The organism is Microcoleus sp. D3_18_C4 (genome assembly GCF_036702355.1).
GTDB lineage: Bacteria > Cyanobacteriota > Cyanobacteriia > Cyanobacteriales > Microcoleaceae > Microcoleus.
Map to the genome: position 1 here is coordinate 1 of NZ_JAUBTF010000004.1, position 209197 is coordinate 209197.

179 protein-coding genes, 7 pseudogenes and 1 riboswitch are annotated in these 209197 nt (G+C 43.6%); of the genes and pseudogenes, 106 read left to right on the forward strand and 80 right to left on the reverse strand.

Annotated elements, in window-relative coordinates; genetic code table 11:
- Positions 1–56 precede the first annotated feature (56 nt).
- Positions 57–773 (forward strand): hypothetical protein, encoded by a 717-nt coding sequence (locus QUA90_RS02680; RefSeq protein WP_333443756.1) that lies wholly within the window; start codon positions 57–59, stop codon positions 771–773.
- A gap of 300 nt (positions 774–1073) precedes the next feature.
- Complete coding sequence (locus QUA90_RS02685; protein WP_333443758.1) at positions 1074–1292, forward strand: hypothetical protein; 219 nt, start codon at positions 1074–1076, stop codon at positions 1290–1292.
- Positions 1293–1443: 151 nt separating this feature from the next.
- Here QUA90_RS02685 and QUA90_RS02690 read toward each other — a convergent pair whose 3' ends face one another.
- Positions 1444–2469 carry a poly(ethylene terephthalate) hydrolase family protein gene (locus QUA90_RS02690; RefSeq protein ID WP_333443760.1) on the reverse strand — a complete coding sequence of 342 codons (1026 nt, stop codon included), beginning with the start codon at positions 2467–2469 and terminating at the stop codon, positions 1444–1446.
- A 570-nt stretch (positions 2470–3039) separates the two neighbouring features.
- On the opposite strand from QUA90_RS02690, the gene QUA90_RS02695 reads away from it, so the two are divergent.
- Together QUA90_RS02695 and QUA90_RS02700 are read left to right on the forward strand one after the other, a co-directional pair.
- Positions 3040–3489, forward strand: coding sequence for a hypothetical protein (locus QUA90_RS02695; RefSeq protein WP_333443763.1), 450 nt, complete (start codon positions 3040–3042; stop codon positions 3487–3489).
- A 94-nt stretch (positions 3490–3583) separates the two neighbouring features.
- A complete protein-coding gene (locus QUA90_RS02700; protein WP_333443765.1) occupies positions 3584–3754 on the forward strand; it encodes a hypothetical protein in 171 nt (56 codons plus the stop codon).
- A gap of 179 nt (positions 3755–3933) precedes the next feature.
- Here QUA90_RS02700 and QUA90_RS02705 read toward each other — a convergent pair whose 3' ends face one another.
- The 4 genes from QUA90_RS02705 to QUA90_RS02720 are packed head-to-tail and all read right to left on the reverse strand — an operon-like array spanning position 3934 to position 20163.
- Positions 3934–6072, reverse strand: coding sequence for a UvrD-helicase domain-containing protein (locus tag QUA90_RS02705; RefSeq protein ID WP_333443767.1), 2139 nt, complete (start codon positions 6070–6072; stop codon positions 3934–3936).
- 38 nt (positions 6073–6110) lie between these two features.
- On the reverse strand, positions 6111–12437 hold the full coding sequence (locus QUA90_RS02710) for a DEAD/DEAH box helicase (RefSeq protein ID WP_333443769.1): 6327 nt from the start codon (positions 12435–12437) through the stop codon (positions 6111–6113).
- The gene (locus QUA90_RS02715; RefSeq protein ID WP_333443771.1) at positions 12434–17299 is read right to left on the reverse strand and encodes an Eco57I restriction-modification methylase domain-containing protein; all 4866 of its coding nucleotides are present in this window, start codon (positions 17297–17299) and stop codon (positions 12434–12436) included. Before QUA90_RS02715 ends, QUA90_RS02710 begins: the two co-directional genes overlap by 4 nt.
- Positions 17296–20163 carry a DEAD/DEAH box helicase gene (locus QUA90_RS02720; protein WP_333443773.1) on the reverse strand — a complete coding sequence of 956 codons (2868 nt, stop codon included), beginning with the start codon at positions 20161–20163 and terminating at the stop codon, positions 17296–17298. The genes QUA90_RS02715 and QUA90_RS02720 overlap by 4 nt, the downstream gene beginning before the upstream one ends.
- A 284-nt stretch (positions 20164–20447) precedes the next feature.
- Between QUA90_RS02720 and QUA90_RS02725 the strand changes: the two genes are divergently transcribed.
- Complete coding sequence (locus QUA90_RS02725) at positions 20448–23639, forward strand: CHAT domain-containing protein (protein WP_333443775.1); 3192 nt, start codon at positions 20448–20450, stop codon at positions 23637–23639.
- Here the strand turns inward: QUA90_RS02725 and QUA90_RS02730 are convergent.
- From QUA90_RS02730 to QUA90_RS02750, 5 genes are all read right to left on the reverse strand, one after another.
- On the reverse strand, positions 23626–24054 hold the full coding sequence (locus tag QUA90_RS02730) for a hypothetical protein (protein ID WP_333443777.1): 429 nt from the start codon (positions 24052–24054) through the stop codon (positions 23626–23628). The two genes, QUA90_RS02725 and QUA90_RS02730, sit on opposite strands and share 14 nt — an antisense overlap.
- A 465-nt stretch (positions 24055–24519) precedes the next feature.
- Positions 24520–24894, reverse strand: a complete 375-nt coding sequence (locus QUA90_RS02735) for a DUF6527 family protein (RefSeq protein ID WP_333443779.1) — start codon at positions 24892–24894, stop codon at positions 24520–24522.
- A gap of 3 nt (positions 24895–24897) precedes the next feature.
- Positions 24898–26322 carry a ThiF family adenylyltransferase gene (locus tag QUA90_RS02740; protein WP_333443781.1) on the reverse strand — a complete coding sequence of 475 codons (1425 nt, stop codon included), beginning with the start codon at positions 26320–26322 and terminating at the stop codon, positions 24898–24900.
- The gene (locus QUA90_RS02745) at positions 26319–26699 is read right to left on the reverse strand and encodes an E2/UBC family protein (protein WP_333443783.1); all 381 of its coding nucleotides are present in this window, start codon (positions 26697–26699) and stop codon (positions 26319–26321) included. The genes QUA90_RS02740 and QUA90_RS02745 overlap by 4 nt, the downstream gene beginning before the upstream one ends.
- 3 nt (positions 26700–26702) lie before the next feature.
- The gene (locus tag QUA90_RS02750) at positions 26703–27158 is read right to left on the reverse strand and encodes a multiubiquitin domain-containing protein (protein WP_333443785.1); all 456 of its coding nucleotides are present in this window, start codon (positions 27156–27158) and stop codon (positions 26703–26705) included.
- 107 nt (positions 27159–27265) lie between these two features.
- Here QUA90_RS02750 and QUA90_RS02755 point away from each other — a divergent pair, with 107 nt between their 5' ends.
- From QUA90_RS02755 to QUA90_RS02765, 3 genes are read left to right on the forward strand one after another with little or no spacing between them, the layout of a single operon-like run.
- Entirely contained in the window at positions 27266–27628 is a 363-nt protein-coding gene (locus QUA90_RS02755) for a helix-turn-helix domain-containing protein (RefSeq protein ID WP_015211633.1), read from the forward strand.
- On the forward strand, positions 27628–28182 hold the full coding sequence (locus QUA90_RS02760) for an ImmA/IrrE family metallo-endopeptidase (protein ID WP_333443789.1): 555 nt from the start codon (positions 27628–27630) through the stop codon (positions 28180–28182). The genes QUA90_RS02755 and QUA90_RS02760 overlap by 1 nt, the downstream gene beginning before the upstream one ends.
- Positions 28183–28191: 9 nt before the next feature.
- Positions 28192–29550 (forward strand): PIN domain-containing protein, encoded by a 1359-nt coding sequence (locus QUA90_RS02765; protein WP_333443791.1) that lies wholly within the window; start codon positions 28192–28194, stop codon positions 29548–29550.
- A gap of 236 nt (positions 29551–29786) precedes the next feature.
- On the opposite strand, the gene QUA90_RS02770 is transcribed toward QUA90_RS02765, so the two are convergent.
- Entirely contained in the window at positions 29787–30278 is a 492-nt protein-coding gene (locus QUA90_RS02770) for a GNAT family N-acetyltransferase (RefSeq protein ID WP_333443793.1), read from the reverse strand.
- A 168-nt stretch (positions 30279–30446) separates the two neighbouring features.
- Between QUA90_RS02770 and QUA90_RS02775 the strand changes: the two genes are divergently transcribed.
- The 5 genes from QUA90_RS02775 to QUA90_RS02795 all read left to right on the forward strand — a co-directional run bounded on the left by QUA90_RS02775 (position 30447) and on the right by QUA90_RS02795 (position 39816).
- On the forward strand, positions 30447–31148 hold the full coding sequence (locus QUA90_RS02775; protein ID WP_333443795.1) for a site-specific integrase: 702 nt from the start codon (positions 30447–30449) through the stop codon (positions 31146–31148).
- Between the two features lie 49 nt (positions 31149–31197).
- Positions 31198–31389, forward strand: coding sequence for a hypothetical protein (locus QUA90_RS02780; protein ID WP_333443797.1), 192 nt, complete (start codon positions 31198–31200; stop codon positions 31387–31389).
- A complete protein-coding gene (locus tag QUA90_RS02785; RefSeq protein ID WP_333443799.1) occupies positions 31340–32254 on the forward strand; it encodes a GIY-YIG nuclease family protein in 915 nt (304 codons plus the stop codon). Before QUA90_RS02780 ends, QUA90_RS02785 begins: the two co-directional genes overlap by 50 nt.
- Positions 32255–32774: 520 nt before the next feature.
- Positions 32775–37907 carry an AAA domain-containing protein gene (locus QUA90_RS02790; RefSeq protein WP_194061002.1) on the forward strand — a complete coding sequence of 1711 codons (5133 nt, stop codon included), beginning with the start codon at positions 32775–32777 and terminating at the stop codon, positions 37905–37907.
- Entirely contained in the window at positions 37885–39816 is a 1932-nt protein-coding gene (locus tag QUA90_RS02795) for a hypothetical protein (RefSeq protein WP_333443802.1), read from the forward strand. Before QUA90_RS02790 ends, QUA90_RS02795 begins: the two co-directional genes overlap by 23 nt.
- Positions 39817–39949: 133 nt before the next feature.
- On the opposite strand, the gene QUA90_RS02800 is transcribed toward QUA90_RS02795, so the two are convergent.
- Positions 39950–40381 (reverse strand): hypothetical protein, encoded by a 432-nt coding sequence (locus QUA90_RS02800; RefSeq protein ID WP_194061000.1) that lies wholly within the window; start codon positions 40379–40381, stop codon positions 39950–39952.
- Between the two features lie 26 nt (positions 40382–40407).
- Between QUA90_RS02800 and QUA90_RS02805 the strand changes: the two genes are divergently transcribed.
- The 3 genes from QUA90_RS02805 (at position 40408) to QUA90_RS02815 (ending at position 42210) form a co-directional block, all read left to right on the forward strand.
- Positions 40408–40881 (forward strand): hypothetical protein, encoded by a 474-nt coding sequence (locus QUA90_RS02805; protein ID WP_228057008.1) that lies wholly within the window; start codon positions 40408–40410, stop codon positions 40879–40881.
- Positions 40882–41073: 192 nt separating this feature from the next.
- Entirely contained in the window at positions 41074–41787 is a 714-nt protein-coding gene (locus QUA90_RS02810; RefSeq protein WP_194060999.1) for a PEP-CTERM sorting domain-containing protein, read from the forward strand.
- A 72-nt stretch (positions 41788–41859) separates the two neighbouring features.
- Positions 41860–42210 (forward strand): HNH endonuclease, encoded by a 351-nt coding sequence (locus QUA90_RS02815; protein ID WP_194060998.1) that lies wholly within the window; start codon positions 41860–41862, stop codon positions 42208–42210.
- Here QUA90_RS02815 and QUA90_RS02820 read toward each other — a convergent pair.
- The 6 genes from QUA90_RS02820 to QUA90_RS02845 form a co-directional block, all read right to left on the reverse strand.
- Positions 42176–43030 carry a 3'-5' exonuclease gene (locus tag QUA90_RS02820; RefSeq protein ID WP_333443805.1) on the reverse strand — a complete coding sequence of 285 codons (855 nt, stop codon included), beginning with the start codon at positions 43028–43030 and terminating at the stop codon, positions 42176–42178. The two genes, QUA90_RS02815 and QUA90_RS02820, sit on opposite strands and share 35 nt — an antisense overlap.
- 499 nt (positions 43031–43529) lie before the next feature.
- Entirely contained in the window at positions 43530–43811 is a 282-nt protein-coding gene (locus QUA90_RS02825; protein WP_228057007.1) for a hypothetical protein, read from the reverse strand.
- Positions 43777–44019, reverse strand: a complete 243-nt coding sequence (locus QUA90_RS02830; RefSeq protein WP_194060995.1) for a hypothetical protein — start codon at positions 44017–44019, stop codon at positions 43777–43779. The genes QUA90_RS02825 and QUA90_RS02830 overlap by 35 nt, the downstream gene beginning before the upstream one ends.
- Positions 44020–44146: 127 nt before the next feature.
- The gene (locus QUA90_RS02835) at positions 44147–44479 is read right to left on the reverse strand and encodes a hypothetical protein (protein WP_333443808.1); all 333 of its coding nucleotides are present in this window, start codon (positions 44477–44479) and stop codon (positions 44147–44149) included.
- A gap of 168 nt (positions 44480–44647) precedes the next feature.
- Positions 44648–45211, reverse strand: coding sequence for a hypothetical protein (locus QUA90_RS02840; protein ID WP_194060994.1), 564 nt, complete (start codon positions 45209–45211; stop codon positions 44648–44650).
- Positions 45212–45372: 161 nt separating this feature from the next.
- On the reverse strand, positions 45373–45702 hold the full coding sequence (locus QUA90_RS02845; RefSeq protein WP_194060993.1) for a hypothetical protein: 330 nt from the start codon (positions 45700–45702) through the stop codon (positions 45373–45375).
- 191 nt (positions 45703–45893) lie between these two features.
- Here QUA90_RS02845 and QUA90_RS02850 point away from each other — a divergent pair, with 191 nt between their 5' ends.
- Entirely contained in the window at positions 45894–46478 is a 585-nt protein-coding gene (locus tag QUA90_RS02850; protein WP_194060992.1) for a hypothetical protein, read from the forward strand.
- A 100-nt stretch (positions 46479–46578) separates the two neighbouring features.
- Positions 46579–46791, forward strand: a complete 213-nt coding sequence (locus QUA90_RS02855) for a hypothetical protein (protein WP_333054108.1) — start codon at positions 46579–46581, stop codon at positions 46789–46791.
- Between the two features lie 114 nt (positions 46792–46905).
- Here the strand turns inward: QUA90_RS02855 and QUA90_RS02860 are convergent, their stop codons facing one another.
- Both QUA90_RS02860 and QUA90_RS02865 read right to left on the reverse strand, forming a co-directional pair.
- Positions 46906–47061: a hypothetical protein gene (locus tag QUA90_RS02860; protein ID WP_333443811.1), complete on the reverse strand. Its 156-nt coding sequence runs from the start codon at positions 47059–47061 to the stop codon at positions 46906–46908.
- A gap of 85 nt (positions 47062–47146) precedes the next feature.
- Complete coding sequence (locus QUA90_RS02865; RefSeq protein WP_333443813.1) at positions 47147–47515, reverse strand: thermonuclease family protein; 369 nt, start codon at positions 47513–47515, stop codon at positions 47147–47149.
- A gap of 328 nt (positions 47516–47843) precedes the next feature.
- On the opposite strand from QUA90_RS02865, the gene QUA90_RS02870 reads away from it, so the two are divergent.
- The 6 genes from QUA90_RS02870 (at position 47844) to dnaN (ending at position 55284) form a co-directional block, all read left to right on the forward strand.
- A complete protein-coding gene (locus QUA90_RS02870) occupies positions 47844–49226 on the forward strand; it encodes an IS200/IS605 family accessory protein TnpB-related protein (protein WP_333443815.1) in 1383 nt (460 codons plus the stop codon).
- 331 nt (positions 49227–49557) lie between these two features.
- Positions 49558–50793: a hypothetical protein gene (locus tag QUA90_RS02875; protein WP_333443817.1), complete on the forward strand. Its 1236-nt coding sequence runs from the start codon at positions 49558–49560 to the stop codon at positions 50791–50793.
- A gap of 214 nt (positions 50794–51007) precedes the next feature.
- Entirely contained in the window at positions 51008–51394 is a 387-nt protein-coding gene (locus QUA90_RS02880) for a hypothetical protein (protein WP_194060989.1), read from the forward strand.
- A gap of 86 nt (positions 51395–51480) precedes the next feature.
- Positions 51481–51861, forward strand: coding sequence for a hypothetical protein (locus QUA90_RS02885; protein ID WP_194060988.1), 381 nt, complete (start codon positions 51481–51483; stop codon positions 51859–51861).
- Positions 51862–52130: 269 nt separating this feature from the next.
- A complete protein-coding gene (locus tag QUA90_RS02890) occupies positions 52131–53534 on the forward strand; it encodes an ATP-dependent DNA helicase (RefSeq protein WP_194060987.1) in 1404 nt (467 codons plus the stop codon).
- A 238-nt stretch (positions 53535–53772) separates the two neighbouring features.
- Positions 53773–55284 (forward strand): DNA polymerase III subunit beta, encoded by a 1512-nt coding sequence (gene dnaN / locus QUA90_RS02895; RefSeq protein WP_333185102.1) that lies wholly within the window; start codon positions 53773–53775, stop codon positions 55282–55284.
- 169 nt (positions 55285–55453) lie between these two features.
- On the opposite strand, the pseudogene QUA90_RS02900 reads toward dnaN, so the two are convergent.
- Positions 55454–56167 (reverse strand): annotated as a pseudogene (locus tag QUA90_RS02900) (DUF4058 family protein).
- 313 nt (positions 56168–56480) lie between these two features.
- On the opposite strand from QUA90_RS02900, the gene dnaX reads away from it, so the two are divergent.
- Both dnaX and holA read left to right on the forward strand, forming a co-directional pair.
- Complete coding sequence (gene dnaX / locus QUA90_RS02905) at positions 56481–57896, forward strand: DNA polymerase III subunit gamma/tau (RefSeq protein WP_333185100.1); 1416 nt, start codon at positions 56481–56483, stop codon at positions 57894–57896.
- Positions 57893–58843 carry a DNA polymerase III subunit delta gene (gene holA / locus QUA90_RS02910; protein ID WP_194060984.1) on the forward strand — a complete coding sequence of 317 codons (951 nt, stop codon included), beginning with the start codon at positions 57893–57895 and terminating at the stop codon, positions 58841–58843. The genes dnaX and holA overlap by 4 nt, the downstream gene beginning before the upstream one ends.
- A 464-nt stretch (positions 58844–59307) precedes the next feature.
- Here holA and QUA90_RS02920 read toward each other — a convergent pair.
- The 3 genes and pseudogenes from QUA90_RS02920 to QUA90_RS02930 form a co-directional block, all read right to left on the reverse strand.
- A pseudogene (locus QUA90_RS02920) lies at positions 59308–60973 on the reverse strand (IS1634 family transposase).
- Between the two features lie 170 nt (positions 60974–61143).
- Entirely contained in the window at positions 61144–61344 is a 201-nt protein-coding gene (locus tag QUA90_RS02925; RefSeq protein WP_228057005.1) for a hypothetical protein, read from the reverse strand.
- A gap of 107 nt (positions 61345–61451) precedes the next feature.
- Positions 61452–61712 (reverse strand): nucleotidyltransferase domain-containing protein, encoded by a 261-nt coding sequence (locus QUA90_RS02930; protein WP_333185096.1) that lies wholly within the window; start codon positions 61710–61712, stop codon positions 61452–61454.
- A gap of 277 nt (positions 61713–61989) precedes the next feature.
- Between QUA90_RS02930 and QUA90_RS02935 the strand changes: the two genes are divergently transcribed.
- Positions 61990–64635, forward strand: coding sequence for a DEAD/DEAH box helicase (locus QUA90_RS02935; RefSeq protein ID WP_333443825.1), 2646 nt, complete (start codon positions 61990–61992; stop codon positions 64633–64635).
- A gap of 215 nt (positions 64636–64850) precedes the next feature.
- Positions 64851–66032, forward strand: a complete 1182-nt coding sequence (locus QUA90_RS02940; protein ID WP_333443827.1) for a hypothetical protein — start codon at positions 64851–64853, stop codon at positions 66030–66032.
- A 643-nt stretch (positions 66033–66675) separates the two neighbouring features.
- Here QUA90_RS02940 and QUA90_RS02945 read toward each other — a convergent pair.
- Positions 66676–66978, reverse strand: a complete 303-nt coding sequence (locus QUA90_RS02945; RefSeq protein WP_333304954.1) for a hypothetical protein — start codon at positions 66976–66978, stop codon at positions 66676–66678.
- 200 nt (positions 66979–67178) lie between these two features.
- Between QUA90_RS02945 and QUA90_RS02950 the strand changes: the two genes are divergently transcribed.
- The 7 genes and pseudogenes from QUA90_RS02950 to QUA90_RS02980 all read left to right on the forward strand — a co-directional run bounded on the left by QUA90_RS02950 (position 67179) and on the right by QUA90_RS02980 (position 73780).
- Positions 67179–67481: a hypothetical protein gene (locus QUA90_RS02950; protein ID WP_333314074.1), complete on the forward strand. Its 303-nt coding sequence runs from the start codon at positions 67179–67181 to the stop codon at positions 67479–67481.
- A 116-nt stretch (positions 67482–67597) separates the two neighbouring features.
- Positions 67598–68272, forward strand: coding sequence for a hypothetical protein (locus QUA90_RS02955; protein ID WP_333314075.1), 675 nt, complete (start codon positions 67598–67600; stop codon positions 68270–68272).
- Between the two features lie 247 nt (positions 68273–68519).
- A pseudogene (gene iscB / locus QUA90_RS02960) lies at positions 68520–69125 on the forward strand (RNA-guided endonuclease IscB); the annotation flags it as partial.
- 625 nt (positions 69126–69750) lie between these two features.
- On the forward strand, positions 69751–71481 hold the full coding sequence (gene ltrA, locus QUA90_RS02965) for a group II intron reverse transcriptase/maturase (protein WP_333443829.1): 1731 nt from the start codon (positions 69751–69753) through the stop codon (positions 71479–71481).
- Positions 71482–71603: 122 nt separating this feature from the next.
- Positions 71604–72269: pseudogene (locus QUA90_RS02970) on the forward strand (HNH endonuclease); the annotation flags it as partial.
- Positions 72270–72357: 88 nt separating this feature from the next.
- Positions 72358–72831: a hypothetical protein gene (locus QUA90_RS02975; RefSeq protein ID WP_333204904.1), complete on the forward strand. Its 474-nt coding sequence runs from the start codon at positions 72358–72360 to the stop codon at positions 72829–72831.
- A 292-nt stretch (positions 72832–73123) separates the two neighbouring features.
- Positions 73124–73780 carry a response regulator transcription factor gene (locus QUA90_RS02980; RefSeq protein WP_333204906.1) on the forward strand — a complete coding sequence of 219 codons (657 nt, stop codon included), beginning with the start codon at positions 73124–73126 and terminating at the stop codon, positions 73778–73780.
- Here the strand turns inward: QUA90_RS02980 and QUA90_RS02985 are convergent.
- Together QUA90_RS02985 and QUA90_RS02990 are read right to left on the reverse strand one after the other, a co-directional pair.
- On the reverse strand, positions 73752–74951 hold the full coding sequence (locus tag QUA90_RS02985) for a hybrid sensor histidine kinase/response regulator (RefSeq protein WP_333304946.1): 1200 nt from the start codon (positions 74949–74951) through the stop codon (positions 73752–73754). The genes QUA90_RS02980 and QUA90_RS02985 overlap by 29 nt on opposite strands.
- A gap of 208 nt (positions 74952–75159) precedes the next feature.
- Entirely contained in the window at positions 75160–77124 is a 1965-nt protein-coding gene (locus tag QUA90_RS02990) for a type IV secretion system DNA-binding domain-containing protein (protein ID WP_333304944.1), read from the reverse strand.
- Between the two features lie 246 nt (positions 77125–77370).
- Here QUA90_RS02990 and QUA90_RS02995 point away from each other — a divergent pair, with 246 nt between their 5' ends.
- Positions 77371–78459, forward strand: coding sequence for a DUF5895 domain-containing protein (locus QUA90_RS02995; RefSeq protein ID WP_333314078.1), 1089 nt, complete (start codon positions 77371–77373; stop codon positions 78457–78459).
- Between the two features lie 190 nt (positions 78460–78649).
- On the opposite strand, the gene QUA90_RS03000 is transcribed toward QUA90_RS02995, so the two are convergent.
- The 3 genes from QUA90_RS03000 to QUA90_RS03010 all read right to left on the reverse strand — a co-directional run bounded on the left by QUA90_RS03000 (position 78650) and on the right by QUA90_RS03010 (position 81757).
- Positions 78650–79225, reverse strand: coding sequence for a hypothetical protein (locus QUA90_RS03000; protein WP_333314079.1), 576 nt, complete (start codon positions 79223–79225; stop codon positions 78650–78652).
- Positions 79226–79253: 28 nt separating this feature from the next.
- Positions 79254–81353: a hypothetical protein gene (locus tag QUA90_RS03005; RefSeq protein WP_333314081.1), complete on the reverse strand. Its 2100-nt coding sequence runs from the start codon at positions 81351–81353 to the stop codon at positions 79254–79256.
- Positions 81354–81535: 182 nt separating this feature from the next.
- Entirely contained in the window at positions 81536–81757 is a 222-nt protein-coding gene (locus tag QUA90_RS03010) for a hypothetical protein (protein WP_333314082.1), read from the reverse strand.
- Between the two features lie 201 nt (positions 81758–81958).
- Between QUA90_RS03010 and QUA90_RS03015 the strand changes: the two genes are divergently transcribed.
- Positions 81959–83971, forward strand: coding sequence for a bifunctional 3'-5' exonuclease/DNA polymerase (locus tag QUA90_RS03015; protein ID WP_333314085.1), 2013 nt, complete (start codon positions 81959–81961; stop codon positions 83969–83971).
- 193 nt (positions 83972–84164) lie between these two features.
- Complete coding sequence (locus QUA90_RS03020) at positions 84165–84398, forward strand: hypothetical protein (protein ID WP_333195861.1); 234 nt, start codon at positions 84165–84167, stop codon at positions 84396–84398.
- 152 nt (positions 84399–84550) lie between these two features.
- On the opposite strand, the gene QUA90_RS03025 is transcribed toward QUA90_RS03020, so the two are convergent.
- Positions 84551–86224: an AAA family ATPase gene (locus QUA90_RS03025; protein WP_333314088.1), complete on the reverse strand. Its 1674-nt coding sequence runs from the start codon at positions 86222–86224 to the stop codon at positions 84551–84553.
- Between the two features lie 163 nt (positions 86225–86387).
- On the opposite strand from QUA90_RS03025, the gene QUA90_RS03030 reads away from it, so the two are divergent.
- From QUA90_RS03030 to QUA90_RS03040, 3 genes are all read left to right on the forward strand, one after another.
- Positions 86388–87113 carry a hypothetical protein gene (locus QUA90_RS03030; RefSeq protein ID WP_333314089.1) on the forward strand — a complete coding sequence of 242 codons (726 nt, stop codon included), beginning with the start codon at positions 86388–86390 and terminating at the stop codon, positions 87111–87113.
- 283 nt (positions 87114–87396) lie between these two features.
- On the forward strand, positions 87397–87756 hold the full coding sequence (locus QUA90_RS03035) for a hypothetical protein (RefSeq protein WP_015179737.1): 360 nt from the start codon (positions 87397–87399) through the stop codon (positions 87754–87756).
- Between the two features lie 181 nt (positions 87757–87937).
- On the forward strand, positions 87938–88459 hold the full coding sequence (locus QUA90_RS03040) for a hypothetical protein (RefSeq protein ID WP_333443831.1): 522 nt from the start codon (positions 87938–87940) through the stop codon (positions 88457–88459).
- Between the two features lie 109 nt (positions 88460–88568).
- Here the strand turns inward: QUA90_RS03040 and QUA90_RS03045 are convergent, their stop codons facing one another.
- The 3 genes from QUA90_RS03045 to QUA90_RS03055 all read right to left on the reverse strand — a co-directional run bounded on the left by QUA90_RS03045 (position 88569) and on the right by QUA90_RS03055 (position 89708).
- Positions 88569–88715: a hypothetical protein gene (locus QUA90_RS03045; protein ID WP_333151689.1), complete on the reverse strand. Its 147-nt coding sequence runs from the start codon at positions 88713–88715 to the stop codon at positions 88569–88571.
- Positions 88702–89322, reverse strand: coding sequence for a Uma2 family endonuclease (locus tag QUA90_RS03050; protein ID WP_333316058.1), 621 nt, complete (start codon positions 89320–89322; stop codon positions 88702–88704). Before QUA90_RS03050 ends, QUA90_RS03045 begins: the two co-directional genes overlap by 14 nt.
- Positions 89323–89474: 152 nt before the next feature.
- On the reverse strand, positions 89475–89708 hold the full coding sequence (locus QUA90_RS03055) for a hypothetical protein (RefSeq protein ID WP_194012320.1): 234 nt from the start codon (positions 89706–89708) through the stop codon (positions 89475–89477).
- 178 nt (positions 89709–89886) lie between these two features.
- Here QUA90_RS03055 and QUA90_RS03060 point away from each other — a divergent pair, with 178 nt between their 5' ends.
- The gene (locus QUA90_RS03060; RefSeq protein ID WP_333316056.1) at positions 89887–91116 is read left to right on the forward strand and encodes a hypothetical protein; all 1230 of its coding nucleotides are present in this window, start codon (positions 89887–89889) and stop codon (positions 91114–91116) included.
- Here QUA90_RS03060 and QUA90_RS03065 read toward each other — a convergent pair.
- The 6 genes from QUA90_RS03065 to QUA90_RS03090 form a co-directional block, all read right to left on the reverse strand.
- Positions 91058–91480 (reverse strand): hypothetical protein, encoded by a 423-nt coding sequence (locus tag QUA90_RS03065; RefSeq protein WP_333236971.1) that lies wholly within the window; start codon positions 91478–91480, stop codon positions 91058–91060. The two genes, QUA90_RS03060 and QUA90_RS03065, sit on opposite strands and share 59 nt — an antisense overlap.
- A 58-nt stretch (positions 91481–91538) precedes the next feature.
- Positions 91539–92660, reverse strand: coding sequence for a DUF6753 family protein (locus tag QUA90_RS03070; protein ID WP_333236973.1), 1122 nt, complete (start codon positions 92658–92660; stop codon positions 91539–91541).
- Positions 92661–93137: 477 nt separating this feature from the next.
- A complete protein-coding gene (locus QUA90_RS03075) occupies positions 93138–93935 on the reverse strand; it encodes a mobilization protein MobD-like protein (protein ID WP_333103598.1) in 798 nt (265 codons plus the stop codon).
- A gap of 43 nt (positions 93936–93978) precedes the next feature.
- Entirely contained in the window at positions 93979–94491 is a 513-nt protein-coding gene (locus tag QUA90_RS03080) for a hypothetical protein (protein WP_333236975.1), read from the reverse strand.
- Positions 94484–96151, reverse strand: coding sequence for a hypothetical protein (locus tag QUA90_RS03085; RefSeq protein WP_333236977.1), 1668 nt, complete (start codon positions 96149–96151; stop codon positions 94484–94486). Before QUA90_RS03085 ends, QUA90_RS03080 begins: the two co-directional genes overlap by 8 nt.
- 125 nt (positions 96152–96276) lie before the next feature.
- A complete protein-coding gene (locus QUA90_RS03090; RefSeq protein ID WP_333302403.1) occupies positions 96277–96501 on the reverse strand; it encodes a hypothetical protein in 225 nt (74 codons plus the stop codon).
- Positions 96502–96637: 136 nt separating this feature from the next.
- On the opposite strand from QUA90_RS03090, the gene QUA90_RS03095 reads away from it, so the two are divergent.
- The 8 genes and pseudogenes from QUA90_RS03095 (at position 96638) to QUA90_RS03130 (ending at position 105160) form a co-directional block, all read left to right on the forward strand.
- Entirely contained in the window at positions 96638–96973 is a 336-nt protein-coding gene (locus QUA90_RS03095) for a DUF3846 domain-containing protein (protein WP_333236980.1), read from the forward strand.
- A 23-nt stretch (positions 96974–96996) separates the two neighbouring features.
- Positions 96997–97650, forward strand: coding sequence for a siphovirus Gp157 family protein (locus QUA90_RS03100; protein ID WP_333151705.1), 654 nt, complete (start codon positions 96997–96999; stop codon positions 97648–97650).
- A gap of 366 nt (positions 97651–98016) precedes the next feature.
- Positions 98017–98334: a hypothetical protein gene (locus QUA90_RS03105; RefSeq protein ID WP_333151707.1), complete on the forward strand. Its 318-nt coding sequence runs from the start codon at positions 98017–98019 to the stop codon at positions 98332–98334.
- 325 nt (positions 98335–98659) lie between these two features.
- Complete coding sequence (locus QUA90_RS03110; protein WP_333151711.1) at positions 98660–98980, forward strand: hypothetical protein; 321 nt, start codon at positions 98660–98662, stop codon at positions 98978–98980.
- Between the two features lie 107 nt (positions 98981–99087).
- Positions 99088–99720, forward strand: coding sequence for a hypothetical protein (locus QUA90_RS03115; protein WP_333151713.1), 633 nt, complete (start codon positions 99088–99090; stop codon positions 99718–99720).
- A gap of 1104 nt (positions 99721–100824) precedes the next feature.
- Positions 100825–101292 (forward strand): annotated as a pseudogene (locus QUA90_RS03120) (reverse transcriptase N-terminal domain-containing protein); the annotation flags it as partial.
- A gap of 648 nt (positions 101293–101940) precedes the next feature.
- Entirely contained in the window at positions 101941–103746 is a 1806-nt protein-coding gene (gene ltrA, locus QUA90_RS03125) for a group II intron reverse transcriptase/maturase (RefSeq protein ID WP_333316173.1), read from the forward strand.
- Complete coding sequence (locus tag QUA90_RS03130; RefSeq protein ID WP_333236985.1) at positions 103739–105160, forward strand: reverse transcriptase domain-containing protein; 1422 nt, start codon at positions 103739–103741, stop codon at positions 105158–105160. The genes ltrA (QUA90_RS03125) and QUA90_RS03130 overlap by 8 nt, the downstream gene beginning before the upstream one ends.
- Positions 105161–105710: 550 nt before the next feature.
- On the opposite strand, the gene QUA90_RS03135 is transcribed toward QUA90_RS03130, so the two are convergent.
- Positions 105711–105893, reverse strand: a complete 183-nt coding sequence (locus QUA90_RS03135) for a hypothetical protein (protein ID WP_333142813.1) — start codon at positions 105891–105893, stop codon at positions 105711–105713.
- 251 nt (positions 105894–106144) lie between these two features.
- Between QUA90_RS03135 and QUA90_RS03140 the strand changes: the two genes are divergently transcribed.
- The 7 genes from QUA90_RS03140 (at position 106145) to QUA90_RS03170 (ending at position 117056) form a co-directional block, all read left to right on the forward strand.
- Positions 106145–106462 carry a hypothetical protein gene (locus QUA90_RS03140; RefSeq protein WP_333236988.1) on the forward strand — a complete coding sequence of 106 codons (318 nt, stop codon included), beginning with the start codon at positions 106145–106147 and terminating at the stop codon, positions 106460–106462.
- Between the two features lie 749 nt (positions 106463–107211).
- Positions 107212–108591 (forward strand): GNAT family N-acetyltransferase, encoded by a 1380-nt coding sequence (locus tag QUA90_RS03145; RefSeq protein WP_333236990.1) that lies wholly within the window; start codon positions 107212–107214, stop codon positions 108589–108591.
- Positions 108588–109421: a hypothetical protein gene (locus QUA90_RS03150; RefSeq protein WP_333236992.1), complete on the forward strand. Its 834-nt coding sequence runs from the start codon at positions 108588–108590 to the stop codon at positions 109419–109421. Before QUA90_RS03145 ends, QUA90_RS03150 begins: the two co-directional genes overlap by 4 nt.
- Positions 109422–109465: 44 nt before the next feature.
- A complete protein-coding gene (locus tag QUA90_RS03155) occupies positions 109466–113371 on the forward strand; it encodes a hypothetical protein (protein WP_333236993.1) in 3906 nt (1301 codons plus the stop codon).
- A gap of 380 nt (positions 113372–113751) precedes the next feature.
- Positions 113752–114600: a hypothetical protein gene (locus QUA90_RS03160; protein WP_333236995.1), complete on the forward strand. Its 849-nt coding sequence runs from the start codon at positions 113752–113754 to the stop codon at positions 114598–114600.
- A 2-nt stretch (positions 114601–114602) separates the two neighbouring features.
- Entirely contained in the window at positions 114603–115898 is a 1296-nt protein-coding gene (locus QUA90_RS03165) for a hypothetical protein (protein ID WP_333236997.1), read from the forward strand.
- A gap of 15 nt (positions 115899–115913) precedes the next feature.
- The gene (locus tag QUA90_RS03170) at positions 115914–117056 is read left to right on the forward strand and encodes a phosphoribosyltransferase-like protein (RefSeq protein ID WP_333237000.1); all 1143 of its coding nucleotides are present in this window, start codon (positions 115914–115916) and stop codon (positions 117054–117056) included.
- 38 nt (positions 117057–117094) lie between these two features.
- Here the strand turns inward: QUA90_RS03170 and QUA90_RS03175 are convergent, their stop codons facing one another.
- Genes QUA90_RS03175 through QUA90_RS03185 form a run of 3 tightly spaced genes read right to left on the reverse strand, consistent with a single transcriptional unit; the run spans position 117095 to position 125926 of the window.
- The gene (locus QUA90_RS03175) at positions 117095–122893 is read right to left on the reverse strand and encodes a DEAD/DEAH box helicase (protein ID WP_333237002.1); all 5799 of its coding nucleotides are present in this window, start codon (positions 122891–122893) and stop codon (positions 117095–117097) included.
- The gene (locus QUA90_RS03180) at positions 122886–124208 is read right to left on the reverse strand and encodes a hypothetical protein (RefSeq protein WP_333237004.1); all 1323 of its coding nucleotides are present in this window, start codon (positions 124206–124208) and stop codon (positions 122886–122888) included. The genes QUA90_RS03175 and QUA90_RS03180 overlap by 8 nt, the downstream gene beginning before the upstream one ends.
- Positions 124209–124231: 23 nt before the next feature.
- On the reverse strand, positions 124232–125926 hold the full coding sequence (locus tag QUA90_RS03185; RefSeq protein ID WP_333142803.1) for a hypothetical protein: 1695 nt from the start codon (positions 125924–125926) through the stop codon (positions 124232–124234).
- A gap of 284 nt (positions 125927–126210) precedes the next feature.
- Between QUA90_RS03185 and QUA90_RS03190 the strand changes: the two genes are divergently transcribed.
- Entirely contained in the window at positions 126211–127419 is a 1209-nt protein-coding gene (locus tag QUA90_RS03190; protein WP_333237006.1) for an MFS transporter, read from the forward strand.
- 70 nt (positions 127420–127489) lie between these two features.
- Here the strand turns inward: QUA90_RS03190 and QUA90_RS03195 are convergent, their stop codons facing one another.
- The 8 genes from QUA90_RS03195 to QUA90_RS03230 all read right to left on the reverse strand — a co-directional run bounded on the left by QUA90_RS03195 (position 127490) and on the right by QUA90_RS03230 (position 135394).
- Positions 127490–127735 (reverse strand): hypothetical protein, encoded by a 246-nt coding sequence (locus tag QUA90_RS03195; RefSeq protein ID WP_333237008.1) that lies wholly within the window; start codon positions 127733–127735, stop codon positions 127490–127492.
- Between the two features lie 70 nt (positions 127736–127805).
- The gene (locus QUA90_RS03200; RefSeq protein ID WP_333443839.1) at positions 127806–128078 is read right to left on the reverse strand and encodes a hypothetical protein; all 273 of its coding nucleotides are present in this window, start codon (positions 128076–128078) and stop codon (positions 127806–127808) included.
- Positions 128079–128284: 206 nt separating this feature from the next.
- Entirely contained in the window at positions 128285–129856 is a 1572-nt protein-coding gene (locus QUA90_RS03205; RefSeq protein WP_333237012.1) for an oleate hydratase, read from the reverse strand.
- Between the two features lie 9 nt (positions 129857–129865).
- On the reverse strand, positions 129866–130330 hold the full coding sequence (locus QUA90_RS03210) for a hypothetical protein (protein WP_333237014.1): 465 nt from the start codon (positions 130328–130330) through the stop codon (positions 129866–129868).
- A gap of 27 nt (positions 130331–130357) precedes the next feature.
- Positions 130358–132484, reverse strand: coding sequence for a heavy metal translocating P-type ATPase (locus tag QUA90_RS03215; RefSeq protein ID WP_333237019.1), 2127 nt, complete (start codon positions 132482–132484; stop codon positions 130358–130360).
- A gap of 135 nt (positions 132485–132619) precedes the next feature.
- Positions 132620–133069 carry a pyridoxamine 5'-phosphate oxidase family protein gene (locus QUA90_RS03220; protein ID WP_333142796.1) on the reverse strand — a complete coding sequence of 150 codons (450 nt, stop codon included), beginning with the start codon at positions 133067–133069 and terminating at the stop codon, positions 132620–132622.
- Positions 133069–133191: a hypothetical protein gene (locus tag QUA90_RS03225; protein ID WP_333151715.1), complete on the reverse strand. Its 123-nt coding sequence runs from the start codon at positions 133189–133191 to the stop codon at positions 133069–133071. Before QUA90_RS03225 ends, QUA90_RS03220 begins: the two co-directional genes overlap by 1 nt.
- A gap of 94 nt (positions 133192–133285) precedes the next feature.
- On the reverse strand, positions 133286–135394 hold the full coding sequence (locus tag QUA90_RS03230) for a response regulator (protein WP_333237023.1): 2109 nt from the start codon (positions 135392–135394) through the stop codon (positions 133286–133288).
- 268 nt (positions 135395–135662) lie between these two features.
- Between QUA90_RS03230 and QUA90_RS03235 the strand changes: the two genes are divergently transcribed.
- The 14 genes from QUA90_RS03235 to QUA90_RS03300 all read left to right on the forward strand — a co-directional run bounded on the left by QUA90_RS03235 (position 135663) and on the right by QUA90_RS03300 (position 146091).
- A complete protein-coding gene (locus tag QUA90_RS03235) occupies positions 135663–136019 on the forward strand; it encodes a four-helix bundle copper-binding protein (protein ID WP_333443842.1) in 357 nt (118 codons plus the stop codon).
- Between the two features lie 29 nt (positions 136020–136048).
- On the forward strand, positions 136049–136294 hold the full coding sequence (locus tag QUA90_RS03240) for a hypothetical protein (RefSeq protein WP_333237026.1): 246 nt from the start codon (positions 136049–136051) through the stop codon (positions 136292–136294).
- 68 nt (positions 136295–136362) lie between these two features.
- Positions 136363–136983 carry a DUF305 domain-containing protein gene (locus QUA90_RS03245; RefSeq protein WP_333237028.1) on the forward strand — a complete coding sequence of 207 codons (621 nt, stop codon included), beginning with the start codon at positions 136363–136365 and terminating at the stop codon, positions 136981–136983.
- Between the two features lie 43 nt (positions 136984–137026).
- Entirely contained in the window at positions 137027–137287 is a 261-nt protein-coding gene (locus QUA90_RS03250) for a DUF2933 domain-containing protein (RefSeq protein ID WP_333237030.1), read from the forward strand.
- 50 nt (positions 137288–137337) lie between these two features.
- Positions 137338–138027 carry an isoprenylcysteine carboxylmethyltransferase family protein gene (locus tag QUA90_RS03255; protein ID WP_333302396.1) on the forward strand — a complete coding sequence of 230 codons (690 nt, stop codon included), beginning with the start codon at positions 137338–137340 and terminating at the stop codon, positions 138025–138027.
- A gap of 89 nt (positions 138028–138116) precedes the next feature.
- The gene (locus QUA90_RS03260; protein ID WP_333237034.1) at positions 138117–138608 is read left to right on the forward strand and encodes a DUF1269 domain-containing protein; all 492 of its coding nucleotides are present in this window, start codon (positions 138117–138119) and stop codon (positions 138606–138608) included.
- 55 nt (positions 138609–138663) lie between these two features.
- Positions 138664–139200, forward strand: a complete 537-nt coding sequence (locus QUA90_RS03265) for a universal stress protein (protein ID WP_333237036.1) — start codon at positions 138664–138666, stop codon at positions 139198–139200.
- Between the two features lie 141 nt (positions 139201–139341).
- On the forward strand, positions 139342–140028 hold the full coding sequence (locus tag QUA90_RS03270; protein ID WP_333237038.1) for a class I SAM-dependent methyltransferase: 687 nt from the start codon (positions 139342–139344) through the stop codon (positions 140026–140028).
- Positions 140025–140177, forward strand: coding sequence for a hypothetical protein (locus QUA90_RS03275; protein WP_333237040.1), 153 nt, complete (start codon positions 140025–140027; stop codon positions 140175–140177). The genes QUA90_RS03270 and QUA90_RS03275 overlap by 4 nt, the downstream gene beginning before the upstream one ends.
- A 69-nt stretch (positions 140178–140246) precedes the next feature.
- Positions 140247–141011: an IS1 family transposase gene (locus QUA90_RS03280; RefSeq protein WP_333237042.1), complete on the forward strand. Its 765-nt coding sequence runs from the start codon at positions 140247–140249 to the stop codon at positions 141009–141011.
- Positions 141012–141145: 134 nt separating this feature from the next.
- Positions 141146–141340 (forward strand): heavy-metal-associated domain-containing protein, encoded by a 195-nt coding sequence (locus tag QUA90_RS03285; protein ID WP_333237045.1) that lies wholly within the window; start codon positions 141146–141148, stop codon positions 141338–141340.
- 55 nt (positions 141341–141395) lie between these two features.
- Positions 141396–143111: a multicopper oxidase domain-containing protein gene (locus QUA90_RS03290; protein WP_333237047.1), complete on the forward strand. Its 1716-nt coding sequence runs from the start codon at positions 141396–141398 to the stop codon at positions 143109–143111.
- A gap of 139 nt (positions 143112–143250) precedes the next feature.
- Entirely contained in the window at positions 143251–144786 is a 1536-nt protein-coding gene (locus QUA90_RS03295) for an NAD(P)/FAD-dependent oxidoreductase (RefSeq protein ID WP_333237051.1), read from the forward strand.
- A gap of 66 nt (positions 144787–144852) precedes the next feature.
- Complete coding sequence (locus QUA90_RS03300; protein WP_333142781.1) at positions 144853–146091, forward strand: FAD-dependent oxidoreductase; 1239 nt, start codon at positions 144853–144855, stop codon at positions 146089–146091.
- Positions 146092–146129: 38 nt separating this feature from the next.
- On the opposite strand, the gene QUA90_RS03305 is transcribed toward QUA90_RS03300, so the two are convergent.
- Together QUA90_RS03305 and QUA90_RS03310 are read right to left on the reverse strand one after the other, a co-directional pair.
- On the reverse strand, positions 146130–146312 hold the full coding sequence (locus tag QUA90_RS03305; protein WP_333233858.1) for a hypothetical protein: 183 nt from the start codon (positions 146310–146312) through the stop codon (positions 146130–146132).
- A 160-nt stretch (positions 146313–146472) separates the two neighbouring features.
- A complete protein-coding gene (locus QUA90_RS03310; protein WP_333142779.1) occupies positions 146473–147411 on the reverse strand; it encodes a GIY-YIG nuclease family protein in 939 nt (312 codons plus the stop codon).
- Between the two features lie 831 nt (positions 147412–148242).
- Here QUA90_RS03310 and QUA90_RS03315 point away from each other — a divergent pair.
- The 3 genes from QUA90_RS03315 (at position 148243) to QUA90_RS03325 (ending at position 152488) form a co-directional block, all read left to right on the forward strand.
- Complete coding sequence (locus tag QUA90_RS03315) at positions 148243–148371, forward strand: hypothetical protein (protein ID WP_333151721.1); 129 nt, start codon at positions 148243–148245, stop codon at positions 148369–148371.
- Between the two features lie 211 nt (positions 148372–148582).
- The gene (locus tag QUA90_RS03320; protein ID WP_333151723.1) at positions 148583–151720 is read left to right on the forward strand and encodes an Eco57I restriction-modification methylase domain-containing protein; all 3138 of its coding nucleotides are present in this window, start codon (positions 148583–148585) and stop codon (positions 151718–151720) included.
- A 63-nt stretch (positions 151721–151783) separates the two neighbouring features.
- On the forward strand, positions 151784–152488 hold the full coding sequence (locus QUA90_RS03325; protein ID WP_333151725.1) for a hypothetical protein: 705 nt from the start codon (positions 151784–151786) through the stop codon (positions 152486–152488).
- Between the two features lie 725 nt (positions 152489–153213).
- Here QUA90_RS03325 and QUA90_RS03330 read toward each other — a convergent pair.
- From QUA90_RS03330 to QUA90_RS03345, 4 genes are all read right to left on the reverse strand, one after another.
- Positions 153214–153444, reverse strand: coding sequence for a hypothetical protein (locus QUA90_RS03330; RefSeq protein ID WP_333237058.1), 231 nt, complete (start codon positions 153442–153444; stop codon positions 153214–153216).
- Entirely contained in the window at positions 153431–153574 is a 144-nt protein-coding gene (locus tag QUA90_RS03335) for a hypothetical protein (protein WP_333237060.1), read from the reverse strand. The genes QUA90_RS03330 and QUA90_RS03335 overlap by 14 nt, the downstream gene beginning before the upstream one ends.
- A gap of 108 nt (positions 153575–153682) precedes the next feature.
- The gene (locus tag QUA90_RS03340; protein ID WP_333203397.1) at positions 153683–153931 is read right to left on the reverse strand and encodes a hypothetical protein; all 249 of its coding nucleotides are present in this window, start codon (positions 153929–153931) and stop codon (positions 153683–153685) included.
- A gap of 79 nt (positions 153932–154010) precedes the next feature.
- Positions 154011–154163 (reverse strand): hypothetical protein, encoded by a 153-nt coding sequence (locus tag QUA90_RS03345; protein ID WP_333203399.1) that lies wholly within the window; start codon positions 154161–154163, stop codon positions 154011–154013.
- 253 nt (positions 154164–154416) lie between these two features.
- On the opposite strand from QUA90_RS03345, the gene QUA90_RS03350 reads away from it, so the two are divergent.
- The 4 genes from QUA90_RS03350 (at position 154417) to QUA90_RS03365 (ending at position 156446) form a co-directional block, all read left to right on the forward strand.
- Positions 154417–154782, forward strand: a complete 366-nt coding sequence (locus QUA90_RS03350) for a hypothetical protein (protein WP_333252471.1) — start codon at positions 154417–154419, stop codon at positions 154780–154782.
- A 136-nt stretch (positions 154783–154918) separates the two neighbouring features.
- A complete protein-coding gene (locus QUA90_RS03355) occupies positions 154919–155185 on the forward strand; it encodes a tyrosine-type recombinase/integrase (RefSeq protein ID WP_333237064.1) in 267 nt (88 codons plus the stop codon).
- 62 nt (positions 155186–155247) lie between these two features.
- A complete protein-coding gene (locus QUA90_RS03360) occupies positions 155248–156129 on the forward strand; it encodes an abortive infection family protein (RefSeq protein ID WP_333237066.1) in 882 nt (293 codons plus the stop codon).
- Positions 156130–156320: 191 nt separating this feature from the next.
- Positions 156321–156446, forward strand: coding sequence for a hypothetical protein (locus tag QUA90_RS03365; RefSeq protein WP_333237068.1), 126 nt, complete (start codon positions 156321–156323; stop codon positions 156444–156446).
- Positions 156447–156554: 108 nt separating this feature from the next.
- On the opposite strand, the gene QUA90_RS03370 is transcribed toward QUA90_RS03365, so the two are convergent.
- On the reverse strand, positions 156555–158261 hold the full coding sequence (locus QUA90_RS03370; protein ID WP_333237071.1) for a restriction endonuclease subunit S: 1707 nt from the start codon (positions 158259–158261) through the stop codon (positions 156555–156557).
- Positions 158262–158512: 251 nt separating this feature from the next.
- On the opposite strand from QUA90_RS03370, the gene QUA90_RS03375 reads away from it, so the two are divergent.
- Positions 158513–159235: an IS1 family transposase gene (locus QUA90_RS03375; RefSeq protein WP_333237073.1), complete on the forward strand. Its 723-nt coding sequence runs from the start codon at positions 158513–158515 to the stop codon at positions 159233–159235.
- Between the two features lie 47 nt (positions 159236–159282).
- Here the strand turns inward: QUA90_RS03375 and QUA90_RS03380 are convergent, their stop codons facing one another.
- Positions 159283–160590, reverse strand: a complete 1308-nt coding sequence (locus QUA90_RS03380) for a class I SAM-dependent DNA methyltransferase (protein ID WP_333237075.1) — start codon at positions 160588–160590, stop codon at positions 159283–159285.
- Between the two features lie 58 nt (positions 160591–160648).
- Positions 160649–163027, reverse strand: coding sequence for an EcoAI/FtnUII family type I restriction enzme subunit R (gene hsdR, locus QUA90_RS03385; RefSeq protein ID WP_333237078.1), 2379 nt, complete (start codon positions 163025–163027; stop codon positions 160649–160651).
- Between the two features lie 741 nt (positions 163028–163768).
- Here hsdR and QUA90_RS03390 point away from each other — a divergent pair.
- Positions 163769–164059, forward strand: a complete 291-nt coding sequence (locus tag QUA90_RS03390; protein WP_333151729.1) for a hypothetical protein — start codon at positions 163769–163771, stop codon at positions 164057–164059.
- A gap of 85 nt (positions 164060–164144) precedes the next feature.
- Here QUA90_RS03390 and QUA90_RS03395 read toward each other — a convergent pair whose 3' ends face one another.
- The 8 genes and pseudogenes from QUA90_RS03395 to QUA90_RS03430 form a co-directional block, all read right to left on the reverse strand.
- Positions 164145–165119, reverse strand: coding sequence for a hypothetical protein (locus QUA90_RS03395; RefSeq protein WP_333151731.1), 975 nt, complete (start codon positions 165117–165119; stop codon positions 164145–164147).
- Positions 165120–165318: 199 nt separating this feature from the next.
- On the reverse strand, positions 165319–165513 hold the full coding sequence (locus QUA90_RS03400; RefSeq protein WP_015211780.1) for a heavy-metal-associated domain-containing protein: 195 nt from the start codon (positions 165511–165513) through the stop codon (positions 165319–165321).
- A 555-nt stretch (positions 165514–166068) separates the two neighbouring features.
- A complete protein-coding gene (locus tag QUA90_RS03405; protein WP_333151733.1) occupies positions 166069–166482 on the reverse strand; it encodes a heavy metal-responsive transcriptional regulator in 414 nt (137 codons plus the stop codon).
- 178 nt (positions 166483–166660) lie between these two features.
- Entirely contained in the window at positions 166661–167638 is a 978-nt protein-coding gene (locus QUA90_RS03410) for a cupredoxin domain-containing protein (RefSeq protein ID WP_333151735.1), read from the reverse strand.
- Between the two features lie 259 nt (positions 167639–167897).
- Positions 167898–170156: a heavy metal translocating P-type ATPase gene (locus QUA90_RS03415; protein ID WP_333151737.1), complete on the reverse strand. Its 2259-nt coding sequence runs from the start codon at positions 170154–170156 to the stop codon at positions 167898–167900.
- Between the two features lie 45 nt (positions 170157–170201).
- Positions 170202–170402 (reverse strand): heavy-metal-associated domain-containing protein, encoded by a 201-nt coding sequence (locus QUA90_RS03420; protein ID WP_333151738.1) that lies wholly within the window; start codon positions 170400–170402, stop codon positions 170202–170204.
- A gap of 451 nt (positions 170403–170853) precedes the next feature.
- A pseudogene (locus tag QUA90_RS03425) lies at positions 170854–171558 on the reverse strand (transposase); the annotation flags it as partial.
- 9 nt (positions 171559–171567) lie between these two features.
- Positions 171568–172872, reverse strand: coding sequence for an Nramp family divalent metal transporter (locus QUA90_RS03430; RefSeq protein WP_333151740.1), 1305 nt, complete (start codon positions 172870–172872; stop codon positions 171568–171570).
- 168 nt (positions 172873–173040) lie between these two features.
- A riboswitch (cobalamin riboswitch) is annotated at positions 173041–173183 on the forward strand.
- An 18-nt stretch (positions 173184–173201) separates the two neighbouring features.
- Here QUA90_RS03430 and QUA90_RS03435 point away from each other — a divergent pair.
- Positions 173202–173399, forward strand: coding sequence for a CbtB-domain containing protein (locus QUA90_RS03435; RefSeq protein ID WP_333151742.1), 198 nt, complete (start codon positions 173202–173204; stop codon positions 173397–173399).
- A 145-nt stretch (positions 173400–173544) separates the two neighbouring features.
- Positions 173545–174735, forward strand: coding sequence for a hypothetical protein (locus tag QUA90_RS03440; RefSeq protein WP_333151745.1), 1191 nt, complete (start codon positions 173545–173547; stop codon positions 174733–174735).
- Between the two features lie 69 nt (positions 174736–174804).
- Here the strand turns inward: QUA90_RS03440 and QUA90_RS03445 are convergent, their stop codons facing one another.
- The 7 genes and pseudogenes from QUA90_RS03445 to QUA90_RS03475 form a co-directional block, all read right to left on the reverse strand.
- Positions 174805–175725 (reverse strand): vitamin K epoxide reductase family protein, encoded by a 921-nt coding sequence (locus QUA90_RS03445; protein WP_333151747.1) that lies wholly within the window; start codon positions 175723–175725, stop codon positions 174805–174807.
- A 55-nt stretch (positions 175726–175780) separates the two neighbouring features.
- Positions 175781–176428 carry a hypothetical protein gene (locus tag QUA90_RS03450; RefSeq protein WP_333151749.1) on the reverse strand — a complete coding sequence of 216 codons (648 nt, stop codon included), beginning with the start codon at positions 176426–176428 and terminating at the stop codon, positions 175781–175783.
- Between the two features lie 66 nt (positions 176429–176494).
- Positions 176495–178477, reverse strand: coding sequence for a heavy metal translocating P-type ATPase (locus tag QUA90_RS03455; protein WP_333151751.1), 1983 nt, complete (start codon positions 178475–178477; stop codon positions 176495–176497).
- 189 nt (positions 178478–178666) lie between these two features.
- Positions 178667–178960, reverse strand: a pseudogene (locus tag QUA90_RS03460) (transposase); the annotation flags it as partial.
- Between the two features lie 191 nt (positions 178961–179151).
- Entirely contained in the window at positions 179152–179742 is a 591-nt protein-coding gene (locus QUA90_RS03465) for a cation transporter (RefSeq protein WP_333151753.1), read from the reverse strand.
- 44 nt (positions 179743–179786) lie between these two features.
- A complete protein-coding gene (locus QUA90_RS03470; protein WP_333151755.1) occupies positions 179787–180131 on the reverse strand; it encodes a metalloregulator ArsR/SmtB family transcription factor in 345 nt (114 codons plus the stop codon).
- A gap of 264 nt (positions 180132–180395) precedes the next feature.
- Positions 180396–180518 (reverse strand): hypothetical protein, encoded by a 123-nt coding sequence (locus tag QUA90_RS03475; RefSeq protein ID WP_333176545.1) that lies wholly within the window; start codon positions 180516–180518, stop codon positions 180396–180398.
- 344 nt (positions 180519–180862) lie between these two features.
- Between QUA90_RS03475 and QUA90_RS03480 the strand changes: the two genes are divergently transcribed.
- The 3 genes from QUA90_RS03480 to QUA90_RS03490 all read left to right on the forward strand — a co-directional run bounded on the left by QUA90_RS03480 (position 180863) and on the right by QUA90_RS03490 (position 186801).
- A complete protein-coding gene (locus tag QUA90_RS03480; RefSeq protein WP_333443851.1) occupies positions 180863–181579 on the forward strand; it encodes a DUF305 domain-containing protein in 717 nt (238 codons plus the stop codon).
- A gap of 73 nt (positions 181580–181652) precedes the next feature.
- Positions 181653–183599, forward strand: a complete 1947-nt coding sequence (locus tag QUA90_RS03485) for an efflux RND transporter periplasmic adaptor subunit (protein ID WP_333443853.1) — start codon at positions 181653–181655, stop codon at positions 183597–183599.
- Positions 183600–183675: 76 nt separating this feature from the next.
- Positions 183676–186801, forward strand: coding sequence for an efflux RND transporter permease subunit (locus QUA90_RS03490; protein ID WP_333443855.1), 3126 nt, complete (start codon positions 183676–183678; stop codon positions 186799–186801).
- Here the strand turns inward: QUA90_RS03490 and QUA90_RS03495 are convergent, their stop codons facing one another.
- A complete protein-coding gene (locus QUA90_RS03495; protein WP_333443857.1) occupies positions 186802–187248 on the reverse strand; it encodes a heavy metal-responsive transcriptional regulator in 447 nt (148 codons plus the stop codon).
- 417 nt (positions 187249–187665) lie between these two features.
- Between QUA90_RS03495 and QUA90_RS03500 the strand changes: the two genes are divergently transcribed.
- Positions 187666–188742: a cysteine synthase family protein gene (locus QUA90_RS03500; protein WP_333142760.1), complete on the forward strand. Its 1077-nt coding sequence runs from the start codon at positions 187666–187668 to the stop codon at positions 188740–188742.
- A 3-nt stretch (positions 188743–188745) separates the two neighbouring features.
- Positions 188746–190053 carry a hypothetical protein gene (locus QUA90_RS03505; RefSeq protein ID WP_333142759.1) on the forward strand — a complete coding sequence of 436 codons (1308 nt, stop codon included), beginning with the start codon at positions 188746–188748 and terminating at the stop codon, positions 190051–190053.
- A gap of 599 nt (positions 190054–190652) precedes the next feature.
- Here the strand turns inward: QUA90_RS03505 and QUA90_RS03510 are convergent.
- Positions 190653–190799 (reverse strand): hypothetical protein, encoded by a 147-nt coding sequence (locus QUA90_RS03510; protein ID WP_015211800.1) that lies wholly within the window; start codon positions 190797–190799, stop codon positions 190653–190655.
- Between the two features lie 225 nt (positions 190800–191024).
- On the opposite strand from QUA90_RS03510, the gene QUA90_RS03515 reads away from it, so the two are divergent.
- The gene (locus tag QUA90_RS03515; protein ID WP_333443859.1) at positions 191025–191528 is read left to right on the forward strand and encodes a hypothetical protein; all 504 of its coding nucleotides are present in this window, start codon (positions 191025–191027) and stop codon (positions 191526–191528) included.
- Positions 191529–191751: 223 nt separating this feature from the next.
- Positions 191752–192219: a hypothetical protein gene (locus QUA90_RS03520; RefSeq protein WP_333443861.1), complete on the forward strand. Its 468-nt coding sequence runs from the start codon at positions 191752–191754 to the stop codon at positions 192217–192219.
- On the opposite strand, the gene QUA90_RS03525 is transcribed toward QUA90_RS03520, so the two are convergent.
- Positions 192209–192430, reverse strand: coding sequence for a hypothetical protein (locus tag QUA90_RS03525; protein WP_333142756.1), 222 nt, complete (start codon positions 192428–192430; stop codon positions 192209–192211). The two genes, QUA90_RS03520 and QUA90_RS03525, sit on opposite strands and share 11 nt — an antisense overlap.
- Positions 192431–192740: 310 nt before the next feature.
- Between QUA90_RS03525 and QUA90_RS03530 the strand changes: the two genes are divergently transcribed.
- The 7 genes from QUA90_RS03530 to rppB all read left to right on the forward strand — a co-directional run bounded on the left by QUA90_RS03530 (position 192741) and on the right by rppB (position 198810).
- The gene (locus tag QUA90_RS03530) at positions 192741–193796 is read left to right on the forward strand and encodes an acyltransferase (RefSeq protein WP_333433924.1); all 1056 of its coding nucleotides are present in this window, start codon (positions 192741–192743) and stop codon (positions 193794–193796) included.
- A 162-nt stretch (positions 193797–193958) separates the two neighbouring features.
- On the forward strand, positions 193959–194288 hold the full coding sequence (locus tag QUA90_RS03535) for a four-helix bundle copper-binding protein (RefSeq protein ID WP_333370042.1): 330 nt from the start codon (positions 193959–193961) through the stop codon (positions 194286–194288).
- A gap of 81 nt (positions 194289–194369) precedes the next feature.
- Positions 194370–195404 carry a C39 family peptidase gene (locus tag QUA90_RS03540; protein WP_333433923.1) on the forward strand — a complete coding sequence of 345 codons (1035 nt, stop codon included), beginning with the start codon at positions 194370–194372 and terminating at the stop codon, positions 195402–195404.
- Positions 195405–195569: 165 nt separating this feature from the next.
- On the forward strand, positions 195570–196046 hold the full coding sequence (locus tag QUA90_RS03545; RefSeq protein ID WP_333348468.1) for a DUF2808 domain-containing protein: 477 nt from the start codon (positions 195570–195572) through the stop codon (positions 196044–196046).
- A 96-nt stretch (positions 196047–196142) separates the two neighbouring features.
- Complete coding sequence (locus QUA90_RS03550; RefSeq protein WP_333348470.1) at positions 196143–196616, forward strand: hypothetical protein; 474 nt, start codon at positions 196143–196145, stop codon at positions 196614–196616.
- A gap of 113 nt (positions 196617–196729) precedes the next feature.
- Positions 196730–197200 (forward strand): DUF2808 domain-containing protein, encoded by a 471-nt coding sequence (locus QUA90_RS03555; RefSeq protein ID WP_333348472.1) that lies wholly within the window; start codon positions 196730–196732, stop codon positions 197198–197200.
- Between the two features lie 224 nt (positions 197201–197424).
- Positions 197425–198810 carry a two-component system sensor histidine kinase RppB gene (rppB, locus tag QUA90_RS03560; RefSeq protein ID WP_333443863.1) on the forward strand — a complete coding sequence of 462 codons (1386 nt, stop codon included), beginning with the start codon at positions 197425–197427 and terminating at the stop codon, positions 198808–198810.
- Between the two features lie 450 nt (positions 198811–199260).
- Here rppB and QUA90_RS03565 read toward each other — a convergent pair whose 3' ends face one another.
- Positions 199261–199650 carry a DUF2834 domain-containing protein gene (locus QUA90_RS03565; RefSeq protein WP_333142749.1) on the reverse strand — a complete coding sequence of 130 codons (390 nt, stop codon included), beginning with the start codon at positions 199648–199650 and terminating at the stop codon, positions 199261–199263.
- A gap of 143 nt (positions 199651–199793) precedes the next feature.
- Here QUA90_RS03565 and QUA90_RS03570 point away from each other — a divergent pair, with 143 nt between their 5' ends.
- The 9 genes from QUA90_RS03570 to QUA90_RS03605 all read left to right on the forward strand — a co-directional run bounded on the left by QUA90_RS03570 (position 199794) and on the right by QUA90_RS03605 (position 209011).
- Positions 199794–200660: a helix-turn-helix transcriptional regulator gene (locus QUA90_RS03570; protein WP_333142747.1), complete on the forward strand. Its 867-nt coding sequence runs from the start codon at positions 199794–199796 to the stop codon at positions 200658–200660.
- A gap of 255 nt (positions 200661–200915) precedes the next feature.
- Complete coding sequence (locus tag QUA90_RS03575; protein WP_333142746.1) at positions 200916–201254, forward strand: hypothetical protein; 339 nt, start codon at positions 200916–200918, stop codon at positions 201252–201254.
- Between the two features lie 1117 nt (positions 201255–202371).
- Complete coding sequence (locus QUA90_RS03580; RefSeq protein ID WP_333151769.1) at positions 202372–202881, forward strand: hypothetical protein; 510 nt, start codon at positions 202372–202374, stop codon at positions 202879–202881.
- Complete coding sequence (locus QUA90_RS03585; protein WP_333147759.1) at positions 202878–203564, forward strand: hypothetical protein; 687 nt, start codon at positions 202878–202880, stop codon at positions 203562–203564. The genes QUA90_RS03580 and QUA90_RS03585 overlap by 4 nt, the downstream gene beginning before the upstream one ends.
- An 895-nt stretch (positions 203565–204459) precedes the next feature.
- Positions 204460–204861, forward strand: coding sequence for a plasmid mobilization protein (locus QUA90_RS03590; RefSeq protein WP_333147757.1), 402 nt, complete (start codon positions 204460–204462; stop codon positions 204859–204861).
- A 50-nt stretch (positions 204862–204911) separates the two neighbouring features.
- On the forward strand, positions 204912–206636 hold the full coding sequence (locus QUA90_RS03595; protein ID WP_333443865.1) for a relaxase/mobilization nuclease domain-containing protein: 1725 nt from the start codon (positions 204912–204914) through the stop codon (positions 206634–206636).
- A 343-nt stretch (positions 206637–206979) separates the two neighbouring features.
- Positions 206980–207360: a hypothetical protein gene (locus QUA90_RS03600; RefSeq protein WP_333443868.1), complete on the forward strand. Its 381-nt coding sequence runs from the start codon at positions 206980–206982 to the stop codon at positions 207358–207360.
- 70 nt (positions 207361–207430) lie between these two features.
- Positions 207431–207715: a GIY-YIG nuclease family protein gene (locus QUA90_RS30400; RefSeq protein WP_333316165.1), complete on the forward strand. Its 285-nt coding sequence runs from the start codon at positions 207431–207433 to the stop codon at positions 207713–207715.
- A 213-nt stretch (positions 207716–207928) separates the two neighbouring features.
- Positions 207929–209011: an alpha/beta hydrolase gene (locus tag QUA90_RS03605; protein ID WP_333147748.1), complete on the forward strand. Its 1083-nt coding sequence runs from the start codon at positions 207929–207931 to the stop codon at positions 209009–209011.
- The last annotated feature ends 186 nt before the right edge of the window (positions 209012–209197 follow it).

Here is a 209197-nt window from a genome sequence, read left to right on the forward strand (position 1 = left end):
ATAGTTCAAGATATCCTAAGAAGCTTACCCGGTACAGATAAACATAAAAATGTGATATGAACGTTTCGGAAGACTTGAATGGGGCATGGAAAGATGTTTGGAATGTCTTGGAACCAGAGAAATCTTGGTTGACCGATGCAGGTAAATGCGATTGCATCCAGAAAAAACTTTCCTATTTTAATTCCCAACACGGCAACAGTTCGCAACATATTGACCGAGTTATTAAAGCTTTATCTAGAGGAAAGGCTTTAGTTCAAGCAGCGATCGAATGGCAAAATCCTGCCATCGGTCAAAGCGAAACCCGCAGCGTCAATGATAAGCTGCGGGGACATCAGTGGAGGCTGGTAATCGCCTACAGCGGTTTTGAGATTGCATCTAAAGCTTTAATGATGGACAAGTGGAAGAGGCAAGTTGAGAAGGAGATGTATGAAAGATTTCTGGAAAAATGCGTCCTGCCCGACTACAAACCAATAGAGCCGCCTAGAGATAAACCAAAGCTTGAAAAATGGCTGGATAAGGAAGAGGGGGCATTAGCCACATTCCTGGGATTAACTTCAGGAGATAAGAAAGCGATCGATCGGTGGCTGGTTCAATCCCAATCTGTAGATTCCTGGTGTGAGGCATACAAACTGGCGAAAGCTCTGAGAAATGCTTCGGCTCACGGATTCTTACTGCCAACTAAGATCCATGACTGGGGGCTCAAGAACGGATTTCTTAGACTGACCGACGATTTGGCAAAGATTGTGATAGCTGGACTAAGCAAACTTGCCTAAACTATGTTCGGAGAATTATGGGGTTTGCATATTTGCCGACGAGGTATTGACTTTTAGCAGCGATTCAGCATATCATTGAGCTAGAAATATGCAACGGGTCTGAAAGGCGCAATTTTTCGAGACTGTTGCATATTCTTTGTTTTTGAAGGATTCAGAATAAATCGAAAACGATGTCGGAGGTCGGCGGCTGGGCTATCGCACCAGTTAATCAGACCTGGAGCCGAGAGTTTTTTGGCGTTCCCCGGCAATTGCGATTAGAGGCGTACCGATTTCATACCTAACTGCCCATAAGTTCGTTCGATGAAAGAAAGCGCAAAATTCCAGAAAGGGCAAAGAGTGGGCATCTACAACTCCCAAGGGTCGCGACAGATTTATGAAGTAGATGAGGTTGCTTGGTCTGGGTCAACTTGGATGTATACTTTTTTAGAATGCGATACTAAAAATCCGGTGTTTATTACTTTTAGCAACAACGGTTATTCTCGGTATCGGCAAGCAGAACGCTGGCTATTTTTGATTTAAACAATCAAAACTGGGGTTTTTGCCACTGGGCCATCTATCACACCACTTGCTTGTACCTCCCTTCCCCTATCGCCACAGACAGCCAATAATGCTTCGGCTGCTGCGCCTGCATTTATTCGGATGTTGGTGCAGCGATCGCACTGTATAACGGTCAGCGAAGGAGTGGGTTAGAAGATGGTTCTGGAGTTGCAACGGTGGTAACACGGACATTCGGATCGAGGGCATCACCTTGAGAGTAAATATAATCAAATGCAGCTCGATCTTTAAGCATATTTGCCCGCAAAAACAGGGCGCTCCAACGGGCGATCGTTTCAATCCCAACGGCTCGATTTAATGTAGCAGTATTGCGATCGGGCATCGCACCAGCGGGGTTATTAACATTGGTAATGCCGAAATGATTTGCACCCATAACAGTAATCAAAGCTTTGGGTGATGTTTGAATATTATCGAAGGTGCTTTGAGCTCGATCGGGCAGGGCGACACCATCGATAGATCCTTGAATCAACGCCACTGCAATGCCATCATTAGCGATGGGTACAAATTCATTAGCAATGGGATTCCGCAAGTTAGCTCCAAAAAATGCACCCGCTAATAATTCTTTCGGGCGCGTAAATGGCTCTTGACATAAATACAATTCTGGAAGGCATTTGTTAGCAATCACTGATAGCCCCACTGCACCACCAAAAGAATGACCCAATAAACCAAGGCGCTGCGTATCGACAACAGACGCAATCGGAGATGTGGGCTTTGTGTTTTCGATCGCCATTTGAGATAAAACCGCCGCAATTTGCGAAGTTTCTGACAGCAAGCTAGGCGGTGAAGTGGGATTGAAGGGCGAAGGGCGCAAATGGTTCGGAACGACTACCACAAAGCCGTACCGCGCCACGAGGCTAGCGTAATCTGAATAAAAGGATTTATCTACAAGCGCACCTTGCAATAAAAGTACAATGGGGAAAGAGTAATTGCCAGAATTAATATCGGATGGCTTGGGATAATAAATGTCAGCTAAATCGTTATTAGCAGATATCGTTGTGCTGTAAAAACCAACTTCTTTAAATTGCGGTGAATAATCGATTGTTGTACCAGAGGTTTTGGTACAAACTATAACAATAAATGCAACACTTACGCAAACAATTCCTAGGGTCTTGAGAGAGAACAAATGAGGTTCAAAATTCATGCTTATTTTTGGGTTAAAAGTGCGTGCCTAAGCTAGTGAAGAAAAGTAAGTTGGAGATGGCTGGCGATTCAAGGAGCGGGAATTATTTAAATGGTATGAGAGATGGCTCTTAGGAGTACCAAGGCATCTTTTTAATAGTTTGAAAATTGTAGCCGTTTAAAATCTTTGTGATTTACAGCTTTTGTGGCTTGTTTTGTGCTGGTAGCCTAAAAACGCTACCTGAAATCTAGACTCCAGACAAAGCGAGTAAAATCTACCTAAAGGTATAACCTTAATTATAGCTTTAGTTAGATACGAAATATAGTTCATATTGAATGAATTAGCTAAAGTGCGTTGTTGACTTGACTATAGCAATTCCCCGCCTGGTGAGAAGTTAGAGGGATGATAAATCAGGCGTCAGACCCGACCTATACTAAATCCGTTGAATGAGTTTATCCAGTCCAATCCCCAGCTACGATCGGTTAAAGGAGATGAGAGCGTCGAATAGAAGCTGTTAATCAAGGACTTGATGAATGCACCTAGAAGATGAGTGGTATTTGGTTGCGCTTAATGCTCCAAAGCAGAAGCCAAATGTATAAAATATCCTTGGCGTGGGAGCGAAGCCACTTGCAAGCGGGCATCGTGGCTATTCCTCCCGAGTCAGGAACGATCGCTCATAATGTTCATGAAAGCGAGCAAAGTTTATTATCGTTGAATTTGGGCAAGCGCTCGCATTTAGCAAGAACAGCAGTACATAGCTCCTGTCGGTGTAATATTTTTGCTTCGATTCAATTTACCAAAGCTATCAAAGTCAAGGAGATTGACATGGAATGTCCAGGGTGCAAGGGGCTCAAAATCGTTCACGTCCGAGCTGTTCCAGGTGTCCACCAACAATATGATGTGGAATGCCCCGTTTGCGATGGAACTGGAGAGCTTCCAAACTCCGCCGTACTCCCGAACCATTGCCCCGCGTGTGGCGAACCTGTGCGCGCTGGGGAGACGTGGTGCGATCGGCATAAACCAGCAGAGCAATTTGAGTAGGCATTAAACTAAGATCAGTGTCAAGAAAGAAGAATTATATTCTTTAGAAACTGATTTTGTAGAAAAAAGCTTCATAATTACTTTAGTTTTGCCAATGAATATTCCTCCTAATCAATCTAACAACCCGGTATTTGAGAGACAGAGTTGGTTTAGCAACCGCAAAGCCCTGGAATATATTAGGTATTGTTTGAAAGCAGCCCGTCAGGACATCCGCATTGCTTCAGGATTTTTTACGATTCGCGGTTGGGGATTAATCCGACAATAGACCTCTTGCAAAATAATTTTGTGCTATTATGGAAAGTTTAGCCAATTTTATAATCTAGCAGGCTCGGCAAGTTTAAGGAGATGCCAATCAACCCAATAATTAAAAGTTTGAGATAAACTTGAGCAAACTTTTAAGGATAACACATATTTTTTTTGCAAGAGGTCTATTCTTTTTGTCCCCTAGGTTGTTCCTGGTAATAAAGAACTAGCTTGACCGTAGTAGCTAACAACAACACATCGTTTAGCACGAGTAGCTGCTACATGAATAAGGGAACGTTCAGAATTAATCAATGAATTCTGAGCAGCTTTATCAGAAGCGTTATGTAATGCTGATCTGAGTGGTAAAATACCATCATTAATACCTGCTAAAATAACATATTCAAATTGTAATCCTTTAACTCGATGCATTGTAGCAACACGAACACCTAATTGAGATAAATTGTCGGGTTGGCTGCGCTTAATTTCTTGTGTTTTTATGCCCGATTGATTAAGAGCCGAGACATATTTTTTAACTAGCTGATTTGTACGTACCATAATGCAAGTATTAGATAAAGCAAAACCATTACTTTCTCGCTGCTGAAGGTATGTTTTAATGAACCCAATCTCTTCATCAAAACTAGAAAATCCTTGTACAATTGGCTGATCACCATGAAGTAGAGACCGATATCCTTTTAGGTCATCTTGGTTTCCATCTAGGTCATCAACTGTAACGCCAGCAAGAACCATTGTTGCCCACTTCCTAGTTTCATCGGTGGTGCGATAATTAATTCTTAGTTTGCGAGAACGCCCTTTGATATCTACACCACAACGGCTTAAAACCAATTTACGTCCATAAATACGTTGGTGGGGGTCACCGACAATGAAAATATCATTACCAGCATTTTTAGGAGGAACCATAGACCTAATTAGCGAAAAAGCTGCTTCTGTCATATCTTGAGCCTCATCCACAATCACAGACTTGAAAGGTAAGGTTTCCCCTGGTTTGCTCTGCAATAAACTACAAACATCGCGCATCGCATCTTCGCTTTCTTTCCAACCCTTTTGCTGGAGCAGGGAACGATATTCTTCAAAAACAACCCAAATAGCAGCGCGTTCGGCTCGATTGAGTCTTGTACCACGTCCAGTTCTTGTAACTGTTAAGTATTGTTTGAGGTTTGTAATTCTATTAGCTTGAATTACTTCACGCCATTCATCTTGGTAAAAAGCAAGAGTTAATGATGGAGATTCAGGTTTGCATTCGTAAGCTTTTTCCCAAAGTTCCACCACTTGCTCATCGTAAACAATTTTAGTGGTTACACCTTCACTCTTTAAAAATGATGTTACCCAAGCATCAATATTTTCAACTCGTATGCGACGCATAGTTTCAGGAGAGCAAATTTTACGTAAATTAGCCTCAATATCAACTGCAAGATTGCGGGTGAAAGTAGTAAATAAAATGCGCTCACCTGGATTGGTAAACCGATTTTCTGCCAGCCATTTAGCACGGTGCATTGCAACTACTGTTTTACCTGTTCCTGCACCACCTAATACTCGTACTGGCCCTTTCCAGTCGCGTTCAACCAAACGTCTTTGGCTGGGGTGGAGAAATACGCGCCATTTTTCTAGGGGAGCCGCCAGAATTTCTAACAGTTCTGCTTCGTTTTCTACAACTCGGAAACGGAGTTTACTATCCTCTTGTTCTAAAGCTATATCAATATCTTCTGGATCAATGGTTTGTTCACGGTTTTTATCTTGAGCTGTAAGAGTTTCTTCGAGAGAGTACCCAGCACCTAACATTAGTAAAGCATCAGCAGATTCTTCGGGTAATTTAGATATTAATTTGTCAATATCTTCGTCAGTTACGACTGCGCGAACTGCACTTAATAATTCATTGGGAATACCAAGCCGCAGTAGATATTTATCTGATATATCATCAAATCGACCAGGAACTTGTGGGATTTTTCTGCTAGAAATTTCTGCTTCAATTGCGGTTGCTTCTTCAATATCTATAATTTGTAACCCACCAGATTCTGGGTTAACTTTACAAACTCGACGTTGCGCCCATTTGTAAGCATCATCGTGATTATCAACCCATAATAGAATATAAGTATTTCCCTTATCAGGTTTGAAAACAATAGCTCTATATGACAAGTCAATGCGAACAGATTTTAATCGAGAGTCTCTACCGTTAATTGACTCATAATTAATACTAGAACGAGTTGGATCTTTCTTGAAGTTTTCCAAAAATACATTTGTTTTACCCTGAATTTGTCGAGGTAGCCTACTAAAAGCGTCAAGAAAATCTGCGGATATTGCTAATTTTGGTTGATGATTTAACATATAATTACTTCCTTTATGCTTTTGTATTTAGTTAATCATTAATTGATATATAGACTGCGGAATCTTTCTGGATTTGCCATAACGTCGGCAATAGTAGCTACCTGCCATCCGGCTAATTTAAATAGCTTTAAACTGTTATTTTCTTCAATTATAACAGCACATTTGTAACTCAACCAAGCTAATTCAGCCTCAGCACTAACAACTTCATTACTATCCATTAACTCATAACCCACCTCTGGTAAATCCCAGTTATGCTCTTGCATATAGCGTAACAATTCTAATGTTGTCTCATCAAAAACGAGTTTCTCTACTTCTTGCCAAGCTGTTACATTATGTTGAACTGTTGGTTGAAATTTAATCGGGTTTCCTTTGGGAGGTACTAATGCAGAATTTAAACCATTGTCATTACCTTGAGCAGTCACAACATAACTGTGGTCAAGAAATTGTAAAATATTGAAATACCGTAAAACTCCTATCCAAGTTTTTTGTAATTCTTTTTCAGCTTCTGTGGCTTTATCATCCAAATAAATAACGACAAACGAGCCAGCACTATCGAAAGATGAATGACGTTTGCCATCTACAGAAAGGTAAATACTTGCCCAAATTTTGTCGTTATTTATAATCAACTCAACTAAACCTAACATTTTACCATTTTCTATTGGTTTAAATGCCTCTATAACTGAGGCATTACTTTTACTTAATAATGCTTCTACCCAAGATTGACGAGCATTTTGCGGGCTGAAACGAACATTATCAAACTGAGCAGACGTTCTCATCAGAGCAAAGTTTTTCCATAAATCTCTATTTGGGTTAACTAGAAAATTAGTTAACCAAACAAAACTATTTTTCTGAGAAACAAGCCGTAATTCACTGCATCGATATTTTTCATATAGCGTGCCTTCTTTAGCCTTAAACTGCTGACTAACACCGACTTCCAAAAGGTCAATATAAAAATCAGCTTGCGTATTAGAAAACTGCGATTCTACATCTCCCCAAGTTAAAGACCAAACGTGATATCTATTACTTTTGGCAATTGCCATACGTTGGAGGAAATCTTCAGCAATGCGGTGTGCATGGTATTGCCAGCCATCGGTAAATATGACTATTGGTTTAATTGCTGTTGTATTTTTAGCAGGATAAAAGACAAAATCGGCTAGACTACGAACTTCAACCCCTTCATTTATGCCAAGTTCGACCTGTGGTTCAACATTCCAATCTTGATTACCAATTCTAATAAAATAACCAGCTTTTCCGTTAACTATTTCTTTGCGAACAATGGTCGGTTCGTTATTATGGCGGTAGCGTCGTAATGCTTCAATTAAACGTAGCTCAAGGATGCTGTCAAATAAGGCATTCAGCTTAACTTGAGAAAGCGCTCCTTGAGTTTCAGTTAATTGATGACGATGGCTAACAATAGTATTAAGTAAATCAATTGCTGTCCTGCGGCTGGTTTGGTCTTGGTCAAAACTATTACGATAACCGTATAAGCAGTTATAACAGCCATCATTGCAATCGCAAGCACGTAAAATAATTAGTGCTTTTTCAAACACAGAGAAAAAGTTATTTGGATCACGTAGTAATTGGCGTAGATATCCAGTACCCCCAGGAATGGTGTCATATAAAAATAGAAAAGGTTTGCGTAACAAACTAGGTGTATTTTCTTGCGGTTCGTGACTAATAAGGGTTCTGAGGTGGTCTACTTTCCCCTTAAAGTATTGTTTTAACCCTAGTTGTAGGGCTGCAATAAATGAATGTAATTTTTTATCAGAAGTTAAAGTTTCTACAGGTAGCAATATCCTGATTGCTTCCGATTCAAATTGTCTGAACAAGTATAAAATATCGGTAAAATCGTTTTCACTGCTACTTTCACGGCGGGAACAAGTCAAGGCGTGTGCTGGTTTTTCCGGGTCAGTTTGAACTTTACCGCAATGGCGACAAATCCGAAAACCAGGACGGGGACGGTTAACACCAGCGACTTCAAAGTTTTCAGATTGGGAATTACCCTCCCCAAAATTTACTTCTCGGAAGGTGACTCGTGAAATAAATTCAAAACCAAAGGGAAATTCATCATTTTTAATTACAAAGGTTTTTTCCCGTGCTTCTGGTTCAAAATCAACCAGCATTTGTTGAGTAAAAAATGCTGGTTGGCGCTCATCTTTATCATCACCAATACGGCTTTCTCTGGCATTAGTAGTCGCTATAACTTGGCGCAGACGAATCATTTTGCGCTTGCGTCCTGCATCCAACCACATTCCGTCCCTACAACGCGGACAAGCGCGTTCTTTGGCTGCATCTAAAATAGTCGGAGCAGCGTAAGAACAGTTTCTACACAACCGCCACTCTTCAATTTTGGAAATGTTTAAGTCGATTTGGTCAATTTTGACGCGGTTCCCCTCAGCGTAAAATACACCAGAAGGAGCAAGTTCTCGCAACGCGCTCGCACTAGGACGTTCGTACTCAAAGGTAAAGGTTTCGTACTTCCCAGATGCACCATCTCCTTTAATATTTCTTTGTCGCCAAATAATAGACTTCAGGATTACGCCGGGTTCGGGGAAGGCATAATTGGGTAGCAACCCTTCATCAGTAAAAAACTTGAAGGTGTTTTTATCGCTGATATTTTTGGCTAACTCCATCAACCCCCCTCGTTCGCGGTGGAGTTCGGCTAGTTCTTCTTCATGATTTTGACTCGTGGCAGCTTTCTCTTTATCTTTGATACGTCGCCGTAAAGTATCACTCTGGTTTTTCAAGCGACGGCGTTCTTCTACTACTTCCTGCAAGCGGTTGACAATGTGCCAACGCAGTCCCCCTTCATCGTTCTCGCCTTTCTCAATAAATATTTTCAACTGTTCGGCGCTGCGGGTGGATATTTGATTTTGGAAGAGGTCGAGAAAATCTTGCAGCAGTTCTAACTGTTGGTTTTCAATAAAACTCAACCATGTATAAGGAAAGCGAGTTAAATCACGTTGCTGGACGCTATCTAAAACAGTCCCAAATCGTTCGGGTAGTTGCTCTGGAGTAACACCTTGGGACACCCAACGGTCGAGACAGTAAGCAGTGAGTTGGCGTTGTAAAATTGCTGAAGCATCGAGGTAAGAACTGGGAGTATCCACCCCGCCTGCAATCATTAACATTGGATCAGCCCAAAAATACAAGTCATGGGAAGTACCGTTGGCGATCGCGGCGATAAAAGCATTCCCATCTCGACGACCTGCACGACCAATACGCTGCTGGTAGTTTGCTTGGGCGGGAGGAACGGAACATAATAAAACTGAGGAAAGCGTACCAATATCAATCCCCATTTCCAGTGTTGAAGTAGCAGAAAGAAGATTGGGGTCGTAGCGGTGGCGACCTGTGATAAAGCGATTTTCTAATTCTTCGCGGACATCTCTTTCTAATAGCCCGGTATGTTCTCTAGCAAAAATGCGCCACACTCGACCTTTAGAATATAAATTGCGGTAAAAATCGCGGGTTTTTCGTTCAGATGGTTGATATTTTCCGGTACACTTGGGACGCATACATGGTGTATCCGTCCATAGTCTTAATTCTTCAGGGGAAGCGGTAATACTGTGACCGCATTTGTCACATTCAAAGTGATGGGCTGTAGTATCTAAATATAATGCTGTTTGTTCGACACCCCAGACTTTTGCATTATTACGTGTTTCCCTCACTCCAAAAATATGATGAGCCAGCAGTTGATTTAAAACTAGGTTGTAGAGGTTTTCTACCTGGGTGAGAATCAATGGCGCGTAGCTAAAAAATAGCTTAAAAGCCCAATTTTCACACCAAGTTGCTTTTCCTGATGGTCGGACTAAGGTTTCAAAGCGAGGAACACTACCATTTTGGACAAAATAGACGGGTGTAAGGGAGGAAGGGCCAAAACCAGGCATAAATAATGGTTGCTGCAATCGAAAGGTTTGACCGCCACTTTCAATATAGTTTTCTGCCATCGAATGCAAAATACCACCTTGTAACCGTAGATGAGAAATTAAACCCAAAAGGAAACGGTGTAGGGTGTCCTGGTCAAGGTTTTCCAGCCCGCCGATTTCGTTGCGAAGTTGTTCTAGTAGGCTTAAGCAGGCAGGGTTAAGCAACTTACTATCGAGAAAAACGGCACAAGTATCTGTGCGTTCTAGCGAAGCTCCCAAATTTGTCCGCAAACCAATTTCTGCAACTACTTCCCAATCCAGTCGTTTATTAATTAAGTCAACAAGGCTGGGTTTTGCTGTTCCTGCTTGTTGTAATTCTTCCCATTCCCGCAACCATTGCAAATCTGAGGGCATAAATGTGGCAATATAATCACCATCGTTACCAATTTTATTCCGCCAATATTGATAAAAATCAGCCCGAATAGCCGCTAAATTCCCTGCTGTTGCTTTCTGATCAAGGTACTGACGTAGGGCGGTTCTCAAGGTAGTACGGAAGGTGCGAGTTTCAAAAAAACCTGCACGGTGTGCTGCGTCTTGTACAGAGTCGGAAAAAGTAATTAGTTTGCGATCGTCGTTGTAAGCTGATGAAAATAAAGTACCAATTGCGGCACTAGCTAAACTTGCAGCACGAGAACCAAGGATTGCTAAACCATTTTTACTACCACAGAAGGGGCAATCATGGTTAGAAATCCGCCGGGAATTGCCGTTTTTGGTTTTTATCGTGCGAACAATCGTATCTTGGTCTGGTTCGATAACTGGAATAAATTCCTGGCTAGCGCACCTATAACAACTATGGGCATCTGTGCGGTTAAGGTTTAGACATTCGGTACAAAGTTGCCAAGATAACCAACCTCTATCGTTATTTTTATCTTGGTTGGGAAAAACATAGGTAATTAATGGGTCGTTTGAGAAGTAAGCTTTATAAAAGTCCCGCAGGTCACAAGCTATTTTATGGTTTGTTGCTTGCTGCCTTAATCCTCCCCATCCTGTACTACCACAATCTCGACAGTGTATCACTGGCAGGACACGCCCTTTTTCTTCTGATGCTTGGTCGTCAGCAAATACTAATTGGGGTTCTTGCTCTACAGTTCCCACCATACGGCGCAGTTCTCGCAGCCAAAATTGCAAACGAATATTAACCCAAGGGACAAGGGCAGTGTGCAATTGACGGCGGGCAGTGGCGCACAAAGCGATTAAACTATCAAATAAGGACGCTTGATAAATTGGGTCATCGCTATCTGGCAAGCGCATTTTCCGGCTGAGTTTCTGCCAGAGTTCGGTTAGGGAAATTGCTCCTTGGTCTAAAACTTTAAGTAGGTTGTGGACAATAGGTAGAGATTTTAAGCGATCGCCAAGTTCAACCTGCCATTCGTTACTATTAAATGGTTCGCTAATTGCTTCCTCCAACCATAACTGATATTGGGCGCGAATATATTTCTCAGTAGTTTGGTAGTTAGCAGCTTTAAGAATTTCTAATTTATCGGGTTCGGGAATGGGGAGGGGGTTGATGTAAGCATCAAAGAGAAATTCCCCGCAAGCAAGTCTATCTTCTTCAACTAGGGCATTTTCGTCAAAGGGTTCGTCAAAAACCGTAGTTGCATACTTCAACATATCCTCTTTGTTACCGCTACCACCCAAGGTTGCAGAAGTACCAACACAGGCTAAATGACGTTTGGGAGTTTGCAACCTGGCTTTGACGCGGCGGATTAAACAAGCCAAATCGGTTCCCTGTGCGCCATCAAAGGTGTGAATTTCGTCAACTATTAAATAACGTAGGGTTTCTGGTGCATTTCCTACCCATAATGGTTGGTCGCCAGGACGAATCAGCAGATAGTCCAGCATTTTATAGTTAGTTAGCAAGATGTCGGGGGGAAGTTGCCGCAGGATATCTTTATCGGTGATGATATGGTCTTCACCCATCATCGCCTTTGGATCTCGTTCCGACTCGCCTACAAATAACCCAGCAGTTACCTTACCTTTTAATTTTGGGTTGTGCCAAATGAGACTTGCTAACCGCTTTGCTTGGTCGGTAGCGAGGGCGTTCATGGGGTAAATTAGCAGTGCTTTAATACCTGGTTCGCTCTCATGCTGGTAGCAGTGGTTGAGGATGGGTAACATAAAACACTCTGTTTTTCCCGAACCGGTTCCCGTAGCGACGAGGGTTGATTGGTAGTAGGGTGATTTTAATCGGGCGAAGGCTTGTTCCTGATGGCGGTGTGGGGGAAATGCCATTGGCACATCGGGGAAATAGTCTGCACCTGTAGAACCGGGGCGAAATGGTAAACCAACAGAGAGGTAAGGGCCTTTAAATACAGCTTCCGGTGTTGCTAAGAAGCGTTGCATCAGCCCTTCAAACCCTGGGGAGGCAGGGCGAAATTCGGTTTTGAGGAAATCTTCAATACTGGCGCGAACTTCTGAGGCGACTACTGACGGTATCATGATTTAACCTCCTGTTCGGCAAAGCGTTTTTCAAAGGCTTCCCAAGCGATGTGGTAGTCCTCCTCCCTGTCGCAACGGTCGAAGGGGGCTTGGTAGATGATGGTGCGTTCGATGGGGCCACCTGGCATGGTGTCGTCGATAATGGTGCGTTCAACTGTACCTGTTTTCATGTCTTTAATGTCTTCCCATCCCAGTTCGCCTTTTTTACCTTTACGAGGGAAGCCAACACCTACAAGTCCTTTGCTGATGGTAAATACAATGCGCCCGTTTTGGTCGTACCAAGTATCTTTTTCGTATTGGCGCATAACGGGGAATTGGACACGGTAAATTGTTATAAGTTCGTCGAGGGTAAGTCCAAGTGCTATTGCTGCCAATACGTCAATTTCGACTAACGCTTGGCGGCGTTCGTAATCCGTGCGAAGGGCGATGTTGCGTTGCCAGTTAGGGGTTAGGTTTTTGAAAAAGTTATTGTTGAGGCGAAGGTCGTTTTTTGTCCATGTGTCTTGATTGAATTCATGAATATAGCAAGTTTCCCACAGTTCAGCGTAGTAGTTTGTTAGAGAAGAAAGTGATAAAAAACGAATAATTATACTATCATCAAAATCTGTCCCATAAACCAAAGGAAAGTCGTCTAAGGTTTGATGTAAGTTTGATTTGCCTGTAGTTTTTAGTAAAAAATCATAAATAATAGAACAAGTTAGTGAACCAAACATTAAAAATTGATGTTTTATTTGTTTAGGAAAAATATAACTTCTAATAGCATTAGTATGAGATACATTTTTAGGTATAATTGCACCAATTAAAGTTCTCTCGTTCGCTGAAGGGAGCATACCTCTGAAGACTAATCGATAATAGTCTGTTACTTTTTTAGGTACACTTTCTTCCTCTTCAAGCCAACTAACATTAGGGATGCGCCGTTGGTACTCATCAGTATAACAACCAGGAATATAATTAGTACGAGGTAAATAATCATCAGGTAAATTTGTTAGGTCTAAAGCATCATAATGGCTTTTTTCAGTACAAATTCTTCTAGGTGTCTTATATAGTGGTTGACCTACGTATAAATGTGGACCAGATAATATCCATTGATTTTCTGTTTTAGGAAAGCAGGTTTCTCGAATTATGGTCTCATCTTTTCCAACATTTGTTTTTCGAGCATTTGTTTCATCGAACATTACTGTGGGATAATATTGCCCTCTAAAATCACCTAAACGCTTTGATTGAGTAGTAAATTTTTCTAATACGTTAAGTAATTGTTGAGAATGAATAGCGGGAAGCCGAGATTGTTCTGCTGGTGTCTCTTCTACATCATAAAGTTGAGCAAATAAAGATAAAGCTTTTTTGTTGATAGTCAAAACTCGTTTTTCGTGCCCTTTAATGTCCCATTGATTATCATCAGTTTTTATCCCTCCTACCATACCTTTACCATCGTGTTCATAAGAAGCATCAATAGTTTTTGCGGAAAAAAGATTGGAAATATTATAAAAACTTAGATTTTTTTGCGGTTGTCTAAAAATATTGATACTATACTTAGCACGATGAGCAATAGGAAATAAAATATAAGCGTTTTGAAATTGAAAATGGTATTTTAAACGATGATATAATTCGGATCTTAATTGACCTCCTTTAGGATCATCATATACACCCTCTGGATGCAAAAAGCTTTGTACTGCCTTACGATTACTATACTGCCAGCTTTGAGGCAGAAAACACTTGAATAAATTTGTTTGTATTCCTTTTAATATGGGATAATTCTGAAAACCATTCAGAAAATTCTGAGTTCCTACAGACGCTTCATGCTCAAAAAAATAAGTAGAGAGTAATTTAGGGGACTTAACGAATATATCTGCTGCTTTTGCTATTTTGTCTAGTTCACTAGAAGAAAAGCCACGCAAATCGTACAAAGGTTCAGCATCTCCCATGACTCCACCTTGATCCCACTCCACTTTAATCCAAGGCGGATTACCCAAAATAAAATCAAACCCACCATTATCTGCAAAAACATCCGCAAACTCCAACTCCCAATGAAAAAATCTCTTCTCCTTCGCAATCTTCGCAACTATCCCCAACCTTGGAAAACGTTCCGCCAACTTTTCAACATTTACTAACCCATAACTATTAACAAACTCCTGCACTTCATTTTTCTGTGCTGTATCAGGAAATAACGGTAGCTCCGGTTCGTGTTCAAACGTCATTTCCGTTTCACCCAAAATCACCGCCAATTCCATAAAATACTCATACCTAGACGGCAATAAATCAGCCTTTTCAATCGGCCAAAACCACAAGGCGCACCAATAGTCCATGACAAATTTCAACCGTCGATAAGAGCTAGAATTACCCATACCTTCGGATAACTTCTCTTGCGCTAAAATTTTATCTTTTATTTCTAAAGTGCTGCTTTGATGTACATCCTCTTCATAACCAAAGATACTCAACGGGTCAGTAGTGCGTTGTCGCATCGCCTGCAATTTCTCGGTGTGACGCTGCCAAAGTTCATCTATGCGTTGAGATAATGTAACTAAACGGTCAACATCAAAATCGTTGTAGCGTGCTTTACAAAATCCCTTACGCCAATTATTTATAGTTTCAATTTCCTTTGCTGCTAAAGACTTAATAACTTTATCTGTATAGTTCGCCATTCCTGGGTCGGGCAACAAAAAGTGAAACACCATTCCATCAGGTAACTTTTCCCCTAACATCACCCGTTGGGGTTCGTGATCATACCAATATGGTTGTTTCTTCTCACGGGGAATTAACGTAGTGCTGTACACCTGACGACGCGCACCAATTAGTGAATTACCGCAGTGCAGTTGCATTCCAAACCAAGGTACAAATGCCTTTCTATTTTCGGGTTTGTAAATACAATTCAACCACAAGGACACTTCTGCTAACTCCACAGCAACCGGGTTTAAGTCAATTCCAAACACGTTACGGTCAGCCAAAAACATCTTAACTTTCTGCTTTTCCTGTAAATACTCGTCGTGGGGAATGCGTTTCTCTAACTCGTTTTGCTTTAATTCCAAATATTTCTCTGCTAACTGGGTAACAGCTTCATTCAAAAATGCTGCACTCCCCATCGCAGGTTCGCAAACTTTTAAGTTGAGAATATCATCTGCTGTCTTATCCTTAAGTAATTCCTTCAACGCATACTTAACCAAACAGCGCGTTAACGATTCCGGCGTATAATAAGAAGCAGAATTTTGGCGATCTCTTCCTGCTAAACGATAGATAAATTCGCCTTTGCGGCACATTTTCGCCGTACCGTCAGCATTAAATACCCGCTCCGCCGTCGTATATTTTTCTAAATCTTCCAACTTGACGAAGTAAGCAACATCCAATTCGTCATAGTTATTTTTTCCACGTTTGGGGGTTTCTTCTTCTACTTCTTCCTCGTCATCTTCCCCAGTTGATTCTTTACTGTTTTTCGCTGCACGCTGCACCTCGTACAAATCAGCCTCAGCAAAAAAGCCCCGGAAGCACAGTAAAGATTCATACACAGCACCCAACTGGTTAATTCCCAATTGTGCATAAGAAATACGTCCCCGACGCCTACCTTTACCCTCCCGAGACAGGGACATTAATTCAATCACGTCTCGGAGTATACTATTGCGGAACTTGACACGATTCAGTAGCTTAGTGCGTTCTGGGTCAAATAAATGACTTTTTAATGGTGCAAGTTCAAAAGTGTTATCATAAATTTTTTCTTCAGGTAAATACAGAGTTCCCGCATTACGTGGTGCGTACCCTTCCCAAATTATTTTAAATAGTTGGGTAAGAGAAGCATTAATAAAATAACCATTTTTATCTTCTTCTGTCCGTAATTCTACTTGCTCTAATTCCCGCAGCGATTCTAAACTGTAACCTTCCCGATAAATATCAGCATTCATCGGCGCATAACCCAAATCCCGTCGTGCTTCGATGTAAAAAAGAAACAGCAAGCGGTACATATAACGCAGACATTCAATTGATAATTGTCCTGCATCTAATTGTCCCGAAAATACCCCTTCTTTCCGCCTACTTTTTAAATACCAAACTGCTTCATTACCTAAAATTTCAATTGACTTTCTGAGAGCATATTTCAAATCATCGGAAACAGAAAAAGCATGACGATGAGAATTTTCATCTAATTCATCCAGTAAGGCTGTACCTTCGCTAGGACAAGTATTTTCTTTATGCAGTAAGGTCGCAGTTGCAAGTAGTGTATCCGATTCCTTGCGCGATAAAATTTCTGATAAATCAAACCGCAATAACCGTGATGCGTTCCACTTAAAACGATCAATGAGAATAATTCGATGAATGCTAGCAAGTAATAACCACCGGGGTGGCTCATCTTGAGCGAAAATATAATCAGAGACAATATCTTCTATAGTAAAATCAGACCAAACTAATTCCGCACTTGTATTGTTTTGATTATTTTCTTTTTCAGTAATTTCTGCTTGATTTAAACTTAAATCTAAAATATCAATGACTTCATCGCCTTCTGGTAAAGCTTCTATAATCCAAAGCAACGGCACTCCATTACTTTTTTTGACTTCACACAATATTGGGAGTAGTTGCCCTTCATCAAGAATGCGTTGAGTAGGTTCAATCTGATAACCTAAAGCGCCAAAAAATTCCGAAAACCATTGCTGTTGAAAAGTTATACGTTCCGCAATCTCCTTTTCTTTGGTAAAATTATTTATAAATCTAAAATAAGATGCAGCTAAACTTCCCAATAATTCGGGGGGAGATTTTGTTTCATTTTCAGCCGCAGCTTCTCGCCAGCGTTGAGCAATTCCTTTAATATCATCTTTGAGAATAGCATCAATATAGTGATTGGAATAAAACTCATTTTCGTTAGTAATTCCTATTAATTGGCTCATACAGTATCCCCCTGCAACACAGCAATAATTTTGATATATGGAGCAGGTTCGGTAGTCATGCTATCCTCCACCCAATGCCAATATTGATTAAAAATTTGCTCAATCCGTCGTTCTTCTTTTGATTTTTTCTGTTCAACCAAAGGAGTACCATCTGCAAAGCGCAATTCTAATTGTTGATAATGTTGACTTCTGAGCTTATCTAAACGATTTAACTGTTCCTGTAATTGGATGCCAATTTCCTCCTCAAATTTCTTCAGTTCCTCCAGCATTTTCTTTTCTGCTTCGGTGACTGCCAACCCACGCAAATTCAAAAGTTTTTCGTCAACAGGCAACATTTGATTGGGAATCGACTCCCGATCCAATTCGGTACGGCGCAGCGTTTCCTCAAAGTCTTCTGTATGCTTAACTTTTTGATTTTGAAACACTACACTTACCCACTTGTTGACTAGAGGTTGCCCACGACGGTTAGGAATTATACCTAACATAACATATACAACCTCATTTGCCAGTAGTTGGGGTAAAACAATAACGGGGGCTTGATGCCTGCCGAAAAGCGTTATACCACGGTCGTTTAACCAATCAACTATCGGATGTAGTTCCCAAAGATACTGAATAGAGGGCCAGCGTTCCTCAGATTTTCGTGATTCCTCTAGTTCGCGCATCACTTTGTTGCGATCGCCAGACAAACGCAATGCCTGATTCGATGCAGGTTGAATTTCTCTTGGTAAACGCTCAAAACGCGATCGCAGTTCGTTGGGCATTGTTAACTCGATTAACAACTCTTCCTCAACACTACGTAATTGCAAAGGACTTTCTTCATTAACCGCACCCAACGCCTCCAAGGTGTAATGATAATCATCGGGAAATAAACTTGGCATTTTCTGCATAGCAGCTTGTGCTTGGGGTTCCTCACTCACTTCTGGCTCATCCCCAAACACATTGGCAAACCAGTTATCATCATCCTCGCTCTTCTCATCCGGTTGCAGCCGTGCATCAAAGCTTTCTGCTGTTTCCCCCTGCTCAATTGCTTCTATGGCGGCTGATGTCACTTCCACCTCTCTATCGACATCAAACACCCCCATAAAAACTGAAGGGTCGCCAATATTTTTAATTGCTTGCTCGTCTTTCCTAACTAAAACGCTAACAATGCGCTCTGCTTCATCAACTTTTTTGTTATTCGAGCGAGTCAAAAGATAACGAATTTGCGGTTGTTGTTCTTGTCCGTAACGGTCAACTCGTCCATTACGCTGCTGCAAAGCCATTAAAGACCAAGGAATATCAAAATGTATGAGACGGTGGGAGAAATAATGTAAATTAATCCCTTCTGATGCTACATCTGTAGCTACTATCAAACGCAACGGAGATTTTTCATTACCAAATTCTTCGATAACATCCATCAACTCAACATCTGGCATTCCCCCATCAAGGGTAGCGATCGCTTCTTCTTTCAGCTTTAAATCGCGCTTTAAACTCTCCCTAAGAAACCGCATTGTCTCTAAACGTTCGGTAAAAATCACAATTCGGTCTTTTGGGTCTGTACCCTTCCAAGCAAACCCCCCAGCTTCGGTTGTACTGATTAGTTGTAATAACTTCTGATACTTTGAAAAATTTTTATGATCAATAGTTTCCAAAGCAGATTCTAAAGCCCTTAACTCGGCAACATCAGTATTTAAATGCTGATCATCAGTTATTTTTACTCGCTTGAGGCGATTACGTACTGTCTCCAAACAAGCCATCGGGCTGGACAGCATCGCTTTTAACAAAGTAGTTTTAAACAACTTACCTGTGGAAGCTTTCGCGTCAATCCCAGCTAGCTTTAAATTATTAAGAATATCAAACGCTTCCTCTTCTTCTACAGAAGCATTAGTTTCCAGTGCTAAAACCTGACGTTCAGGGAATTTTTTGAGAAGTTGCCCAACAACATCTTTCTTAAACCGCCGGACGTACAAATCTCGAATATCTTCCTTAGTGTAGTTCGACTCGTTGGCGATCGCTGTTGGGTCGAGCATATTCATCAAGCTAGCAAAGCTTTCCGCACGCCCATCATGGGGTGTCGCTGATAGCATAATTAAACTATCGGAACGGCTTGCTAAACGGTCAGCCAACTTAGAACGCAACGAAGCACTGCTACCACGTCCCCGACGAGCAACGTTGTGTGCCTCATCGATGACTATTACATCCCATTCAGCTTGCTCGATGTAAGTACGATACTCCCGGTCTTGTTTGAGGGTATCAACAGAGACAATAGCTTTATCGTAATAGTGGAAAGGATTATGGTTTGTGGGGATACGAGAGCGAATGCGTTGGATACCTACAGAATCAAGGCGTACCAGGGGTATAGTAAAACGTACCCAAAATTCTTTCTGGAACTGAGTCAGCATACTTTTGGTTGTTACAACCAAAATGCGTTTTGCTCGTCCCCGACGCATCAACTCAGCAACCAAAATTCCTGCTTCCAAAGTTTTCCCCAAGCCAACAGCATCTGCAATTAACAAACGTTGTCGCGGCATCGAAAGGGCTTTGAGCGTTGGGTCTAATTGGTAAGGCAGCACATCCATTGCTGCTTCGTGGCCAATGTAAAGATTAGTATCAGTGGGGGCAGTCTGCCGGAGATGAGCTTCGAGAAAAAGCAGCGAATTCCTATAGCGAGGAGTATTATCTGGTACTAATTTAGTGTCTTCCGGGTCTAAAACCTCTAGGTCTAGTTCTAATTCTTTGACAAACCGTGCAGTGCGACCTTTAATAAAATCACTTACACCTACAACTTCGATTATGTCAGAACCATTAGGTGTTCTTGAAGTGGATTTTACAAGCCACTCTGCATCTCTAGCAACAATCCGTGCACCAGGAGCAATTGTTTTCATATTAAGTATAAATTTTAAGTATAAAACAAGACAGTTAAATATTATACGATAAAGCTTTCGCTCTTAGGGGACAATCGGGAGAGCACCGCAAGCTATCGGTGCTGGCTGCTAAAACGGAGCGCAAGAAAGTGGACTCTTGGTGCGGATGCTGCTGGAGGATGGGTTGAAGGAAGTTGATTGAGGCATAAGAGGCGATTAGCCGTTGCCCCTAGGTTTTTCTAATTGAGAAACTTAGACTGTTAATAAATGTTACAAAAAAATCTAAGTAAGGCAAAGAGCAACTGATGGCAACCAACGAAGAATATGGCAATTTCTTGAATGAGGTATTGAATGCAACCTTCAATAGCGATAATGACCCCCGCGAGGTATACCCCTTGCTGCAAGCGAACTTGAACAAGCTTGATGATAACTTAGCTCAGGTCTTACGCGATGGGACAAAGGCTAGATTCTCCCAAGTCGAGCCAGATGAAGCAGAAGACATGGCGGTAGTTATTGGTAATTTTAGCATCATGCTTCGAGATTTCCCGCATGGCAATCGAGCTAGTAATTTGGAAATTGCCATTACAGGCTTTGAGATCGTTACCACAGTTTTTACTTACCAAGTTTTCCCCGAAGAATGGGCTGTAACCCAAGGTCATTTAGGTAATGCCTACTATTACCGCATCCAAGGAGACAGGGCAGAGAATTTGGAAATGGCAATTCGCTATTACTCAGCTAACTTAGAGGTATTCACTTACGAAACTTTTCCCTTTCATTGGGCCAAAACTCAAAAGAATTTGGGTCTTGTCTACTGTAAGCGCATTCCGAAGAAGAGAGAAGAAAATTTGGAAACTGCTATCCATTGTTTCTTAAAAGCATTAAAGGTATATAACCGCCGAACCTCCTCCAAAGACTGGGGAAGCACCAAAAGCGACCTGGGTGCTGCCTACGTCGATCGCATCCGGGGAGAGAAGGCAAAGAATTTAGAAGAAGCAATCTTCTGTTTGTCAGAGGCATTAGAAGTACGCACTCGTGAAACTTTTCCTTTGGAGTGGGCAGATACTCAAAATAATTTAGGTCTTGCCTACTTCTACCGTATTCGGGGAGAGAAGGCAAAGAATTTAGAAGAAGCAATCTTCTGTTTGTTAAAGGCATTAGAAATACGCACTCGTGAAAGTTTTCCTTTGGAGTGGGCAGATACTCAAAATAATTTGGGCAACGCTTATCTTTACCGCATCCGTGGAGAGAGTGCAGAGAATTTAGAAGAAGCAATTCGTTATTTGTCGGAAGCATTAGAAGTACACACTCGTGAAGCTTTCCCCGAAAAATGGGCTATGGTTCAACACAATCTGGGCACTGCTTATAGTAACCGTATTGAAGGAGAACAGACAGAGAATTTAGAAGCAGCAATCTGCTTTTACTTAGCGGCATTAGAGGTTCGCACCCGTGAAACAGCTCCTTTTGATTGGGCTGTGACCCAAGATAATCTGGGGATTGCTTATCGTAATCGCATCCAGGGGGATAGAGCAGAGAATTTAGAAGCCGCAATCCGCTGTTACTTGGATGCACTGGAGGTACGCACCCCCGAAGCCTTTCCCGAAAAATGGGCAGGAACGCAAAATAATCTGGGCAATGCTTATCTTGAGCGTATCCAAGGGGATAGGGCAGAGAATTTAGAAGCCGCAATCCGTTGTTTTTCAGATGCCTTAAAGGTGGTATTCACCCACGAAGCTTTTCCCCAAAGTTATATACTCACTCAATTCAACCTGGGTCTTGCCTACCAAAATGCCCGACAGTTCCGCAATGCCAAAACTGCCTTTGCCTCCGCCATTGAGATTATAGAATCCCAGCGCGGCGAGATAGTCTGTGGCTCTGGTAGAGAAGAAGATAAACAAAAACTTGCTGAACAATGGAATCAGGTTTATCAAAACATAGTGAAAGTTTGTTTAGAGCTTCACGAAATCGCCCCAGCTATTGAATACGTCGAGCGCAGCAAAGTCCGTAATCTGGTGGAACTTATTGTCACTCGCGACTTTCATAGCATCTTTCCCTCCGAAATTGTCAGTCAATTAGAACAACTTGGAGACGAAATAGCGAACGGTCAGTACCTCCTACAGACCGCCACAACCGATAACTCAGCAACTATAGCGCAATATCTGCAACAGCTACGACAGCAGCGTAAAGACTTGCAAGATCGATACCTGCCACTCGGTTCTGGTTTTCAGTTTGACCAATTCCAGTCAACTATTCGTGATCGCACTGCAATTGTTGAGTTTTACATTGCAAGCGATAAGCTGCTGGTCTTTATTGTTACAAAAGAAACCCAAAAACCTATTGTTTTACCACCCGATTTGATTGACCCGAAAAAACTAGCAAATTGGGCAAACAGCTATCTGAAAGCCTATATTAATAAAAACTCCCACTGGCAGCGCCGCTTAACTACCCGTTTGCATTTGTTAGCAAAAATTTTGCACGTTGATGAAATTATTCAGCAAATTCCCACAGAATGCGACAAATTAATTTTAATTCCCCATCGCTATTTACATTTAGTTTCACTTCATGCGTTGCCCATTAACAGTGAGGCTGGGAAATCAAAACCTCAATTTTTAATGGATCGCTTTCCCAAAGGTGTCCGGTATGCCCCAAGCTGCCAACTCTTACAGCTCGCCAAAACCCGCAAACGCCCCAACTTTACGCATCTCTTTGCCATCCAGAACCCTACCGACGATCTTACTTACGCCGACCTTGAAGTCGCTGCTATCCAAAGTTATTTTGATTCAACCAGCATTCTTGAAAAAGATGCCGCTACGAAAGCGGCTCTTGATGACACTCCCCTCAATACCTTTCACTGCGTTCACTTTAGCTGTCATGGCTACTTCAATTCCAATCCCAGTCTAGCTAACAAATCTGCTCTTATCCTTGCAGATGCTGAACTTGATTCCTCGCTTATTGAATTCGATTCCGAACGTCATTTACTCTTGACTGGCGGAAAAGTGCTTGAGCTTGATAAGTGCCTTACTTTGGATGCCATCTTCAGTCTTAAATTTCAATTAGGTCAATGTCGTTTAGTTGTTCTCTCTGCTTGTGAAACAGGATTAATTGACTTCCGCAATACCAGTGACGAATACATCGGCTTAGTCAGCGGCTTCCTATTCGCGGGTAGCCCCAGCGTGGTTAGCAGCCTGTGGGCTGTGGATGAAATCTCCACCGCCTTTTTATTCATCAAATTCTATGAAAACCTCAAAAGTTACCCAAAACTAGGGGAAGGAGATGTAGCAATGGCCCTCCAAGATGCTCAGAATTGGCTGCGGAATCTGACCAGTGAAAAAGGAAAACAATTTTTAGATAAAATTAAACCTCATATTGAAAAAATCTTTAAAGAACCCATCTTAGCAGAATTATTTCTCGATGGTGCTTTGACGCGCATTAATGCTCCTATTCCTTATCCTTTTTTTCACCCGTATAACTGGGCCGCTTTTACTGCTACGGGTTTTTAGGTTCTTCTTTAGTAGACTCACACCACTTTTTCACTCCTGTTTTTGCAAGATAAATAACAACAGGAGTAGCCATTGCTGCTGGAATCTGACCACTGGCTGTTAAGCTAGCCACAGCAGCCGTTAACAATCCTGTCATTAACTCATCAATAAATAGATCGTCACAGATAGTATGGCGACATTTACGGGCTAATTCCTCCAAAATATTCGGCACTTTTTTGGAAATAACCACGTTGTACTTTGGTGCCAGCAAATTAGCAGCCTGTTTTAAATCCCCTTTAGTTGCTGCAATTATATCCAAGGCATACAAAGCTTCTTTGTTATCAGCAAATTGTTCCCGATACTGAGCAATTTCTTCTGGTGTCACTTTAGTTGAGTCAGTAGTCATAGAAGTATTAGAATTTTCTTGATTGGACATTTAATCTCTAAGTCTATGCTTCTTCACTGGTTCTCCCGAATTGCGTAAAACCCCAAAGTAGCTGAACGCTCCGCCACATCTAGGATACACCAAAAACACCCTTGTCAAAAAAAGTGCAGAGTCCCGCATTTTTGATTGGGCTGGTAACTCAGCGTTCGCCCTCCTGTGTACGAGTTATTTCCATCTCCTGTGTTCGTGTTCAAAAAAAGCTGCACGCTTAGTCCAGAGGGTGCAGCTTTTTTGCAGGCTGGCAGATACTACTTCTTAGAAGAACCTGACCTTTGTCATAACATTGGTGGTGGTGGGGTTAGTACCTGAATTAGTAAGGCAATAGAACGGATTAGGAAGGGTATAGCTACAATGAATTCAGTTTTCGTACCCAAATACTAAGGCGGTATACTTGGTGGAATTTCGCTCGGAACAGCAATGTAGTTTCAAAACAATCCTGATTGCTGTTCCGAACAACTAGGATTTCCTTTGGGCTATAGCTGCTGTATCGGAACACCATTCAACACAGCCATGACGAACCCAGAAATGGCATCTACACTCATTAAGCTGCCTAACCGAGGGATGAATCGTCGGTCGTCCCAACCAGTCTATAGTGACTTTCCACGAAGGATGCTGCGTCTGCTTTAAGGACAACAAAATCGCCTCTCCGCATTCACCGGGACATCGAAAACAAGCCCACTTCCGATAGCGAGCATCACCAACGACCAATACCTGTTTCGGTATAATTTCTTCAGGTGCTGGATGAACTTTAACTATCCGTGCTGACAAGTCGGGTCTTTCAATTACCTTCAGCTTGATTAGAATCCATCGAATTAGATTGCGAAGAAACATAGCTCACTCTACCAAATCGAGAAATGGAACAATATCGCCTTTGCCCCAACAATCAGCAGTACCGCAAATAGGGCAATGCGACTTGGAATCAGCAGCTTGCTTTCGATCTGTCACCAGGTGAAATTTTCTTACTCTTTGGGCTGTCGCACCGTTCTCACCTCGAAATCCTTGAAGGCGGTGTACCAACTCTTCAATCGCCATAATCGCAACATCTGTGGTGAAGAGTACCACTGCGGGACTTGGGTTTCCTTCGCCTAGAACGTAAGCCTCTGCTTTCCGCCTCTCGTACTCCGCCGGAGCGTTCCGCTTCAAAGCCTCGTCCCGCGCCGCCACAGAATTGATAACTTCTCGGCACAACAGGCAGGTGTGGTTGGGGCTGGCTACAAGTACGGTTACTCGACCATCTAGCGCTTTGATTTCTGGCGGTTCAGTTGGAGATACCTCGATGGCAAGCCCTACATCGAAAACAGGAGCCAAGTAATAGTAGGCAAAGCGGTTAAGCAGCAACCGTCCGGCATGGTCATCCGTGCAACCGAAGACTATATCGCAGGACTTCAGGGCATTTCGGCAATCCAGATCGCCTATCCACGATTGATAGGACTTTACTTGCACTCCAAGCCCTAACTCCGAGAGCGATCTCGCTACAGCCAGAACCTTCGGGCGCTTTGCTTCAGCGTCTTCCCGAGTCGCGCCGTGAAGTCGATTCAAGTTACTCTCTTCAACTACATCTCGATCAAAGAGCGCAATCAGCCGTACTCCCATTTTGGGAAGCAGCATGGCGACTGCGCTGCCCGTACCGCCGCAGCCTACCACTCCAACCCTGAGCGTTGATAAATCCTGAGTAAGTGCTTCCCCAAATGCGAGCGATTGTCGGTGAAAGACTGATGAAGTTATGCCCTGCCCCCGTCCTTTGTAGTGGAGCTTGATTGCTTTTCCTACAACACAAATCAGTTGCAGGGGAATCGACTCATGCTGGCTCGTCCACAGGCGACCGACAAGCTCTCCTGAGTCTGTGAGAATTACGCTCAGAAGTTTTGTCTGGATACCGTTTCTGTGCTGGGCAAGCTCTACAAGATCGGGTTCGTTTCTATCATCCTGTTCGGAAAACGCAGCGATACCTCCCGGATGGCTGTGAACAAGAGCCACTGTCATCCCCCTCATTTGAGCGAGCTTCAATGCTCGAACAAAAGAATCAGTCTTCCAGGTAATATGCCGATCTGAACTCGAAACTATCTCATCTTCAGGTACCGCGAGGATTTCATAGGAAAGATATTTCCGGCGCTGCTGACCATCCCAAGGGTCAGATTCAATGACTACCTCACCGCAGAGCACGTAAGCTGCCCTTTCTCGTCCATCTACGCGGCTCAGGCTTTCTTGGAGATATTTAAGGTGCTCCTCCTGTAACACCATACTGGCAGTAAAGCTCATGCAGCCACCTCCAGGGCGTGTTCCACGCGCTTGAGCATCGTCCAAATACCGTCTGTACCGGGACGCCATTCGTTGTTGTGGCGCGACCACCGCTGCCAGGACAATCCATTGAACCTAAAAGCCTGGTCTGCTGCTGTGGGGTAACGGTTGCGAGTGGCAAGCTTCACCCAGGGTTGCAAGTAAAACATATCTGGCGGGACATCTGGGTAGCCTGGTGGAAGCACAATCAATACCTCCGCCTGGTGGACATCGTACTTGTTGGACGGCAATCTAAAGCCAGGGAGAATGACTCCCTTCTGGCTGCCGTCTATAACTTCCTGAAAGACAATACCTTTGCCTTCGAGATATTCCCGCTCTCGCGACGGTAAAAAGCTCATGGATTAACCCTCCGTCGTAGTCTTCTTACCGGTGAAGAAGCGCTCGACTCCGGCAGCTTGGAGATCGATCGACTCCGCATTTCCCACCGGGCGGTCTTCTGTGCCCCGTACCTCCAGCCAAACTCCATAAGACTGCGAGTCAACTCCCGCAAGCTGTTTGAGCTTCAGTCCGGTAATTAGCGGTATCCCCCATTCAAATTTCCGGCCGTCAATTACAAAACGGAAAGAGCGATCGCTTCGCCAGGTGATAAACGCCTCTATACCCGGTTTCCGCAGATCGACCGTTTCATCAGGCCTGATTTCCTCAAGCTGCCCGTTCTGCAACCGCTGAAAGATGAGGTATTCATCAGATGGCCTCTTCCCTGCCGTGTCAAGAAGCTGAAAGCCCGCAATCACTGGATCGTCCACTTCATAAGAAGTTTCATCAATCTGAATCCGATAACTTTTTGATGCAATCACAGTAACACTCCTTCACTAATTGCGAGAATGACTAACAATTGCTAGCTCGCAATTACCAAGATTACACAAGTGACTTAAAATTGCAAGGTAGCAATGGGAGAGGGAGGATGGCTAAGGTAGAGTTCGATGTAGAGTCCTTTTACGCAGCGTTAGACAGCCAGCGACAGTCGCAGCGCCTAACGTGGAAGCAGGTAGCGGCACAGTCAGAGGTAAGTGCGTCTACTTTGACCCGTATGGCTCAAGGAAGGAGGCCTGATGTGGATAGTCTTGCAGCACTGCTAAAATGGTCGGGATTGCAGGCTGAGTCCTTTGTCAAAGGAGCTCGGGATACTCGGACTGAATCAGACCCGCTTACCCAAATTACTGCGTACTTGCGGGCCGATCGCAATCTCACGCCTGAAGGAGCAGCAGCTCTCGAAGCCATTCTCAAAGCAGGTTACGAGCGTCTACGCAAGGATCGAATAGATTGATGAAAAAGCAGTTACGTCGCGGGTTCAAAACTGAAGCGGATGCTTATGCTCGGGAATATAGAAAGGAACTGAGTCTCAGGTGTCATGACCCCCTTTGTCCCTGGAGATTGGCCCAACACTTAGAAATCCCCGTAGAGCCCTTGTCCGCTTACAAATGCGAAATACCGGAAGATGTTGCCTACTTTATGAAAAAGGATCGGGAAAGCTTTTCGGCTGTCACCCTCATTGACGGCTACCGACGGCGTATCATCCACAACGATTCGCACCCTCCCCTCCGACAGGCTTCAAATATCGCTCACGAACTCGGTCACGGCATCCTCGGTCACAGGCCTCTCCCTATATTCGATGAGTACGGCTGCCGCCACTTCGATGTGGAACAGGAGGATGAAGCGAATTGGTTGGGGCCAGCGTTGCTTATTTCAAAGGAAGCAGCCTTTCACATTGCTAAGAATGAGATGACCGTGGTCGAAGCAAGTAGGGTTTATCAGGTTAGCGAGCAAGTTATCACCATGCGCCTCAATATGAGTGGAGCGCGCAAGATATTTACCAAGTAATTGACAAAAATGAAAGACTTATTCCCCGGCTATTATTCCCCATCTGACGAAGAATTTTCTGAACTGTGGCAAAAGTGTACCTTTATTTTTGATACTAATGTTCTTTTGGATTTTTATGAATATAATGATGAAACACGCGAAGATTTTTTTGAGGTTTTAGAAGCTATAAAAGATCGTTTGTGGATTCCCCATCAAGTTGCACTTGAATATCAAAGAAATAGAATCAACCGAATAAAAAAAGCCGAGTCTAATTTTAACAGTGCTGAAGAAAACTTAAATGAAATCATCCAAAATATTATCAAGGCTTTTAAATATGTCCCTTCCGAACTTGTTGAAGACATGATTAAGGATGTAGAGAAAGTTTTTAACAGTTTTCATGAGAATTTAATACCTTTAAAAGAGAACGCAGTTAAAGTAGATGGAGCAGATTATATAAGAGAGAAAATTACAGATTTATTTACCGGAAAAATTGGTGAATTACCTGCTAGTCAAGACGAGCTGGATCTAATATATTTAGAAGGTGAGCGACGGTATAAAAATTGTCAGCCCCCAGGTTTTAAAGATAAAGGTAAAGATAAGAGTCAAAATAAGGATAATACTAAAGATAAAGATAATCCGTATACTCATAAAGGGTTACTTTTTAAAAGAGAATATGGTGACTTGATTCTTTGGAAACAGATATTAAAACAAGTTGAGTCTAATTCATTAAGTCATATTATTTTTATTACAGGCGACAATAAAGAGGATTGGTGGAGAATAGAACATGGGAAAACTATTGGTGGGCCACACCCAGAGTTAACTCAAGAAATTGTAGATGCTGGTGCTTCCATGTTTTATATGTACCGTCCAGAACGTTTTTTGGAATTTGCTAAAAAATATCTACAACAGGAAATAAAAGAAAAATCCATACAACAAGTTGAAGAAGTTTCTGTTTCAAATAGTTTATCTGAACCAGAATTACATGATACTTTTTCCAGACAATTATCAGCTATTGATGGGTATGGATTAAAAGATATAGAACGTTTAGTGGCTGCTGCAAATAATCCAGTGAGCAATATAGAACGTTTAGTGGCTGCTGCAAATAATCCCGTGAGTAGTATAGCCGACTTTGCTAAACAATTATCAGTCACTGAAGCGATGCGATTGACAAATATAGACAAGTATGGATTCATAAATAATATAGCCATAGCAAGCATGAGGGCAGAACAAGATCGATTTACGGCCTCCGTAAATCAAACTATCGAAAGTCATAATCGATTTATAGAGCAAATGAAGAAACAAGTAGCCATACCGAAACAATTAATACCCAATGCGAATCAGGAGATAGATATTGAATCTTCACGAGAGGTTGAATCTTCAGAAGATTGAAGTTTTTGAGTAGTGAGCCAACAAAGGAAATATAAGAATATCTGTTGATTTACGCAAAATAGTATTTGCTCTCTGCGCTTTTTCTCCTGACTTCTCGTCCACAACCTCCGGCACTCCATCCCACAAACAGGTGCATTCATGCAGCAACTACAAGACATTCTCAGGCAGTCGGTCGAAGGCAGCGATCGTCCTCAAGAACAAGTTAATGCGATCGCAAGGCGCAATGAATTTGATTTCTATCTTAAATCCAGAGAGATCCCACAAACTGCATTTTCGATGTTCTCCTGTGAAGGCGGAAGTATTTCAAATCCATGCTTCTTGTACCATTTGACAAGGTTCGGATTATTGTTGATGTCTTTTTGAGTTAGAGAACCGTAGATTCGCTTAATTCCCCGCTGACGAGCTTTCTTTATCGCAAACTTCAACAGGTGAGTTCCCAGCCCCCTGCGACGGTAATCGATTGGCTTGGGTTCAACTAGCCATCTCAAAAGAGCTGCCCCTAAGTGCTCTGGAGCATGAATTACATCGTCGCGAATCAAGATATCGCCTATCATCAACTTATCAGGCGGAGACAAAACGCAGTGAAGCCTACCAACTTCGCTGTTGCGGTACAAGAGTTTGGCAATAAGATATGAGTCTTCGTCCCCATTTACTTGCAGGCGGTACTCTCGTCCTTGGCGATCGCAAACAATCATTCGAGGGGTGTTTTCCGATAAACTTTCCAACATTATTTATTTTTAGAGTCCCTGAACCGATTATCCCTCACCTCGGATGCGATCGCCTCTTCTTTCCCCTCCCTCTCGCTCAACCGCCGCATTAAGAACTACCCGCCTACGGATGCAGCAATGCAGTAAGTATGCAAGACTTTGGAGCGTCGGGTCGAGTATACACCAAGCATGAAAATAGAGGGACACGGACAGGCCAAGATATTCACGCAAGAGGAAATCGAACTCTTGTTTAACGAAGGTTTGCAGAGCGACCGAGATCGCGCCCTCTTTGGAGTTTGTCTCTACACCGCTTGCCGCATTGCCGAAGCGTGCAGCTTGAAAGTCATCGATGTTTTCACCCCGGCGAATGCCATCCGCTCCGAAATGATCATCCGCAAAGGCAACACCAAAGGCAAGCTCGGCACCCGCACTATCCCGATCATTCAAGAGTTGAGGCTGCTGTTAGAAACCTACAAACATCCCTCACACCCCTACCTATTCCCCAGCCGCCATCTCAATCACCGCTGGAAACACGCAAACCCGGAAGCCGCCTCTCATCTATTCCAAGAAGCTTGCGCTCGAGTTGGCATCATCGGCGCTTCCACCCACAGCCTCAGAAGGTCAGCACTCACTCAGATGAGCAACGCGGGTATCCCATTGCGGATTATTCAAGAAATCAGCGGCCACCGCAACTTAGAACAATTGCAGAAATACTTAGAAGTGCGGCCCGACCAAGTAAGGGGAGCCGTCTCAGCACTCTCTACCCTTTCCTACGTCAGGAAACGCCCATATCCTGATATAGCACTCCCAACGCCTGAAAATCCGTTGCCCCCTCACCAACTGTCACAAGCCCAAGCAGACGACGCGGCCCAAGAAATTCCCGATTGGTGACGAGCAATTTTAGATTTTAGATTTTAGATTTTAGATTTTGGATGCAAGGATGAAAGTCACGCATCAAGAGCATCGAGTGCCGATCGCTTTCTTTCCCCCGGCAGAAGCCCTAACCCCTGGATTTGTTACAATTCTCGATTGTGTGGAGCGGGTGCATCTCCAAAACCGGCTCAAAGGAGAATTGACAGGCGATGTGGCTAAAATTTGGTGTTGCTCTCAGTGGCGAACTGACGAGCATTGATGAGGTTGTGCGCGGAAAAACTAACCTCGCTTGTCTCTACTGCGGTGGCGGATTGACAGCAAAAAAGGGTTCGGTGAAAGAACATCACTTCGCTCACACCGAGGAAACTTGCAAGCCCGTCTCGCAGCGGATTAAAACCAAAGCATTTCCCTCGCTGCCTCTCTACGATAATTTCACCATCCAGCTTAAGGGTGAGGAATTGGAGCAGTTGAAAGTGCTGTGGAAAGAGTACGGGGCCCAAAAGCGATCGATTCCCAAAGACTTGGTAAACTTTCGGTGGCAGTTGAAGGGATTGCTAGAGTCAGAGGGCGATCGCTCTTATCAGTTTACCGACTTGGGTAAAATCCCAGTGGGTGCTCTTCCCCTGGCGCTGTTCAACCAAGTCCAAGAACCGCTGCTGGTGTCGGAGCTGGCTTCATTGGAAGGCTCTGTAGAGATTGCTTTATCTGCGGGGTTATCCTGCTTAGAAGAACGGCGGGCTGATTTGCTGATTTATCGAGCACAGCTTCGTCGGATTTTGGTGAACTCGCTCTATTTTCTTGAGGTAAAAGCGGAGGGGAACTGCTTCTATAAGATTGGAATTACTACTCGATCGATCGAGGAACGCATCGCCGAAGTGCAGCGGGATGTGAGGGCGCATTACTCGGATGTGACTGTCAATTTGCTGGGACTTTGGGAACATCGGGGGAATGTGGAGCTGTACTTCAAACACCGATATCAACCCTTTAACTACCGGATTGGGAAACTGACGGAATATTTTGTGTTTCCGAACGTCAAGGCGGTGCTGAATGATTTGTATGGGATGAAACCCAAAGTGCTGAGTGATGTTGAGGTGGATGTTCTCAGCTTGTGCAATCGCCTCTGACTAAACCCCACAGCAGTTACGCATCGTCACAGAACTATAAGGACTTGTGGCAGGTTCATCAAACTAGATAAAGTTAGCAATCGCTACAAGATTTGGAGCAGCTTTGCAAGCGTCTAAGCCTTCAAGATAGCGAATCAAGTTCCAGTCTACCTTATTAATAAAACCTGTTCGGGTTTCTCGCAACTTGATAACTAATGTAGTTTTCTTGGACGCTCCGCGACATAAAAATTATTTTGGTTTGCACGCGGGGATATGGTTAAAGCTATACTCCGTAACAATATCGAGTTTTTTATCGATATTAGGCTCCGCTATCGTCAATATGAATGGAGCGAAACGCTTTGCCTCAATACTATTGAGTTAAGGCTCAAAATTTCGCATCATCAGTCAGACTGTCACCCTTAAGTGAAGCATATTGAAGTATGGAACAGCTTATCCGTAACTAAACAGCGTTAAACTGTAGTTTACCTCAGAAGCCCAAAAATCAACACTTTCTCCGATCACCCCCCATAAATAAGCATCTATGCCTACTTTCTCCGCTAACCCCGACAACTTTGGCGAATTGCTGCAAATGGTTAAAGATGGACACGAGATCGCTTTGACAGGAGGGGAATATAAGGGGCCATTTACCATTGAACGAGCGATTTTGCTTCGGGGGGAGGGAGAAAACAGCGTCATTTTTGCCACTGACGAACCTGCCTTAAAAATCACAGTTCCCGGAGTGAAACTGGAAAACTTGACCGTTCAGCGGACTGTCGGTGGCAATACGGGAGAAGTTGCGATCGCCGCCGCAGTAAATACCGCGCCAGTTTTAGATAGAGTAAGATGTCTAGGAACCGCTCCCCACGTCCAGTGGCTAGGAGTAAGCTGGGACATTCCCGCCGCCGTCTACTTTGGGGAAATCCAAACCGACCGACACTTGGAACGAACCGAACAACTCCAACTTGGCAGCGACTGCACAATTTCCTGCTCCCAGCCTTGGTTACAAGTACAGCAGCCTTACCTTTGTTGCGGCTTGCAGAAACTAAATATTATCGTCAATTCCAAAGATATTCCAGCCGGAACTAACCTATGTGGCTCTATTGTTTTGCAAGCATCTAGCCACAACGTCTCGATAGAAATTTCTGCAATTGTTACAGCACCTCAAATAAGTAATAATCACTCCCCTTTCTCACCACAGATTGCCACAACAGCTCTCAATCAAAATAATGAGGAAAATTGGGGATATCGGTTTTTAGGGAATCAGGCGATCGATTACCTAATCCGTGAGATAGAAGGTAAAGATGCTCTCTTAAAATATCCTGAATTTAGCAATCGTCGCGATCGCGCCGCAGACTTGCTATCTGACATTTTAGGAGACGAACCCAGGGGGTTCTATGTCCGCCGCAAAGGGCCGGGAGAAGAACCGGGAGAAGAAAAATGGGAACTGGCGATCGCCACAGATATCGAAGCAGCAAAATTACCAGCAATCCTTGAAAAACGGCAAAAAACTTTAAGTTTATTAGCTCTTGTCACAGAAGGGAGATCCGATGGCTTGCGCTTACTTTCCGCTCGTTTAGTTTCCCCAGAACGGGGACGTACTGACGGTTTTTCCGTTCTTTTCTCCCTGCGTTTGCACCTCAATCACCAGTCTCGAATAGGAGTGCCAATTTCAGCTTTCGATCGTATGAAAGCAGTTCCTTTTTGCGGGGATTGCGTGCCAACAGAAGAACAGTTAAAAACTTGGAAAGCGTTTTTAAAGATTGAAGAGCGGATAGCTAAGACGCGAGAATTTTTCGTACCTTTTTCGGGTCATAACTACGGCTCTGCTACCCGCAAAATCACTTTTGAGATAACTGCCTCTTTAGCGCAACTCGACAAATCATCAGGCATCGATCTCAAACAAGATGACTTTTGGGCAAGAGCAGCTAAGGCTAGAAATGAGGATGTAAAACTTGTAGTTCGAGTTGAAGAGAACCGTGAGAAAGATGATAACACAAAAGATGATAACACGTCAAAGCAGGAATCTGCCATTCAGCCTGCAAGGTGGAATGCAATTCTATTAGGAGCTATTGAAGAAATTGATAGAAAAAAAGGATTTATCCGAGTTAGGCTTGATTCTCAGTTAGTAGAAAAAATAGGAGAAGGGCGCTATCTATTGCCACAAAAAGGCTTTTTATCTTTCGAGGCGGCCGGAGATTTAACTCAAATTAAGCGACAGAAAAAAGCTTTAGATGATTTGCAAATGGGAATAGCTCAAAATCCCTATGTAGGAGAATTTTTCTTTGATGCTTCTAAGGCAAGGCCCTTGCAAACAACTGTTAAACTGAAGCCAGAGGATTTATTACTATCTGGGGCAAATGATGACCAAGTTGCAGCAGTAGAAGCTGTGTTATCTGCACCCGATTTAGTGCTAATCCAAGGGCCACCAGGAACAGGAAAAACAACAGTCATCGCTGAAATTTCCTATCAAGTTGCGCTGCGGGGTGGGAGGACTTTAATTGCTTCTCAAGCGAATTTAGCTGTTGATAATGCGTTGAGTCGCTTAATTCATAGTCCTGTTATCCGCGCTTTGCGAAAAGGTCGTGCCGAGCGAGTTGAAGAGGAAGGGTTGCCATTCCTGGAAGATAAAGTGATTGGTAATTGGTTGAGAAACACGGCTGATGATTGCGAGCAGCGCTTAGTAAAACAGCGAGAAAATATAAAATTTTTCAGGGAATTATTAGTAAGCTCGGAGCAATTTTATGGTTATTTGCGAGAAGAGGAAAACTTACAAGAAATTCAAGAGGAGTTGCGATGGTATAAGGTAGAGCTAGAGGAAACCTGTAGAACGCAGGAAGGTGTCTATCAAAAAGCGGAAGCTAAACAGCGCGAAATTGTTGAATATCTCCTTCCTGGTTTGGAATTGCTAATATCTCACTCTTCAATTAAGTGGGAAGATGTAGCAGTCAGTAATTTATTGACAGCAGCTCTAAAACTCTGCGACAGTACCAAAGACCTTACATTGGGGTATCTTTCTGAAGAAAGCTTCAAGGTAAAAGTTGAAAGAGCGGTTACTCTCGCTGCAAAAATGAATCTTCAAATTCCTCACGATTTACGGCTTAATCATTTTCGTTTAGCGGCTTGGTTAAAGAATCAAGGTCTTCCACAAATTCAAATGTCATTGTCTCATTTCCGAGATGCGATGTCATCCCTTAGAGAAGCCGATCAAGCTGCACAAGTGTTCCGTGAGAAGTCAGCCGCCGTTCAACTTTTGGAAACAAACTATCAGCAAAGTCTTACCAACCAGAAAAACCTACAACAAAGCCTCAATAGTTGGGAAAACCGACAATCAAGAATTGTTGCACTCAGAACTAAAATAGACCAGTGGAAATCCACCGCTTATGATAGCATTTATGTAGCGATGAAGCAATGTGTAGAAACTAATCGAGCCTTTACAGATAATCTGATTCAACTACCGCTCGATGTGGTGTCATTTGTAAACGCTAATCCTGCGCCTTGGCGATCGCATCTTGATAGGTGCAAGTCAAAACTTGCTAATTTAAGCAAAAGTGAAGCCAAGCAAAATTCTCTTGTTGAGCCTCCACTGGACGTTGTAGCCAAAGAAGTTATCAGCGGTATTGCTGTTAGTGCGCGAAACTGGCTGAACCAACAACAGGAATTAGAACACAACCGAAAAAACTCTGTTTTAAAAGCCTTAAAAAACTGGGAATCTACAGCTTATGAGAGCGTGTATGAGGAATTAAAAAAATGTGTCAAAGAGAACCGAAAATTTACAGATAACCTGATTAAATTACCCCCTGAGTTGCTGGCTAGTGTCCCTGCAAAACCTCAGCCTTGGCGTTCTAACCTGGATAGGTGTCGCTCGAAAATTGCTAATTTAATTGCCAAACCAAGTGAAGTCCAAGTTTCTAACTTTGATGTGGAATTAAATACTATTGCAGCCGAGCTGATTGATGGCATTACTGTCAGTGTATCTCAATGGCTGGAGCAGCAGCAACCGGAAACTGAAAAACAACTTCAAAATTTTAAACAACAGCTTAAAAAACCTCAGCAAGAGGCAGCCCAACAACAACAGGCAATAAGAACTGCTAAAAAGGGATTAGAGGCTCTTGAGCGTGAATCAGAAGCTAAATTAGAAAGATATAAACAGTTATTGAATGAGTTCCTCAAATTGCCAGCAATTCCCCATAATAGCTTACGCAATGTAACTCAGTGGTCTAACTCGAATATAGCCCTGTTGTGGGAAAATCAGATCAGTCAGCTTGAACAATTAATTTCTTCACTCGATCCATTATTAGGAGTACAAGAAACAAAAGAGACTCTCACAAGCATTCAAGCAAGCTTACAACAGGCGGTTAGTAAAGCCTTAAATCAGCTTCGAGAATGTCAAAACCAACTTGAGCAAATGGAAGTTCAACTGCAACAATCCCAACAACTACCACCAACTTTAAATTCTGAACGAAAATGGTGGGAGTCAGCATGGCAAAGTATCCCCGATCGCCTTAAACCGCCAATTTCTGTCAACGGATTATTTGATTTGAACTTCTTACGCATAGTAAAAACGCAATTCGATGCTTGGCATCAAGAACTAACTCAAGAAGAATCGCAGCTCAAAGGCTATGAGAACCTAACTCATGATTGGATAGCCAAACTCCGTAACCCCTCCGAACAAGATCAGAGTGAATTGAGGCAAGTTTACATCGACAATGCCAACGTCATCGGTATTACTTGCAGCCAAGTAGCTGGTTACGGTTTCAAAGAATTTACTAATTTCGATGTAGTCATCATTGACGAAGTGAGTAAATGCACGCCTCCAGAAATTCTGATACCTGCACTCAAAGGTAAAAAATTAGTATTGATTGGCGATTACCGCCAATTACCTCCTATGCTACATGAAAAGAGTTTAGAGGAAATCGCAACAGAAATGGGAAGCGAACCGGATGATATTAGCTTTCTGGAAGAATCTCTCTTTAAGAAACAATTTGAAGCTGCACCAGAAAGCATCAAGCGACGGCTGACTATTCAGTATCGGATGCACCCCTACATTATGGGAGCGATTAATCAATTTTACGACCATAGTCTGCGTTGTGGCATTATTCAGCCTGAGAAGGAACGGGCGCACAATTTAGCTGGCGACATCATCCGAGAACAACATCACCTGCTCTGGGTAAAAATGCCGCAAGAACATAGTTTTGAAGAGCAGGTCGATGGAACGTCAAGGTATAATCTTAAGGAAATCGATGCGATTGACATTCTCTGCGAGCAAATGGAGGATGTTTGGAGCCTAAAAGTTGCCGAAGGACAACCCAAAAAAGAAATTGGTATCATTACTTTTTATGGTGCTCAATTGAGGCGAATTGAAGAAATGCTTAGTGACCGCCAATTTCCTTCACTTTCAATTAGAACGGGGACTGTTGACAGATTTCAGGGTATGGAACGGCAGATTGTTATTGTCAGCATGGTGAGGAACAACCCTAATGGAGATATTGGTTTTGCTAAAAAGCCAGAACGGGTAAACGTCGCCTTTTCCCGCGCTCAAGAATTGCTGGTAGTTGTGGGATGCCATTCACTTTTTACACAGCACAAAGGTAAAGTTGGAAGTATGTATTCAGAAGTAGCAAATATTGTACGCCGAAATGGAGGACTGATTGATGTTTCTAGTATCCTCTCCTAAACCAATTGACCCCCAATTACAGGATTTTGTTCAACAAATAGAAAAGCAAAGTCCGGCTGGCATATCAGTGCTGGCTGGTCGTCAATTCCGCTATCCTTTAGAGCAAATATCAGTAGAAGTTACTATTAGCGAACCTCGCAAATTTAACATTCTGGAAGAATTTATTCTCCGCGCTGGTATGGAGAGTGAATTGATACCCACTGAAAATGAATTAGCAGCAGCATTAGGTCTTGATCCCGTATTTGTGCAAAATACTGCTAAGACTCTGCGGAGTTTAGAAACTTTAGCTTGGACATCGGATGCCAAAATTATTCTAACCCCTCAAGGTCGGCAATTTTATCTGGAAGGTTCTGTGCCGCAACCACCACAAACAAAGCAGATTTATGCGCTCGCTGACCCCTTGCAAGGAAATCTATTTTTTGTATTTTCCCCTGTAGAGGCAGTAGAAATTGACCTACCCAAATTTGGTGATTTTATCACCCTGGAAAATCGGTGTCAAGAAATGTCTGAGTTAGGACTTGAGGAACTCCAACGAATTATTCAGGGTTCTGGTTTAGGCTTGCACGTTCCTGAAGATGGGAAAATCATTACTGCTGCTTTTTTCACCAAGGAGAGCCAAACTATCTGGCAATCTGTTTCAATTTTTGTTATTTTTGATGCGCTTGAAGATGCCATTAAGTTGCAAGTGAGACGAGGAAAACAAATTTTACACTATGCCTCTGATTTACTTGACATTTTCCAAAGTGAAGGAAAAGTTTCTTTACAAACTTTGTTATATTTGAGTGATGAAACGATTGCTGCGGAGCGTGAACAGCTCCTCAATCAACGAAATAAAGAAGTTGAAAACAGAATTAAGAAGATTGAACAGCAGGCAATTGAAACTGTTAAAGAATTGAGGGAAACTGGGAAACAAGTTCCGCCGAAGGGAAGTCAGGAAAAAGACCAGGTAATTTTACTGCGAGACATTCAAATTCGGCAATCTTTTTTAGAAACTTTGAGAGGAGGGAATCATCAAGTCTTAATTTATTCTCCTTGGGTAAGCCAGGAAGTAGTAGATAATGAGTTTATCCAATTACTCCAAAATTTAGCTAATAGGGGAGTATGGGTTTTAATTGGTCACGGTATTTCTCGGAGACAAGAGAATGAAACCAGACCCATACCGCCACAGGTTGAGCAAAAGCTAAGAGAAATTAAAACGCGGGAAGGTTTGTCAGCAGTGCAGGTATTTTGGCTGGGAAATTCTCATGCGAAGGAAGTTGTTGTAGATCGGGAAGTTCACTTGTGCGGTTCTCACAATTGGCTATCTTATCGGGGCGATAAGCTACCACGCGGTGAGACGGTTTATAAGGTTACGGCTACTGATAAAGTGGAGGAAGCTTATGATTTTTTAGCAGTTCGGTTTAAGGATCATGCTCGAAAATTATGGGAGTTAGCGGTTAAAAATCGGAATGCTAATTTAGCTGAAACATCGCTTTGCACTTGGGGAGCGTTGGGAATGGAAGAAATGGCATTAAACGAATTGCAACTCGCTAATTGGTTAGAACTTTATCCGGTGTGGCTAAATGTGGTTCGTCAGGGGTTAAGAGCGAAAAAGATATCCCCGGATTCACCTTATTTGGCAACAGGAATTTCAATGGTGAGTCAATTTTCTGAGGCAGACCCTAATCTTGAGTTATTGCAGTCGAGTTTGCGTCAAGTTATGGGTGCGATCTCCGCCTTAAATCGCCACCAAGCTTTGAAGCTATTAAATGAACATTGGTCGCAATTCCGTCGCCTGAACATTGCAGACTCGGCGTTAGTAAAGCCTGATGATTTTATTTTAAAATATGTTGTTAGAGAACCCAATCGCCCTCAAAAAACATCAGGTAAAAAAGCATCTCTTAAAAAAAATAGGAGTAAGCAAGGTTGAAACTGGTACAGCATTTATTATTAATTGCTGCCCGACAATAAGAATGAAAGCTGCTGCTATTGAGATTTCAGCTATTTTTGGTACTTCGGCGAATGTAACTTTAACACTCAAACCTCTCTATTTGTGATTAATTTCATCTAAATAGCCAGCAGATTGATTTATCTTGTACTTGGACACAGGTCACGGCCAGTTGGCGGTTTATGGCGCGCTTGTAGCTCTCTTCTTCAGAAATCCGCTGTAAGGTGGTGGGATGGCGGAAATATACCACACCGCAGACACCATCTATGCTCATGCTATCCTCGGCACAAGGTGTTTCTCCGCGCCCTTGTAATCCCCACGTCATTTTTGTTTGTACGCCATCTTCCCACCGCAAAGTCCTTCCTCCGCCTCCAGCCCAAGAAACTGACTCATAGATGCAGGTTTGTTTAAGTTCTATCAGGTCTTGGCGAAGCAACCAACAGGAAACAGATGCTCCCTCAATTCTGCCGGAGCGTGCAGGTGTGACAACAATGCCCAGTGCTAGAATCGGTAGGAAAACAGACAAAGTTTTCAAGTTTTTATCCACGGTTAATATATTCGGAAATAAGGGAAGTGTCCGGCTTAGCAAGTTCTATTGTCACCATAACCAATCTATTACCAAACTTGTTGCCGATCGCCACCAACACCCCAATTTTTGGGAAACTAAACCCAGACCAAAACCTCCACACCCCCGCCATGCCCAAAATCCATGAGTGCCATCGCTGTCTCCTCTTTGCCCGCAACCCACACCTCGTCTGTGCCGTGCATCCCACAGGCCCTAACACGGAGACTTGCATTGACTTTCGAGCAGACCCTAACACCGCATCAGAGGAATTGTGGGAACCCGAAGGTGCAAGCTACTACAACGGCGAACTAATCTTGCAACCAAGGCAACGGTGGACACCAGAACAACAGTTAGACCTCCTGGACACGCACCCACTATTTACTGGTCGGTGTCCCCACTGTGAGCTCCCGTTCCCCCAATATGAAACGCCGCCTGTTCATTGGGATTGTTCGGAGTGCGGATGGATGGATGATTCGGTGTGAGGCTATGGTTCTGTTTTGATAATGGCGATCGTTACTTGCTTTTTAGAGCATGGACTTAACTTTGTGGTTAAGATTGAATAAGTTGAATAAAGAATTATGATTTTTTAAGTAAGCTAGCTAGTATTTAGGTAGCTTGATTACTGAATGGGCTTTCCAGTCAAGTTGTTTAGTATAAAAGGAAATGTAGTTGTTATGAACAACCTCTACCGCCAAGTTGCCGTTGCCTCTGTTTGCACCGCTCTAGGTTGTGTTCTGGGAACAAGCGAAGAAGCTAAAGCAGCTACATTTACCTTGACACCTACTATCCAATTTGGAGCCACTGCAAGTATGTATCAGATGGGTGTGTATGAGGACGTTAGGCTTATCCCTGGGGATGAGCACGTGTCATACGGGCCGGGTAGTGTAACAACAAGGTTAGCTGAATTTAATATTAGCAACTTTTTTCTTGCTCCTAACACAATTATTCGTAGTGCTATCTTTCAGGATAAGATCTCCAGTTTCCAAGGAGGCCGTCCTGGTACTCTGGGCATCTTTGGCTATTTAGGAAACGGAACAGCCGAAGCATCAGATCTTTTGGGGGATGAAGTATTGTTAACTTCTGTAGATATCTCATCCTCATCTCCGGGTGATACTCTTAACTTTGACGTAACTCAGTTTGTTAATCAGCGAGTTAGCAACCGCGATACTTTTGCTGGGTTTGCCATCAGTCTCTTGAACGTTGGTGGGGTCACTCTGGGAGGTACTGATGCTCTTGGTCGTTCCAGTCTAGTAATTGAAACCGCCGACGTTGCCGAGCCTGTGCCCGAACCGACCACAATCTTTGGTTCAGCTATAGCCTTGGGTGTAGGAGGATGGCTGAAACGAAAGAAATCAAGTCAGCAGCATAAAACAACGCCCCAAGGTTAATCTACCGTTTGACAACATAGTTTAAATTTCAAGTTATCAGTTGCGATCGCCATATTGGTGGAGAAATAAACTATGCCTAAACCCAAGAGGTATCCCGACAATTGGCAAGAGATTGCGCTATCAATCAAGGAAAATGCGGGGTGGCGCTGTACTAAGTGCCATCAACAATGCCTCCGACCGGGTAAACCAAGCGGGTTAACCAAATCTGAACGGTGTGCTTTAACTTTAGCGGTGCATCATCGCAATCGGATACCAGAGGACAACCGCCCTGAAAACTTAATCGCCCTGTGTACCGCGTGTCACCTTTCGTATCATAATCGGGGTCAGTCTAACGTATCGCCGGGGCAGTTGTCGCTGTTCCCCGATGATGCGGTGGATTGGGATATCATTAATTTTTCTGAGGAATGGGGACGGGGCGATTGATTCGATCCGAATCCGCCGCCATCTTCTTAATTAATTGGAGGGCTGCTATGCAATCTCCTAACGCTCGGTGTCCTCCACCAGGCAGGGGGAAATACTTATAATCTTCGTAATAGTAGCTCCAATATCCCCTCCACTGTGCCGCCCATTCCATCAGGCAGTTGGAGCGCTTTGTCAACTTCAAAATGGGCAAACTGTGAAGCCGACAGCAGTAATTTAGAATCTTGATATCGAAAGCAGAATTGTAGATTAATACTCGTTTATCTTTAAGGACTTCAACAATGCGGGGATAGACTTCAGGGAAACTCGGAGCATCGGCTACCATTGCATCGCTAATGCCGTGAATATCTGTTACTTCTGGAGGTATCGGAATAGAGGGTTTGATGAGCGTATTCAGCAACATTTCACCGAGATGATTGATAATTGCTATCTCTACAATCTCAGCACGCACGATCCCCGTAGTTTCAGTATCCAGAATCAGCCAATCGTTCTTGCTTAATTGTTCTCTTGCCCAAAGAACAGCATTCACCCTATCTTTTTCTATGAAACCTACTTCTCGATACCACTCTTGATAATCCCGTTTGATTTTAGCTTTGAGGCGGTTAGCGGCCAGGGTTTCCAATTGTTTGGGAGTGGGTTTTCTTTTGGGTCGGCAACATTCAGGATTAGTGGAATCGTAAAGGAACACATCGTATTTCCGCGTTTCGATGATGCCTGAAGGTTTCAGAGGCGATAGTCCTAATTCACCCAGTTGCTTTTTAGTTTTCAGATGTTCTGGTGGCTCGTTGGATTCGCCCCACCAACTGTATTTTGTTAGTTCCATATTTGATAGCGTAATATCAAAACAGCACATTCAAAATATAACCCAATGGGTAGTATTTGCAAACCACACAACTAGCTCACCAAGCCAGTAACATCGAAATAGAAAACCCCCAGATTGGGGGATGAGTCGCCCGCTGCAAAACTAAACGACAATCTAATTATCCCATCAAAATGCTGTTACTGCCTGCGAATTGAAACAAGCAATCCCGTTTCACCATCACCCTGCGTTTGGCTCTATTTTATGAAAATTGCTTGTAATATCCTGCCGTACCAAGGGTGGCTTTTCTTACCTGTTACCTTCACAATTTCATATTTTTAACTATCTCAAAAGGTTGTTTGAGATATTTCAATATTTGCAGCATTCACCCAATTCGGAGCTAATCTCCACTCAGCAAGTCAAACGAAATCAAGGCTTCCCGGACGCAATCTCCCAGCATCCACAAACAACAAAATTCGCCCAGCAAGGGGTATCGCTGGGCTCTTTCGTGCACGGCAGATAGCTACTCTAGATGCTGGTCAATTAGGGCAATGAGTTGAGCGATCGCCTTCTGTTCTTCTAGAAGTAGTTCTTTGAGCTGGCGCATCTGTTCTTGGTTCGGCGGACGGTGTACCAAATCATCAACGAAGTCTAGCAGGGGAGACTTTCTAAAAGGTCGGGTCAAGGCAGCTTCATCTCGCAAGCGCTTGGTTCGCTCCAGCTTAGATTGCTGGAATCTGTTTTTAGCCTGACGGCGTGTGATAAGCCCGTCAAGTCTTTGACATACGTTCCCAGTCTTCTTCATCTCCATATACGTCTTTCACTTGTTGTTTCAACTCGGTTATCTGCTCAGTCAGATTTGCCACCTGATCTTCAATGGCATCTGTTTTATCTTCCTGGATTTCCAGAGAAATTTCCACAGATTCGACATATTCTGTTAACTTTTGTATTGGATCTGGCTGGGGCGTATCACCGTTAGGGGTGTCACCGTTAGACCCGTTGCCGTTGGTCATACTCATTCCTCACTGGTGTCTGATAGAAAAAACTAGCGAGCGCTTTAGATACAGATGAAACTATCGCCAGCGTCGCTACAAAATTGTTACCAATTTATTACCAAACTGTTACCAAGTTTTATGCCAATTAGTTAGTTGGATTCAATGGGATTCGCTTAGTAACAATGCTCATAAATTCACCCTCACTTGGAGCAGGCATAAGGAAACTCCACTCGCTGATGTGAGCGAACTGTAGCCCATAAAGCCAGCGAATCGTGTATGTTACCCCGTAACTCGATCCAAAAACCATTACCCTTACCCGTTCATAGCCATCAGATTGAACTGGCAAACTGTTCAGACCAGGAATGACCGACGGTAAAGTATCGTCTGAACTCGGCACAAAATTTAGATTTTGCGAATAAACCACTTGTGGCCTAAAACTTGGTGGCGTTGCCAACCCAATACCAAAGTTTGTTGTCATAATTCGAGCCTTCTAATAGTTCTAGGGGATTAGTCGCATGGAAGATGTTCCAGATATTCTTTCTTGGCGTGATTAGTTATAGATTGCATCATTTCCCCATAAAAAACCCCAACCCACTAACTGGAATCAAAGAGAAATCTTAGATGGCATCTTCTATCAACTCAATAATTAATCGTGCCTCCCGTCACCCGGTGTAGGCGCTGTCGGTGCGTTGGATTCGCTTGATATTCGCCAGCACAGTGCACTTGCTAGTTGGTTTTGTTCGACACGATCAAGAACTCGTACTGTCGGGAACCAAGCCTGCAAGTGGGATAAGTCGCTGTTGACGTTACCCGAATACGCTTGAAACGGGTCGCTCTCCAAACAAACGAAGGTTCGCAAAGCGTAGAGTTCATCCAAGTTGAGTCCATCCAAGCGATTAATCAAGGATTCGAGGGAATATTTTCGAGGCGTTGCTTGTCCCGTAATCGCTTGTTCCCCCAGTTCCCACCAACTCATCACGTCGGCTCGTTCGGTGGAACACAAAATCTCGTGTTTCCGAACGCAGATGTAAACTGGCTGTCCGTCTTCCTCTATCAAATTATCTTGGTCATTTAGCAGGCGACCGGTGACGGTTTCAGAACGAACATCGGTTACTTCGATGCGTCCGATGGTCGCGGTAACGCGGGGGTTGGGTATTTCTACAAAGCTGGGCTGGGCGGCTTGTGATGGCTGCCCGTAATCTGCGAACATAAAATTGCTCCTTGATAGCTGGGTCTTATCAGCGAATGGGAGAAGTCCCGGCATCTGTGTTTGCAGCACTGCGCCGGGGCGTCACTCCCACCCTAAAACCTGCGATTAGGGCTGTCAAGAAGTTTACCGTATAATATATGGTATTAATTTCGGGTGATTTGCTAGCGCGATGATTTGAGGCGATCGGCAATGATGCTGGAGAGTTCGGGATTATTGCCTGCCGCGTCGAGGATGGAACGGAGAGAATTGGCATAAGCTAGCGTTCTTTCGTACTGTTCGGGCATTTTCTCGAAATCAATGCCGCTTCCCCATTTACTCGAAATAGTCTCTGTTTGCACCGCCAGGATGCGACTCAACAAGCGAACGCACTCGGCTCTATAGCCCCTCGTAGCTTCCATCTGGGCATCGGCATCAAACCACTGCCTACAAAACTCTCGTGCTTTCACAGGTTTTACAAATTTATCTATAGAACGTCTTTTTAGTGCAAACATAAACTACCTCGTTTACCATATATGTTATGGTATCTTATAGAGATAGAATCGCTTGAGTTTACACGATAATATCATGTAATGAATGCTGAAAACTCCGTAGTGGTGGTGTTCGCCAAGCTGTGGTGCAGTACGGTTCGTTTGCGACAACAATCAAGAAACGGAATATTAAAGGTATAACAGGGGAGCAAACTATGACCGAATCCACTAGAGCCGTCAGAGCCTTGGTACAAATAGGTTCCTTAACAGTCGATGGTTTTATGCTGCCAGACGGCTCGTATCGGATGAGCCAAACCCAAGTCGCCGAAGCAGCGGGCTCTCAAACGGCGCAACGTGTCCGATTTTTACGCTCAAACGCCGGCGAAAGCTTGCTGGGTGAAGGTTACATGAGTACGATTGTTGAGCGCGAAGAAATCGAAATCGAGTCTGAACCCGGTAGTCGGGGGCAAAGTCGGTTTCTGTCCGTCCCTCCAGAAATTGCCAGCGCTTACTGGCTGTGGCAAGCTCACCGGGGGAACAAAGCTGCTTTAACTATGAGCATGGGACTTATTACCGAATCTCTCGAACGGCGGTTTGACGAAGCTTTCGGCGTTACTCGCACCGAGACTGAACGAAACGAATTGCTCAGCCAGCGAGTCCAGCAGCTAGAACGCGATATCAGAGAAGCGTTTTGGGTTGACAATGAAGCCAGAATCGAACGCGACTACTACGAGCTACTGCTTCGAGAAAACGGCATTGACCCTTGGAGAATTCCGGGGGCTGAGGAGGAACCGAGTTAATTGCGATCCCAAAAATTGGAACTTTTCGATTCGGAAATTCCTTGGTAGCCAGCAGTCCAAGAAACCCATCTTTCCTGTTCAATTAAAGAGCAATCGACGAATGGAAGATAATAAGATTTCTCAATTCATTCAAGCGCTTAAATTCTTCGATCTAGAGTTAGAAGAAATGACCGGGAAGCCTGGTTATGAAGATAGAAACGGCAAAGTGATTGCGGTAAGGAAAAAAGGCGATACATCGCGGATACTGTGCGCTTATTCAACCTATGACGAACTGTTAGACTGGGCAAAAAAACAATTCCGCAACCCCAATTAACGCTTTGGTTGAGGATAATTTTACAGTCGTTTATCACCATTGGAAAGCCGCCGCACTTCCTGCCCTGTTAGATCGCTCCCAACAACCTTGGTATATACCGCTGCTTGGCGTACATCACCTCTGATTTTGCTTGCGATAATCCCAAGGACGCTGACCGCCACCCTGAAGCCGCCACACTCCCAGCTTTTGCGATCGCCCCATCTCCTCTGCGGTATCGAATACATCAGCATTGTGGCAGTTGCCGCTGTACTGTTTGTAATGGTAAGCCATAAGTAACCACACAAAATTAATTACATAAAGACTCCTTGCTAGGCAAGGGTTTCAGTAGAAATATTGTGTAATTAATTCTGCACACCTACTTACCCGCTTTGAGCATTTCCTCCTGCACCGATTGTTCTCCCTCCGCTGTATCGAATAGCACTTCGGCGACGGTGCGACCGTAGCGATCGCGATCCATCTCCACAACTATGACCTGACTTTTGGCTTTGGCAATTAGGGAACGCAAGTAATCTCGCGATTCGATACCCAGCGGTTGCTTGGCTTCGGGCGCGTCGATGCCGCACAGTCGGATCTTTTGTTCGCGATTGTCACACTTAACCCGAAAAGTATCGCCATCGTACACCGAACCATCTATAACGGAGCAGCGGAGGGATGCCGTTTCGCTGGGGCGCTTGGCTAGTTTGGGTTTGTCGTTGTCGGGTTGGTGGAAGTGAAACCAAATCAAACCTGTGATGGCTAACAGGGGTAAGGCGTTGACAATTTACCTAGATTTACCTAGATTTTAGTTGCTAAATTCTCAGCAAGTTGACTACCCAAGTTAATTGGCGTTGGTGATTTCGATCGAAAAATCGCAACCTTTGGAGAAGACTCCGCCAGCGACGTTCCAGAAGTAAAAGAAACTCTTTAAAAAGCTTGCAAATCCTGCGCGAAGCTATTAATATACTAAGATACAACCACATTGAGAGGTCGAATCAATGGCTACCATAACGTACTGCAAAGGCCTGCCCACGCCAGCAGATGAACTCAACGAACTTGGATTTACAGATTTCGAGATGTTTCTAGAAGCTTACTCCCCAATTTTCAGGGCTGCAAGTATTGAAACAGTCAACCACTTACTCTTGAATACAGACTTCAAGAAATCCGACTGGAACACGCACCTACAGCAAACCTACGGCATCAATAAGCGCCACGCAAATGGCGTAATCAGCGCTGCCAAAGGTCGTGTAGACGGTGCTAAAGAGCATATAATTTTACACGTAAAAACTCTTGAAGGAAAGATTAAATCCATTGGCGCGTGGATTAAAAAAGCTGAGCGTAAGCTGGTATTGGCTCGTAAGTTTTATGCTAAGAAAAAATGGCAGAATTCAAAGACGGGCTGCAATTTCCCCATAGCCTGTTCAGTTCAACACAAATCTACTAATTGGCAAAACTTACGCTTTCAAATACACAACAAAAAGCGCAGACTGACTTTGTTGACGAACAAGCTCGAACACTTAAGACTCAAACCTGTCAAAGTCTTCGTCCCTCACGGTGATATTTTCGTCGTCGGCTCCAAAGACGAATCTTTTGGCAATCAAGTCTCTCAGTGGAATGGAAAAAAAATAACTTTCAGAGTCCCCAAATGCTTAGAGTCGCGATTCGGGAAAACTGTATCCTCCGAGGTTGGTGATTTTAATCGGAATATAAACAGACTGCCAAAATGCGGGGCGTATACCTGGCATTTCTACCGCAAGAACGGAAAATGGGTTATTGCCGTGCAGTTTACCCCAAATCCTGTGAATCAAGTTTCTAGAAATAGGATGTACGGTTGTATCGGTATCGATATGAATCCCGGTTCTATTGGGTGGGCTTATACTGATTCTGAAGGGAACCTCAAAGCCAAAGGGCAGATTCCATTGCAGATGGGCTTACCGAATGGCAAACAACAGGCTCAGATCGTTAATGCTTGCCTGCAACTAGCAGCAAAGGCTGCGGAATTTGAATGTCCCGTAGTTTGTGAAGAACTTGATTTCTCAACAAAAAAGGAATCTTTAGGGGAGAAAGGTAGAAAGTATGCCCGGATGTTGTCGAGTTGGGCATACAGCGAATTTTACAAGCAACTCAGTTCTATTTTGTCAAATCGCGGAATTGAGTTAATTACAGTCAACCCGGCTTATTCAAGTATTATAGGCTTGGTAAAATATCTGAGAATGTATGGCTTGGCCAGTGACGAATCGGCTGCGCTGGTGATTGCTCGCCGAGCTATGAAATTAAGTGAAAGAATGCCTCGCTCCTTAACCGCCTATTCTAAGGTGAACCCGGAAAAGCACGTTTGGAGCGAGTGGAATCAACTGAATAGAAAGATCAAACGTTCCGCTGTAATATTACGTCGTTGTAATTATTATAGTGTTTCTAACTGGAGTTTCTTGGTCAACCTCGATATTGAGGAAGCGTAAGCGCTAAGGAAGAACGTTTAAAGCTTATACCGTAGAGCTTACCCAGGTTTACCTAGGTTTTCACAAGCGGTAAGGCGTTGAGGAACTTCTGCATTTATTGATTCCCAAACGCTTTTTCTATTGCAGAATATGCCAATTGTCGGTCAATCCACTTCTGGCAATCTTTATTAGACAACAGGGGAGGTACTTAGCAAGACTTCAAAAAAATTTAAGCCGAAATAAAGCACAAACTCGTTCGGATTTGATATTAAACCACAAAAAGTTAAGGGATCAAGCGCGAGAAGATATCCCCTAACGGGAGAAGTTGAAAACAATTAGCTTCTCAAAGGTTATGGACTCTAACACGACTTTAATTGGCTTCTCAAATACTTGCTCTAAACCTGACAACGCTCCCCCCAGTGAAGTCAAAGAAGTGGTAGCGGTAATTTTTCCTTTTCTCACTCCGCCTCCTTTCGCTCAACTTCCCTTTAAAGTAGGCGATATCGTCAAATCTGGCAACCATTACGGCACGATAACAGCCCTCCATCAAACCGATAGACCTGTAATAATTACTTGGGATGCTAGTAACAACGAAGATAGTTTTTCCTGGAATTATACCTTAGATGAAATTCGGGTGCTTAAAATATCCCTTGTGCCTCTGTTTATTCCTCAAAAAACTACTGGAGAACTTCCCGCTTGCACAACAATTGTACTAGCTAATTCGCAACAACTACAATTCAGTAACACCACTACTTTCCAAGTAGAATCGCTCACTGAACATCACATTCTCATATTTACTCTTGACCACTATTATCTCTTTCCCATCAACTTGTTCCCTGGCTACCCGACAAGTTGTGCCATAGATGTTTTTACACCCGAACAATTAGAAGCCAGTCGCTTTTTGTCTTTCAATGACCTAAAAATTAGGGCTAAGACCCATTTATTTTTTGAAGTCCCCGACAATTTCTTAGAAATTGTCCTACCAATTCAAAAGCAGCAAATCAAAGAGAAATTGACTAAACAATTGAGTACAGAAAGTTATCACATTCTCGACTTTGATATTGCTTGGGAAGAAGCCTGGGAATATTGCCTTAAACATTTAGCTAAGAAACATGGATGGAGTGGTTTTCGAGAGGGCGATTGCCTCGAACAACGCCGAAATCAAGTGGAACAAAGGGGAATAGTCATTAGTTTGAATATTCAGGCACTACGCCCATTTCAAATTCAATGGGACAGTGGAGAAATTCAAAGCTACAGCTTGACTGAACTCAAAAGTTTAGGCATTACTCATATCCCAACTCTTATTAAATTATCGCCCAATGTTGCTTACCAAGTTAGCGAAGATGGCTCTTACTTTAAAGCTTGGATTGGTTTCCGTACTAAAGCGTTAGCTAAGGCTTGGCTAATAGTTATTAAAAAGCTAGTTGGTCGCCTTAGCTACCTAATTGATTGCCAAATTCCAGAACTTCAACATACAGGTTCTAAATACGAGTATGTTGTAGAAACTCCCCGACATAAAACTTTAAAGAAGCGCTTAGAAGCTCTGCGGGAAGTGGCTGAACTTGATTTAGAAAAGATGCCAAAATGATGGGAATTGGGAAGAAAGTTGGCTATTCTGTAACCAATGTAAATGCGATTAAAAACTCTGTTACAAATCCGGAAGATAAATCGCCTAGCGGCGAAAAATGTTGATTTTCTCTACTTATAAATACCAACAACAAGGAGCAATCCGAGAAAGTCAGGGTTTACTACACCACTTCAATTAAAAGTGCTGACGAGCTAAAAGTTAGAAGATGAAAAAGATGAAAGAAATCAATATTTGGTCTGGATGCAGCATCGGAATTGGGGCAGCATTAACTAATCCCACAGAGTTAGCTTTTAGAAAAGGAAACCTCAAGAATCACTACCCAGTTGAGTTCAATGGCAAGGTTTTCCGTGATGCTGAAGCTGCTTATCAAAATCACAAATTTGGACATTTGCAACAAGATATGACAATAATGACAGAAATTATTGTTGCGAAACTTCAACAACATCCACGATTATTAAAAACAATCGCAAAATATGGTGGAGTTGCTTGGCTTGAACAATGCAATCACATTGTTGGTGTGCGCGGCTCTCGTTGGGAAGGTCAAGGCAGAAAAAGCAATTTCATTCAATGCTTGATTTCAGCTTATATCTTGGTGTGTTAGTAAGAAGCAATTGCATTCTTCACAAAGACTCAAGGAGTAATCTTTGAGTCTTTTACTGGCTATCCAAAAATTTGAGGAATTTTACCATGAACAAAATAGTAATGATTTCTGGCAGTCGTTCCATCCAGGAATTGCCATCAGAGGCTCATACATCTCTCAATCGCATCATTGAACTAGGGTTTGAAGTCAGAGTCGGTGATGCGCCTGGAGTTGATAGCTTAGTTCAGCAATACTTGCGGTCTAAGAACTACGAGAAAGTTTTGGTTTACTATGCCTTGTTTAGCGGCAATGGCAAACCCAGAAATACTTCTGGTTATCCAGTTGTTGGTATTCCTGGACACTATAGCGATCGCGATATCGAAATGTGTTCGCATTGTGACTACGGATTAGCCATTTGGGATGGACATAGTATTGGCACAGCAGTGAATATCAAACGAGTTAAGAAAACCAAAGTTATTATTGTTTAACAACTAACAACAGCAGCAAAACTAGCTCTGAATTATCATAAATTTCAGAGCTTATTTTTGATTAAACAATACTTATGATAACTTTTTTTGTCAATGACATAATCAGAGTTTTAGGTAAGTTCGCCTAACGAAAAATCAACCATTACAGCCATTCTTTTCTGAATTTCGGAACTATTGTTATAAGTCAGTTTTGATTTGAATGTTCCTCCATACTCCCCCTCAAGCTAGCGCTTATTAGGATGCGAACGAATTAGCATTACTGTACACTAATGATTCAAACTTTACTAGAACGACCGCAGGAATTTAAACAAATTCCCTTTACTCTCAAGCCGCAGCAGCAGCAAGCACTCAACAATTTGAGAACATTTGCAAGCAGCACTTCCGCATTCTTCTTGCTTTGCGGTTATGCAGGCACGGGAAAAAGCACACTTATTTTCCTTATAATCAAAGAACTCTTAGCTCAAAGCAAGCGCATTGCCCTCACAGCACCCACTAACAAAGCCGTCGGTATCCTCAGAAAAATGGCAGCATCTCAAGGCATTTTCGGAGTAGATTTTATGACGATACACCAGCTTTTAGGCTTAGGCATGGTTCGCAAAGAACAAGAGAAAGTCTTAGAACAGACAAGCTGTTGTTACCTCCACCTCTATGATATCATTTTCCTCGATGAATGTTCGATGGTTGGAACTCAATTGTGGTCTTGGATTGAGCGCAGATTTGAACATACTCTCTTCAATCAGCGGAAATTAATTCTCATGGGCGACCCAGCGCAACTTAATCCTGTTGGAGAAAAGCGCTCGCCTGCTTTCAATATTGCCAATAAAGCTGTATTAACTCAAGTGGTTAGACAAGCTGGAGAAAGCCCCGTCCTTGATTTTATTACGGAATGTCGCTCATTTGTCAAGAGTAAAACAGATGTCTTTTTGCCACATCCGAATTACAACTCATTAGACAAATCTAACGGTGCATTCAAAGTTAAACCAGAAGCACTCATCCAATATGCTATCAAAACCATCAAGCGAGAATTTGCCTCAAATCCTGATTGTTTCCGGATTTTGTGCTGGACAAACAAGCGAGTCAACTATTACAATCAGGCTGTTCGAGAACAACTTTATGGTCGAACAACTGCCCGATTTATATCTGGAGAAAGGTTAATTACTAAGAAACCAGTTCTCGCTCCTGATGGTAAGACTGTGATTTTAGCCACATCAACTGAATTTACCATACAGCAAGTTGAAATAAGTCAGCACTACGGCTACCGAGTATGGCTGTTGAAGATTATGACTGATGATGGTCTATTTCGGCAAATCTTTGTGCTGCATGAATCGGAAAGTAAGCGCTACCAAGCTGAATTGAAAGAGAAACTCAAAAGTGCCAAACGTAATGGATTTCTCTGGCGGAAGTATTATTGGTTTAAAGATGACGTATTTGCCGAAGTTGACAATTGCTTTGCCTTGACTATTCACAATTCTCAAGGTAGCACTTTTGAGGAAGTTGGTTTGGACAGCAATGACATTTTAACTCGACTTTTGGTAGGCAAAGAAATGAGCAGCCAAGAGAAACTTAAAGAGTACCACCGTCTTTTATATGTTGGAACAAGTAGATGTCGTCAACGAATACTATTTGTCCCTCCTAATTCATTCAGAGTGCAACGAGTATTAGCTCAATTGTAGAGGAAGGGGAAGGAAAGATAAGTTTTCACTTTTTTGAGTTGAACCTTCTTCTCTCAGGACTTACGCACACGATGCCAGAAACCGGGTTTCTTCGTAGATATCTAAGAGTTGGTATAAACTTGATTTTTCCTGACCCTTCCTTCCTCTCCTTCTCTTAACCTTCCCCTTCCCCTTCCCCTTCCCCCTCCTCACTGCTATCGCAGCGACCAATCAAATTCTTGACACCCGACTAATTATTATGGCCAAATCTCGACTTTCTGGAACACCTTCTAAAGAGGAAGTAGTGGAGAGAACAGCTAAGAAAAAACCCTCAACTGTAACAGGCACTAATTTGACTCCTACTACGAAGCCATCAGTCAAAAAAACAACTAAGCTTTCTTCTCCCCTACCCAAAACAACACAAATAGAAGAAGTAGAAGCGAACTACATTACAGATAATGGAACTTCTACACCTTCTGATACCCCAACAAATCCAACTCTAGAAACCCATCTCAATAATGAAATCACAGCATCTCTAACTCCGACCTCTTCCCCATCGACTGTTAAAATTGCCTGTGATTTAAGAGAATTCAACGATTACATACAGACACTCAAAAGCATCATTCCTAGCAATACCAGTCATCCTATTTTGTGCAATATCTTGATTGAGGCTGATGCCGAAAATCAACAACTGCACCTCACTGGGTACAATTTGGAATTTGGAATGCAAGTAAATTTTGATGCCAATGTCAATCAACCCGGAAAACTCACCCTCCCCGCACCTATACTCGCTGATATTCTGGGGAAATTTCCGAACGGCCGCCTTACCTTAAAGAGTTCCTTTGAAATTATCAAAGGAAGTGATATTCCCTCTGTCAGTGCGACTTTAAGTTCATCAAATAGCAAGCACGTTATTCGCGGGTTAGCTGCGGATGAATTTCCGACTATCCCTAGTGTTAAACAAAAACTTGTAACACTTCCTGCTAGTGTATTAATCGCTGTCCTCAAAGCTAGCTTATTTGCTGTTACTTCTGAGGAAACCAAACGCATTTTGATGGGAGCTAACTTTCAACTGAGTCATGACGCAGACAGAAGACTTAACCAACTAAGAGTGTGGACGACTGACGGGCATCGGGTAGCTATGATTGTCGGATTGAGTGAAAGCAGCAATTCTCAGTTTTTAAACTTTCAAACAGTAAATTTTACTGTTCCCGCTAAGGTACTCCGGGTATTGGAGCGTTCTGTAAATGCCAGTGACAAAGTTACGATTTATTATGACGGTTCGGCAGAACAACCTAGCAAATTTGTGGCGTTTGAGTGGAATAATTTGCGACTAACAGCACAGTTACTTGAAGGAAATTACCCGAAATGCGACCAGATTATTGCTCCTTATCGGTCTGAACTTAGTCATCAAATCGTAGTTGAAAGACTCAGCTTTTTAAAAGCTTTAGAGAGGTTGGCTACTCATAGTGACAAGTCTCATATCACGGCAATTTTTGACTTTGATTTAGAGGCGCAACAGGTGCGAGCTTCACTCAACAATACTCTTAGTTCTGGTACTGAGACAGTTGATGCCAAACTCTGGGGTTGTGACTTTCGGCTCAAGTGCGATATCCGCTATTTGATTGATACAATTAAAGCTGTTTCTAGTTCAGATTTGCGGTTCCTGATGGCAACTCCTACGGCTCCTCTACTGATTGTACCTTTTGGCACGCCAGCTTCGGGTACAGAGGCGTTAGAGTGCGAATACGTTGTGGCTCCGCAAGAATAATCGTGCATATGGGGAGTGGCATCTAAATTGGATGCCCTCTCTACAAATTACTCTATGAACGGCGATCGCATCTATCAAGTTGATATCTACACCGGGGCAGAAGTCAGGCATTCCCGATTGCGATCGCTGTCATACGATTCCGTCAACGATCACCCATTGATAATCACTCTCACGAGCGCGGTGGAACAGGCTGCTGTGAGTAATCAATTGCCAAGTCTAAGGCTGCTTCTTGATAAAGTTGTCCCAAAACCTCAGATAAATTCACAACAGGTTCTTGCTCTAATGGCTGCAAAGGAAACAAGAATTGGGGAATCGATTCACGCACATTAAACGGGTAGAGTTCAGCTTCGGGACGGAGATTAGTCCGACTGACCAGAATGCGGTAGTCTGAGCGAATCGAAACATCCATTGGTATAAAGTTTCCCATTCTTAGCAGATCGATTTCAACTAAGTGAGTAGCCCTGTTCAACACTTTTTGTCGCTTGGTGAGGTACTTTTCTCGACCTTCACCCACTCGTTTATTCTTAGGAGAGAGAACTTCTACCACCGTTACCACCTTTCCAGTCTTGACCTCCCGAATCTCCAGATAGCGTTCGGTAATTTCTTCAGTCAGAGGCAATGTTACTCGAATTGGCTTGGTTATTACCCCAGTTGTTACCGCAGAAGCTCGCTCAGCTTAAGGGTTTTGTTGGAAAACTGACGCATCGGGAATACCGACCAGTAGAGCATAATCGTAAACCCGTTTTTCTACAGCCGCTCGATACTTTGGTATGAGTAAGGGATTGAGCGAGGGTGCTAGTTCGACAATCAGCCAAGAGTGAACCTCTGACCACGAAGAAGGATTTTCAAGATAAGGATTCATGCCTGGAAAATTCGGTGCCATAATCGCAAGATAACGAAGTGGAAAAGGGATGATAGAAAGAGGTACGTTCCATCTCTAATACAATCTATTTGGCAAAAATGCGGAGCATCACACTCCCATCCTCTCTCGGTTCTAAGGGGGATCGTGGCATCAAGTTACGTATGCTTTATTTCAATACCAAATTCTCTAAAAAAACCATATATCCAGCACGTCTAAATGATGAATCGTACAACGGATTTAGACTTGCTATATATCCCCCTTATTCTTCCCCACTCCCCACTCGTTCCCCTCCCCTATCGGGGAATAGTTACCAGAAGTATTCTAACGACTCAAAATGTACCAACCACTGCACCTCAAATACCGACCCAAAAGCCTCCAAGAATTAGTGGGTCAAGACACCATCAAAACAACCTTGACCAATGCCATCACCTCCGACAAAATTGCTCAAGCTTACCTGTTTACTGGCCCCAGAGGAACAGGCAAAACCTCAACCGCTCGCATCCTTGCTAAATCACTCAATTGTTTGAATAACAAAAAGCCAACCGCCACTCCTTGCGGGGAATGTTCAAGCTGCAAAACCATTGACTCCTGTTCAAGCTTAGACGTAACTGAAATCGATGCTGCCTCTCACAATGGCGTGGATGATGCCAGAGAATTAATACAACACAGCAACTTTGCCCCAGCGATGAGCCGTTACCGCATTTGGATTTTAGACGAGTGTCACCAACTCAGTACCAGCGCTCAAAATGCTCTCCTCAAATGCCTTGAAGAACCTCCGGCTCATGTGGTGTTTATTCTCTGTACGACTGAAGCACATAAAGTCCTGCCGACAATTATCTCCCGCTGCCAAACTTTTAACTTCCGAGCCTTGTCAGTTGATGCTATTGTCGGACAATTGCACAAAATTAGCTCTGCTGAATCTATTGCGATCGCAAGTGAGGCCATGCGGGCGATCGCTCGCACCTGTGACGGGGGGTTAAGAGATGCCCTGCAATTACTTTCTCAGCTTTCACTGCTAAACTCAGAGATTACCCTAACTCAAGTTGCAGAAGTATCTGGCAGTATCAGCGAGCAAGAGTCGATCGCCCTTCTCAAAGCCATTCATTCTGGCGATACCCTAAGCGTACTGCAATCTTCGAGAACGCTCATTGACAGCGGCAAAACCCCTAAACTTATTCTCAGCAGCTTGCTAGCAGCAATGAGAGATTTGCTCATTGTCAAATCAACGCGCCACTGCCAGAATTTAATTGCAGGGCCAGTAGGCTACTCACAACTGCGATCGATCGCTCTTCATCTGGATTTTGAAACAATTGATGCGGCTTGTGCACAATTGCAGAAATCAGAATTTCAATTGAGAACTAGCACCAATGCTGCTACCTGGTTAGAAGTCTGCCTGCTGAACTTGATGCTGTCAAGCAAACCCGCTGCCCCCGAAACGCGGTTGCCGGCAACTTCCCAATCTAATCAGCCTGACAAATTTGATAAAACCCCTCAAAAAATAGAGGCAGATTCTCCTGACTTTGAAACAACTTGGGCGCAAGTAGTAGCAGCAGCGAAACCAGGCAATCGTAGCCTATTAAACCGCGCTCAAATTGCCGAACTTTCGGCTGATTCATGTGTGTTAGCAGTAGAAAGAAAGTACGCGAACAAGTTTCAGAGTCACCTTGAATCCGTGCAGCGGATTGTTACTAAAGCTTTAGGCCGCTCGGTTACTGTCACTGTCAAACAACAGGAGGAGTTAGCAGCATGATTAGCATCCTAATTGGGAATGACACCTACGCAATTGAACGAGAAGTTGAAAAGTTTAAGACTCAAACTCATCCTCTCTGGCGAGATTTCAACATCCATCGGTTTGATGCTTCTTCCCTGGATATAGCTATTTCTGCGGCTGCTTCAGTTCCTTTTGGTGTCGGAAGTAAACTTATCGTAGTTGAGAATTGTGATTTCAAGCAATTTGGGGAGACGGGGCTAGAACTACTGCAAATCTTGCCCCATTTACCTACCACAACGCACTTAGTTTTCACTGCTGCTGTTATCGACAAACGGCTCAAGGTAGTCAAGCATTTATTGCTGTTTGGTAAACTTAAGGAGTTTACTCTCATTCCTCCTTGGCGTACTGATTTAATTGAAAATGCGATCGCTGCTACTGCTAAACAGATGAATCTCTCAATTGCCAGAGATGCTGTCAGTTATCTAGCGGTAGCGATTGGTAACGATTCTGCTAGAAGAGTTAGTGAACTGGAGAAATTAGCCATTTATGCTGCGGGCGATCGCATTACCAAAGAAGCTGCTAAAATCCTCGTTCCAGCTACCACAGCCAACTGTTTTCAACTGGCAGAAGCTCTTTTAAAAGGTCAAGCAGTGGCGGCAATTAAGGTGCTTGATGAATTGCTATCTCGGGCAGAGTTTTCTTTAGCAATTATTGCTACTCTTCAAACTCAGTTTAAAACTTGGCTGTGGGTAAAAGCTACTCTGGATTCCGGCGGCAAACTTTCTGATAGTGAAATTGCTAGTATGTGCGGAATTAGTAACCCCAAACGGCTGTATTTCCTTAAGCAGGAGGTTAAGGAAGTATCTGCGAACTTCTTAAGTCGATCGCTATCCATTTTGTTTGATTTAGAAATTGCCCTCAAAACCGGAGAAAAGTCTGATTCAATGTTGCCTGCTTTGCTCAGAATCACTCAACTCACTAAATAACAGAAAAGGCTGCCGAATTAAATTGGCAGCCTTTTACAGCGTATCCCAGATTTCTGGAGTGCAGTAGGGACACGGCATTGCCGTGTCCCTACGTGGATTTATCAATCCGGGATGTACTTCATAAACGTGGAATCTGCTGTATTAATCCTGTTTTTTTTGTTTTGGGGTAGCGATCGCCACTCTAACCCACATTCCGCAGATGTGTGTGGAATTTTTTTATCAGTTGTGAAAAGTTGGAGTCAAAAAGTTTTTCCCTTTAACTTATGCGGTTTTAACGTCACGGGTACCTGTCAGATATCCCGAAATCAACTAAAGTGAAATAGTTGACTTTTTTTAATAGATTTATGGCGCTTTTTTTCGCGAAATAACTTAGCTTTTTAGCCAAGATAAATCCCGCCAAGAGCTAATCATCTTGACTAATAAATGTGGATTATTCACCAAGATTTACAGCTTAATGGAGAGCGTCATCCACCTGCAAACATTAAATAGTACCGACTGCAATACTGTCCTAAATGCTTTAATACATCTTGACGGTCTTGGGTTAAATTACTGACTTGCTTATCTCCGTTGACCGTCACTAAATGTACCGCTTGAAACATCTGAAATATCCAGCGCATTGTCGGTTTATTGGTGAGTTTCTTTACCTGATTTCTGACTCCCTCATTGGTGGCTTCTAAGTGTTGTCTCAATTTCCTTTGCGAAGCGGGTATAAACTAACAAGCACAGTCCCATTATCATTCCTATTGCTTCGACTCGCTCGGGATTTTTCACAAATACGCTTGATGTAAAAAACAATGGATCTTTGATAAATCTAAATCCTCTCTCGTTACTTTGCTGCGCTTTGTATTCTGATAGTATCTGTCGCTCGCTCACCTCTTGATTGTCTAAGATGTTGGTGGCTAATATAAATCTCCCGGCTGTGATTTGTTCGGCTTCTATTACTGATAACCGGGTTTCTATTTGACCCGTAACTTGATAAACTGTTGGATTTGTTTGGTTCTCTAGTTTCTGCTTGCTTGTCAATTTTTTGACGGGTTTTTCTCGGCATTCAATTTCTGTGATTTGGTGATACTTCCAGGTATCTGATAATCTTTTTATCGCGATTTCTGCGTCGGCTATACACGCAAACTCTTGTCTGAATAGCTTGCGTAGTGAGGAAGAAGCTGATTCTAATTGTTTCTCTACTTGCTGGGCTATTTTTTTGAGGGCTGCTTGTTTTCTGATATCGCTTTCTACTACTATCCATCTTTGTTTGATGTTGGCATACTCGCTGGTTATGGCTGCTATTTTGTAGCCTTTTATTTGAGCTGATTTCCAGTCTTTATCTTCGATAGCTGAGATTTTTTCTCGGGCTGATTTGATACTTAATGGCACTCTGGTTATCCATTTCATTCCTGCCATTGCTGATAAGTTTTCTGCTGTGTATAAGGCACTGTCTGCTACACAGATTCCCTCGAAAGTCCATTGGTTTTTAAATTCTTTGAGTCGGGCGACAAAAACGCTTTTGTCATCGGCGTTTCCGTCATCTATTTTGAGATACAATGGTACGTCTCCATCACCGCTAACTATGGTGTCAATGATAAATTGTTTGAGGTCGGGTCTTTTGTCTCTTGAGTATCCGTGAACGATTTTTATGGCTTTCATTTCATCCGCTGGGTTTGATGAGTCTGTTTCAATGTCTTGACTCTTTTCCTGACAAGTTTTGTATGCTCCTTCTACTGATATTGAACTGCTGTCTAGATGAACGCTATTCATTTCTACTTGAAATTTCTTTGCTGCTTTTAGGGCGATCGCTGTGAATAATTGTGTCGTTCCAGCTTGATGGTATTTGTCTAATGCTCTCCCGATTCTGTCATCATTTAATTGTTCCGGGGTCACTCCTGATCCGATTAAATGTTCTGTTGCTTTTCCTACAAAAAATGTGTCGAATAGGTAGATTGGGGCGCTCAAAAACCCCAATCCGTTCAAAATTATTGCTTTCATTACTTGTCCGGGGCTGACTGTTTCTTTGGTTTTGATACCCACTTTTTTGTTGACTTCTTCTACCAATTCCATCTCATCTATTATCCCCGCTACTATTCCCAAGTGGTCTAAATTTACGATATTTATCCCTGATAATGGCTGGTTCATGATTTTTAGAGTTGCTTTACAGCAGAAATCTATTATACACTAAAAACTCCCAAACGATTGCACGGCAATCGTTTGGGAGTTTATTGTTGCCGAATCTATCTTGCTTTACCTCTGCTTGAATATCTGCGGAATGCGGGCTCTAACATTCTTCTTTTCCTTCTGCTATATTTTTAGGGACTCAATCCCAAACTTAACCTCACTTCTTGCGGGACTTCTTTGCAAAACTTTAATGCTTGACGTGCTGTATCCTTATCAGCAGAAGCCCCTGGATAACGATAAGCAACCGCAAAAGCAGTTAACGCTAAAAGTTTCTGGCGAGAAATATCATAATTAGGTTCAACAGGTAAAAGTAAATCCAATAAAAATGTCAAATTATGAGTTTTACTAAAACTAATTCCCGCAAAGCCGTAGTAAAATCCCCTTCAGCTTTATCAACCCATTCAACTGTTAGCGGATTCATAAATCAGCTTTCCTTTTTCTATAATTTCTCGCAAAAAAAATCATTCCAGGCTAGGCGTTGCTCAATCTCTACAGGAGTTCGCACTAACAAATCTATGGCAAACTTTGGTTGAACTTTATTTAAAATTTCCCAAGTTTTGCGAAAATTGCTCCCTTTGTATGGCAAAATCACTAGCAGATATACATCCGAGTCATTTTGAGGGTTTCCATAAGCATAGGAGCCAAATAAAATAATTTTTTCTGGCTGAAATTCATTGACAATAGCCTGACTTAATTGCATGATGTTCTCCCTTTCTATCATACTCAATCAATGCTCCTTTATTGATTTTTTTGTAATTAAGACCAGTCTCAAATAGGAATAAATTGCATTTAGTTTAATCAATTAAATTTATTCTAGCATAATTGTAAAGTCTGTCAAGATCGTCTTAAGTCTAAAAGGTTGTAACTCCTACCAAAAGCAGTCCGACTCCCAGTTGGTTTTTTTATTAATTTCCTCTCTCGTTCTTTTTCCTACCTATCGGTAGTAAGAGAGAAAAGATTCATTCTTAGAGTGACCAATGCCTCCCAATTATATCAACCTTCTTTCCCAACTAATAGCCAGACATGATTTTCACCAAAATAACTTCCCAGAAGCAAGCCACTTGCAGCCAACTGCAACAGCCGATTTGTGTGAGTTTTTAGGCGAAGAGGTTATTTATCAGACAATCGCGACTGCTACAACTCCTAAGCTCTACAAAATTCCTCAAGACTTGCCACCTTCAATAATTTCTGCTTTGCACAGCCAAGGCATTGAACAGCTTTATTCGCACCAAATTAAAACACTCAAAGCCGTGCGCCAGGGCAAAGATGTCATCCTCAGCACAGCAACAGCTTCTGGCAAATCTTTAAGTGCGTACTTGCCTATTTTAGAGGGCATTCTCCAACATCAATTTACTGCACTCTCTATTTATGGCTTGAAAGCTTTAACAGCCGACCAAAGTCAAAAACTTGCCGATTTGCTCCAACTGATTCCTGAGCCTGCCCGCCCGCGTCTTGCCCTTCTAACTGGGGATACTCCTCCCAAAACCAGAGAACAATTATTAGCTGCAAACCCTAGCATAATCAGCGCAACACCAGAGTTAATTCACTATGCGCTGAAAGGCGTTCACTGGAGTCAGCCTTGGCAGCATTTTTTAAGTCGCCTCCGCTATATTGTCCTAGATGAAGCTCACACTTTTAACGGAGTTTACGGAGCTAACATGGCTAGCTTAATTCGCCGCTTAAAATTGGCAGTAGACGAGCGCGGGGGTTGTTCTCAAAAACTGCAATTCCTGATGTTGAGTGCTACCGTTGGCAATCCCGTAAAATTAGCCAAGTTACTATCTGGTAGAAGTCGAAAGCGAAATATCAATAAACCCGAGCGGTTAGTTTGGATTAACTCTAGCGGAGCTGCTGTCCCAGAACGGCAATTAATTGTTACTAAACCGACTCATGATGCTAATTCAGATGTTGCTCGCATCATTATGTTTTTGTTGCAGCAAGGGAAAAGCGGAATTTGCTTCGGTAACGGCAGACAAGCAATTAAGAACTTGTGGGCAACTTTTAAGCAAGAAGCTGTCACTCAAACTAACTCGGGAATTGAGTCGCAAGTAGCAATTTTCTACGGCAGTTTAACAAGCGAGCGCCGCATGGAAATTATTAACTCTTTGCAGTCAGGAACAGTTAAGTGTATCCTCAGCACTAGCGCTCTCGAAGCAGGAATTGATTTGCCTCAACTTGATTTTGCTATTATTAGGGGATGGCCGGGAAGCTTGCAAGCTTTTAGGCAGAGGGCTGGCCGGGCTGGTCGCACAAACTCCGGTTTAATTGTTTTCATTCCCATTGCACAATCACCTTTGGATAACTATTTTGCCGATCGCCCTGAATTGTTAGTGTCAGCCGAATCTGAATTGGTGAGCTTTAATGCCAATTATCCCATAGATATTGCCAAACATTTGATGTGCGCGGCTGTCGAAACAGGCATTCCTGTCAGTAAGCTCAAGCACTACTTTGGCAAGAGCGCTCCTCAAATTGCAACGGCTTTAATTGAGCAAGGTGTTCTTCACAAAAGTCGGGATAAATTATGGGCTAAGGGCTTTCCCCATAAAGATGTAAACTTTCGAGGGGGAACGGGTGCTAGCACGATACAACTGGTGGATGCGGAGACTCAAGAAGAGATTGAACTCCTCAGTGCGGAGATTGCTTATCGAGAGGTATTTCCTGGTGCTATTTACCGCACGCAAAACTCAGACGGCTGTTTGGTGACTTATACTTCGCGCTCGCTCTTGAATGGCAAAGCTATTTTGCAAAACACCCCTGAAACTCGACTGTTTACTGTAGCGATTAGCCACACTGATACCAGCCTCAAGCAGAATTTGAGTTTGCCTCAACAAATCCCGTTGGTCATTCCAGAAGTTGAAGGAAATGTTCAAACCAATTCAACGGATAGTAAGACAATTCCAGCTCAAGCTATTCTGGAACTGGTTTGGGGAGAAATTAGCCAACTCGTCACTGGTTATCAATTATTAACTCGCAATTACGAGTTAACTTGTCTCAATAGAAAGTGCGTCAATTACAGAGAGCATTTACCAAAATGTACTGCCTGTCCTGTTTGTGGCAAGAGAACTCGCTCTGCTGAGCTAACATCGGTTCTTAATGAGGTAAACTTTGAGCAACCTTACGAAATCAAATTTGCGACTCCTGTACTGCAAATTAGTTTTAATTCCCCGGTTGAATGTTATCTGCAACAGGTAGTAACAGCTACTCGCCAGGAATTGCTTCAATCTCAACAGCAGATGGAGCCCGGATATCAGCAATTGTGGGAGTACCCCGCGAATTTGTTGGCTATTCACAGTTTCGGCCATCAAATTTTAGCAGCTTTACCTCTGACTATTTTGGCTTCCGCTAATGATGTGAATTTTGTGGTAGAGAAGAGAGGTGCAAATGACTATGCAGGACTCTTTTACGATTTAGCAGAAGGAGGTTCGGGAACCTCGGAAGCTATTTTTCGTTCTCTCCCTCAATTAGCTCATGCGGCTGCTGAGTTAGCCCGCAGTTGTTCTTGCAGTTCTGGCTGTCCTAAATGTTTGATTCAGTCGGGATGCCCTGATGGTAACAAAGCTTTACTCAAGCAGGTGGGGCTGCTGCTGTGCGAAGCATTTTCTACTCCTCAAATATCAAAATAATTGGTGGAATAGACGGCTGAGAAAGGGGAATGGGGAGAGAGAAATAGGGAAGAGGGGAGTGGGGAATAGAGTGTAGCTTTTTTGTTTGAAAAAAGCTACACTGTATTCCCAATTTTTTTTACTGTTTTTATTAAACAAGACGCTGCTTGCATCAACATAGAATTGTGCGAACCGCTACTGCGGTTTTTAGGGGTGCATTTTTCAGACTTGCACTCATGAAAAACAAGCTTGTCTTGCCAATCATTGACTCCAAAACTAGAGAGTCAATGCTGTTACATTTCAGAAATCAACCCTATAAACCAAAGAAAAAACAAGCTTTAATCCCCAACCTCAAACGAGATTTAAAGCCGGGCTGGCTTTTAACAATTCTCGCACAAATAGACCGATGTTTGTGGGGAAGGTGGGATTATTGGGCTTTGTGTCAAGCTGTCCCTAGTCATGCCTGGATGCGGTGGAAGATGGAGCCAATGCTAGCCATTCTGGAAAACAGAAAACCCGAAAATTTACCCAAATTTGTAATTGAGGAAACTTTGCCAGCAGAACCGATTCCCCAAATTGAATGGCAGCATTCTCCTGCCGCAGAAGCCATGTTAGATAATAGCCTCAATTGCATTCCCCAACACGGAGAATGGAAAACTTGGTCAGCTTGGGACTATTTGGAGTTTTTCTTGGACTGGGTTTTGTTCGCATTCGGACATCCAGCTTATAAAATGTTACCCAAAGAACCCGCCGGCTGTGAAGGTGCATCAATGCGCCTTTATCAGATGTTTGACCTGTCAATTCTCATGCTGTATCCTGAAGATTATATGGGCAGACTGCTACCCCAAATCTGCGGAAAGACTGCTCAAAAAAGTTCAGGATTTTATCCGACACCCTTAGCTTTGTGCCAGTTGATATCTAAGTTGGTCAGTGGTGATAAGACAGAGCGAATTTCCCGCTTCAATGAACCTGCGTGCGGTACGGGTGCTTTAATGTTAACACAGTCGAATTACTGTCTGAGCGGTATCGGTCAAGATATAGACCCTACTCTGTTAAAATGCGCTTTGTTTCAGTTTTATCTGTTTTCACCTTGGCTGGCTGTTCCGATTTGGTGGTTGGGTCAAACTGATTTGCTCCTTGGCAATAGTTTAAGTAGCGATCGACCCCAATCAACGAACGCCACTTATTGGTATAATGAGTGGTTTGAGCCTGTCGAGTCTCAGGCTAAAAATGATACTGATTGTCCTGTCGAACATGAAATAAGTTCAGGAGAAAGCTCAGAAGTTATTGACTTGAATGATCAGACATCAATTCACTCAAATCCATTAGTTCAAGAAGTTGTTAAGGGCAAACACCGACCCAGAAAGATGACGACATCGCCTCACCAATTTACGCTGTTTAATTTAGACGAGTTCTAGCTCAATACCTACCTATCGAACGATTGTTGTGGTGCAGGTGAAGAGTTGAGTAAATCGCATTTAAGGTTTTTTTCACTGTTAGCAACCAAGCTACCGATATTGCTGGCAAGCTATCACGCATGAGTTCGTAATTCGGAAAGCAACAAGCCGAAGAAAGCGCCGTCAGACACTCAGTTGCGAGCGCGACTACACAACCAATTTAGGGTGCATAAACGTCAGAACCACTAATTTATCAATGTCTATGCACCCTAAATGACTCGCTTGCTTTAGGGTGCATAAACGCCAGAACCACTAATTTATCAATGTCTATGCACCCTAAACATCGGTAATTTAGGGTGCATGGATGCCAAAACCATTAATCTATCAATCGCTATGCACCCTAAACATCGGTAATTTAGGGTGCATGGATGCCAAAACCATTAATCTATCAATCGCTATGCACCCTAAACGCCGATAATTTAGGGTGCATGGATGCCAGAACCAGTAATCTATCAATGTCTATGCACCCTAAACGCCGATAATTTAGGGTGCATGGATGCCAGAACCAGTAATCTATCAATCGCTATGCACCCTAAACGCCGATAATTTAGGGTGCATAAACGTCAGAATTACTAATCTATCAATCGCTATGCACCCTAAAAACTTAAGGCTTGAGCTTGCCCAGATAGAACGAATGATGCGTGCCGCCCTTACGAAATCTCAAGTAGGCATAGGGGCCGCATCCTTTGATTGTCTTGGATTCGATGTATCCCGTACTACCGCGCGCACCAGTAGCAGCCATTTTTTCTTCCCGTTTTTCTTCCCAGTCTGAGTCGGCTTCCAACTCCGACAACCTTTTCTCTTCAGCGTCAATTAGCACGTCAATTGCATCGAGAAGGTACTTGAGCTCTTCCAGCTTAAGTTGATAGCAATCCTGCAACACGCTGTGCAGCGTTGCAATTTTCACGGAACAACTGCGCTTTTTGGGCATAACCAGTCAAATTTATGGGGCAAAAGCGATAGCATACTCTGCAAATATCGAGTCATTGCACCCTAAACTGATAGAGCACAAGCGGGCTAAAGTTTCCACTCACACCTCGTGTCTTGTACAATTTTTAGTATAGGCTTACCGCTTGTTAAAACTGTAGCACAGATATAAGGTCGAGCATGGGACGGAAACAGAGATCGCCTTCAGGCATTGTTTTTCGGGCACGAGTTGCACAACAGACACCAGAAAAACTTGAAAAGCTAGCAGCTTCTATGGGTCACTTGTACGGAGGGAAGGGAAAACCCGGTGCCCTACTAGATATGCTGGCATCGGGAGATTTGGTTCTCGTACCCAAAACCGCAACAGATGTCATCAAATCTGTGGCACAGTTTTTAGAAGAAACCGAGCAGCCAACCGTCAAATTGGATCTTTTGCATGGGGACGGTAGTCAAACAATTCCTGCAGGGTCACAGCAAATCTAGACCAATCTGTTCCTGATCGTGAGCAGATGTGGCTATAAACTTTTAATCCTATTATGCGCTCTCGGACTTTTTCTGCGGCGATCGCCACTATTGCTCAGCCTTTTATGCTCTGAGCAATGTATCTTCTTACTCTGTCCAACCTCAATCAAACTGTCCAGCCTAACCAACTACAAAAACCATCTTTAGTTCCCAACTATCTCCAACAACATTTGCAGCTACTTGTCAAGCAAATTTTAATGGGATTACCTGTTGAGCCAATTCTCAATAACTATCCGCAGTTACAGCAGTGGGTTAACGAACTTAAAGAATTATCGCCAACACTATTTTTACCGCAGCGAAAACTGTTTGTTGACATTACACTTCAAGCAAAACTACACCTAAGAAAGCAGGGAGAAACAGTAAAACACCCTTCCCCTTCATTTAAAGTAATACAAGTTCCTGCAAATGTTGGTTTTGTCAAAGAACGACCAAAGCTATTTGAGTGGGCGATTCGGCATCCTGTAATGACTTGGGAAGACCGGGTAAAGTTATGGGTAGCTGCTCAATTCTTTAAGATAGAGCCTGAAAAGCTGCAACTAATTGTTTTGGCACTGCACCCAACTCAACCTGCACAAAAAGTTAAATTTGTCTGGGACACTAAGCAACATCGACAAACCAGAAATTGGTTGCAAACCCAAATTCATTCTCAAACAATCAGTGAATTTGTTAGTTTCGGTTATGCTTTAGGGGCAAAACCAGAGTCAATAGCAACTGCTATTAATTTCGATGAAATCGATGAAGTTACGCTTTAACTCGTTCAGTCAGTAACTCAGGGCTAAGTGCCACTGAGCTTGTAAGAAATTGCAAGCTATGCTGACCAGCCTAAGATTCTCGAAATCTACGTTATTTGAGTCACGACACCCTGTGGATGCGAAGCTAGTCCCTTGCCCTGTCATCTGCAATTAAACAGCCTTAAAGTCACTGAGGCAGTGTTGCAGGTTTAAAAAGCTCTTATAACATTGGCGAAGCTAACATTACACGCAAGTGGAGGACACAACAATGTCCAATTTTATTTTCGTACTCGATACAAACAAAAGACCACTAACACCTTGCAAACCGTCAATGGCTCGCAAATTGTTAACTGCCGGTAAAGCGGCTGTTTTCAGAATGTTCCCAATCACAATTATCCTCAAAAAGGTGGTAACAGCAACGATTAAATCAATCACTCTCAAATTAGATCCAGGTTCAAAAACTACTGGTATCGCATTATTGCAAGGTGAGAAAGTAATTTTTGGCGCTGAACTAACTCATCGAGGTCAAGCCATCAAAGCAAGTCTTGATTCCCGTCGCGCACTACGTCGAGGGCGACGAAACCGTCATACTCGCTACCGCCGAGCAAGGTTTTTAAACCGTACCCGCCAAAAAGGATGGTTAGCGCCATCCTTGCAGCACCGGGTAGAAACCACCCTAACTTGGGTTAATAAATTACGCAGACTTGCACCAATCAGTTCGATCATTCAAGAGCTTGTCAGATTTGACCTACAACAACTAGAAAACCCAGAAATTAGTGGGCTGGAATACCAGCAAGGTATTTTATGTGGGTACGAAATTCGCGAATATTTATTGAACAAGTGGAATAGGAAATGTGCTTACTGCAACATTGAGTGCGATTCGTTTAACCTAAAATAAGGTCTTAAACCCTTATAGGACGGTTAGCCCAGTTGATGAAACTGGTGACAACTGATTACATTTGCAGGTGAGATTCAGTGAATCAAGTCCTGTCCCGCAAGTGCAGCGGTGAAAGCATAACCCCTAGTTTATTGGGTAGCAACCAATAGGCTAAAGCGGGGTTAAAAAGCAGAACTACTGAAAGCCAAATTCGGTAACTGTCGAGCAAGAGTCCATGCGTAGCGCAAGCAAAGATGTGGTCGAACCATCGTAAGCAGTGATGGTGTAATGGCTCAATCCAGAATAAACCCGTCGAAAGATACGGTAAAGACTGATTAACACCAAGCCAAAAGGCAAGGATAGGGCATAAGCGTTTTCGATAACGACTTATCAGCACCGCCCGTAAACCCGGTGGATAGCATCACGCTAAAGACTCAATCAATGTGTAATCGGAACGAAGTAACCCCTAATTATTTCTGGAAAAGGTCGATAACCAGTAAGTAGCTAACGAATAATAGTCAGGGGCGGGATTGTATCAGAAAGCGAATGCCTCACTGTAATGGTGAGGATATGCTAACAGATACACGGTAATTCCAAAGGAGTAAAACGAGTAGCAATATATATGTCTAATACGCTGAACAATCAGACGGTGGAATGGAAAAACCTAAACTGGCGCAAGCTAGAAAAGGTAACTTTCAAGTTGCAAAAGAGAATATTCCAAGCGAGTAAACGTGGTGATGTTAAAGCAGTTCGTAAACTTCAAAAGACCCTGATTAGGTCTTGGTCTGCAAAGTGTATTGCGGTTCGTAGGGTAACTCAAGACAACAAAGGAAAGAATACGGCTGGTGTGGATGGAGTTAAGGCTCTAACCCCAAAGCAACGTATCAACCTGGTAGGCGAGTTGAAGCTAACCGGGGAGGCAAAACCCACTCGTAGGGTTAATATTCCCAAGCCCGGAACAACGGAAACAAGACCATTAGGAATACCCACAATCAACGACCGAGCTTTGCAAGCGTTAGTCAAACTAGCGCTAGAACCTGAGTGGGAGGCAAAATTTGAGCCCAACAGTTATGGTTTTCGACCAGGACGATCATGTCACGATGCGATCCAAGCAATATTTGACTGTATCAAGCAGAAAGGCAAGTATGTACTAGATGCTGATATTGCCAAATGCTTTGACCGTATAAACCACAAAGCATTACTCGAAAAAATAGGTACATATCCCACCTTAAACCGTCAAATCAAATCCTGGCTCAAGGCGGGACACTGTGACCAGGGCAGTATGTTCCCTTCTAACGAGGGTACACCACAGGGCGGGGTAATTTCGCCCCTACTTGCGAATGTTGCCTTGCATGGTATTGAAGAAAGAGTAAAGCAATACGCGGAAACCTTGGTGATAATCACATCTGGAGGACATAAATTAAACAAACTCCTGAGAAGAGAATCACTGAGCTTGATTCGTTACGCTGACGATTTCGTGATAATTCATCAGGATTTGAACGTAGTTCTAAAATGCCAAGAGATAATTTCTGAATGGTTAAGTGACATGGGATTGGAGTTAAAACCAAGTAAGACAAAATTAACCCATACCCTTAACGAATTAGATGGAAATATTGGGTTTGAGTTTCTAGGATTCCACGTACAACAGCATAAAACGGGTATATACCGATGTGCTAACAATCCATACGGGGAACCACTAGGTTTTAATACACTAATCACACCCTCAAGAACCAAGGTAAAAACACACTTAGCCAAGATTGCAGAAGTAATAGACACCCATAAGACCGCCCCACAAGCTGCTTTAATAAGCAAGCTGAATCCAATAATTAGGGGATGGTCAAACTATTACTCAACGAAGGTTAGCAAGGAAACCTTCTCAAAGGTTGACCACCTAATTTATGACAAGCTAAGAGCCTGGGCAAGAAGAAGGGGGAAAGGGAGCATCAATAAAGACAAATACTGGAGAACAGTAGTCGATAGAAATTGGTGTTTCAGTACAGAAGACGGAATAGAATTACTCACCCATGCAAGTACGCCAATCGTAAGGCATATAAAAGTCAAAGGTGAAGCTAGTCCGTTTGATGGAAACTGGACTTATTGGAGCAAGCGTAGAGGTGAATACCCAGAAACTCCTAACAGGGTTGCATCCTTAATCAAGCGTCAAAAGGGTATTTGTCCTCACTGTGGTTTGTACTTCACCAGTACAGACATTGTAGAAGTTGACCATATTAAACCGACATCGTTAGGTGGAAAAGACACTTATGACAACCTACAGCTTCTACACAAACACTGCCACGACACAAAGACAGCAACAGACGGGTCAATACGCTCTAAAGAAAGTGTTAAAACCTGATAGTTGGTCTTAAATCGTATCCATAACAAGGATGGAATTATCAAGGAGCCGTGTGAGGTGAAAGTCTCACGCACGGTTCTGAAGGAGAGGTTAGGGGGGTAACTCCCTAATCGACTCTAACAAATGTACCCTTGCAAGTTGAACATATTCATCCAAAAGCTAAAGGAGGAAGTAATCGAATTTCTAATCTCTGCCTTGCTTGTGAGAAGTGTAACCAGAAGAAAGGCAGTCAAGATATTCAGCAATTTTTAGCCAAGAAACCTGACATCTTGAAGCACATTCTTGCACAAGCAAAACGTCCGCTCAAAGATGCCGCTGCCGTGAATTCGACCCGATGGGCGTTGTTTTCTCGACTAAAAGAAACGGGGTTGCCCGTTTTGACTGGTTCAGGTGGACTGACAAAGTTTAATCGTACTCGACTGCAACTACCTAAAACTCATTGGATTGATGCTGCTTGTGTTGGTCAACTTGAATCATTGTCTGTAGTCACGAGTAAACCATTACTAATCAAAGCAACTGGACATGGAACTCGTCAAATGTGCCGTACCGATAAATTTGGCTTCCCATCTCGGTACGTTCCGAGAAACAAGTTTGTCAAAGGTTTTCAGACTGGTGACATCGTAAAAGTAATCGTTACCAGTGGTAAAAAGATAGGTGAGTATGTTGGTCGGGTTGCGGTTAGATCGACTGGTTCATTCAATATCTCGGCATCAGAATTGGTGCAAGGGATTAGCCATAAATACTGCAAAACTATTCACTCTAAAGATGGGTACAGCTACTCATTTTGAATTTAAAGATTCAAGGCGATTGAAATCGCCGAGCCGTTTTCCTCTCAGGACTGAAGTCGCTGAGTTTCCCACTTACCGAGTGTTTTTTATGAAAGCTGCGGAATTTGAATGTCCCGTAGTTTGTGAAGAACTTGATTTCTCGGCTAAAAAGCAATCCCTAGGAGAGAAAGGTAGAAAATATGCCCGGATGTTGTCGGGCTGGGCATACAGCGAGTTCTACAAACAACTCAATTCTATTTTGTCGAATCGCGGAATTGAGTTAATTGCAGTCAACCCGGCTTATTCGAGTATTATCGGCTTGGTAAAATACCTAAAAATGTATGGCTTAGCCAGCGATGAATCAGCCGCACTGGTAATTGCTCGCAGGGCTATGAAATTAAGTGAAAAAATACCTCGCTCCTTAACCGCCTATTCCGAGATGAACCCGGAAAAGCACGTTTGGAGCGAGTGGAATCAACTGAATAGAAAAATCAAGCGTTCCGCTGTAATATCACGTCGTTGTGATTATTATAGCGTTTCTAACTGGAGTTTCTTGGTCAATCTCGATACCGAGGAAGCGTAAGCGCGCTTGTAAGAACGTTTAAAGCTTATACCGCAGAGCTTACCCAGGTTTGCCTAGGTTTTTATAAGCGGTCATTGATAGGGAGGTGGACTTCAAGGGAGACTAGCTCAACTATAGTTAATGTACCTCCTCCCTACGACTCTCAAACCAAAGACAGACTAGCAGTATTAAAAATCTTCCCAACAGATGAGGACAATACTAGCTTACAAGTTCAACAATTTAGGAACGAGCTAAAGCTTTCTGTCAAATTTCGGCAGAAAGTTCGCCTCCTACCTTTAATCTGGAGAAAAAAATGATCGCTGGAGTAAAAGCAACCAAACCATCAACCATCCTAATTGTCGAAGACGATCCCATGATGCAATTGGGACTATCACGACTCCTAGCAACAGAACCTCAATTTACTATTGTCGGGCAGGTAGAAGATGGCAATTCAGCAATAGATGTAGCTTCAAAGCTAAAACCCGATATTATCCTCATGGATATTGGCTTACCTGATATCGACGGCATTGCTGCTGCCAGTCAAATAAAAGCATTGCTACCCCATACCCGCATCCTCATGCTAACTTCACACACCAGTGATACAGAAGTATTGGCTTCCTTATCTTGTGGAACAGAGGGTTATTGCATTAAAGGGACTAGCACAGAACAGCTATTAACAGCCATCAATGCTGTCCGAGAAGGTAGCACCTACCTAGACGCTAAAATTGCCACTTGTGTCATTCAAAATCTCAGAAAACCCACAACCAACTGCGAAGAATCCCTGTTTACCGCGCGAGAATTGACGGTATTAAAACTAATGGCAGAGGGCAAAAGCAATAAAGATATCGGTTATCAACTGCACTTAAGCCCTAATACTATCAAAGGTTACATTAAAGCGATTTTCAACAAAATGGAGACTAACGATCGCGTACAAGCTGCGGTTATTGCCCTGCGTAGTGGTCTGGTTTAAACACTGGCAAAGTGAACCAAAAAGTAGTACCCTTACCTAGCTCACTCTCTACACCAATTTCTCCACCATGCGCCTCGACTATTTGCTTCGAGATGTAAAGCCCTAAGCCAACCCCAGCAGTACGCTTAACACCACTACCTCGCACGTACAGTTCAAACAATGAAGCACAATGCTCTGATTTTATTCCCACCCCATTATCTCTCACCGTGCAGCGTAGATAAGAGGCCTCTGGCTCCAGCGATGCACCTAATGTTAACGTAAATCCAATTGGATTGTATTTGAGAGCATTGCCAATCAAATTTTCAAAGACTCGCCTGAGCTGAGCGGAATCGGCATTAACTAAAGGTAAATCAGGAGTAAATTGATAATTGAGGACAACTTGGCGTTTTGCCAACATTAATTCCCACTCTAAGAGAATGCTGCGTGTCAAACTGTAGAGATCCATTGGCTGTAACTCCAAAGGGACACCTACAATATCACCCTGCTGCATTTCAATCAGAGAATTAATCAGTTTGATTTGGCGCAAACAGCTTTGCAGGATACTTTCTAAACTTGACTTATCAATAACAACTTCATTTTCTCCTACCACTTTCTTCGGTTTAACTGACTGCTCTTTGAGGAAACATTGCAAAATAATTGACATTCCTGTAATGGGATTTCGCAAGTCGTGGGAAACAGCGTGCATAAAAACTTTCAAACCCATTTCAGCCTGTTGTCTTTCCTGAATTTCCTGAGCGAGTTGGCTATTTTGTGTAACCAGTTGTTTGTTAGCACAAAGAAGTTGCTGCTGCAATCGGCTCATTTTTAGCTGAGCTTCCACTCGTACCAGCACTTCCATCGGCTCAAAGGGTTTAATAATGTAGTCAGCGCCACCTGTTTCAAACCCTTTTACTTTGTCAAAAATATCATCCAAAGCACTAATAAAAATAATCGGAATTTCTGCCGTATTCTCTTGTGCTTTTAAGTGACGGCAGACTTCATAGCCATCCATCCCTGGCATTTTTACGTCCAACAAAATTAAGTCGGGAGGCTGGAGGCTCACTGCTTTTAACGCTCGCTCTCCACTAATGACCTTCCTGACTTTGTAGCCACTTTCAACCAGCACTTTAGACAGTAAGTGAATGTTGTCACGGCTGTCATCTACAATCAAAATATCAGCTTTTATTTGCATAATTTAAGAGGGGGAGGGGGAAGGGGAAGGGAAGGGGAAGGGGGGAGAAAGGGAAGGGAGGGGATTAGAGGTTTACTTCCTACTCACTTCTTTGTACTTTTGAGAAGGCGAGGGGAAAGGAGAAGGAAGGATAAATTTTCGCTTTTCTTTATTCAATAAAAGCAGGATTTACGCAATTGGTACATTATCCCCAAATAATCAGCTTTTTCTACCCTTCCCCTTCCCCTTCCCCCTCCCCTTCTTTCCCAATCTCAGCATTTAGCAGTTTCTTCCTAAGACTGCTAAAAATTAATGCTTCCGCAGCCAGAGACTTAGAAGAATTGGCAACATTCCTAACCTCCACCTCTCCAGTTGTCACTGGTTCATCTGGGTCATTGGGATGAGGCAGCATTTTTTCAGCAGCTCGAATCCGATTTTCCAATTCCTGATCGATATTAATTAATTGTCCTGTCAATCGGTTAACAGACAGCAAGGCTGCTCTTTGAGACAACTGCGGACAGATATGACTGTCCCAGAGAGCTTCTGACTCTTTAGCTTGCTTTAAGTCTCGTTGTCGAACCGGGATTTTCAAGGAATAGGGAAACAGAGCTTCTGAATCCGAACTGTAAGCCGGTGAAGTGATAACGCACTTCCCTTGCGGAAACCTCAGAATCTCATCGGCACTCAAAAGCGGTTTCTTTTGCAACTGCTCGCTCCAATTGACAGAACGGCTTGTTTGTTGCCCCGTCGAGCTACCTGTAGAGCGATTTTTTACCAGCACTTCCACTTCCCCATACCGCTTAGAATACTTCTCCGCTGTATCAAAATCACCGGGGTTGAACAACACATGAGTTGACAAAGCACTTGCGATCGCCGCCCCTTTTTTATCCCCATAGAGATTATAGAGTTGATTGAGGGATTGAATGCCAACAATCGGCACGCCACCAGCCGAACGATATTCGTTAGCCCACTGATCCATTCTATCGAACTTGAGAGACGGAAACTCATCGAGACAGTACACAAATGGGTCAGAACGTACTCGACTCAAATTAGACACTACACATAAGTGAATAGCAGCAGCTAATAGCGGCCCCACTACAGTGCGCCTTTGGTCGTCTAATTTAAAAATAATGCACTTTTTGCCCGACAAAACAATGGGAATTGTACTGTGACCAATAAATGCCCGCAGCAAATCTTTTTGAATAAAACTTGAATAAGTTGCCTCTGCACTTGCCTTGATACCCGCCACTGTTTTTTCAGCATCTTTTGAACTTAATAACTGTGAAAAACTAGAGGCAATCCACCTGTCCATTTTGAGAGGATGACCCTCCGGGCGGTGGACAGCATGGTGAATGCGACTAACTAAATCGGGAAGCTGAATAATCGCATAAACAAAAGCCAAATCCGGGTAAGGACTGCCTTTTGCTAACTGCACTAAACCCTTCGCCATTAACTCCCCTGCTTTCTCAAAAAACTCATTACCTTTACTCTCTCCCGGACTTGCATTGCGAGCAATAACTTGCCCAATTTCTGCTGCCATTACAGCATCTTGTGCATCCCTCATAAAATCCAGAGGATTAATAGTACCACTGTAAGCTTCCCCCGGTGCAAACACTTGCACGTCATAGCCGTAGCGCACTGCCAGGGGCGCGTGCAGCTTCATCTGGTCTCCTTTTTTATCGTAAATAATCACAGGAAAGCCTTGCTGAAATGCACTCTCAACCATCCGATCAATCACACTAAAGGTTTTGCCAGAACCCGGAGCACCAATTACTAAAGTACCGCGTTCAGCATGAGGAAACCAAACAGTAGGATTTGCGCCTAATAGCGTTTGTAACTGAGCGCTCAATACCTTTATATTTTTGAACCAATAAGTCGGCGTGCCGCTCCATAAAGTAACGGGTTGCCGCTTTTTTTCTTTCATTTGTTTGAGCGCTAAACTGGTCGCTGCCATCTTTTCAGCCGTACCGCACAACCGACCGGAAGTAACTTTCCCTTTGCCACTTCCAATGATCTTGGAGAAAACAAACAAAGCTAGTAATAAGCCTAGCATTGAAAGTCCTTCTGGATTGATAAATTGACCAATCAAACCCTTGAAGTCTATACCAATAAGCGGGCGTTTAGTGACAGGCTGGGTTTGGACTTGAAGCACTAATTTTGGGTTGTTTTGAGAAAACAATTGAAGATTTTTCATAGGAAGGGGAAGGGGAAGGGGAAGGAAAAACTAGGTTATTGGGGGAGGGGGAAAGGAGAAGGGGAAGAAGAAGGCTGCGCCGTGAGATATACCGAACGGAAAAACAGGTTATTGTTAGCTTTTATTGCTACTAAGCTGTCATCTACAAACCTGCAATCTGCTGTATCCTTCCTTCCCCTTCCCCTTCTACATTAAAAGAACGGCTATCGCCTATGAAGGGTTGATAACGACTCAAATAAGTAAATAATGGTCAGAACTAATAACGCCACACCCCAAACAAAGACTAAAATATCAACACCTAAAAGTGCAAAGGAAGCTACTCAAGAAAACACAACTTCTGAAGCATATCAAGTTGACCCAGAACTATTCGGCAGTGGATACAATCAAGCACGCAAACCGTCTTTACCCTACGGTATTGTCATCAATGACAACCCTGCTGGCATCTTAATTCCTACTGACCAACTCATCAAAGCTGAGTGGTACTCCATCCCGTCTGAATCAGACTTAACAACAGTTGAGTTAACTGAAGAAGTGACAGGATTGCTGCTCCAAAAAGTGAAAATTTTGGTATTAGCTTTTATGCCAGAGTACATTCGATACAAGGATATTGAAGAAAATGGTGAATTAGCTGGTGCATTTGTTGGATTGTATGACGAATACCGCCATAGTTTCAACAAAAAGATGCAGGAAGTCTGTTCAGAACACGCTCTCATTTTCTTAAATTCCCAGAATTTACCATTGCACAAATCCCCCATAGTAGTGCGGTTCAAAAATGTATCTCTTTGGAGCTTTAAGAGTGCTAGAGAAGAGTTTTATCGCAACTTAGAAAGGGCATTTGCTGATTACTTTGAGGTAGAATACAGTGGCAAAAATGACCGATGGCGCTCATTAGGAGTTTTGAATGTTCACTTCCGAGCTATCAAAGAAGGGGAAGGCAAAAATAAATCGTTCTGCTGCAAAACTTACAGCATTACTAAGCCAACTCAGGCGAATTTGCCTAAACTATATCTCGGTAAGCCGAAGCAGAAAAAAGAGGTTTGGAATTTACACAATAGCATTGGTGGCTTTCTTGAAGCTGGAGAAGCTCAATTACCAGCTTTAGCGGCTGATACTGATAACCAACCAGAACGTTCAGCATCCCTTAAAGTTCAGGTGTTGCCTGCTTTAAGTAAAAATTCAGACCACCGTAAAGGTCAAGCGAAAAGTCAATCCAAGCTACCTCGTAAAATAGCACAAGTTGAGTCAGAATTTGATACAGAACTAGAGGAATTGGATGACTTTGAAGAACCGACAGAGGTTCAAATTGAGGTGGATGGAGAAACTGACCTTGATTAAGTTTTGAAGAACAGAGGGAAGGGGAAGGAAAGATAATTTTAGCTTTCCTTTCTTCAATCAATACTTCGGAAAGTTTGGGGAAAATGACTACAAGGGTTAATTGGCTCTTGGTGGTAATTTTTCTCAAACTCTTATCCTGTCGTTGGTCATCAAAAACTGTCCGATACTCTCCATTCTGCATTCCCCTTTTCTATGTCAATTGATAGACAAGCCCATTATAGCAAAACTTCAGCCTGCGTTGGCTTTTTTTCACGAGTTGGTTGACCAGTAAACAGGGCAATTCCACGTCACCTTGTTCGCCTCTTTCAACTTCAAATAAAGCTGTTTTTGGGGCAATATTGGGGTTAAGGTAAGCTGTGAAAACTTCACTCTGAGCCTGATTTTTATCATTAGGGATTAAGTAGCCAACGTAAAGACAGCCCATCTTGCCACACAGCTTGGAATTGTTAAAGTCGTACAAATTTAGTTGACCTTTCTTACCCGTCACTTGTTCGACACGCATAGTGGCGATCGCTTCTTTTGGCTCCAAAATACTGCCATGAGATTGTACAATCTCGATCAAGGTTTCTGGGGGAACAATTCTACTAGCTTTCTCCCAGGATAATTGAGAAAAAGTTGTCTCGCTACTTGCACTACAAGCTGCGGTTCCCAATAGCATGGCTAAACCAATAAAGATTGTTAAACCAATGCGAAACCAATAGCCAGCCCGATTCAACCAAGCTGGGGGTTTACTGCATTTGACTACCTGTTCATTCAAGTCTTGCATATTTTCCTCTATTCAGACACTAATAAATTCAATGAGTGAGTGTAGTTGCCGCTATTGCTACTGCTAAACCCAAGATGACTTGTAGTAGGAATGATTGTTTCGGGCGTACTGAAAATTCTCCCCTAAAGAACTTTATTGACCCTAAAACCATGCTGATAGTCGCGGCTATTGGCAACCAACGAGTACGCCAACTCCATGTCTCACCGCCAGAGTGGTTGCTGATCGAACTCGAAATGCAACTGCTATTGTTGCGGTTATAGTTGTAAAGCGTTTTGACTTTTTCTCCGTACTGCTTAAGCGAGTAGCCTCCTAAAATATCCGAGTAGCTGGCATCCACCTTACTGCTAGAACCGCCAAAGTGCTTTTGTGCCACTCGTTCAATTAAGCGATCGCCACTGAATAACTGCGTACTTCTCGGGTCAATTTCCTGCTGCGTGCCAACTACACTCTCAGCCAGAGAATTTTGCAAAACCCGATCTTGAACCGCTGGGGGAAAGTATTGAAAAAGCTCCTCTGAAGTAGGCTGGGTGCCACTATTAACTTTTTTGAGGAACTCCGCACCCCCAGGTACAGAAGCGATCGCCTCCTGCACATCTTCCCGGTAGCTCATCAATTGATAGCGACCGAATGCCCGCCCGCAGTTGCGATCGCCATCTGCACAGGTAGCAGTACCGATTGCTTCGTAGTCACCACTACCTGCACTTTCCAAATTGGCGATCGCCTCGGATAAAGCAGCCACATCAACATTGTTAATGTAGGTGGCAGGTTGGACGCAATCTCCCTTTGATTCGGGAATGGCCTTCTTTGTGGGCAGACGGTTTTGTTTAAGCTGAGACGGCTGTTGATTTGAGCCTTTTGGTTGGGAAAGTTTTGGTGAGGATACAGCATCAGTAGGGCGAGAAATACTGTTAGAAGCACCCCCCTCCACTTTGCCAACAAAGATAGGGGAATTTGTTTGGTAGGACAAGAACGGAAATGGGCCAATAATGTAAGGCGATTTCCCACAAGGCAAACTAAACCTGAAGTACAGAGCCGTGTCAACAGTATCGCTGGTTTCTGATGGCTCCATTACCACTACTTTAAACGCATCTCCAAAGGGATGCCGACCCGTTGGTTCCCAACCAGCCAAACAGCCAGAACCGCCTTGCACTTCCTGATATTTACCGCTAATCCACTGCTTCCCTTCCAGTTTTGATGCAAGCTTGCGACCGCTGTTTTCTAAGTCATCAAGTTCAATGTAAGCGCAATCTTTCTCGCACGCTACCGCAAATCCTTCTACGTTAGAACCTGAGATTGTATTAGAGCGCTTACTTTCAGCCGTCCCATAGATCATGTCAATTCGCATCGCAGTTAAACCCAGTTCTCCCACAGGAATTGGGAAACTGCTCAAAGGCACTTGATTGAGTAAGGGAATGTCAGCAATCCGCTCTGATATCCATCCCTCAAACTGTTCTAAATTGACACTTGACAAAGAGGGAATGTCCATTAAAGAAAACCCAGAAAGGTCGATTTGGTTGAGAGAAGCTTCAGCGAACTGGGGAAATTTAGACATAAGTTGACTGAGCGGGAGTTCGCCAGCATTAGAGACATTGATGAGCGAAGTTTGAGAAGCTAAAGATGCAAGAGGGGCAACTTCTTTCAATTTGAAAGAGCTTAAATTCGGCACAATTTGGATGAGCTTCTCTACCTTTTGTCTGCCCAAGAGTGGAAATGCTGCTAGAGAGATATTTTCTAGGTTTGTTCCTCCTGTTGCTAACTGTTCAATGCTTTCAAGAGAAAGAATTTCTGGTTTGAGAGCTTCGCTGAGGTCTCCGAGTTGCAAGATTTGGTCAGGAGTGTTGCCTTGTGACCAACTCCGGCCTCCCCAACTAGATGAATTAGAAACTGGTGGTAAGCTGCTAAAAGTAATTTGGCTCCAGTCAGGCAATAAAACTCTTGTAGCAGACTTTTGTTGGTCATTACCAGGAATTTCCCAGATCCGAACTGGTAAGGAATTTAACTCAGAAGCATTAGCAATCCCTGGGAATTCCAGTGCTAGTGCAACAGAAATTAACCCAATTGCTGTAGCTCTTATTAAGAGCCAAATTAACTTATTCAGGTCAAAGCGAACATTATTTAGCACTTTCATAGCATTGGCAGTTCCAATAAGTAGAGCGGTTTTCAGTTGCCTGATAACAGGGTAGTTGCTAATTGCTAATTGCTAATTGCTAATTAAAAGCAGTACCTACCCAATTGAAAACTGCTATAAGTGGGAAGGTTGGGTTGCCTATGTTATGAGTGTCATAAAGCTGCCCTTCCCACTCCCAACTGTTAAATTTCTAGCTCTAACTGTGGATTGGGATGAGATGCTGTGTCCGTCCAAGCATGATCGGCTAGATTAGACTCGTCGTACACATTTTCTTGATAGCCGTCTTCAAAGTTACCTTGTTGAGATTTCTGAGGTAGTGAATAGCCGGCTGATTGATAGCCCTCTGACTGGTAGCCAGAAGTGTTATAGCTTGATGTGGATTCGTCTGGGTAATGAGGGTTCATAACAATACAGGAAACTAGAAAACACTTCTAGCCTAAGTTAACGATAAAACGAATGCCATCACCACAATCGACAATATTTGATAGCTCAACTGGATCGATCCTAATGGAGGGGGATAGGTTTAACTATAAACAACAATCTTCTTTAGCAATAGCTTGCTACCGATTGCGGTTGCCAACAAACTATTAACTAATCCTGGCATTATGAATTCTTTACCTATCCATCCTCAAAACCTGTACGAGAAACTATTAACTAATCCACCTTATTCGTGGTTTCCATCATCAGAATTTGTTTTAGAAGAAATGTTAAAATATGCTCAAGTCACTCCTGGCATTGTAGCGTTAGATCCGACAGCCGGAGAAGGCGCTGTTGCTAGAAAATTGCAATCTGCTGGAGCCGTTGTCGATGTCATTGAAATTAATCCTTCTCCCCCTCAAATGAAACTTAACCTAGTTCAAACTCCTTATCAACTGTTAAATAGTGGTTCAGAATTAGAATTAGCTCTTAAACCATTTCAACAAGCTTCATGCTTTGGACTCGACTGCGAAACCGCTTTTGGAATTGACCCATACCGAGCTAAAGTTCGCCTCGTACAGCTTGCTATTCCCGGTATGCCAGTAGCGATCGTCGATCTCTTTGCGATCGCGCCCACCGATCTCAGCCCCCTGCGCTCCCTCTTAGCCGGAAATGCCCTCAAAGTTGGACATAACCTCAAGTTTGACTGGCTGATGCTGACTAGGGCTGGGCTTTCACCATCCAAGCCTTTTTTTGATACTTATCTGGCTTACCGGGTGCTGACAGCCGGACTCAAGCGCACTTCGTCTCTGGAAGCTGTTGCTGATAAATTGCTGAAAGTTAAGCTAGACAAAGCACAGCAGGTTAGCGACTGGTCGGGAGAACTGAGTAGAACTCAACTGCAATATGCTGCTACTGATGCTGCAATTTTACTACCGCTATGTGAGGTACTTCACCGCCAGCTTTATTCAGCAGAACTTTGGCAGACTGCGAAACTAGAATTTGCCTGTTTGCCTGCGGTGGCTTCTATGGAACTAAATGGAATGCTTTTAGATAGAGAACAGTGGGGTATTTTAGGAGAGAAACTCGCGACTAAACGCGATTCCCTTTTAAGACAAATTAATTCACAACTCCATCGACCTAACCCTCATAAACAAATCTCTCTACTGCCGGAATTTACAGATACAATTAATCCTCGTTCTCCGAAACAAGTCTTAGTGGCTTTGCAAGAGAAAGGCATTCCTGTTACTTCCACTAATTCTCAACACTTAATTCCTTTGCAGGGCGAGTATCCCGTTATTCAAGCACTCTTAGAATATCGCAGTTTATTTGCTCGCATCAACACTTTTTCTCTGGGTTTACCAGAACATATTCACCCAATTACAGGGCGCATTCATCCTAATTGGTTTCAGATTGGTGCTAGGTCAGGGCGGTTTAGTTGTCGAAAGCCTAATTTAACAAATATCCCCAGAGATAAAGAAACCAGGCAGTGTTTTAAAGCTGCACCCGGTTACGTATTACTTAAAGCTGATTACAGCCAGATTGAACTGCGAATTATGGCGAAAGTGTCAGGGGATATTAGGATGGTGAAAGCTTACTCTCAAGGAGAAGATTTGCATTCTTTGACAGCTTCCTTGGTGTTGGGAAAACTTTTAGCTGAAATTACTATCGAAGATAGACAACTCGGCAAAATTATTAACTTCGGTTTAATTTATGGCATGGGAGTTAGGAAATTTAAGCTTATGGCTCAAGCAGAGCATGGAGTCATTTTAACGCTGGAACAAGCTTCGTACTTTCGTAAGAAGTTCTTTGAATCCTATACAGGTATCAAACAATTTCACGCCAAAGTTCGGAGTGCATGGAGCCGAGGTATTCGAGAAAGTCGCACCGTTTTAGGCAGAAGGAGATTATGGTCAAAAGAGACTAAGCCGTTACTTAATGAGATGTTAAATAACCCCATTCAAGGGATGAGTGCTGACATTACTAAACTCGCTCTTGCTCTATTGTTTAAGCCTCTAAGTTACACGGGGGCGAGACTGGTTTGTGTCGTTCACGATGAAATTTTAATCGAGTGTCCTTTTGAAAAAGTGTCGTCAGTTAAAGCAATGCTTGAAAAATGTATGGTGAGAGCCGGGAATAAGTTTCTTTCTCCGATTCCTTGCCAAGTAGAAATTAATGTGATTGAAAGTTGGGGAGGGTAATAGATTAAGGGGCGACGATTTTTGATCTCGTTTTTGGTTACATTTAATCATTAAAAAACCGCAGAGGCACAGAGAACGCAGAGAAAGAGAAAAAGAGGACTAATTCCGATGTAAGCAAATTTGATATTACCCAACCTCCCACCCATAAACAACGATTGTTGTGGTGCAAGTGAAGATTTGAGTTCAAATCAAAATGAATGTAATTCTCACAGTTAGCAACAAAGCCGCAAATATTGTTGGTAAACTATCAAAATATGCCATTGCTATGCTGCAACAAGCTGAATATAGCGTTATCAGGCAGGAGGGCGATCGCGGCTACACGACCAATGCTTTAACGGTTCCGCTTGAAGCAGAAACTGGATTAACTTGGCAGGGAGTCAAACTATGCCTTGAAAATTGCGGCTACCACGTCCAAGTTAAGTCTTAGCTTATACGATAACCAGTGCATCTGTTGTTAACCGGATGTACTGGTTATTATTAAACCGAGATACAGACTGGACGATTCTACTAGAACGGTGTATCCAGCCTGTATCCCGGTTTGACATTTCAATATCACTAAACGGAGAGTCTAATCCTTAATCAAATTGGATCGTAAGCAGGTGGCCGGTACTCAAACAATTCTTGTTCTCCTGCTGCAAACAAAGAGCGATCGCGACCAGTTGCAGGTCGAGCAAAGGACGCTTTATTACGAATCCCCTGGATATCTTCAGAAGAACGCTCAGACGACAGCACAAACTGAGTTCTCTGATAACGCAGATCGGCCAATTCAATTTTACCAGGTCGCCCTTCACAATAAGCTCGCTCAGCACAGCGTTTAACTGCGATCGCAATTTCAGCACTCGTTGCTCCCGCATAATCAGATAGTAGTGAATACCACTGCCTGTCGCTCCAAAGGTTCTCTTTTCCTTCCCCAAACTGCTCTGGGAAATACTTAGCTAAGTGCAAATTGAAAATCTCATAGCGAGCGCCGCTGTGTGGCAAATCGACAAACCAGATTCCGCCGTCGTCAAATCTGCGGATAAGTTCAGCCGGCAGCATTTCTAAGCGGTTAACAGTAGCTAACATTAACACGGGGCTTTCATGCTCCTGCATCCATGTGAGCAATTTCTGCGACAGCCGCCTAGCTACACCGCCATCAGCATTTGATTCCCAGCCAGAAAAACCCTTGTCAAAATCGTCAAAAAACAGCACGCAGCCGCCCAAATTATCGGCTGTATCCAGCATTTTGTTGAGAGCGCGATCGGGATTAGAAGAACCTAGAATATTGCCCCAACTTGCTGCTAAAAGCGCATAACCTAGCTTCTTAGCAGCTAGCTTTGCACTCAAACTTTTGCCCGTCCCCGGCGGCCCCCACAGCAGCATTCCTTTGGGAGGTCTGAGGTGATATTTCTTGGCATCAGCTTCTGACAGCTTTACGACTTCGCTCAAATAAGCGTCTAATAAATCTAAACCGCCAGCATGAGGCACGTCTGGAGAAGCAATGAACTCCAACCCCTGGTCTCGAAGTTGCGATATTTTATGCTCCAATACCAACTGTGCGATTTGGACAACTGAAGCGGTCACAGAGAGCGATCGATCTAACACCAATTCAATTTCAGCAGTTGGCAGCCCTAGACTAGACACAGCCAGCCGCTTTTTAGCAGCTACCGCATCTAAACCAAAATCAAGGGAACAATTGCGATCGCAAAAATTATCTACAAGAACTTCGACTTCAAAACGATCGGGTAACGGACATTTGAGTAGAGGAATTAATGGACTTAGCTTTGATGGCAGTTGGATGTACTCGCCCAGCAGTACCCAATATTGGTCGGCCCAACGCCCTTTCAGCTCAAAGAATGCGTTAGCCAATTGAGAATAACGTCGGACAAGAGGCTGTTCGGTACTGTCTGACTCCAAAATGTCCTCTAACAAAAAGATACCGGGGCAGTCATTTTCCAGCAGAAATTGCAGGACATCACTCTCGACAGATAGCTCAGTTTTACATAAGACGCATTCACTATTATACATCTGGGAAATATCTGAAACGCTTGTCCTATCTGAATGACAACCTAAAGTCGGGAGATGTTTATCTAAACACCGCACCTGTTGAAGAGTTGCATAGCCAGGATTCCAATAATAAACAGGTAAACAACACTCACTGGCGTACTGATGAAATGATGACAAGATTTTTTGGCGATCGGCACTGTAATATTCGAGGGCAACAATGGGAGTTTGAATAACTCTTAAATTTGACCAATTATTGAAATTTTTCATGATTCATATACAACTAAATACAGGATGTTTAACATAATAATTTAACTAACATAATTAAGATTTAACTTCCTGCTAATGAGCGAAATACGCCCCCTCAACCAGAGGGGGTAATTGTGCCTAACGGCACTAATAAATTGATGTTAAACAAGTTAAATTGTCAATCATGGTCGCAACTAAAAAACAAACCGCAGCCACTCCTATTCGCTCTCAGTCACCAGTGCCTGCTAAATCTAAACCGTCTGAAAAGCAGAACAGTCAAACAGTCGGCAGTAACAATGGAGCCAAATCAAAACCTCAATCTAACCTCAGCCCGGAGCAACTTGCTGGCGAGCTAGTCAAACAGATTCGGAATACAATTCATAAGAAGTACGGTGTGACAATTCAGCGTCGCGATAGCCGTATTTCGACAAAGGTTGGCCACGCAGTTCGCGAAAAACTGGGATTGGATATTCAAGCTCAGTTGAACAAGCGCAACGGCAATGGCAATGGTAAAAAGTTCGACTGGCAAGAGTGGAACAATACTGTGTTTCCCAAGCTAGTTGGCCGACCCGATGAACTCAAGTATGGTGTCGAAGTTGTTGCCTTAGCGATGAGCCAACTTTACGATACAATTGCTGACAATCCACAAGCTGCCATTGCCGATTTAATGGAGTTCAATGCTCAAAGCTTAAAGCGTCGCAATGAGTTAGCTAAATCCTCAGAAGAAGATACTGAAGAACTCGATGAGGACGACGAACTCGATGATGAAGATGATGAAATTGATGACATACTCGATGAAATTGATGACGAAGACGAAGACTCCGAAGGCGATGAGGATGAGGATGATGACGATGAGGAGGATGATTTTAGTTTAGACGAAGACGAAGAATTTGAGGAAGACGACGAATAATCGCTAAAGTTTGATTAGAAAGCTCTGCTGAAAAAGCAGAGCATTTTTTTGCCTCTATCGAAGCCTTTTCCACGAATTGCGATGCTGGGTAATGATTGTCGCCACCGTCCGAATCAGGACGCTCTGGGAAGCATACCCAACAAATTCACAATCAAGGAAATTTTGACCTTGGTTGTGAATTGGATTTTACCCACCCACCCACCACTAATTTTTTTGAATTAATTGTAATTAGCGAACTGTCGTCGCTTTAGTTGTGAATAAAAAACACGCTTGAGGGTTAATCATGGCTAATCGCAAATCCGCTCCAACTCCGATGCAAAAGCAATTTGCAGAAACTCTTGAAGAACAGCGCTTCGAGATGTTTTTGCACGTTGCCCGCGAGTTAACGGGACGTGCCAAACAACGACAGTTGCAGAAAGGTAAAGCTCTTGACTGGGAAGCGTTCAATACTTGGTTTAACAAGCAATATGAAGGCTACTCGGCTGACGAGATGCTTGAAGAAATCTTGAGCAATGTTTACTGGCTTTCATCTGAGCAAGCAGTGATTGACTTGCACTTCCGTTATATCGAATCGGCAGTCAAAGCTTCTCATAAGAAAAAGGCAACTGACGATAATGAAGAGATTGATGATTTTGTCAAGTAATCAATGACGACCCCCGATAAAGGGGATAAAATCCTGCTCCAAGCAGGATTTTATTTACCCGCCCACCCACCGCACCAGTTCCCTTTGCGATATTTGCGATCGCATTCTCAGAAGACTTTAGTAAGGTTTTGATATTAAACGCGAGCGCGTTTTAGAGATGTTCCACTTGCAATTTATAATCATGTATCAACCTATTCAGCATTTTCTCACCCTCGCAATTGAAACTGTGGTAATTTTTGGTTACGGTGGCTTAATTGTTCACTATCTCGCTACGCTGTTAGCATCGAAGCGGATGAATCATTCTGAAAAACTCTCAGCAGAACTTGCCCCAGATTTTGTGCCTCTTCTCAATGAAATTGCTTCCTTTCCTGCTGTTACCGAATCGGCAGCAACTCCAGAACCCACAGAAGAACAGCGCCTCACCTCTTCGCTACAACTTAAAGCCGAATTTGCTTCTAATATTCAACTCGATACCGACACATTAAATCTACCCTTCATTCAAGTCGCTAGCCTGAGTCTCCGACAATGCCGCACCGTTATTCGAGCGCTCAATTCCACTCTCCCACGAAGTGAGCATATTCGCCTGAAACTAAACAAAAAAGATGTGCCAGCAGATTCGTTAAAATTTCAAATTAAGAAGCACTTTGAGCATCGACCGCAGCAAGTTGTCTCCCTAATTGAGCAAATTTTGAAAGCTAGTTAAAATGCTCGGAGAATCAACGACTAAATTAGTGTTCTTTTTCAAAAAAACTTCTGGTAACGAGTTGATAGAAAGTTTTTTTGAATGAACCCTCCTTTTCCTGACCAAGCTATTAGTTACTTTCTTCAGCGCCAAGGGGAATCAGACCCTTGCCAATCTGTTCGCTCAACTCGTTGAGACTCAATCCCAATTCAATGGCGATCGCACGAATTTCCTCCATCCTACCGACGTTACCTGGATATAAGCTACATAGCAGCATATCTGCCGGCAGCGAAGATTTTTTGTGCGGTTAATTGCAAGTCGGGAAAGATTGATGAAATAAGCCGATCGTCATTTTGAAACAACTGTTTTTGATACTCGTCTTCTCGCAGCGTACAAATTGTAACTGTCGGCTGTTTGGGTTTGCCAATATATTCTCTGCCGCCAATGCCCAGATAGTCAACAATCCAATACTCAGGCACTCCTAGTATGGCGTAATCTTCAACTTTGCGGGCGTAATCGTTCTGCCAGTTGGTGCTAACGACTTCAGCAATCAGTTTAATTGAGGAACCTGATGTAATTACAGGTTCTTGTTGCCACAAAGGTTCATTAATTAGTCGAGTTTGGTTTAATACAAGCACATCGGGGCGAAATGCTGTTGCTGTTCCTAATAGTTTGATGAGACAGCGAGGGGGGATAAGGTAGGGTAGATCCAGGCGGTCAATTTCTACATTCAGTTTTCGTCCCAGAAAACCGGATATTTGTTCGTGCGGCCCTGTTGGTTCCATTTCGGTTAATTCACCATCAATCAGTTCGTAGCAATCGCTGTCGCCGTAGCTTGTAATAAATTCATCAACAGTTATAAGTTTTGGAGGTGATTGAACCATTATATTTTTTCCTGATATATTGGCAGGGCACAATACCGTAAGTTAGAACATTTTTTAACCGATAAAAACACCGTTGTTACTATTAATAAAACTTCTCGTAACTAGTTGATAGAAAGTTTTTTTGCTCTAACCTCTCTTTCCATATCTGGCAATTAGTTACTTTTTTCACCATTGCCAAGGGGAATCAGACCCCGGCCAATCTGTTCTATCAACTCGTTGAGACTCAATCCGCGTTCAATGGCGATCGCGCGAATTCCTTCCCATCCTACCGATGTTACCTGAATATTTCTTTGCTTCTTGGGTTCTTCATAGCGGGGTTGTCCCCCAGAGCGGTTGAGGTTGGCTAGTGAGTTGGGATGGGGGTGAATTCCTTTCCTAGGTGACATAGCGTGGATAGCATTTCCTTTTTTTTACTATTTTCGCATTTTCTGGAGGCTTCTCGACGATAACTATGTTAGTGTTGAATAGTTCAAGAAAATTCCTGCCCGCGCTGACTCCCCTACTCCGGTTGCGGTCGAGCGCGGGCGAGCCTTGCATTCAACAAACTCGCCAGGAATGCGTCAAATGCAATCAGAAGCAGACGATCGGGAGCCGCAAGCGTTAATTGTTTTCCCGGGGGGTATTGGAGGGTGTACCTCTTGTGCTGCGAAACAACTGCGAATCGACCCCGAATTTCAATCTCTCATTCCTCCCCTGAGTAAAGACCAAAAAGCCGCCCTGCAAGCGAGCATTCTGGAGGAAGGATGCCACGATCCGTTAGTAGTCTGGGCCGAGGAAAAGCTTCTCATCGACGGCCACAACAGGTTCGCCATCTGTACCGCGCACGGCATACCATACAAAATTGTAGAGATGTCTTTTGACAGTCGGAATGCAGTCAAGGTCTGGACGATCGCCAACCAACTGGGACGGCGCAGCTTGACGCCAGAATCCGTTAGCTACCTGCGCGGCACCTGGTACGAGCTGACCAAGGAATCTCACGGGGGCAAGCGTTCGGCAAACTGTCAAAATGACAGTTTGACAGACAAAGTATCGCCAGATAGAGCAAGCTGTCAAAATGGCAGCTTGACAGACAAAACAATGCCAGATGAGGCAAGCTGTCAAAATGACCACTTGACAGACAAAACAATGCCAGAAGGAGCAAGCTCTCAAAATGGCAGCTTGACAGACAAAACAGCACGAGAGTTAGGAGAACGGTTCAAAGCTTCCCCCAGAACGATTTACCGGGATGCCCAATTTACTCGAGCTGTGGATGCTCTCAGTTTTATTGGAGGGGACGAAGTGAAGTGGAAAATACTGAATCGCTCTGCTGGGCTGACCAAGAAGCAGGTCATCGCTTTGGCAAACGACACTCGCAGCAATCCCGCTCAGGTTGCCAAAACTTTACAGGGGCGCGACAAAAAAGTAAAACCTGAAGGCGAACCTAAGATCGCCCACCACCTGACGCTCAAAATTGGTTCCTTGGTGGAAGTGTACGCGCCCGATCGCCAAGACGTTAACGGCAGGTTAGGCCGCATTCAGTCAGTGGGCGAGAAAACGGCTACCGTGTGGATGCGGCACATCCCTACTCTTGCCATGAATTTGCATACCTTCAAACACTCGGCTCTCACCGCCAGGCCGCTCGAAAATCAACCCGGACTTCAAGAAATTTGCGATCGCACTGACCGACTTCACAAATTAGGAAATCTAGATCCTTTTGAGATAGAAATCCTCAACTTGTTAGAAAGAACAACGGCTCTTACTCCCACCGAATTGCAGTATTTAGAACAGATTGAGAACAAACACAAGCTTGATTGAGTACCTTGCAACTATTTTTCCTTTTGGGAACAGCAATAACTTCGGAAATTTTAGTTGATTCACTTGACAGTTCAAACACTGAGTCAATCAATTTTTGTTGAGCTGCTAATTGTTGCAGTGAATAACAAGCTATTGCTCGCACTCGCTCAGGAGACTTGCTAGCATTTTTGGCAGCAAACGGCCCCCAGAAAGCACTCAGTACAATATTAATCTGTTCCGATATTGGGTATGTTTGACTCAAACAGTAATCCCAAACCATCTCATCGAATGGGTCGTTTAGTGCAACTAAAACACCCGATATTTGCGACTGCACTTGCTTCTGATTTTGGTCAGGTAACGGCTGATTGTTCAAATTGGCAATCATAGATTTCTCCTGTTAAGCTAACTTATTTACATCCCACTCAAGACTTTAGTATTTGCCCTCAAGGAACAAACTCTCGTTCTTGAGGGGAGCGAATCCACAAAGTACAAAATCCTTTTTGTGCAGGTTTACCCTCTACTGTCAGCGTCACCCCCAATCGATTTATCTCAGTTTCACACAGTTTTTTGCCACCTTTCTCGCTCAACAAAGCTTGATTCCAGCTCATAAATTGGCGAGCATATTTCCCTTCATTGCTTGTTGCCCACTGAATTGTATCCGCGTTCTTGCGAGCAAACTGACCCTCTTTGCTCAGCCCCCATTCGAGCGCTACGGCTTGTTCTAAAGTGAGCTGGCGCGGCCCTTTTGGGTCGAGTTCAGGCGCTGGAATGAACCGGGGCAGCGCTAACCCGATAAACGCGCCAATCGCCATTGCCCCTAACACTACCCCGCTCCCAAAAATCACCGACCAAATATCGTGAGCAACTTTCTCTAAAGCTGCTTGTCGCACTAGGGTGTAAACTGAGTTGGAAATGTGGCGATGTTGCACCTTAACAGCCGCTTTTCCCTGCCGTTCTAAAAACTCCCTGCTTTCTTTTTCCCAATTTTCAGTAAGCTGGCGAACTTGTTCCAGTTCTTGAGAAATAACAGCTTGAGAATCTTTCAAATCACCTTGCCATTGAGATTGCCAATTCTTGAAAAACTGGTCAATCTCTTGCGGTTTTTTTTCTAACAGCAGTTCGAGTTGACCTGTAGCCAGCAATACGATAAAAAGCGGGTCATTTTTATTGAGACCGTATCGGTAAGCTGTCTGAATGACATGAGAGCGAAATTTGGAGTCTTTGCCCTTGAGTACCTGGCTGATTAGTGACTCAGTATCTCTCTCGTACATGGGAGGGGCAGATAAAGGATCTCTGTTCAGAGCTTCTCTTTCCCTCGAATCATCGTCTATGAGTTCCCAAAACTGCTCTTCATTTAGCTTACTCCCATTTGATTTCAACTTTTCTTCTACTGCATCTTCTAGGACTGTATCTGGAGAATCGGGCAAATTTTGCGAATTTTCAGCGGATTGTATGGAATTATTTTTGGTATTATTAAGTCTGCCCTGTTCCCTTGGCGTTTCCAATATCTCGCCAAACTCTTCAGAGTCAACTTCGGAAAGTTCTTCTAAAAGTCGATCGGACATTTAACCTCCTACCTAATCAAAATCCTAATCTTTATGCTGTTCTGCATCGCGCATTCTATAGTGTGAACTCATATTTTGTCCGTCTCCTAACGAGTTCATCACCCATTGACTGTAAAATTTACAGGAATACCCGCAAATTATCGGTTTAGACACTATCTGTAGTATTAAGATGTGTTTCGGCACACCCAGCCCGCTGACCCAGTGGTGAAGAAGTTTTTGAAACCCTGGAAATTTCGTAGCGGGCGATCGATCAATCTTCTTCTTTTCAGAATTTAAACGCAATAAACAACGTTTATTGCTAATATCCAACGCCTGGGATAACACAACTGCGTTGATTGCACTCAGCCAGCGGGCTGGTTTCGGCACACCCTATCAGTAGAGTGTGTGCGTAAGCCTTAATTTAGATTCTTAAAAGCTTACGATACCTTTTTTACAAATTACAGCCTCCTGAGACTTTACAACCTGTTGCTTATTTAGTTACTCATTTTGTTGCTCATTTTCTCTCTGCATTTCCTCATTTTTTTTTTGTTCATAGGGAGCGATAACTTCTTTTTTATTGCGATTGGGTGCGTTGTTAAACAAACCTACATCTTCTATCAGACGGAAACAGTCTTCCAGAAAAGTATGCAATCGCTGCTGACTAATCAAGAAGAATTCAGAGTGTTTCATTGCTTGAGAAAATGACAACCGCTTCGTATCAATAAACTTGCGCTCTCTTGCACTCAGCGCCGGCAAGTCTACCACAGGAATTCGGTAATTATTAATGAGCTTGTTCATTTCCTTATGGCTTTGTACGTGCGACCAATCTTTGCAAACTCCAAAATTGCGGACAAAAATGTGATTAAGCTGACCTTCAAAGTAGTTGAAAGAGTCAATAAACATCTCAATGCTGTCCGTCGTGCCACCGCAAATAAACCACTTGCATACATCAACTCCTGACTGCTCTTTAAAATCAGGAGAGGTTAAATTAGCTTCGTCAATCCATTTGTTGATAATGCTGTAAACCCGAGCTGGTAAATTGACAATCACAGGAGTTTCTACTGCTGTTTCAAAAATAATATCGATATCGAAAAACTTCTCTTCATCTTCAACTAAAGCTACGATTTTTGCATTGTGTTCAGGATAGCGCTGCTGCACGTCAGGATTTTGAAAATCACCATCAATTAACGTGTACAGCAGTTCATACTTCTGATTGAATTCAACCAGAATCCGAGTTAGCATCGACTTGCCAACGCCACCTTTCTCGCCGTCAACCAAGTGAATCATGTTAGTCATTTCATTCCTCCTTGCTGGATGTCTATTCAAGACTTAATAATTTTTAACTAAAGCTAGGCCCGACCATTGCTGGATCGAAACCAGCTAAGTTAAATGCGCTGTTTTCAAACTCAACTTCTCCCGAAAATTCCTCTGCTTCTTTTTCTTCGGGCAAACTTGCGGGATTTGAACTCTCAAGGGCAGTTAATTCCGTAGCAATAGATGCACCTGAATTCGATAAGTGAGGGAAAGTAGCTAAAGGAATTAAACCCGAAGAAATACCAGGGGCAATTGCTCCTAACTCGGTACAGTTAAATCCCGCATCTCGGCAAACTTCATCTATCTGCCTAAGCAAAAAATTAATGCTTTCTCGCCTCAAATACTCTAACTCTGTACTAGAATGACTACCGCTATTGCGTAATGATGCTAACAGCCACCGCGCTTTGATTAGAGGTAAAATCGTTTCCTGTAAACTAAAAAAAGGATGATTTTGCAGGTAAGATAGCAAGATAGCGTCTTCGGAATCTGGCAAAACTTGACAGCGCCAGCAAAATTCCTTGTAACGTTTTCTAGGCATAATTCCTCACCTTCTTTCCAGCACCTCGGTAGGGTCCTCCCAATAAGAGAGCTGCATCTAAGTTTGCTTCTGATTCCTCTAATGAAGGTTCTGTATTGGACGACTCCTCCTCCTCACTCCATTTATTAGAATCATCTAAGCAGCTATGTTTGATACTTGAATCAGCCTTTTGTTGAGCGCCGTTTTTACTGTTTTGTTCAGTAATATCTTCAGTCTTTTGTTCAGTGGCTTCCTCAAATTTTTGTTCAGCGGGTTCTTCAATTTTTTGTTCAGTAATATCTTCAGTCTTTTGTTCAGTAGATTCCTCAAATTTTTGTTCAGTAGATTGCTCCGATTTAGCGTGAGTAAATTGCTCAATTTTTAATTGAGTAGGTGGCTCGGATTTTGGGTGAGTAGGTTGTTCAGATTTTGGCTTGGCAGATTGTTCAGATTTGGGCTTGATAGATTGTTCAGCACATTCTTTTACACTCTGTATATCAGTTGGAGGAAGTGGAGCATCTCCTGAAGTAGAAGTTGTATCTTCTGCCCTCTGAGAAGTTGCCGCAACAGAGCTTTGCCTCAGTACCTCAAACTGAGATTTGAAGTAAGAAAATAGTCCGTAAACATCAGCTATGCGGCAACCTAAACCATCCGGGTCAAGTGTTTTTGGCACTGTTATGCCTGCGTGCCAAGACAGCGAATAATGAGAAAACTGATTTCGCAGTTCTGGCTTCATATATTCAGAAGTCCCCCCGCAAAATACAATTTCATCTAAATCGGGCGGCAGCACTTCATTAATCCAATGAGATAGCATTCGAGCGTAGTCGAAGCGAGACAGCTTGACTGCTTCAATCAATTGGTCAACTTCTCGATCTTTCGCTGTCTCCTCTCGATTCCGAGCAATTCGGTAAAAGTAAGGGCGGTTGTAGCTTACGCCCGCTTGAGCGATTGATAAAGCCAAACGGGAAGCATCGTAGTTAGATGTTCGCTCTTGAACTAGATCCACCAACCTTACCATTCCTAAGTCTGAAGTTTTGCCCTTACCGACAGCACCGCGTGCCGAAACTATTACCGAAGCATTGCGAAATCCTACCATAACAAAGGCAGTTACCCGCTGCTTGAAGGCTGAACCTAAGTTGCTGTTGTGGATCAAAGCAATGCCGCCACCTTCTTGCAAAGCTTGGGTTTTGTCTAGGGTGACGGATAGCTTGCCTGTGGGTGTTTCAAATAAAGCAGAGTATTGACTTAATAGCTCAAAAAATTGCTTGGAATCATTAAATTCGCCTGGGGGCAAGAAAACGGAGATCGCAGCGCTAAATTGATTGCCTAAATCTAACTTCCGCGACACTACCCACAAAGCTGCTAGAGCTTTGTACAAAGCGCTACTGTACTTCAGTCCCGCTAAACCGATGTGAGCATTGAATTGCGCTGCTGCCAGGTAGCCAACGGCTCGGCATTCATTACCAATTGCCACCCAAGCAATATTTTCGGGAGATGCTGATGCGAGGTTGGGTTGTGTGAAACAATTGGCTATGTCTTGGCTCACTGGCCCCACCTGCGATTCCATTACAAAGGAGTTTGCTTTACTGCCTGCTTGTGAGCTTTGGCAGAAAACTCTAGTAGATAAGCCGCCAAAATCTATAGCCAGAATCGCATCTGGTATTGATGGTTTTTTCTTCATAAATGCTGGCTTTTATTACGTTATAAAATGATAGTATTGGCTTCAGTTTAAGTCTGACCTCACCAAATCCGGTGGTTTTGGATAATTAAAATAGCCCCCTCCAAATGGCGGGGACAGGCTGCCTTTCAAGGAAAAAATCTTGGGTAGATTATCAGGGAAAGAGCTTTAGAGTTGTAAGAAACGGTGTAGGTATTGTGAGTGAGATACCGAGCAGGTACACCCAAAGTATCTTCAATAAAGTGTTTGAGTTCGGTGTGGGAGTAGCACTTATCGAACGTACCCCACTTGGTAATTACGCCATCGTTATAAGCAATACCCGCATGATTGGTCGATCGCGGGCGTGATAGCACTAACCACCAGAGTTGGGCGGGTTAAGTGGTAAGCAGAGGTCATACTAAATCAACTTAATATCAAGAGTAATTTTAAATATACAAATAATTTAAATTAAAGGGCTACCGCTAGGGTGTAAAAAATAGGGAGTAAGCTATGCTCTACGCTTTGATTAATTCAACAGGAATCCACCGGCTGGAAGTAGAAGAAAAGTTGGAACTGGCAGATTTGCAAAACCGAGTGGGCATTGCAGGTGAACCTGCGTTCATAGAATATGTCCCGAATCAATTTCCAGATCCCGCGATAGACCTAATCTGTGATGAGGAATTCTTATACAAGGAATTGCCCTTAACCTGCATTACTCGTCGCAGTATTGCACTTGGCGGTCAAGTGATTGCTACTGCCTGTACGGATGATGGTGAAACAATAGGGTTGACCGAAGTTCAGTTTCAATTAGTCGCGACAAATCTGATTATTGCGAGCAGGATCTAATCTATCATGCCTCAAGTTTGCGCTTGGGGCAACTTCCTTACCCCGAAACTCCTGAAACCGACTCAATTGTGCAGCAAGCATGGCAACACATGAACCCAGACCAACGTGCTCTGATTTCCAGTCGCTGTGAGGCTCACCGAGGGCGCACTAAGTCATTGCATTTACTTACTGTAGAACTGGAGGACTTGGATAAGCTAATCGACAACATCGAAGGTGAAGAAATCACACCCGAATTAGAAGTAGCGGTGCAACAACTCTTAGAACAACGGGGTAGTACCTACGAGCAATGGCTTTCCAAGGTTGATAACTACTGCGCTGCCATTACCAACCGCCATGCCCTGAGCCAACAACGTAAATCTGAAGCAGAACGCCTGAATAAACTCGCAGCTACCGACAGCAAACGAGTGAATTGGATGAAACAGCAACTCAAGAGCTGTCTCAAATCTCAGGGTGTCAAGAAACTAAGGCTGCGCCGCATCCACTTAACTATCAGCAACAATGGCGGAGTTTTGCCCCTCAAACTCCCTTGTGAAGTAAATCAACTTCCTCCCCAGTTTCAACGCATTGAAGTATCGCCCGATAATTCAGTCATCCGACAAGCCTTGGAAGCGGGAGATATCGAAGCTCAGAAAGTTGCACAATTCGGAGGACGCGAAACTCATTTGAGCGTTTTATAGATTGCCATTAAGCAGCAAATAATCACTTTTTACCAAGGACTATTTCCTGCTGAATGTTAACATAAAAACAAAAGTAATTTTAATAAGATAGCTGTCGCTAGTGTAGAAAAAACACTAAGTTAAAGGTACACAATGCACTGCTGTTTAGGGTTAGATTGTCCTCAAATGGGTTTAGATGAAGGCGGAGAGTGGGGAGCCTCTCATAGTTGTAAAAACACTTATTCTGGCTCCTTCCTTCTTCCTTCTTCCTCTTTCCTCCTGGCTCCTGGCTCCTAACTCCAATTTCTAGCTTGGCTGCAAAAGTGAGATGTTCCCGGAGAGTGCATCAACGAAGAAAGTTGCTACCGTTACACAGAAGCTGGGAATTTGTACGAAATAGTGCTACTCAAAGGATTCCCAGGTGCGGTGTATCTTTGCTGGCATAGCAAGGATAATGCGAACACCGAATGGACTGATGAAAAGTGGGGGTTCAAGCACCTCAACAACTGCGATTGGTTGCTGCACAGCAGCGCATCATTGAATGCCTTTGCAGAATGGCAACACGCCTATTACAAACTAAGCTCTAGAAACAATACCAAGTATGTCCGCAGTGACTTATTTGATGACTTTGAGTATTTGAGAAAGCAGGTAGACCCAGACTACGGGAAACGCCAAGAAAGCAGCGCTCTCATCCTATTTGAATAACAGAACACATAAAAATGACCAGAAACATTCACACATTCCTCAGAACGGCTTGCTTCGTGAGATGCCGTCACCCTTCCCATCACGAACGAGGATACACCTTAAAGCATCATAAACTTGAGGGCATCATTCAAGTTTGGTTCAACTCTTTTGAGCTGTTGGATGAGGCAGAAAAAGTTTTGAGAACAGAAGGGCTTGAACTAAAGATAACTTTGGCTGATCAATCTAACGGCTGTTTTCTTTCGCTCGATTGTTAGATAACTACTACACTCTGGGATTAATGGAGTCATAAAAGATGCAGATTTTCTCATTGAGGAAGTACAATCCCATGTCTCATTCCAATCGGATGGTATCGCGCTATGAGTATCCCAACTGCTATCACGACAATGTGTATAACTTCAAAAAAATGATTTATCCAATCAACCCGTTTGATGATGGGGTATGGATTGAAGCTAGTCGGGTTCCGCCTGAAGTGTTCGTGCAGTCTATTAAAGTAGAGTTTATTCTGAGAGATGCGAAAAATCCTTGGCTGAATGTCATCAAAAATGATTCATCAGAAATGATGGTTCGTGTTGATGCCCAATGGATTCAAACATTTAAAATACCCCGATATCTGGGAGGTAACTCAAATGAAATAACAACAAAATAAAGAGCAATTCGTTGTTGAGCATTGACTAAAACAACGGTAGATATTGAATACACGAAAGGCCAAAAAACCAGCGTTTCCATGCCCTTTTACTTGAACAAGGAGGAATCATGTTAGGAACACACTTCATCGAATTACCCGTAGCGATGCCACCCATGTTACCGGGGATGGTGGGAGTCAACAACACTCAATACTTTGCTCTTTATTACCAAGGAAGCAAAGCCACCTGGAGTAATGGCAGAGCAATGGCTACATTTAGCTACTACGCCGTGTATGCGCCACTGATAGAACACATAACTCTCGCAATCCACTTAGAATCTTACAACTTAGGCTCTGATGATGAATTGCCCGAACACGCAATTTTATGCGACACTGTTCGCCATAAAATGTATGTCGGCGCGTACAAAGAAATCGATTATTTCCTGTTACAGCAGCATCCCCATGAGCCGTCCCAGTTGACCGCCCAAGAGTTTGAAGAAGCCGTGAAAGCGGTGGAAAGTATGACCTTAGAGCAAATGCAGCGTTTGGGAATGTTCGAGATGTTCGGCAACACCAATCCCCAAGCGCGCCTCGCAACCGCAGAATTGGTGCAGTGGCTAGACCAACAAATCACCGAAGAATTGATACAGCAATATATCCAATTAGCTAATCTGGGTAATTGGACAGCGGTGAGGGCATTAGACACCCTCAAGCGTAGAATCTCAGAAGGTAAGAAATACCACCAGCAATTAGAGAGCAACTAAATTATCTATGCCGGAGAAGTCTCGATATTACAGCCCCGGCATGGGTACAAAACACCCATAGTGTAGCAAACGCGGAGTTAGCCCATGAAGCGATTGACTTGGAGGGATAAAGCAATTTATTCAGTAATTTTCTCGATGCTTGGCAGCTTTCTAAGAGTAACGAAGACCTTTAACAACCAGCCGGGAAGTCCCTCGGTATATTTAGAGGGGATTAATCTGAGCGCTGCGCGAAGTACCCCGAATAAATTACCGCAGGGACTTCCCGGCTGGTTGTTAAACAAAAATACGAAATTTCCTCTTCAACGGCGAACACGCTCGCGCTGGAAAACTGTAAAGCTACCTTTAAACAAAGTAAACGGACACCAGCGGATTCGGATCGGATACATTGTTTCATGCCGATTCCAGAGAGCACTCCATAATATCCCAGTCAATGCCATCATCGGGGAACAAGGATAATTGCCCTGGCGATACGTTTGATTGACCGCGATTGTGATAGGACAGTGCGAATCGTTGGCTAGAAACTAAAGCCTGAAAGGGTTTGGAGGATTAGCCGCAAGGATTAGAACCTTGACAACTGAATGACCATGTAGGTGAGAAATAGTATCCTAGAACCCTCAAATCCTACCCCGCAGGTGCAGCGGTGAAAGCATCACCCCTACGGTAGCGAATAGTCATCAATCCGTAAAGCGGGGTGAAAAGGTGTGATTACTGACAGCCTAAGTTGGTAAAGCATTGAGCAAAGTACCCATGAGTAAAGTCCTGGCTTGAAGATGCAACTGAATCGTCGTCACACAAAACCAGCGAAATAAGGCTTAATGCGCTGGAGCCAAAAGGCAAAGGATAAGGAGTTGGCAAGTTGTCTATTGACCAACAAGCACTTCCAATAAACCCGGCGAACAGTATCACTCTAACGGTACACAGTATGGTCATTCGGAACGAGATAACCTCTCGTCTGCTCTCAGGTGGTCGAATACCTGAGTAGGTGCTAACCGTATGCAGCGAGCAGGAGAGATTAAGTCAGAAGCGAACGTCTGGGGTAATGCCCAGAATATGCAAACAGACTTACGATGATTTGGAAGATCAAGTCTCAAGTAGTGAGTATATATGTCTAATACACAGTCTAAAAAACTGATGGTGGAATGGCACAAAATTAACTGGCGCAAGCTAGAGCGTAATGTGTATAAGCTCCAGAAGAGAATTTATCAAGCCTCTATTCGTGGTGATGTAAAAGCATTTCGCAGACTCCAAAAGACGTTGATGAAGTCTTGGTCAGCAAGAGCCTTATCGGTTCGTAGAGTTACCCAGGATAATTGCGGCAAAAAGACGGCGGGTGTAGATGGCGTTAAGTCGCTAACTCCAAAGCAACGTTTAGACCTAACTCAAAAATTAAACCTGGGGTCAAAGGTCAGTCCAACTAGGAGGGTATGGATTCCTAAGCCTGGGACGGAAGAGAAGCGACCTTTGGGTATACCTACAATGGAAGACCGAGCCTTGCAAGCACTTGTCAAGCTGGCACTAGAGCCAGAATGGGAAGCGCGATTTGAACCTAACTCATACGGGTTCAGAGCCGGAGTGCGATTCGTTGGGTAGAAACTAACCCTGAAATGGGTAGAGGATTACCCGCAAGCTACACAAGAACCTTCTCCCAAAGGGAGAGGCTTCGCCAAGACAATTTGATAGTCATGTGGGTGAGGTAAGTATCCTAGAAAACTAAGTCCCACCCTCCAGGTGCAGGAGTGAAAGCACACAGAGCGCAGTCAAGAATTGCGTCCCCCAGGGTAGCGACTAGCCATCAATCCCTGAAGCGGGGGTGAAAGGTGTCAATACTGGAAGCCTAACCTGGTAAACACCGAGCAAGAGTTCATGAGTAGGAATACAAAGGTACATTTGAACCATCGTCATGAATAACCAGCGAAATCAGGCTTTTTACGTTGGGAGTCCCAAAATGGGCAAGGATAATGGGGAGTTGGCAAGTTCCTGGTTGACCAACAAGCACTTCCTCTAAACCCGGTGGAGAGTACCGCTCTAAAAACTCAAACAATGACTATCAGAAACGAAGTAACCTCTCGTCTGTTCTCAGTCTTCAATGATTGAGTAGGTGCTAACTAATACGAAGAGTAGGCAAGATTGATTCAAAAGCAAAACGCCTGACTGTAATGGTGAGGATAGGCAGACAGAATCACGGTGATTTGGAAGATGAAGTTTCCAGTAGCAGTAAATATGTCTAATACGAGTTTAAAGACTACGGGGGAATGGCGTTCTATTAACTGGCGAAAGCTAGAACGTAGAGTGTATAAGCTGCAACAGAGAATTTATCAAGCCTCGATTCGTGGCGATGTAAAAACATATCGCAGACTCCAAAAAACGTTGATGAATTCTTGGTCAGCAAGAGCGTTAGCGGTTCGTAGAGTTACCCAGGATAATTGCGGCAAAAAGACGGCAGGTGTAGACGGCGTTAAATCGCTGACTCCTAATCTCCGTCTGGCCTTGATAAATCAAATAAAACTGGGTTCTAAGGTCAGCCCGACCAGGCGTGTATGGATTCCCAAGCCTGGACGTGATGAGAAGCGACCTTTAGGAATACCTACAATGGATGACCGCGCCTTGCAAACGCTAGTCAAACTGGCACTAGAGCCAGAATGGGAAGCGCGATTTGAACCTAACTCATACGGGTTCAGAGCCGGAAGGTCATGTCATGATGCAATCGAGGCAATCTTTAACTCCATCAGGTATAAACAAAAGTTTGTATTTGATGCTGACATATCGAAGTGTTTCGACTGTATCGACCATGAAACACTGCTTTTAAAACTGAATACATCTCCCACCATTCGCCGTCAAATTCGTGCATGGTTAAAAGCGGGGGTGATGGATGGTAAGCAGTTGTTTGCTACATCTGAGGGAACGCCACAAGGTGGATGTCTCTCGCCACTTTTGGCAAACATAGCCCTCCACGGGATGGAAAACCGGATAAAAAGCGCCTTTCCTAGTGGCACAATTGTCAAGAAAGGTCAATACGCTGGCTATCAGCCAGGAGCTACTTTAATCAGGTACGCCGATGACTTCGTGATTCTCCATGAAGACATAACCGTTGTTCAAAGATGCCGGGAAATAATCTCGGAATGGTTAATGGGCATAGGCTTGGAATTAAAACCCAGTAAAACTCGGCTGACGCACACTCTTTCAACTTTTGTTGAGGAAAAGCCAGGATTCAACTTCCTTGGATTTAATATACGTCAGTTCCCCAAAGGGAAACACCATACAGGTAAAAATACGAAAGGGGAATTACTTGGTTTTAAGACCATCATTACCCCAAGTCAGGAAAAAGTGAAGGCACATTATGACCGTCTGTCGGATGTAATTGACTCCCATAAGTCAGCACCGCAAGCGGCGCTAATTAAGCGACTAAACCCTATCATTAGGGGTTGGGCTAACTACTATTCGACTGTCATAAGTAAGGAAATCTACGCTCAGTTAGATGACCTAGTGTATCAAAAGCTTGTCTCTTGGGCAAAATTCCGCCACCCAAAGAAATCAAAGGGATGGGTGTCAAAGAAATATTGGCATTCCATAGGCGATGATAACTGGGTATTTGCAACCACTGAAGTTGGGAAAAACCCACTTCGGTTACTTGACCATGCCCGCATTAAAATAGTGCGTCATGTAAAAGTTAAAGGCAAACTATCCCCATTTGACGGGAACCTGGTTTATTGGAGTACAAGAATGGGCAACAACCCAGAAATGCCGACAAGAGTCTCATCACTCTTGAAATGGCAAAAGGGAAAATGCGCCCACTGTGGATTGTTTTTCCGTGAAAACGATGTGATGGAAATTGACCATATTATCCCCAAATCGCAAGGTGGAAAGGATGATTATAAAAATTGGCAACTTCTACACAGACATTGCCATGATATAAAGACAGCCAATGATGGCAGTTCTGGCAGCAAATCCGACTGCAATAGTGTCGAGCCTAAACCCACCAAAAGACTTGAAAGAGTCGCGGACAAATGGGTAATGAGGTATGCGTGACAAGCACCAAAACATTGAGGAGCCGTGTGAAAAGAAATTTTCACGCACGGTTTTGAAGACCAGCGAGGCTGGTGACAGTCTCGCTGAGTTTAATCGCTCATGCCATGATGCGATAGAGCAAATATTCACGGTAATTAGTCAGAAATCTAAATACGTGCTAGATGCTGACATTGCCAAGTGTTTCGACCGCATCGACCATGAAGCACTGCTCAAAAAATTAAATACATTCCCCACCATCCGCCGACAAGTTCGAGCCTGGTTAAAAGCGGGAGTGATGGATGATAAGCAGTTGTTTCCAACATCTGAGGGTACGCCACAGGGCGGGGTAATTTCTCCACTACTGGCAAATATTGCCCTCCACGGGATGGAAGAACGAATTAAAAAGTATGCTGATACTTTGCCCACCCGAAGTGGTCATGGTAAGCGGGACAACCGTAAAAGCCTAAGCCTAATTCGTTATGCCGATGACTTCGTTATTCTTCACGAAGACATAACCGTTGTCCAAAGATGTAAAGAGATTATCTCTGAATGGTTACAAGGCATGGGTTTAGAACTAAAACCCAGCAAAACGAGACTTACTCACACTCTCAACCAGTATGAGCAAGAAAAACCAGGGTTCGATTTCCTTGGTTTTAGGATACAACAATTCACTGTGGGAAAGTATCACTCTAATCAGGGTTTTAAAACAATCATCACCCCAAGCAAGCATTCGCAAAAGGTACATTACGATCAAATCGCTAGAGTTATCGAAGCCCATAAGGCAGCACCACAAGTGGCGCTAATCAACCATCTAAACCCAATCATTAGGGGATGGGCAAACTACTATGCGACTGTGGTAAGTAAGGTGGCTTACTCAGATATCGATAGCCTCACGTACCAAAAGTTAAGCGCTTGGGCAAAACGCCGCCACCCAAAAAAGAGCAGGGAATGGGTGTCAAACAAATATTGGCATTCCATAGGCGGTGATAACTGGGTATTCGCAACGAAGAAGGATGGATTAACCTCATTTCGGTTACTTGACCATGCCGTCACCCCAATAGTGCGTCATGTGAAAGTTAAAGGCGAATCGTCACCATATGACGGAAACCTAGTTTATTGGAGTTCAAGAATGGGTAAAAACCCGGAAATGCCGTCTAGAGTGGCAACGCTCCTGAAAAAGCAAAAAGGGAAATGCACCCACTGCGGTTTGTTCTTCCGTGAAGATGATGTAATGGAAGTTGACCATATCATCCCCAAATCGAAAGGTGAAAAGGATGAGTATAAAAATTTTCAACTTCTACATAGACATTGCCATGATATAAAGACAGCCAATGATGGCAGTTCTGGCAGCAAATCCGACTGCAACAGTGTCGAGCCTAAACCCACCAAAAGACTTGAAAGAGTCGAGGATAAATGGGTAATGAGGTATGCGTAACAAGCACCAAATCATTGAGGAGCCGTGTGAAATTAAAGTTTCATGCACGGTTTTGAAGACCAACGGGGCTGGTGACAGTCTCGTTGAGTTTAATGGTGACACGCGGTACACAGAGCGATTAAGTTTTCTGGGCGATTGTCCTCCGGTATCCGATTGCGATGGTGCACCGCTAAAGTTAAGGCACATCGTTCAGATTTGGTTAAGCCGCTTTGTTTACCGGGTCGGAGTTTACCGGGTCGGAGGCATTGTTGATGGCACTTTGCACAACGCCACCCCGCGTTTTCTTTCACCGAAAGCGCAATCTCTTGCCAATTGTCGGGATATCTCTTTGGTTTAGGCATAGCGGTAAAAGCTCATCTTTTCAAAATAGGGCGATCGCTCTGTTATCGAAGTAAATTCAATTCAAAGTTGTCAGCAGTCAATGTCAACTTCAACGCTGTCTTAATTCTCCCACAGGAATTCTGCCAATAAGCGAAAATCTTCAACGGTGGGCTTATACTCGCAAGCTACTTCCCATGCTTCGGTTAAAATAGCCCATTGTTCGGGAGTCTTAGGTTTTTGGCGCACCAGACAGAGTGAGGAAATTGGTTTTGATGCGGGCTTCTGATGGGTTAACCCCCGATTTTACCAGTTGTAGTTCAAATGATGGATGGATGCTGCTGGCAAGGATGTCGGCATAGTCCATTTCCAGCAAATTGATTTGTTCGATCGGCCAGTCAGTCATTCTCTGCATTCCATATTTCTTAGTGCCTATCTGCCATCATTTCACGCTTGTCTCATTCTTGAGCGATCGCCAAGTAAGAACACACAAAGTACACAGCAGCAGAAACTCGCTTGACGATCGCACACAGTCCCAGCGACCCCTGGGTTTTTTAGTTGGTGACTTTTGGGATGACGAGCGTTGGTGAGGAAACTTGAAAAGCAGTGGCTACACAACTTCTGTTAAGCTTGCTAGATTAGCGAGTAGTCTAAAAAATCAACCCTATGAATTCACTAACCTTTTTGCACAACATCAACATCAACAGCGCCATCATCAGCGTTTTGAACTTGGTGCTGTTTCTTGAATTGACGATCGCCTGTTGCCGGGGAATGTACCGGGGTTGGACGATCGGTGAAGCAACTGTTGGCAAAATATTCTTACTAACAATGATCGCTGCAATCCTGTTTCGCTTCTGGCAATCGTGGCCGCATGAGTTTGCGGTGTTAAGTGTGTGGCCTCAAGGCGCGTTTTGGGTGTTTGTTGGGGGATTAGTCGGCTGCACTTCCAAGTGGGGTGTCGAGCGAGTGTTTTCCCGTTGCTAAGAAATTAAGAGTACCGTTCCGAACTATCGCTTTACATCGAATCTCTAGCTCGCAACACTTGGAATAGCCCAGTGCAGAGGGGGTTTCGTACTTGGAATAAGTTATTCCGCATTGGGGACATCAATTAGTAAACAGCGGGTAAGCGCCTAAAAGTTCTAAGTGTTGCAGGATAAGTTCGCCATTCTAGTAGCTCGCGCTCTCTTCCATAAATTATCCATCCAGTTTTGTGTTGGGGCTTTCTTAAAAATCCAGTTAAGTGCTGCTGGTGTTGTGATCTGTTAGCACTTGTGTTATATTCTGAAGTCTTTATCCTTCTAAAATGCTTAATTTTCGTGCAAGTACCGGGTGTGACAGTAATAGCCAGCACAACCCTTGCTGGTCATAGGATGTAGCCATGACATCCTACTGATAGGACTATGCAAGTAGCATACGCGAATCACCTTGCAACGTGTGTCAGATTTTGATTATGGATAGATTATCAGATTATCATGGGTTTCTTATCGGATCCACCTTATTAATTGGGATACTGGCATAGATTCTGGTTAAGTAAGTTATTCTATAAAACTATTAACTAATCAAGATGTAATGTTTTAATCAAAGAATTTATTAATGCAAAAGTTTAATAAAGTCGTAAAAGTACAATACAATTAATTGTATAAATTTTACCACAAGCAACAAGTGTAAAATTAACAGGTGCGGACATCGGCTACACTTGTCTACGTTCGTTGGTTGGAAGAAGTGAGGTATGTGTGCAGACTAGGTGTTTAGAGTCAGAGGTGGTATTTGCTTCGAGCGAGGAGCTAGTTCAGATTAAGGTGCTTGCCGATGTGCATCGGCAAGAGATAGGCTTTGTGAATCGGGCAGTCCTGGCTTCTGCGATCGCAAGCGGTGAAATTCTTTACCACCCCTTCGGCTTTCTCCATTTTCATCACCGTCGAGACAAAATCTCTACTCTTTACCATCTTTGCGTTTCCCCCGACCACCGCAGGCTAGGCATGGGTCGTCAGCTTATTTGTGCATGGGAAAAACACAGTAGGAAGTGCGGTATTACAAAACTGCGCCTAAAATGCCCCCTGGACATAGAAGCTAACGGGTTTTACAACAAGATGGGATTTGATCGAGTACAAATTGAACCTGGTAAACGCCGCTCTTTGGTTGTTTGGGAAAAGATATTATGCTCTAATATTCTCCTGACAATTCCCAAGTTTGTGGCTGCCGTAAGTGCTGGCGGCCCTGAGATTGAACGCAGTCGGCAGTTGTGGAATTCTAGCGGTGATCGGCGTAATCCTTTTGAAAACGTTCTTTACTCACCGATAACGTGCCCAGCTTCTACTACAGAATACTTTCGTCAACAAAAAGATGTGGGAAACATTTCGGAAGTCTGGCTAGATTGCGGTGCATATCAGGTGCAACAGGGGAAATTTACTTACGATCAACTGCTGGAATTTTTAGATAATTTTTATCGCAATAATACTTGGGCAGATGGGTATGTATTGCCCGATATTGTACCCATCTCAACTGATTCAGATGAAATAGTGGAGTACAAAGTTCGCGAAACGCTTTACCATTGCGAAAAATTTTTCGGTAAAATGCCTGTTTATGTACAAGAACGCGCGATCGCCCCCGTACACGGACGCACTATCAACCAAATCAATCGCTGCATTGAAACCTATGCAAAAATGGGTATTACCCGTATCGGCTTTGGCTCTTGGGGAACGTCAGGACCCAACGGCAGCGTTAATATGATTTCTGAATCTAGTTTGGCATTGTTTAAGATTGTTGGCAGTATCGCCCGCGAAAAAAACATGAAAGTTCACTGCTTTGGCATTGGCGGTCCAAACAGCTTTTATCGCCTCCGCAACAACTCCCTTGTACCCCATAGCTTAGATAGCTCAACCTGGTCAAAAGCAGGAGCCTTCGGCAGCATCTTTTTTCCGGGTACTTCTCAAATTCAAATTACCGTTAGACGCGGTTTTGAAACTACTAAAACTGGTCTAGAGGAACTCAAAAAATCTACGCAACATTCATGTTTCTTTTGTCAAAGTATTGATAAATTGAGAACCAGCCGAGAATATCGGATTATGCACAATTTGACTGCTTGGTTAGATACTTTAGAACGCGCTTTATGAGCAATAAATTAACTTTACATATTCAGCAAAATACTACCCTAGAAAGAGTAGCTATAATTCTTGATTTTTTGAGAAAGAAAGAAACAAATTTTGAACAGCTTGGAGCTAGTTGTAATTTAGGGCTTTCCGTTCTCCAAAAGGTGGTATTTCCATTCTTGCGGAATCTTTCAATTATTTCAAAAAAAAATCCCCCCTCACTGACACCTCTTGGTCAAGTTGCAGCTAAAATTCAAGAGTCTAACCCCGAATTGCTAGGAGATTTTTTACATTTAGTAATTTATAATCTACACCAAGAAGAAGCTGAAAAAAGGTTTTCTTGGACTTATGCTACAGTTGTACAACAACTATGGTTGCGAAAAGAAGTTGTTTTATCACCGCCAGAAAAAAAGTCCCTAGTTGGAGAAGTAATTGAAAAGGCTGCTGTGAAGTTTGAACTACCTACCAGTGAAATAGCATTTAGTGATACGAGTGTGGCTGGTGCCCTCAATTGGCTGCGATCGTTATCACCCAGTGTTATAGAACCAGAAGGCAAATACGAACACTTCACCCGTCGCTACTTCAGTGCCGCTCCTATTTTACTTCAGGCAGTAGATACAATCTACAAACAGCAACAACGAACCTATGGGGTCAAGATTTTCTTGCGAGAAGAAGTTCAAGAGGCTATTTGTCAAATGTTGTTGCTAGATCCGAGCGGATTAGATGGTAGCATAGATAATGCTAAATGCACCTATGATTATGATCGAGGTGGCTTCTTTGACTGTGGCTATGAAGGGGGATACGGACAATGGGTAATGCTAACTCAATCCCCTGAGTGGACTCAATTGCTTTAGCTAAGTATTAGCATTCTCCGAGACACACTTTATATTTACAATCCATGAAAAGATTATTAGAACAACTAGACTCTATCCAAGCAATTGTTGATACAGTCAATCCCTCCCAGATAGAAAATGAGCCTCAAGAAGTAGCCAGAGTTTATAATCTATATGCAAGCAGCTATAACCCAATTGAACCCGTAAAAACTCTAAAAGACCATTTGATTGAGGAAATTGGTAAGGGTAAACCTGTTACTGGCTACCTTAGTGCCGACTATGGGTATGGTAAGACAGCAACACTAATTTATTTATGGCAGCAGTGTCAGGATCATAAGATAATGGCGGTGCCACCTTTCAAGTTTAAAGAGCTGGGAGATTTGATGGTTGCCACTTATGGCTGGATAAAAACGCGCCTCAAACCAGAATTTCTTCCTCAGATTGAGGGACTGTATCGCAAATATGGCTTGAAGTCTCAGCAAAATATAGCAGCAGAAATAGCGCTTAAGTACAAGTTATCTGAAGACAAAGCTTTAAAAATTATTCAACAATTAAATACTGACACCACAAATACTGATAATGTTTTGAATTTTTGGCAGGAAACAGTTTCTATCCTTCGACAAGCAGGTTTTGCAGGTTTAGCAATATTTGCGGATGAAAGCCAAGAATTTTTGCGAACAGAAGAAGGTGCTAGCGTTCGCATCCAGATTTTGAGCGATTTAGTTAAAGGAATGCGAGCTTTGGGTTCTACGCCTGTTGCATTAATTCTAAGTATGCCGACTACTCCGACTGAATCAGCTATTGAAGAACAAGCTGGTGATATTATTCACCGTATGAAGGAACAGAAAGTATCTCTTAGATTAGCTGGTGCGTACAGCTCTGAGTTCCCAGCAAAACTGTGGAATTATTTGTGTACTAATTTTCTGGAAGACAAGGCGCAGCAAAATCACTTGGCACATCCAGCAACAATTGAAAGTTTAGGGCAATTATGCGATCGACAAAACTTCAGCAATGGTCCTCGCACCGTCATTGAAGTATTTAAACGCATCGTCCATTTTGCCCAAAATAATCAGCATCCCTATACTCCTTTAGATTTGATTCAGGATTATCTAGAAGGACAAGTACAGTTATATGGTACGGAACAACACAAAATTAGCAATACTATCAAAACCTTGGAGCCGTTGATCTCCTTTCCAAAACACCCCAAAGGACGAGACGTAATCAAGCTACTCGCGGGTTTCCCTTCAGGTCTTTCTGAAAATGTAGCTAAACAATTTCACCTCTTAAAGGAGTTAAAAAAACTAGCCGAAGATGACAATTTTTACGGACTGCACATTATACAGCCGACTGAGCGCACTTTTGCTTTAGTCGCCCTTCTTCAGACAAGCATTCCCACAGTTGTAGATAAAATTCTAAATCGATTTCGTCAGCAATGGTTTGGAGAGTGGAATGATACTCAAAAAGAAGAGATGGCTACAACGATTTTTAAGTCGGAAATTATTTCTTTACTCTTCCCAGTTTCTAGAACGGGTCAGAAAGCCAATTGGTCATGGCGCTATAAAGGGGAGTGGAAGCAGGATAGGTTTGGAGTTTTTAATTTATTAGATGGGGCTCCAGAAAGATATAATGCGGATTTTCCTAAGCGTTCTCTTGTTATCAGTGTCGGGAGTAAAGAATCTGGTTTAATGAGGTTTCAATCCCCAGAAGAAACTCACTTAGATTGGCGCTTTTACTTTAGCTATGAGCGAAAAGCAACCGTCGTTCCACAGGTTTTAACTGCGATCGCCGGAACTAATCAAGTAGACTTCCATCTTCAGTTAGGTCGAAGTTTTGAAGGCGAATATCCCACATCCTTCGGCTTACTCCGCAAAGTCATGCCTTCCGAACAATGTTCTGTTTGTACGCTGCTGAGTCTGTCTCATTATATTCAAGACTGGCTCTCAAAAAATCCTGAAGTCAGTAAAGCCGATCGCTCTAGATTAGAACACCATCGCCAAGAGTGTCACCAGTATGCCATGCGATTGCTGTTTCCGGCGATTTCGCCTCAAACTTGGGAAATTGGGGGCCTCCAGGGGGTAAATGGCTCAGACAGTAAACTTATCGAATCAGTGTTCTATCAAAAATGTAAAGCCTTATTTACCGATTATAAGTCTTTCTATAATAGTCTGAACCCGACGTTACGTAAATATAAGTTCCTCTTGGAAAAAATACCTTTATCTGTTCGCAAAGGTCGTCAGTTATATCAAGTTTCCAAAGAAGAATTTGAAAATTTGTTTGAAATGGGGAGTTCTAGCCTACCCAGTGTTTTAGCAGTTTTCAAACAACATGGCTTGATGAGTGGGGAGAAAATTGCCAAACGGAAGGAAGGAAATTCCCAAGTTAAATTTACAGAACATCCTTTGGAATCGTTTATTAAAGAAAAACTGCAATCACAAGGCAGAACACAGACAGTTGAGACGGCGTGGAGACAGCAAGATGTTAAAGCATTAGAGTATTCAAAGTTATGGAAAGCAGTTAAACTGCTTGGCTATCTTGAAGACGAGTTCCAAGAAGCTCTTGAATGGTTGCAGCGGCGACGCTACATAGAGTGGGCGCGTTCAACGGATGTTATCCGCGAAGCCAGTTTGGAATTAGAGCCAGAGGAGTTAAATGGTCAATTAAAAGAACTCCGCGTTCGGGTTACTTCGTTACTTGAAAGTTTTGATGAGACGATTTTACATGAAATCAATGAAAAGATAAATGAGGAGGAAAAAATTCTTGAGGCTAACCATGAGTCTGAGGTAGCTCTCGACCAAGTTCATAGAAATATTCAAGCCGAACGGGAGCTTCTAGAAAATTTTTGCATTGAGAGGCGCTCAACCCTGCAAAAAGAACTGCGTGGAATTAAACTCAGGCTAGAAAAATTTACCCTAGACTTGAATGCTTCTAAAATTAGTCAAATGATTGAAAGTGATAGCGACCTAGAATCTTGTCTCAATGACTACCGGATAATTTTGGAAAGGCAAGTAAATCAGCTAGATAAAGATTGCCAAAGCCTAGCTAGTTCGCTTAAAGTAAATGAAATTGATATACTTGCATTGCATCATCAGCTAAAGCAGTGTCAGCAGTTTTTGCTAACTTACGAAACCACTAAATTAAGGCTTGAGGAGTTGGTAGATGGTTTAGAGAAGTGGCGAATTATTCTAAATCGAGCACAGATTTTACGAGAGAATTTGAATAAAGACCCAGTTCGCTTGATGCGTTATAATGATGACTTTGTTGACCGGGTTGTTAAGCATTTTAGCAACAATCAGCTTGAGAGTTTTAGACAGTACGATTTACTGCAACAACCTTTGGTTGAACTTGAAGAGGAAATTAATGGTGAACAGCGCTCCCGTCGAGAGGCTTTCGAGCAAATGCTTAGTCGTTACGAAGTCTTACTCGATCTAATTTCAATTAATGAATCTCCTTTGAAAAATAGATGCAAATTTGATGATGAAGACCGGGATGGATCTTACCACATTATGAAAGGAGTTTTGTGGAAAAATTTGCAAAAATTCTGCGAAGGTTTGGTTTCAGAATGGGAGCAATTGGAGCGTGATTTTTCCTTTATTTCCCAAGAACGCGACCACGATATGACAGAGTTTTTGAGTCAACTCACTGATTTAAAAACACAGCTATCATTACAAAGAGAACAGTTGCCATCTGCGATCGACAACTTAACTAACCTTGAAGAACGAATAATCCAACTCAAATCTATTTTTGAAAAGGGTCAGGTTCTTCAGGATAAATTGAAAGAAATTCATTTTAAAAGAGATGAAAGCCTTCTGGAGGAAGAAAGACAGCTTTTAAATGCCATTAGCTCTGACAGCAGTGCGATCGCCATTAGCCAACTTCGTCAAAATTTGCCACATAATCAGGAGGTATGGGAACTCTTAAAGACTTTGTACAAAAAGGGACATCTAGAGATTATGCTTCGCCGCCGGGACTAATTTTTAAAGGGTGAGAGGCTCTCACTCACTTGTTGGCAGACCTGAGTCCGAGCACTTGACCTGTTCTGACGGATGGTGCTTCTATCACCTTACCTGCAGCAAGATTGTCGGCAGGGGCTTACTGGTAGAGGAGCGTCTGTTCGCACAAGGTTACGTTAGCGAAGTTTAAGAAGGGGCTCTGGTTTATGGGTTCTCCTCTCAAAGCGAGAGCGTAATGCTCTAACAGATCAGTTCGGAAGCCAAATTGGGTGATAACTGTGAGAAAGTAAGTTGTTTTCACTTTTGTTTTAACCTGTCTAGTTGAGAAGACTAAAGTAAAGTATGATGGTATTGGTGATTATTGCAGAAGCAATATTCTGCTTATAGGCTTAGAACGTAGTATGTCTAAGGTAATCCCGATTTTCTACTTGCCCAAAGAGTATGAAGAAGACATGAAGCTGCTGGCAGAGGGAATTTTAGCCAATGATGGACTAACTATCAAGTCTGCTGTCTCATGGCTTCAAGGCAAACTTATTGCTCATAGTGGCCCCAAAGCAGGAAGCCCGATGTCAGCCACAACCATTAAAAACTATTTAGCTGGTTTTTACGTTCTTGACTTATTCAAGGCTAATAATAATTTTTACCGCGACTTAACTCCTGGTAGAACGGTTCCACTTTCGCTTCAATCCAAAATCGAAGTTATTCAAGCTTTGAAGTGGGTTTTAGAAGCCACGTCATTTAACGAAAAGTTAACTCAGGTTTGCTCACAGTATTCACAAATAGTTAAAACATATAGCTCGGACCGACAACTACTTAAAGATAAGTATCAACTGGGTGATAACCCGGCTCCTGCCTTGATTCGCCAACTATTAATAGAGCATTGTGGCTATAGCTTTATTGGAAATCATAAAAAAAATCCTGTTGGTTATTTAGAGCTAGTTTACAGCGAGCAAATTGAAATAAATAATTATCTACAGCTCATGAATTTTGTTATTAGTAACTATCAAGAATATGCAAAAAAAAATATGGGATTAGTTCCGGTTAGCCATGTTGTGAATCGATTAAAAGAAGTTTCGGATTACCGGGATGATGAAATTAAAAGCTTTTTAGTAAGACTTCGCATTACCAATCGAATTGAACTGAGAATGACTAAATCACAACTTGCTGAGAACCTTGGTATCGAGTTAATCGATATTCAAGGTATTAAGTATGGATTTATGAAGATACTTGACTATACTATGGTGGGTTGAATATGGCTTACACAGATATCAATGGCGGCTTACTCTCTCCTGCACAAAATCCCTATGCAGCTAAAGGATCTGCTTCATCAGTAGCAGGTTATGAGCTGTTTCACCCTATTGTAGAAAGAGGGACAGTATCTGATTTACTGAAGACAGTGAGATATAGCATCAAATATAAAACAGAACCAATCAGGTTTTTCTTTGCGGGAGATTATGGCTCTGGTAAAACAACTCGACTGAATCTTGTCAGACGAGAGGTACTTCAAGCTGAACGCAGCCTTTGTATTCCAATCAGATTTCAAGAAATAGCAAATCAAATTTCTATGTCTGGCGATCCAAATAAGAGCGAAATTACTAATTTTTATGGAATGGTTTTGGATAATATTCGGAGGAGCTTGATTTCTCAGGGAGCTTTAAGTAGGGAGGAATGCTTGACTTTAATCAAGCAAGCTGATAAACCTGAATTTATAGATTTAATTATGAGAATGTTTGCCGCTACTACCAAAAGTCATATTTTGCTGATTTTTGATGAAGTAGAAATTTTATTTTCAAGCCTAAAAATTAATGTCTCCCAATTGATGACTTTCCTGCACGACTTGTCTGAAAAGTGCTTTTCTACGAATCGAAGCTGGGGAATATGTGTTAGTGTGACAGGAGATTACTTGATTAACATTCAAGCAGAAGCAGCTCAATTGAAAGATGGCAGATTTGATTTTAGATTGGTTGAGCCATTAAGTGAAACAGAAATCAAGGATTATATAGAAGAAAAAAATAGTAAGATCACACTAAGATTTAAGGATAAAAGTTATCCTTTTAATCAAGATATTATTGATTTTGTATCTATTGTTTCTGGAGGAATGCCGAGAAATATAGAAGTTTTGTGTCATCTGATTTGGGCTTCTAAAGCTGATGAGAATTCTAATGGTTCAGTAGATATCAACACAGCCCGAAGACTTTTTGTTAATCAGTACCGCGCTCAAGCATTTAGCTACTTTGAATATGTTTGTAAAAATCTGGGACTTGATCGAGATGTTCAAGGATTTTTAAAAGTCCTATTCGCGGAAGGTGGATATAGGTTATCAGTTAATGAACTGATTTCAAAAAGAAATAATAGTTTCGATAATTATCTTTACAATCGCACTGATTCAGAAGCCCGCTATATTTTATACAATAAAGCAAGTTTTAAAATTAGAGAAACACCAGAATTATCTGACATAATAGAAATTTCAGGAAGAAGACCATTTTGTTTTTCTTTAACCAAGAAAACGTTTAATAATATTTATACATTTGAAAGTCAAACTCACTAATAACTTATCCCAAATATGACTCAGGAAAAAAATCAGTTAAGTAGTTTCTCGAATTCAGATGACGAAGATGATTTGAGAAAGTATTTAGAATCACTACAAGAAAATTGGTATGATTTAACTGCGCTTTATCGCACACCAATTTCTTCTATTCTTCCTCAAGAAAGAGAAGTAGATGAAAGAGAAATCTATGATATTCATCACATAGATGCCATCGCTGAGCGACTGAGACAAGCACCTGGAACTATATCTACTAATACACTCAGGGAATGGCTAAATCAATTTGACACTTCTCTTGAAAAAAATATAGCCTATTTGCTTCTGAGAGAGATTCAGTTTTTTTCAGAAGGCACTATTAAAACAGACGTTAAAAACTTACGAGACCAACTTCTGAATTTTCTGCTCGATCAAGAACATTTAATTGAAGCATTTCATTCTCTCGAAAACCCACCAACGAAGAGTGAAATAAAATTTAAAAGGTGGCTGCGTAATAAAGTTATCCGGTATGCTTGGCTTCCTCAACCTAAAAAAAAGGGTGTTGAAAGCCAGCATACACTTTGGGGCTATTACGAAAATCATGCTCTCACTGGTTCTGAGACTGGTTGCCCTCCTGCCAGTAAACCTAGACTACTAAAAGACTATTTTGAAAACCCTGGGTACAATGATCCTGAAGTCGATGTAGATCCAGAAAATAGTGTTTTTGTTTTTATGGATTACATAAATGGAACTGGTAAACAGTTATCCGGCTGTGTCTCCCTAATCAACGATTTATTGGATCAGTTCCCAAAATGGAAAAAATCATTTTTTATTATCATGTATATTGCTCAATCAAAAACCTTTAAAAAAGAAATAATACAGTTTTCTACCGACAACTGGCAAACAATTTATGCTGAACAAATGCTTTACTATAAGGATTTAAAAATTTTGGCTGCTCTATCTAATTATAAGATATCAGAAACAGAATATGAAGAATTTGTTAATAAATATTGTCGGCGAGCTGGAAGCACATCATTGGGGTATCTTGACTCTGCCTCTCTAACTTGTCATCACCGTAATTGCCCTAACAATACCTTGACATTTTTTTGGAAATCTTCTCGTGACTGGACAGCAATTTTTGACCACAGCCAGACTCCAAACGCAACACCCTATGGAAAACGCTAAATTCCATCGTGATTCGTTTGAAAATATCTGCTCCCACATCACGCACAATCTCCCGGTCGCCGGAGAACCATAAACGGGTTGACAGCCTCCACCTGATAACCAGGATACTGCGATCGCGCGCTCGCCACCGCTGCAATCCACTCTGGATGGTCATCATTCCATAAAGGATGTCGAATCATTTTGATTGTCCGCCGTCGAGCATTCTGGTGCACGTAGCCAGTGAGAGTCTCAAACTGCACTGGTGCACCATAACCCAAGCGTTGAAGTGCGGCTGGAATTGGAACTTGCACTAAGTTAAGCCAAGGATTCTGGAAATTGCCCCAAGAAGAGTTGAGATCGATCGCCGACGCAGGATTAGACACCAATCGTGCCATATCTAAAGCCAGTCGCCAATCCAATAACCCGTGATAAGCCAGATTTTGATAGTCCCGCAAACACAAATTGCAGGAAGTATCACAATCACTTCCGTGCTCGTGAGGATTCGTCCATTTCCAGGCAATGCTGTTTGAAATTGTTGGATCTGCCCGATCCATCAGTCGTTGAAACTCATTCGGTTGGGCGAGAAATTGGCAATATCCAGCTCCATTTTCCAATTGATCGCAAAGAAAAGCTTGACCTATAATCGCTCCATTCTGCTCTAATGAACGAAAACCCGCCTGCAACTCCAGTGCATCCACATCGAGAAGAGAAGCAGCCGCTACCCGCAGCCAAAACGCGAAAGAATACCAAGCAGCACGACCTTCAACTGTAGTTGGATTGGCAAATATGCCATTAGGCCATTCCTGAATATTTACTAATAGGATATCTGTTTTACGTCGAGATAGTAGAGCTACCCGATAAACCGCTCCAGATGTACTAACCGAACTGTTTTGCTTAGATACAGCATAAGCTCCTGATTTATGTCGATTATCAATCCTAACTCTTTCGTAGAAGTCAAACCCTCCAGTGCCACCATTATCATTAACCGAAATGATATTGTCATTGAATGCAGATACAGAAGCATTAAGGACAGATGCAGGCGTGCCATTATTTGCAGGCGTGCCATCATTCGGAGGGATACTCAAAGAAGGTCGTGTCGATCGCGGTTGCCACTCAAATTGCCCATCAAAGTCCTCTGGTTGCAAGTCTGTAAAAAATGCCTTGGGTTCCCTGGCATCAATGTAACGCATCGCATCATTTACACCACAAACTGGACATTGAGTTGTTGGCGATCGCTGACCGCCAGGGAGTGGTTCATTTAAGGTTATGTACGGGTAGATTACCGCTTGACAGTTACTACAAAGTCCGAGAGATTCGTTGCCCTGAGTGAGTGCTGGGACTAAGCCTGGTGCGGTCGCAATTGTGTTGCCTTGAGGATACAATTCAACCACACCACAAGCAGTGTGAACCGCCTTATCTTTGACAGTCTCAGATCCTGGTGCAAATTGGCTGATAGCCACATCAAGGTTGCGATCGACTATTCCCGTCTCTGGTGGCCATTGAGCGCCCGGTGAGGGCCAGCGCGTGTAAAGCAAACGCACCCGCGTTGGAAAACCAAACATCGGTAATAACCCCGCATTTGCCAAACGTTCGCTCAGCGCATTATGAGTGTATGTAGGGTCATTTACAACATTTTGAATGGCATTTATCAGGTTTTGGCGGAGATAATTCAACATTTGAGAATTACTAGCATTCGATAATGTTGTTTGCACCCGCAAAATATCCAAAACTGACAAAATCTTCGGTTCATTGGCTGGATTGTTTAACCAATTGGCGATCGCTACTTCATAATTAGCCCAATTAGCAACATCACCAAACTCACCGTGTACGTTGTCAGTCCCACCTAAAGACGCAGTGATTCCTGTGTCTGTGAAAGCTTGCCTTAACACTTCTTTGATGAGGACGCGCTGGAAAATTTCTTGACTCTTCATCTCAACGTAGGGCGGTGGCGGCGGATCGCCTGTGATGCTTTCAGGACGCTGGAAGTAAAAGTCATCGTGACTTCGGCCTCGACAGAAGGTAACAGCTAATGAAACTCCCGCAGAACGTCTGCCAGCACGACCAACTCGTTGCTGATAATTAAATCGGCGGGGCGGCATATTTGCCATCATTACTGCTAGCAATGCACCAATATCTACCCCCGCTTCCATTGTCGTTGTGACGCTCAATAAGTCGATACCCTGAACCCGCAGAATTTCTTGATTGATAGGGATGTCTTGAAATAACTCCTGGCGCCTAGTTCGCTCTTTTTTGTCAGTTTGACCCGTTAATTCCTCTGCATTCATGCGGAACGGCTGACCTGATTGCTCTGAAAGATAGGTATAGTAATCAAAGTCGCTTGTTGTCTGTCCTGGTGTCAGATGAATTGTGGAAGTATTCGGATTGTCAAAACGGCGATCGCTGTTACATTCGGGGCAAACTCCAGCAGCAGGTTGAATAAAGAAAGCATTGCATTGCGGACAACGGAATCCCGGACGCGAACCATCAGAATTTGCCGGGGGTGGTAAAACGAGATAGAGGCGATCTGGATCGAGTATAAATCGTTGACTTTGAGATTGATTTGAAGGTTGGATTGGAATGACTTGTTGTAACTGATGCTGCACGTCGCTTAGTTCAAGGCCCGTTCTACTAATGTACCGTTGAGCAAACTTAGGCAAATCAGAATTATTGTCGAGACGGACATGGGGAAAATAGCGATGTAATTTCCGAATTCCTAATTGTCGAATCACTGCTTCAGTTGCTTCAATCAACGGAGTTCGGTTTCCTTGATATTGATAGCTAACCCAACCCTGTGCCAGTCCTTCAATAGTCCGAGCAATGTGGGGGAAAAGAGCATACATCAACTCTTCAGTTAAGAGAGCTTCCAACAGGTCAGCATGAGCTCTCTGTTCCTGGGTGCCGGGAATAACTCGTGCGATTGGATTAGCATTCCAGTTGTAGCAATCAAACCAAGGAAACCTTTCTACTCCCCTTCCCTGTCCGACTGTATAGGTCATAGTCCGAAAGCTGGGTCTGCCCGGACAAATGCCATAATTGAGAAGGCCATCTCGAATCTTATCCCGCAAATTCAGAAGAGGAATTCCCCCTGGGTAGCGCTCTAGTAATCCTAGCCATTCGTCACGAGCCTGCTGATTACTTGAGGGCAAATCATCAATCCAGTCTCTTGCTTCATTTACCAAAGCCTGATTAGTATTGCGAAATCGGTTGCGCCGAACCATATCATCAGGCTGCGGATTCGCAACAACAGCAGTGTAAAGATCTGGGTTCAATGCCTGCAACCTAGTAAGTGCTGTTTGGTTATTTGCACAAGTAATGCGGAGGAAGCCTACAAAGTCATTCCAATAATCTTGAAAAGACTGAATCAGCAACATCCGCGCCATGTCGCGATAATGATCGCGCTCCATCCCTGCAGCTAGCTTGGCGGCATCTTGACGGCTGTCGGAAAATATGACCAGCTTGCGAGACGATCGACTGGTGGGGCTTATTGGTGCTGGCATTTCTCTCAGAAGTCCACTGGCAAGCACTTGGCAAGCTTTCTGAAATCCGGTGCGGTGGAAACGCAGGGGAGTAGGAAATTTGTCTCGTCTTCCGTAGTCAGCATCACAGCGAGGACATTTACTTGGCAATGCTCGTTCTTCTGGATGATTGCCTGTCACTTGATAGAGCCACCCTGGTATTTCTTCATCTACTTGTGGTTGAGTGCTATTCTGCGTAAGTGCGCCTGTAGTCCGATTTAACTTGGCACGAACCCATCGGCGTTTTATTTTATCAAGCGTCCATTCTGGGTCTTGTGGCTGCGTATCCCAAACAGGTGTCTCTCCAGGCAAAGGCCAAAAAACTCTATAATTTCCGTAGCGTTGATTGAGAGTAATACGGTCAGGGATTCCCTCTAAATCGGGTTGATCGGGTGTAAGAATTTCTACATTTGTGTTTCCTATTGGTTGAGTAGTTTTGTTGTAGCCTCCAAGAAAAACCTCTCCACACACTTCACAAATAATTAAGTCCAAAACACGAGAACCACAGGAGCAGCTAAGGCGATGAGTGGCATGAATTGCACCAACAGTCGGAGGATTCGGAGTGTTCTGCCTTATATTTCGATCGACTGGTGAATGGGTACAGTTAGGATTACAGCAAGCCCATAAGTTTTGCAGGTTGCGGAAGAATAGATGACCGCGTACAGGTTGAGGCGATCGCCCCGTACTCACTCGTTGAGACATTCCCAGTCCTAGAAGTAGCCCCCGCATCGCATCAGATACCAACCCATTACTCGCAGCACCAGAGAAAATTTGACGGTCTAAATCTGTTGGATCATTTAAGTGTTCTGCATCTATAACTTTCGTAGCCCTCACTGTAGGGTTAGGATTACTTGGATTAAGCAGACGATCGACTTCGCGACAAGCATCTCTCAGTACATCGGCTGCGCCTAAAGTAGCCAGTGCTTCTCCAAGATGTTGTTCCGCACTTAGTCCAGATCCTGCCGGTTGTCCAAGCTGCATAGCCAAATTAGACATAGCATTCCGCACTTGATTAGATGCTGAATTTGGCGGTTGCATTTCCTGCAATGGGTCAGCTTGTACTGACTGAGCAAACTGGGCAAAAGCATTTTGATAGGCCGAAAGATTGAATCTTGCCCCTGGTGTTGGTGGGGTTTGTTGTCCTGTGATGAAGTCAAAATTATCGCGGCCAAAAAACTCACGCAAAAAGTCTCTGCCCTGTTGATTTGGCTCAAGGCTAGCTGTAGTCGTCAAAATCCGTAGTTGTGGCGAGTCTGGTGTCAATCCCAAACGCGAATACAACAATCGCAGAATATAAGCAACCTCTGTCCCCGGCGTACCGCGATAAGCATGAAGTTCATCAATAATGAGGAAAAATTGGTGGTCGGGATTGTCAGCAAGCCAGTCACGAGTAGCATCAAAAATATTGTTCTCAATACTCCGCATCATCATAATGTTGAGCATCGAGTAATTAGTAATTAGAATATCCGGCGGACTATCTTGCATATCCCACCGAGACCACATTTCACCGCCATCAAGTAGCGGTTTGTAGTAAGGCAAATCGGGCATATCCTGAAGCCAAGACGGATTGTTTTGGATATCCGTATCTCTCTGTCGGCGCTGCTGTTCTAGTTCCCTTAATTCATTTTTCAGTCGTCTGATACTATCGTCTTTCTGTATGCCTGAAACTGGTGTTTGTCCGGTGTAGCGTCCAAAGGTAATTCTATTTCCCCCTCTGTTTTGATTTAACCACTGGTGTACTGATGGCGCTTCTAGCGCTTTTCTCAGCCGCCGCAACTGGTCTTCAACTAGCGCGTTAAGAGGATAGAGAATCAAGGCACGGAGGGCTTTTGGTCGGGGTGTATGCGCCCATTGAGAGATACGGTCGCCATTAGAATTTACATTGTTATCCCACCAACGATGATTTGATGGCGGTTGGCGATTAGCCCCCCAAGTTTGGGATTCCCTTGCTAACTGTGCGAAAAGCGGTAAGAGGAAACATTCGGTTTTACCGGAACCCGTACCAGTAGTCACGACTAAATCTCGCTGGTTAACCAACACTTCCCGCAGGCTTTCCCATTGGTGTTGGTAAAGCTGGACTCCCGGATCGAAAATCATTTGCCCAAGTTGTGCCAAATTGTGGTATTCGGAGGGCAGTTGATTGGCTGCGGCTGACAAATTCATCCCCGATGATGGATAAATCGGGACAGGCTCAACTAAGGGAGGCTGACTCAAGATACCTGGTTGCTGGAGGAGGCGATCGCGTTCATCAGCCAAAGCGCGGTAACGCAGGGGAAAGGCACTTTTGATATATAGCTGATAAATGCGATCAAGTCTTTGATATGCGCCAACTAAGTCATGCACTGGCAGGTACCTCTTCGCACTTTACATTAAGTTTATCAGTTAGCAGAGAAATTACTTCCATCGGCACGTTCTCGTAGAGCAACCAGGATTTTTGATAAGTTGGGAGTTGTCCAGATGCTAGCACTAGCGCACGTTCGTAAATTTCCGGCCAACGCTGGGAGACAGGTATTGCTAAACGCCCGCTAGCGTGATCGTAACGTGCAATACATTCAAAGCCACTGTGCTGCAATGCTAAAAATCGTAGACCATACCAGTCGCCCTGTCGCCAACTAGCGCTTTCTTGGTCATAAAAGAGTGTATAGCCAGGACGATCGCTCTCCTCTATCCTCCACATCTGGTACATACCTGTTTGATTGGGAGAGATACAGCTAATAAAATCATTACCATCAAAGCGCTTCCACTCGTATATACTCGGCACAATTCCCTGCAAGCTTCTGAGATTCTGCTTCCAAATGTCAAGATTTGGTATAATTTCAGCAAGTCGGCTCGATACTTCCCCAGCGTAAAGGATAGAAAACTGGCTTGTAATTATATTAAAGTCACTCAAATTGAGACGAATGCAAGGCGGTGCGTCTCTTCTTGATTGATGACTGGAAATTATATCTGTATATTTTTCCAACTCCTTCAGCAACTTGATGCTGCGTTGACCGCAAAGAAGAAATTCTGGAGAGTCTGATTTAATCTTAACGAGGGCTGTAGGAGCCATAGACCATCGTGTACCGTCTGAAGAAGACTCAATATGCCCAAGCAACCTAAGCCTCCGTAAAATGCGTTTTGGTTCCTCAAGTCTCAGAGTATCGCAGGCTTTTTTGAAGGATTCCCACGTTCCGCTACCAAGGGTAGATAGCCAGTAGAGAAGGTGTTCGTAACGCTGGGAAAGTGCCTCAATATCTGGTGACGATTGATTGATAGGCGATGAGGCGCTCGCCTCAAATGGGTTATCATAGGTAACTTTCTCTACAGGCTGATAAGGAATAGGGTTCGTGTAATCGTAAACTTCATGGGCTGCCCCAACCATAGATTTTATTTGTTCATAGGTGAAGCTCTTATTGCCGGGAACTGCCGAAGTTTTAAAACAGGGAAATTTGAGCAAATTAGAGTTTACAATTTCTTGAGGTATTTCTCCTAGGGTACTACTTTCAATTGCTAGAAAAAAATAAAAGCTTTTTCTAGAAGTAGCTCCTTTTTCCAGTCGCAGAAGTGGCACATATTGACTGATATTTTGGTGTTGTATGTGTTTGGAAACTTCCTGGATAAGTTGTTTTGGGTTCCCTTTGTATGAAAATCCTCTGTACCAACGTTGAATTTTGGTCATTTTACTTTTGAATTTATTTAACTTTATTGAGCCAATGACTGAAGGACGCTGCCACAAATATTATGACTTGAACCGATCGGCATCACTTCACAACTTGATGGTTCTACTATTGACAGACCACTCCAATCAACAATTCTGACAAAGCGCTCGCTAGATTCACCTCCACAAGTAGCTTTTACGAGATAGTCACCTACACTAGGAAAGTTAACTACAATGGGAATATTTGTACTTTGCTGTAACTTTTCCCAAATTTGGGAATCATCCGATAATCGAGTTACTTGTAACTCAACTGTGGGATGGAAACCAAAGATAGTTACTAGAGGGCTATGTCCCTCTAGCCATGCACCCAATTGAGGTACGCGCAAACCACCTGAAAAGCTAATAGATAAACGGACACTGGGTTGCAAAGCATCTTTAAGTTCTTGACTTTTGATAAAGACTGCATCCCAAGCTTGGGAAACAACCATGCAGGTGTGAATTTCAAACCAGGTAGAATTTTTAAATACTGGTTGTGCTCCACCCTGCCATTTCAATAGCTGCTCATCTTGCAACCGTTGAATATCTGAGAGCAGTTCTTTTTTGTAGAGTAGGATAAATGGCGTACCGAGGGATGGCGTTCCCCAAGAAGCATAGGCTCCTGAATCTGGGTTATCGGGATCTGGAATTAATATCCAAAAGTTACGCTCGGGCAAAATTAGGGAATCCAGGTCTGTAGAACAACTAATTTGGTATCTTGCACCGCGATCCAATTCATTCATATTTATTGGATTTTTTAGAGGGAAATACCATCCAGCGCGTTCGTCCCGAAGCTGGTGAACGTTATCTCTGTACTGAACTTGTACCGATTCTACTGGTCGCCCTTTTAGCTGTTTCGGGTAGAGATAGTAATCAATCTGGCCCAAGAATGGATCTTCAGTGCGATATAAACCTGCAAAAAGGTAGCGGCTCCAGGTGCGTACTCCTTGTTTTAGTGTTACTGGTTTCCCCTCATTTTGCCATTGTTCGTAAACTTCGTGAATTGCTTCGGCAACGGCTTCATAGCGCTGCCTGTTGTCCGTCAGTAACTCTTTTAAGTGTTGGCAAAGCCTCGGCGTCTCGCGGCGGACATGAGTAAATAAAGTTTGGGCATCCCATTGGGCTGTCCATTGCTTTTCGTTAAATATATCTAGAAGTCGGTTTTTATCAGCGTGGCGTAGAAGAGATTGCGAAATTGGATAATTTATATAGGTAGTTGGACCACCGCGACCCCGAACTGCTGAAGGTAAAAATCCCTGTTGCCTTAGCCAAAGATTCCATTCTTTCCATAGCGGTTCTTCAGCAGCGGAACCAGATTCCATGCCCGGTGGACGACGAGCGTCGGACAGACCTAAAATTTTCTGCAATCGCCGGAAGTAGTTTAGTTCTGATATTTTTTCTTCCTCAGCCATCTGATAGGCGGCTAGGACTGTGGCACTGAGAAAGGCAATACTTTTGGGTAAACCGTCAGAATCACACCCTCGCAAGTTGCTCAAATTAACTTGTTGGTCAATGATGACTCTTTTCCTTACGGCAATCAAAAAGTCATCGCGACCGTTGTTGACGCCCGTATCCTTTCCAAATTCTAGACCAATACGCTCGAGTACATCGTCGTCAACGCTTACGTAAAGTTTAGTACCGCGCGGTACGCCACTGGTAAAGTAAGACACTAATGCTTGGTTCCATTCTCTGTAGCTTGCCATTGCTGTTTTCGCTTCTTTGGCTTACCATCTGAGCCGTTTGTTTAAATTATCCCAGGTTTGTGTGACTATTGGTAGTTAATGAGATTCAGCCTGGCGTTGCTGAATACAGGTATAAATTCAAGATTTCGGAATGGGTATAAGCTAAGTAGGGTGAGTTTTGTAACATCAAGCGAAAAGTTGATTCATACCGTGAATCAGCAACGCCTAGAAACCATTAATTCGATAGGTTTCGATTACCAGAGTAATTACCAACCCAATACAAATAAAACCCCTCACCTGATTTTATGATTAAAAAGCTCTTCTTACTTCTTGTTTGCTTATTTGTAGTCATGATTGGCTTCGGAGTAAGCCTGCCTGTACTTCCTTTCTACGCCCAACATTTACATACAGCAGTTGTTCCGCGTGAGACGATCGCCATTCACATTACCTTATTAACCAGCATTTACGCCTTCGCTCAGTTAATTACAGCACCGTTTTGGGGGCAATGGTCAGATCGAGTCGGCAGGCGACCCTTAATTTTGATCGGAATTGCCGGTTCCGCGATCGCTCAACTACTATTTGGGTTTGCATCATCCCTCGCAATGCTGTATGTTGCTCGATCGGTCGGTGGGGTTCTAGCCGCTGCGATGCTGCCTGCTGCTGCGGCTTATGTTTCGGATGTAACGACTGAGCGCGATCGCACCCAAGGAATGGCTTGGCTCGGTACAGCAGTGAGTCTTGGAGCAATTGCTGGACCAGCTTTTGGTGGTTTGACAACTCGTGAAGACTTACATTTTACCCTCGGTCTTTTCGATCTCAAAATTGAAAATTATGCTCCTCCCTTTTTTCTAGCTGCGGGTTTGATGTTCTTAACGCTGCTAGTCGCTCTCCGCTGGTTGCCAGAATCGTTACCATCGAGATCCGCAACTGTAGTCCCTCGTCAGCCAGCACTAGATTGGAAAAGGCTGGATAAACCATTATTACTGCTGTTGGGTTTAGCCACGATCGCCCAGTTTGGACTCACGATGTTTGAAGCCGTTTTTGCATTATATGCTCAAGAAATATTGGGATACGGGCCCGTCCAAACAGGCTTTGTATTTATGATGTGTGGCTCAGTGATGGCAGTCTTTCAAATCATTGCAGTGAGCTTTTTGTCTCGATATATGAATGAGATCGCCCAAGTTGCTCTGGGATTTGCACTCATGGGAAGCGGAATCTTCCTGCTGCTAATGGCGCGATCGCTTCCGATTGTGCTGGGAGTTGTCGCTATATTGGCATTCGGTATGGCATTGATTACCCCAAATGTAGCTGCTTTGATTTCAAAACGGGGCGGTCAACACACGGGAACAGTGTTAGGAATTCAAAATGCCGCTAATAGCCTCGGACAAGTTGGGGGATCAATGTTAGGGGGCGTTTTATTTGCATGGCAGGTAAGCGCCCCTTATAGCTTTGCTGGCTTTTTACTAATGGGAACTGGCTTAATGCTGGGTTGGATGCAGAAACATCAGCATTGATGATTCAGGCACAACACTACCTCACGTCTGGCATCAAGCTTGAGTTAGTGAGAAAAATTCAGGTTCAGGGTTACTGACTAAACTCCCGCTTTGGAACCTCAGAGCGGAACAAAGAAATTGCCGCGACGGTGGCTAACACCTGAACGGCAACAAAAATTCTTAGATTCTTGACTGCTTGTTTGAAGCCTTCTGGTGTGAATAGATTTATATTAGGATGCTCCAACCACCAACAAAGCAGTAAACAGAGCAGTAAAACTGTTAGGGCGACACCGTTTTTCTGATTCCAAAGAACGCCTTGTCTGTTAGTTCTTTTCACAGCATCCTAAATATTTCCCAAAAGGCGATCGCATGGCGATCGCCATAACCGTCTATCTGGAGCGGTTGCTTTAATTTCCTCTCATCCCAGACATACCAGGCATATTTTTCATCATATCCTTGCAACAGCTACATCCGCCTTCAGTAGGCTGCTGCGGAGCCTGATTGGTTTGCGCTATTGTTTGACTAGCAGTCTGGTTGTGAGTGTCTGCAAACGAGGGATTAGCTGTCAAAGCTAACAACGTTAAGCCAGCTATAGTTCCACCGATTACTGTTTTAGCAAGTGTGAGCATACTCATCTTTATCCTCAATTGAGTGACTAATTTTCTTAGAACTAAGTCCATACTAAACTCTCAACCTCACTAGAGAGTCAAGGCCTAGATTCAAAAATTCGAGTAAATATGCCTGAAGAATGATGTTGACTTCTCTACTTGACTCTCTACTCGACTAAAGAGTTTAAGATAATAGAACAGAAATTTTGGTAAAGATAATGAAAAAACGGCGTTGCTGATTGACGGTATGAATCAACTTTTCTGGGAAGTTACAAAACTCATTTAAACGCTTTGATTAAAGCCTCAAACTGCACTCGCAGTGACTTATCATGAGGCGAAACGGGCGGGATTTGGCGGTTAATACCTAAAAATTCATAAACTGCCATTTGAGCAACTCGCACCGAATACTCAACCGTGAAGACAACATCATCAGGAATTTCGACAAACTGGCTGATGAAAGCAAGGTTCTTCGAGCTGCGAGGAATCGGCAACGGTCGATCCGTGCCTAAACGAGGCATAAACATACTTGTGATGTACGGCATCCTGCAAGGAATGCAGTTTGCCGATTCCACAGTATGCAGATCGAATCGTAGATGACCGCAGAGTTCTCGCAGAATTTCTTCACCGTTACACTCGCTCATCGGCTTGGGCACAAAATCACCCACGCGATCGGGGAAAAGAGCGTATCCCCAGAAGACCTGTATATCAACAGGTTGATTTATAAAGTGGGGTTGATAGGCGAGCACGATAGACATCAGCCAGTTGGAGTCTTTAAACGTGACAAGCCCACCAGTTCCCGGTTGATTGCTGCTAAATTCAAGCATTTTGTTGAAGAATGTAGGGGTTTTTAGTGTGACTGTAAAAGACTCCCACAGTGACTCGGCAATGCTGTTGTTAAAAGCAGAAGGATTACCGAAATCTGGGCGTTCTGCCGCCAGCTTTTCCCACAAATTCCAACTGTCGCTGTCCTGTTTGGTCAGCTTCTTGGGCGCACTTGTCATAGAACCCAAACTTGAGGCATCAGTCATCGATCCGTTTTGCAGAAAAACCAGGTCGCCGTCTTTAAGCGCGATCGCTTTACTTTCACCCTTCTGCTGATAATGAATGCCTGTCACCACAAACTTGCCTTCTTCGGTGTTGCGATCGAGATCTGTGACCTTGCAATCGACGATGAAATTGACACCTTGATCTGCGAGCCAACTCTGAAGTGGACGAACCAATGAATCGTACTGATTGTAAATGGTTCGCTTCACCCCAGCAAGGGTTTCAATCCGAGAGAATTCGAGCATGAAGCGATGCAAGTAACGCTTGAATTCAACGGCACTGTGCCACGGCTGGAAGGCGAATGTAGTTGCCCACATAAACCAGAATTCAGTCTTGAAGAATTCTGGAGAAAGCCAATCAGTGATACGACTAGCAGCCAATTCGTCTTCATCAGCTTGGCTAAGCTTCAGCAACTCTTGACGATCTTGCATGGAAAAGCCCATTGAACTCACAGGGACTTTTGCTCGGCGGCTGTCAACGAGACGCGCCATAGAATTTGACTTATGCCGTTCATTAAACTCCATAGTTTCGTCAAACACTGTTTTACCGGGCGAACTTAGGGAGGGGATGGACTTGTAAAGATCCCAAGTGCATTCATAATTGTCACTCGTCAACATCCGTCCCCCCCGCATCGAATAACCGTCTACAGGGTTCCCGGCTCCATCCAAACTCCCGCCCAAGATGGGCTTTACTTCTAGGATAAAAATATTTCTGCCAGGGAGTCCGCCGTCGCGAATCATGAAGGCTGCGGCTGCTAAAGAGCCGATACCACCACCCAACAGATAGGCATTAAATTCCTTGTCCATGTCGATTAATTAGCTCCGCTTTTCGAGATAACCCAACATATGACGGCGAGCCAGATAAAGGATGAATGGTGGTAAAACGATCCACTGAATTACGGCCAGTAAACTCATCCCTAGAATGGGTACTGCCAGCACCGGAACCCCATAGACTTTAGAAACATTAACTCGATAGGTTTCGATTACCAGAGTAATCACCAACCCAATACTGGTAAACAGGAACGCCAGCTTCGAGGTGGGATAAAGCACCCACTTCCGCGAACGAACTAACACACTCACCACCCAACTACTAAATAGAATAATGACCCCATCGCCGAAGGAGCAGTGAGTCAAGTCATTGATTTTGTCGGCTAAAGAGGGACTTCGGTAGAACTCGTAATAGGGAGCCTGCCAAACTTCGTAAACAAAGTTGAGCAAAAAGGCAAAGAGAAACAGGTTGGTTTCTGGTGCCGCCAGAATTTGGAAGATTCTCTTGGACATAAACTCTTACTCCTCCAAGATATGCAGTTAATCACTCAAACGAACGCGACGTAACGACATTGCATTAATTGAAACAACGACCGTCGAAACACTCATTAATATTGCGCCCAATGCTGGCGTTAATAGAAGGCCGAACGGTACACCAATTCCTGCTGCTAAAGGAATTGCAACGACGTTGTACCCAGTTGCCCAAAGCAAGTTCTGAGTCATTTTGTTGTAGGTCGCTTTCGCAAGTTTAAGCGCGTAGGTTGCATCAAGCGGATCGCTTTTAACCAAAATTAAATCAGCCGACTCGATCGCCACATTGGTTCCAGCGCCGATCGCCAGTCCTAAATCCGACTCGGTTAAAGCCGGTGCATCATTGATTCCATCGCCCACAAAGGCGGTTGGCTTCTCAGCTTTGAGCTTACGAATCAATGCAGCTTTATCCTGTGGTAGGACACGAGCATAGTAGCGATCGATCTGCAAATCCCCAGCAACCGCCTTGGCAACCGCTTCGGCATCGCCTGTAATCATGACCACTTGCACGTCCATTTTCTGTAATTTCACAACCGCTTCTCGTGCAGATGCCCGCACCTGGTCTGCTAACCCGAATAGGGCGAGAACTTGCTTGTCGTCCATCAGCACGATCGCACTTTCACCACGAGATTCACGTTCTTGTAGTCCCTTTTGCAACGCTGGCGGAAACTGCAATTTCAACTCTTGAACCCATTCTGGTCTGCCAACCCGATAGCGCTGACCGTTTACCACGCCTTCAACGCCCTGACCGGGAACTGCTTTGAAGTCACTGGCTTTTGAAAGCTCGATTTTGCGATGGCTGGCTTCTTCTACGATCGATTGTCCAAGCGGGTGTTCTGATAAAGATTCGAGAGAAGCAGAAATGCCCAAAGCTTTTAACTCATCTATACTATCTGTATAAATTCGTTGCACGCCAAAATGTCCGGTTGTCAATGTCCCCGTCTTATCAAATGCGATTGTTTTAATGTCTTTGGCTCGTTCAAACGCTTCTCGATTTCGTACCAGAATGCCGTTTTTAGCGGACATTCCAGTAGCGTTAACTAGAACTAAGGGAATCGCTAAACCTAACGCATGAGGACAAGCAATCACCAATACAGTAACGGCGCGATTAATTGCAAATGTTAAACCATCTGGTTTAACAGATAGCCAAATGATGAACGCTAGCGTAGCGATCGCGATCGCTGTATAAGTTAGCCAATAGGCGAGTCGATCGGCTAGTGTTTGAAATTTACTTTTAGATGCCTGCGCTTCCTCAACTAGGCGCATAATTTGGCTCAAGGTTGTTTTATCTCCGGTGCGAGTGACTTTGATTGTCAAAGCGCCTTCTCCATTGACTGCTCCGGCGATCGCTTCATCGTTGGCTTTTTTGACCACCGGGCGCGACTCCCCAGTGAGAAAAGCTTCGTTGACGTTGGAAGTACCCTCGATGACCTCACCATCAATTGGGACTTGTTCACCGGGACGAATCAGAATTAGATCGCCCTCAACTAATGCGCTTACTTGGACATCTTCTATCTGCCCATTCGCCTGCTTCTTGTGAGCGACAGAAGGTACTAACTTGGCAAGTTCTTGTAGAGCATTGCTGGCTCCCAGCACAGAAGCCATTTCCATCCAGTGACCGAGCAGCATGATATCGACTAAGGTGGCCAGTTCCCAGTAGAAAGAATCTCCCGCCAATCCAAGAGTCACTGCCACACTGTAGACAAACGCCACGGTGATTGCTAGAGCAACCAGAGTCATCATGCCAATTTTACTGCGGAGTTCGTAGTAAGCTCCCTTCAGAAAAACCCAGCCACCATAGAAATAAATAATCGTTGAGAAAATGGGAATCACCCAATTCGCACCTGAAAACTGGATGGCTTCATAACTAAACCAATCCTGAAACATGGGCGCAAAATAGAGAACGGGCAGCGTTAGTAAGAGGCAAATAAAGAAGCGTCGTTTGAAAATCTCTGGGCTGTGTCCAGCGTGTTTGTCGTGACCTGCGTGTTGAGCGTGATTAGGCTGTTTACCGTGAGCACTATGATTGCTGTGTGGGTCAGGTAGATTCCTTTCAAGTTGCTGTTTGTGTTCGTGGTGCCCAGCGTGTCCTGGCTTGGGTTGGGTTTGTCCATGTTGATGGCGATCGTGGTTCATAAATTAATCCTCCTAATTTAATGTGATGCCCTGGTTGGCAGATTTACAGAGAAGGAAGCTAGGGCGAAATTTTAGAGAGGCGATCGCCGAATTAAAATCAGCCTTCTAAAATAAGTTTGTCCAAATTTTTCGATTTCACTGACTGCTAACTCCATCAGTCGTGCGTCCGCTCATTTCATTCTCGTGAATGCGGTAGATTGCAATCACCTCTGCTCGTCCCCAAGCATCGATCCAGGTTCGATTGATCGCAGGCGAAAGTGTTGGATTCTGCGTTTTGACAAATTGCATCACCCGATCAATATCTTGCTGCTCAGTGAGGCGTTCAGCGCGACCATTCACAACAACGCTGCGCCAGTGCACCAGATCGTGAACTTCTTCGATCTGTAAGCAAACTTTTGGATTTGCATCCATATACTCAGTCTTCATTCCCACCGTTGTGAAGATATATATTTCTGAGTCTTTAAGGTAATAGTGCATAGGCACAATATATGGATACCCTTCGCCTATGCAGCCGAGGTGTCCATATCCTACTTTATGTAGCAGTTCGTGTATTTCTTTTTGTCCCATTTCATCGATATCTAACATTACTGTTCTCCACTGCTAATTTCAAAATCATCGATCGCTACTAAAACTCTCTGATATACAAAACCTTCCCCAATGCCAGAATGCGCGCGATCGGAGGTGATTGTATGCAACAGTCCTTGCATACCCACTTTGACTGTAATAAAACAATCTGAGGAACTTATGAGGAGTTAAGAAAAGTTTGAGTTTGAGAATGTTAATAATGAATTAAGACTTCGTTTATTGGAGAATAGCCCTAGAGTCTCCCGCAGAAAAAATACAAGCACACCCAGCAACTTTAGACTGATGCAAGGCTTCGGATGCGGCTTGATAAAGAGAAGGCAAATCCGTTCCATTATCTGGATATTGAGCAATTCCAGCGCTAAATGTGATCCGAAATTGAGTTTGCTCGGGAGCAACGAATTTTCTGTGGTGGAGCGTTGCTAATAATTGAGTGAGTCTTTGAATACCATCTGCCTTAATCATGCTAGATAAGGCAACCACAAATTCATCGCTCTCCCAGCGAGCAACGACTGCATTTTGCCTAAAAGTTTGCCGGAGCAATTGTCCCCACTGACGCATCACCATGTCGCCAGTATTGTACCCGTGACGATCGTTGATCTGTTTGAGATTGTCTAAGTCCAGAACTGCTAGACAGAGCGGCTGCTCCTGTTGATTTGCAAGTTGAAGGTATTTGTTTAAGTCTTGGGTTGACTTATTGCGGTTAGAGAGTTTGGTTAAATAATCTGTCTCAGCAGCATTCTGAAGGAGTTTGATCCGTTCTAGGCGATTGATGATGCGACTGACCAATTCTGGCCCTACGATCGGCTTGCTCACAAAGTCATCTGCACCCACTGAAAACATTTGATTGACGATCGCAGCATCGGTATGCGCCGTCAAAAAAATGATCGGCAAGCGCCCCCAGCGCGAATTGTTGCGGATAATTTTGCAAAGCTCCACGCCGCTCACACCAGGCATTTTCACATCTAAAATTAGCAGATCCGGTGAGCATGATTTCAACGTTTCCCAAAATCGTTGAGGAGCGTTGAGCGTTGTTACGCTCAATCCCCAGGGTTCTAGGAACTCCTTCAGAGTTGCAAGAATCTGGGGCTCAGCATCAACGACCATCACCCGTTGCTTTGCTGTCTCTGCTTGTTGTGCCGCTTGTGCGATCGCTTTCAGCACTTGAGCCGGGGGCAAGGGTTTGTGTAAAAAACTATGTCCGCCGAGTTGGGCAACTTCTAGGCGATCGGTTAATTGATCGTGACTGGTTAAAACTAGAACTGGCACAGAAGGAGTTTGATGACTGAGCTTTGCCAGCAGCCTTAAACTCTCTGTTGTGGGATGAGTAATATCGGGATCGAGTAGCACAACGGTAGGCGCATCCTGCTCAATTTTCGTTTCGGCTTCGGAAAGTGTCGTTGCGATCGCGCTCCGAAATCCCCAGTCCACCGCTTCATTTATCAACTGTTGGGCCAGTTGGCGATCGGGATCGACGATCAATAACAAAGGACGCTCATCCACAAACAGAGACTCTTCCGGCTCGATTCGTTCTGTAGTTAAGTCGTTTGAGGCGGGATCAATTTCTTGACGCTTGGATAAGGCGCTGAGGGTTTGTTGTTGAATCGGTTGAGTCGCTTCATTAGACGTGAGTTGAGCCGTCTTGGTTGAATCAGCGATTGGTTTAAGCCGATAACCCAGTCCATAAACCGTTTCAATCAAATCTGTGGGAGCGCCGACCCCTCTAAATTTCTGCCGTAGCCCCTTAATATGAGTTCTCACGGCATCTTCGCTAGGAGTCTCTCCATACGCCCAGATTTGATCCAAAATTACGCTGTAGGTAAAGACTTGACGACCATTCCGCAAAAAGAACTCTAGGATCGAAAACTCCTTGGGACTTAAGGATAGAAGTTGCCCTGCGTAAGTAACTTCACGACTTGTCGGATCGAGCCGCAAACTACCCTTCTCCAGCACAGATTGAAAAGCCGTGTCTCCGCGACGCAGCAAGGCTCGAATTCGAGCAATCAATACCTCCTGATCGAGCGGTTTCACCATGTATCCATCAGCACCTGCATCTAGCCCGATCGCTTGGTCGTGACCACTGCCTCGCCCTGTTACCAGCATAATTGGCATTTTATAGTCGTGCGCTCTGACTCTACGACAGAGACTGATTCCGTCTAAACGAGGGAGCGTAATATCTATCAGCAGTAAATCATAGTTATAAACAACAATCAGTTCCCAAGCTGCCTCACCATCGTTAGCAACTTCAACCACGTAATTTTGGTTGGAGAGAATGCAAGTAAGTAGGTCGGCAATGGCCTCATCATCTTCTACCACCAAAATTTTCATCAGTCTAAATCCTTTACAGGCTGGTTGCGGTGTCAGATGGGCGGAATCCTCCCATAATGATGAGAAATCATGAAATCAGGATGAAATGAATTGCTCATCGCCAAAAATCTGGAAAAATCTTCCTAAAGACGTAAACCTTGAATCGCTCATAGGTTTCTCATAGTCTGAGCGTAGCTTGAGAGATATAAGAACTTAGTCATCCCCTAACCAAGGTGAAGGGCATAACAATCCGTTCTTCGTTGTGTTGATTCTTTAGGAGCTTAAAACCATGAGCACTACTACTAAATCTCATCAATCTCTGCTAGAAACCTGCATTCAGAATTGCCTCGACTGTCTTCGTGAGTGTGAGCAATGCGGAACCGCTTGCTTAACCAGTGACATGGTGCAGATGATGGCTCAATGTATTCAGCTATGCCGCGATTGCGCTGATACCTGTGCTCTCTGCGCTCGGTTCATGGCTCGTAATTCTGACCTGCACGCTCAAATGTGTGCGGTTTGTGCAGAAGCGTGCGATCGCTGTGCGACTGAGTGTGAGAAGCACGACCACGATCAGTGTAAGAAATGCGCTCAAGCCTGCCGTCGTTGTGCTGAATCTTGCCGTCAAATGGCTAAAGCAACGGCATAAAACCATTTATTTAGCACGTTGGCTGCTGCATGAGCGATCGCGCTCAACCATTATCCTACGCAACAGCCATCAGTGCAGAATCAGTACCCGCTTTAGCTGAGTTTTATCAAATGGAGCCATGCAAAATTGTTCTTATTGCTCCGATAAACTTCTCCGACACATCCAAGGTGGATCTATCCACTGGTTTTGTCGAAGTTGCTGGCAAAAAATGCCCGTTCCTACATCAAAAGCTGGACAAGCAAAAAGTTCTCTCTCTAGCTTTACATCGCTCATAAGTTTCTCACAATCTAAGCGTAGTTTAAAAAGTAGAATAACGTGATCATCCCTTAGCCAAGGTAAGTTTATGAATAAGAAGTTTTTGGTTTACAGTTTAGTCGGGCTACTCAGTAGTGGTGCTGTGACGGGGTTTGTTCTTGGTAACAGCAAACAGGCTCAGTCATTACCTGCACCAGGAAATCCTCAACAACCCAGATCAGTCCGAGTCGATCAGCATTTTATCGAAATGATGATCCCGCATCACCAAGATGCGATCGCAATGGCTGATCTTGCTTTTAGTCGCGCCAAACGCCCAGAAGTTAAAAAATTAGCCCAAGCGATTAAAAAAGACCAAACTCGTGAAATTCAAGAGATGCGTAGCTGGTACAAACAGTGGTTCGGCAAAGAAGTCCCTGCACCTTCAATGAATGACATGGGCATGATGGGAGAGCACCACAACCAAGGGCAGGGCACAGGCTCAGGCATGATGGGTGAGGGCATGATGAGCATGAAAACTGACCTCGACGCGCTCAAGAAAGCCCCGGACTTTGACAAAGAATTTGTGCGCCAAATGATTCCCCATCATCAAATGGCGGTGATGATGGCGAAGATGGCATCTGAGCGTGCTTCTCATCCAGAAATCCGTACTTTGGCTCAGTCAATCATCACATCTCAGAGCGCTGAAATCGCACAGATGCAAGGGTGGTAACAAGCCTGGAATCGCGAGTTGTTCTATTCACAAGGAGGTCTTTATGCACCAACATGGTTCATCAAATCAGTCCCAGCCCGATCGTCAGCCAACTCGTCTCAGCTTGCCAATTAAGGTTGTGCTGTATGTGTCGATCGGGATTATTGCGTACTTTTTGATTACAGAACATTGGGCGCATTTAGCGGGATTCTTACCGTACTCTTTACTGTTCATCTGTATATTCATGCACCTATTTATGCACGGAGCACATGGGGGACATGGAGGACATGGAGACGGTAACAGCGGCAATAGCCCATCTCGCTGAAGGCAATTATTCGTACTCTGTAAATCAATTTATGTCCAGGAGATCGAACCATGAGAGATATGAGTAACGTTCCTGCTTACGGACTGTGGGGATTAGTGATTATTAATTCCCTGATATTTATCATCTTTGCCTTTAGTTTCACCAAGCCGCGTAACCCTAGAGATTGGCGATCGTTCGGGGCATTTTCAGCATTCATTGTGGCATTGTTCACAGAAATGTATGGGTTCCCCTTAACGCTTTACTTATTCTCAGGCTGGCTGCAAACCCGCTATCCAGGATTGAACATTTTTTCCCATGATGCTGGGCATCTGTGGTGGACATTCCTGGGGTGGAAAGGCGATCCTCATTGGAATCCGATTCACCTTCTGAGTAATGTACTAATTTTTGGTGGACTGATTTATTTAGGAAATGCTTGGGAAGTTCTCTACAAAGCTCAACGAAGTCATACATTGGCGGTTTCAGGGCCATATTCAACCATTCGCCATCCGCAGTATGTCGGCTTCATTGTCATCATGTTGGGCTTTTTGCTGGAATGGCCTACTCTCGTGACGTTGCTCATGTTCCCCATTTTGGTCGCGATGTATATCCGATTAGCTCACCAAGAAGAACGGGATGCCTTAGCAGAATTTGGTGAGGAGTATGCCCGTTATGCCGCACTGACACCTGCATTTGTCCCCTGGGGTCATCGCAACATTCAGAAAAAACTAGCTCATTCACAGGAGTCTCACCATGACATCTAGTATTTTTTTCTAGGACTAGGAACTGTGATTACCTTCGTGCAAGTTTTTCCTTTTCAAAGTTGAGTGTTCATTTAAACAGGTAGAAAAATATGAGTGATCTAATTGTGATTGGCTTTCCTGATGAATTTAAGGCAGATGAAGTGTTGCTCGATCTCAGAAAAATGGAGCGGGAATATCTGATCGATCTAGAAGATGCAGCGATCGTGGTCAGAAAGAAAGATGGCAAAGTCAAGATTAAACAAACTCAAGAACTCGTCACCGGTGGCGCGTTAAGTGGCGGCTTCTGGGGACTGTTAATCGGCTTGATGTTTTTTGAACCCATACTGGGAATTGTGGGTGCAGCAGTGGGTGCCCTTTCCGGTGCCTTAACGGATATCGGCATTGATGACAATTTCATTCAAGAACTAGGCAACACGATCGAACCTGGAACCTCTGCCATTTTTGTTTTGGTGAGAAAGTCTACACCTGACAAGGTTTTGGACGACTTGAGCAAATTTGAGGGAAAAGTCCTACGAACTTCGTTATCCCACGAAGATGAGGCACAACTTCAGGCAGTTCTTACGAAAACCGAAGCAGGGTAAGTCGTAACTCCAAGAAATCTCGAAGCCACCACGTATCATTCTGAAAGGAGATTCTATGTTTCACAAAATTCTAGTGGCGATCGATCAATCCGATCTGACCGATCATGTTGTTGAAATCGCGATCGATCAGGCAAAAACGACCGGAGGCAGTTTGCTCCTGCTCCATATTATCCATATGCAGGAGAAAGGGTTTCCCCAGATCGAAGGACTTATCAGCGGAAGTTACAATCCTGAGTATTTTAATACAGAAGTACAGTTCTACGAACAGCATTGGAAAACCTACAAACAGATGGGCTTGAAGTTACTGCAAGCCTCTAGTGAACGGGCGATCGCAGCGGGTGTAGGTGCAGAATCTATGCAAAAAACTGGCGACTTTGTGGATAACCCCGGTGAAACCATCTGTGCGATCGCCCAAGACTGGGAAGCGGATCTGATCGTCATCGGGCATCGGGGACTGTCCGGTGTCAAAGAGTTAATTCAGGGGAGCGTCAGTAACTATGTGTTTCACCATGCCCCCTGCTCTGTTTTGAGTGTGCAACATCCCATCACGATAAAAACTGAAAAAACTGAACCTACTCTCGCTCACACATAGGTCAGAGACTTACAGCAAATGGAAGCAAAATCGAATCAAGCCAACCTCATGTTGGTGCATATTATGTCACCTGGTGAGAAGGGTGTCCAGACATTAGCAGCAGCTACTAGCATTATTACTCCATATCAATGAGGTTTCACAATGGAATGGACGGTTGGATGGTGGCAGGTTTCAGTTCAACGAGTTTATCCAACAACTACACAACTGTCTCAAACCTATAACAAAGCTGCCATCTGGTGGCATCAACTTGTTCGTCTTCTGGGTTATCGTCATGCTTATCGAGAGCTATGGCGATCGCTAAAAAACGCTGATATTTTGCTTCACTGGCCTGATAACCTGAACATTTGTGATTGTGGTATTGGCACAGCGGACTTCAGTCTGGCATTTGCTCAAACTATTAATCCAACAATACAGATTACTGGAGTCGATGTCTCATCGGAGATGCTCAAAATAGCCGATCAACAACTCAGTCAGGCAAATATTCGTCATGAAATCTGTCAAAGTGATGTGAATACGTTGCCATTTGCAGACCATTCTTTTGATGGTGTCATGAGTGCCTATATGCTTGAACATTTACTGAATCCAGCACAGGGATTACAAGAAATGGTCAGAGTTTTGCGTCCGGGCGCACCATTAGTTCTTGTGGTGACTCGATCGGGACTACTCGGCTCACTCATTCAGTGGCATTGGGGCACTCGATGTTTCAACCAGGAAAAACTCTCAGCGCTGATACGTGAAGCCGGGTTAAATCGCGTTCAGTTTTTATCGTTCCCAATAGGATTAGCTCGCTTCACCAGTATGGCTTGTATCGGCTTTAAGAAATCATGATATTTCTAAAAATCTGGTGTTTGGCGATCGCCTTTCCCCTGATCTATTTTATGTGGCTCAAATCTGTCAGTGAAACTATCCTTGAACTGGATGCAGGCTTCCTAATTATTATTAGCTTTGTGGTACTCGTACTCACCCAACAAGCATAAGTGGGTAGTGCTTTTATGTAAAGGATGGAGGATAATAACTTTAGGTTCGGTATTTTGAGGAGTCTGATCATGAAACCCTATCTGATTTGTCCCACTTGTGGTTCTGACGATGTGATGAAAAATGGCATGACTCGTCGGGGCAAACAAAATCACAAATGTCGCGACTGTGGCCGTCAGTTTGTCGAAAACCCTCAGTGGCAAGCCAAGGACACGGACACCTTGGTAAAAATTGAATTGCTTCTTCTGGAGCGGATTTCCCTCGCTGGTATTGCCCGAGTCATGGATGTTTCTGAGAGCTGGCTCCAAAATTATGTGAACCACCTGTACGCTGCCGTAGAACAAAAGGCCACAGTCATCCCGAAACAAGTCGGAAAACATACCATCCAAATCGATGAACTTTGGTCTTTTGTAGACGACAAAGGGACTAAACAATGGGTCTGGTTAGCGATTGACGCCAAGACTCGGGAAGTGATTGGATGTCATATTGGAGACCGTTCCTTGAAGTCGGCTCAAGCATTATGGGATTCCCTACCGAGTGTCTATCGCCAATGTGCCAAGATTTATACTGACCATTGGGAAGCCTATGCTGCGGTTTTACCCAGTAAACGGCATAAGTCTGTCGGCAAAGAAAGTGGATTAACCAGCTACATTGAACGATTGAATAATACACTCAGGCAGCGAGTTTCGCGATTGGTCAGGAAGACGTTATCGTTTTCTAAGAAGTTGGAGAATCACAAGAGTGCTATTTGGAACTTCATTCATGACTATAATCACCAAATCAGATTAGCAATGCTGAAGGCTCGACTGCCTGAATTTTATCCATCCTTTACATAAAAGCACTACCGCATAAGTGTACAGATTACTGCCCGAACAGTGAAACTGAACTGGTTGAAAAGTGGAGAAAAGCATTGCTGATTGTCCAAAACGTTTTTCTTGACTGAACCACACAAAAATAAGGATTTGACATTATGAAACTCCAATTAAAAGTTCCCAATATGACCTGTGGTGGTTGTGTAAACACCATTACTAAAGCGATTAGAACAGTCGATGTTAAAGCTACCGTTCAGGGAGATCCAAAAACCAAGATTGTATCAGTGGAAACTCAAGCCTCAGAAGCTGCAATCAAGGATGTAATTACGGCGGCTGGCTACAAAGTGGCTTAACAAAGTTCTGAAGGGACAAGACAAGCTTATTGACGTATTCAGAAATGAGAGCGATATGCCCATTAAAACCACTTACCAACATCCCCTAACCCGCCGAAACTTTCTTCGAGGGAGTGGATTTGCAGGCGGACTTGTCATCGGAAGCGGAATTCACAGCCTGCTATCCAGTTGTTCGCCTCAATCTTCCACCACAGAAATGGCTCAGGGGAACACCGTAGCCCGTGGGCCGAATGCAAAATTTATTCCCGATATTGAAATCAACCTGAAGGCTGCACCGACAACGGTTCCAATCTTGCCGGGACAAATGACCCAAGTTTGGTCTTACGCAGCACAACTGGTCAAGGGCGACCCAAACAGCTTACAAACCATTCCCGATAGTTATTTAGGCCCCATTATTCGCGTTCGCAAAGGTCAGCGCGTGCGGGTCAACTTCCAAAATAACCTTCCTCAAGGACAAGCCAGCATTGTGCATTGGCATGGATTGATTTTACCAGAGGAGATGGATGGACATCCTCGCTTTGCGATTCAGCCAGGACAGACCTATGTCTACGAGTTTGAGGTGATTAATCGGGCAGGTATGAACTGGTTTCATCCTCATCCAGACGGGCTTACAGGGCAGCAAGCCTATGCTGGCTTGGCGGGACTATTTATAGTCACAGATGCAGAAGAAGAAGCCCTTAATCTACCCACCAAGGCTTATGATGTGCCGATCGTACTGCAAGATCGCACCTTAGATGCCGATAATCAACTCCTCTATCTCGGCAGCAAAATAGGTACCCCCCGTAATAGCAACATGGGCGGGATGCAACAGGGTAATTCCGGTCAATCCAGCAACGGCATGATGGGTGACATGAGCAGCATGATGGGCTTTTTGGGTCAAAAGATATTCGTGAATGGTAAGCCCAACTTCACACTTTCTGCGGCGACACGAGTCTACCGCCTTCGCATCTTAAATGGATCTAATTCACGTATCTACAAGCTTGCGTGGAGCAGTGGCGATCTACTGACCATCATTGGCACTGATGGTAGCTTACTGCCTCGACCTACCGAACGAAAGTATGTCATGTTAGCGCCAGGTGAGCGGATTGATGTTTGGGCAGATTTCAGTAAGTTGAAAGTTGGGACAGAAGTATCTCTAAATAGTCTGGCTTTTTCAGGAGCAGAAAATGTAGGAGGTAGCAGCATGAGCGGCATGATGAGTTCTGACAATGCCCCGGAACTTGGTTCAGCGATGATGCTATTCAACGTCAAGATTGAGCGCAAAGAAAAAGAAACTCTGCGACTCCCCAGTCAACTAGCAGCCCTACCACTATTGCGTCCAGAAGATGCCGTTAATGCCACCCAGCCACGACCTATTGAGCTTTCTCTCAAAGGTATGAAATGGGTGATTAATGGGCAGCCCTTTGAAATGAATACTGTATTACCGCAAGAAACCGTAAAGCTAAATTCGATCGAACAGTGGGAGATTATCAATAAACTCAACCCCGGAGCCATGATGGATGCGAAGGGGATGGCGCACCCTATCCATCTACACGGCGTGCAGTTTCAAGTTATTAGTCGGGAAGTGCTGCCAGAACTTGCCGCAGGATGGCAAACTGTCAAGGATGGCTATGTAGACGAGGGCTTGAAGGATACTGTAATGGTAATGCCGGGTGAGCGAGTGAAGCTGCTCATGAAATTTGAGAAATACAGCGGCTTATATACATACCACTGTCATACCTTAGAGCACGAAGACGCTGGCATGATGAGAAATTATCGAGTCAAGGAATAATCAGGCATCTATCAGGCTAGTTAACCCGCTGTAATTGGTTATAACTTCAATTTCAAAGCCTTTCACTGGATGTCTAATTCTCAGGCTACAGGCGCTACAGCGATATTGTAAAGATGTTTATTGTTCGAGAGACTCTCTTATGAAACCGGATTACCTGATTATCGGCAGTGGTTTATCAGCATTGACCTTTGGTGCTTTGATGGCAAACTCCGGCAAGACTGTGCAAATCCTCGAAGCTCACGAGCATCCAGGGGGATTTGGGCATACGTTTACAATGGCTAAAAAGTATACATTCAATGCTCAATTTCACTACGTCTGGAACTGTGGTGAAGGGCAAACTGTCAATCAAGTGCTCAAAAAACTGGGCTTGGATAAGGAAGTAACTTTTGAACGTTATGACCCGGACGGCTTTGACCATATGCGAATGCCAGGGTATGCGTTGGATATTCCCTCAGAACCAGAAGAACTGATCCAGCGATTATCGGCTCTATTTCCGGCACATGGCGATCGCATTCGCCAATTCGTTAACGAAGTAGAAAAGACTGGCGTAGGCTTGAAAATAATTGCTCCTCCAATCAAGCCGATTAAATTACTCAAACACCCAAGTGAAGCATTATGTGCTTTCCAGCATCTCAACAGCACACTTCAAGATGTATTTGACAAGTTTCAGCTACCCCAAGCCGCTCAAACCCTATTGGCTCTGCAATGGCTTGATTTTTTATTACCTCCAAATCAACTGTCGTTTTATGCTTGGGTGGCATTGTTCCGAGGCTATCAAGCAGGTGCATTTTACCCAACCCAGCATTTTGAGGATGTGATTAATTCCTTAGTCAAGGTGATCGAATCACATGGGGGAGAGGTGTTGCTAAACCATGAAATCACGAATTTTAGAGTCACAGACAGAACGGTTACGGGAGTTCAAGCAATGGATCTCACCAATAATCAAACCTCCGAATTTACGGGTGATACGGTGATTTGCAATATTGACCCTCAAAGAGCCGCCAAGATGATCGGTGAGGAAAAGTTCTCCAAAACTGTGCGTCGAAAACTTAACTATGAATATTCGGCATCTAACTACATGGCGTATTGCGTCGTCAAGGATATAGACCTGCGAGACTATGGATTTGGCAAGTGGAACCTCGCCCATAGCGGGCATCAAGACCTGAATGAATCCTTCGCACAGATGTACGATCGCCATGACTTTTCTAATCCTAGTTTTGCGATTACAACGCCTACTTTACTGACGGAAGCGAGTCGAGATTGCCCAGAAGATTGCCAAATTGTGGAATTTCTCACGGTTGCCAATTACGGCTATTTCAAGCAATTGCGGGAGAGCGATCGCAAAGCTTACAACCAGAAGAAGCAAGAAATCTTGGATTCCATCCTGGATGTTGTGGAAAAACACTATGTGCCGAACTTTAGAAAGCACATGGTCTTCCATATTACGGGCAGCCCGACCACCAATGAACGCTTTTGCTGGTGTCCCAGTGGGAATTCTTACGGCTCCATTCTGACACCGCGCAATGTGGGTCTAGGGCGACTGAATCATGAAACCTCACTCAAGCAGTTCTATTTCTGTAATGCCTCATCTGGCTATCCAGGCTTTGCTGGCACAGTTTGGACGGGAGCATTGCTCTATCAACGATTATCGGGCGACGTGCTTTTAGACGACTAAACAGATGATGTCTACGACGAACTACGCCTACGCGCATTATCCATTTCATAAACTTAGAGGTCAATTATGAGAATTGCTGTTATTGGTGGCGGAGCTAGCGGCATGGCTACAGCCTACCTGCTTGATAAAGAAGGGCATCATGTCACCGTGTTTGAGCGGCAGCCCATGTTAGGAGGGCACATTCGGACATTGAACAAGAACGTGCAGCCGAACCAGTCCGATTGCGATGAAATTTTGGAAAGTGGAGTGCTCGAATTCCCGACTGTCTTTTACAACTTCATCGCGCTGATGCAAGAACTAGGGGTAGAACTAGAACCCGTCGATATTGGTTCAGCCATGTTTCTTAAAGATGGCAGCCACTTTCTATCGGCAGTCACGATCGAGAAGAACTTTGTAGGTGTCCACGGGCTGATCGAACAGTTACGCCTCGATACCATCTATGCCCGTTCTGCGGGATTATGGCTGAGAACGAAATTTGCTAACTTGCAAAATTTGTCCAATCGTCCGCTGTCGGAATATTTGCCAGGCTCCGGTAGCCGCGATACCTGGCTAAAGTTGTTGGTTATGTATAGCTATTCAATCCCATTTGAACTGATTGATGATTTTCCAGCAGAGTTGGCGATTCCGATGTTACGCGACTATCTCGCAGTCAACTGGGTCAGGGTTAAGGGCGGCGTGTATGCTTACATTGAAAAAATCCTGGAACGCTTTAAGGGTGAGATTTTGCTGAATGTAGAGATTGACCGTATTTCCAGAAGCTCGGATGCTGTGAAAATTGTGCGCTCGACGGGTGAAATTCAGGAGTTTGATAAAGTCGTGTTTGCTACGCCCCCTGACCAGGTGATGGCGCTGTTAGCTGACCCGACCGACGCTGAAACTAAACAGTTTTCCGGCTGGAAAGCCCACTATGCAACGACCTTAGTTCATAGAGATATTTCCATGTACGCCCGACATGGCGTTACACAACCCTCAGAATTTGATTTCTTCCAAAAGCCAGACAGTCGCTGGGGCTATAACGCCTGCCTAAATCAGCTTTGCGGTATCTCGTCGCCACAGCATAATTTTTTATCGTTCCAACTAGAGGAGTTGATTGCACCCGATCGCATCATTCACACTCAGGAACATCACACCCCACTCTACACCACGGAGTCGTTCCGCTATCGGGATGAAGTAGTTGCCACCAATGGCGAGAACAATACCTACCATGCGGGAGCCTACCTTGGCGATGGCTTGCATGAAGGAGCGATCGCTTCTGCCTTTCGAGTCGCTCAACTGATTGGGTCAAGCCTTGAGTCAGCTCCTTGACCCAAAACAAGGAACTAAATTTTTATTGAAGTGAGTAACTATGCGTTTCTCAATTCTGCCGACTCCTGCCAATTCTGAACTTTCGATCGCACAAGTCCGGGCGGCTCATCAGGCAGAGCTAGACGCGATCGCGCATTATTGTCGCCTAACGAGTTACCTTGCGGCGGCTCAAAATGCGCTCGATCTAAATGTTGATCTTTATGGCTCGCTCGATTGGGCATATCGAGAGATGGCCTTGCTTAATCAGGGTATGAAAAAATAACTTTAAAATCGAGAAGCTTTGTGATACTGGTTTCTATGATTTGCATATTTAGCCTTTCATACCGTAAATCAGCAACGCCCGATTAAAAAGTTTCTTTTTTCCAGAAAGTTGAAGTTGAGTCAGGACTTCAGGCCAATTCGAGGCGTGTGGCTCCAGTTCAGACCGATCGCATCCGACTCAACATCACTCAACACTTTTGCTTCCATCCCGTACAAATCATTCAGCACCGCCTTGACGTTCGGAAACGCAAAATACTCTGTCAGCTTGCCAATGCGATAATTAAAAGCTTTGTACCGGTGCTTGAAGTACAGCTCCACATTCCCCCGGTGTTCCCACAGTCCCAGCAAATTGACGGTCACATCCGAGTAATGCGCTTTCACATCCCGCTGCACTTCCGCGATGCGTTCCTCGATCGATCGAGTTGTTACCCCAATTTTATAGAAGCAGCTTTCGTCAGCTTTTACCTCAAGGAAGTAGAGCGAGTTCACCAGAATCCGACGAAGCTGTGCTCGATAAATCAGCAAATCAGCCCGCCGTTCATCCAAACAAGATAAACCCGCAGCTTCAGCAATCTCTACAGAGCCTTCCAACGAAGCCAGCTCCGACAGCAGCAAAGGTTCCTGGACTTTGTTGAACAGCGCCAGGGGAAGCGCGCCAACGGGGATTTTACCCAAGTCGGTAAAGTGATAAGTGCGATCGCCCGACGACTCCACCAATCCTTTGAGTTCCCACCGAAAGTTTACCAAGTCTTTGGGAATGGCGTAATTTTGTGCGCCGTACTCTTTCCACAGCACTTTCAATTGCTCTAATTCCTCACCTTTAAGTCGCACGTTGAAGTTATCGTAGAGGGGAAGCGATGGAAACGCTTTGGTTTTAATCCGCTGCGAAACGGGCTTGCAAGTTTCCCCGGTGTGCGCGAAGTGATGTTCTTTCACGGAACCCTTTTTCGCTGTGAGGGAGCCTCCGCAGTAGAGGCAAGCGAGGTTAGTTTTTCCGCGCACAACCTCATCAATGCTCGCCAGTTCTCCGCTGGGAGCAACACCAAATTTAAGCCACATAGTCAAAAGTTCTCCTAAAAGCAGGTTTTCGTAGATGCACCTGCTCCACACGATCGAGAATTGTAACAAATCCAGGGGTGAGAACTTCTGGCGGGCGTGAGTAAAGCGATCAGCACTCGATGCTGTTGATGCGTGACTTTAATCCTTGCATCCACCAAAATCTAAAATCTAAAATCTAAAATCTAAAATTGCTCGTCACCAATCGGGAATTTCTTCAGTCCGAGGCTGATAGGTATTGTGAGAGTTGCTCTCTCGCTAACGGCACAGCGGGCAATTCATGCTCTAATCCGCTACTTGGTTCAAGACGGGACTGGACAAAATTAGCCCGTTCCTTCGCTGACCGTCATACAGCGCGATCGCACAAATTTGTCTGGTAAGCACGATTATGCTTTGCTTCGGCTGCTGTGGGGTAATGCTTTGAGACGAAACAACCGGGGCCGCCACCAACAAGACGTTACCGAAATGCTTGCCTCTATGTTTTGAATGTTTTTACTGGCTTGGATCAGTAATTCGTTGATTAGAGCTTGTTTTTGCCTGCGAGCAAGTCCTAGATTTTGCGGCATTGGCGACGATAGAGTATTGGCTGTCAGTGGTTTTACGTTTGAGGTGGCTAGAGAAGTTCTAAAAACTCTCCAGGAGAAGTATCCGGGGCTTTTGAGCGATCGGGAGCCAAACCGGTTAATTTTTGTCAAGGAGTCGCAGGCAGGAGATTATAAGCTGGTAGAGTTCGATGTGGAAAATTAGTAGCTGCTTGGGCTGAGGGTAAGTTTGTAGTACCGGTGTGGTTAGATGTGATTTATGGGCGGTTGCGTGAGAGAGTGAAGGTGTAAAGTGCGATCGCTTAAACTGGTAGAGTTTGATTGGGAGAGTGCGATCGCATCCTTAGATGAAGGTAAAGCTGTGATTCCTGTGTGGTTGGATGTTATTTATCAGAGGTTAATTAGTAGAGTGGGTGATTAATACTAAAGTCGCACGATATTGTATATTGTGATCATCACTTGCTTTTAATGAAAGTGTGTTGACTCTAAATAAACTTCTATGAACTCTATTTAAATATTATTGCAACAGTGAATAATATCCTTCTACTCTTGAAGAAAATCAATCAATATCATAACAAGGTGATGGTTGAAATGCGAAATTATACATACTTTAATGCAGCGTAAAAAACGGAATGTCACAGTCTGGACTACTTGAACTAGCACATAAAAACCTTCACTGGCCGACTCCACAACAAATTTTGGAGCCATCTGGTGCTGGACCTAGTATTTATGCACGAAAGGCTAAGGAAAAATTAGGAAGGACTATAAGCAGACTTCCAGATGGTGATGGTGTACAAATAGGAGTGCTGGCCGCAAATCCTCAAGGTGACTCAACAGAAGCCCCCATTGCTTTGGTGTGCGATTTTCCTAGAGAAGTATCAGAGGACACACTGAGAAAAACTTATAGACTTGCTTGGAGTTTTTCTCGTACACCATCATTAATCACAATAGAACCTAACCGATTAAGAATTTGGACGTGCTACGAAGAACCACCAAAAGCAGAAGATGCTATCAAGCCAGTAATTCATGTTTCCAGACAGGAACTTGAATTATTGAATCAGCCTTCTCTTTCTGCTCAAGCTGCTCAAACTTTGCGTTTACACTGGGCTGATTTATTATCAGGTCAATTTTTCCAAGAACATAGCGAACGATTTAAACGAAGCCAGGCTGCTGACCAAATGCTATTGAAAAACCTGAAAAGTGTTCGGGAGAGACTTCAAGAAGAACAACTTGACGATAACACTATTCATGATTTACTAGCAAGAATTATATTTATTCAATTCCTTTTTGATCGCCAAGATTCTGAAGGAGATCCCACTCTAAATACAAACTTACTGGATTATTTATATAGAATTGAAGAATTATCAGTTAAATATTCTAGCTTGCCTCACATACTAACAAATCATAGGGATAGTTATAAATTTTTCCGTTGGCTCAATGGTAAGTTTAATGGTGATTTATTCCCAGGTAAAGCATCTACAGCAGAAGAACGTGAAGCTGAATGGAAAACAGAAGAAAACAAAGTTAAAAAAACTCACTTAAATATACTTGCTTATTTTGTCAGTGGTCGTGTAGACATTGAAAGTGGACAAATGAGTCTATGGCCCTACTATCACTTTGACGTTATACCTTTAGATTTTATTAGCAGTATATATGAAGAATTTGTGAGTAAAGAATCTGGTAAAGGAGTTCATTACACACCAGAACATATAGTTGATTTTGTACTAGATGGTGTTTTACCTTGGGATAGTCAAGAATGGGATATTAAGATTCTTGATCCTGCTTGTGGTTCAGGAATTTTTCTGGTTAAAGCATTCCAGCGCTTAATTTATAGATGGGAACAAGCTCATCTTAATAGGACAATTCAGCCAAGTGATTTAAAGTCTTTACTAGAAAATAGTTTATTCGGAGTTGATGTAGATGCTCAAGCGGTAAGAGTAGCATCTTTTAGTCTTTATTTAACCATGCTTGATAAAGTTGAACCTCAATACTATTGGGAAAATGAGTTTCGCTTTCCAAGATTGCGTGAATGCCAATTAGTTACTGCTGATTTTTTTGAAGAAAATAAAGAAGGTTTTCGTTCTGTCCAAGATGCTGGTAAATATGATTTAGTTATTGGTAATGCACCGTGGGGTAAAAATTCTGAAAAGAAATCTTTATACATAGATTCTTGGAAAAAAAATCACACTCAATGGACTACTAGCACTTATGGTAATATTGGGCTTTTCTTTTTACCAAAAGCTGCTGCTTTGACAAAGGAAAGTGGACAAATATCAATGATACAGCCTGCTATGCCACTGCTTTTTAATCAAAGTGGCCCTGCTAGGGAATTCCGTAACACTCTCTTTTCAGAGTTCAAAATTGAAGAGATAGTTAACTTGTCTGCATTACGTTTTGGAATTTTCAAAGATGCTATTTCTCCAGCTTGTATTATCACAATGTCAGTCACACCTCCTGACGGTGAGCCTTTGACATACATTTGTCCTAAGCCAGTAATGACTAATGAAGATGACTATCATATAGTAATTGAGCCACATGATATTAATACAATTGACCCACAAGAGGCAATCGCAAACCCATTAGTTTGGACAGCTTTAATGTGGGGAGGGAGACGTGATCTCTCCTTGGTAAGAAGATTGAATCAAGAATTAAGTATTGAAAAGCTTAAAGCTCGTGGCATTGCTGAAACCCGTCAAGGGGTAACAAAAGGTAATAGAAAAAAATTGCAAGATAATTTAAGAAATAAACGAATTCTGAGAGAAATTGATTTCCTGGACAAAAGTTTTCTCTACCTAAATGCGGAACAACTTCCTATTAATGATGATCCATATATTGACTCCGGTACAGGTTTGAGTAGCCTATCTGCATTTCAACTGCCACAAATGATTTTAAAGCTCAGTTGGCAGAAAAAGAGCGCCAGATTCCGTTCAGTAATAATTGATACTGATAATACAAATGAAGGAATTATCTGCTCTAAAAGTTATGTAAGCATACATATTCCTGAAAAGCATATTTCACAATTGAATGCTGCTTGTCTAGCATACAACAGTAAGTTAGCTGTCTACTATCTACTACTTTCTAGTGGTCGTTTTGCCTCTTATATCCCAGAAGTTAATGTAGATGATTTACTGCGTGTGCCAATACCTGAATTATCGGTAGGAGAATTGCATAATATAAAAACAGTTGAGGATATAGATGAGCGCATACGACAAGCTTTTGAATTTAAAGATAGTGAATGGGTGCTAATTAATGATCTATTCAATTATACTCTGCAAGACTTTCAAGGAGATAGTGCTTCTCCAGGAAGACAAAGAACCCTTCGTAGAAATAATAGTCAATCTCAAAATAATAGTGAACCTGAACTTACAGCATACTGCGAGTATTTTTTGCGAGTTATTAAAGCAGGATTTGGACAAGATAAACAAGTTTGCGCCACCATATTTCAGGAAATAACTAACACTCTTCTTCCTATTCGTTTAGTTGCCATTTATCTTAATAGACCTGACTGTGAAGGAGTACATATCGAACCTATTGATTCCCCTGATTTACTGGAACTATTGCAGAAATTAAATCAGTTGTATCTGAAGAGAGGAAATATAGAAGACGGTAGCATCTTTTATCAGCGAGTTGCCAGGATTTATGATTCTGTCGAATTGAGTGGGGTGAAAATTCCTACTATTTATTTGATCAAACCTGACAAAATTCGTTATTGGACTCGCTCTATGGCTTTAAGAGATGCTGATCAAGTAGCAGCAGATATTATGACTTAGATATATAGTCATATTAATTAACTAATTGAAACGCAAAATTATTAGTGGTATAGGAGTTAAATTATGGTTAAAAGACGGCAGACAATTTCAGAATTAAGATGGCCAGATACAGATGAATTCATGGCCATTTCCAAGCACTGGTGTGAAACGGCATCAACTAATATACTTACTTTCGTGTGGGAAGGATATGATTTATTAGTAAAGGAGGTATTATCAGAAATTGATTGTAGTCAAGCTAAAGATGACATTGAACGAGACATCACTCAATTGCTTGAGCCAGAAATTCGCAAAGTTATGACAGGGGATGAGCCATATTATGTTCAACATGGTTCTTATGAAAGGGAGACTCGTCAACCTGCGCCAGCACAACCAAAAGAGTATGACATTGCATTTATTCTTAGTGCTAATAGAAGGATTATATGGCCTTTAGAAGCTAAAGTATTAAAAACAGATGGGGATGTAGGAGAATATATAAAAGAAATAAATGAAAATTTTATCCCCTGCCTATATGCACCCTTTTCTTATCAAGGAGGAATGCTGGGCTATCTTTTTTCCGGTGATTCAAACAAAGCTTTTACGAATATTGCAACCAAAGTACCATGTACATTAAGCGATCATCCAAATTTTCTAAACCGTGACCACAAAACCTCAGATCACCAAAGGATAGTTCCCGCCGAAAAAGAAAAATCATATCCTGCGGAATTTTGCTGTCACCATTTACTATTAAAAATAATTGCTTCAGTTCCTACTAATACATCTTCAGTATAGATCCAAAACTCGCAATTACTTCATCAGTATCTATACTAGATTAACTAAGTTTAGCTTGTAAAGTAATTGCAAAACAGCTTCATCTAAATTGGCAGATTTATCCTCAGCATTACTAAATATTTATTCTTTTAATATTTCTCTAGGCTTCTGATACTTTGCCCTCTCAGCAAATGTCATAAAACACCTCGGACACCACCCATCAACCCACAATGCTGGAATCTTAAACCTCGCCACACAGTGGGGACATTCCGACAGCAACATTAATTGATGCCGTAGCTTGCGGGGCGGAACGCCATCGCACCCCGTTGCCGTCTTAAACTGCCACTCAATCTTATGACAAGGCGACTGGGGATAACACGCCCCACACAACCTAATCGGTTTCAACTTCATCCTCCGGGTCAAAACAGAAGGTTGCATTTCTTGTAACCATTCCAGGCTACTTTGGAGTAACACCCTACGGCAAACCGAGATGCCGAAACTCAGTATAAGGGGCTTCGATCGCACTGATGACACATTGAAGATTTTAGAGAAGAGATATGGCACTAAGGCAAAGATTATCGACTTGATTAACCCCTAGCCCTAACACAAAAGCCCCCAACCTAAGTGCAGACGGCTTTTTTGGGGCGTGTCACCGCTGCATAACGACCTATACATTCTATCGATCGCCATCACCGCTCAAAATTTTTAAAATTGTCTCCACATCTGCCCAGTCCGTCTTACATTTCTTACGTCGGTCTTTCAACTGGCGCGAGCAAAGTTGCCGATTCTGACACATCCACACGGGCAGGCTGCGATCGCAGTTCGGCGATTTCCCTTACCAGTTCCCGGTTTTTTTCCAACTGCTGGAGCAATTTGCTATTAGCTTCTGTTAAATCGGCTTTAGCATCCCTCGCGGGCGTTCTCGCTGCCAGCGTACTGCCGGAGAGTTCGATCGCCCGCCCTTCAGGCGTGAACATCAGCCATTTTATCTCTCAACTCTTGCTTGAGCCGCGCTAGTTCTTGGCTCACGCCTGCAACGATCGCAAGCTGTTCGGTAAGATTGTACACCTCCAGTCCCAAGTCGCCGTTCCGGTCGTGCAATTGCAAAAGCTCCTTTTCCCGATCGGCGACTTGCTTCTGGGCCGCTCTCCACTCCTACGGCTCGTGATTTATCGTTGCCATCACGAGCGCCGACTATTTCCCACAGATCTGCGCTCAACTCTGCTTTTGCTTGCTCACAGGATTTTGCCATTCGATCGCTGCTTGAACTAGAGCGGTTCCTCTGGATAAAGCTTTAATAAATTGGTCGATATGTTCTGGGCTGTTGCCGTGTTGGGAATTAAAATAGGAAAGTTTTTTCTGGATGTAATCGCATTTAGCTGCATCGGTCAACCAAGATTTCTCTGGTTCCAAGACATTCCAAACATCTTTCCATGCCCCATCCAAGTCTTCCGAAACGTTCATATCACATTTTTATGTTTATCTGTACCGGGTAAGCTTCTTAGGATATCTTGAACTATTTTCATTATCCATGCCTATGTTGTTAGAAGTCGTAGAATTTTGGTGTCAGTATTTCGATCGAAGGAAGTTTGAGGGAGAATTTTCCTGATGGGGGCGATCGCTGCGTTCGAGCCAACCCGTGAGAATTTTCAGCAGGTTGAGGGTTTGTTAAGCCTGCGACCCCTAAGACTGTCAAAACCCGTGCCAGCACTCAGCACCTATTTCTACAATTTCTGCCGTTACAGAGTGGGTGTGCCACTAAAAATCTAGGCGGGAAAACGCAACTTTCCCTATCTAAGACTTGGAAGTGCTACCCGTAGAGTTAATTAAAAATAAAACTCTTATTTTCTATAATTTTTTCTGACGTGAATAATTAAATAAATCTTAAATACTATGAAAGAAAATAAGTTCATAGCTAAACTATTTTAATAAATTTAGGAGCGAGCTGTATGTTTCAGTATTTTGTAATGATTCCTTCCCTTCTTAAAGAAGAAGATGTAGAAAAAGACGTAGACAAAGAAAAAGTCAATTGGTCGATGCAAGTTGCTAAGTACAATTTTAATCTGGGCTTACAAGTAGGGGATGACATTGAGCTGATTCTCCACTACGGTGACGAATGCTTTTCGTTTGCAAGTAAGGTTGTGAAGATATTAAAAGTTATAGAAAATGACAAAGAAAGACTTGATGATATTTTCAGAATTGAGGCTCATGTAGAGATTTCGGACAAAGAAGATTTTGTAAAAGTTCGAGAAATTCTTAAGGGACTGAATTCATCGTCTCGCTCTGGTTTCCATCCAATGGGTTTTTCTAGCTAGTGAGGAGGGTAAATAGTAGATGTGTAGTATAGACCCGTTATTATAATGGTTTGACGCTCAAAACCAGAAAACGCTGAAATTTTTAGTATTCAATAAATATAAAGGCGTTACTGATTTAGGGTATAAAGGGCTAAATATGCAAGTCATAGAAAGCAGTATCCACAAAACTTCGGGATTTTCAAGTTATTTTTTTCATACCCTGACTAAGCAACGCCAAAAGCAAATGTCACCTCACCGCATCCGTCACTCGGCAATCACGGCGGCACTGGACGCAACAGACGGGGATGTGCGAAAAGTTCAGAAACTCAGCAGGCACAAGAATCTGAACACTCTGATGGTGTATGACGATAACCGGGGGCGTGACCAGCGAGACGTTACTGAATTGCTTGATGAGATGTTTTAGGCGATCGGCGTACTATCGGCTCAACAACAAAAAACTTGAAGTTAACTTAGATAAGTAATAAAATGAACATTTCACAAATAACAATTACTGAATTAACGCTAGTTATTACTGGGGATGGAGGCTGTTCACCTCGTAGAACTTATTCAGAACTTAGAAAATTTTTTGAGGAGTTTAAAAGAATTGATCCAGAGAAAACATATTTACCTACAGATAGAAAAGACTATACGGAGTACACAATTAAAAAAATTAATGGAACTTCTGATTTACGTAAAGTTTTCCGTAAAGTTTTACATCCTAAGTATTTTGATAAAACAGAAAAAAATTATAACCTTGAAGAAGTAGTAGAACATTTAAATAGTTTTTTAGAATTTGATAATTATAAAATCGTAAAAATAAACAAATTATATGAAGTCAAGGATAACCGAGATATAGCTGTTCAATTTGAAATGCTGTTTAATAATGCTTACATTGAAGAACTAAGCCAGAAATGTGAAGAAAAAATTATGAACGGTGATTTTGATGGTGCTATTACAAATGCTCGTACATTATTAGAAGCAGCCTTGCGGCATATAGAAAACGAATTAAATCAAGCTCCTCCTACGCAGAATGGCGATTTACCTTCATTATTAGCCCGTGTGAAAGAACTTCTCAAACTTGATACGTCAAGAAAAGATATTGCTGGCTCTTTACGCCAGATGATTCAAGGTTTAACTAATGTTGTTGATGGATTAAGTGGAATAAGTAATATTATGGCTGATAGACACGCTAGAGAATATGCACCAGCAAAATCTCATGCACAACTAGCTGTCAATGCTTCAAAAACAGCAGCAAACTTTATTCTTCAAAGTTTTTCGCATCAATTAACTACAGGAAGTATTATCCCTAAAGTCACTGAAACAACCTCAAAAAATGAAAAAGAAAACTTAGAAGAATCGGAATCATAAACTTATCCCATCAAATTGCATAATCAATTGAGCTTAAAATCATCCCTAAGTAGCATCTAGCCATTGCTTTCTATTTCTTCCCTGTAAATCCAGTTTTTTTTTTACTTTTTTATCAGCCCACAAAGCAAAAATTCTGGCGGAGTTCGTCTTCTGTAACATTGATGGGTGTTAGATTCCGGCAGGAATCTTGAATGGCAATTTGTTTCATAAACCCGATCGGCTGCACGGTCGGTACGGTCGGAGCGGTTGCCTTAAGTGCGATCGGCAAGTGCCGGACTGTGGCTGGCGGCAAGGCGATCGGGCTTTTTGTGTTCTAGTACGAAAAGTCTGATCGACGCGGCAAAAGCTGTAATGCTGTGTAGATCGGCTGCACGGTTCAGTCAGAATAGCCCATATTTACTGGCTGAAGCCTAACCTACCAATATCTAAATTGTCAGGTGGCTGATGGCGGATGCGGCAAGGCTCTCTGCCCATTGCTGGCTCTGGCGTAGGCTGGCTTCAAGCTTGTCGCAGAGTTGCATTAGCTCATCGACTTTGGCGACAATGCGTTTTTGTTCGGCTAAAGGTGGAATGGGCAAAGTCAAGATTTGGATTTTGTTGATATACAAACATGGTTGAGCGGATTGTTTTACGTTGCTCCATACCTGCTGTTGGAGAAGAGGACTATTGATTGCAAGTGCTACGTATTCAGGATAAATAAAGTTTGCAAATGTTCTTATTAGTGCAACACTACGAACAATCACAAAATCTGGAGGCTCTTTTATGAGGCATAATCGTCCAGTCGTTGCACCTACACAAACCATCAAAATATCATTGTGGGTAGGTTTGCATCTCCTCCAGCATTTTTCCGCTGTTTCAGTATTTACATAATCGGTGTTATTGAAATCTAGAAAACCATCTCGAATATTTTTTGCAGTACCCAGAGGAACTTCAGGATTGCTGACTCTTGGTGGGGTTGCGTGTTCACCATCGGTTATTGACAGAGTAATGTCATCTAGTCTTGCCCACTTCCAAGTCTTAGGTAACTCAAAGAACTGCTGCTCTACTAATGGTTTGCTAAAAAGTGCAGACTTTTTAATTTTGCCTTGTTGAATGAGTTCTTTTTTACTACTGCTGATTTTTCCTAATAGGACTGATGCCGATTCATCCGTATAATCCTGTGGTACTAATTTTCCTCGCAAAGCTAATTGCAAAACTGATTTTCTTAAGCTATCCACATCTCCGGGCTGTTGGCTGAGGTTCTGCCAGTTGTCGCGGACAAAGGCCCAAGCAGTATCCAACTCCTTATCTCTTTCGGAGTTCATGAGGGAGGCGATCGCACTTCCCCTCAGTTTTTGCCGCAGGCTGTCTCGCGTTTGCTTGGCCGCTTCGTAGCGATCGCACAACGCCATCAACTCATCCACCTTTTCAACAATCCGCTTCTGTTCAGCTAGTGGTGGAATTACAACTTCCAACTCCGATAGTTTATTAAGGTAAATCCCCTTTTGTGCCGTGCCTTTGCCATGTTGCTCATAATATTGAAGTGCTATTGGTGAGCGTAAAAATAAAGATAGATAGTGTGCATACAAGTCTGTTCTAATTAAAGCAATACTTCTTTGTAGAGCGCATCTTGGAAATTCTTCAGGAACAACGGCTGAACGTCCAATAGAACCAACAATCGATAAGAAAACATCTCCTGCTTGAATAGGAGTTCGAGACATTTCGTGTTCATACTCTTTTTCAGTTATATATCGAGAAGCGTCTAATGTTATGTATCCATCTCGAACATTTTGACCACTTAACATGGGAATGCCTTTTTCCTGCTTAGGTGGTGGATTATGAGAGCCATCCACCAACAACAAACAGAGCATTCCCAATGGAGCAATAACCCATCCATCCAATGGAACTTTTGTTTTAATTAAGCCTTGTGAAGGAAACAAAGTTTCTGTTTTACGGATTTTCTTTGCCTTTAATAATTCTTGCTTTGATTCGATGGTCTGCTTTACCAGGAAAATGGCAGGCTCATCTTCTGAATTTTGCGGTACTAACTTTCCCCGCACTGCCAGCTCTAAAATAAGCGATCGCAGTTTGGGAATACCACCGGGAGCTTCTGCGATCACATCAAACTTTTCTAAAAACGTGTTGAAATCCATCAATACTCACCTCGTTCTAGGGCTGCTACCAAGCTGTTTTTCAAGGCTTGGCGGTCATTTTCTGCCTTAATAACAGCTTCCTGATATTGTTTCAGCAGCGCTATTGGGTCTTCATGGATATTTTCTGGGGCGTTAGGGCTCTTGATATCCAGGTTGTAGCCATTGGAAGCGATCGTTTCAACAGAGGTAGTGCCCTGAAGGAAAGGATCGAGTAAGTTACTATTAGAGAGAAGTGTTTACCATAGTGTGATATGACAATAGAGATTCCCCATTGTCCTAATTGTGGCTCAAAAGAAGTTAGTCGGAACGGTCAAACTCGACATGGTAAACAAAACTATAAATGTCGAGAATGTGGCCGTCAATTTGTTTTAAATCCGGCATGGAAACCTATTACAAAAGAACAAAAGGAATTAATGTCACGGATGTTACTTGAACGTATTTCTCAAGCGGGGATTGCTCGGGTACTGCAAGTGTCAGAAGATACAGTGCAGCGATATGTCAATAGCCAAGCGGCTGCTGTTAAGAAGCAAGTAGAGGTGACTCCCAAGGAAAAAAAGCGCTTGAATGTTCAGATGGATGAGTTATGGTCATTCGTTGATAGTAAAGGGAATCAGCAGTGGGTCTGGCTGGCATTGGATGCCGAGACTAGGGAAATTGTTGGTGTACATATTGGAGATCGTAGCGCAGTATCGGCTCAATCTTTATGGAATTCAATACCACCAGTGTACCGTCAATGTGCAGTAATTTATACAGACCATTGGAGTGCTTATGATTCTGTATTGCCCAGCAAACGTCATCAAAGTGTAGATAAAGACAGTGGTTTGACTAGCTATATCGAGCGCTTCAACTGTACTATTCGACAAAGAGTTTCTCGACTGGTAAGAAAGAGCTTAGCCTTCTCTAAAAAATTAGAAAATCATATTGCTGCAATTTGGCGCTTCGTACATCATTACAATGCTAGTTTACAACTCTAAATGCCTACTTTTCTTTGAATTCAGTTTTATTCTCTCGATCCTTTCCTTCAGGGGACTACCTCAACAGAAACCTTCCAGGCATATTCAGTTTCCTCGCGGTTCTCCCACCAGGCTTTCTCGACATCAAACTCCTCAATCCGCATTGGCTTGGTCTTGTTGTAAGACTTCGCCCCCGCTGGGTAAGGATGCTCGTAATACCAAACTTCTGTAGTAGGTTCACCTTTGGTGAAAAACAAGACATTGGTGCGAATGCCAGTGTAAGGACTAAACACCCCATTCGGAAGCCGCACAATCGTGTGCAGATTACAGTCGCGCAGCAGCTTCTGTTTAATGCGAGACTTGATACCCTCCCCAAACAACGTACCATCCGGGAGAACGATCGCCGCTCTACCCCCATCCTTCAGCAGTTCCATTACCAGCACTAAAAACAGGTCTGCCGTTTCCCGCGTCTGAAACTCACTAGGAAAACCCCGCTCAATTCCATCCTCCTCCATGCCACCAAAGGGCGGGTTCGTCACCACAATATCCACCTGGTCTTCGCGCCCATAGTCCCGGAGCGGTTTGCGGAGTGTATTGTCGTGCAGCACAGTCGTCGGCACCTCAATGCCATGCACCATCATGTTGGTCACACAAAGCAGGTGAGGCAATTGTTTTTTCTCCACCCCCAGAATGCTTCGTTTCACCCGTTGTAACTGTTCAGGCGAATTCGCTTGTTTTTTCAGATGTTCATAAGCACAGGTCAAAAAGCCACCCGTACCGCAGGCAGGATCAAATACCTTCTCGCCCAGTTGTGGATTCACCATATCCACGGCAAACTGAGTCACCGCACGAGGCGTATAAAACTCTCCGGCATTCCCGGCACTCTGAAGGTTTTTGAGAATTTGTTCGTAAATGTCACCAAAGACATGGCGGGTTTGGGACTGGTTAAAGTCAATGCCTTCGTTAATCTTGTCTACCATCTGCCGCAGCAATGTACCCGACTTCATGTAATTGTAGGCATCCTGAAACACACTCCTGAGCAGCTTGGCTCGTTCTAGAGCAATTCCTTCGAGGTCATCAACCGCCAGTTCCTTGAGTGTGGGAAACAATTGTCCATCAACTAATTGCAACAAGTCCTCTCCCGTGGGTGCATTCTTGCCCAATTTCTTGCTATCTGCCCATTCATCCCAGCGCAGATCCAAAGGCAGCGGTGAATCGTAGTTATCATCATTCAACTCCAGCTCGGCATCCTGGTCGCTGAAAATTTTGTAGAACACCATCCAGCCAAGCTGACCAATGCGCTGGGCATCGCCATCCACCCCGACATCTTTCCTCATGATGTCTTGAATCGATTTAATGGTGGCACTCAACGACATAAAAACGTCCTTCTCAAAAGATACTAAAAAACAGTTGTACTCTAGTTGGGTAACAGGCTCAAGCCCCTCGGTTTTGGTACAACAGAGACTCTAGCTCTCGAATCGCGGCTTTGTACTGCTGTTTGTTACCAAAGCTGCGGACGAGCTCCATCGGAGTTCCCAGTTTGGCAAACGGGTCAAGCTGTAAAACAGTCGTATCTTCGATCGCGATGATGCCCCGATCTGCATACTTATCCAATAGAGCATTCAATACAATACAGGCAGTTGCACCATATTTGGCAAATACATCCCGCTTCCGTACTTTATCGGCCCGTTCTTTACGAGTTAGGGGTGGACGGTCAAAAGCAACATGGCAAACTAAGTCGAAGAGGTCATAGTCCTTACCGACCATATCTTCCAAAGCTTCTAGAATTACCCCATGCTCTTTCAACTCTTCAACAATCGCTTGTTTGCGATCGGCTTCGTTCCACTTATTGAGAAAATGGTCGAGAGACTGGTATGCCTCGCTGACAGTGCGACGAGTATAATCCTTGAGCGACTCTGTAGTCAGTTGTCCATCCTTGTTGTAATAGCTCACCCGCTCCTTTGCTACCTCGAACTCCTGCCGACCGACTCGATACTTGATGCGAACTGACAAGTCAGTGCCGATGCGATCGTCATTATCGCCCACGTCCCTGCCATCATCATTCCCTTTTGCTTCTGTACTAGCGACCGTTCCGGTTGGTGGACTCTCTTTACCAAAGTCTTCATCCTGAATCGGTGGGCCGTCCCAATCCGGATCATCAAAGCGGTGGCTGGCGTTGCGGAAATCAATAATCGTGAAGAAGTTCTTGCCATAGTCGGGGCGTAAGCGTGTACCCCGACCAATAATCTGCTTAAACTCCGTTAGGGATTCGATACGCCGATCCAACACAATCACATGGCAGGTTTGGGCATCTATCCCCGTCGTCATTAGCTTAGATGTCGTGGCAATCACTGGATACGTTTCTTTGGGATTGATAAAGTTATCGATTTGAGCTTTACCTTCCTTCTCATCCCCCGTAATTCGCATGACGTAACGATGGTCTTTGAGAACAAGCCCTCGATTCAGCGTTACGTTAGCCAAGGCTTCTCGCATTCGTTGGGCGTGGTCAATGTCCTCACAAAACACAATAGTCTTCCGCATTGGGTCGCCATCGTGAAGGAACTGACTGACATATTCCGCTACCCGTTGAGTCCGTTTGTCAAAGGTAATGCTTCGGTCATAGTCCAGCAGGTTATAGTCCCGCTCCTCAATTAGTTGACCGTTATCATCATATTCTCCTGCTTCTGGTGTCCAACCTTCCAGGTCTTTATCTAAGCCAACTTGTATCCTGCGGAAGGGAGCCAGGAAACCATCTTCGATTCCCTGCTTGAGGGAGTATTCAAAAATCGGTTTACCAAAGTAATCAATATTTGAGACGTATTTGGTTTCCTTTGGCGTTGCCGTCAGTCCTACCTGAATCGCCTCTGAAAAATAATCGAGTACCTGTCGCCAATTGGAGTCATCTGCTGCGCTGCCCCGGTGACACTCATCAATCACCACCAGGTCGAAGAAATCTCGGTCGAATTTCTCGTAGAGATTATCTCGTTCTTCATTGCCGATGATTGCTTGATACAGTCCCAGATAGATTTCATAGGCGGTAGTAATCTCCCCAGTTTCATTATCAACCAGGCTGCGGTCTAGCTTGGTCATGACCTCACCAAAGGGGCGAAAGTCATTAATAATCGTTTGGTCTACCAGTGCATTGCGATCGGCCAGAAACAAAACCCGTTTGACAACTTTCGTCTTCCACAGTCGCCAGATAATATTAAAAACTGTGTAAGTTTTACCTGCTCCGGTTGCCATCACCAACAAACACCGTCTCTGACCACGAGCGATCGCTTCAATTGTGCGATTGACTGCAAGTTGTTGATAGTAGCGGGGTTCCTTCCCGCCAATCTCAAAGAAATAGGACGACGTTAGCAAATCCTGATTAACGGATTGTAAATCTTTCCCCTGTTTATAGTGCTGCCATAGTTCCTCTGGTGATGGAAAGGCATTCAGGCCGAGTTGCTGTTCTATCTGAGCGTAGGTTCCACTCTTGTCATGGAATAAGAAGGCATCCCCATTCGAGGAAAAGACAAAGGGAACTCGCAGAGCCTTTGCGTAGGCCAGTGCCTGCTGTATTCCTGCTCTCACACTATGCTTGTTGTTTTTGGCTTCAATGACTGCGATCGGCTGATTTGCTGGATAATACAGCAGGTAATCTGCCCGTTTCCTAGCTCCTCGCGCCGCCATCTGACCCCGAACTATCATCTGACCGTCTGTAAAGCCATATTCCCGGCGAATCTGACTCTTTTTCCAACCCGCCTCATAAAGGGCAGGTGTAATGTAGCGATCGCAAATATCAGGTTCACTCAGGTCTTTCTTATTCATTATTTGTCGCCTGAAAGTCTCTCTATAAAGTATTCCCAAGAAATTAGCTCCATCAGTAATTATGAACCTAGCTGACGGAAAGGCTTTTGGGAGAGCTTACATCAAAGCTAACTCATTAGGCAGTATCTCGTACCTGGTAAACTCACGGAATTTGGGTAAGTGAAATGGCTGAAGCGGAGTGACGGGGCGATCTGATTTATGATTGTTCGCGTTATTTGGCGTGTCTAACCGTTAGATATGTTTTTAGTGTAAGAAATTTGCCTGTGAAGTTGTCAAGGTTATCTCCATCCAGTTAGCTCAAGTTAATCCAGAAAAATACTTCGCTCAAATAGCTTTGTGATATGCACTCATCCCTCCAAAAGGCAACCGACACCGCTCACAACACCCATGCTCCCACAACGCCGGAACCTTAAACCTCGCCCCACAGTTAGGACATTCTGACAGCAAGCGTAACTGATGCCGTAGCTTGCGGGGCGGAACGCCATCGCACCCCTGCATCCTTTTAAACTGCTAGATGAATTATTTTCTATTCTTGAAGAAGTTTCTACACGGGCTGCTGCATAAGGCACAGCAGTAAAACCTGGGGCGTTACAAATAATCTGGGTTGAAGCCCAATTGTGATGGTACTGAAACCTGGCTTTTGGTGTTAAGGAACGCGGGAAGTGGCAGTTTTCCTCGCTCTTGAATGTTTAAACCGAAGACAGCCAGCGTTCTTCTTGCCAGTATCGAGAATAACCGCCGTTGCTAAAACCAACACCCACCGGATTTTTAGTATCGCAGTCTAAAAAAGTGTACGTCCAAGTTCACCCCCACCCTGCCACTTTTCCTGAGTCGGAGCAAAAACGCGCCACAGTCCAATCCCTCCACCGCCCACAAGGAGCAACACGAGCAATAACCAAGGGGACGATCGCCGACAAGAAGCAGACTCTGAATGGATTTGAAGATTGGTGTTTGAAGAAGGTTGTAATTCCGATGATTCCAGAGTTTACTCATGATTTATCGCCAAGGAGTTTTGCTATCAGCCACCAGTAGTTAGCTGATAGCAAAATGTTTATAAATCAAGCATTTGAAACAAAAATCTGTTTCTCGGCTTCAGAAACAAAAAATGCGAGTATAACTATTCCACCTTTACCCAAAAATCAGCCGTGACAATTTGACCATTACGATTGAACTGCCCCCAAAGCTTATATTTTCCTGGTTGGGGGAAACTGGTCATAAAGTGAACCTCCCCTGCTGGAGTATCTTTCAAGGCATGAGCATGAATATAGTCGGCTTTTGTCAACGGTGATGACTGCTTGAGGATAACTAAGTGTCCTCTTTCCCCTAAATAGGGCTGTAAATCCTTCAGCGGTTGGTTGCTACTAGCATCTTGCAAATTGAAAATTAAGTTAACTCCTTGTCCAGCTTTTATTTGACGTTGAGAAAACGTGAGGTTAGCCTTAGTATTTCCCGAAGTTTTGGTGGTAGCCATGTCAACTTTGGACAGAGCTAAAGCTTGACCCGGAACTTGCATTTTTAAGACAGAAACTTGTTCTGATTTTTCGGCTGGTTTGTAATCACTGAACAACGTGTAACCACCTGAGCCGGGAAAATCCGTTTGAACTTCAAAGCGTCCATTTCCTTTATAGGTGGGGTGAATATGATTGAAATATTGGAGGTCATCGCTAACGACAATCAGGTGCATTAATTGTTCTTGGAATTTATCAAAATCAGCAATAGACTTTCCCTCTTTGTTTTGGACTTCAATTACCAAAGGTACGGGAGTTTTGGGCGCGATATTGGAGGGAACTGTCAGCTTAGCGATAGCATTCGCAGGTTCGGCATCTGAATGTCCCGAATGACCACCATCATGATGTTGTTCTCCAGCGTCATGGGTTTTGGAATCCTCCATATTATGACCCTCATGAAGATTTTTATTAGCTCCTGATGTCTGGGAATTATCCATTACATGACCCTCATGAGAACTTGTATTTGCCACTTGTGAGGCAGAAGAAGTTGATGTTTCGCCAGATTTCGTGCTTGAGGGTGAGGAGCAAGCTTGAGCTAGGATGAGAGTTGAAGTGATAGCAATTGCAGTTAAAAATGGGTTCATTGTTTTCTCCAGTTAGTAAACTTGAGGTTGTCGATTTATCAGGGGTTCAGACTTTGCTGTTCTCGTTTGGAGTTTTTAGTTAAGGGCATTCTTGTAAATGAATCCTCTAAACTACTGATAAACTCCAGAGTTAAGATGAATATTTAGGATTGGCGGCTAGCCAAAAGCTAACCGCTGGCAGGAAAAAAAACTAAAAGGTTTACACGGATGGATAGCCAGCCGCAGCTATTGCTTCTTTGATTGCTGTTTCGGAGGCTTGAGTTTCTATGCTGACAAGTTTGGTTTTTGGATTGGCTTGAACCGAGGCAGTAGAATCAAGTGTTTGAATAACTTTGGTGATAGCATTCACGCAAGCAGAACAAGCCAGTTTAGGAACAGTTAGTTGCAGTACCATAGCCTTCAATTTCTAATCGATGGTGATTGATGGGTGAACTTTGTTGAGTAAATCAATCGTGAACTTACTCAACCTACTAATAACAGCTTAAATTCTCTATTCGACTGGAGAGTCAAGGGGGTAGCGAAAAAATATTGACAAATTTTTCCAGAATAAATCGACATATAAGTAGGTAGGCGGGAAAAATTATCTTTATGTAACGAAAAGCCTAGTGTAGTGATTGGATTTAAATTTAACACGTTGGGTACGGTAGTTTTTTCTTTCTCCTCTATCTAACTTCTACTCCCTGAATTACGGCGTAGGCAAGCTCTAGCTCATTGTCAAATATTTGCCCTGCTAATTCATCTTTTTTAATGTGTTGCAACTCTAATATTTAGGCAGGCAGAAAATATATAAACCCTGATTTTTTCACTTTGACCATAACTGTTGGACTTGCCTTAATCAGTGTATGGGGCCGTTGTCTTGAGCGATATTATTTTTTGATAAAAAACCAGTGTGTCAACTTCTATAACCTCCGTTGACACACCGATCGAAACAATTAAGTTATAGAAGAATTTACTTTTTTTGAATCAGAGGACAAATGATGGAATCAACCTTTTCTAGTAAGGTGGGCGAACCTGAAAGTAATCCTTCCAACTCTAGTTTGAGGATAAGTAGTTGCTGCATTTGTAGATCGATAGCGAGCAGTTTATCTTGCAACTGGACTTTGATGTGTTCACAAGGCAACTCTCCCCCATCGTGAACCGTCAATAATTCTTGAATCTCGGCTAAAGTTAATCCCAAAGTTTGGGCGCGTTTAATAAACCTTAGCCGAGTCAAAATATCAGAATTAAATAATCTATATTTCCCTTCGGTTCTGCCTGATGCCTTGATTAAACCGAGTTCCTCATAGTAGCGAATGGTTTTGATCGGTACGCCGCTTTCCTTCGCAACTAAACCAATGAGTTTTTGCTTTTCTTGAACTAACATACTCATTTCCTCTACTGAATCCAACTCTAAGCTTATGATAAACTATCCAGTGGGATGGAGAGTCAAGAGGGGCTAGAAATTTTTTTGAATGCCTGAGTGGCGATCGCCTGAATGTCGCAACTTTGGGTAGCAGTAGGCGTTTGGACAAACCATTCGAGCGATCGCACTTGGTTGACGGTCAGTTATTTAAGGCTTGAGCAGCCATTTCATCTGGGTCAGAGACGTTAGCGGCTTGCACTTCTATGGTACCGCGAAACATATTCATGCCACAACTAAAAGTGTGGTTTCCTACGTCTTCGGGAGTGAATTCAATGGTTGTTACTTGATTCAAAGACAAATCGGTAGCAATGCCAAAATCGGGAATCAGCACTTTCGCTAAACAAGCACTAGAAGTTTCACGTAAAAAGTGGAGTTGAACGGGTTTACCTGCTTTAACTACCAGATGATTGGGCGTGTAGCCTTTGTTAACAATGATACTCACTTTCTGGATGCCCTGGTCAACAGTTGGATTGATTTGCATAGCTTCAGCGTCAATTATTGTTTCAGGCTGATGTGTTGACATGGATGAATTGAACTGGGATTCTGTTAGTGTTTGAGGTTCCTCGAACCCCGTTGATTCAAGTTGTGGGTCTTCGGTGGCGATAATTTCGCCTCGAAACATATTCATGCCACAGCTAAAGACATAACTGCCAGCTTTTTTAGGTGTGAATTCAACAGAGGTTACTTGATTCAGATGCAAATCTGCTGCAATATGAAAATCTGGAATTAAGACTTGTTCCAAACAACTGCTAGGATCTTGGCGGTGAAAGTTAAGACGCACGGGTTGTCCAGCTTGCACAACAATGCGGCTGGGTTCATAGCCACCATCAACGGTGACGGTTACTTCTTGAATTCCTCCACTGGCTGTAACTGCTTTCTGAGATTTGGGTTTGCTAAGGAGAAACCACCAAAGTTCTAAACTAATTAACCCGATTCCAGCCAAAGTAACTAAAATCTTGTTACTTAAGGGTTGTTCAATGCGCTGAAACTGACTTTTTTGCTGTGTTTGAGTTTGGTGTGTTTCATGGGTATTTTGCGCTATTCCTTCACCAGATAACATTCCTAGTACAACCCCCAGACTAGCAATAGTACCGATAATTGTTGTTTTGCCGATCATTTGAAAACCTCCTAAAAAATACACAAGATTATGGGAGTAAGAGCGGGTTTTGAACAAAGGTATTTAGTGAATTTCCTTCGTGATTGACTAAACCCGCGCTATCGTTCGATGTTTCATTCATCAGAGTGCAAAAATAGGCTACGTTAACACTCCAAAAATTGAACCGGAAATTACCCCAAGCAGAAATCCAAATCCTGCTAATGTTCCTAGAAATGTAAGTTGCTTGTTCATCATTATTCCCTCTTAAGCACGAATCAAATTAGCCAACATTTTTGGGTCGAAAGTTACGGAGACGCAACGCATTTGTTACTACAGAAACGGAACTAAATGCCATTGCTGCCCCGGCAATAATTGGATTGAGGAGCCATCCAAAAATCGGGAAAAGAATTCCGGCGGCGATCGGAATGCCTGCCACATTGTAGACAAAGGCAAAAAACAGATTTTGTTTGATGTTTTGGATCGTAGCGCGAGACAGTTGGATGGCAGTAACAATGCCTTGTAAGTCACCAGAAATTAGAGTGATATCGCTAGCTGCGATCGCGACATCTGTTCCTGTGCCAATTGCCATGCCTACGTCAGCTTGAGCAAGTGCAGGTGCATCATTGATTCCATCCCCCACCATTGCGACAATTTTTCCCTCTGCCTGAAGATTTTCGATTTGAGCGACTTTTTGATCGGGACGAACTTCTGCAATAACTCGTTTGATGCCGACTTCCTGCGCTATGACTTCTGCCGTGCGACGGTTATCACCTGTTAGCATTACCACTTCTAATCCCATCTTTTGTAAAGTGCGAATTGCGACAACAGAAGATGGTTTTACGGCATCGGCAATGCCCATAATTCCTTCTACTTTGCCATTTATGGCAATCCAGATAACCGTCTTACCGAGATATTCCAATCGATCCCACGGTGGCTGCAAACTACTGGTATCAATTCCCAATTCGTTCATCCAACGATGAGTTCCAATTTGCACCGATTGATTGGATACATACCCTTGCACACCACTGCCTGCGTGAGCCTCGAACTCCCGTGAATCCGTCAACTCCACTCCTTGAGATTGGGCATATTGCACCACCGCTTCTGCCAGAGGATGTTCTGAATTCCGTTCGACGGATGCAGCGAGGCGCAGAAGTTTTAGCTCGTTACCATTGGCGGTACCATTAACCGTTATAAAGTCCGTTACAGTGGGTTTACCTTGGGTAATCGTGCCTGTTTTGTCTAAAACAACAGTTTGCAGTTTGTGCGCCAGTTCTAAACTATCTGCACCTTTAATCAAAATTCCGTTTTCTGCCCCTTTACCTGTACCCACCATGATCGAGGTTGGCGTGGCTAAGCCAAGCGCACAGGGACAAGCAATAATCAGCACGCCCACGGTGGTAATCAATGCCATTGTGACGTTGCCCATGATGTTGTACCAAATGATGAAGGTAGCGATCGCAATGGCAATCACAACAGGGACAAACCATCCCGTAACGCGATCGGCTAATCGCTGAATCGGTGCCTTGGAGCCTTGCGCTTGCTGCACCAGTTTAACGATTTGCGCCAAAAACGTATCTTTACCCACTCGTGTGGCTCGGAATTTGAAGCTTCCAGTCTTGTTAATAGTCGCTCCAATCACTTCATCACCAGGCTGCTTTTTCACGGGTACACTTTCACCCGTCACCATTGCCTCATCAATCGTTGAGGAGCCATCAATAATCTCGCCATCCACGGGAATCTTTTCACCCGGACGAACTAGAATGACATCTTCCAACACTACCTCAGCGATGGGAATGTCCACTTCTCGTCCATTACGAATTACCCGCGCCGTTTTTGCCTGCAAACCCATAAGAGAACGAATTGCTTCTGAGGTTTGTCCCTTAGCGCGGTTTTCCAACAGTCGTCCTAGCAAGAGCAATGCAATAATTACAGATGCCGCTTCAAAGTACACATCTGGTTTAAGACCCTGACTGATAAACCACTGGGGAGAGAAGGTGGGAAATAGAGAATAGAGGTAAGCTGCCCCTGTCCCGATCGCTACTAGCGTATCCATTGTCGCGGTATGACGCTTCAAGGCTTTCCAGGCATTGATGTAGAAAGACCTACCCGCCCAAAACAATACTGGAGTAGTGAGTACAAGTTGTAGCCAGGGATGGTGCAGCCACATGGGAATCAAGGGAATAGGCAATCCCGTCATCGCAGGCAGCGAGCCAATCACGATAACGGCGCTGATAATACCGCTAACCCACACCTTGCGGGTCAAGTCCTGATTTTCACTTTGCCGCGCCTGCCGTTCTGCATCATCTTCTGGGGCAAGTACATCATCTTGCATCGGCAGAGCAGAATATCCAGCCGCATCCACGGCATCCTGAATCGCTGCTACATCAGTTTGGCTGGGATTATAGGTAACGCTGGCTTGTTCAGCTCCAAAATTAACATTGCACGTCTCAACTCCCGGAACTGAGCGGATTGCCTCTTCGATGTTACTTGCACAAGAGGCACAACTCATGCCTCGCAGTTTCATAGTGGCGTTTTCCATACAAAATCTCCTTATTTTCATCCTTAAAATGGGTCTGAGAAATCTTTAGTGACAGGTAACGGGATAACCTGCCACTGTAATTGCCTCTGTAATGGCGGCTTCAGATGCTTGAGTTTGGATATTGACCAGTTTGGTTTTGGGATCTGCCTGAACATTTGCGGCGGCATCTACTGTCTTGATGGCTTTGGTAATGGTTTCGCCACAAGCTGAACACGCCATGTTAGGGACTTTTAGCTGTAGTGTCATGGTTGTATTTTTCCTTTCCTTTGAGGGGTTAATCCTATCTTGCAGTATCCAGTCCACTGGAGTGTCAAGGGGGAATGAAAAGAAATTTTTGAGAACCTCTAAAAAGGAGAAATCAACACCCTGGACACCATGATCTGCTGTCTCTTGAATCCCTAGGGCGTGTTTTCAAAGTCGGTGTATCCTAGATTGGGGCGCCGATCGCACGCAGGGAGTCATGCTTCCCTTCAATCAAGGCCAAGTGTGGACCTGTCCCTTCTGCGCCAATACGGTTCAGTTAAGGGCTATGCAGTGCTTAAAACAATAAATACAGGAGGATTCATTATTATTCCAGTACCTCTGTGTTTAACTTGTTTAGAGCGAAATTTTGAGACAGGCTTTTTCACAACTCTTGGGTTGTTTCTATGAACCATTTCAGGTAGAAGTTGGTCAAGTATCTCTAAAGTTAACCAATTCAAAAGAAGAGAATTTCTTGTGGTTGTAACCGCTGGAATTTTGGCAGAGCACGACGAATCACTCGTAATGTTCCAGTAAAAGACAGACGCAATGGTGAAACACCGGCACTGCTTGCAGCTTGAAAAATTAATGACCGTACAGCTCTTCGGTCCTAGTAGTAAACCATAAATTTCTTGTACCACTTCTTTCGGTCTTTGAGAACGAATATGAGTTTTTCTTCCCAATAAATGTACTTTGACTTCATCAATAGTATTCTCGACTTCCCAACGTTGATGATATTCACAAGCAAGTGACTGGGCTGGAAATTTTTCAGCGTCCAACAAGCTCGTAATTAAACGATATCTAATTTGTGTGACTGGGTGTTCGGGAGCCTCAATTGTGTACTCAATTACTCTTACCTGTATGGGCTTAAATCTTTTTTTTCTTAGTTTGCCTGATGGATAAATCTTTCCTCAAATATGAACCATCATCTAATAGTGTTTGGTTTAAGAATTTAACGTTGGATGGAATTCGCACTCTTCTACTCACAACCTTTACTGACTGTAGCTTCTACCATCGCATAAGAATGTAAGCCTCTATCCCACATCAATAGCATTCCTGGCGTTACTGAGCGTAACAACTTTAACGCTCTTACTCTTTCTCCCATTTTATATGGACACATTAAGGCATCAAATATTAAATGTGTTCCTGCCTCTACCGCAATCGCAGATTACTAGAAAATAGTCTGCAATAACAGCCAACTATTTAATCCTACTATAATACTAGCCACTAACCAAGCTAAGGCTTTCAGCCAAAATGGATTCACAAACTCTCCCATTAAGTTGCGGTTTGAGGTAAACATTACCAAGGGAATTACTGCAAAGGGTAATTGCAAACTGAGAATCACTTGACTGAAAACCAGTAAATTAGTTGTACTGCCTTCACCAAACAAGATAATTACGATCAAAGCCGGCACAATTGCAATCAGTCGAGTCAGCAAGCGCCGCAACCAAGGTCGCAGCCGAAAATTTAGAAACCCTTCCATCACAATCTGTCCTGCTAAAGTTGCTGTCAAGGTTGAGTTCTGCCCCGAAGCCAATAAAGCAAAGGCAAAAATTGCACTAGCAGAACCCACACCCAGTACCGGAGAAAGCAGTTTGTAAGCATCTTGAATTTCTGCTACTTCTTGATACCCGGAAAAATGAAAGCTTGCAGCCGACAATATCAGAATTGCTGAATTAATAAACAAAGCTATTGACAGCGCTACGGTGGAATCAATTGTGCCAAATTTAATTGCTTCCCATTTTTTATCAGCAGTTTCTTCCCAAGAGCGAGTTTGCACGATCGACGAATGCAAGTAAAGATTGTGCGGCATCACAGTTGCCCCCAAAATACCCACCGCAATATAAAGCATTGCCTGATTTTGCAAAATCTCTAGGCTGGGAACATAACCGAGTAAAACTCCTCCGGCATCAGGTTTTGCAAAAATCATTTCTGCAATAAAACAACCGCCAATAATTGCAATAATCGTAATCACCAAAGCTTCGATATAACGAAAGCCTTTTCCTTGTAAAAATAATACCATTATTACATCTAGCGCAGTGATGCACACTCCCCAAACTAAGGGAATACCAAATAGCAATTGCAGTCCGATCGCACTTCCAACAAGTTCAGCTAAATCGCAAGCAGAAATAGCAATTTCACAAAGTATCCACAGCAAAAAACTGACTCGCGGACTGAAATAATCTCGACAAGCTTGTGCCAAATCTCGTCCCGTTGCCACTCCCAAACGCACGCAGAGTGATTGCAGCAAAATTGCCATCAAATTAGATAGCAAAATCACACTTAATAGCGCATAGCCAAACTTGGCTCCCCCCGCTAAGTCAGTCGCCCAGTTTCCGGGGTCCATGTAACCCACTGAAACCAAATATCCCGGCCCTGCGTAGGCCAGCATTTTACGCCAGAAACCTTTGCTGTTGGGAACGGGGACGCTGCGGTGGACTTCAGGAAGGCTGGGTCTGTTTTCGGGGTGAGTCATTGGTTTTATTGTTAAATAATTTTCATATTATTTTCATAATCTCACAAATTCTGTTAAATTTCATCAGTCGTATTGCTCAAAATCCGCCAAAGTTGCAAGAAATATGAAGTTGTGTATTTTTTATCTAACACTCCAGGTAATGTGAATGCAGCAACAGAATGTGTGATATGCTCTGAATATCAAATCGGTTCTGGTGAGGAACAGCCACCAGAGGTAACGGGGAAAGTTCGGTGTAAGTCCGGCACTGTCCCGCAACTGTGAAGGAGACAAGTTCTCCAAGTCAGGATGCCCGCCGATGCCCAAATTTACTTTATTCATCTGCGAGGTACATGATGACTACTCAATCTTCTTCTTCTTCGGTTTGGCAACAAACGGCACGGTTGACGCTTTCAACACCCGTGCAAGCGACGCTCTACATCTCCCTATGCGCTTTGACTGTCTGGACTGTTTACTTTACAACTTATCCCGCCGTCCATAACAAGGTACACTCTCTGCGCCACCACACTTTGATGGTTAGTTGTCACTAAACAAGATTGTTTTTATTTGAGATATTGCAGTGCGATTCGTTTAACCTGTTGGGGCGGGTAAACCTGCGAGCTTTCTCAGAGTGCAGACAGGTTAAATAAACCCGCCCCCACCCCGCGCGAGATTCCTTAAAAGTCCAGAATTAAAATGTCAAAATTAAAGTTTTCTGCGCTCATCAGTGCTGTCTGCATGATGAGTATCTTTTTCTATGGTTGGGTAGGGTTTTCGCAGTCTCCACAATCAACTGTGCGACTGACTTCTGAACCCCCAATCAGCCAGATTTTACCCTTTGAAGCCGAGGCAACTACACCTTTATCTCCAGTGTCGTTAAAGCTGCAAGCTTTAGATGCAGCGGGGATTCCTTTAGAGAATGCTCGAATTAGTTTGACAATTTTAACTCCGCCTAAAAATCATTGGTTTACCACCGATTTTCCGATCGTGGAGGGAACAAAGTTGCTGGATATAGAGGCTGTTGCAGCTAAAGGTGAGTTACAAATCCAGCAAATGCTGCCCATTAGGGGAAATTATCAATTGTTAGCAAAGGTGACTCCGATCGCAGAAAATGCTTTTACTCCTATTCAGCAAACTTTAACACTATCCGTGCCGGAAAACGGGGTGAAGTATCGCAATTTTGGGATTTTAGCTGTGATTTTGTTGGTTGTTGGGCTAGGTGGCGGCTTGGCGATTGGAGGAAAGCCCAAAATCCAAGCAGGAGAAATAGCGCCTGAAAGAGTGCGATTGCTGTTAAGTGGGGCGATAATAATTGCGATCGCTACCTTGTTATATGTTAATGTCAGTGCTGAAATTGCCCAGTCTGAGATGTCGATGCCAATGTCTCACATGACAGAATCTAAACCGACAGAAAAAACTAGCCCCATTGTGCAATCTCAGGGTTTACAGGTGCGACTTTCTGGAGATGTTAGTGCGACAGTAGGGAAAGCTGCTAATTTACAAGTTCAAGTCACCGATACCAAAACAAATCAGCCAGTCACAGATGTATTGTTCAATGTTAAAGTCACCCAACTCGAAAATGATTGGATTGCTTTTGCCTACAAAGGTGTCCCGGATGCAGCCGGAAAACTGATATGGCAAGAGCAGTTTTTTGATGGCGCACCTCACAAAGTAGAGGTAGAAGTTTCTCCCCAACCCAACGGGGCCCGTCAGTTTTCACCATTCCAGGTTTTACAAAGTATTGAAGTTGAGGGAGTCGCGCCTCCTCTTTCAGTGCGGTTGACTGTTTTAGCTTACTTTACAGGCATTGTAATCGCGGGGATGGCGATCGGATTTGGATTGCAGCGCCGTTTGCTTGGGCTGCGGGTGAGAGTAGGGCGCATTTAACCGGATTTCGGATAATTTAATTTAAGTGCGATCGACTATGATTAAGTCGATCGCCAGAAATCACTCTTGTCAACGTTCCTGATTTGAGAGCTCTTTAAATTCGCGAGTTCCCTGATAGCCAGATAAATCCGCTAACTCCTGCAAAGATTTTTGCCCTTGGTAAAACTTACCGTTAATTTCCCAAGTGGGAGTCCCTTGAATCTTCGCAGCTTCGCAAAGATCCCGCCGAGCATTTTTCCCTTGAGGATTGCACTCAATATAATTGATAATGCCCGCCGCTTCTTTGCCGAAACTTGCTTTCTGTGCTTGACAATGATCGCAGGTAAAAGAGCCGTACATTTTAGCACCCACTATTTTTAAATGCTGCGCTAAAGCAATTTCTGAAGTACCGGAAGATGTCGTAGTCTTGATGCTAGTCTCGTTAGCTGTACCGAGATTATTCACATCGGCATAAAGAGCCAGAGAGGAAATCAGCACTAACATAGACACCACAATTCCTATAAAAAATAGTTGCCCGATATCATCCCATTCGCGACCTATTAATGCTAAGACAAACAAGCTAGTTGCAAACAAAGCAGATGCAATACAGTAAATACAAGCTGCTTTAATATCAACAGCCAGTACATACATCAGATAGCCGCTGAAAATCGTCATAGCTGTGCTACCAGCAAACAGAAATAGTCCCGTCCAAGACTCTAACTTAGAGCGGAGACTCTTCTGTTCTGCGGGATTGACCAATAGGGGAGCTACGGCAAAAACTATCATGCTCAAATAGCCCAAAAAACCGAACAAAGAAAGAGGCAAACCAAAGACATAGGCATAAGGACTCGAAAGCACGATATCGCAGCCTTCGATCGGACAAACTGCCGTTCCGTTGGATAACTTAACCACTGTTAGATAAGCAGTGATCGCAGCCCCTATCGAGGCAATTCCTGCCGTGAGCGGACGAGAATAGCGGTGAATCCAAGGCATGGAACGTTGACGACGCATAATATTTTTTCCTGTGCTGGATATTTCCCAAGACTAAATTGTATTACCAACCATTTTACACTTTGATGAAATAAGCCACAATTCCTAGAAGGATTAATACTGCTCCGGTTAATCCTTGTTCGTGAGCCTCGAAAAAATGCAGCTTTTCTTCTAAAGCATTAACTCCTTTCATTCCCAAGTCTACTAGCAAAACCATTCCCAAAACTGTCACAACTAAGTAGACCACAGAAACTACAAGTATGCCGCTCAAACCAATCGTTCCTGCTGAAAAAAAATAGGCTTCTATTTCGATGCAAGGCGAGAAAAACATTCCTGTTCCTAAAACAGCTAGGATTTGAAATTGCGATCGCTTGGTAGTTAAATTAACTGTTTCCGCGTGATGGTGGTGGTGCCTGCGAGAACTATCTAACTCTGCCAAAAGATAGATAATTCCTAAAACTAATAAAACTAAAGGCGCAATTATTTCAGCGGCCTCTACATAGGTAGCAGCGAACTTGTAACCGAATAAGCCGACGACAATTCCAATTAGGATAATGCTGAGGGTATGAGCAACTCCTGTAATTACTGTAGCCCGCAAAGTTTCGCTGCGAGACCAATTTTCAGTTTTACCAATCGCAATTAAAGGCATCCAGTGGTTGGGAATTAATGCGTGAATAATACTAAGAGCTAGACTTCCCAACAGAATTTTGAGCATACTTTCCATTTGCTTTCCTCTACAAATTGCTACAAGGAGGAAGGAATTGCCCGCCCTCCTGGAGTTGTCAGCCGACTACTTTAAAACTCTAGTCGCATTGAAAATAGCTGCTAAAGCCACCCCAACATCAGCAAAAACTGCTTCCCACATTGTCGCTAAACCAAAAACACCCAAACCAATAAATATCGCTTTAATTGACAGGGCAAAAATGATATTTTGCCAAACAATATTGTGAGTTTTTCTGGCAATTTGGATGGCTTCAGCCACCTTGGAGGGTGCATCTGACATAATTACAACATCGGCAGTTTCGATCGCCGCATCCGAACCCAAACCTCCCATTGCTATGCCCACATCAGCTCTAGCAAGTACGGGTGCATCATTAATTCCATCCCCGACGAAGATAATTTTATCGCCTTTTTTAGATTGGGAGATCAGTTTTTCGATCGCCTCTACTTTTCCTTCAGGTAATAACTCAGCTAAGTAGGAATCTAAACCGAGCTTTTTCGCAACACTCTCAGCTACAGCTTGATTATCTCCTGTGAGCATCACGATTCGCTCAACACCCAGTTTCTTGAGGTCGCGAATAGCCTGTACAGCGTCTTCCTTAAGCTCGTCAGCAATCAAAATATACCCAGCGTAGCGGTTGTCTACCCCTAAATGTACGATCGTACCTTCAGCATTGCAGACATCGTGAGGGATATTTTCTCGGTGCAGCAAACGGTCATTTCCGGCAAGCACAATTTGATTATTTACTTTCGCCCGAATGCCGTGCCCCGCTATTTCTTCGTAATCTTTCACATCCGATGAATCTATTTTTCCGCCGTAAGCTTCCATAATAGATTTCGCGACTGGGTGATTGGATTGAGATTCTACTTTAGCCGCTATTGCCATCAACTCTGTTTGGGAAAAACCATTTTTAGGCACAATTTGTGCTACTTTAAAAACTCCTTTTGTCAAAGTTCCTGTTTTATCCAAAACAACTGTCTTGACTGCTGTCAGAGTATCTAGAAAAGTCGAGCCTTTAACCAAAATCCCGCGCTTGGCTGCACCGCCAATTCCCCCAAAGTATCCCAGAGGAATGCTAATCACCAATCCGCAAGGGCAGGAAATAACTAACAAGACTAGGGCGCGGTAAACCCACAAAAATCTGTCTGCATTAGTTGCTCCTGAAATGAACAAAGGCGGAATTAAAGCCACTGCTAGCGATGCAAAGACTACAAAGGGCGTGTAGTAACTGGCAAATTTGCTGATCATCTTCTCAGTCTCAGCTTTTTTGCTTCTGGCATTTTCTACTAATTCCAGAATTCGGGAGATTGAAGATTCACCGAAGAGTTTAGTAACTTTGACGGTGAGAACTCCTGTCTGGTTAATTGTTCCTGCTAAAACTGTTTCTCCAACTTTCACGGTTCGAGGTACTGATTCTCCAGTTAGTGCAGACGTGTCAAGCTGAGAATTGCCGTCTATAATTTCACCGTCTAAGGGAATTTTTTCTCCCGGTTTGACAAGGATGATATCGCCGATGACTACTGTTTCTGGTGCAACTTTTTTAATGTCGCCGTTGTCCTTGAGGTTGGCATAATCTGGGCGAATTTCTAAAAGCGATTTGATCGATTGACGCGATCGCCCTACAGCAAATTCTTGAAAAAGTTCTCCGATTTTGAAAAACAACATCACCCCGACTGCTTCAGGGAGTTTGTGAATGGCTACAGCGCCGAGTGTTGCTATAGTCATTAAGAAATTTTCATCAAAAAATCGACCTCGCAGAATGTTGCGACCCGCACTGGTTAAAACATTCCATCCGCTTAAAAGATAGGCTGGGATGAAAACCAGATATTCACCTATAGAATAGGGCGTGTTGTGCAGTTTTTCTTCAAAAATTAAACCGCCAACAAATAGGACAACAACCGATATCACAGGAATCAATTCTTGCTTCAGGTTAAAATCTCCGTTCCCGTGGTTGTGGCTGTGGTCATGGTTATGATTCTCATTACTGAGATCGGGGCGATCGTCGTGACTGCAACTACAGCAGCCGGAATCTGATGCTTTTGTCTTTTTCATGATGCCTCCTAGATGGAAAAACATAATTAACTTATGAACATATATTCATACTATATCTCCAAAGCTAACAATTTGGTAAATTATTGAGTTAAAAGTTTGGCTGCTAGTTAGCTCAAGTTTGCGGTCACAAGTTGCGATCGAGAGTAAGAATTATTATCGTTTTGCTCATGTTAAGTAAAAATTATTGACTCATATTATTTGCTTGCCTGTGTCACATCCCATTGCTTGGTTTACCATTGCTGCATTTTTGACGCTTTGACTATCCACGATGGCTTCAGACGGACTCACCGCTCGGTTGTGGCTAACTTTAACCCAGGCTCTAAGTCGGTCATGTAGCCTCAGCAAAGTTCCGTCTTTACGCCAGGTGCAGAAGTAGCGATAGACGCTCTGCCAAAGTGGGAAGTCTCCCGATAAGTCACGCCAAGTACAGCCTTGGGTTAACAGGTAAAAGATTGCATTCAGGACATTCCACACCTCAACCTTGGGTGACGATCCCTAGATGTTGGAGGTGAAATAAAAGGTTCAATCAACTCCCATTGTTCCAAAGTAAAGTTGCTGGAGTACATTTTACTCATAGCTATTTTTGGTACTGTTTCTATGTCTCGGCGATGAAAAAACTAAAACGAAGCGAGAAACGTTCAAATCGTTGCTGCAAAACCTGTTAAGCGGTATTACTACAGCCGTTGTTGCTTCATTCTGTCACGTTGTGTATCTCGAATAATACTGATTCCACCCCAAACGACTAGGCTTGCGATTCCCAATCCAACAATTAAATCAGGAAACCGAGAATTAAATAGAGTGACTAGGAAACCTGCGACGATCACACTAAAATTTGCAATTACATCATTCTGCGTAAATATCCAACTTGCCCGCATATGTACCTCACCCTTACGATGCTTTGAGAGAAGGTACAAACCATAACTGTTAGCAATCAGGGCCAAAAAAGCCATTGCCATCATCCAACCTGATTCCGGTGAACTTCCCCAAACAAACCGTCGAATCACATCGACGACAACCATCACGGCTAACGTGATCTGAAAAATACCACTTAGAGTCGCTGCACGATTCTTGTGATGCGCCGATTTGCCAACTGCATACAGCGACATCGTGTAAACTGAAGCATCTGCAAACATATCTAATGAGTCTGCAACTAAGGCAGTTGAATCCGCTAAAACTCCTGCCACAATTCCGACGACAAACATTGTGCCATTGATAAGTAACAGAATTCGCAACGTTTTACGCTCGGCTGCGTTCTTGGCTTCCATGTGACATCCACAGTCTGACATCGTGCCTCCTGTTTAGCTTGTTGTTATTCGTTCTCTGAGCAGTTGTAGCGGGTACATTCATAAACTCCTTTTGCTACATCAGCCAGTAACTCTTCAACCATTTCCAAAATCTCAGCAACTCGTGCATCGGCGAGTTGATAACTGGTGTACCGTCCTTGCTGCAGGGTGTTTACCAGACCGCAATCACGGAGACAGCCCAAGTGGTTTGAGGTGTTAGATTGCGATAGCCCGGTTGCTTCAACAATTTCACTCACGGTCATTGGACGCGATCGCAGCACGTCCAAAATCGCCAATCGTGATGGATCGGAAAACCCACGAAAGAGTTTTGCTTTCAAGCGAGTGGACTGGGATTGAGCAGAGACAATCATATGCTTAGTTCCAATACAAAGCTCTTTTGTATCATCATATCAGCAACTAATGATATGTCAACACCTGAAAGCTTATTTATACCCTTATATGAGCAGCGTCGCAGTTCCCACATCCGCTATTGCCCAAGCCGGAGCATCGTTAATCCCATCTCCCAGTATCGCTACAATTTTCCCTGGTGCTTGCAGTGTTTAGATTTGAGCTGCTTTTGGGTCTAGTCCAACTTCAGCAAAAACGCGCTGGATACCAGCAGAAGGGCGACCGACTCAACTCATGCCTTGGAGTTTGACTGTCAGATGATCCATATATGCACTCTGAAATTGGGAATGGGTAATATTCTGCCTTCTGTCTTCAACTGCCAACAGATGCGATCGCTTTCCTAACTTCATTTTCCGGTTTCACAGTTTGAATTGTCACCAACTTCGTCTTGAGATCGGCTTAAACAACGGCGGCTGAGTCAACTGCTTGGACTTCTCTAGTCCACTGGAGTGTCAAGGGGGATTGCGAAATTAATCAGGAATTATGGAAAAAGTGGTTTGACACCCTACCCATAGGGGTAAGGCGCGCACTGTGCACCCTACATAATTAGGTTGTGAGTCCTGTAAATCTTAAATTTGAGTTCGATCGACGGCACAGCAATAATTTTTTACAATTCCGATGCGAAAATTTCATCCTAATTTCATTTATATGTGGAAAGCTGAAGATAAATAGTCGTTTTAAGCATATAAAATGTATGAAACCAATTTCATTAAAAACCGGCTTTGCAGGGCTGACATTGATCGCCACAGCCGCCTTAACCAGCGGAGTGCTTGCAGCTTGTTCAAAAGCTCCTACAAGCGAAACTCAAGCCCCAAATGTTACGGCTGCAACCGAAGTGAACAACAAGCCAGACGCGGCACAAGGTGGCATGGGTGGCATGAATCATGGCATGGATCACAATATGTCAATGGATTTAGGCCCGGCTGATGCCGACTACGATTTGCGATTTATTGATGGCATGACACTGCACCATCAAGGTGCTGTAAACATGGCAAAAGAGGTACTCAATAAATCCAAACGCCCGGAAATGAAAAAAATAGCAAATGAGATGATTGCCGCTCAGAACCGCGAAATAAATCAAATGAAAGAGTGGCGAAAAGCTTGGTATGCCAAAGCCAGCAGTACGCCAATGGCTTATCACGCTCAAATGAGTCACACGATGGCAATGACTCCCGAACAAATGCAAAGCATGATGATGAGCATGGATTTAGGGGCCGCTGACGACCAGTTTGACTTGCGATTTATCAATGCGATGATTCCCCACCACGAAGGAGCTTTAGTGATGGCTGAAGATGCTTTGAAGAAGTCGAAGCGGCCGGAAATAAAGAAAGTGTCCCAAGAGATTGTGACTTCGCAAAAGCAAGAAATAGAGCAAATGAAAGAGTGGCGACAAGCTTGGTACAAACAGTAATACCATATTTCAACCGGATTTCATTTTTATCTGCAAAACTGATCTTTGAATTCAGATTCTCCCCTACTCAATCATGCAATACTACCGCCGTGTCCGCTCCCTAGCACCGATTGTTCACTTTTCGGGAATACTCCTGACTCTTTTGTTATTCATCGAGTCCACCCCCGCTTTTGCCCACGCTGGCCACGGAGATGAATTTAAGCATAGCGAAGAAGCAACTGAAACTCCTACTGCTATTTCTGTCGATGCCGAAACAGCAAAACGATTAGGAATTAAAGTTTCCCCTGCCGCTCGACAGCGACTAGATATCGGCATCAAAACCACCGGACAAATTGAAACTTTACCCAACGAAAAAGTAGAAGTGACGGCTCCGGTTGCGGGGAAAGTAGTAGAGTTGTTGGTTAAGCCTGGAGACAAAGTATCAAAAGGTCAACCGGTTGCGGTTTTATCGAGTTCAGAATTAGGACAATTGCGGGTTGAATCTCTCTCGAAACGTGCTGAAGCTGAGGCAGATTTGCAGCAAGCACAAGGAGATCTAAAACTAGCACGAGAAAATTACGATCGCCAACTTCAAATATCCGCAGCAGAAATCGCCCAAGCCAAAACCCAATTGACGGCGGTAACTAAGCAGTACCAGCAAGAACAAGAATTAGTAAACAAGCGTTCAGTTGTGCAAGCCGCTCAAGAAAACTATCAGCGCCAAGTTGAAATAGCGCAAGCCGAAATAGCGCGGGCAGAAACTGAACTGACTGTGGCAAAAGAACAGTTCGAGCGCGACAAAGAATTAGTGGCATCAGGAGCGATCGCGCGGCGTACAATGCTGGAATCACAAGCCCACTTCGCCGAAGCAAAAGCCACTGTTGCTAAGGCAAAAAGCCGTCCTGAAGTTATCAAAGCCGAAACCGAAATTAAACAAGCCGAAGTAGACCTCCCTATGCGGGAATTGCGGGAATCTCAAGGCAGAGTAGCAGAAGCAAAAGCTCAACTTACCAGAGCTCAGAGCCGCCGAGAAGTCCTAGAAGCCGATAACCAAGTCAAACGCGGCAAAACTGCCGTCGAAGTCGCTCAGTCGCGCATTCGCTTGGCGGACGCAGCCTATCAAGCGCGGCTCCAACAATTAGGAACTGTTGCCAACGATCGAGGACTCGTTACCGTAGTTGCTCCGATTTCGGGGACGGTAGCCGATCGCGAAATCACCCCAGGAGAGTCAGTAAACGCTGAAAAACCGTTGATGAGTCTCTTAAATGACAGCCGTGTTTTTGCCACCGCCAATATTTACGAAAAAGACCTAAATAAAGTAAAACAGGGTCAGGAAGTCAGGGTAAAAGTCGCTAATTTACCCGATCGCATTTTCAATGGAAAAATCGCCTTCATTGGATCATCCGTCGAAGGAGAAACGCGGGTAGTGCCGGTGAAAGCAGAAATAGATAATATTAACGGCGAATTAAAGCCCGGACTGTTTGCTGAGTTGGAGATTTTAACAGACAAAACTGCCACAAATATTTTAGCAATTCCGAGTGCGGCGGTAGTGGATGTTAGCGGTAAAAAAACAGTTTACGTCCAGAATGGCAATGCTTATCAAGCTGTTGAAATTGAACTCGGTCAAACGGCCGGAGATTTAGTTGAAGTTAAGAGTGGTTTATTTGAGGGAGATTTGATAGTAACGCAGCGAGCACCTCAACTTTACGCACAATCTCTGCGGGGCGGCAGCAAGCCCTCAAAAGACGAGGAAAAAAAAGAGGCAATTCCAAAGGTAGCAGAGGTTAATTTTAATAATTTACCCGTGTCTTTCTGGTGGACGGGAATAGGGGGAGCAGTTGCGATCGCATCCCTGACTTTCACAGCCGGCGTGTTGTTGGGAAATCGGCACAAATTTCCAGCACTAGCAGCGGATTCTGGAAACAATGCCGCAAATAATGGTTTTTCCGCATCTGCATCGGCTTTGGACAATGAATTGCTGTTACACAATAACAACCATCACGTTAAAACTCAAGAGACAGAAGTCAAGAGTTTAAAGTAACAGCACGACACGAAAGTCACGGATACACGGATAGCTGTTTTTATCAATGCCCAATGCCCAATTCCCAAATTATTAAATGTTCAGCACAATTCTCAGATGGGTAATCAACCGCCGCTGGCTAGTCGTTCTCGCCACCATTATTGTTAGTCTTTGGACAGTGTATATTATCCCCCAAATGTCGCTGGATGTCTTTCCTCCTTTTGCACCGCCGCAAGTGGAAATCCAGACGGAAGCACCGGGTTTAGCGCCGGAAGAAATCGAGTCTTTGGTAACATTGCCCATCGAAAGTGCGATTAATGGAACTCCTGGGGTGACAGCAGTGCGATCGGCTTCCGCTGTGGGTCTTTCTGCTGTTAAAGTTATCTTTGATTGGGACACTGAAATCTATCAAGCCCGCCAGTTAATCACAGAAAGGTTGCAGCAAGCTCAAAGCAAGCTTCCTGTAGGAGTAGAAGCACCGCAAATCTCTCCGACAACTTCACCTGTAGGCCTGGTTATTACCTATGCTTTTACTTCAGAAACTACTCCACTGATGGAAGTGCGCCGTCTTGTTGATTGGCAAGTCACAAATAGGCTTTTGGCAGTGACTGGCGTTGCTCAAGTGGTGGCTTACGGCGGCGATCAGAGGCAGTATCAAGTATTAGTAGAACCTGCAAAATTGAAAGCATTTAATGTATCTTTGCAGCAAGTATCCGAAGCTGTGGGGGCTGCGAATGTTAACGCGCCGGGGGGCTATTTAATTACGCCGGATAGAGAAACTTTGATTCGGGGTGTGGGCAGGATTGAATCGGTGGCAGATTTGCAGCAATCTGCGATCGCCTCTCGCCAGGGAACACCCGTCAGAATTGGTGATGTCGCTGATGTCAAGATTGGTGCTGCAATCAAGCGGGGCGATGGTAGTTTTAACGGCAAAAAAGCTGTGATTGTGATGGTAAACAGACAGCCGGTTGCCGATACTCCGACGGTAACTAAAGCTGTGGAAGCGGCAATGGCTGAAGTGCAGCAAGCTTTGCCCAAAGATATTAAGGTGACTGTCACTTTCCGCCAGGAAGAGTATATCAATTCTTCGGTGGAAAATGTGCGATCGGCTTTAGTTGAAGGCAGCATCATTGTCACCCTTATTCTCATCCCGTTTTTGATGAATTGGCGCACTCTGGCGGTTGTTTTGCTAGATTTCTTTCTGACTTGGCTGTTGGCGCTGCTGGCGATGTATTGGCTGGGGCTGGGGCTGAATACGATGACTTTGGGGGGTTTGTCGGTGGCGATCGGAACTGCGATCGACGATGCGATCGTCTATGCCGAAAATACTTACCGCAATTTGAGAGAAAATACGGCTTCTCATCATCCGCGCCCGGTGATGGATGTGATTTTTGATGGCAGTCAGGAAGTGCGAGATTCGCTAATTGGAGCGACTGTTATTGGGATTGTGGTGTTTTCGCCAATTTTTACTTTGCCCGGTGTAGAAGGTCGAATTTTTACGCCTATGGGGATTACTTATCTGGTAGTGGTGGTGATTTCTAGTCTGGAATCGCTGTTAATATCTCCGGCCCTTTGCGCTATCTTGTTGCCTAACAAACGCATGAGTTCCGAGGAACCTTGGCTGCCGAGATTTTGCAAGCGTATCTATCATTTTTTTATAGAATTGTCAATGCGCTATTCGGCGATAATTTTAGCTTTAGCTGCTGCTAGTATGGTGGCTGCATTAATTATTTTGCCATCTTTTGGACGGGTGTTTTTACCGGAGTTTCAGGAGCAAACTTTGGTGAATACTATTCTCCTTTATCCGGGAGTGTCTTTGGAGACAACAGATAGCGCGGCTTTTGCTATTGAAGATGCCCTTAAGAATGATAGCAGGTTTGAATACGTGCAAGTGCGATCGGGCAGAGCTCCCGGAGATGCGGATGCTGCGGGAGTCAATTTAGCTCACATTGATATCGGTTTGAGCGAGGCAGGGATGAAAAACAGGCCGAAAACTTTGGAATCGCTGCGACAGGAATTTGCTAAATTACCGGGAGTTGCACCCAATATCGGCGGTTTTATTTCTCACAGGATGGATGAGGTTTTATCTGGTGTCAGAAGTCAGATTGCTGTCAAAATATTTGGCCCGGATTTGGATCAGCTTCGCATCCTCGGTGCAAAAGTTGAAGAGCAAATGAAAACTGTTGAAGGAATTGTAGACTTGCAACTCGAACCGCAGGTGCCAGTGCAACAAATTCAAATTAATTTTAACCGTCAAGCTGCGGGTAGATACGGTTTGAAAATCGGAGAGCTTTCTGAAATAATTGAGACAGCCTTGAACGGCAAAGTTGTTTCTCAAGTTTTGGAAGTGCAGCAAACTTTTGACTTAGTTGTTTGGTTGCAGCCTGAATCCCGAAATAACTTAGAAACTATTCAGAATTTGTTGGTTGATACTCCAAGCGGCAATAAAATTCCCCTCGCCCAAGTTGCTACTGTTAAATACGGTACGGGTCCCAATACGATTAACCGCGAGAATGTTTCTCGGTTGATTGTAGCAGCGGCTAATGCTAAAGGTAGGGATTTGCGATCGGTGGTGAATGAAATTCAAGCTAAAGTCAAACAAGAGGTGGAGTTGCCTTTTGGCTATTTTATCCAGTACGGCGGTCAATTTGAAGCAGAACAAAGAGCGTCGCAAAATATTATGATATTTAGTGCGATCTCCTTTCTTGTAATTACAGTATTGATGTACTTGTCCGTCAAGTCAATTCCTTCAACTGCGATGATTATGATTAATTTACCGCTCGGATTAGTGGGAGGAGTAATTTCTGTAGCTTTGACTGGCGGCATCATCTCTGTAGCTTCTTTAGTTGGTTTTGTCACTTTATTTGGCGTTGCCACCCGCAATGGCTTGTTATTAGTAGACAACTACAACACTAAATTTGCCGAGGGAATGCCTTTTAAAGAAGCTATTGTTAAAGGCTCGATGGAACGGCTCAATGCTATTTTGATGACGGCTTCAACTTCAGCTTTAGGTTTAGCACCTTTAGTCTTAGAAGGCGGCCCCGGAAAAGAAATCCTGCAACCTTTGTCAGTAGTAGTTTTAGGAGGATTGTTTACTTCTACAGCACTAACGCTGTTAGTTTTGCCAGCTTTGTATGCTAAATTTGGGAAAATTTTACGACCTCAACAACCTCAGCCAGTTATTGAAGACGGGAAGGTAGTTAAAGCTGAAATAGCGAACTGATCAACCCTCCTTCACTCCCTCAATCAAAGTGCAAAGTTCCTCGCTATCGGGATTGTCTGAAGCTCGATTTGTCCAAAGTTTTTTATAAGCTTCCAACTCAGCTTTGAACGCACTCATGCGCTGAATTTCCTGCTCAAAGAAATCTATTTTGCGACTTAATAAGTCTTGCACTAGCGGACAAGCTGTTATTCCTTGACGGCGAGAGGCCAAAATTTGCTGAATTTCTTGAAGAGAAAAGTTGAGTCTTTGGGCTTTCTTGATAAATTGCACTTGTCTGGCAGCATCGGCTGTGTAGTAACGATAACCGCTACTGTTGCGTAAGGCAGGTTCCAGTAACCCTAGGCTTTCATAGTATCGCAGGGTGCCTACAGTAACACCAGTTTGCTTTGCTAGTTTTCCTATTTTTAGTAGGTGCTGTTCTAGGCATTCTGTTTCAAATTTTGTCATAGCAGTTCTAGGTAAATTGGAACCCTATCATTATAGCGATAGCCAGTTTCACTTTTTTGTGCTGTTTATACTTACCCAATTTGGGCGGATAAAATATTTTATTTTGTCCATAATTCTAGTGACTCAAAAAGCAGCAGTAACTCTGTTTTGAGTTACTGCTGCTGTCGGATATTCTCTTGCTTATCCCTGAAATATAAAAACCACTTATACCTGCGCTCTTTCCTATAATTTTTTAAATCAATGAACCTGACTTATTTCACCCCAATTTCATTCTGGCGTTGCAAGCTTGTAATTAGGCAAAGAGGGCTTCTGGCTTATTGATAAGCATGATCTCGCGCTCGGATACTAAAGTTTTCCGCAGGCAAGCAAGATAGATGACCAGGACTAACTACCGTGTATTTTGAAGGATCTAAATCAATGATTCAACTTCTACAAACAGCGCTGAAATCATCCCTAGCTGGCGATATCACCCAGGCAATTGGAAAGGTTCCCATTGTTCGTCTCAATCGCGTGAGCGAACTCTGTCAGCATCACGAATTTTATCTCAAATTAGAATCCTGTAATCCCGGTGGCAGCATTAAAGAGAAAAATGCTGTATGTCTGGTTCAACACGCAGAACGTACCAGGTTACTCGCCCCCGGCGGCACAATTGTTGAATCTAGTTCGGGTAATTTCGGCATTGGTTTAGCAATGATTGGTGCAGCGCGAGGCTATCGCGTGATGATTGTCATCGATGGTAAAACACCGCCCCCGATTCGGCGAATGCTGGCTGCCTATGGAGCAGAATTGGTAGATGTCCCCCTGAGTGCGGCAGATGCCAATGGATCGATGCAAGTTGCGAGGATGAAAAAAGCCAAAGAACTCGCCGAAACCATTCCTGGTGCCTGGTATCCTTGCCAGCACCGCAATCCCGAAAACCCAACTGCCCACGAGCAATTTACTGCTCGCGAAATCGAACAGGCTTTTCCCGTAGCACCAGATGTTATCGTTATTGGCGTTAGTACGGCGGGACAATTGGCGGGAATTAGCCGATATTTTAAACAGCGTCATCCCCAAACTCGAATTGTCGGCGTAGATGTGGCAGGTTCGGCTATTTTTGGCACGCCGTCTCACCCCTATAAAATGACAGGATTGGGGTTATCTTTTGTACCGCCCAATTTTGATCCAATGGCACTGGATGCAGCGTATTCTGTGAACGATCGCATTGCCTTTTCTGTTTGTCATGCCCTGGCACGTCGAGAAGGCTTGTTGTTAGGAGCATCCACAGGCGCTATCGTTGCCGCTGCCCTAGCTTACAGCCAGCAGCATCGCCATTCTCAACGCATGGTACTGTTGAACCCGGATCGGGGCGATCGCTATCTCGAAACAGTCTACAATCCAGAATGGCTGTCCGAGCAAGGGATTGAAATCTTGGAACAAAAAGCCCTCACCGCTACAATTAACGCCCTTCAAAGCGTCCCTCTTACCCTCGTGCGACAGCAACAACCTGTATAAACAATGACCTTAAAGGCTTCTCCAAGTCCGTCTAAAATCGGTCTGCTAGATTTATGGCGGCAATTTATTCCCCTCTCCCTCAGCGATGTGGCAATGGCTTTTGGCGATCCGATGATGACGGCTGCCCTAGCTCATTTACCCGATGCACGGGTGAATTTGGCAGCCGTGGGCATTGCCAAAGCCCTCGCGGTCTTTTTTGAAAGTCCGATTATTATGATTCTGCACGCCTCGAATGCCCTTGCACCGAATGGGCGATCGCGTCGCGCCTTGTGGCGATTTACGCTTTTAGCAGGCGGCGGACTGAGTGCGTTACTGTTGCTGCTGACGCTGCCGTTTATTTTCGCCACGCTGGGGGGGACGCTGTTAGGAATTCCACCCCAATTGCGGCAGACGGTGCAGACTGTGTTGACGTTAATGTTTCTCTGGCCTTTGGCGATCGCGTGGCGGCGTTATTTTCAAGGATTGCTCATCCACACAGGTCATTCTCAGGCGGTTGCCAAAGCTAGCATGGTTCGTTTGTTAATTGTAGCCCTAACGTTATGGGGCGGATTTGTGTTGAAAATGTCAGGCGCAGTGCTGGCGGGGACTGCTTTGATCGCGGGGGTTCTCTCAGAGGCGCTGGTTGTAACCATTGCGGCGCACCGGCTAGGAGCCACTCGTCTGCCTCGACCCATTGATTCTGAGTTAAAGCTACCCACCAATCTCAAAAGTGTGTGGAATTTCTACTGGCCTTTAGGCTCTTCAATGTTAGTAGTCTGGGGTGGACGTGCTGTCCTGGTGGGAATTATTGCCCGCGCCCAAGACGCTAATATTGCATTGGCAGCTTGGCCTGCGGCTTGGGGATTGGTTTTGGTGATTGCCAATGCGACTCGCATGGTGCAACAGGTGATTATCAAAAATCGAGATCGAGTGAGCGATCGCCAATTAATTGCATTTGCTCTCAGTGTGGGTGGATTTTGTTCGCTACTGTTGTTTTTAGGTAGTACAACGCCATTTGGGTTGCAGGTTGTGCAAAGTTTTATCGGCAACGATGAAGCCCTGGTTGAGAGTATCCGTCCCGTATTGCTGTTGTGCGCGTTTGTACCCCTTCTGGTGGCGGTGCAAAATGCTACTCAAGGTTTTTTGGTCGGGGCAGGTCAAACCAAAGGTCTGAATTATGCAACTTGGATTGGCACGACTATATTGCTTTTAGTTGCGTTCGGTGCAGTTCAGCTTGGGGCATCGGGTGCAATTGCGGCTGCGAGCGCGATGATTATTTCTTTAACAATAGAAGTATCCTGTCTCGCGTTCAATTTACGCAAACAATTATAGCAACCGCCAAGGCTGCGCCGGACGCAAGGCGTAAGACATCCTCGATCGCATGGAGTAAACCATCAAAATTTTGAGAGATCGCTAATCAGTATTTACTTCTTGGCATCATCATTAGTTTCTCCATCGCCGTCCCTTTAATTGTCGATTACAGTTGGCGGGGTTGTCACCCCGCCAGGGTGTTATACTATCTCAGCACTTACTTGTGTGCACACTATATGTAGTGTGCACACAAGCAAGATCGCACTATTCGAGAAGCAGGGTAAAAGAGCAATTAGAAAACTAGCTACCAGATTTGATGTGAGTAAGTATAATTGTTGAACGACTTTTTAGTAGCTGCTGTTCTAAGGATTCTGTTCCAAATTTTTTCATAGCAGTTTTAGGCAAGTTTGAACCCAATCATTATAGTGATAGCCACTTTCAGTTTTGTGTAGTGGTTATAGTCATCCAATTTTTCGATAAAATACTCTATCTTGTCCAAAATAATATTGAAAAAAAAAGCAGCAGTCACTCAAAATTGAGATCGTGCTGCTGTCGGATATTCTCTTGCTTATCCCTGTTAAAAATCCGTGAGGTAATCTACACACCGGGGAAAATAAGGATTATTTATCGCAATTAGCTTGAGGGCAGTCAGGAGTAGGAGTAGTACAGGGGCCGGCGGCAAAGACAACCGCGGCTGTACCTGCTGTCAGGAGAACTGCCGTCAAAGCTGCAAGAGTGAAGCGTTTAGTCTGAGTTGCTTTAATCATGAATTTTTACCTGGGAATCTAGGATCGAAAAGTTTCTTTGGGAAACTATATATAGCATAAACCCTCAAGTAGGCTATAGAGTCAAGGGGGGGGAAGATTAAAAATGATAAAAATATTGAATTTCCGATGTCACAATCCGAATACCTGTATGAAAGTCTGAAGATTTCATCCTGATTTCATTTTTGGGTGTCATATTCTAATCATTGTACCCAAAAAGTAAATCGAATGAAAGCGCTCAAGTCAAGCTTAGTTATTCTAGGCAGTGTCGGATTGCTGTTTTTGGGAGCTTGCAGCAAAAGCGACCAAGGAACCGGCCCAAACAGCAGCCCAACATCCGCTCCTGTTGCCTCTCAACCTAATACTTCCAGTCCGGCCGCTTCTCCTGCAGCATCCGCTAAAACAGGACCTCTCAAACCATCTAAAGGAGGTCAAGTTGTCGAGTCTGGACCTTACCACCTAGAACTTTTAACTCTGAAAGAGGATACCGGAACTCACTTAGATCTTTATTTGCAAAAAGGTAATACCCACGAACCGATTCCTAATGCAAAAGTGACGGCACAAGTGCAGTCTCCCAATGGAGAGCAGCAAACGCTGGACTTCAAATACGATGCTGATGGCAAACATTACGCCGTTGTATTTCCAGGCAAAGATGCAGGAAATTATCCAGTGAAGGTGACTGCGGATATTAACGGAGAAAAAGTTGACGGTCGTTTTACCTTCAGTCAATAGAATGCAAGTTTTATTACAATTGATCGGAAATCCCCTAAAATGATTTAAACAGAGGAGAAGCACCATAGCTTTCTCGCAAAATGAATAGTCTAAATTACCAAGATTATCCGGTTGAGCGACGAATAGAAGGAATAATCATTTGGTTGGATGTCCTAGCATTAATGAAAGTCAATGCTCGGAAATTTATAAGAGTACAAAATCCCTAATCTAAGGAAGAAAGACCATGAAAACAGTAAAGTCAGGTTTAATTGTTCTGGGTACTGTGGGGCTAATATTTTGGGGAGTTGGAAGTAACAACAGCCAAGCTGCTACTTCAGCCAACAGTTCTGCCGTCTCGTCTTCAAAACCCATTGCAAGAACAGAGATAGCCGCCGCTCAAAACAAAGGCGGTCAAGTCGTTGAATCAGGGCCTTATCATTTAGAGTTGGTGGTCGAGAAAGAAGCCACTCAAACTCACCTGGATTTCTATTTGCAAAGAGGCGACAACCACCAGACAATACCTAATGCGAAGATAACCGGTCAAATTCAGATGCCCGATCGCACTCAAAAGACTGTTACCTTCACTTATGACCAGAAAGACCAGCACTATACAGCTTTCCTGCCTGGAAAAGTTGTAGGTCAGTATCAGATGAAGATTACTGCTGATATTAACGGTCAAAAGGTAGACGGTCGATTCACCTTCACTCGGTAGACTTTTTAGTAGGTTGAATCTGCGGTTGACTGGTTGACGGGTTGCTGGCGGGCTGTTTGTTGTCGTGACCAACTAATGCCCGCCAACTTCCGTTTAGAAAGAAGAAAGCAGCCATAGGCACAAGGCAACACGCCAGCATTGCTATCCCCATACCCATCCATAGGAGAATTGGGTTTTTTAATTTTTGCTCGCTCATTTTTATAAGTTTCATTCTGTCATTTTCACAGTAGGGTAATTCGGCAATTTTATGATAGCATACCGGATTGCTGTCAGAGATGAGCTATTTACCTGCACTATAAGTCGCATCAATATTAAAATTTTCATCCTGATTTCATTTAGGAATGTAAACCTTAAGTTGAGCGCGGTTAAACGCTGTCTAATCAGAATGTAACGTTTCTGGTGTTGCACCCGCCAAGCAGTAGGGATACGTCACTGCCCGCAGGTGTCAACTTAAGACTGAAACCCTTGACAAATATCGTTTGCAGCCGAGTGTGGCTACCATCACTACCCCTGTTTTTACAATGCAAAAAGCATCTACTAGGTTTGCTGAATTCGATTTAATCAGAGCTTTGGCGATCGTCAGTGTTGTGATTATTCATGCTGGTTTTTTGTCATTACCCGATCGCAGAATTCTATTTATTTCGATCGATACACTCCAGCTTTTCTGCGTACCTGCATTTTTACTGATCAGCGGTTTTTTTCTTACCAACAAGCTTGAAAATCAAAATAACCCGACGCTGATATTAAAGAAAAGGCTGTCGAGAATTATACCGCCCTATCTTTTTTGGTCAGTAGCCTTCTACATTTTAAATAATTTGGGCAACCTCAAACGATTTGATTTACTTGGATTAGTTAGAGATGTGCTGACGGGTTCCGTGCTGCCCCCCTATTACTTTATAGTTGTGATTGTTCAATGCTATTTGTGGTGGTGGATTCTAGTTAAATTAAGATTCTTAGAACCCCGAAAAGTTTTTGCTTTGGGTTTCACCATTCAAATAGTTTTTACCATAGTCTTTTACTTAGTTGCTCTCAAATACTTACCTTCCATACCTATACCGCTGATAGAGCGCTGGATTTTTAGTTGGATTTTGCCGTTTTCCACTGGTTTAGTTCTTGGCAGTTGCTATGACAACATTCAAGGATACCTTCAGCGCCAAAGAATGCTTATTTTAGCAGCAACTATCTTGTTCTATCTAGCGAGTATTTGGGAATTTTACCTACTCAGTGAAGTGAATTCGGATGCCTGGTTTGCCCGATCGTTTTTTAAACTATCTACTCAAGGATACGCAATTTTGTTCGTACTGTCGATATTGGCATTTTCTCAAAGCATCATACTTCCCAGTAAACTATCGAAATTAGTCAAAATATTGGCGGCTTACTCCTTTCCTATATACCTGCTAGATGTGATGGTAGTAAACTATGTTAATTTAGCGTCTTATAAATTTATGTATTCTCCCGATCCCCTGCTCAAGCTCGGAGTTTTAGTGACGGTAGATTTGCTAGTTTGTTTTGGGATTATTTACCTGTTGCAAAAACTTTTACCCAAGAATTACAGTCAGTACATTCTGGGAATTTAATCTGGATTTACGCCACATCCCTGGGGCAGAGGCGCTGGAAGATGTGGAAAATGGGTTTAACAATTTCATCCTGATTTCATTGCGTAATGTCAATGTGAAGTTAAGGAGAGTTAAATGTGGCTCAATGATTTAAAACATTAAACTTTTCAGGGATCTTTACCTATGAGCGAACACCCACACTATCACCCATCCTATTGCGATACAGTGGTTCAGTGCGCTACTGAATGCGAAAAATGCGCTGAGTTCTGCATCGGAGAAATGCCAGAATGCCGCCGACTCTGCCGAGATTGTGCAAACATCTGCTGGACTTGCGCTAGTTTTAGGAGTCGCGGTTCGTGCTTTGCAGAGGTAATCGGTAAAGTCTGTGCGGATATCTGCGAAGCTTGCGCTAGCGAGTGCGAGAAACATCAAAACGAACACTGTCAAAAATGCGCTGAAGCTTGTCGGGGCTGTGCTGCGGAATGTCGCGATATGGCAAGTGCTGCTGCTTAATTAATCACGCTTCGGCAAGGTGGGATTTGTAATACTCACCTTGTCTGGAAACAGTTAGTTCCAATATTCAATAAATTAATTATGAAACTCCAAAACATTGTAGGAACAAATAAGAAGGTGGATGTAAAGGCGATCGCTGCCGATAAAGAGCTCACTCGCCAAATCCAAATTCGTCTCATCGACTTAGGTTTGCTAGACCCTCCAGCCAACGGCATCTTTAGTGCAGTCTCTACTGCGGCTCTCAATCGATTTCACAAGCTGATTCAGTGCACTGATGAACCAGGATTTATCGGAGCAAAAACAGCCGAGAAACTTATTGAAGCCAAGCCATCGGATCTCAAATTTCCACCTCCTGTCCTCAAGATAGTTAAGGAGACATTTCTCAAGGCTAGACCTATCTATGCGTTAAATTTATCAGATGCAGAGAAACAAGAAATTGAAACGGGGAAAGTATTGGAGCTTGTCTCTTATGAAATGGTTCGCGATCACATCCGAGTAGCTTTCCGAAAAGATTCCTTTAAAAATTCTCAAATCTGGTATGTCTATAGGTCGCACGTCCAAATTTTACAAGAAGGAAAGGTAATTTATCCAAAAACTAAGCCTAAGAGCTTTCAACTTGCTAATTTTCCTTACAAGTACCAACTGGATAATTACTATAATCCGACTGGTGCTTGCAATGTCACATCAATGGCAATGTGCTTGCAGTTCCTCAACAAACCGCGCCGGGACAAGATCGGTCAATTTGAGGACGAACTCTACCAATATGCACTCAACAAAGGTTACAGTCGCTGGAACCCCTACGACTTGGCAAAAATTGTCAGAGAGTATGGTGCTCAAGATACCTTTAAAGAGAATGCGACATTTGAGGAAGTTAAAGATTGGTTAGTAGATGGAAACCCAACTGTCATACATGGCTATTTTACTTCTTTCGGTCATATTCTGCCCGTAGTTGGATATGACGAAACTGGCTTGATTGTTCACGATCCTTATGGAGAATGGTTTGCTAGCGGGTATAACAACAACGCCAATGGAGCTTATCTTCACTATTCCTATGATTTAATCCGTCGCGTTTGTATGGCAGATGGAAATTTCTGGGTTCATTTCATTTCCAAGTAAGAGAGTAAAGCGCTTGTTTGCTATTAAAATTCACCTCTCACTGGTTCATATTTCATCTTGATTTCATAATTAGCTGTCAATCTAGTTAATAAGAAGCTAACTCTTCAAATATGAATGTTGAAGTAGGTTGGCGTACTGTACTTAATTCCCTAGAGAGTCAAAACTATGAGAACACTCATTTACGGTGCTGTATTTGCTCTGTCAGCCACAGTTTTAGTTCCTGCTGTCCATGCGAGCACCAGAACAGGCGCCGAGAATTTTCCTCACATTGATAGTGCAGTACAATTTCCGGAAACTAAGGCAAGAATCGTCAGGCATACTTTCCGGCTGCACATTCCTCAAGGAACTAGGGCTATTTCTCAATTAAAAATTAGCGTTCCTGCGGGGTTAACTGTCAGGGATGATATCAGTATATCTGACGATTCAGGTCAAAAAATTGACACTAAGGTTTCTGTCAACAGCAATCAAGTTATACTAACCTTCTCCCAACCTCTTTCTCCCGAAAACACAATCAAAATTACCATGAATAAAGTAATAATTTCTGGAGTTTCTAACGCTTGGATGTACCAACTTACTGCTATATTAGTTGGCGACAATACAGACATTATCCTCGGTATAGCACGGGTTCGTAGCTATCAATAAAAAAATCAGGTGTTACGGCCGATCTTTCATCCTGATTTCATCCATACGTATCAAACTAAGAAATAAGCCAAACGTTAGTTTTCAAGGAGTGCAGTCGTGAAAAAATTAATTAGTATTAGTGCAGCATTTGCCTTAATTCTTACCTCTTCTATCTCCGCAGCAGAAGCAACAGGAATACCGGGAGATTCCCAATCTCCTCACATTGTCGGAGGCCGTTCCTATCCTGACTACCCAACTTGGAGAGCCTTCCACGATTTTGACGTTCACGTTGAGGGAGAAGCCATTTCAGAACTGTCAATTCAGTTGCCATCACTGCGAATCAAGGGTATTGAAGTAAGCAGTCAATCCGGTGAAAAGATTGAGGCAACAACTTCTGTTAAAGGTGGAAAAGCAACGGTAGTTTTCTCCAAACCTGTAGTTGCCGGGACTGTGCTGACAATTTCTATGCTTGAGGTTGAGGCTTCAATCTACCCGCGTAATTATATATACCGCGTTTATGCCAAGAAAGTGGGTCAGAGTTCAGACAGTAAAGTTGGTACGGCCAATATTCAAACTCTCCCGCGTTGGTAAATGCTTGTGAAGGTTGAGTCTTTAAACGACTGACATCTGACCTGGATTTATTTCAGGGCTTTTAAACCAATTAATGCCGAGTCCATTGAGTTAATTATTTGAGGAGCATCGCCATGAAAAAGTTACTTTACGCTGCTGCATTCACCTTTGTGCTAGCATTTAATGCCCCGACTACTCTTGCAGGAGGAGCCATGCGAAATGCTAATGTTTCTCACCTCGTACACAGCGGCGCCCATCCCAATAACGCTCGCTTTCAGGGTGCTACCCATCATTTTGAAGTTCACGTTCAGGGAAAAGCTCTTTCGGCACTTGCAATTGATTTGCCGGATGATGTGAAAATGCGTAGCGGAATTGAGGTCAAAAATCAATCTGGTCAAAAAATCGAGTCTCAAGTTTCTGTTAATAACCGAAAAGCCACAGTAGTTTTCTCCCAACCTGTTTCTCCTGATACCACCATATCAATTGATATGCGGGGCATATACACTCCTGGTTACAGTCGGAATTGGGGCTATGCTATCTCTGGTAAAATGGTGGGAATAAATGCAGAAGTACCACTCGGTACAGTTTTAATTCAAACCTACTAAAGGTAGCTGGCAGTTAGGGATTTTAAATTGCAATTAACTTGAATAAATTCGAGAAAATTGCAATTTAAAATTTGCTCTTACTTAAAGGCTAAAAGCTAAAAAAGTCTGAAGAGTGCTATCTTTTGTTGCTCAATTTTTAAAAAGATTTACTGCTATAAATTAGAGTTATGCCCTGACCAATTAGCTATTAACACTTTAACACTTACCAATTACCACTTAGGAAGATGAATCAAAATAAACTATTTAATCGGACTCGCTGGAAATTAGCCATTTCCTATGCAGCAGTAATGGGTTTGATTTTAAGCTTGTTGGGATTTGGTGTATATAAGGCGATCGCCCACGCTCACTGGGTAGCCCTAGACCGGGAATTAGAATCGGTAGCGGGAACGCTACATGACAGCCTAGAAATCAAATTGCAGCAGCCCGGACGCTTAGAGCCAATAGTAAGCGAACTTTTGCCCAACCTCCGCCTAATGGGAGTTAACGACATTAAAGAACAGTTGCCCAGCCGCCATACTTTAAGCGCTATCAACCAAGGCCATTACTATATTCGTTTATTTGATAAGTCAGGAAATTTGATTGCTACAGCAGGCGCTTATCCCAAAGAATTGCTAGCGACCTTTAACTCAGAACACTGGCAAACAATTACTGACAGCAAAGGCAATATTTATCATCAAATTTCTGTATCACTGCATACTCAAAATCAGAAAAGTTGGGGATATTTTCAAGTGGGGCGGAGCTTGCAAGACTTCAACGATTATCTCAGTACAGTCAGATTAGTTTTAAAGTTGGGATTGCCTACTGCGTTAATCTTGGTAGGTTTTTCTAGTTGGTGGCTGGCAGGATTGGCAATGAAACCAATTTATGCTTCCTACCGACAAATTCAACAGTTTACAGCGGATGCTGCCCACGAATTGCGGACGCCTTTAGCGGCATCCCAAGCGACAGTAGAATCCGGGCTGTTAATGTCTGAATTGGATGAAAAAGAAGCACGGGAAATTTTGCGAACTGTAGAGCGTCAAAACCGCAGATTGACTCAGTTAGTGGCTGATTTGTTGCTGTTGGCGCGGATGGATAATCAACCGATACCCGATCGCCATCAATTGTGTTGTTTAAATGACTTGGTTAGCGATTTAGTCGAGGAATTGGCAGCAATGGCGATCGCCAGAGAGGTAGCGCTAACCTCGGAATTGCCGGTGCATCAGCCATTGACTATTATTGGTGATTCTAACCAGCTTTATCGCTTAGTTCTTAATTTAATTGTCAATGCCATTCAATACACTTCACCTGGTGGCAAAGTAACTGTTATTTTAGAAAAAAATGACCATTTAGTTGTGATTCATGTTCAAGATACAGGGTGTGGGATTGCAGCAGAAGATCAAAGGCAAATTTTTGACCGTTTCTATCGAGTTAACAGTTCACGCGATCGCGTTACTGGCGGATCGGGATTGGGATTGGCGATAGCGCAAGCTATAGCCTTAGCACATGGCGGTAGCCTGACTGTGCAAAGTAAATTGGGTACGGGTAGCATTTTCACACTGCGATTTCGAGAAAGAAATGCGGCGTTGATGAATGATGCCATGAATCATGGAGTAATCGGCACATCCTAGAACTTGGGCGTTGGGCGTTGCACATTTATGGTATGATGGACAAATATACTTAACTAACTAGGGCTTGCTCAATAAGTGGTTCAAGTAAACACTGTATGGGTTTTCGGACGAAGAAAGGTAGTAATGTGCAGGAAAAACAGGTGAAATAGATCAAAATCCCTGCATTACCATCTGCGAGCATATACATAAAAGCGGAACTTTATCTTCTCCCACCCTTGGAGTTTGAGCTAGCCAACGGATACAAAGAGGTTTTTCAAACTTGACCACACATGATTTTTTAGGGTCTATAGCTTGTGCAATTATCTTTGATAAGTCGCTCCTTCAATCCTAGGTTTTTAAGCATGGTTTTCTTCCCCTTCTTCTTTCCATTATTACTCCCTTTACTCGACCATAAAAACTGTTGGTAAGACGATAACGCGGAGCTGTAGTCAGAAAGTCTTTACGTAGAGCTTAATGCTCAAACTTTAGGGTTTCTAACGCTCGTTCGCGCCAATATAAAAATAAAGGCAAAGCACAAGATACACCAATGCCAAAAGTAGCGACAACGTAAACAAACAACCAGCGACGAGACAAACCTAATCGCTTTAGCTCAATAAATGAAAAACAGAAGAAGACATCTGCACAAATGAGCAAATCTATTGCTACGGCAGAAGCGACATGATTAGCGAACGCATTCTGGAAAAATAAATCGAGATCAAGACCATTCTGGAGAAAGAACTTCAGCAGAAAGCTCCAAGGCGCGATCGCACCAATAATCGTTAGCAGCAGATAAAGCGATTGGGTTGACAGAAATTTTTTGGATGTAGGTAGTTGCCGCTGTAGATAAGTTGCATTGGACATAGGTTCACTTTCCTTTTGTTATCAGCACTTCAACAGGGACTTGGTTTGGCGAAGCGTAAAAGTTCGTCATCAACCCTGTTGCTCTGATTGTCACCCTCCGAGATAATATAAACAATTACCTACGAGGTAATAAGGATAGTAAAATGGCGAGCGCTTCAACCTCAACGCAATCAACTCCAAACCGAGACGCATCCTTTGGGAATCTGCTCAAACACTGGCGCAATCAACGCGGTTTGAGTCAACTCGATTTGGCTTTAGCTGGCAATGTCTCTCAGCGGCATATCAGCTTCTTAGAATCAGGCAGAGCTAATCCCAGCCGGGATATGGTACTGCAACTGGCGGCTGTGCTACATGTTCCTCTGCGCGATCAAAACATCATGCTCACGGCGGCGGGCTTTGCGCCGATTTATTCCCAAAGCGATTTATCAGCGCCTGAAGTTGAACCGATCCGCAAAGCCATAGAGTTTATCTTGCGCCAGCAAGAACCCTATCCGGCATTAGTAATGGATCGTTATTGGAATTTAATCCAGAGCAATACAGCCGCGCAACAGCTTACCAATTGGTTAGTTCATCCAGAGAAGCTGCAACACCATTTCTGCATCAACGGCAGGATTAATCTGATGCGGCTGATGTTTCATCCTCAAGGGTTCAAGCCGTTTGTGGGGAATTGGGAAGAAATTGCTAGCCATCTGATGCAACGGGTGTATCGAGAAGCGTTCGTCGATGGACATAGCGACGAATCTATGGCTCTTTTTCAAGAACTACAAGCTTATCCAGATGCCCCCCGCTTGTGGCAGCAATCTCTACCCCGCACCTGGCAACTACCCTTGTTGACGGTACAGTTTGTCAAAGACGGACTGAGCCTTAACTTATTTTCGGCGATCGCCACGTTAGGTACTCCTCATGACATCACGTTGCAGGAACTGCGGATTGAAAGCCTGTTTCCGGCAGATGAGGTGGCGCAAACCAATCTTGCAAATTTTTACAGGGATACACCGGCACCCCACTAGAGATGGGTACTCCCCAGAAAGCCGGGGCCGGTGGGCTAATATGGGCACACATATCGTTAGCGCACTCAATGCCGAAGTATTCCCCTGAAACAGTCGAGGCCATCTTAGAAACCATCCGCACAACGGGCAGCGCGTGAGCCGGTCGCCTAATGAGTGTCTGGTTGCTCGCGCGTCGCTTCGATATTAGGAAAAAGCCCTATCCTGATAAATCTTTGTTGATATTAAACACAGAACAAAATTACAAACATCAACAAAATGGTTACTAACAAGACACACATCGCCGTCTCTCTAGACCTGGGAACCAGCATTCCCAGCAGTGTACGTGCAGCAGATGCAAGCAACCTCGTTCTGAAAATTAGGCACGAAAACGAATTAGAAAAGGTACGGGCTCAAAATCAACAGTTGGTGGAATTTCGATCACAAGTTGAGGCCACGCAGGCTGCGAGCGAAAAGCTGAAGGTTCAACAGGTTCAACAGTTGGTGGAATTTCGATCACAAGTTGAGACCACGCAGGCTGCGAGCGAAAAGCTGAAGTTTAATGACAGGCGTTTTGGTAGCTACAAAACCTGGCAGTCATTCCGCATCCTGTCCTAGTTAGGTCGATCGCCAACTCTCTAGCGTCTGTCTCATCTCCTGACCTAGCAGTAGCACTTCTAAGTCCTAGATGGGTAAATTTGATTTCCTTGACCTAATTGCAACGATCACAGACGCTCTCGCCATTAAGACACCGTATTAGGGTCTGCTCTTAACCTGCCTTCATACCAACAGTTTAGCCGATTGCAAAGCGCGAGTCCGACAACAGCAATTTATGCAACTGCCAAGGCTGACATAACGGCTGCTACGCTGCCAATTTTTTCGCACTTCTGAAATTTGATTTTTAATTCAACTTACCATACCGTAACTTGACTATTAAGTCAATTCACTTGTTGTTAAAAACGCTAAAAAATAGCTAATTGTTGTGGAGCGCTAAAGTCAGGGATTTGCAGTATAAAGTCAGGCGTTTGCAGTATAAAGTCAGGCGGAAAGCAGGTATTTGCAGGGGGTGCACTTTACCTGCAAATGCCTGTAAATATCCTGCAAATGCCTGACTTTTTCGGTCAAATTACTGCTTTTTTGTGCTCTTCGTGACTTTGCTTGTTGAGGCTGCTTTTGGCTGTTCTCAATCGGTAGCAAGCAATGGTTTTGCGATCGCAAACCATGATTAATGCGTGCAGAAAAAAAATAATACACCCTGATGAATGGGGCATCCTAGGTGTCAAGCGACTTGATTTTTACCCGATATCCAACTGTGCTGATTGCACGAACATTGCTCCTGCTGTTGTGGAGACCCTTGTGACAGCATCGGCGTCAATTGCCCCAACTGTCCCGATCGCACGCTTAGCGGAGCGAACCTCACTCGCTCTCTTGTAAACTAAATTTTATGCCTGATAGGAAGCTAGGAAAAAAAGTGAGGAACAGTCGTAGCAATAGCAATGTTGGGAGATATATTTATACCGATACCGGTAAAGGAAAGTTCCGGCTAAGTTTTCTGAAACTTATAGTGCGATCGCTCCTACCTACAACGGCTTCAAGCGGCCGGGGCGAGCGCTGTATTGGCTACATGGCGATTGCCCTTCAACGAACGCCTCGCAGTAAATTAAAGTCGCCACACCTTAATTATTCGCTATTCGCGAATATAGAATAAAGGAAACAATGCGCTCGCTCATCCGCTATGCTAAAACCCCAAGATATCCTTGCAATACTCAAAGTCCACAGTTGGGATTCAACGAACTGGACGTACAGTTCTCTCGCTCAAAGCTTGGGCATGAGCGCATCAGAGGTTCATGCTGCCCTTGAGCGTTCTGAAGCTGCCGGTCTGTATTATGGCTCCGAGCGGAAAATTTTGAAGCAAGCGGTGTTGGAATTCTTGGTTCACGGGTTGCGCTATGTATTCTACGCCCAGCCAGGCCCCCTCTCGCGGGGATTGCCAACTGCACATTCTGCTGAGCCGTTGAAAAGCAAGCTGGTTGCCTCACCGTCTGAGGTTTACGTCTGGCCTGACCCTCAAGGTGTCGTGAGAGGGCAGGCAATCGCGCCTCTGTACCGCTCAGTCCCCCAAGCTGCCAGTAACGATCCAGAACTCTACGCCTTGCTCAGCTTGATTGACGCTATTCGAGTTGGTCGGGTGCGGGAGCAACGTTTAGCCGCTAGCGAACTTGAAAAGAGGATCGTCGCTCTATGAATCAGCAGATATTCATGCTGGAAACAGTCGCCCGGATACTCTCTCAAGTACGCACTACCATCGTCTTCACAGGAGGAGCAACGATATCCCTGTATCTGGACGAAGTGGCTGCTCCTGACATTCGACCTACCGATGATGTTGATTGTGTTGTCGAAATCATGTCCAGAGCTGAATATTACAACTTCTCGAACTTGTTGCGAACCCTTGGGCTTCAAGAGACTACAGAATCAGGTGCACCCCTATGTCGCTGGCAGTATGAGGGCATTTCAATTGATGTCATGCCGTGCGACTCCTCTGTATTAGGGTTTTCCAATCGCTGGTACAGGCCGGGCATTGCTAACTCTATTCGCTACCAACTTCCAAGTGGTAGGCAAATCCTAATTTTTTCAACGCCTTATCTCCTCGCTTCCAAAATAGAAGCTTTCATGGGTAGAGGCGGGGGTAACTTTTATTTTAGTTCTGATATTGAAGACATTGTGGCACTGCTTGACGGGCGTTTTAGTTTGTTCGAGGAAGTGCAACAAGCTGACTATGAAGTGAAAGCATTTTTATCAGGATGGTTTCGAGCCGAGCTTGCAAATCTGTGCGAAATCGCGCCTGCTTTCCTCTCACCCGTTGCTAAAAATTCAGGTCGCACTCGCTTGCTCTTGCAAAGAATTGAAAGGCTGGCGATGGTAGTTTAGTAGTTAACTGCTAGCAATAGACAGCAGCGGACACTCGATCGAGGTAAGCCTTACACTCGCGAACAGCCTCAACGGAACGCAAAAACCAGATAGTCCAGCCTCAGCTTTATTGCTGGCATAGTGGGTACTACACTACAAAATCACTTCATAAATTTTAGCTACCTGCCAATTTTCTCACACTTGCTCAACTTGATTTTTTATTCAATTCCGATGCCACAACTTGACTATTAAGTCAATCCACTTGTTGTTAAAAACGCTAAAAAATTAGCTAATTGTTGCGTCAGCTAAAGTCAGGGATTTGCAGTATAAAGTCAGGGATTTGCAGTATAAAGTCAGGCAAGTGCAGGTATTTGCAGGGGGTGCACTTTACCTGCAAATCCCTGTAAATATCCTGCAAATGCCTGACTTTTTCGGTCAAATTACTGCTTTTTTGTGCAGAGACTGCCTTTGCTGGTTGAGGCTGCTTTTGGCTGTTCTTGATTAGTAGCAAGCAATGGTTTTGTGATCACAAACCGCACTTTTACGTGCAGGAAGAGAAATAATGCACCCTCCTTTTACGGAAGCCTAACCGTAAGGTCGGGTTTAATACTTTCTTTAGCTTTAATGACAACTGTAACTATTTGTACTACGATTTAAGCTGAATATTCTATAGCTCTAAGAAATTAGAGGGAGAAAATGCTTCAAAAGCAATTCAACAAGCTCATCACTTATTCAAGTGCGATCGCACCTAAATCCACTATTCTATACAAATAAAGAAAATTATAGTCAGTCTCTACCTTAATAAACTGTCTAAACAGCCCTCTCCAATTGGGGGGGATAAAATCACCTGAATAGCGCTTGTCGATTACAGTTGTTAACTTGTATCTTGGTAAGAGGTTTTTACTGATTAAAAACTATGAAGACTTTACCGTCCGTCAAACCTAGAGAGCTGCTATCCAACCATATTCACATTCGCCTAACTGACTCTGACTACAATCAAATCAAAGCAAGAGCAGAGCAAGTAAATTTAAGCATGAGCGACTTCATGCGCCGTGCAGCTTTGAGGAGAACCATGCCACGCCCTCTAGCTGCATTTGACTTGAAAGCCTATCAAGTTTTGTGCAAGATTGATACCCAATTGAGGATTGCAGGAAACAACCTCAATCAAATTACTAAAGCTTGCAATAGTGCTGTGGCATTGGGAGAACCAGTTGTTGTCAATAAAGGACTCTTAGAAAGCGTACAGCAACTCATTCGAGAGAACCAAGCTACAATTAAAGCAATAGTTGCAAACCTTACCAATTCTACAGTCCGCTAATTTTTAACAAGCCTGAGAAATTGATGTAATAAACCTACTGCGAAACGGTTATGATTGGCAAACAAATTAAAGGTACAGGCTTTCGGGGCTGTCTGAACTACGTGCTGGGCAAAAAAGACGCCGCTCTAATTGGCGGTACTATGTGCGGACAAACTCCTGAAGAACTGGCTGCTGAATTTGCGATCGCCCGACAACTAAGACCTAACCTGAAAGTAGCAGTTTTTCACGCCACTTTATCTGTCGATAGCACCGAAAAACTAGAAGATTCTGAAGAAAATAACCAGCGCTGGCTGGCTATCGCAGCCAACTACATGAAAGCGATGGAATTTGACAACAACCAGTACGCAGTTGTCAAGCACAGCGATACAGAACACGACCACATCCACATCGTCGCCAGTCGCATTTGCCTAGATGGGGGTGTTGTTGACGATAGCTGGGATTATTACAAAAGCCAAGAAACTATTCGCCAGCTCGAACGCAACTACAACCTGGAAACTGTTACACCCAGTTGGGAAACAGACAAACGAGCTCAGACTACAGGAGAACACAGGCAATTAAAAAGCAAGGGAAACCAGAGCGTCAGGGTGCAATTACAAGACCTAATTGATGAAGTTACCCAAGACAACCCAAGTATGCCAGAATTCGTTGAGCGGTTGCAGCAACAAGGCGTAGAGGTGCAAGTCGGATTGACTCGAACTGGAATCGGCTTGAGTAAAGGCATTTCTTACAATTTAGATGGGGTCGCTTTAAGTGGCACTCAGTTGGGTAAAGCCTACACTTTTTGTGGATTGCAGAAGCATCGAGGCGTTAGCTATGACAAAGGGCGAGATAACGCCCTAATTGAGGCTTTAATGCAGCCACAACACTTAGCTATCGCCCTCAGTGAGGCAGAGGAAACTGAGCTAGAGTCGTCACAATCCGAGTTAGTAGCAACCGCACCTGCAACTCCTGCAAGAGAAAATAAATTAGAGTTGTCACAATTCGAGTTAGTAGCAGGCGCACCTGGAACTCCTGCAACAGCAAATGAGTTAGAGTCGTCACAATCCGAGTTAGTAGCAACCGCGCCTGCAATTCCTGCAACAGCAAATGAGTTAGAGTCGTCACAATCTGAGCTAGAAACAACTACACCTGCAATTCCTGCAACAGCAAATGAGCTAGAGTTACAACTGTCAATCCTGCCTGAAAGGAATGAAACTCAGTGGCAAAAAGTGCGATCGCATCTAGCAGTCGAGTACAGTTTACCTTTAGAATTGCTCGATTTATTGCACTCTCATTCTTGGCTGTATGCCGGCTCAGAAAAGGCTGTCTTTACAGGACGGACGCTTGAGGGGGAAGCCCGGTTCGCTTTTGTTCTAGATGAATTGGGCAACTTTACTACAACCCATCCCCTGTCATCTGAAGCTGCTTTCTGGGTAGCCACTACCGGAGAAATTGAGCGAGCTGTAATTGCCTGTAACCCAATCGAAGCCCTTTCACTTTTGCTTATTGAACAGGATAACTCTACAACAGCACCACCCACAATTTACCTAGGAATTGAACGAGCTTCACAACTACCTATACAATTCTTACAAGAACTCGATAGCGTTATTATAGCGATTGCAGAAAATTCTCAGCTCGCTCGAAATGCGCGATCGTTGCTACCCGATGCAGAACTTGTCAATCCACCGTCAAGTTGGAATGATATCTGGATACAATTAATTGAACAAGAACAGCCAACTCATAAACAAAATCACCAACAGCATAAACAGCACACCCAAAACCTCGAACTGGATTAGTTATTGCCACTTAAAAATTTGATTTTTATTAAATAAAAGCGCTAGCTAACAAATTTCCTGGTTGCGACATAAATTACTGGGTAGTTCTGGCATCTCAGGGTTTTGATAACGGTGGGTAAACCGTTTTATCCCCCCAATTATTCTTACCAGGCAGGAATACCAATTACTGATATTGCTACCACTAATTTTGACAGCTTTTTTAACGTATTTATCAACTATTTTGGCGTAACTATTAAGTAAATTGAGGCCGTGCTTGCTCAAATAATTTGTGAGTCAACATGGGTAAAAATAAATTATTTATACATTTTATCGTACTCACTAACATTTACGAAAAAACAAATTTATGAGCGCTGTCGCGCCCAAAAATAAAGCATCGGAAAAAAAAATGGAACTATCGCAAACCTACACCTATTACTTCAATAATTTAACCTGCGTCCACCAAACAGAAAACGAACTGTACATCATGGGCAAGGAAACAACACTTGTACTGAATTTTCAACAAACAAGCTATCAAACGCTCGACAAAATAATCCACGCTCTGCGACTTTTGAGAGACAAAAAAGTCCAAAATCGAAAGTCAATTATTGAACAAGAACTGCTGGCATTAAACTTCCAATTCCCTCTCGAAAGCAACAACGACAGCAACAACGACAGCAACAACGACAGCAGCAATGGTAGCAGCAACGGCAGCCACAAAAACTGCGAGCTAAAAATCGACTGGTAATTCAATTATGCCGGAGAGACAAGTTTGTTTCTCCGGCAGCCAATAGCAAACATTAAAACCACATTCAAAAATGGCAAACACAATAGCAGGATATGTATATCTCCTGCACTTTGAGCAGCCGATATGTCCGACTCATCCGTCTCAACACTATGTCGGCTGGACTAAAGATTTGGACGAAAGGCTTTATCAGCATAAAAAAGGCAGAGGGGCTAAGTTTTGCGGCGCAGCCCGAGAACGCGGAATAAAATTTGTTCTGGCAGAATGCTGGGTTGCAGACAAAAGTTTTGAGAGAACAATCAAGAGGCAAAAGAACCACAAACGCTTCTGCCCTATTTGCACAAATTTGGTAAACTAAGATAATGCAATGTTTGCAACACTGATGCTTGACCGGAACTGTTTTGTCCTACAAATGCGTGTAGGCGTGAACTATCGTTCTGTATCTTTGACCTACTTAATTCTCTCTCAAATCCTGGCTAGCTGGTTTACAGATTACTGCTACCATACCTCACACTTAGTAGTAACCGCCATATTAGTTTAAGCTGATTAAAAATTAGGAGCAGAAAATCCGATGCTCCCCAAGAATAGCCGCAAAAAGTTACCATTATTGGCAGCGTTCTTAATCTCGCAATTTATCCCTTGGTTCTTGAGTGCGATCGCGCTATTTCTCAGTTTATGGGTCATCGTACCAGCACCCACGCTGTTTCTGTACCCTTTGGCGGTGGGAGCACCAGAAATTAGTCCTTGGTTAGTCGGTATCAATGCGATCGCCCTTCTGCTGAACCGGCCCAGACGACATCAACGCAAAGTCTACATTATTTTACCGATTTGTAACCTGTTCGCCCTAATTCTGAGCCTGCTTCCCCTGATGCAATTCCCAGAAGCCAATGCAGCAATAGCTACCGAAATGCAAGCAGTTCTAGGAACAAACTATTTAGCAACCGTTCCTCAAGCTCTACGCGCGCAGCTACACCCTCAACCGTTTATCCTAGCAGATGCGTTCCGGGGAATTCCGATTAGAGAGGTTAGGATCGATCGGGCTATTGGATTTGCCAACCCTGACGGAGTTTCACTGCAACTAAACCTTTATCGGCCGGTGGAAATTGGCAAATATCCGGCGATTATCACACTCTACGGGGGAGCTTGGCAGAGAGGCAATCCCGATTCCAATGAGGAATTCAGCCGCTACATGGCCGCCCAAGGCTATTGTGTGGTTGCAATTGCTTACCGCCACGCTCCCAAGTATCGATTTCCTGCTCAGCTTGAGGATGTACAAGCCGCTCTTTCCTATATCAAAACTCATGCTGGTGATTGGTCCATCGATCTCGATCGAATTGCTTTGATGGGAAGGTCTGCAGGTGCCCATTTAGCAATGCTAACTGCTTATGATTCTAGTGTGCTTCCAGTTAGAGCAGTGGTGAACTATTACGGGCCAAACGACCTTATTGGGGGATACAATGACCCATCTTTTCCTGATGCGATCGACGTTCGAGCCGTCTTGCGTGCCTTTCTGGGAGGAACCCCAAACGAACTCAATGAGCTTTACCACCGGGCTTCCCCCATTAATTATATTAAACCCAATCTTCCCCCTTGCCTACTGGTTTATGCAGGTCGCGATCATATCGTTCAGGCTAAGTTTGGGCGATCGCTCTAGGAACGATTGCGAGCCACGGGCGATTCCCTACGGGATAGCTTCGCCGCGCGTACTATTTTGCTCGAAATTCCTTGGGCTGAACACGCCTTTGATGCAGTTTTTAATGGCCCTAGTACAGCTCGGCGTAAGTAGACAGACTATATTTGTGGTAGAATAACATAGTTAGTTTAGACCAGTTTCGGTAGG

Excerpts from the sequence above, each read along its gene's own strand:
- QUA90_RS02680 (WP_333443756.1), top strand. The coding sequence starts at position 57 with ATGAACGTTTCGGAAGACTTGAATGGGGCATGGAAAGATGTTTGGAAT.
- QUA90_RS02685 (WP_333443758.1), top strand. The coding sequence starts at position 1,074 with ATGAAAGAAAGCGCAAAATTCCAGAAAGGGCAAAGAGTGGGCATCTAC.
- QUA90_RS02690 (WP_333443760.1), bottom strand. The coding sequence starts at position 2,469 with ATGAATTTTGAACCTCATTTGTTCTCTCTCAAGACCCTAGGAATTGTT.
- QUA90_RS02695 (WP_333443763.1), top strand. The coding sequence starts at position 3,040 with ATGTATAAAATATCCTTGGCGTGGGAGCGAAGCCACTTGCAAGCGGGC.
- QUA90_RS02700 (WP_333443765.1), top strand. The coding sequence starts at position 3,584 with ATGAATATTCCTCCTAATCAATCTAACAACCCGGTATTTGAGAGACAG.
- QUA90_RS02705 (WP_333443767.1), bottom strand. The coding sequence starts at position 6,072 with ATGTTAAATCATCAACCAAAATTAGCAATATCCGCAGATTTTCTTGAC.
- QUA90_RS02710 (WP_333443769.1), bottom strand. The coding sequence starts at position 12,437 with ATGATACCGTCAGTAGTCGCCTCAGAAGTTCGCGCCAGTATTGAAGAT.
- QUA90_RS02715 (WP_333443771.1), bottom strand. The coding sequence starts at position 17,299 with ATGAGCCAATTAATAGGAATTACTAACGAAAATGAGTTTTATTCCAAT.
- QUA90_RS02720 (WP_333443773.1), bottom strand. The coding sequence starts at position 20,163 with ATGAAAACAATTGCTCCTGGTGCACGGATTGTTGCTAGAGATGCAGAG.
- QUA90_RS02725 (WP_333443775.1), top strand. The coding sequence starts at position 20,448 with ATGGCAACCAACGAAGAATATGGCAATTTCTTGAATGAGGTATTGAAT.
- QUA90_RS02730 (WP_333443777.1), bottom strand. The coding sequence starts at position 24,054 with ATGTCCAATCAAGAAAATTCTAATACTTCTATGACTACTGACTCAACT.
- QUA90_RS02735 (WP_333443779.1), bottom strand. The coding sequence starts at position 24,894 with ATGTTTCTTCGCAATCTAATTCGATGGATTCTAATCAAGCTGAAGGTA.
- QUA90_RS02740 (WP_333443781.1), bottom strand. The coding sequence starts at position 26,322 with ATGAGCTTTACTGCCAGTATGGTGTTACAGGAGGAGCACCTTAAATAT.
- QUA90_RS02745 (WP_333443783.1), bottom strand. The coding sequence starts at position 26,699 with ATGAGCTTTTTACCGTCGCGAGAGCGGGAATATCTCGAAGGCAAAGGT.
- QUA90_RS02755 (WP_015211633.1), top strand. The coding sequence starts at position 27,266 with ATGGCTAAGGTAGAGTTCGATGTAGAGTCCTTTTACGCAGCGTTAGAC.
- QUA90_RS02760 (WP_333443789.1), top strand. The coding sequence starts at position 27,628 with ATGAAAAAGCAGTTACGTCGCGGGTTCAAAACTGAAGCGGATGCTTAT.
- QUA90_RS02765 (WP_333443791.1), top strand. The coding sequence starts at position 28,192 with ATGAAAGACTTATTCCCCGGCTATTATTCCCCATCTGACGAAGAATTT.
- QUA90_RS02770 (WP_333443793.1), bottom strand. The coding sequence starts at position 30,278 with ATGTTGGAAAGTTTATCGGAAAACACCCCTCGAATGATTGTTTGCGAT.
- QUA90_RS02775 (WP_333443795.1), top strand. The coding sequence starts at position 30,447 with ATGAAAATAGAGGGACACGGACAGGCCAAGATATTCACGCAAGAGGAA.
- QUA90_RS02780 (WP_333443797.1), top strand. The coding sequence starts at position 31,198 with ATGAAAGTCACGCATCAAGAGCATCGAGTGCCGATCGCTTTCTTTCCC.
- QUA90_RS02785 (WP_333443799.1), top strand. The coding sequence starts at position 31,340 with ATGTGGCTAAAATTTGGTGTTGCTCTCAGTGGCGAACTGACGAGCATT.
- QUA90_RS02790 (WP_194061002.1), top strand. The coding sequence starts at position 32,775 with ATGCCTACTTTCTCCGCTAACCCCGACAACTTTGGCGAATTGCTGCAA.
- QUA90_RS02795 (WP_333443802.1), top strand. The coding sequence starts at position 37,885 with ATGTTTCTAGTATCCTCTCCTAAACCAATTGACCCCCAATTACAGGAT.
- QUA90_RS02810 (WP_194060999.1), top strand. The coding sequence starts at position 41,074 with ATGAACAACCTCTACCGCCAAGTTGCCGTTGCCTCTGTTTGCACCGCT.
- QUA90_RS02815 (WP_194060998.1), top strand. The coding sequence starts at position 41,860 with ATGCCTAAACCCAAGAGGTATCCCGACAATTGGCAAGAGATTGCGCTA.
- QUA90_RS02820 (WP_333443805.1), bottom strand. The coding sequence starts at position 43,030 with ATGGAACTAACAAAATACAGTTGGTGGGGCGAATCCAACGAGCCACCA.
- QUA90_RS02825 (WP_228057007.1), bottom strand. The coding sequence starts at position 43,811 with ATGAAGAAGACTGGGAACGTATGTCAAAGACTTGACGGGCTTATCACA.
- QUA90_RS02830 (WP_194060995.1), bottom strand. The coding sequence starts at position 44,019 with ATGACCAACGGCAACGGGTCTAACGGTGACACCCCTAACGGTGATACG.
- QUA90_RS02835 (WP_333443808.1), bottom strand. The coding sequence starts at position 44,479 with ATGACAACAAACTTTGGTATTGGGTTGGCAACGCCACCAAGTTTTAGG.
- QUA90_RS02840 (WP_194060994.1), bottom strand. The coding sequence starts at position 45,211 with ATGTTCGCAGATTACGGGCAGCCATCACAAGCCGCCCAGCCCAGCTTT.
- QUA90_RS02845 (WP_194060993.1), bottom strand. The coding sequence starts at position 45,702 with ATGTTTGCACTAAAAAGACGTTCTATAGATAAATTTGTAAAACCTGTG.
- QUA90_RS02850 (WP_194060992.1), top strand. The coding sequence starts at position 45,894 with ATGACCGAATCCACTAGAGCCGTCAGAGCCTTGGTACAAATAGGTTCC.
- QUA90_RS02855 (WP_333054108.1), top strand. The coding sequence starts at position 46,579 with ATGGAAGATAATAAGATTTCTCAATTCATTCAAGCGCTTAAATTCTTC.
- QUA90_RS02860 (WP_333443811.1), bottom strand. The coding sequence starts at position 47,061 with ATGGCTTACCATTACAAACAGTACAGCGGCAACTGCCACAATGCTGAT.
- QUA90_RS02870 (WP_333443815.1), top strand. The coding sequence starts at position 47,844 with ATGTTTCTAGAAGCTTACTCCCCAATTTTCAGGGCTGCAAGTATTGAA.
- QUA90_RS02875 (WP_333443817.1), top strand. The coding sequence starts at position 49,558 with ATGGACTCTAACACGACTTTAATTGGCTTCTCAAATACTTGCTCTAAA.
- QUA90_RS02880 (WP_194060989.1), top strand. The coding sequence starts at position 51,008 with ATGAAAGAAATCAATATTTGGTCTGGATGCAGCATCGGAATTGGGGCA.
- QUA90_RS02885 (WP_194060988.1), top strand. The coding sequence starts at position 51,481 with ATGAACAAAATAGTAATGATTTCTGGCAGTCGTTCCATCCAGGAATTG.
- QUA90_RS02890 (WP_194060987.1), top strand. The coding sequence starts at position 52,131 with ATGATTCAAACTTTACTAGAACGACCGCAGGAATTTAAACAAATTCCC.
- dnaN (WP_333185102.1), top strand. The coding sequence starts at position 53,773 with ATGGCCAAATCTCGACTTTCTGGAACACCTTCTAAAGAGGAAGTAGTG.
- dnaX (WP_333185100.1), top strand. The coding sequence starts at position 56,481 with ATGTACCAACCACTGCACCTCAAATACCGACCCAAAAGCCTCCAAGAA.
- holA (WP_194060984.1), top strand. The coding sequence starts at position 57,893 with ATGATTAGCATCCTAATTGGGAATGACACCTACGCAATTGAACGAGAA.
- QUA90_RS02930 (WP_333185096.1), bottom strand. The coding sequence starts at position 61,712 with ATGCAATTAAGTCAGGCTATTGTCAATGAATTTCAGCCAGAAAAAATT.
- QUA90_RS02935 (WP_333443825.1), top strand. The coding sequence starts at position 61,990 with ATGCCTCCCAATTATATCAACCTTCTTTCCCAACTAATAGCCAGACAT.
- QUA90_RS02940 (WP_333443827.1), top strand. The coding sequence starts at position 64,851 with ATGAAAAACAAGCTTGTCTTGCCAATCATTGACTCCAAAACTAGAGAG.
- QUA90_RS02950 (WP_333314074.1), top strand. The coding sequence starts at position 67,179 with ATGGGACGGAAACAGAGATCGCCTTCAGGCATTGTTTTTCGGGCACGA.
- QUA90_RS02955 (WP_333314075.1), top strand. The coding sequence starts at position 67,598 with ATGTATCTTCTTACTCTGTCCAACCTCAATCAAACTGTCCAGCCTAAC.
- ltrA (WP_333443829.1), top strand. The coding sequence starts at position 69,751 with ATGTCTAATACGCTGAACAATCAGACGGTGGAATGGAAAAACCTAAAC.
- QUA90_RS02975 (WP_333204904.1), top strand. The coding sequence starts at position 72,358 with ATGAAAGCTGCGGAATTTGAATGTCCCGTAGTTTGTGAAGAACTTGAT.
- QUA90_RS02980 (WP_333204906.1), top strand. The coding sequence starts at position 73,124 with ATGATCGCTGGAGTAAAAGCAACCAAACCATCAACCATCCTAATTGTC.
- QUA90_RS02985 (WP_333304946.1), bottom strand. The coding sequence starts at position 74,951 with ATGCAAATAAAAGCTGATATTTTGATTGTAGATGACAGCCGTGACAAC.
- QUA90_RS02990 (WP_333304944.1), bottom strand. The coding sequence starts at position 77,124 with ATGAAAAATCTTCAATTGTTTTCTCAAAACAACCCAAAATTAGTGCTT.
- QUA90_RS02995 (WP_333314078.1), top strand. The coding sequence starts at position 77,371 with ATGGTCAGAACTAATAACGCCACACCCCAAACAAAGACTAAAATATCA.
- QUA90_RS03000 (WP_333314079.1), bottom strand. The coding sequence starts at position 79,225 with ATGCAAGACTTGAATGAACAGGTAGTCAAATGCAGTAAACCCCCAGCT.
- QUA90_RS03005 (WP_333314081.1), bottom strand. The coding sequence starts at position 81,353 with ATGAAAGTGCTAAATAATGTTCGCTTTGACCTGAATAAGTTAATTTGG.
- QUA90_RS03010 (WP_333314082.1), bottom strand. The coding sequence starts at position 81,757 with ATGAACCCTCATTACCCAGACGAATCCACATCAAGCTATAACACTTCT.
- QUA90_RS03015 (WP_333314085.1), top strand. The coding sequence starts at position 81,959 with ATGAATTCTTTACCTATCCATCCTCAAAACCTGTACGAGAAACTATTA.
- QUA90_RS03020 (WP_333195861.1), top strand. The coding sequence starts at position 84,165 with ATGAATGTAATTCTCACAGTTAGCAACAAAGCCGCAAATATTGTTGGT.
- QUA90_RS03025 (WP_333314088.1), bottom strand. The coding sequence starts at position 86,224 with ATGAAAAATTTCAATAATTGGTCAAATTTAAGAGTTATTCAAACTCCC.
- QUA90_RS03030 (WP_333314089.1), top strand. The coding sequence starts at position 86,388 with ATGGTCGCAACTAAAAAACAAACCGCAGCCACTCCTATTCGCTCTCAG.
- QUA90_RS03035 (WP_015179737.1), top strand. The coding sequence starts at position 87,397 with ATGGCTAATCGCAAATCCGCTCCAACTCCGATGCAAAAGCAATTTGCA.
- QUA90_RS03040 (WP_333443831.1), top strand. The coding sequence starts at position 87,938 with ATGTATCAACCTATTCAGCATTTTCTCACCCTCGCAATTGAAACTGTG.
- QUA90_RS03045 (WP_333151689.1), bottom strand. The coding sequence starts at position 88,715 with ATGCTGCTATGTAGCTTATATCCAGGTAACGTCGGTAGGATGGAGGAA.
- QUA90_RS03050 (WP_333316058.1), bottom strand. The coding sequence starts at position 89,322 with ATGGTTCAATCACCTCCAAAACTTATAACTGTTGATGAATTTATTACA.
- QUA90_RS03055 (WP_194012320.1), bottom strand. The coding sequence starts at position 89,708 with ATGTCACCTAGGAAAGGAATTCACCCCCATCCCAACTCACTAGCCAAC.
- QUA90_RS03060 (WP_333316056.1), top strand. The coding sequence starts at position 89,887 with ATGCAATCAGAAGCAGACGATCGGGAGCCGCAAGCGTTAATTGTTTTC.
- QUA90_RS03065 (WP_333236971.1), bottom strand. The coding sequence starts at position 91,480 with ATGATTGCCAATTTGAACAATCAGCCGTTACCTGACCAAAATCAGAAG.
- QUA90_RS03070 (WP_333236973.1), bottom strand. The coding sequence starts at position 92,660 with ATGTCCGATCGACTTTTAGAAGAACTTTCCGAAGTTGACTCTGAAGAG.
- QUA90_RS03075 (WP_333103598.1), bottom strand. The coding sequence starts at position 93,935 with ATGACTAACATGATTCACTTGGTTGACGGCGAGAAAGGTGGCGTTGGC.
- QUA90_RS03080 (WP_333236975.1), bottom strand. The coding sequence starts at position 94,491 with ATGCCTAGAAAACGTTACAAGGAATTTTGCTGGCGCTGTCAAGTTTTG.
- QUA90_RS03085 (WP_333236977.1), bottom strand. The coding sequence starts at position 96,151 with ATGAAGAAAAAACCATCAATACCAGATGCGATTCTGGCTATAGATTTT.
- QUA90_RS03095 (WP_333236980.1), top strand. The coding sequence starts at position 96,638 with ATGCTCTACGCTTTGATTAATTCAACAGGAATCCACCGGCTGGAAGTA.
- QUA90_RS03110 (WP_333151711.1), top strand. The coding sequence starts at position 98,660 with ATGTCTCATTCCAATCGGATGGTATCGCGCTATGAGTATCCCAACTGC.
- QUA90_RS03115 (WP_333151713.1), top strand. The coding sequence starts at position 99,088 with ATGTTAGGAACACACTTCATCGAATTACCCGTAGCGATGCCACCCATG.
- ltrA (WP_333316173.1), top strand. The coding sequence starts at position 101,941 with ATGTCTAATACGAGTTTAAAGACTACGGGGGAATGGCGTTCTATTAAC.
- QUA90_RS03130 (WP_333236985.1), top strand. The coding sequence starts at position 103,739 with ATGCGTGACAAGCACCAAAACATTGAGGAGCCGTGTGAAAAGAAATTT.
- QUA90_RS03135 (WP_333142813.1), bottom strand. The coding sequence starts at position 105,893 with ATGCAGAGAATGACTGACTGGCCGATCGAACAAATCAATTTGCTGGAA.
- QUA90_RS03140 (WP_333236988.1), top strand. The coding sequence starts at position 106,145 with ATGAATTCACTAACCTTTTTGCACAACATCAACATCAACAGCGCCATC.
- QUA90_RS03150 (WP_333236992.1), top strand. The coding sequence starts at position 108,588 with ATGAGCAATAAATTAACTTTACATATTCAGCAAAATACTACCCTAGAA.
- QUA90_RS03155 (WP_333236993.1), top strand. The coding sequence starts at position 109,466 with ATGAAAAGATTATTAGAACAACTAGACTCTATCCAAGCAATTGTTGAT.
- QUA90_RS03160 (WP_333236995.1), top strand. The coding sequence starts at position 113,752 with ATGTCTAAGGTAATCCCGATTTTCTACTTGCCCAAAGAGTATGAAGAA.
- QUA90_RS03165 (WP_333236997.1), top strand. The coding sequence starts at position 114,603 with ATGGCTTACACAGATATCAATGGCGGCTTACTCTCTCCTGCACAAAAT.
- QUA90_RS03170 (WP_333237000.1), top strand. The coding sequence starts at position 115,914 with ATGACTCAGGAAAAAAATCAGTTAAGTAGTTTCTCGAATTCAGATGAC.
- QUA90_RS03180 (WP_333237004.1), bottom strand. The coding sequence starts at position 124,208 with ATGACCAAAATTCAACGTTGGTACAGAGGATTTTCATACAAAGGGAAC.
- QUA90_RS03185 (WP_333142803.1), bottom strand. The coding sequence starts at position 125,926 with ATGGCAAGCTACAGAGAATGGAACCAAGCATTAGTGTCTTACTTTACC.
- QUA90_RS03190 (WP_333237006.1), top strand. The coding sequence starts at position 126,211 with ATGATTAAAAAGCTCTTCTTACTTCTTGTTTGCTTATTTGTAGTCATG.
- QUA90_RS03200 (WP_333443839.1), bottom strand. The coding sequence starts at position 128,078 with ATGGACTTAGTTCTAAGAAAATTAGTCACTCAATTGAGGATAAAGATG.
- QUA90_RS03205 (WP_333237012.1), bottom strand. The coding sequence starts at position 129,856 with ATGGACAAGGAATTTAATGCCTATCTGTTGGGTGGTGGTATCGGCTCT.
- QUA90_RS03210 (WP_333237014.1), bottom strand. The coding sequence starts at position 130,330 with ATGTCCAAGAGAATCTTCCAAATTCTGGCGGCACCAGAAACCAACCTG.
- QUA90_RS03215 (WP_333237019.1), bottom strand. The coding sequence starts at position 132,484 with ATGAACCACGATCGCCATCAACATGGACAAACCCAACCCAAGCCAGGA.
- QUA90_RS03220 (WP_333142796.1), bottom strand. The coding sequence starts at position 133,069 with ATGTTAGATATCGATGAAATGGGACAAAAAGAAATACACGAACTGCTA.
- QUA90_RS03225 (WP_333151715.1), bottom strand. The coding sequence starts at position 133,191 with ATGCAAGGACTGTTGCATACAATCACCTCCGATCGCGCGCATTCTGGC.
- QUA90_RS03230 (WP_333237023.1), bottom strand. The coding sequence starts at position 135,394 with ATGAAAATTTTGGTGGTAGAAGATGATGAGGCCATTGCCGACCTACTT.
- QUA90_RS03235 (WP_333443842.1), top strand. The coding sequence starts at position 135,663 with ATGAGCACTACTACTAAATCTCATCAATCTCTGCTAGAAACCTGCATT.
- QUA90_RS03240 (WP_333237026.1), top strand. The coding sequence starts at position 136,049 with ATGAGCGATCGCGCTCAACCATTATCCTACGCAACAGCCATCAGTGCA.
- QUA90_RS03245 (WP_333237028.1), top strand. The coding sequence starts at position 136,363 with ATGAATAAGAAGTTTTTGGTTTACAGTTTAGTCGGGCTACTCAGTAGT.
- QUA90_RS03250 (WP_333237030.1), top strand. The coding sequence starts at position 137,027 with ATGCACCAACATGGTTCATCAAATCAGTCCCAGCCCGATCGTCAGCCA.
- QUA90_RS03255 (WP_333302396.1), top strand. The coding sequence starts at position 137,338 with ATGAGAGATATGAGTAACGTTCCTGCTTACGGACTGTGGGGATTAGTG.
- QUA90_RS03260 (WP_333237034.1), top strand. The coding sequence starts at position 138,117 with ATGAGTGATCTAATTGTGATTGGCTTTCCTGATGAATTTAAGGCAGAT.
- QUA90_RS03265 (WP_333237036.1), top strand. The coding sequence starts at position 138,664 with ATGTTTCACAAAATTCTAGTGGCGATCGATCAATCCGATCTGACCGAT.
- QUA90_RS03270 (WP_333237038.1), top strand. The coding sequence starts at position 139,342 with ATGGAATGGACGGTTGGATGGTGGCAGGTTTCAGTTCAACGAGTTTAT.
- QUA90_RS03275 (WP_333237040.1), top strand. The coding sequence starts at position 140,025 with ATGATATTTCTAAAAATCTGGTGTTTGGCGATCGCCTTTCCCCTGATC.
- QUA90_RS03280 (WP_333237042.1), top strand. The coding sequence starts at position 140,247 with ATGAAACCCTATCTGATTTGTCCCACTTGTGGTTCTGACGATGTGATG.
- QUA90_RS03285 (WP_333237045.1), top strand. The coding sequence starts at position 141,146 with ATGAAACTCCAATTAAAAGTTCCCAATATGACCTGTGGTGGTTGTGTA.
- QUA90_RS03290 (WP_333237047.1), top strand. The coding sequence starts at position 141,396 with ATGCCCATTAAAACCACTTACCAACATCCCCTAACCCGCCGAAACTTT.
- QUA90_RS03295 (WP_333237051.1), top strand. The coding sequence starts at position 143,251 with ATGAAACCGGATTACCTGATTATCGGCAGTGGTTTATCAGCATTGACC.
- QUA90_RS03300 (WP_333142781.1), top strand. The coding sequence starts at position 144,853 with ATGAGAATTGCTGTTATTGGTGGCGGAGCTAGCGGCATGGCTACAGCC.
- QUA90_RS03305 (WP_333233858.1), bottom strand. The coding sequence starts at position 146,312 with ATGCCCAATCGAGCGAGCCATAAAGATCAACATTTAGATCGAGCGCAT.
- QUA90_RS03310 (WP_333142779.1), bottom strand. The coding sequence starts at position 147,411 with ATGTGGCTTAAATTTGGTGTTGCTCCCAGCGGAGAACTGGCGAGCATT.
- QUA90_RS03320 (WP_333151723.1), top strand. The coding sequence starts at position 148,583 with ATGTCACAGTCTGGACTACTTGAACTAGCACATAAAAACCTTCACTGG.
- QUA90_RS03325 (WP_333151725.1), top strand. The coding sequence starts at position 151,784 with ATGGTTAAAAGACGGCAGACAATTTCAGAATTAAGATGGCCAGATACA.
- QUA90_RS03330 (WP_333237058.1), bottom strand. The coding sequence starts at position 153,444 with ATGTTCACGCCTGAAGGGCGGGCGATCGAACTCTCCGGCAGTACGCTG.
- QUA90_RS03340 (WP_333203397.1), bottom strand. The coding sequence starts at position 153,931 with ATGAACGTTTCGGAAGACTTGGATGGGGCATGGAAAGATGTTTGGAAT.
- QUA90_RS03350 (WP_333252471.1), top strand. The coding sequence starts at position 154,417 with ATGTTTCAGTATTTTGTAATGATTCCTTCCCTTCTTAAAGAAGAAGAT.
- QUA90_RS03355 (WP_333237064.1), top strand. The coding sequence starts at position 154,919 with ATGCAAGTCATAGAAAGCAGTATCCACAAAACTTCGGGATTTTCAAGT.
- QUA90_RS03360 (WP_333237066.1), top strand. The coding sequence starts at position 155,248 with ATGAACATTTCACAAATAACAATTACTGAATTAACGCTAGTTATTACT.
- QUA90_RS03365 (WP_333237068.1), top strand. The coding sequence starts at position 156,321 with ATGGCAATTTGTTTCATAAACCCGATCGGCTGCACGGTCGGTACGGTC.
- QUA90_RS03370 (WP_333237071.1), bottom strand. The coding sequence starts at position 158,261 with ATGGATTTCAACACGTTTTTAGAAAAGTTTGATGTGATCGCAGAAGCT.
- QUA90_RS03375 (WP_333237073.1), top strand. The coding sequence starts at position 158,513 with ATGACAATAGAGATTCCCCATTGTCCTAATTGTGGCTCAAAAGAAGTT.
- QUA90_RS03380 (WP_333237075.1), bottom strand. The coding sequence starts at position 160,590 with ATGTCGTTGAGTGCCACCATTAAATCGATTCAAGACATCATGAGGAAA.
- hsdR (WP_333237078.1), bottom strand. The coding sequence starts at position 163,027 with ATGAATAAGAAAGACCTGAGTGAACCTGATATTTGCGATCGCTACATT.
- QUA90_RS03395 (WP_333151731.1), bottom strand. The coding sequence starts at position 165,119 with ATGAACCCATTTTTAACTGCAATTGCTATCACTTCAACTCTCATCCTA.
- QUA90_RS03400 (WP_015211780.1), bottom strand. The coding sequence starts at position 165,513 with ATGGTACTGCAACTAACTGTTCCTAAACTGGCTTGTTCTGCTTGCGTG.
- QUA90_RS03405 (WP_333151733.1), bottom strand. The coding sequence starts at position 166,482 with ATGTTAGTTCAAGAAAAGCAAAAACTCATTGGTTTAGTTGCGAAGGAA.
- QUA90_RS03410 (WP_333151735.1), bottom strand. The coding sequence starts at position 167,638 with ATGATCGGCAAAACAACAATTATCGGTACTATTGCTAGTCTGGGGGTT.
- QUA90_RS03415 (WP_333151737.1), bottom strand. The coding sequence starts at position 170,156 with ATGGAAAACGCCACTATGAAACTGCGAGGCATGAGTTGTGCCTCTTGT.
- QUA90_RS03420 (WP_333151738.1), bottom strand. The coding sequence starts at position 170,402 with ATGACACTACAGCTAAAAGTCCCTAACATGGCGTGTTCAGCTTGTGGC.
- QUA90_RS03430 (WP_333151740.1), bottom strand. The coding sequence starts at position 172,872 with ATGACTCACCCCGAAAACAGACCCAGCCTTCCTGAAGTCCACCGCAGC.
- QUA90_RS03435 (WP_333151742.1), top strand. The coding sequence starts at position 173,202 with ATGATGACTACTCAATCTTCTTCTTCTTCGGTTTGGCAACAAACGGCA.
- QUA90_RS03440 (WP_333151745.1), top strand. The coding sequence starts at position 173,545 with ATGTCAAAATTAAAGTTTTCTGCGCTCATCAGTGCTGTCTGCATGATG.
- QUA90_RS03445 (WP_333151747.1), bottom strand. The coding sequence starts at position 175,725 with ATGCGTCGTCAACGTTCCATGCCTTGGATTCACCGCTATTCTCGTCCG.
- QUA90_RS03450 (WP_333151749.1), bottom strand. The coding sequence starts at position 176,428 with ATGGAAAGTATGCTCAAAATTCTGTTGGGAAGTCTAGCTCTTAGTATT.
- QUA90_RS03455 (WP_333151751.1), bottom strand. The coding sequence starts at position 178,477 with ATGAAAAAGACAAAAGCATCAGATTCCGGCTGCTGTAGTTGCAGTCAC.
- QUA90_RS03465 (WP_333151753.1), bottom strand. The coding sequence starts at position 179,742 with ATGGAAGCCAAGAACGCAGCCGAGCGTAAAACGTTGCGAATTCTGTTA.
- QUA90_RS03470 (WP_333151755.1), bottom strand. The coding sequence starts at position 180,131 with ATGATTGTCTCTGCTCAATCCCAGTCCACTCGCTTGAAAGCAAAACTC.
- QUA90_RS03475 (WP_333176545.1), bottom strand. The coding sequence starts at position 180,518 with ATGAAGTTAGGAAAGCGATCGCATCTGTTGGCAGTTGAAGACAGAAGG.
- QUA90_RS03480 (WP_333443851.1), top strand. The coding sequence starts at position 180,863 with ATGAAACCAATTTCATTAAAAACCGGCTTTGCAGGGCTGACATTGATC.
- QUA90_RS03485 (WP_333443853.1), top strand. The coding sequence starts at position 181,653 with ATGCAATACTACCGCCGTGTCCGCTCCCTAGCACCGATTGTTCACTTT.
- QUA90_RS03490 (WP_333443855.1), top strand. The coding sequence starts at position 183,676 with ATGTTCAGCACAATTCTCAGATGGGTAATCAACCGCCGCTGGCTAGTC.
- QUA90_RS03495 (WP_333443857.1), bottom strand. The coding sequence starts at position 187,248 with ATGACAAAATTTGAAACAGAATGCCTAGAACAGCACCTACTAAAAATA.
- QUA90_RS03500 (WP_333142760.1), top strand. The coding sequence starts at position 187,666 with ATGATTCAACTTCTACAAACAGCGCTGAAATCATCCCTAGCTGGCGAT.
- QUA90_RS03505 (WP_333142759.1), top strand. The coding sequence starts at position 188,746 with ATGACCTTAAAGGCTTCTCCAAGTCCGTCTAAAATCGGTCTGCTAGAT.
- QUA90_RS03510 (WP_015211800.1), bottom strand. The coding sequence starts at position 190,799 with ATGATTAAAGCAACTCAGACTAAACGCTTCACTCTTGCAGCTTTGACG.
- QUA90_RS03515 (WP_333443859.1), top strand. The coding sequence starts at position 191,025 with ATGAAAGCGCTCAAGTCAAGCTTAGTTATTCTAGGCAGTGTCGGATTG.
- QUA90_RS03520 (WP_333443861.1), top strand. The coding sequence starts at position 191,752 with ATGAAAACAGTAAAGTCAGGTTTAATTGTTCTGGGTACTGTGGGGCTA.
- QUA90_RS03525 (WP_333142756.1), bottom strand. The coding sequence starts at position 192,430 with ATGAAACTTATAAAAATGAGCGAGCAAAAATTAAAAAACCCAATTCTC.
- QUA90_RS03530 (WP_333433924.1), top strand. The coding sequence starts at position 192,741 with ATGCAAAAAGCATCTACTAGGTTTGCTGAATTCGATTTAATCAGAGCT.
- QUA90_RS03535 (WP_333370042.1), top strand. The coding sequence starts at position 193,959 with ATGAGCGAACACCCACACTATCACCCATCCTATTGCGATACAGTGGTT.
- QUA90_RS03540 (WP_333433923.1), top strand. The coding sequence starts at position 194,370 with ATGAAACTCCAAAACATTGTAGGAACAAATAAGAAGGTGGATGTAAAG.
- QUA90_RS03545 (WP_333348468.1), top strand. The coding sequence starts at position 195,570 with ATGAGAACACTCATTTACGGTGCTGTATTTGCTCTGTCAGCCACAGTT.
- QUA90_RS03555 (WP_333348472.1), top strand. The coding sequence starts at position 196,730 with ATGAAAAAGTTACTTTACGCTGCTGCATTCACCTTTGTGCTAGCATTT.
- rppB (WP_333443863.1), top strand. The coding sequence starts at position 197,425 with ATGAATCAAAATAAACTATTTAATCGGACTCGCTGGAAATTAGCCATT.
- QUA90_RS03565 (WP_333142749.1), bottom strand. The coding sequence starts at position 199,650 with ATGTCCAATGCAACTTATCTACAGCGGCAACTACCTACATCCAAAAAA.
- QUA90_RS03570 (WP_333142747.1), top strand. The coding sequence starts at position 199,794 with ATGGCGAGCGCTTCAACCTCAACGCAATCAACTCCAAACCGAGACGCA.
- QUA90_RS03575 (WP_333142746.1), top strand. The coding sequence starts at position 200,916 with ATGGTTACTAACAAGACACACATCGCCGTCTCTCTAGACCTGGGAACC.
- QUA90_RS03580 (WP_333151769.1), top strand. The coding sequence starts at position 202,372 with ATGCTAAAACCCCAAGATATCCTTGCAATACTCAAAGTCCACAGTTGG.
- QUA90_RS03585 (WP_333147759.1), top strand. The coding sequence starts at position 202,878 with ATGAATCAGCAGATATTCATGCTGGAAACAGTCGCCCGGATACTCTCT.
- QUA90_RS03590 (WP_333147757.1), top strand. The coding sequence starts at position 204,460 with ATGAAGACTTTACCGTCCGTCAAACCTAGAGAGCTGCTATCCAACCAT.
- QUA90_RS03595 (WP_333443865.1), top strand. The coding sequence starts at position 204,912 with ATGATTGGCAAACAAATTAAAGGTACAGGCTTTCGGGGCTGTCTGAAC.
- QUA90_RS03600 (WP_333443868.1), top strand. The coding sequence starts at position 206,980 with ATGAGCGCTGTCGCGCCCAAAAATAAAGCATCGGAAAAAAAAATGGAA.
- QUA90_RS30400 (WP_333316165.1), top strand. The coding sequence starts at position 207,431 with ATGGCAAACACAATAGCAGGATATGTATATCTCCTGCACTTTGAGCAG.
- QUA90_RS03605 (WP_333147748.1), top strand. The coding sequence starts at position 207,929 with ATGCTCCCCAAGAATAGCCGCAAAAAGTTACCATTATTGGCAGCGTTC.